We start from the raw sequence: 228,284 nt of genomic DNA on the forward strand, positions 1-228,284 counted from the left end.
CCAGAAGCATTTCCTGAAGATCAGCTTCAAGGGCTCGGCGATCGGCAGCGCGCTCGCAGCGCTGTTCTTTGCCGCCGCCGGCTTCCTGCAGAGCCATACCATTGCGACGCCGCAGACCGACCAGGCGACCGCGCTCTTCGGCACCTTCTCGGTCGGAGTATTGGGCTACTTCGGCATCTTCGCGACCATGGTAATTATCGCGCTGCTGACCACCGTGACCGCGCGCTTTACAGTCATGCGAACCATCTATGAGATAGACACGATAAGATCCGATCCAGGTAGGAGTGATAGTGTCGCGAATTGACCGAATCCTGCCATCAAACAGCCTGTTCCTTGCCTCAAACTACGATTATTGACGATTCGAGCATGGGCCTGATGACGACGCGCAAAACCTCACAGTGGGAGACCATAAGGGAGCGATTTCATCCCGACGGGTCTGTGCGTCGCAGTGTGCTGCGCCGTGTCCTGCGCTGGGGCGGTTTTTCACTGATCTTCATCCTGGCGGTGGTCTTTGGCGGTTTCCTGCACTTTGCCGATTCGATCACGACGCTGAAGCCCCCCATCGATCCCAAGGCGGATGCCATCGTGGTCCTCACTGGAGGCTACCAGCGCATCGACCAGGCAGTCGAGCTGTTGCGCACCGGTGCCGGCAACCGGTTGCTGATCTCGGGCGTTCACCCGACGACCACCCGAACGCAGATCAGAAAGATGACGCAGAGCCCCGCCAATCTGTTTTCCTGCTGCGTCGACATCGGCTACGACGCGGTCGACACGATCGGAAATGCCCGGGAGGCCGCCAGATGGATCCACTCCAAGGGCTATAAGAGCGTCCTGGTCGTCACCAACAATTATCATATGCCGCGCAGCATCGCGGAGCTGAAATATGTCGACCCCGATACGGATTTCATCCCCTACCCGGTCGTCAATTCCGATCTGAAGAGCACGAATTGGTTCACCGATCCGAATGCGCTCCGCACCATGCTTTTCGAATATGGCAAGGTGCTGCTTGCCGGCGCGCGCAACCTGACAGGCTTCGGACGCCCGGAAGGCCTCCGCTCCGAAGAATCGGAAGAAACGGTCAGCAAGGATGGCCTCGAGGCGCCCTCGAGAGCACATGTGCCGACTTTTTATTGACCGCGATTTCGTGTAGGCACTCGATGACGCGCCTCAAACATCCGGCGTCGGGGAAGCCTCTATGATTACCGTCCGCTCGATCCTGTTCAACGTCTGCTTTTACGCAAACCTGATCATCCGGATGATCGTGCTTTCGCCGATTTATTTCCTGATGCCGCGCAAGGCAGCCTATGCCATTCCGAAGAGCTGGGCGCGCTCCAGCGTCTGGCTGATGGAAAAGATCGTCGGCACCACCTTCGAGATCGAAGGTCTCGAGAATATCCCAAAAGGCGGCTACATCTTCGCGCCGAAGCATCAGTCCTTCTGGGATACCTTTGCGCTGCTCCCCTACCTCGACGACCCGGTCTACATCCTCAAGCGCGAACTGATGTGGATACCTCTGTTTGGCTGGTATGCCGGAAAACAACAGATGATCCCCGTCGATCGCGGCGCTCGTGGCAAGGTCATGATAGACGTCTTGAAGCGCACCCGCGAGGTGTTGGCAAAGGGCCGCCAGCTGATCGTCTATCCCGAGGGCACACGCCGTCCGCCCGGCGCAGAGCCGGTCTACAAATACGGCATCGCCCGGATGTATCGCGATCTCGACGTGCCCGTGGTGCCGGTCGCCATGCATCCAGGCCTGTTCTGGCCGCGGCGGACATTCTTGCGCTATCCCGGCCACTTCAAAGTTCGCGTGCTGCCACCGATCGAGCCTGGCATGGATGCGGATGCCTTCTTCGCCCGGCTGATCGAGGAAACTGAAAGGGCAAGCGACGAGCTCCTCGTCGAGACCATCGCACGCAACCCGAACCTTCCGATACCGCCAAGTGCGGCCCGAAGGCTGGCCGAGATCAACGGCGCAAAGATCGCTTCAGCGACCGCCTGAGCAGCTCAGGAGGCCTGCCGCATCCGCTCGATCTCGCCGGTCACATGCTCGAGCCATTGATCCCGGATGCCCATCTCTCTCAGATGCTCCAGAGTGTTGAAAACATAGGCGTCGTTCGGCCCCGACTGACCGCTTGCCGAATTGACGATCTGCGCCGCCGCAATAGTATCGAGCGAGCCTGCATATTGCCTGTGGTTCCGGTCGACAACATAGGCGACCGCGGTCACCCGCCGCCCGTCCGAAAGGCGGATGGGCAACAGCCGCTCCAGATAGACATTGGTCACCAGCTCGCGTTCGCGGAGATAGGCGAGCACATCGTCCCTCTCGCTCTCGCCGATGCGGAATGCCGTGCCGCGGCAGGCGCCACCGCGATCGAGACCGAGCACCAGGCCCGGACTTGCCTTCGTTCCCCTGTGAACCCAGGAAAGAACGCAAAGTGCCCGGCGATATCCGAAGATCAGCGCCTCGCTTTTTTCCTCATAGGCAAATCCCGGATTCCACATCAGCGATCCGTAGCCAAAGACCCAAAATTCGTCCATATCCAAAGCCAAATCAGTGTAAGCGTCGCGATCAACCATTGGAGATCATCATGGCAGCGTCAAGCCAAAGCGCCAGCTTCGGCACCGGCAAACGAATGTTGCTGGTCGGACTTGGGCTTGTCGTCGTCGTTGCTGCGCTTTACACCGGCGGCTGGTACTATGCAGCCTCGGCGCTAAAGACCAACGTGCTACGCGCGCTCGGCCAGCGAGATTCCGCCGGGATATCAGGCGAATGCACCGATATGGACTTCCGCGGCTTCCCATTCAGCATCGGAATGTTTTGCTCGAAGGTCATGGTCGACGACCACGTCAACGGCATTTCTGCCTCCTTCGACAATCTGACCTCCTCCGCCCAGATCTACCAGCCGGGCCATATCACCTGGCAGCTGAAATCTCCCGCCGAATTCCGTACCGCTCACGGCCTGGCAGTGTCTGCCGAATGGACGGATCTGCAGTCGAACCTCGTGACCAAGGGCAAGGGCATTCAGCAGGGCACGACGACGATCGAGGGCCTGAAGGCAGGCATCGTTTCCTCCTTCAACGGCCAGAACGTCAACGTCACGGCCGGCCATACCGAAATCCACGTCCGCCAGAACGGCGATGATCTCGAGGCCTCGATCGGCATCGAGAATTCCAACGCCGTCATCAAGGACTTTCCGCAGGCCCTGCCGACACTGACCACGAATGCCGACATAACGCTGACTGGCAAGGCGGGCTTGCTCGACGGCAGCGATCGGGGCACGCACGGGCTCTACGGCACCTCAGGCATCCTGCGCCGTGTCGTGGCGGATATTGGCGACGGGCGGGTCATGACGCTGACCGGCCCGTTCTCGTTCGACGACGAAGGCTACGTGTCGGGCCAGTTCAAGCTGGAGATTGACCAGCTTGGCCCTTGGCGAGATGGCCTGAAGGCGGCGATACCCGCCGCCAAGCATACGATCGACCTGGCCGGCAAGCTGCTGAAGGCGCTGGCAGTCGGCGGCGACAACGTTTCCGTCGACCTCACCGCAGACCACGGCAATATTACGCTGAGCGGCTTCATCCCTCTCGGCTCGATCCCGCCGATCTGAGCAAAAGAGAAATCAGTTCTTCTTGTCGAGCGCGTGGCGTCCGAAGTCGGGCGCGTCGACATCCTGTCCGGCCTGGATGATCGAACGACGGATGGCGCGGGTGCGGGTGAAAAGCTCGAATATCTTGTCGCCCTCTCCCCAGCGGATGGCACGCTGCAGCGAGGCCAGATCCTCGGAAAAACGCGCCAACATCTCGAGGATGGCATCCCTGTTGTGCAGGCAGACGTCGCGCCACATGGTCGGATCGGAAGCCGCAAGACGCGTGAAATCTCGAAAGCCGGAGGCGGAGTACTTGATGACTTCCGATTCCGTCACCGTCTCGAGATCATCCGCGGTCCCGACGATGTTGTACGCGATGATATGCGGAAGGTGCGACACGATCGCCAACACCTTGTCATGGTGTTCCGCGTCCATTTCATCGACGCGGGAACCCAGGGTTTCCCAGAAATGACGCAGCTTCTTCAGCGCCGTCTCATCAGTGCCCGGCAGCGGCGTGAAAATACACCAGCGGCCCTCGAAGAGCCCAGGAAAACCGGCGTCGGGACCGGATTTCTCCGTACCGGCCAAAGGATGACCGGGGATGAAATGCACGCCTGCGGGAATATGCGGCTGCATCTGCGCGATGACGGATGCCTTGGTCGAGCCGACGTCGGTCACGATGGCGCCCGGCTTCATGTGCGTCGAAATCTCTTCTGCAACACTGCCCGACGCCCCGACCGGAACGGAGACAATCACCAGATCGGCATCCTCGACGGCATCCGCCGCCGATATCGTATAGCGATCGCCGAGGCCAAGCTCTTCCGCCCGTTTCAGCGTTTCGGCCTTCCGCGTGCTGACGACGATCTCCTTGGCGAGACCGAGCCGCCTGATGTCGTAGGCGATCGAAGAGCCGATCAGCCCGATGCCGATCAACGCGATCCGGTCGAACTGGACGCTGCTCATGCCTTGCGCCCCATGAACTCGCCGAGCGTCTCGATGAAGCCGCGGTTGGCCTCCTCCGTGCCGACGCTCATGCGCAATGAATTGGGAAAGCCGTAGCCCCGCACCGCTCTGAGGATATAGCCCCGGCTGGTGAGGAAATCGTCGGCATCTGCCGCGCGCTTACCATCGATGTCAGGGAAATGAATGAGGACGAAATTGGCGACCGAAGGGGTAACCTTGAGGCCGATGGTTTCGAGAGCAGCCGTCAGCTTGTCGATCCACAAAAGGTTGTGTGCGACGGCGCTCTCGACGAAGGCCTGGTCGCGGACGGCGGCAGCGCCCGCAGCGATTGCCGGGGCATTCATGTTGAACGGCCCGCGCAGGCGATTGAGCGCATCGACGATCTCTGCCGGGCCGAACATCCATCCGACACGCAGTGCCGCAAGGCCGTAGACCTTCGAGAAGGTCCGCGTCATCACGACGTTCGAGTTGGACGAGACAAGCTCGATGCCGGCCTCGTAGTCGTTGCGCCGCACATATTCTGCATAGGCCGCGTCGAGCACGAGAATGACATGCTTCGGCAGCGCCGCCTGCAACCGGCGGATTTCGCTGACGGGGACGTAGGTGCCGGTCGGATTGCCCGGATTGGCGATGAAAACCATCTTCGTCCTGGTGGTGACGGCAGCAAGGATCGCGTCGACGTCGACCGTGCAATCACGCTCCTTGACCGTGACGGGTGCCGCACCCGCGCCCATGATCTGGATCTTGTAGACCAGGAAGCCGTGCTCGGTGATGATGGCCTCGTCGCCGGGCGCCAGGTAGACGTGGCAAAGCAGGCCGAGCAGTTCGTCCGAGCCGTTGCCGCAGAGGATATTGGCCGCATTCAGTCCGTAGACGCCGGCGATTGCTTGCCGCAGTTCCGTCGCCTGGCCATCTGGATAGCGCTCCAGGCTCTGCGCTGCCGCACGGAAAGCCTCGATTGCCTTGGGGCTCGCGCCAAGCGGCGTTTCGTTCGAGGACAGCTTGAACACGCGAGCCACCCCCGGCGCATGTTCCTTGCCCGGCACATAAGCGGCAATGTCGAGAATACCGGGACGCGGAACAGGCTTGCTCATTTCGATGCTCATGGGACTGACCTTGGAACGGGCCGGAAAATTCCGGCTTGAGACACCCCGTGGGATTAATGCGGAAAGACTGGTTTGTCGAGGGGAAGAGGCTGTTGAGATGCCTCAGCGCTCGACGCTTGTCTCCTTGCGCGCGGTCGGAACCCCGCGTGGCGCCAGAACGGGGACGAAAACGCGGCGTGATGCACGGACGGCGACAGGGAGCCCCTGGTAAAGCCGCTTCTGCGCCTCGACGATGATGACCCCGGAAAAGGCCGGCCACAGCATGCGGCCGATACGCTCGAAGGCGCGGCGAAGCTTGAGCACGGCACGCAGCTTCGACGGCGGAAAGAACAGCGCCTCCGCGCTCGCCCCGGGCGTGAAATTGGTCTCGCGCAGCAACGCCGTCAGCTGTCCGCGGGAATAGGGCCTGCCGGAGCCAAACGGCGTATGCTCCATCCGCGCCCAGACGCCACGACGGTTCGGGACGACGATCACCAGCCGCCCGCCCGGCGCCAGCACCCGCCAGAGTTCCTTCAGCGTCTCCCTCGGGCTTTCGGCGAACTCGAGCGAATGCACCATCAGCACGCGGTCTATCGAAGAGTCCGGCAGGGGCAGCTCCTCGTCGAAAATCAGCGCCGTCGAGGACGCTGACCCCATGGGCCAGTTCACCGCCCCCTGCCCGGCGGGCATGAAGGCAAAGGTGCGCTCGGTGTCGGCCCGAAAACGGTCGAGATAGGGAACGGAATAGCCGAGGCCGACCAGCCTCTCCTCGGGCAGCCGCGCCCACAGCGACGACAGCGCCATCGCGATGGACTGTTCCGCAAAGCGACCGAGCTCGGAATGATAGAACTGGCGGAGATCGACGATATCAGCGTGCATTGCGACAAATGTTATCAGGAGGCGGTTGGACTTCAAGGCCGGAGCCTCTACATTTGGACCTAACGACTAGGGATAGGGACATTTTCGATCATGAAGCCTTTGGAAATAGAAGTTTTTAGCTGCCGAACCGACAATTACGGCGTTCTGGTCCACGACCCCGAAACCGGACTGACCGCTTCGATCGATGCGCCGGAGGCAGCCCCGATCCTGGCGGCCGCCGCTCGTCGCGGCTGGCAGATCACTCACATCTTCACCACCCACCATCACACCGACCATGTCGAAGGCAATCTTGCGCTGAAGGAGCAGTTTGGCCTGGAAATTATCGGGCCGATCAACGAGGCCGTGGCAATTCCCGGCCTTGATCGCGCCGTTGGCGATGGCGACAGCTTCGAATTCGGCGGTCACACCGTCAACGTCATCGAGACGCCCGGCCACACCGCAGGCCACATTTGCTACCACTTCGAGGACGACAAGCTGCTGTTCTCGGCAGACACGCTGTTTGCGCTCGGTTGCGGCCGGCTGTTCGAACGCCCGGCGGCAGACATGTGGGCCTCCCTGCAGAAACTGGCGACGCTGCCAGACGAAACCGCGATCTACTTCGGCCATGAATACACGTTGTCGAACGCCCGTTTCGCTCTGACCATAGACCCTGACAATGAACGCCTGAAATCCCGCGCCGCCGACATCGAGACCATGCGGGCGGAAGGCAAGTTCACCATTCCGACCACGCTCGCACTGGAGAAAGAAACTAATCCCTTCCTGCGCGCCGCAGACCCTTCGATCCGTCGCAACCTTTTGATGGAAAGCCGCAGCAACGAGGAGGTGTTCACCGAAATCCGCAAGCGCAAGGACAACTTCTGATGCGGCCGGAGGACATCATTCGCGAGCTGGCAATGCGCCCGCATCCGGAAGGCGGCTGGTACGTCCAGACTTTTCGCGATAGTCCCGATGCCAGCCCGCGGCCATTCCACCGCAATCTACTATATGCTGCAGGCGGGCGAGCATTCGCACTGGCACCGCGTCCACGACGCGGCCGAGGTCTGGCATCACTACGTAGGCGCGCCGCTTGCGCTACACCGTTCCGAGGACGGGGTGAAAAGCGAAACGGTGATCCTCGGCACAGACCTCGCCAAGGGCGAACGTCCTCAGGCGATTGTGCCTGCCAACTGGTGGCAGGCGGCGGAAACGCTGGGCGATTTCACGCTGGTCGGCTGCACTGTCGCGCCGGGCTTCGAGTTCTCGAGCTTCGAGATGGCCCCGCCCGGCTGGAAGCCGCTGGCCGGATAATTTTCTTACTCGGCCCCGGCGATCTGCTGTTCGGACGAGCGCCGCAGGATCATCCTGTGAGCGGCAAGAACGGCGCCGCCGGTGACCAGAAGACAGGCCCCGGCAATCCCCCAGCTTGGCTCGGCAAAGCCGAACAGCGTCAGGATCAGCGTCGACAATAGCGGTGCGGCGTAACTGGCCGCGCCGAGGATCTGAATATCGCCGTTCTTGACGCCGTAGTCCCAGGCATAAAAAGCAGCGCCTACCGGGAACAGCCCGAGGCCCACAACTGCAATCCACTGGAAGATCGTCTCGGGCCAGATCGTGGCTTCGAGGCCCAGATGGCAGATCAGCGACAGCACCGATGTCGCGAGACAGAAGCCGGTGACGACGTCGGTCGAGACCGCGTCGAAGCGGCGGGTCAGCAGCGAATAGCCGGACCATGTGAAGGCGCAGAGGAATGCGGCGCCATAGCCGACTGCATAGGCGCCGTCAAAATGAAAGCCGTTGCGGCCGACGATCAGGACCGTGCCGGCGAGACCTGCGATGGCACCGGCCACGTGATACCAGCGCAGCCGCTCTCCCGGCAGAAGCGCCGACCCGACGACGATCAGCAAGGGCCAGAGATAGGCGATCAAGCCTGCCTCGACCGCCGGCGCGTTCCGAAGCGCCGTAAAATACAGGAAATGATAGCCGAACAATCCGGCGATGCCGACGATCCAGACCTTGGCGGGCTGGCGCAACAGCACCAGTCTCTCTGGCTTGAGGATGAGGACGACGATGCCGGGCACGCTGCCGATGGCAAAGCAGATGGCGGAAAGCTGAAATGGCGGAATCTTGCCGGATGCGGCAGTGAACAGCGCCAGAAACGACCACATCAGGATGGCGGTGAACCCCGTCAAAGTCGCCCGCAGCTTCACGCTATCCCCCTGCTTTCAAAGTAGATGCCGGGGTCGACCCGGTCAGCTGCCGTATTTCACCGCCGTTATCGTCACCGTCCCGTACTTGGTCGGGATGCGGACATAGACCGGAGCGTATACATTCATCGCCTCTGCCTTGGCAAACCAGATTTCCATGTCGTTGCTCTTGCTGAGGTAATCAAAATCCGTACGGCTCTTCTTGTAGCCGCCCTTGGCGGTGAAGTGGACACCGCAGACGGTGGTGATGCCGTGGAAACCATCTGTTGAAAACGGACGCGATCCTTTCGGGGAAAGCTTCAAGTCCATCCGCGTTTCGCCGTCGTATATTGGCAGCGTCTGGGCGCAGATATTGATATTGGCCGGAAAGATCAGGCCGGAGATCGGGTCCAGCACAGAGCGAAGATCGCCTTCGGCGACGGGGATCCAGTTATTCGGCCGCCGCGGTTCCGGCGTCGTCGTGCTCGAGGTGACGTTGCCGTCCTTGTAGACGACGTCGTAGATGTGGTGCTTGCGGCCGCTGGTATAATCCAGCGTGTAGCGATCCGTCTCGAAACGGTTTGTCCCTACGAGACCCGAAATGTTTGCATGTGCCTCGATGGTGGTTACAAGATCCGCAAGGCCGGAAGAATTGACCTCGCCCTTGATGGTGAAATGCTTGTCGACGACATCGGTACGGAAATCGGCACGGGCAATCGGAATGCCGGCAAGAGAAACGCGATAGGCCGTTTCATGTCGTAATTCCTCGGCATGCAAAAGGACGGGCGCAAAAGTCGCCAAAGCCATGATCAAAAGACATTTTCCAAAATGCGACATGAGTAGCCTTCATGAACGGTCAGGCAGCATATATAGGGGCTTTATGCCCTGCCTGCGACGGGCAGACAACACGAGCTTTTTGACCGAATTGCGGGAAAGCCCACGGTTTGGCCAAGGTTTGACTTGACGCGGCCGGTCTGCCTGACTATAGAACCGCAACTTTCCAATCATGGCCTGTTGGATCGCGAACCCGGTTTTGCCGGCAAGGCTTTCCAATGGCAGACAAAAATAAAATAGGTGTACCATGTCCCGCATGTGCGAATTGACCGGCAAGGCCGTCCTGACGGGTAACAATGTCAGCCACGCCAACAACAAGACCAAGCGCAAGTTCCTGCCGAACCTGTGCAACGTGACGCTGATTTCCGACGCTCTCGGCCAGCGCTATCGTCTGCGCGTTTCCGCTGCAGCCCTTCGTACGGTCGAACATCGCGGCGGTCTCGACGCTTTCCTCCTGAAGGCAACCGAAACCAATCTCAGCATGCGCGCCCGCCTGCTGCGCCGCCAGATCGTCAAGAAGACCGCAGAAACTGCAGCTGCATAAGCTTTTAGCGATCTGACGTCATACGAGCTTCGAAAGGCTTGCACGGATAATCTCCGGTCAAGCCTTTTCCTTTGCTCAGTTCCTTTAACTGGTGGCATCTCCCAGGATAAAAAAATGCTCAAGAACCGCTATTTCCCCATCTACGTTGCCCTGATGACGCTCGTCGTCGTGGCCTCCAATTTTCTCGTCCAGTTCCCGCTGAACGGCGAAATCGCCGGCATCCAGCTGGGCGACATCCTGACCTGGGGCGCATTCACCTATCCGGTCGCCTTCCTGATCACCGACCTGACCAATCGACAGTTCGGCCCCACGACAGCCCGCAAGGTCGTCTTTGCCGGCTTTGTCGTCGGCATCGCGCTATCGTTCTTCACCTCGGTCCCGCGCATCGCGATCGCTTCCGGATCCGCCTATCTCGCCGGCCAGCTGCTCGACATCGCGCTGTTCAACCGCTTGCGCCGCCAAGCCTGGTGGCGGGCGCCGCTCGTCGGATCCTTGGTCGGTTCGGCTCTGGACACGGTGATGTTCTTCTCGCTGTCCTTCGCGGCATTCTTCGTCTTCCTCGGCGCAAATACACCTTTCGCACTGGAGCAAGCCCCCATCCTCGGCATCTTCGCCACGGAAGCACCACGCTGGATTTCCTGGGCGATCGGCGACTTCTCCGTCAAGGTCCTCGTTGGCCTCGTCATGCTGCTGCCCTACGGCGCCCTGATGAACGTCCTGAAGCCAATGCAGCCGGTGCGGGCCGCCTGACGGATAGACTGACGCAGAGATTTGGAAGCCCGCGACCAACCTCGCGGGCTTTGCTATGCCGACAATGTTTCCTCAGTCTTTCAACCGGAATTCGAGCATCAGGCTGCGCTGCAGGATCGAGTGGTTATCGTCGGAAACCATGATGACGTGGATCGTGCCGTCTTCGGCGCGGAAGGCATCGATGCCCTCCATGTTGTCGATCTGATCATCGGCATTGGCCTCGAAGATGACCTTGCCGTCGACCAGGGCGCCGGGCTTGATGTCACCGCCTGCAATTCGGCGCAGCCGCATGCCGATGCCATGGGCCAGATCGAAACGCCGCTCCATCAGCAACAGATCGCCGTCGGGCAGGAAGACACCGTCGCTGACATCGAAGTCGTCATAGTGGCGAACGGTGAAACGCCCCTTCCGCGGACCGTCCAGCACAGCGGCAAGCATGTTTCCATCACGGTCGAGGCTACGCTCGGTGACGAGCACGGCCGCTCCTGCAAGCGGACTGCCCGCAGGAGCGATCATCAACGCTTCAAGGCTCTGATTGCCACGCAGCTCGCTCCGACGCATCAGGATGGGGATCGACCCTGTCGGCGACGCTGTCTCGAAACCCGGATCGGGATAGATATCGACGCGATGGTCCTGCTCGTAGCTGACAAGGACGCTGTCGCCACGAAGGGCCAGGCCTTCCGCGTCCATCGCGCCCTTGCCCTCATGCGTCATCCCGAAGCGGTCGATCATCGGCGTGATCGTCGCATCCGATATGCCCTTGAGCCTGCCATCATCGCCACGCTCGATCGCGCCGGTCCACCAATGCCCCGTATCGAGCACCGATACGAAATGCTGATGGTCCGGCCGAAAGCGGATCGCAGAGGCTGCGCCAAAGAGATCGTTGCCGGAGCTTAGCCGCAGACCGCCAAGGAATTCGAGATCGCCGAACTTCGTCTGGTCGGAGCCAAACCGGAAAGTGGAGATCTGCGTGGCCCGCATCGCAGCCGCACCCCCTGCAGTCGGCCCTCCGGCGGACACGCAGCCGGTAAGGAGCACGGCCAGCATGGATACGCGGCAAAGTCGCTTCATCAGGTCTCTCGGGATGAGACGCATCGACCGGATGGCCGACACGGAATAATCGTCAGCCGGCACGGCGTCGGCGGCCGCCCCGAGGCTGCTGCGACTGGTCCTCGAACAGCGATGCGAGCTGCTCGGTCATGGCGCCTGCCAGTTCATCGGCGTCGACAATGGTGACGGCGCGACGATAATAGCGGGTTACGTCATGGCCGATACCAATGGCCAGCAGCTCGACGGGAGACCGGGTCTCGATCTGTTCGATCACGGCACGCAGATGCCGCTCCAGATAGTTGCCCGGATTGACCGACAGCGTCGAATCGTCGACCGGCGCGCCGTCCGAGATCATCATCAGGATGCGCCGCTGTTCGCTGCGCGCAAGAAGCCTGTTATGTGCCCAGATCAGCGCCTCGCCATCGATGTTTTCCTTGAGCAGGCCCTCGCGCATCATCAGGCCGAGATTGCTTCGTGCCCTGCGCAGCGGTTCGTCGGCCGACTTATAGATGATGTGGCGAAGATCGTTGAGGCGGCCTGGCGTCTGCGGCTTGCCGCCGGCAAGCCACTTCTCGCGCGCCTGCCCGCCCTTCCAGGCCTTGGTGGTAAAGCCGAGAATCTCGACCTTGACGCCGCAACGCTCCAGCGTGCGCGCCAGGATGTCGGCGCAGGTGGCAGCGACCGTAATCGGCCGGCCGCGCATCGAGCCGGAATTGTCGATCAGCAGCGTCACGACGGTATCGCGGAACTGGGTGTCGCGCTCCATCTTGAAGGATAGCGGCTGCATCGGATCGATGATCATCCGTGTCAAGCGGGCACTGTCGAGATAGCCTTCCTCGAGATCGAAATCCCAGGACCGGTTCTGCTGCGCCATCAGGCGCCGCTGCATGCGGTTTGCGAGCCGTCCGACCGCGCCCTGGAGGTGGGCGAGCTGCTTGTCGAGAAAGGCGCGTAGCCGCTCCAGCTCGACGGTGTCGCAAAGCTCCTGGGCGGTGACGATCTCGTCGAATTCCTCGGTGAAGACCCGATAATCGACCTTCTCGTTGAAGTCGGCAAAGGGCGTGTTCGGACGGCGAGTCTCACCCGGCGTTTCCGAATCGTCCTCACCCTCGTCGGTCATGTCGTCGTCGGAAATCTCGGCGCCGTCCATCTCGCCGTCTTCCATCTGCTCTTCGGACGTCTCGCTGTCCTCGGCGGGCGCCGCATCGGAACCGGCGTCGTCCTCGACTTCGTCCTGGCTCTGGTCGTCGCTGTCGGGCTGTTCGTTTTCCTCGGAGTTCTCTTCGGAATCCGGCTCCATATCGTCGTCGCCGTATTCCTCGGCCATTTCCATAGCCGACAATACGTTGCGAATAGCCTTCGCAAAGGCCTGCTGGTCATGAATGGCGGACGGGAGAGCGTCGAGCGCGCCGGAGGTCTTGTCCTCGATGAAAGGACGCCAGAGGTCCAGCACCTTGCCTGCCGTTGCCGGGGGCTTCTGGCCGGTCAGCTTCTCGCGGATGATCATCGCCATCGCTTCGCCGATCGGCGCATCTTCCTGGCGCTCGATGCCGGAGAAATTCGCCTTCGCATATTTCTCGAGGTTCATCGAGTTGATGTTGGCAGCAACGCCGCTCATCCGGAGCGCGCCGATCGACTCGACACGCGCCTGCTCGACGGCATCGAAGATCGCGCGGGCATCGGCGCCCTGCGGTGACATTGTCGCGTGCAGGCGGGCATCGTGGCAGGCAAGGCGCAGCGCCATGGAATCGCCGAGACCGCGCGTCACCGCCAGTTCATGCGCCGTCGGACGCTTCGAAAGCTCGGGCAGGCGAATCCGCTCGCCGGTCATCCCGGGGCGTTCGCTGGCGAAAGCCACCTCGACCTCGCTGTCGCCGGCGATCGAGCGCACGCAGCCGCTGATCGCCCGACGCAACGGCTCCATGTCGATCGGAGCACCCGGCTTCGCTTTCAGATTGTCTCCACGACCCGTCATGACCGATCAGTCTTTCTCAGGCTTCCAGCACAATATTGGCGGCACTTTCCTTCAGCTCGACACCGAAGGCGCGCTGGTAATGCTCGGCGACCAGAGGCCGCTCCAGCTCGTCGCACTTGTTGAGGAAGGTGACGCGGAACGCAAAGGCGACATCGCCGAAAATCTCTGCATTTTCCGCCCAGGTGATGACAGTACGCGGGCTCATGACGGTCGACAGGTCGCCGTTCATGAAGGCGGCGCGCGTAAGGTCGGCAACACGCACCATCTTCGATACCGTCTCGCGGCCAGCCGTGGTGCGGAAGGACTTCACCTTCGCCAACACGATATTCACTTCGTTCTCATGTGGCAGATAGTTCAGCGTGGTAACGATAGACCAGCGGTCCATCTGTGCCTGGTTGATCTGCTGCGTGCCGTGATAAAGCCCGGTCGTATCGCCAAGCCCGATCGTGTTGGCGGTCGCAAACAGGCGGAAAGCCGGATGCGGACGAATGACCCGGCTCTGGTCGAGCAGCGTCAGGCGGCCGGAGGATTCCAGCACGCGCTGGATAACGAACATCACGTCAGGCCGGCCGGCGTCATACTCGTCGAACACCAGCGCGACATTGTGCTGATAGGCCCAGGGAAGAATGCCGTCCTTGAATTCGGTGATCTGCATTCCGTCCTTGACGACGATCGCATCCTTGCCGACGAGGTCGATACGGCTGACATGGCTGTCGAGGTTGATACGCACGCATGGCCAGTTCAGGCGGGCAGCGACCTGCTCGATATGCGATGATTTGCCGGTGCCGTGATAGCCGGAGATCATGACGCGGCGGTTGTGGGCAAAACCGGCGACGATCGCGAGCGTGGTATCACGGTCGAAAAGGTAATCCGAATCGAAATCCGGGACATAAGCGTCGCCCTTGCTGTAGGCAGGAACGCGAATGTCGGAATCGATGCCAAAAGCTTCCCGGACGGAAACGGTTGTGTCCGGCAATTCGGAATAATCAAGATCAATCTTACTCATCGTGTCTCCAAGGCGGGTGATCCTCACCCGACCGCATTGTCATGTCCATTTCGCGACCGTATCGCGACGGGAGGGCAACCACCCGTCCAGATACGTCAGGACGTCGGCGATTCTTCTCCGGGACTGAAGCAAAACCTCGATGCGACCGATGGTGCGCCTGCGAGCATTCTAGACAAAGTCCCGGACAAGAAACGTCGCGTCCGGAAGGTCGGCGCTGGATCCAAGAGACAAATGCGCAAGCTGACACCTTGGTCGCCCAGCAATCCCGGCCGATCCGGACCATACCTTATCCAAATCCGAACTCAAGGAGACCGACTAACAAAAACCGTTCTGCTTCAACAATTGATAGGCCTGCACCACCTCGCGAAACCGTTCCTCCGAACCGCGGTCGCCACCGTTTGCGTCGGGATGATGCTTCTTGACCAGCTCCTTGTAGCGGCTTTTTATCTCTTTTGGGGTCGCATTGGCAGCCAAGGACATGGTTCCGAAGGCTTTGGCCTCCAGTGATTTGAGTTTGGGAGCCTGCGTCTCGAAGCGCGGCCCTTTGCCGCGTCCCTCGGCAACGAACCCGAACGGATCGCGAAAACGAGAGCTGGCCCCGGAGCGAATATCGGAGTGCAGCGGGCTGTTCCGCGCCGCCTTGTTGACACCCACGGTCCATGTAGGACGATGGCCGGTGATCGCTTCCTTCTGATATCGCGCGATTTCGTTGTCGGAGAGGCCGGAGAAATAGTTGTAGCCCTTGTTGTATTCCTTGACGTGTTCGAAACAGAACAAGAAGAACTGACCTTCGGCATTGCGTCCGACCGGAGCACGATGCACGCCCTGCTTTTCGCAGCCGTCCCATTGGCAGGTCGGATCCGCAGGCTCGGGTTCCGGCGGCCGCCGGCGCCGGGTACGAATGCCATCGAAGAATTTTGAATCAAGTCCCATGCCGCTAATTATGGGGCTGGCGGACCCCGACAACAAGAATTGACAAACGAGAATGTTGCAGGCTTTGTGATCCGTTTCTCATCAACAAGACGTCGACGGGAACTGAAAATGTCGGTTCAATCAAGCATAGAAGAAAAACTGGTGCAGGCCTTCGCGCCGGAACGGCTCATGGTCATCAATGAGAGCCAGCAGCACGCCGGCCATCATCCCGACATTACCGGCGCCGGCGAAACCCATATGCGCGTCAGGATCGTCTCGGAAAAATTCGCGGGAATGCCTCGGCTTGCAAGACACCGCGCGATCACCGAACTGCTGAAGCCCGAACTGGATGCAGGCTTGCATGCGCTGGCCATCGAACCTGCAGCACCAGGGGAAGCTGTTCGCTGGTAGACCTTACTCCGGCTTGCTGTCTTCCGACTCCGCGGGGCGAATGCGCAATTTGGTGATACGGTTCTTCTCGCGCTTCAGGACGATGAAGCGCTTGCCGTAGAAAGTGAAGGCCTGCCGCTCTTCCGGGATCGTCATCGATTCGTGGATGACAAGCCCTGCGATCGTAGTTGCCTCCTCGTCCGGCAGGTCCCAGTCCAGTGCCCGGTTCAAGTCGCGAATGGGCACGACGCCGTCGACAACGATCGATCCGTCCGCTTCCTGGCGCACGCCCTGGATATCGAGATCGTGCTCGTCGGCGATGTCGCCGACGATCTCCTCCAGAATATCCTCCAGCGTCACGATGCCTTGCACCTCGCCATATTCGTCGACCACGACGGCGAAATGCTGCTTGCGCCGCAGGAAGGCATTGAGCTGGTCTTCGAGATTGGTGCTGTCAGGCACGAACCAGGGCTTTTGCGCGATCTTGACGATGTCCAGATTTTCCGGCTCCACGTTTGGCTCGGCAAGCGCCCTCAGCAGATCTTTCGCGTGGACGACGCCGATGATGTTATCGATCGTCCCACGCCAGAGCGGCATCCGGGTATAGGGGCTCTCCAACATATTGCGCACCACGACCTCTGGCTGGTCGTCTGCATTGATCGCCCGCATTGACGTTCGATGAACCATGATATCTGAAAGCTCGAGTTCGCCGAGATCGAGCACGCCGCCGAGGCGATCCCGATCAGCCTTGACGACGGAGCCTTCGCGATGGAGAAAATCGACCGCGCCACGCAGTTCGTCATGCGCCGATAGCATCGGCACTTCCTTCGAAAGATTAATGCCGAAAAGTCCGAGGATGCGGCGCACGATGGCGTTGACGAAGCTCGAAAGCGGACCGACGACAGCGACAAAAGCCCTAACCCACGGCGCGACATTGAGCGCGAAGCGGTCCGGCGCCGAAATGGCCCAGCTTTTCGGCAGCACTTCTGCGAAGATGACCAGGATGACTGTCATCGCCAGCGTCGCCAGCGCCACGCCAGAGCTGCCGAACAGGCCGAGGAACAGGCTGGTCGCGATCGACGATGACAGGATGTTGGCAAGATTGTTGCCGATCAGCAGCGCGCCGATCAGCCGGTCGCGACGCTCGATCAGGCCGCGTACAATACCGGCCCGCTCTTCACCATTGGCTTCGAGCGTGTGCATTCGGCTTCGCGAAGCTGCCGTGAGTGCGGTTTCCGAGCCCGAAAAAAAGGCCGAGAACAGGACCAGCGCCGCGATGGAAAGAATTTGCGGCCAGTATGCAACCAAGGTGGCGAGCGTGCCTTCAAACGTCATCGCGGATGCTTTTCCTTGAGGAAGCTCAGGACTTCGGAAGATGGGACATCATCTGCCACGAAGGATTGGGCGATGCCATGGGTGAGGATGAAGGTGAGCTTGCCGCCCTTGACCTTCTTGTCCTGGCCGATCGCGTCCATCAGCACTTCGGCAGGCGGCAGATCGCCCGGAATATCGTCCATTCGCGTCGGCAGGCCCACCGTCTTCAGATGCGCCTCCACCCGCTTCGCATCATCGGGGCTTGCAAGGTTGAGCCGAGCGGAAAATTCGTGTGCCAGCACCATGCCGATCGCAACACCTTCGCCATGAACCAGCCGGCGGCTGTCATAGGCCGTGGCCGCCTCGAGTGCGTGACCGAAGGTATGACCGAGATTGAGGAGTGCCCGTGGCCCGTTTTCGCGTTCGTCGGCAACGACGACATCCGATTTCGCCTGGCAACTGGTAGCGATCGCTTCGGCGCGTTCCACCCCACCTGCAAAGACCTGTCTCCAGTTGGCCTCGAGCCAGGCAAAGAAATCCGGCTTGTCAATCAATCCATATTTCGCCACCTCGGCATAGCCGGCGCGGAATTCCCGGTCGCTCAGCGTGTTGAGCACATCGGTATCCGCGAGAACCAGGTCGGGCTGATGAAACACGCCGACGAGGTTCTTGCCGTGCCGGGTATTGATCCCCGTCTTGCCGCCGACGGAGGAATCCACCTGGCTCAGCAGCGAGGTCGGCACCTGAACAAACCGCAGGCCGCGCCGCACGATCCCGGCCGCAAAGCCCGAGAGATCGCCGATGACGCCGCCGCCAAGGGCGATCACCGCATCATTTCGCTCAATCCTGGCTTCAAGCACCGCATCGCAGACCGTCATCAGATGTTCGAAGCTCTTTGTCTTCTCGCCAGCCGGCAGAACCAGGCTTGCGGACACGATGCCGGCTGCCTCAAGGCTGGCGACGAGCGCGTCCAGATAGAGCGGCGCAACATTCTCGTCGGTGACGATTGCGGCTTTCCGACCCTTCAGCCGCGCGGCGATCTCATGCCCTGCCCGTTCGATCAGGCCGGAGCCTATCAGGATATCGTAGGCCCGCTCGCCGAGGGGCACATGCACGAGGCGTGCGGCCGGAGCGGAAACGATCGCATTCATGGACCTTTACTCTCTTTCAATGCATCGATGACGGCGAGAAGGACTTCCTTCGCCATCGTCTCCTTGTTCACGTCGTGGGAGATCACGGTAAGATCGGCTTCGCCGTAGATCGGATAGCGGGCATTCATCAGGTTTTCGAGCGTCTGCTTCGGATTCTCCGTCTTGAGCAATGGGCGCGTATCGCGTTTGTTGACCCGCTCCCACAAGACGTCGAGGTCCGCCTTCAACCAGACGGAAAAACCGCCGCGCTTGATATGCCGACGCGTACGATCATTGACAAAGGCGCCACCGCCGGTAGATACCACGCGCGGCCCACCTTTGAGCAGACGCTTGATTACCCGGGCCTCCAGGGAACGGAACTCGTCCTCGCCATAGGCGGCGAACAGTTCCGCCACCGACATCCGCGATACCCGCTCGATTTCGGCATCCGTATCGACGAAAGGCACTCCGAGCTGCAAGGCAACCAGTCGGCCGATCGAGGACTTTCCGGCGCCCATGAGACCGACGAGAATGAGATTTCGCGACCCAAGCGCGGCACGCGCTCTGTCTCTGAGGCTCTCTCCAAGGGTCAGGACTGTTTCACTCATCGGTCCATTCACAGTTTGTTTGCAAACGGTATCGTCAAATGCACCGGGAGCGTCAAGTCGCCGCGGCGTAAACAGGACTGCAATATCCTTAGACTAAGGCTTGTTTCTACCGTTTAATGTAGCGTTGAACCTACTGATCCAACTCGAGGAGACCAATGAATGCCCACCCTGTTTCGTTTCCTTGTCGTCTGCGCGGTCATCGCCGGATCGATCTATGGGGCGATGTGGGCACTCGCGACCTTCGTCGAGCCCAAGCAGCGCGACGTGACGATCCGCCTTCCGTCCGAGCGGGTCAATCCGCAGCCGACCGGCACCGTTCAGAAGTGACGGGAACGGAATGATGAGAGATCTCGGCCGCGCCCACATGGAAGCCTTCCTCGAGATGATGAGCGCGGAACGTGGAGCCGCGGTCAACACGCTGCAATCCTACGAGCGCGATCTCGACGACCTGCACGGTTTCCTCAGCGAACGCAGCGTTCGCATGACCGAAGCGGTTTCGAGCGACCTCGGTGCCTATCTCTCCGGCCTCGCACGCCAGGGGTTCAAGGCATCCTCGCAGGCAAGGCGCCTTTCCGCCATGCGCCAGTTCTACAAGTTCCTCTACGCGGAAGGCCTGCGCACCGACGACCCGACCGGCATCCTCGACGCCCCGAAAAAGGGTCGCCCGCTCCCGAAAATCATGGCCGTCGACGAAGTGACGCGACTTCTGACCCAGGCCGAGCAGGAAGCAGCCCTCTCGGGCCCTAACCAGTTGCAACGCCTGCGGATGCTGGCGCTGCTGGAATTGCTTTATGCCACTGGCATGCGCGTCAGCGAGCTCGTCTCCCTGCCCGCCAAGGTACTGGATCAGGAGGGCCGCTTTCTGATGATCAAAGGCAAGGGCAACAAGGAGCGCCTCGTGCCTCTTTCGCATTCCGCGATTTCAGCCATCAAGGCCTATGGTCGGATGCAGGCAGCCCAACTCGCAGCCCTCAAGGAGGCGCCTCCGGAAAGCCCGTGGCTCTTCCCCTCGTCGTCGAAGGAAGGCTATCTCCCACGCCAGGTCTTCGCCCGCGATCTCAAGGATCTTGCGATCCGCGCCGGGCTGACGCCATCGCTGATATCGCCGCATGTCATGCGCCACGCCTTTGCCAGCCACCTGCTTCAAAACGGCGCCGATCTGCGCGTCGTGCAGGAACTGCTGGGCCATTCGGACATTTCAACAACACAAATCTACACGCATGTGTTGGAAGAACGCCTTCACCAGCTGGTGCAAACGCATCACCCCCTTGCCAAACAGGCCAAAAAACACGATTAGGACCGGCAACAAAGGCAGGAGCGCCAAAGCCTGCCCGCGCAAAAGGATCGGAAACGCACCTCATGCACAACTATCTCGATTTCGAAAAACCAATCTCGGATCTCGAGGGCAAGATTCACGAGTTGAAGAAGCTTGCGCTCGAAGACGAGAGCATCGACACGTCGGACGAAGTTGGCAGGCTGGAGGTTCGCGTTCGCGAGGCCATGCTCGATATCTATTCCAAGCTCAATGCCTGGCAGAAGACGCAGGTGGCGCGCCATCCGCAGCGCCCGCATTTCGTCGACTATTCCGCCGCCTTGTTCGAGGAATTCACGCCGCTCGCCGGCGATCGCAAATTCTCCGAGGACGCGGCAATCCAGGCGGGCCTCGCCCGTTTCCGCGGTCAGCCCGTCGCCGTCATCGGCCAGGAAAAAGGCAGCGATACCAAGACGCGGCTGAAGCACAATTTCGGCAGCGCCCGACCCGAAGGCTATCGCAAGGCCATCCGCGTGCTTGAAATGGCCGACCGCTTCGATCTCCCCGTCATCACGCTGATCGATACCGCAGGCGCCTATCCGGGCGTCGGCGCAGAAGAGCGTGGCCAGGCCGAGGCTATCGCCCGCTCCACCGAAATGTGCCTCAATCTGAGGGTGCCGATCATATCCGTCGTCGTCGGCGAAGGCGGATCAGGCGGCGCGATCGCGATCGCAACCGGCAATCGCGTCTATATGCTCGAGCATTCGATCTATAGCGTCATTTCTCCGGAAGGGGCTGCCTCCATTCTCTGGCGCGATCCCACCCGCGCCAAGGAAGCCGCGACCAACATGAAGATCACAGCAGAGGACCTGAAGTCTCTCGGCGTCATCGACGGCATTATTCCCGAACCATTGGGCGGCGCACATCGCGATCCCAGTAGCGTCATAGCCGCGACCGGCGACGTCATCGCCAATGCCTTAGGCGAGTTCTCCGGCCGCTCGCGCGACCAGATCCGCAGTGATCGCCGTCAGAAATACCTCGCCATTGGTCGCAATCTCTAGCTGATGGTTTAAGTTCGAAAAGAGCACTTTTTCACGATCCGAGGTCGAAGCAATCGACATTGAGGCCAAACCTTGGCCACAATGATGTTATCCAAGGGCTTTGTGACAAAGAAATGCTTGCGGCCTGGCCGCGAGCACGACATAGGCTGGTAAGGAATTATTCAGTATAATTCGCCTATGATTCTGCTTCGTTCGATCAGGTCACGATGAGGGTTTCGTGGCCACGTTTCTAGTCTGTGGGCCCAGTCGCAATGCGCTTCCGTCACCTTGCCTATGTAACGCTGATGGCGCTGGCCCTTGCCGGCTGCAATGACACGCTTGATTCAGCGACGTCTGTCGACCTGTCGTCGGTCAAGAACAAGGTGGAACAACCGCTTCCCGACCATATCCTGGCCGACATGTCCAAGAGGGGCATGGACCGCAATTCGCCGATCATGATCCGCATCCTCAAGGAAGAGGGCGTGATGGAGATCTGGAAGGCAAAGACCAACAATCGCTTCGACAAGATCGCTGAATACAAGATTTGCGCATGGTCGGGGCGTCTCGGCCCGAAGGTAAAAGAAGGTGACAGGCAGGCGCCGGAAGGTTTCTATAATCTCAGCCCCGCCAATCTCAACCCGAATTCCAAATACTATCTCGCTATCAACACCGGCTTCCCGAACCGCTACGACGCAGCAAATGGCCGCAGCGGTGCAAACCTCATGATCCATGGCGCCTGCTCGTCATCAGGCTGCTATTCGATGACCGACCAGCAGGTTCTCGAAATCTATGCCTTCGCCCGCGACGCCTTCAAGGGCGGCCAGAAGTCCATCGAGCTGGAAGCGTTCCCCTTTCGCATGACGGCGGAAAACATGGTCCGCCATCGTCTCAGCCCGAATTACGATTTCTGGAAGATGCTGAAGGTCGGCTACGACAATTTCGAAGTGACCAAGCGCCCGCCGGAAGTCGAGGTCTGCGAAAAGAAATACGTCTTCAACCAGCAGTCCGACGGACCGTTCAGCCCGGCCGGAAAATGCCCTGCCATGTCCACGCCGCCGGCCCTGACCGTGGCTCTGGCCGCCTACGACAAGGACTATCAGGCCGACTACGACAGGGCGATGAAGAAATACAGCGACGTCGCCTGGTACGATCCGACCGAGGCGGAACGCAAGGCCATCGTTGCAAAGCAACGCGCCGGCCACGATCTTGCCTATGCACCGACAGGCAGCGCCCTTGCCGCCGGCAAGATGATGAAGGTCACGGAACTCGAGACGCTGATGGCGCGGCAATCGAACCTGCCGACGACGTCGCCGACCGCGATGGCGGGCATGACCGGCAGCATCCGCACGACGACAGGCAACATCGGCGCGCAGACGGCAGGTCCTGCTGCGGGCGACGCGCCGACGCTGGCCGCGGCCGCAATCCCAGCAAACGTGCCCGTGCCGACGGAAAATCCGCTTGCCTACGCGCAGGCGCCTGTTGAAACCGCGCAGAACCTGCCCCCGAAGAAGCCGCCATTCTGGAAATTCTGGGCCAAGGAATAATGGCCCGGCTTGACGCTGAAGTCTTCGACTTGCGAGGACTGAAATGTCCCCTCCCCGTTCTCAAGACTAAAAAACGCCTCGCGTCGCTGCAGAAGGGCGAAACGCTGACTGTAGAGACCAGCGATCCGCTCGCGGTGATCGACATTCCGCATTTGTGTCGGGAAGACCAGCACGAATTGCTTGAGAGCGCGAAAACCGAAACCGGTCACCGCTTCATAATCCGCAAAGGCTGATCGCGGTCAGAGACGCATCCCGGGCTGCGTCAGAGACGCATGCCGGGAATGGCGAGCGGATTGTTTTCGAGCGCCGCCCTGTCGGGCGTATCGACCCGCGGCTTGCCGAGGAAGGCGTCGAACAGATCCTTCACGAAGCTTTCCTGCAGGTCCTTTGTGATGATGACCATTCGCGTTCGTCGATCGGAAGGGTCAGGCCAGGCCGGCAAGCGCACCGGCGCGTGGAAGATATTCTGCACACCATGCAGCACCACGGGCCGATCCGGCTTATCGGAGAGCGCGACGATCGCCTTCATGCGCAGCAGCTGCTCGCCATGTGCCGAGCGCAGCAGGTCGATGAACATTTCCAACGCCATCGGATCTATCGGCTGGCTCTCGACGATCGAGAACGAGCGAATGGACCCGTCATGCCGGTTGACGTCGTGTGCGTTCTGGTTGTGATGGTGGTCGTCATGTTCGTGGTCATGATGACCGTGGTGATGGCCGTGATCATGCGCATCGAGCGCCATCTCGTCGTGCAACCAGCGACCGACATCCGCGATTTTCGACGCCGGATCGTAAAGTCCGTTGACCAGGATCGACGCCCTTCCGGCCTCGGTTGCGCCGGCATCCAGTATGGGCGCACGCGGATTGAGCGATCTTAGCCGCGCCTCAAGCTCGGCGAGAGGCACGGCGCCATCCATTTCCGACTTCGAAACGATCAGCCGGTCGGCGACTGCCACCTGCTTGCGCGCTTCTTCGTGATTGTCGAGCGTCTGCAGTCCGTTGACCGCATCGACCACCGTCACCATGCCGTCGAGATCGAAGTTGGTGGCGATGATTGGGTTGCCCATGATCGCCTGCATGACCGGCGCCGGGTCTGCAAGTCCCGTCGTCTCGATGACAACGCGCTTCAATGGCCGGATACGGCCAGTCTGCATATTGTCCATCAGCATCGCCAGCGTATCGACCAGCTCGCCGCGCACCGTGCAGCAAAGGCATCCGTCCGAAAGTTCGATAATCGAATCGCCCGAGCTCTCCACCAGAAGATGATCGATGCCGACATCACCGAACTCGTTGATGATCACAGCCGCATCGCGCATGTCTGGATCCTTGAGAATCCGGTTCAAAAGCGTCGACTTGCCCGCTCCGAGGAAGCCGGTCAGGATCGTGACCGGAACCTTTTCCAGCATCTTGCTCATGGCTTTTGATCCGATCAATAGGTCGGGCGAGGGAGCGGGATCGGCACGTCGACGACGTCCCCCGATGCGGCAGGCGCGTTGCCAGCGGTGGCTGCAGTTGCGTTGCCGCCGGTGGCTGCCAGTTTGTCGCCGCCCGCAGGTGCCGCATTCTGGCCGCCGATCAGCGTGGCATAGACGAAATTCGGCGTATGCGTCATCTCGTGAATATAGGGGGACAGCACCTTCATTCGACCGGTTTCGTCGCGCGTTTCGCTGCGCGCATGCGCGCCCTTGGCGCTGCAAATGTCGGCGGTGATGTCCGCAACCTGATCCTGGCCGGGGCCGTAGGGTCTCAGGGTCTGCAAGGTGTCATTGCCGGGGAATTGCGATGTAAATCCCTTTTCCAGCAGGTTGGCGCTATCGTCTGCACGTGCCGCGAGACTGTCGGTGCCGAGGTAGACCGAAATCAGCGTCCGGCCGTTTCGGGTGGCGGATGCGATCTGGTTGAACCCGGAAGCACAGATGAAGCCGGTCTTCATGCCGTCGGCGCCGTCGAAGCGGCCGATCAGCAGATTGATGTTCGGGACTTCCTTGACGCCGTTGGTGAAGCCTTCCAGCGCAAAATAGCTGGCATATTGCGGAAACTCGCGGCGCAGCGCCACCGCGACGACGGCAAGATCATGCGCAGTCGTATACTGGCCCTTGCCGGGCAAACCATTGGGATTGATGAAATGCGACGACGTCATGCCGAGCCGGGCGGCTTCCGAATTCATCCGCGCCACGAAGCCCTGCTCCGAACCGCCGACCGTTTCGGCGATCGCCATGGCAAGATCGTTGGCGGATTTAACCAGCATCATCTTCAGAGCATTGTCGAGCGTCAATTTCTGTCCCGGCTTGAAGCCCATTTTTGCCGGCGGCTGCGCGGAGGAATGCTTGGTCATCACCACAGGCGTGTCGAGCGAAACCTGACCCGCCTGGATCGCTCGGAATGTCGTATAGACCGTCATCAGCTTGGTCAGCGACGCGGGGTACCACTTGCGGAATGCTTCCTCATGCTCAAGGACGCGCCCCGTACTGACATCGACCAGGATATGCGGATTGGCCATTGCCACCGGCGCCACCGACAGGAAAAGCGCGGATGCTACAGCGGCAAGAGGGATGAGCCGCAAGGCGACTAACATACGATTCTGCTTCGTTGGCACGGTCTGTCCTTCAATGTCCGGATTTTTCTCGAAAGCCGCACTTATTTAACCTATATGGCTATGAGATGGCAAAGGCGAACGGCCAGTTTATTTCAAAAGACATCACAGACTTGTGATGAGCGGTCGCCTGAGCCCAGACGAATATTGAGCAGCAGGAAAGTCCAGCATGCCTATTTTGAACAGAGCCGCGGAACTGCAGGATGAAGTGACCGAGTGGCGCCGCTTTATCCATGCGCGGCCGGAATTGATGTTTGCGGTGGAAAACACCGCCGCTTTCGTTGCGGCCAAGCTTCAGGAATTCGGCGTTGACGAGGTCGTGACAGGCATCGGCCGCACCGGCGTGGTCGGCCTGATCCGCGGCAAGGGCGACGGCCGCACCGTCGGCCTGCGCGCCGATATGGATGCGTTGCCGATGACCGAAATTTCCGGCAAGCCATGGGCTTCGACCACGCCGGGCAAGATGCACGCCTGCGGCCATGACGGGCATACGGCTATGCTGCTTGGGGCCGCGAAATACCTGGCGGAAACCCGCAATTTCAATGGAAATATCGCGGTGATCTTCCAGCCCGCCGAAGAGGGCGGCGGCGGCGGCAACGTCATGGTCAAGGATGGCATGATGGAACGTTTCGCCATCGAGGAGGTCTACGGCATGCACAATCTGCCGGGACTGCCGGTCGGCCATTTCGCCATCCGTAAGGGCGCCATCATGGCAGCGACCGACGAATTCAGCGTGACGATCAAGGGCAAGGGTGGCCACGCAGCGCAGCCGCACAAGACCATCGACCCGATCGCGATCGGCGCGCAGATAGTGTCCAATCTCCAGCTCATTGCCTCGCGAACCGTCGATCCACTGCGCTCAGTGGTCGTGTCGGTCACGAAGTTCAACGCTGGCTTCGCTCACAATGTCATCCCCGACGAGGCTGCTCTTGCCGGGACCGTGCGTACGCTGGACCCGGAAGTTCGCGATCTCGCCGAACAGCGCCTGCGTCAGATCGTCAACGGCATCGCGGCAACACACGGAGCGGAGGCCGATATCCACTACCACCGCAACTACCCCGTCACCTTCAATCACGCCACCGAGACCGACCACGCAGCCGCTGCCGCACGTGACATCGCCGGCGCGGCGAACGTCAACGCCGAAATCGACCCGATGATGGGCGGCGAAGACTTTTCCTACATGCTGAACGCCCGGCCAGGCGCCTTCATCTTCGTTGGCAACGGAGATACTGCGGGCCTTCACAACGCCGCCTACGACTTCAACGACGAGGTCATCGCCCACGGCATCTCCTATTGGGTCCGCCTCGCCGAACAACGCCTCGACGCCTGAACAAAAGACGCCCAAGCCTTCCCAAGCCTTATTGTCATCGCCACGCAAAAAGGCTTGGCTTCAAGGCCCTGCTTTTGTATGGATGCTGTCAAGTGGTCTCGTAGCTCAGCAGGATAGAGCACCAGATTCCTAATCTGGGGGTCACGCGTTCGAATCGCGTCGAGATCACCATCAACCACCCCAATAGAAACAATCGTTAGTCGATCGATCTGCTGCTGCACGATCCGATGGCGTTCCCATTCGTCTGTTCGTGTGCCGTATTCGGAGGGCGCCTTGAGAGACTGCGCTTCGTCACTGCCCACCGAAACCGTTGCCGAACGAAAGCATGGCGAGGAAGGTCAGGTCGCCACTGGAACAGATTCTGGCATAGAGGAGATCGAGCAGGGTCATGGAGACGCCGATGCCGGAGGCTGCAAGGACTCGGACCGAAAAGCGCCGCTTCAGGCTTGCGCCATCTCTTCGAGGCGATCGCGCATCTCCGGTGTACACAAGGTTCGGCAGAACGATCCATTCGCCGGCTTCAAGACACCCGACATCAAGACGCCCGTTGCCATCCCGACTGGCTAGACCGGCAAATCGATATCGATGACCAGCGGCATCGATTGCGACGTCGCGAATAGGTTGGCTGGCAAGATAGCCGATAACCGCGCCCTCATATCGAGGCCTGTCGAGTACAAAATATTCAAAGGGTAGATTTCGGCTCACCATGGGAGGCAAATTTCCGTCTGACGAGTTCACGCCCGCTACGAGCGAGCAAATACTGTTCTAGCTGGGGGAGTTCTTTGACGACGCGCCGACAGTCCGTCGATAGCGACATAGGGTCGTGTTCAATCGCGGGACGTGTGGACATCGATATTCATGCGCTCCAAGCTCTGTATCTCGTCAGCAGCCTCACCGATCTCCTGACGAAGATCATCGGAGGTGCAGTCGGAACGCTCTTCGGCTAGTTGGGCTGGAGCAACCTCAAGCCAATTTGGCTTTGCGCCAGACCTCTTGATCCGACGAGACAATTTGATTTCTACCAGGAATGGCTTCGTCTGGGGCTTCATGAAAATCCTCTCTCGCCACGTTCGCCTCACCTGCGTGAGCCTTGTGGCTCGCGTCGTTGGCATCAGCTGCGAACGTCAAGCCCGACCTGATTTATGCTTGAGCACGTAGGATTTCCATTGCGAGAACCTCGAGATTTCATAAGAATCTCATAAGCAAGAGAGGCTCTTGGCGTGAGGTGCCGCAACTTTATTAGTTCGTTCCCGAACCAAAACCTCAATTCCAGGAAGTGCCGGCCCCGTTGAAGTACAGATGACGCACCTCGATAGGATACGGACTGATGGCACGCGATGCCACTCAAAGCGATATGCCCGCGCCTGTGATTACAGGCGCGGGCATCTTCGATGCTTCAGCTCCAAGCGTGAAGCGGCGGTTTTTCGCCATTGAGAAAATACTTGCCGAGAATGGCATATTTCCACCGCACCGGATCGTGAAGCGTGTGGGTTCGCGCATTGCGCCAGTGGCGGTCGAGCCCGTGTTCGGCAAGGGTGGAACGTGTCCCCGCGAGCTCGAACAATTTGTTCGTCGCGGCGATGGCGATTTCCGTCGACAGGATTTTGGCTTCGGCGGTGACAATCTGCGCTTCGGCCACGGTCTCCGCCGTCGGGTCGATCACGGCCCGGTCGATGGCACGCCCCGCCTTTTCCAATAGCGCCTGCGCCGCGTGCAGACGGAGCGTCAGGTCGCCGATCGCCTGGATGGTATAGGGATCGTCCCATGCATTTTCGACTCCGCTATCGACCCAGGCGCGGCTCTTCGTGCGAACAAAATTCACCGTTTCGTCTATCGCCGCCTGAGCGATGCCGGTGTCGACCGCGACCTGGATGATCTGGAAAATCGCGCCGTCGGCAGTGGGCACCTCATAGCCTTTGTAGCCAGGCACCAGATGGCTCTTCGGAACTTTCACATTGTCGAGCAGCACCGTTCCGGACAAAGTCGTGCGCTGGCCGAAAGACGACCAGTCGTCGATGACAGTCAGGCCCGGCGCATCACGCTCGGCAATCGCATACCAGGCACGACCCTGGTCATCAAGCGCCACGATCGGCACCAGATGGGCGAGCAACGCGCCGGACGAATAGAATTTCTGCCCGCTGACGACGACGTGGTCGCCACCATCTGTAAACCGGGTTTCGAAGTCCACAGCGCGCTTCGATCCGAATTCCGAGAAGGCGTTGCCGAAACGCGTGCCCTTCAGCACCTCGCCAAACAGCAGTTTTTGCTGGTCTTCGTCCGAGACGGTGCGGATGGCCGCGACGACGCCGAGGTGGTTCTGCGCGATCTGCCCGATCGAAGAGTCGGCAGCCGAGATGATTTCGATCACCTTGGCAAGCGTCACATAGGAGAGATCAGGGCCACCAAACGCCTTGGGAACATTGATCGACCACAATCCGCTTTGGGAGAAGGCGTCCAGCTCGGCGACAGGCCAGATGCGCTCCCTGTCGCGCCGGGCAGAGTCCTTGACGAACTCGGCGGCCAGTGCCTTGGCAATTGTGATCGCCTCCGCGTCATCCTTGATGATGTGCGCAGCTACATTTGGCCGCGGAAATGCCGGCACCGCCTTCGCGGCATTGTCGGTGTTGACGGGCGATAGGGTCACTAGGCGTCTCCTTGTTGATGGCTGAGTTGATGGTTGGCCATGGGTATTCAAACAGCCGTTGCGGGTTGGGCTGGAACGCTGCGCGCACCAGGGATGGTCTTTTGTCCGAGATAGAAGGCTCTCACATCGTCCCGTTCACCGAGCTCAGCCGCCTGGCCGGAAAGAACCGTGATGCCGTTCTCCAGGATTGTTGCGCGATCGGCATATTTCAGGGCGATGGCGGCGTTCTGTTCGGCGACCAGGATCGACAAGCCCGTTTCCCGGTTCAGCCTGCGCAAAGTCTTGAAGATGTCTTGGACCACCAATGGCGCAAGCCCCATCGACGGCTCGTCGAGCACAAGCAGCCGTGGACGTGACATCAGCGCCCGGCCGATCGCCGTCATCTGCTGTTCACCGCCGGATGTCAGGCCCGAAAGCGCCCGCCGTTTTTCCCTGAGGTGCGGAAAATGCGCGTAGACCTTGTCCAGGTCCTCGGCAAGTTCCGCTCGGCTGCTGCCTCGGCCCAGCCCTCCGGAAATCAGGTTTTCCTCCACCGACAGGCTCGGGAAGCAATGCCTGCCTTCGAGCACCTGCACGAGCCCGGCGCGCACGAGGTCGGATGCCGCAGACTTTCTGACGTCGACGCCCTCGAAGAGGATGCTGCCAGCGGTGATCTGTCCCCGCTGGGCTGGCAGCAGGTTTGAAATCGCCTTCAATGTCGTCGATTTGCCGGCGCCATTTGCCCCGAGTAGCGCAACGATCTCGCCGCGCTTGAGCATCAGGTTGACGCCATGCAGCGCCGAAACCGCATGATTGTAGGTCGCCTTCAGATCAGTGACCGCGAGGATGACGTCATCGTTGCTCATGCTACTTCCCATCGGGTTCGAGGATTGCGGCTATCAAAAGAGCCGGACGGGAGGAGCCCGTCCGGCCTGAATGCAGGCCGCAGCGACTAGTTCGTCGCGTTCCGAGAATCCGCTGCCGTTCGCAAGGTGATCCCCTTTTCCTTGGCATAGGCTTCCGACGACTTCTCGATGATGGGCCGCAGCAAGGCCCAATCCGGCGCGATCCAGTCGGAGACCACGTTCCACTTCTTGCCGTCCCATTGCTGGAAGGTGACGTAGCCATTGCCCTCGTGATTGTCCCAGGTGACGTCGATCGAGTGGAACAGATCCTTGGCGCCCAGGGCCTCGACGCGGGCGGGGTCAAGCTGCAGATGCTCGAAGCCCCAGCGCACCTCGTCTCCGGTCAGCGTGCGGTTACCGAATTTCGCCTGGGCAATCCGGATGGCTTCGACATTGAGGATGCCGTTGACGATACCGAGGTTGTGATAGACGGAGCCGATGCGGCCCTTGTCCTGCAGGTTGCCCTTGCCGTTGTCGTAGAGGGTTTTGACGATCTCCTTGACGACAGGGTATTCGGCGCCCGATGCCTGCGTGGTGATCGCGGTGTAGCCCTTGGCGGCCTCACCGGCCGGGATGACGTCTTCTTCCGAGTTCGACCAGACGTTGCCGACGATGTGGTCAACCGGGAAGCCGACCTTTGCCGCTGTCTTGAGCGCGACGGGGTTCATCACACCCCAACCGCGGAGCACGACATAGTCCGGCTTTGCGCGGCGTATCGTCAGCCACTGCGACTGTTGCTCGTTGCCGGGATGAGGCACCTCGATCTGCTGCAGATCGAAGCCGTACTTCTTTGCAAGCAGCTCATAGATCGGGATGGTTTCCTTGCCATAGGGCGAGCCATGATAGAGCACGACGATCTTCTTGCCCTTGAGGTTCTCAGGTCCACCGAGCTTGGAGGCGATGTAGTTCACGATGCCCGAGCTCTCGCTGTACGGGTTGAGCAGCAACGGAAAGACATAGGGGAAAACGCGGCCGTCGGTGGAATCGGTGCGACCATGGTTGATGGTGATGAGCGGGACTTTGTCCTTCGTCACGCGGTCGATCATCGCATAGGCGATACCGACGGAAAGTGGATTCCAGGCCGCCGCGTTCGGGTGGCTTTTCTGGCGTTCATAGCATTCGACGCCGCGCTCCACCTCGTACTGCGTCTCGCACTCGTCCCACGTCAATTTGACGCCGTTCACGCCGCCGTCGCGCGTGTTGATGAGATTGAGATAATCGATGAAGCCTCCGAAAAATCCGGTTCCGCCGGCCGCGTACGGTCCAACCCGGTAGCTCTGCAGAGGAAAATACTGCTCGTCGGCATGGGCGGCCGGGAGCCCCATCGCCATTGCGATGCCTGTCGCCATCGCTGCCAGTTTGAGTTTGTTGAAGATCGTCATTTTGGACACACCTCTGGTATGGACCGGTGAGGCACCGGTCTTTGGTTGAGTTTGAAAGTTGAGTTCGTCTTGTGCGGATGCCGATAGAGCTGGCAGTCACAATCGCCTGAAAACTGCGCCGATACGCGCTCGGCTCCTGTCGCCTAGCGCCACCAGGCCATCCGGCTCGAGAATGAGGAACAGGATGATCAGGGCGCCGAGGATGACGCGCTGGCTCATGTCGAGCACACCTGAATCAAAGATATCGCCGAGCAGGAAGGATCCTATCCGCGACAGGATCAGCGGAAAGACCACGATCAATGCGGCTCCATAGAACGCGCCGCGGATCGAAGCCAAGCCTCCGATGATGATGATGAAGAGGATTTGAAACGAGCGGTCGAGATCGAAGCCGGCCGGTTCGACGGTTCTCAGATAGGTGAAGGCCCAGAGCACGCCGGCGATGCCGATGATGAACGACGAGATTGAAAAGGCGAGCAGCTTCGTCTTCAGGACCGGGACGCCGATGATCCTGGCGGCGGTCTCGTTATCGCGCACGGCAATGAAGTTTCGCCCGGTCTGCGATCCGACCAGCCGAAGTGTAAGAGAGGTCACGACAACGACGACTGTCAGAGCAAAGAGGTATCGACCGATGGGGCCGTTGAAAGAAACCCCGGCGATAGACAGAGCCGGTGCGTCGATAACACCGGAGGCGGAATCGTTCGAGAACCAGCTGAATTTCGTCAGGGCCCACTGCACGAAAAACTGCGCCGCAAGGGTCGATACGGCAAGATAGAAGCCTTTGAGACGGAGGCTCGGAAGGCCGAAGACGATACCGATGAGGGCGGCAGCCGAACCGGCAAGCAGGATCGTGACGATTAGCGGCAGGCCTGCAATCCGCAGGTTGAAATTATAGGCGGCGAAGGCGCCGACGGCCATGAATGCGGCACTTCCGAGCGACACCTGTCCGGCATATCCGGTCAGAATGTTCAGCCCCAGGGCGGCAAGGCTCAAGGCCAGGAACGGCAGGAGGATTGCCTCGAACAGATAGTTGGTTCCGATGAAAGGCACGCCCAGATAGGCGACGGCGAGCAGGATTGCCGGTGCGATCCAGGTCGGAAAGCGTTGAAGCGTCGGGAGATTGGCGGCAATGGCGGACATGGCTCAGACCCTCTCCACAAGCTTCTGGCCGAAGAGGCCCGAGGGGCGAATGAGGAGAAACGCCAGCGCAATGACATAGGCGAACCAGCTTTCGATGCCGCCGCCGAAGTATTCGCCCACATAAACCTCGGCAAGCTTCTCCGCGGCCCCGATCAGCAGGCCGCCAAGAATCGCGCCAGGGATCGAGTCGAAGCCACCGAGAACCAGTACGGGCAGGGCTTTGAGCACCACCAGCGATAATGAGAATTGCACGCCGAGCCGAGCGCCCCAGAGCAAACCGGCAACAAGCGCGATCAGACCGGCGGTAGCCCAGACCGTCGCCCAGATCCACGGCAACTTCAAGCCGACGGCCAAGGCTGCGAACTGATCGTCAGCAACCGCCCGGAACGCAAGACCGATCCGGGTGTAGCGGAAGAAGAGAGAAAGCGCGACGACCATGCCGGCAGCGACGACGGCTGCGAAGATATCGAACTGGCTGATCATGACGCCGCCCAGTTCGAATGGAACATCCTCGATGCCGAGGTCAAGACCATGGACCTGCGTGCCCCAGATCAGCTGTGCAGCGCCTTCAAGGATATAGGACAACCCAAGGGTCGCCATGAAGAGCGTGATCGGCGGCTTGTTCGTGAGCGGTCGCAGGACAACGCGTTCGATCGCTATCCCGATCAGCACCATGATCGCGAAGGTCACTGCGAAAGCCAGCCAAAAGGGAAGCCCGCGCTCGACCAGACTGACGAAGGTCAGCGCCGCAAACAGCAGCATCGCGCCCTGCGCGAAGTTCAAGACGCCCGATGTCTTGTAGATCAGCACGAAACCGATCGCGACGAGTGAATACATCACGCCCGACAGGAGGCCACCGATCAGGACCTCCAGAAAGAACTGCCAGTCGAAATCAGCCATCAGATCCCCTCCCCCTCTTCGTTTTCGGGGGCGATGCCGAGATAGGCATCGATGACGCGCTGGTTGGAGCGGACATCCCTAGGCGTCCCGTCGGCGATCTTGCGCCCATAGTCGAGGACAGCGATGCGATCGGACAGTTCCATGACGACGCCGATGTCATGCTCGATCAAAATGACGGTCGACCCGTATTCGTCGCGTGCGGCGCGAACGAAGCCCGACATCTCGCCCTTTTCCGTTGCCGTCATCCCGGCCATCGGCTCATCCAGAAGCAGGATGGCCGGCTCGGCAACCAGTGCCCGGGCAAGCTCGACGCGCTTCTGCAGCCCGTAGGGCAGGGTTGCGACCAAACGATCTCGCAGATCTGAGAGGTGGAGAAAATCGAGGGTCCGCATAGCCCTCTCCCTGCCGTCAGCTTCCTCGCGACGCGCGCGGCCAAGGCCGAGGATCTGCTCGACGAAGCCGGAGCGGGTGGCATGGGCTAGGCCGGACGTGACGTTGTCCAAAACGCTCAATCCCTTGAAGAGGGCAAGGTTCTGAAAGGTCCTGGCGACGCCGAGCTGCGCCAGTTTCTGGGTTGGAACCTGGCGATAGACCACCCCGCCAATATCGACATGGCCGCGATCGGCACGGTAGACACCGCTGATCACGTTGAGCAGCGAACTCTTGCCGGCTCCGTTCGGGCCGATGATGGCACGTATTTCTCCGGGCTGGACCGATAGATCGATCTCCGTCAGCGCCGTGACGCCTCCGAAAGAGAGGCTGATACCATGCAGCTCTAACCTTCCTCTCCCGTGCTCTCCGGCAACCGGACCAGCCGGCTGCGGAGCCGCCTCGATACTCCTGGCATGCTCGAAGCCGTCAGGCGGAAGCGAGGATGCTATGCGCTCGTCCAGTGCGTAAGTCGTTGCATGCATTTCGTGCTCTTCCGTTGATGTTCCAGGCCCGGTAGCAGGGCGCACAAAATCGTTCGCGGATCGCCTGTGATCCGCGTTCTCCCGGACCCACCAGCCGGCGAGCCCTTTGACATGCCAGCGTCGGCTATTCGGCGGCGATCGCCTGGGTGCTGGCCGCTTGCTCCAGCTCACGCACCAGCGGAATGACATGCTTGCCGAAATATTCGACTTCTTCCTGGAAATGGAGGAAGCCGAGAAGGATCAGGTCGGCGCCGGCGCGTTTCAGATCGACGATACGCTCGGCCACCTGCTGCGGCGTTCCGATCAGGTTGGAGCGGAACCCGTCATTATACTGGACAAGATCTTCGAACGACGATTTCGCCCAGTTGCCCTCACCTTCGGGAGAAGCCTTGCCGGCGTTCTTCACCTCATGACCGAATGCATTGACCGCATCCGGGTTTGCCTTTTCGATGATCTCGGCAAGAACGGCCTTGGCCTCTTCTTCCGTTTCTCGAACGATCGCGAATGCGTTCACGCCGACGCGCACCGAATGCCCGTTGGCCTCCGCTTTCCCCTGGATGTCGTTCACCTGCTTGCGGATTTCCTCCGGCGTGTTGCCGTTGGTGAAATACCAGTCCGACACCCGGGACGCCATATCGCGCGCCGCGCGCGATGAACCGCCCTGGAAGATCTCTGGCTGCGGATCGAGGGGCTTCGGCTTCAGCGAATAGTCACTGAAGCGATAGAAGTCGCCTCGGAAGGTGAAGCTGTCTTGGGTCCATATTCCACGAAGCGCCCGGATGAACTCCTCGGAACGACGGTAGCGCTCGTCATGATCGAGCCAATGCTCGCCGATCGCGTGGAATTCGCCGCGGAACCAGCCGCTGACCACGTTGACGGCGACGCGGCCGTTGGTCAGATGATTGATTGTCGCGATCTGCTTGGCAGCCAGCGCCGGGTTCCATGGGCCGGGCAGCAGTGCCGCGATGACCTTCAGCGTCGTCGTGGATTCAAGCAGCGCGTGGCTGAACGCAACCGACTCATGCTGGAATTCGGCCCCATACCCCGCCGTGAAACGGATCTGGCTCAACGCATATTCGAAGCCGCTTGCCTCGGCGATCTGGGCAAGTTTGCGGTTATATTCAATCGTCCAGCTTGTCCGCTGCTCGATATTCGAAATTACCAGACCGCCCGAAACATTGGGCACCCAGTAGGCAAATTTTACCGGATCTCTGTCGATATGCGACATTGTCGTCTCCCTCTTCAATATCTATGCGTGCTGCTTGAGGCGCGCCGGTTCCGTTGTAGCGACGATAGGCCTGAGCAACGGTGTTATGGATGCGAGTTCGAGGAGCGCCCGGTCTATCCGATTGGACACCACGTCGCTTGCCAGCTGGTAGCCGGTGAAATCGCTCTCGGTCGCGTAGATCGCAGTCGGAATTGTGATCGCGTTGAAGAAGCCGAAGAGCGGGCGGAATTGATGCTCCGTCATCAGGCCGTGCAGCGGCGTCCCGCCGGTCGCGACAAGGATGACACGCTTTCCGGCCAATGCCCGGTAGTCGACAAGGTCGAAGAGATGCTTCAAGGCGCCGGTATACGACGCCCGGTAGACCGGCGAGCCAACCACCAGGATATCGGCGGCCTCAACGGCGTCGACAATCGTCCGCCCGGCCCCGTCAAGCTGATCGGCACGCAATGCCTTGAACAGAACCGGAGCCGCATCGACCAGTTCGATGAAATCCGCCTCGACAGTAAAGCGCTCGCTAAGCCGCTCCACGAGCACCGATACCAGTGCTGCGGTTCGCGACGGGCGTTTGACATTGCCGGAGAGGGCAAGGACTTTCATGATAGGGCATATCCAATTTCATTTGTGACGATACCCTATAGATTTTATCAATTTCTAGAAACAAACCCATTCCAATATAGGGCCCGTCCGGAGTTTCCTGACCGGTGGTTTTGCGATTAATCTAGGAAAAATAATTCGCCGGCACGCGAAATCGTCAGTTGGGCAAATTCAGGGGCATGTCGATTTTCGCTGTGGCTTTGCCGCTTGATGATGACGATACCCTGTTGGGAAATGGCCGATCGCTATGTCGAAGCGGACCACAAACGATGTCCGGCCTCCTGCCCGATGCCACGCCTTAACGACGCCCGGTTAACTCGACGGGCGCTTTGCTCTCATCCAGACCCTGTTCAAAAAGGCCGATCTCACCGCGAGCCGTCATCGATCCGTAGTTCGCCACGATACTCGATGCCCGATTGCCGCCGACAACATAGTCCAACCGCTTCATCGGCATTCCGTAGAGTTCGGAGAGCCTCCCCTCGGTGCACATCTCTCCTACGGTCCCTTCCTCGCAACGTCCGGAACCGTGTAGAAGCACGGCGCGGTCGGCGATCTCCAGGGCGTGGGTCGGGTCATGGGTTGTCATGACGACCGTCAGGCCCCGTGAAGCCGATAGCTGGCGAAGCATCGCAAGCATGACGGCCTGGTTGCGAAAATCGAGCGCGGACGCGGGCTCATCGAGCAATAGCAGATCAGCTTCGGAGGCTAGCGCACGCGCAATCAGGACAAGCTGCCGTTCGCCGCCGGAGAGCGTGCTGATCGGCCGCTCCGCAAGAGCCGCCCCGCCAACCAGTTCGAGTGCCTCTGCGGCGCGGGCCCGATCCTCTTCTGTCGGGTTGGAGAAAAGCCCGACATGGCGCGCGCGTCCCATCAACACGACCTCATGGGCGGAATAACTGAAGGGCGTCACGAACTGCTGCGGGACATAACCAATTGCACCGGAATACCGGATCGTCCCCTGCGTCGGCGCGATGAGATTGGCCATGCATTTGAGCAGCGTCGTCTTGCCTCGTCCATTTTGGCCGAGCAGGACTACGATCTGACCTTTTGCTATCGAGAAGGACAGGTTCTCGAACAGCCATGCCCCCTTGGCGCTATGACGAAATCCAACCGACCTCGCCTCGATCATCATTGCCATCCCTCACTCAGAGTACGGCGCAGGATAACCATGAAGACCGGCGCACCCACGATCGCAGTCAGGACGCCGAGCGGGATTTCGGCGGCAATCAGCGAACGGGCCATGGTATCGACCAGGAGCATGAAGCTTGCCCCCAGCAGCGCCGCTGCCGGCAGCAGCCGCCGATGATCCGGGCCTACGAGGACACGGGCGAAATGCGGCACGACTAGCCCTACCCATCCGATGATCCCCGAATTGGCAACGCTGGCGGCTGTAATTCCAGTCACGCAGGCGAGCGCCAGCCATCGCGTCGGCTCGACTTTCAGGCCGAGCGCCTGCGCCTCTTCATCGCCAAGCGAGAGGATGTTGATGCGGAAACGCATGAGCAGAAGCGGAACGGCAAACAGCGATATGATCGGCAACATGTAGAACGCGCGCCCAGGCGTGGCGCTGGCAAAGGAACCCATCAGCCAGAAGACGATGGCGGGTAGAGTGTCGTTGGGATCGGCGAAATAGGTCGCGAGCGACACCAGCGCCGAAAAGAGCGCGGAGATCACCACGCCGGAAAGGACCAGCATAAGTATGGAGGAACGGCCCGCCCTCCTGCTCATGACGACCACCAGGAACAGCGCTGAGAGGCCGCAAGCAAAGGCCATCGACCATAGGGCCACGGCACCAAGGCCGAGCAGGATCGCCAGGACACCCCCAAAGGCAGCCCCGGAGGATACGCCGATGACATGAGGATCGACCAGGGGATTACGGAAGACGCCCTGCAATACCGCGCCCGACAGTGCCAATCCGGCGCCGACAAATCCACCAATCAGCATACGCGGGACGCGCACCAGCTCGACGACGCGCCACACGGGTTCCGCCACCGCCGCACGACCAGGCCCGACGCCAAACCAGCTCGCCACAAGCGTCATCAGGTCATTCAGTCCAACGGCGTACCGCCCGAGCGTCAGCGACGCGACGATCGCCACCAGCAGCAAGACGACCAGAGCCGCCATCGCAAGACCTTGCTTTCGCTGGAGCCGCTCTCGGGCGATGGGCAAGACAGCTTCGGCGTCTTCCGCTGACATCGATGACATCAGGATGCCCCGTCAAGGGCACCGGCCGCGTTGCCGGCGTCGCCCTCGGGTTCATGGGAGAAAACCAACGCATACAGAATGTCATGGAACAGGTTCGGCTGATGGCGAGGGTCCGAACAGAATTGCTCGATATGATCGCCATTGTGCACGAACACCTTGCCGCCGCCCGGCATGCGCCAGACCCAGTCCACCGGTCCTTCATCGATCGCGCCGTTCGGCGTCGATCCACCGATCAGACATAGTTTCTGCGCCCCTGCCGGCGCATCCGTGTAGCCGCGCGCGTACTGGCCGAGAATGCCTTCGTGTCGATGGAACGTCTCGAAATCCATGCGACCGAAATAGGCTCCCGGTTCGGCAGGCCGAACCATCCAGTTTGTGAAGGGTCGGGGGCTGACGGCTTTGAACGTCGACAGGCAAGGCAGCCAGGGTATGATGATATGGCCGTTGATCAGGAAATGCCCGCCGGCTGCAAGATAGTCGGTGAGCTTCCGCTCGATCGACTTCATGAAAATCTGATCGTGCATGCCCGACACGAAGAGCACATCGACATCTGAAAGGTCGGCCGTCTGCAGATCGTAAATGTCGTGGGCGCTGTATCGCCAGTCCTGCGGCACCAGACCACCCATCCGGTCGATATTGTAGCTCCGCGTGGAGCGAACATAGAGGAGATGTGGGCGATTTCCGCCCCGGAACCCAGCCTTGCCTTCAATCACGACCCTGCACCTCCGCCTTGAGCCACGGATAGAAGCCATTGAGAAAGCGCGTCGTTGCCGGCATGAAGCGGCGTCCATGATGCGTATGGGGATCGATCGTCGATGCGATCAGCCGGCCGCCGCCGGCAAGCGGCTGATCATACATGAGGCACCCTTCGTCGTTGTCGAGGTTCAGGATCGGCGTCGCCCCCTCGGCAAAGCGGAAGGCACCGAAGAAATGCCAGCACATATCGGCAAGCGGTATGGCCTTCGCCATCGAATGGCGCGGCTCGGGTTGATAGGCCTCCATGCGGCCGCTCGGCCGCATCCACCATTTCCAGTCTTCCGTCTCGCGCGAGAACCACTGGACCGAGACGACATCGAGCCATTCGTCCATCCGGTTCGGCTCGAAGACAATCAGAAACCCGCCCTGAGCAAGATAGTCGTTGAGCTGGCGTGCATGCCGTTGCAACAGCGCCTGATTGGAAAAGTCGGGGACAACGATCGCCTTGAAACCGGTCAAATCAACGTTTCCGAGCATAGGCAGGTATATCTCCTCGTCGAGATACGCCTTGAAGTCCTGGTAGCATTGCAAATGCGCGCCGTCGCTCGAGGTGACGAAACCGATATCCTTCACGTCGCTGCCCCCTTGGCCTGCTACTGGGTCACGCCGAAAGTCTTGGCATAGCCGGCACTTTGGCCGTTCCAGTCCATTTGCATAAGCCGGTCGATTTGCGTCGCGGTGAGGTCTTTGCCGTAAAGCCGCTTGAACCCATCCGATACCGTCGACCGCATGTCCGCGTGGAAAAGGTCGGGATAGCCGATTTCTGCAAACCAGAGATAGGCAAGCTCTCCGCCGGCTGCCGTCGCAGGGTCGATGGCTGGCGTCTTGTAGACACGGCCGTTCTTGACTGCGTCGAGCCCGGCGAGAACCGGATGCTTGAAGATGTCTGCCGGCTTGATCGTATCGTTGTAGTAATTGACGAAGACGATGTCGGGATTCCACTGCAGCAAGGATTCCGCACCAACCTTGACCGATCCCTCGGTAAAGCCAGCTTCCGTGGCGACATTCGATAGGCCGGACGTGGTAAAATAGGCCTCCTCGCGACCGAACACGACAAATTCATTGTCGTTCATGCTGTCGATGAACACGATGCGGGGCTTCGGTCGTCCTGCCTCCTTCAGTACTTTTGAGATATCGGCGACGGTTTTGTCGTCCCAATCCAGAAATGACTGCGCGCGATCTTCCTTGCCGAGTATCTGGCCGAGCATTGCGACGTAGCCCCGGCGCGTTTCCCGCGAATCCGTGCTGACCGTCGCCACCTTGATGCCGCTATTTTCCATTGGGGCAACGCGCTGGTCGCCCTTCGCCTGCCATTGCACGACGATATCGGGCGAGGCTTTCAGGATTTCCTCGACGTTGGGCACGAAGTTCGGCGCGACCAGGTCGGTTCGGATATTGGCAATTTCCGGAAAAAGCTGCCCAATCACGCCGTTCATGAGTGCTGCCTGCGCGCGCGGATTGATCGCGGCAAGCCGGCTGGTGCCGCCATCAATGGCAATCATCGCCTCCGGAATGGGCAGAGGAAAAATAGCAACCTTGTTGACCGGTCGCACGATCTGGATGTCCTTGCCGCGGGAATCCTTGACAGAAATCTCGTCGGCAGCAGCGATACCAATTGAAAATGCGGCAGCAAGGCCGACTGAAATCACAGAAATTAGAGAATATGAATATGGCAGTCTCGTCATGAGGTATCTCCGGACCCTAAGCGGTGGAGCTCCCTCATATAAATCATGACAGCAGCAGTCAAGTATTTAGGCCAGCGCCCATTGATAAGCGACCAACGCATGTGCCGTTCACATCGGTCGTTCTGCAATTTGATATAAACCCGTCGAAGCGGATACATGCATAGAGGGAGATTAAGTGGCCGTACGCTGCAGTTGCAAACGCGTGATGCGGTCGGGGGAACGGCCCGGTCTCTTCAGTGACCGGTCGGAGCATTTGCAATCAAAATGCGGACTGGCAAGCCAAATTGATCGTATGATACGGTAACCTACTTCATGGAAAGGGACTTTTCGGCAAGGGTGCGTTCTATGAAGCTGCGACTGACCACCACGACACGCCACCGGCAGGAAGGCGATACGGCATGCGAAAAATGCGGTCATCGACAACGGCGCTCCTCGCAGTTGCACTTGTTGCAGCATCCTGCGCCGGCCATCCGAAAGGCGTCCTCACTCCCATTGCCGCTTCCGCCCAATCGCCGACGGCATCCAAGGTCGACATGCTCGTCGCCACCAGTCGACTTCCATCCGACAATCCCGCCACGCTCTTTGGTGGCGAGCGCAGCCCCAAGCCCTCGTTGACCAATATCACGATCTCGATCCCTGCCGACTCCGCGCGCAAGGCAGGCGACGTCCAATGGCCCAGGCACCTGCCGCCCAATCCGAAGACCGATTTCGCCGTCACCTCCGTCAAGCCGATGACCACCGTCCAGCAGGGTTTCGCCTGGTTCAAGCAGCACGACAACGGCGGCCATGCGCTGGTCTTCGTGCATGGGTTCAACAACACCTATGAAGATGCAGTCTTCAGATATGCCCAGATCGTCCACGATTCCGGCGCGCAGGTAGCGCCGATCATGTTCACCTGGCCGTCGCGAGCAAGGCTTCGTGACTATGTGTATGACAAGGAGAGCACCAACTACTCCCGGACGGCTTTCGAAAACACGTTGCGCTACCTCTCCAAGGATCCCGACGTCAAGGATATCACCGTCCTCGCCCATTCCATGGGGACATGGCTGGCAATGGAATCGCTGCGGCAGATGGCGATCCGTGACGGCCGGGTTGACGCCAAGATCAACAACGTCATCCTCGCCTCACCCGATATCGACGTCGACGTCTTCGCTCGCCAGTTTACCGAGCTGGGCGACCACCGTCCGAAGTTCACGATCTTCGTCTCGCAGGACGACCGCGCGCTTGCCGCGTCCCGAATGATTTCCGGAGATGTCATGAGAGTGGGAGCGATCAACCCGGCAGCCGAGCCTTACAAGTCCAAATTGGAACGCGCGGGGATCACCGTGATCGACCTCACGAAGGTGAAGACCGACGACAGCATGCGCCACGGCAAGTTCGCCGAAAGCCCTGAGATCGTGCAACTGATCGGCCAACGCCTGGTAAAGGGCCAGACACTGACCGGAACCGAAGTCGGCGCGCTTCAGGGCGTGACCGCCGTCATTGCAGGAACGGCCAACTCGATCAACAATGCGGCAGCGAAAGTGATCACCGCTCCAGCCGATGCAATGGCCAAAGAACGGCATCCTCCGGAGGAGCAGAAGCTCGACGGCATCCTGAAGAGCGGCGCATCGCCTTCGCCCCTGACCAACTAATTCATGTCGGCCGAAACGGTGTAGCGCATCTCTGAGGAATAGGTGCTCTTAGTTGTCGAACGGGTAGATCTTCTTCCAGTCCGATTTCATGTCGACCACCAGCCAGTTTCTAAGCGCTGCCTCGTCGAGCGCCTTGTCGAGCTTTCCGAAGCTCGATTTACGATCATAGGCATATTCGCGGGCCGCGTCGGTATGGTGCACGATCATCGCGAAATGCGGGCTGTTGCCACCCATGACCCAGCGCAGCATCTCGTAGTCGCCATCGGAATTCCCCGCGACGAAAATCGGACGCCGACCGATGACCTGGTTGATGCCGACAGGCTTGCCCGGGCCGTCGTTGATGAAGTTGATTTTGCCTTGTCGCATCAGCACCGGCACATCACCCTGAAGGGCGTATTTGGTGACAGCGGTGCTGCCGATCACCTGCTCGGGCGGAATGCCGTACATCTTCTCGGTCATGGGCCGCATGAATTCGACGCCGCCGCCTGAGACGATATATGTCTTGAAGCCATTGGCACGCAGATAGTTGAGAAGCTCGACCATCGGCTGGAAAGTCATTTCATTGTAGGGCCGATGTGTCTTCGGGTGCTGCGCCGTCGCAAACCAATCGGTGACGATCTTCTCGAACTCGGCTGTCGTCATGCCGGAGTGGGTTGCCGCCACCATATCGACCAGGCCTTTTTCTCCCGACTTGGCAAGACCCGCCATATCGCCCTTGAGAACCGATTTGAATGGCTCCTGGCTCTTCCACTCCGGGTGGGCAGGAGCAAGCGTCTTTACGCGATCGAAGGTAAAGCCCAGCTGGAAATAGAACGGCTGCTCCGACCAGAGCGTGCCGTCATTGTCGAAAACGGCAACGCGGTCTTCGGGCGCGACATAGCCGTCTCCGCCATGCGTCGTGACCTTGTTGACGAAAGCCACGATGTCGGATTTGGCCTTCCCGTCGTTCCAGGATGGCAGGGCTTCCTGAGCGAATGTGGCGATCGGAGCAAGAAAAATTGCCAGTAAAACGGCAAGCGCCGCAACGACCGCGGTCAAATATCCCTGCCGTCGGACCTCGTGCATGGGCAAACGCGCTTTCATGATCGCACTCCTGATGCTCAGGTTGAGAGGAAGGTAAGGTTCGTCACACACGGCCGAAACGGGTGTAGAACCTCCAAATGACCCGCTACGCGCCGGAACACACCAATAGCGTACTTTTCCGGCATATGCTCGTAACATCTCGTATGCTCTGGTGGGTAACCCGGCTTGGCCGCGCCGCCAAGAGACGTCGCCAACCTTCTTCGGGTGACGTTATCTGGGGCTCGCCACGTCGGCCCGGGCTGAGAGACCGGCTGCCGCATCCGCCGGTATTCGCAGTCCTGCCTTGCGAAGGCCCTGGATCATGCGGATCCTGTCAGCGGGCTGGCTAAAGCGCTCTTGTATTTCGGCCACGGGATCGACGAGGAATTGCGAGCCCGTTTCGACGAATTTCGCACTCTCGCGAGCAGCGTCGTCCGACATCCCGCGTTCCGCATAGATGACTGCAGCCACGAGATGGAAAAGAGGAAACTTCTGTAGATCTGCCTGCCTGATCTCGATTGTCGCGACACCGTAGTCCTGCTGCATATAGGCGCTGAGCGCAAGAATCGCATGATAATAGCCGGCACCGCCAGGGTTGCCGGAAAGGGCGGCGCGCAAAATCGAGGCGCCGCGTTCCCACTGGCCGCTCATTGCCAGTCGTGTCCCGTATTCGCCCATTAGCTCCGTGTCGTTGGGATTGGTCGCCAGCGCCTGTTCGCCAACTTGCAACGACTCCGTCAGTTGCTGGTCGAAGAACAGCGCCGTCATCAGCGCCTGAAGACCGCGCGTGTTATCAGGGTCGAGCTGAACAGCGCGCCGCGCCGCTTGCAGCGACCGCTCGAGAGCCGGAGGGGACCTGGGTCGAGCGTTGAATTTGAACCGATGCTCGTCGAGATAGACCATGGAAAGCATCGCCCAGGCGGTCGCATAGGACGGATACCGGGCAACAGCGTTTTCAAGACAATCGCGAACCGGCGCGTGCCGCTCGGCGCTCAGCTCGGCGTGATAGGTGTAGAAGCGCAGCGTACAGCCGTAGGCATCGAGGTCGTTCGGCGGTGGATTTGCTGTATCGGCCTGGAAGATGATGCCGTAAGGCTGGGCGATGGCGGTTGCAACCTTGTCGGCGACATCGGACTGAATTGCGAACAACCCGCGCAGACGCAGGTCGTCGTCATAGGTTTGCGACCACAGGATCATCCCTCTGCCCGTGTCCAGAAGCCTCGCCGTGACCCGCACCTGAAAGCCGGAAACCCGAATGCCGCCTGTCAGCAGATACCGGGCACCGACATGTTGAGCATCGGCACTGGATGGCCGGGCCTCCGAGGTTTCGCGTCCGAATACCTTTATCTCCTTGAAGCGCGGAAGGACTGTGAGAAGCTCCTCGCTCAGTCCGAGCGCATAGAGTTTGGCGTCCGATCCCTCGCCCAGATCGGCAAACGGCGCGATCACCAGCGTCGGGCCCTCCGGGAGCGCGCTGCCAGCTGTTCGTTGAAATGTGGTGGAGGAAGTCCAGGAGACAGCCCCGTAGCTGAAGGCCGCAATGCCGAGGAGAATGGCCAGGGTCGACCGGACCGACCACCTTCCAAGCCACCGGGAATCTGTCGCATCGTCCGGAGCAGACAGTTGCAACTTCGGCTCCATGCCTGCGCGATGGTCCTCCAAGGGACGGTTCCACGCAAAGGTAGGTACATAGCAGCCCTTGGGGATGTCTATCCGGACGGGATCGTCCTGGCCTGCGACCAGATAGTAGCGTTCGAGCGATCGACGCAGCCGGCCAGCTTCGATGCGCACCACCGGGTCATCCTGGGTAAAACCTTCCTCCCGCTTGAAGACCTCGATTGCGATCGAATACCCTTTGATCCGCTGGGCGCGGCCCGCAAGCACTTCGTCGACCACATAGATCAGAAAGGCCGCACCCCTGCCGACGCCGGGAAACTCCGCGCTGGTTACAATGCGCTCGAGTTGGCTGCGTATGTCGTCAGGTCCGGGAGGCGGTCGCACACATTGAAGTGGCGCCTCATGCACCACCGGCAGCAAATCCCGCATTGGTTGTCCCCACTCCCCACGAGGTATCGACAAACAAGTCGTTTATTAGCTTTGTCTACTGTAACCTACCCTGCCAAGAGTGCTACGTCCATGATTATGTACTAATAATTGCATGATCGGGCAGCATGGCAGGTGCCATGGCCCGCCAACGGAGCAGCTGGCTCATAAACAAGCGGCAACGCGATCGACGCCCTCGCCTGCGCCGAAGCGAGCGCCTGCGGAAAATAAGGAAGACATTGCGCCAAGCTTCTTCCGCGTTTACTACTACCCTAGGTAAAGGTGGGGGAATTGATATGCCGACGATCGAGAGAGCCTGGCTGGTAACCGTTCGCCAAAAAGCGAGCCATGAACTGCGCGAGTTTCTTTTCCTCGCGCTCTATCTCTACGTCTGCTTCAGCGCCCTGGTGCTTTACAAGATGGCAATCCTCGACGCCCAGGGCATCAGCTTCTCGCCGTTCGGTCTGCCTATCGTCAAGGCGCTGCTTCTGGCAAAATTCATCATGCTCGGACATGCGGTAAGACTGGGCGACCGAGACGGAACACGCAGGGTCATCTACGTCATCGTCCATAAGGCGTTGCTCTACCTGGCTCTGCTGATCTTGCTTTCCCTGATCGAGGAGGCGGTGGTCGCGCTCATCCACGGGCAGACGATCGTGGCCGCGTTTACCGAGCTCTGGAGCGGCAAGCTGTGGCAAATATTGGCCAACAACGTCATCATGCTTTTGATCCTTGTCCCCTACCTCGCATCCAGGGAACTCAACGATGCAGTTGAGGGCAGGCTATGGGTGATATTGCTCGAACCCCGCATCAAGCCCTGAACCTGATGTACGTCGCCGAGACCGCGCGGTGGCTTTGGGATAGCGACCTTGATGAAACAGAGACTTAAGGCACGTCTGGACTGGCTGTCTGCAGTTTGGGCACCGCCCGAATTCCATTTTCGCGAAACGCAGCCTGCACCGCCTTCAGAGCCGCGCGCCGGATTCCAGACTGCCGCCCGGGCCTGGCCGTGAACTCGGCCTTGATGATCAACGTCCCGTCCTCGACCTCCGAGATGCCGGTACCCTTGAAGGGCTGCAGCAGATCCGCCGCAAGTTGAGGATCGCGCTTGAGGTCGTCCCCGATCTTGTTGAGAAGCTGCTGCACCAGCTCGACGTCCGTGTCGAACGCAACGCGAAAGACCAGCGTTTCCACAGCCCAATCACGGCTGAAATTCTCGATCGTGCCGATCTGGCCATAAGGAATAGTGACGATCGAGCCGTGAGAGCTGCGCAGCGATACCGACCGGACGGAAATCTTTTCAACCGTGCCCTTGGCCCCTGACGTCTCGATGTATTCGCCAAAGCGAAAGGAATCGTCGATCAGAAAGAATGGCCCCGAGACGATGTCCTTCACCAGCGCCTGGCAACCGAAGCCGACAGCGAGCCCGAAAACGCTGAGGCCGGTGATCAGCGGCCAGACGTTGAAGCCGAGCCACACCAGGATCGAGATGACCGCCAAGGCGACGATGCACGACTTCCCCGCACCGCCAAGCAGCGGAACGATCGTGCCAATCCTGGAGCGCGGTATTCCTTTGGCTGCCGGGCTGCGGCCAAGAACCTGATGCTCATGATAGATGGCCCGAGCAGTCAGCGTTCCCACCACATTCCAGAGAAAGGCCGCGATAAGCGCGACAACGACGATCCCGATCGCATCACGCGCGACGCTCTGCAATTCGAATCCCATTCCCAGAGCCAGGGGCGCCGCCCATATGATACCGAGCATCGAGACAGTGACGATCAGCAGGGTGAAACGGGCCGTCTGCCGCCCCGCTGTGTCAAGGATGGGAATGCGGGGGGATTCGAGACCGCGCTGTGCCCATGCCTCGATCATCGCATCCAGATGGGGCGCTGCAACTAAAACAAGAACGGTCAGGACGACCGCGGGCCCCGGCAGCGGCGCGGCCATCGTCAACGCTGCCTGGGTACTGAGAAAGGTTATTGCCAAGAGCGAGATGACGATCGCGGGCCAGGATCTCGCAAGGCTGCTTCGAGGACGACTTCGGGGGCGACGGCCGGCAACGACGCTGACCATCGTCCGCCTGTGCCGGAAGACCGCCGTCGAAAATAGAGCAAAGGCCGGCAGCCCCACCAGGACGGTGCGTGTTAGATCGTCGATGCCCTGGCCCACATCCCAAAGCTCGAGCGTTCCGACCAATGCCACTCCCATCATGACCCAGCCCACTCCGAACGACACATCTCGAGAGAACGCCGACAGCCGCCGGGAGCGGCGGTAGGGGTCCAGATGTCGGGGAGCGAGGAAGAATTTCACGAGAAACAGGACGATACCGCTCGCGACCGTCGCCGCCGCCCACAGCCGCAGGATCCGAAAGCTCAGACCGGACGAAATAAACCACGCGGCCGCGATGCCGATCGCCAGCGCCACCAATCCCGATATCACTGTCGAAACAAACGATCGCCAGGCGCTATCTGCGACGAAGCCCTTTTGAAGATACCGGTCCAGCAGAAAAAATACAGCGCACACCAACGCCACCGTCAGGACTATCTGGGTCGAAAGCAGCGAGGGCGAGACTGAAGCATCCGCAAACGCGCCTCGCAGGGTCGCAAGCTCGTTGGGTACATCGAGCAAATCGAGGAACCGGGCATGAACGCCAGCCGCAAAGCTGTCGCCCGCCCGTTCGATGCTCAACGCAACGGCACTAAATCCGGCATCGGTCGATGTCACATTGCTCACGTCGCATGCCCCACTTCTCCGTTTCCACCCGGCGCAGGCTGGCCCATCGTAGCTGGCGAGCGCCTAGGCATCCAGAGACAAGTCCCGCAGCCGCTTGACCAAGCGTGGGATTGTGAAAGGAACTTGATCGAGCGTTTGCCTCGCGATTTCCGGCACTAAACCCTCGACTGCCCTTCCCTTCCACTCTTCCCCGCATAGTTATGACACGTTAGCCGCAAGGCATTTCATACGGATAAGGAGTTGGGGACAATGGGTTCATCGGTTTTGATTGGCATTTTGATCACGTTTCTAGTGATCATCCTGGTGCTTTACCTCGTGCAGCGCCTACCGATAGAAGCCCGCATGAGGCAGATCGTACAGATCATCGTTATCATCATCGGTATCATCTCGTTGCTGAAGTATCTGGCCGTCTTCTGAGCAGATGCGTTCGGGTGGGCGTCGCGCATAAGGCGCCCACCACAACGGGACCTCAGCCCTTCCCGCGCTGGCCGAGCACGATGTGGTTTCTAACCGTCCCGACACCCTCGACAGACTGTGCGACCGTTGTGGCGCGCTCCAATTCTTCCGCCGTTCCCACCGAGCCGTCGAGAAGGATTTCTTCGCCTACGGACCTTACCTTGACATCCCAGGCGTCGACACCGCCTGAAGTGGCGAGCGCATTGGCAACCGCTGCCTCCAGCGATGCTCGGGTGGAATACTCGGTTTCGACTTCCGGCTCGTCGCCGTGAAATGTTGCAGTTTTCATGACCATCATTGCCTCCTCATATTGGTTTGCTGCGGGAAAAACGCCGGAGCCCGTGCGTTGGTTCAATGACAACCTGCTATTCGATAGCTCCCCCAGTTTCGCCGGCTTGACGGCGCGACAGCAAATCGCGAATGGACAAGCGGCCTGTGCGCTGTCGCCGGATCGAAGGAGATTTCTGCCGCGTTGCACACTTGCCGCCCCTCGCGATCCCCTGTAGAGCCGTGGAATACGTGGGAAAAATGCGGAATACCCCAATGACAACGGGCAATCAGGCGCCACGTCGGCTGACAATCCTCGGCTCGACAGGCTCCATCGGCCAGAATACGCTCGACGTGATCGGTCATCTCGGCGGGCGCGAGGCTTTTGAGGTCAAGGCATTGACGGGAAACGGCAATGTCGCGCTTCTGGCTGAACAGGCGAAGGCAGTCGGCGCCAAGTTGGCCGTGACGGCTAGCGACAAACACTACCAATCGCTGAAGGACGCGCTAGCGGGCTCGGGCATCGAGGCAGCATCCGGCCACTCGGGCCTCGCAGAGGCGGCTGACGTCGAGTCCGATTGGGTGATGGCCGCGATCGTCGGGACGGCGGGCCTTGCCCCGACGCTCGCTGCAGCGCGCCGCGGCGCTGATATCGCGCTCGCGAACAAGGAATGCCTGGTTTCCGCCGGCGATCTTTTCGTGAAGGCCGTAAGAGAAGGCGGCGGACGGCTGTTGCCGGTGGACAGCGAGCATAACGCCATCTTTCAAGTCCTGGAGGAAAACCAGCGCCACGCCGTCGAGCGCGTCATCCTGACTGCGTCAGGGGGACCGTTCCGGACATTTTCCCGAGAAGAGATGGCCGACGTCACGGCCGAGACCGCGCGCGCTCACCCGAACTGGTCGATGGGTTTGAAAATCTCGATCGACAGCGCCTCGATGTTCAACAAGGCGCTCGAGATGATCGAGGCGCGTCACCTGTTCGACCTCAAGCCCGAGCAGATCGAGGTCGTGGTCCATCCGCAGTCCGTTATCCATTCGATGGTGGGCTATAGCGACGGTTCAGTCCTGGCACAGCTCGGCGCACCCGATATGCGCACCGCTATCGGCTACGCGCTGACCTTTCCCCGCCGATCGCATCTGCCGGTCGAGCGTCTGGATTTCGCGAAACTGTCCCGGCTGGATTTCGAGGCTCCTGATGAAGAGCGCTTCCCGGCGCTACGGCTTGCCCGTATCGCCATGACCCGCGGCGGCGTGCAAGGCGCCGTTCTCAATGCCGCCAAGGAAGTAGCGCTCGAGGCCTTCATCGAGGGACGGTTGGGGTTCCTGACGATGGCGAAAGTCGCAGGCGAGATAATGGATCGCCTGGCGCATCTGCCGGCGGCGGGCAGCATGGACGATGTCTTCGCGGCAGACGAAGAAGCCCGGCGACTGGCGGCCGGACTGCTAAACTAATTCAAGGTAAGGCTCTTTTGCCTCAGGCAACTGCCCGAGCAAGCGCGCAGCGCGCCCAGAGCGAATGCACGGCTTCGACCAGATGCTCGATATCGGCATCGCTATGCAGCGGCGTCGGCGTGATCCTCAAACGCTCGGTCTTCTTCGGCACAGTCGGATAATTGATCGGCTGGACGTAGACACCGAAATTGTCGAGCAGGATATCCGAAATCCATTTGCACTTCGCCGCATCGCCAACCATCACGGGCACGATATGGCTAGGGTTCGGCATATGCGGAATACCGGCGGCATCGAGTAGCCCGCGCAGCTTGCGGACACGCTCCTGATGACGGGCCCGCTCGAAGCTGCTGAGCTTCAGATGCTGGATCGATGCGACCGCCCCGGCGGCGAGCGCCGGTGGCAGCGATGTGGTGAATATAAAGCCTGAAGCGAAGGAGCGAATGAAATCGCAAAGCGCTGTCGACGCGGCAATATAGCCACCCATGACACCGAACGCCTTGCCAAGCGTACCCTCGATGACGGTCAACCGGTCCATCAGTCCTTCGCGCTCGGCAATGCCGCCGCCGCGTGAACCGTACATGCCGACTGCATGGACTTCATCGAGATAGGTCATCGCGCCATACTTGTCGGCCAGGTCGCAGATTTCCTTGATCGGCGAGATATCACCATCCATCGAATAGACAGATTCAAAAGCGATCAGCTTCGGCGCCTTAGGGTCGGCAGCTGCAAGCTTGGCTTCGAGATCGTGCAGATCGTTATGGCGCCAGATGACCTTGTCGCACTTGGCGTAACGAATACCCTCGATCATCGAGGCATGGTTCAGCGCATCCGAAAAGATGATCAGGCCCGGAATTCTAGCGCCAAGCGTGCCGAGCGCTGCCCAGTTGGATACATAGCCGGATGTGAAGACCAACGCAGATTCCTTGCCGTGGAGGTCGGCAAGCTCTCGCTCGAGAAGAACATGATAGTGCGTCGTGCCTGAGATATTCCGGGTGCCTCCCGCACCCGCGCCACAGTGGTCGATCGCTTGCTTCATCGCCTCGATCACCTTTGGGTGCTGCCCCATTCCCAGGTAGTCGTTCGAACACCAGACGGTCACCTCCTTCGGGCCCTCCGGCGTGTGGCGCGTGGCGCGTGGAAAGTCGCCCCGGTGGCGCTCCAGGTCGGCAAACACGCGGTAGCGACCCTCCTGGTGCAGCCCGTCCAGCTCGCCCTTGAAAAAAGCCTCGAAGTCCATCTCATTCTCCAAACCGTGCGACCGTTCTTCATGAATGACGGACTGCACGTCAACCCCCTGCCGCCCCTCTGCGGCAAAAGGCCCTCCCTTTGAACAACTCTAAACAAAAAATAGCCGATCGAACAACATTTACAATCGATCTGCAGCAGAATGCCGAACACGATAGGACTATCGCCGGTTTGACCATGAATGCCTGCCCGGAGTTTTCGCAGGCGCTGATGCGTCCATGTGGGCGCCGAAGCACATTCGGGGAGCTGTTGGTCGGCCGGGCATCCATGCCAACGGAAAACTGCAAGCCGCCCGTAGACAATCGCATTTTGCACTATATTTTCGCATAGCAACAATCTGCAAAAACAGCCTGAACGGCGGAAACGAACGAAATTGGGGACGGCCCGCGCCGGTGCTACCGGCACGACTAACATTGGAGAGAATGAATGAAGAAGGCCTTCGTGTTTGCTTTGATCGGCTTATCGATAGCAAGCTGCACCCCCACTGAACAGGGCGCCGGCATCGGCGGCGCTTCCGGCGCACTGATCGGCGCCGCCGCCACGGGCAATGTCCGCGGCGCGGCTGTCGGCGGAGCGATCGGTGCCGTCACCGGCGCGCTCATCGGCAGTGTCGCCGAGCAGCCCGGCCAATGCTACTACCGCGACCGCTACGGACGACGTTACGTCGACGACTGCCCGCGCGGTGGCTATGTGCAGGGCGGCTATCAAGGTGGTTACCAGGGAGGTTACCAGGATGGCTACCGGCCTCGCTACTACGGAGGCTATCAGGGCGGCGGCTACTGATACGCGATAGAATATCGCTTGAAAGTCCCGGCTAATATCCGGGACTTTTTTGTTTCCAAAGGCCGCTTTTCCGTTTTTCAGTTTAAAATGGTACACTTGCGGGCCTTTTGCCGCTATGGTGGCCCCGCGTTAACTGTTGGGGACGCAAAGCTGACAAATGAAAATGTGACTTAAAGCGGCGTATGCACATCAGACGCACCGGCCCGGGGATTGGTATTGCGTATCGGCGAGCAGGCACCGTTGCCGCGGTCGCGGTATGCCTTGCGTTCGGCCCGGTTTTTGCCGGCAACGCCTTGGCATTCAAGCTTTTCGGCATCAATTTCTTCGGTAAGGACGAAACGACCGAGCAGGTTATCGATCCTGTCCGCTATACCGTCGACCTGAAGACGGGCAGCGCCGATAAGGATCTCAGGGATGCAATCACCCAGTCTTCAATGCTGGTCGCAGACAAGGACAAACCGGTCTCGGGCGATCTCGGCCTCGTCATCAAGGCCCGCGATGATCGCGATCGGTTGATCGCCGCTCTCTATGAAAAATCCCGCTATGGCGGCGTTGTTGCCGTCACGGTCAACGGTACCAATATCGACGAACTGCCGCCGAACCCGACCTTCAACCATGCCAAGCCTGTGCCTGTCGTCATATCGGTCGATCCTGGCCCCCTGTTCAAACTCGGCAAGATCCGCATGGAAGGCGACGCGGCCACACGCGATCCCGCCAATTATGGCCTTTCGCCCGGCGGAGATGCCGGTTCGCTGACGATCCTGAAGGCAGGCGACAAGATCGTCGCCGAACTCAAGAACGAGGGGCGCCCACTCGCAAGGATCGCCGCCCGCGATGTCGTCGCGGACCATGATACCAATACAGTCGACATAACGCTGAGGGTTGACGGAGGGCCTGTCGCACCCATCGGTATTGTCGGCGTCACCGGACAGAAGAGCATCGATCCAGACTTCATCCGGCGCTATTCCCGCATAAACGAAGGCAAGCCCTATTCTCCCGATGACTTGAAAAAGGCCTCCGATCGCTTGCGAAAGCTGGGCGTCTTCTCGAGTGTCACCATCCGTGAGGCAGACAAGCTTTCGGCGAACGGTTCCATCCCGATGACGATCGAAGTGTCGGAAGGCAAGCAGAAATATTTCGGCGTCGGCGCGCAATATTCGACCATCGATGGCTTCGGGCTCCAGGGCTACTGGGGCAACCGCAACCTCTTCGGCCAGGCGGAATCGCTTCGCATCGAAGGCGCTATCTCGCGACTTGGAGAAACGACGGACTACAAGGATCTCGATTACTCGGCCGGCATCCTTTATTCGAAGCCCGGTGCATTCTTTCCCGCCGCAACCTTCAACGCCAGCCTGAAGGCTAAGAGCGAGCATCCTGACAACTACGACGCAAATTCCATCACGGCAGACGCCGGCCTCTCCTATGAATTGACGGATTTCGATACGATCTCTGCAGGCGGACGGGTCAGCTATGAAGACAGTCACACCGACGCGTTTGGCGATCAGCAGTACCTTACATTCTCGATTCCGATCTCATATGTCCGCGATACCCGCGACAACAAGCTCGACCCAACGGAAGGCTACCGCGCGACGGCTGATGCCCAGCCAAGCTACGAGGCCCTCAGCGGCACGATCTTCACATCGCTAGAAGGCTCGATCTCGGGCTACAAGGGCATCGGCGCCAACGACAATATCGTTTTCGCCGGCAAGCTCGCCGCCGGCTCCTTGCTTGGCGCCGACAATATCGAGAACATTCCGACCACCCGGCGTTTCTTTGCCGGCGGCGGTGGCTCCGTGCGAGGCTACAGCTACCAGGAGATCACACCTTACAACGCATTGAACCAGGCACTCGGTGGTCGTTCCTATGCGACGGCATCCTTCGAAGCGCGGGTCAAGATCACCGAAGCCATAGGCCTCGTTCCCTTCATCGATGCCGGCAGCGTCACCGACAGCACCTTCCCGGATTTTTCCGACATTCGCGTCGGCGCAGGCATCGGCGTCCGCTACGCCACACCTTTTGGCCCCATAAGACTCGACTTTGCCGTTCCGTTGGACAAATACCAGAATGGGACGGACTATGGAATTTACGCAGGCATAGGCCAGTCCTTCTAACAAGACTACCGGGTCATGGACCACGGACGGTCGTGCAACGAGGATAAAATCGCTCTGATGAGCATATTGATCAAAGCTTTGAACGGATTGATGAAGCTGATCGCCATTCTGGTGTCGGCTGTGGTGGTGATTGCGGTCGCCGTCGTCCTGTTTGTCGGCTTTGCACCCGCCGTTACCGGTCTTGCCGTCGATGAAGTCGCCAAGCTGATCTCGACACCGGACCGCATGATCACCATCACCGAGCCATCCGGCCTGCTGACAGGGAAACTCCGGGCCGGCACGGTATCGCTGTCGGACACAAAAGGCGTCTTTGCACAAATTCATGGTCTTGCGGTCGACTGGTCTCCGACGGCATTGCTGACCGGCACATTCCATGCCGAGCGCATTGCGGCCGACAAGATCGATCTCGTTCGCACGCCGATCGTGACCGCAACGCCGGCTCCTCAGACGACGCCAGCCCCGTCGAGCGGATTGTCACTGCCGGTCAAGATCGACATTACCAAGTTGTCGCTGCCGGATATCCGGCTCGGGCGTGAAATCGCCGGCCAGGATTTCGCCCTTGCCGCCGGCGGCAGCGTCCGCGCCGACAATGATAGCGTCGACCTGATCGTCAACGCCAATCGTCAGGATGTTGCCGACGCCAGGCTTTCAGCCGATGTCGCCTTTGCCCCGGCGGAAAACCGCATCAACCTCAAGGCGCAGCTGGCCGAGCCAAAGGGTGGCATGCTTGCCGGCATGCTGCACCTTCCCGGCAGCCCGGCGCTGAATATCGACCTGAGCGGCCAAGGTCCGCTATCCGATTGGAGTGGAAAGCTGCAGGCGTCACTCGACGGCCAGCCGACTGCGACGATCGACGGCCACCATTCCCTTTCTGCCGACGGGCTGCACCATCTGCAGGTCAAGGGCGGCGGCAAAGTCGATTCGCTGCTGCCACCCAACTTCCGCCCACTGTTTTCCGGCCAGACGACGATCGATTTTGCGGCAACGTTCGACGGCAAGGGCAAGATCGACATCCAGACCGGCAATCTTGCTACCGGTAGCGTCGTGCTTGCAGCCTCCGGCACGCTCGATCCCGCTGGAAACAACAGCCTGAACGCCAACCTTCTTGGCACGTCAGGCCCTGTTGATTTCCGCTGGCCGCTGGAAAATGGCGAGGCGCGGGCTTTGATCACGCGCGTCGATCTGGCAATGACCGGCGCCGCCCAATCTGTGAAAATCAACGCGGCGGCACAAATCGAGACCGCCACCGTGCCGCAGGGCCGGTTCGACAAGATCAATCTCACGGCCAAAAGCGATGCCTTCAACCTCGCCGGCAATTCCGGACCCGTCCAGCTTCGACTGATCGTCGGCCAGACTTCGTTCGTTGACCCCGATATCGACCGCGTGGTCAAGGCGCCGATGACAATCGTCGTGCCTCTGCAGCTTTCACCCGGCAATATCGGTTTCAACGGCACCACCTTCGAAAGCGCCAGCATCGGCGGCACCGTCAACGGCCGATATACGCTGACGTCGAAGTCGCTGAACGGCAATTTCAAGGTTTTCGCACTTCCTTCCGTGCTACCAGACGCGATCGCGGCGAAATTTGATTCGACGATCTCCCTGGAAGGACAGGTTGCCGGCACCATTCCAACGAAGTTCAACGTCACCAATCTCAGCCTGAAATCCAGCATTGGTGACGTGAGCGGCAATGTCGCGCTCGAAGACCAGGCATTGACAGCCGACCTAACCGGGAAACTGCTCAATCTATCCAGGCTCGTTCCAAATGCCGACGGGCAGGCCGATTTCACCCTCAAGGCCAAAGGCCCGCTCTCGGCGCTCGGCGTAGACGCGACAGCGAAGGCTATCAACGTCAAGCTCGCCGGCCGCCTGCTGGATACCCTCGATATCGCCGTAACGGGAACAGCCGATCCGAAGGCCCCGCAAGCCAATATCAAGGCAACGGGCTCGATCGACGGCAAGCCGATCAGCATAAATGCCGATGCAATCTCCAGGGACGGCAAGACCAGCATTCCGGCATTGACAGCCACGGTCGGCGGCAACACGCTTCAGGGAAAGCTCGATTTTACGCCGAGTTTCGAGCCTGTCGGCGCTATCGCCTTTGACCTTCCCGATCTCCGCCTGCTTGCTGCACTTGCAGGCCAAAAGGCCGACGGCGATCTCAAGGGTTCGCTCGATATCAGCAATGCGAATGGCAAAATGGGATTTAAAGTCAATGCGACGGGCAGCGGTATCCGCCGCGACGACCTATCGGTGATCAAGCCCGAGATCGCCCTCACGATAGATGACCTGAAAGCGTTTTCCGCGAACGGCACCATTCGGGCCGGCGAGATTGCGTCGGGCACCAATCGAATGACCGGGCTCGGACTGACCTTTACCCAGCAAGGCAACCGCACCGACTTCGACCTCAAGGCCAGCTACGACAATAGCCCGGTGACGTCAGCCGGCAACGTCCAGACCGGCGACGGACAGACGATCATCAGCCTGGATCGCTTCGCGGCGACCCCCCGCACCATCCCGGTAAAACTGACCTCGCCTACCAAGATCACAATCAAGAACGGCGTCGCAACACTGAACGGCCTGACGATCCAAACCGGCAGCGGACAGGTCAGCGCCAGCGGCACCGCCGGTGATACGCTGAACATCCAGGCGAAGATCACGAGCCTGCCGGCGAGCCTTGCCAACATCTTTGCGCCCACACTCGCCGCTGAAGGTACGATCTCAGGCACGGTTACCGTCACCGGCAAGGCAGCAACGCCAATCGTCGGCTTTCAGGCAGATTGGACCAACGCCGCCACGAGCCAGACGAAATCGGCGGGCATTGGTTCGCTGGGGATCAAGACGAACGGGCAATTCGCCAACAACAAGGTAACGATCAACCTCAATATTAGTGGCCAGGGCGGCATGTCGCTGTCCGGCGGCGGCAGCGTCGACATTGCCGGCAGCCGCGCCCTCGCGATGAAGTTCGACGGCACGGTGCCATTCAGTGCCGTGTCGGGCCAAATGGCCGCCCAGGGCTTCGATATGACCGGTGCCGCAAAGATCGGCCTCCAGATCGGAGGCAGCACGGCGGCTCCAACGATCAACGGCACGATCAACATCGATGGCGCAAGGCTTGTCGACGTTCGCCGCAATCTCGCGCTGAACGCCCTCGCGGCGACGATCACTCTAGACGGCAAACAGGCAACGATTTCCCGCTTCAGCGGGACGCTCGCCAGCGGAGGTTCTATATCGGCCAGCGGCACCATCGGCATTGCATCCGACAGTGGCTTTCCTGCCGACATCACCGTCAAGCTGAACAACGCCACCTATGTCGACGGAACACTGGTGACCGCGACCGTTGACGGAACCCTTGGCATCAAGGGACCCATCGTTACGGCCCCGGTGCTTAGCGGCGACCTGAAGCTCGGCAAGGCCTCGATTACCGTGCCGGAAAAGCTGCCGGCCTCCCTCTCGGAGCTCAATATAAAACACAAGAATGCGTCCGCCGCAGTTCGCGCCCAGTTCAAGGACGAGAAGCCGCAGGGTCCAAGCGACAAGTCGACCAGCCTGGGTCTCGATCTCAAGCTCGACGCGCCGTCGCAGATTTTTGTGCGCGGCCGAGGCATCGATGCAGAACTTGGCGGAAGCATCGTCATCAAGGGAACTGCTTCGGCACCGATCGTTTCCGGCGGCTTCACCATGCGCCGCGGACGCCTGACCGTTCTCAGCCGTCGGCTGGATTTCACCAATACCAGCAGGATCAGTTTTGCCGGCGACCTGACGCCGACCCTCGACATGGCAGCGACTTCAGCGGCCGGCTCGACCACGGTCACAGTCAGCGTCAGCGGCGTCGCGACAGATCCTTCGATTACCTTCTCGTCGTCCCCGGCCCTGCCGCAGGATGAAGTTCTCGCGCAGCTGATCTTTGGTCAATCGATGTCGAAGCTCTCGGCACTGCAGATCGCCCAGCTCGCCGATGCTGCCAGTCAACTCGCCGGTGGCCGCTCGACTTCGCTGTTTGAGGGCTTGCGCAGCCATCTCGGCGTCGACGACCTCGATGTCACGACGGATGCGAAGGGCCAGGCGCAGGTCAGCGCCGGCAAATACCTGAACAAGCGGACCTATATCGAGCTTCAGCAGGGCGCCGCCAATTCCAGCAAGGCGATTATCAACCTCGACGTCGGCCGCGGCATCAAGTTGCGCGGTGCAGCAGGCTCGAACGGCGCAGGCGAAGCCGGGATCGTCTACGAACACGAATATTGATCAGAAGCCAGTCTTGCTGGTCTTCCCAGAAGCCAGCCCTTCTGGTCTTCTCAGAAGCCAGTCTTGCTGGTCTTCAATAGAATATTCGATTCCGTCGTATTGATTCCGTCGATCAGCCGAATGCGCCTGAGCGTCTCATCGAATGATGCAAGATCGCGATCTTCGAGTTCGGCGATGAAGTCCCATTTGCCGTTGGTACTATGAAGCGCCCTTACCTGCGGCAGGCCGCGCAATTGATCAGCGACCCGGTCCGCCAGCCTACCGAGAACTTCGATCATCACGATCGCCCGAACCCCGGCTGCCCGCGTCTCGTGGCCGGTGCGGATCGTGAAGGAGGTGATCGTGCCGGTTTCCACCAGACGCTCTATGCGCGCAGAGACCGTGGCGCGGGAAACCCCGGTCATCGCCGCAAGGGAGGAGACCGCGGTGCGCGCATTGTGTCGCAGCGCACTCAGCAGATCACGGTCGAGATCGTCCATAAGCCTTCTCACTTTGCGAAATGTGACATAGCAATTTGTTCAACTGTACTCGAATTTTGGCACTTTTCCATCTTTTTGCTGTCACCGAACTACGTGATAATGTGCGTCGTCAAACATGCACCGGAGCACCGCCGATGAACACGCAACCCACGTCAATCACGCTGATCGGCGTCCCGCTCGAAGAGGGTTCCGGCCGTCGCGGCGCCGCCATGGGGCCGACGGCATTGCGGATCGCCGGCGTCGAGACAACGCTGACGGAGCTTGGCCATCGCGTCACGGATAGTGGCGACCTCCACCCTGAGCCGGCTTCCGATCTGCCGGAGCATCCGAAGGCGCATCATCTCAAGATCGTCGGAGCATTCACCCGCGCACTCGAGGAACGCGTCCACGACGTCGCAATCAAGGGCGGCTTCCCGCTCATACTCGGCGGCGACCACAGCCTCTCAATGGGCAGCGTTTCCGGCATGGCGCGCTATGCGGCTGCGGTCGGGCGTCCGCTCTTCGTCCTTTGGCTGGACGCACATTCCGATTTCAATTCTCCGGCAACGTCGCCTTCCGGCAACATCCACGGCATGCCCGTCGCCTTCTTTTGCGGCCAGGCGGAAATTGCCGGCATCCTGCCCACGGATCGCCCTCTGGTCGATCCCCGACATGTCTATCAGGTCGGCATACGCTCGGTCGATCCGCATGAGCGCGTGGAGATCCACCAGCACGGCGTCAATGTCTTCGACATGCGCTCGATCGACGAACAGGGCGTGGCATCCATCATGCGCGATATCCTGACCACTGTGATCAACGCCAACGGACTGCTGCACGTCAGCTTCGACGTCGATTTCCTCGATCCCGATGTCGCGCCTGGCGTCGGGACCACGGTTCCGGGTGGAGCGACGTTCCGCGAGGCCCATCTGGTGATGGAGATGCTCTCGGACAGCGGCCTCGTCTCGTCGCTGGACCTGGTCGAACTCAACCCATTCCTCGACGATCGCGGCAAGAGCGCCCGCGTTCTGGTCGAGCTGACAGCAAGCCTGTTCGGTCGGCGCATCTTCGATCGCCCGACGCGCGCCGCCTGATTTTTCCGGAGAAGCCAGCATGACGACCTCAGCCGATCTCATTGCCACCGAACAGCGCCTCGGCGCCCACAACTACAAGCCGCTCGACGTCGTGCTCACGCGCGGCGAAGGCGTCTATGTCTGGGATACGGACGGCAACCGCTATCTCGACTGTCTCTCGGCCTATTCCGCGGTCAACCAGGGCCATTGCCATCCGAAAATCTTCGCGGCGATGATGGAACAGGCCGGCAAGTTGACGCTCACCTCCCGCGCCTTTCGCAACGACCAGTTGGCACATCTCTACGACGAGCTTGCGGCCCTCACCGGCTCGCACAAGATCCTGCCGATGAACTCCGGCGCCGAAGCCGTCGAGACGGCGATCAAGGCCGTGCGCAAGTGGGGCTATGAGGTCAAGGGCGTCCCGGAGAACATGGCGGAGATCATCGTCTGCTCAGACAATTTCCACGGCCGGACGCTAAGCATCATCAGTTTCTCGACCGATCCCGATGCCCGCACCGGTTTCGGGCCCTATACGCCGGGGTTCAGAACCGTGCCGTTCGGCGACGCTGACGCCTTTGCCGCGGCGATCAACGAGAACACCGTGGCTGCGCTGATCGAACCGATCCAGGGTGAGGCGGGCGTCATCATTCCGCCGGCCGGCTATTTCACCCGTGTCCGCGAACTCTGCACGACGCACAAGGTCACGCTCATCCTGGACGAGATCCAGACAGGCCTCGGCCGCACGGGCAAGCTCCTCGCCGAGGAACATGAAGGCATCGAAGCCGACGTGACTCTGATCGGCAAGGCACTCTCCGGCGGATTCTACCCCGTCTCGGCGGTGCTTTCGAATTCGGAAGTTCTTGGCGTATTGAAGCCTGGCCAGCATGGTTCCACCTTCGGTGGCAACCCGCTTGCATGCGCCGTCGCGCGCGCGGCGCTGAAGGCCTTGACCGAAGAAGGCATGATCGAAAACGCTGCCGAAATGGGCGCCTATTTTACCGACAGCCTGCGTTCGATCCGCTCGAACATCGTTCGGGAGGTTCGCGGTCGCGGTTTGATGATGGCCATCGAACTCGAGCCGGAAGCGGGCGGCGCACGGCGCTACTGCGACGCATTGAAGGACCGCGGCATCCTCGCCAAGGACACACATGGCCACACGATCAGGCTCGCGCCACCGCTGATCATCACCCGCGACCAGGTGGACTGGGCAGTCGAGAAGATCAGCGACGTTCTGGCCTAGAGCAATTCCAGGAAGCTGCAGAATCTGCCGTCAAGGTTTAGATTTGGGAAATACTCTTCCGCTACATTCCGGGGGAAGCGTCCCGATGCCCGTCTCGCGGCATCGCCGGCGCGCATTTCGGGGGCAAAGGTTGCTCGCGCCAATGGTGGCGTCGCCGTCTCTGCCCTGGCTCTGGATAGTTGGAAAGAATTCTAATGGCGACGATCAACTCCACCAGTTTCAGCGGCGACACACTCGAGATCATCGCCTTTCGTCTGCATGACCAGGAATTCTGCGTCAAGACGACAACCATCCGCGAGATCCGCGGCTGGGCGCCGTCGACCCCGATCCCGCACGCACCGGCCGACGTCATCGGCGTCATGAACCTGCGTGGCTCGGTGATCCCGATCATCGACCTCGCCTATAAGCTCGGCATGACGAGCACAGTTGCCAACGAACGCAGCGCGATCGTGGTGGCCGAGGTTCACAACATGGTCATCGGCATGCTGGTCGACCGCGTATCCGACATCCTGACCATCTCGTCGAGCCAGGTTCAGCCTGTACCCGAGGTCACGGCCTCGTTCGACCGCGCCTATTGCGAAGGTATCATCGCAACGGAAAACGGTATGATCTGCTTCCTGAACCTTGCCAAAATGTTCAAGGAAAACGAAGCCGAAGAACTGGCTGCGTAGCCGGATCTCGTCTGTCGCGCTACGTCGAATGAGCCCGGAAGACTACGGCTGGCTCGCGCCGGCCGGCTCCGGCCTTCTTATCAATGGCGCAGCGTCAAGGACGAGCGGGCTTAGACCAGGTTCGCCGCCGTCGATCAGTGCAAAAAGCTGGCGACGCATGCGCGGTTCCCAGAACTTGTTGATATGCATCGCCACGCCTGCGACAGCTTCGTCGGCAGGCTGGGTCTTGAAAAAGCCGGCGATCTGGTTGGCCATATAGATCAGCTTGGCCTCGATCTTGTCATGCGACATCGGCGACGGCTCCTGGAACGATACGGCCCGTATGGGTGAAAATCTCGAAATCGTCGCCCCGCACAAGGGCGATCAAAGTCATGCCGGCCTCGTCGGCCGTGCGAATGGCAAGCGCGGTCGGCGCGGAAATCGCGATCAGCACGGAGCTGCCGAGGATCGCCGCCTTCTGCACCATCTCGACGGATAGCCGGCTGGTGACGGCGACAGCACCGTCGCAGCCCTTATGTCCCGAGCGAACGACCGCACCGCAGAGCTTGTCCAGCGCATTGTGCCGCCCCACGTCCTCGCGCACCGCAAGCAACCCCTGTCCCGGCTGGTAGAAACCCGCTCCATGCACCGCCCGCGTCTCGCGATGCAGCGGCTGTGCGTCGTTCAGCAGCGCTATGGCGCGAACGATGTCCCCATGGGAAAGCTGAAGGGCAGTCATGGAAACATCGGGCACCTTGCGAACCGCCTGTTCGATCGATTCAATGCCGCAAAGTCCACAGCCGACCGGGCCGGCCATATGTCGCTTACGCGTCCGAAGCGCATCGGCAACCGCATCGACCAAGGTGATCTGCACGTCGATCCCCAGGTCGCCCTCGACCACTTCGATCGCGGCGATTTCGGCGATATTCGAAATGATACCCTCAGTGAGGCTGAATCCGACCGCGAAGTCCTGAAGATCTGCCGGCGTCGCCATCATCACGGCATGTGACGAGCCACCATAGGAAAAAGCAATCGGCACCTCTTCCGGCACGCTTCTGTCGCCCGGCACGATCAACCCGCCCTTGCGGGCAAGGCGCCTCACCGAAATCCGCGTCGAGCCAGCTGCCATTATTCCGCAGCCTCCAGTTTCCCGGCGATCCGACGGGATTGGCGAGCCTGCTCGTCATATTCCAATTGCCATTCCGACGGGCCGTTCGAAGGCGATATCTGCACCGCCGTCACCTTGTATTCCGGGCAGTTCGTCGCCCAGTCGGAGAAATCGGTGGTGATCACGTTCGCCTGCGTCGTCGGATGGTGGAACGTCGTGTAGACGACTCCAGGCGCAACACGGTCCGTGATCAGCGACCGAAGCGTGGTGTCGCCGGATCGGCTGGCAAGCCGCACCCAGTCGCCGTCGCGGATGCCCCGCTGTTCGGCATCGTGCGGATTGATCTCGAGCCTGTCCTCGGCATGCCAGACGACATTCTCGGTCCGTCGCGTCTGCGCTCCGACGTTGTATTGGCTGAGGATCCGGCCCGTGGTCAGCAGAAGCGGGAACCGGGGACCTGTCCGTTCGTCCGTGGCGACGTATTCGGTGCGAATGAACTTGCCCTTGCCGCGCACGAAGCCGTCGACATGCATGATCGGAGAACCGATAGGGTGTGCTTCGTTGCAGGGCCACTGCACCGAGCCCATCTTTTCGAGATAGTCATAAGATACCAAGGCAAAGCTCGGCGTCGTTGCGGCGATCTCGTCCATGATCTCGGATGGATGCTTGTAGTTCCAGTTCAGCCCCATCGCCCGCGCCATCTCCTGGGTGACTTCCCAGTCGGCATAGCCGTTGCGAGGCGTCATGACCTTGCGAACCCGGTTGATACGCCGTTCGGCATTGGTGAAGGTGCCGTCCTTTTCGAGGAAGGTCGAGCCGGGCAGAAAGACATGCGCGTAGTTGGCCGTCTCGTTGAGGAAAAGATCGTGGACGACGACGCATTCCATCGCCGCCAAGCCCGCTGCGACGTGCTTCGTGTCGGGGTCGGATTGCAGGATATCCTCGCCCTGGATGTAAAGCGCCTTGAAAGTGCCTTCGACGGCCGCGTCCAGCATGTTCGGGATGCGCAGGCCCGGCTCGTCGCTGATCTTGACGCCCCAGAGTTTCTCGAAAGTGTCGCGAGCCGCATCGTCGGAGACGTGGCGATAGCCCGGGAGTTCGTGCGGGAAGGAGCCCATGTCGCAGGAGCCCTGAACATTGTTCTGGCCGCGCAACGGGTTGACGCCGACGCCGGGGCGCCCGAGATTGCCAGTGGCCATGGCCAGGTTGGCGATCGCCATGACGGTCGTCGATCCCTGGCTATGCTCGGTAACGCCGAGCCCGTAGTAGATCGCGCCATTGCCGCCCGTGGCATAGAGACGGGCCGCGCCGCGAACGAGATCGGCCGGCACGCCGGTGTACTTTTCGGTCTCCTCCGGGCTGTGCGCCGGCTCGGCGACAAACGTGGCCCAGTCCTCGAATTCCGACCAGTCGCAACGCTCGCGGATGAATCGCTCGTCGACCAAGCCTTCGGTGACGATGACATGGGCCAGCGCCGTCAGTATGGCGACATTCGTGCCCGGCTTGAGGGGCAGGTGATAGGATGCCTCGACGTGTGGCATTCGCACGAGATCGATGCGGCGTGGATCGATGACGATCAGCTTCGCACCCTGGCGAAGGCGCTTTTTCAGCCGTGACCCAAATACCGGATGACCGTCGGTAGGATTGGCACCAATGACGACCACGACGTCGGATTGCTCGACGCTGTCGAAATTCTGCGTGCCTGCGGATGTACCGAATGCCTGGCCGAGGCCATAGCCGGTTGGAGAATGGCAGACACGAGCGCATGTATCGACATTGTTGTTGCCGAAACCTGCTCGCACCAGCTTTTGAACGAGGAAGGTCTCTTCGTTCGTGCAGCGCGACGAGGTGATACCGCCGACGGAATCACGACCGTACTGATACTGGATACGCCGGAATTCGTTCGCTATGTGCGCGTAGGCCTGCTCCCATGTGACTTCCTGCCACGGATCGGTGATCTTCTCGCGGATCATCGGATTGAGGATGCGGTCCTTGTGGGTCGAATATCCATAGGCGAAGCGGCCCTTGACGCAGGAATGGCCGCGGTTCGCCTGCCCGTCTTTCCACGGCACCATGCGGACCAGCTCCTCGCCGCGCATTTCCGCCTTGAACGAGCAACCGACGCCGCAATAGGCACAGGTGGTGACGACGGAATGTTCCGGTTGCCCGATTGCGATCACCGATTTTTCCGTCAGCGTTGCCGTCGGGCAGGCCTGCACACAGGCGCCGCAGGAAACGCATTCGGAATCGATGAAATGCTCGTGCATGCCCGGCGAAACGCGCGAGCCGAAACCGCGACCTTCGATCGTCAGGGCAAACGTGCCCTGCACTTCCTCGCAGGCCCGTACGCAGCGTGAGCAGACGATGCATTTCGAAGGATCATAGGTGAAATAAGGATTGGATTCATCCTTCGGCATCCACTTCAGATTGATGTCGCCGCTATTGCGGGTCTTGACGTGGTTGTCGCCCTCATATCCATAACGCACATCCCGTAGCCCGACCGCGCCCGCCATGTCCTGAAGCTCGCAGTCGCCATTCGCAGCGCAGGTCAGGCAGTCGAGCGGATGGTCGGAGATATAAAGCTCCATCACGCCGCGACGGATATCCTTGAGCCGTCCTGTCTGCGTGTGCACGACCATGCCAGGCGATACCGGCGTCGTGCATGATGCAGGCGTGCCGTTCCGCCCCTCGATCTCGACGAGACAGAGGCGGCAGGAGCCGAAAGCATCGACCATATCGGTGGCGCAAAGCTTCGGCACCTGAATGCCAGCCTCCATCGAGGCGCGCATGACCGACGTGCCTTCGGCCACAGTGATTTCGCGGCCGTCGATGGTCAGCGTCACCTGCTTTTCGGAGAGCGATGCGGGAGTGCCGTAGTCAATTTCTGGGACGAGAGACATAGTTTTACTCCGCCGCTTCAACGAGGGGTGCCGGAGAGAAGTCCTCCGGAAAATGGTTCATGGCACTCAGAACGGGATAGGGCGTGAAGCCGCCCAGTGCGCATAGCGAGCCGAATTTCATTGTGTTGCAGAGATCGGCGAGCAACACCTTGTTCTTCTCGGGTTCGATCCCCTGGGCAATCTTGTCGGCAGTCTCGACGCCGCGGGTCGAGCCGATCCGGCAGGGAGTGCATTTTCCGCAGCTTTCGACAGCGCAGAATTCCATGGCGAAGCGCGCCTGCTTCAGCATGTCGGCGCTATCGTCGAAAACCACGATGCCGGCATGGCCGATAAGGCCGTCCTTGGCAGCAAAGGCTTCATAGTCGAACGGCGTGTCAAACAGCGAGCGCGGGAAATAAGCGCCGAGCGGACCGCCGACCTGTACCGCCTTGACCGGGCGGCCACTGGCTGTTCCGCCGCCGATGACATCGACGATCTCGCCGAGCGACAGACCGAAGGCTGTCTCGAACAGGCCACCATACTTAACGTTGCCGGCAATCTGCAGCGGGATCGTACCGCGCGAGCGGCCCATTCCGAAATCGCGATAATAGGCGGCGCCCTTGTCCATGATGACGGGGACCGAGGCGAGCGAAATGACGTTGTTGATGACCGTCGGGGAATTGAACAGGCCCTTGTGGGCCGGCAGCGGCGGTTTGGCACGAACGACGCCACGCTTGCCTTCGAGGCTGTTGAGCAGCGCCGTTTCCTCGCCGCAGACATAAGCGCCGGCGCCGGTGCGCACCTCCATGTCGAAGGCTTTCCCGGACCCCAGAACTGATGTGCCGAGAATGCCGACATTGCGCGCGATCTGCACCGCCGCGGTCATCGCAGCGATGGCGTGCGGATATTCCGAACGCGTATAGACGAAGCCCTTCGTCGCGCCCGTGGCAAGCCCCGCGATTGCCATGCCCTCGATCAGCACGAAGGGATCGCCCTCCATGATCATCCGGTCGGCAAAGGTGCCGCTATCGCCCTCGTCGGCATTGCAGACGATATATTTGCGCTCACCCGGCGCATCCGCAACGGTCTTCCACTTGATGCCGGTTGGAAACCCCGCGCCGCCACGGCCGCGCAGACCGGAGTCGGTGACTTCCTTGATGACATCGACCGCGGACATCTCCACCGCCCGGCGCAAGCCGTTCAGCCCACCATGCGCCTCGTAATCTTCGAGGGAGAGCGGGTCCGTTACGCCGCAGCGGGCGAAGGTCAGGCGTGTCTGTTGTTTCAGGAACGGGAGGTTTTCGACCTCCCCAAGACAGAGCGGATGAGCGGCCCCATCCAGCAAACCCACCTCGAAAAGGCCGGCGACATCAGATGCCTTGACCGGCCCATAGCCGATGCGCACGCCATTGACCTCCACCTCGACCAGCGGCTCCAGCCAGACCATGCCGCGCGACCCGTTGCGAACGATCGTCGCATCAAGCCCGCGGGCGGAAATCTCGGCAGAAATCGCCGATGCTACCTTTTCGGCGCCAAGAGCAAGGGCGGCCGCATCGCGCGGAACGAATATTCTGACGGTCATCGGCGTGCCTCCGCAACGAGTTCGCTGATGCTCTCATTGGAAAGCCGACCATGAAGTTCACCGTCCAGCATCGCCGCCGGCGCGCAGGCGCAAAGGCCGAGGCAAAATACCGGCTCCAAAGTAACGCTGCCGTCGAGCGTTGTCTGATGAAAATCGATGCCAAGCAATTGCTTGACGCGATCGGCAAGCAGGTCGCCGCCCATCGACTGGCAGGCTTCGGCGCGACAGAGCTTGAGCACATGCCTGCCCGTCGGATGGTCGCGGTAATCATGATAGAAGGTCATCACGCCATGGACTTCGGCGCGCGAAAGATTGAGCGCCTCGGCAATCAGCGGCAGCGCATCCTGCGGTACATAGCCGAACTCCTCCTGGATCCCGTGCAGGATCGGCAGGAGCGGGCCTTCCATCGATTTCATGCTGTCGATGACGGCGCCGGCTCGTGCTGCGACGTCGCTCGCGGCAATATGCAAATTCATTCAGAGCAGCCCTCCCGTGGCAGCCTTTGGAAGGAGAGCGGGCCAGGAACGAGATCGCCTCCCGATCCAGCGGAGCCGTTCTCTCTCACTTACGCCGCTAAAGTCGCAGAAATTGCCGCCTCCATCAATAAGACATACCCGTCGATCGATAGAAATCTTCTATCGACTGGCTTCGTGAGCCGCGAGAATTCTGGCTTCGTGCAGCAATGCGGAGACAAGCGGCGTATATGGCTCACGATGCGTCGCTACCAGGCCGACAAGGTGATGCACCTCAGGCTCGACGATGGGTATCAGTTGGATATCCGCTGGAAAACCAAAGGATTCAGCGATGTTTTTCGGCATGATACTCGCCCATCTCCCCGTCAGCACGTGGGAAAACAAGAGAATCATCGAATTCGATTCGAGCGACGGCTTGGCGACGGCCCCGGCTTCGGCAAGGTGTCGGTTGATGATCCGTCGGTTTTGCATATCAGCGGTCAACAGGCAAAGCCGGAGATTGCCAACCTCTTTCCAGGTGACGCTGCGGCGCTCCGACATCGGACTGCCGGCGGCGGTCACCAGATGATAGCGCTCTTCGTAGAGCGGCACGCTCGTGACACGACCGAGCGGCTCGTTTTCGAGATAGGTGATGCCGGCGTCTATCTCGAGGTTCTCCAAGAGGCTCAACACCTGCAGCGAGTTCCGCGAGACCACCGAGAAGGTCACTTCAGGATGCCGCTCCTGAAACGGTCCGGTCAGCTTCGGGATCATCGCCAATGCCGTCGGAATGGCCGCGATCCGGATGTGCCCGGCGAGGCCCTTGCGCGCCGCCTTCATCTCCTCGCGCATGGTGCGGGCGTCGCCGACAATCCGCCGCGCCCATTCGAGCACACGCTGTCCCTCCGGAGTTAGCCCCTGGAAGCGCGATCCGCGAATGACCAGCATGACCCCGAGTTGCTCTTCCAACTGACGGATGGCCGCAGACAGCGTCGGCTGCGTGACGCCGCACTCTTCCGCCGCACGGCCGAAATGCTTTTCGTTTGCCAGCGCAATGAAGAATTCCAGCTTGTCGATCATTCGGCCCTCCTGATGAGGAGAGTTAAATGCTGCAGGGAATTAGCACAAGCAACCAAGGCATCTCGCAGGTGCCAACGCCTCAGTGACTTTCACCTGTCTGCAGACGGAACACATCATGCAGCGAGGCGATCACCGCGCGAATTTCGGGATAAACAAGCCTGTAGAAGACAAGACGTCCATCCCGACGGGTCTCGACAAGCCCCTCGGATCTTAACCTCGCAAGATGCTGGGATACGACGGCCTGCTGGATACCGACAATACCTTCGATTTCCCCGACAGTCTTTTCGCGGTCAGCTAGAATACACAGAATGAGAAGTCGCATCTCGTGCGACAATGCTTTCAACAACGTGCTCGCCCGATAAGCCTTGGCAGCAATATCGCCATAGTCTTCACGCTCCAGGCGGCGCGGCGGCGTCGACAACGACATCGGGTGGTCTCCGTCAATTCATATAGGGAGATGCCTATACTACGCCGCACACTGTCTCATTGGCCAAAAACTGGACAGTACCAAAAAAGGTCTGCTACGTCAGCATATAAGCTGACCGCCGTTGACTTCGATAACCTGGCCGGTGATGTAGCCGGACAGGTTATTGGCCGCGAGGAAGAGGTAAGTGGGCGCGCAATCCTCTGCCGTGCCGAGCCGCTGCAGCGGTATACTACGCCGCGTCGCCTCGAGCTTTTCCTTTGAAGAATAGCGCTCGTGGAAATCCGTGACGATCGTTCCTGGCGACACGCAATTGACACGGATGCCGTTCGGCGCCAGCTCTCGGGCCAACGCCTTGGAATAGGTGGCAACGAAAGCCTTCGATGCAGAGTAGATGGCAGAACCGGGACTGCCGCCGGTAAGCGCCGAAATAGACACCGTATTGATAATCGCTGCCTGACCCGAGGCTTTCAGCAAAGGCAGCAACGCGCGCGTTACCTCGACCACGGATGTCTGGTTGAGCTGAACCACGCTCCGATACTGTTCGTCGGTGAGCTCGCCCGCCGGAAAGCGCCCGAGCATGGTGCCCGCATTGTTGACCAGGACATCGACCCGGTCGAACATTTCCGACGCCGCGGCGACGAATTGCCTTGTACCATCTTCCCGCGCGAAATCACCGGCGATGAGGAAGGCGCGGCGCTCGCTTTCCGCCAAAAACAGGAAATCCGGAAAATCACGGTCCTTGCTGCGACCCGTATGCACTACGACACGCGCGCCACAATCCAGGAACTGCCGCGCCACTTCCAGCCCGATCCCCCGCCCCGCGCCGGTAACGATCACGTTGCGACCTTCAAACAGTTTCGGATGGAACAAGGCAACCTCCCCAGAGCGCCGCACGCCCGCTAGGAGGCGCCAAGATCACTCTATCAGTTTGAAATGTCGCATATCTTATCCTTAAATCGAATGGGATCTAAGGAATTATGCAATAGCCGCGCAATCGACCTCCCGCCAATTGCGCTATTTTCGCTTTATCATATAGTGAAGAAAAACGAAAGAAAGGGAAGTTGCCGCCATGTTTCTCTCAGGACGGCAGTCTGAGATTCTCGAGATTGCCAAGGCGGAAGGACGCGTGCTGGTCGAAGACTTGGCGCAGCGCTTCGCCGTTACCCCGCAAACCATTCGAAAAGACCTGAACGACCTTTGCGATAGCCGGGTGCTTTCACGCGTACATGGTGGAGCGATCTTCCCGGGTGGGACTGAAAACGTCAAATACGAGGCCCGCCGTTCGATCGCTGCGACGGAAAAGCAGGCTATCGGCCGCGAGGCGGCGGCTCTGATCCCGAACAACGCATCGCTATTCATCAACATCGGCACGACGACGGAGGCCGTCGGCGAAGCGCTCCGCGATCATCAAGAGTTGATGGTGATCACCAACAATATAAACGTGGCCAATAAGTTGCGTCTTTTCCCGTCAATCGAGGTGGTCATCGCCGGCGGCGTCGTCCGTGGCTCGGATGGCGGTATCGTCGGCGAAGCGGCGGTGGATTTCATCCGACAGTTCAAGGTCGACTACGCTGTTATCGGGGCGTCCGCCATCGACGCCGACGGTGCGCTGCTCGATTTCGATTTCCGCGAGGTGAAGGTCGCGCAAGCAATCATCGCCAATGCTCGCCACGTCATCCTGGTCGCTGACAGCACCAAGTTCGAACGCACGGCGCCGGTCCGCATCGGCCACCTGTCGCAGGTGCACACGTTCATAACGGATGAATGCCCCCTGGATTCGCTGCGCCGCATCGCGGCGGACAGCAATGTGCGCTTGATAGAGGTATCCCGCTCCGCCGATTCCGACCTGCGATGATTCCACAAACTCTAATCATTCGTTTGACATTCGTATTTCTTTCGTTTTAGGTAAAATTGCTTTCGAAAAACACCTTTCCCGTTTGCAGCCAAAATCCCGGAGAATGTGATGAGCGGGCCGGTCTACGACATTTTTGTCATCGGTGGCGGGATCAACGGCTGCGGGATCGCCCGCGACGCAGTCGGTCGCGGCTATTCCGTGGCGCTGGCCGAGATGAACGACTTTGCGTCGGGAACGTCGTCGGGGGCCACAAAGCTGATCCATGGCGGCCTGCGCTATCTCGAGCACTATGAGTTCCGGCTGGTGCGCGAATCCCTGATGGAGCGCGAAGTGCTCTGGGCAATGGCGCCACACATTATCTGGCCGATGCGCTTCGTGCTGCCCTATCAGAAAGGTGGCATCCGCCCGGCCTGGCTGATCCGGCTCGGCCTGTTTCTCTATGACCACCTGGGTGGGCGCAAACTGCTGCCGCCGACCGCGACGCTCGACATGCGCAGCGATCCGGCCGGAAAGCCGTTGAAATCGATATTCGCCAAGGCGTTCGAATATTCCGACGGCTGGGTCGACGATGCTCGTATGGTAGTGCTGAACGCGCGCGATGCCGCCGACCGCGGCGCCACGATCCTGTCGCGCACCAAGGTGACGTCCGCAAGGCGCGAGGGCACCGTCTGGTCGATCGAGACCGAGGATAAAATCACCGGCGAGAAGCGCGCGTTTCAGTCGCGCATGCTGATCAATGCCGCTGGCCCCTGGGTCGATCACGTGCTGTCGGGCGCAGTCGGCAAGAACGAGGCCCATAACGTCCGCCTCGTGCAAGGCAGCCATATCGTCGTCAAAAAGAAGTTCGACGACCCGCGCGCCTTCTTCTTTCAGAATCCGGATAATCGCATCATATTCGCGATCCCCTACGAACAGGATTTCACCCTTATAGGCACCACGGACCGCGATTACGCCGGCGATCCGAAAGACGTGAAGATTTCCGAGGAGGAGACCAACTATCTCTGCGGCGCGGCATCCGAATATTTCAAGGAGCCCGTCCGTCGCGAAGATATTGTCTGGACTTATTCCGCGGTCCGTCCGCTTTTCGACGACGGCGCCTCGAAGGCACAGGAAGCGACACGCGACTATGTGCTGAAGGTGGAAGGCGGCGGCGGCCAGGCGCCACTCCTCAACGTCTTTGGCGGCAAATTGACAACCTACCGCCGACTTGGCGAGCATGCCCTCGAAAAGATCGGCGAGGCCATCGGGGTCAAAGGCAAGCCATGGACTGCGAAGAGCTCGCTTCCCGGCGGAGATTTTCCGGCGGAGGGCTACGAGACCGAGGTTGGCAAGCTGCAGTCGCGCTATCCCTTCCTTGCTGTCCCACATGCCCGAAGACTTGTGCGCCGCTATGGCACCCGGGCCGCAAAGATACTTGGCGACAGCAGGTCGGTCGAGGATCTCGGTCGCAATTTCGGAAGCGATCTTTACGAAGCCGAAGTGCAATATCTCGTCGCCGAGGAATGGGCGCGAACTGCCGCCGACATTCTCTGGCGCCGCTCCAAGAAGGGGCTTTATCTCAGCAAGGACGAAGTCCTGGCGCTGGATGAGTATCTGGCCGGCGTGCACGCCTGACGGCAAAGCCGGCATCAGCGCCCTGGCAACTTTGCGTCCGGCCCTCCGCGAACTTCGCCGAAACGATGTCACCCGAAGGCTGATTTTTTCCCATTGCGCGGCGGCAAGGCCGGTGCTAGCTTCCGCGCAATTCACAGGGGAGCTCCGTAGTGCCGGGGCTGAGATGCGGGGCGACATGCCTCCGGACCCTTCAAAGCTGATCTGGGTAATGCCAGCGGAGCGAGGTAAAGAAGTGTTCTCGGGCGCACAAGTCTCCCTATATCCGATGTCCGGCAATTTTGCCGAAATCATCCTCAATGCCGTCAAGGGCCTCGACCCCTATCGCGATGTGCTGCGCATCGAGACGGACGATATCTCCACCCTGATGGTCGGACCGCCCGATGTGCTGTTTTCAGCGATGCGCGACCTGTTCGTCATCGCCGCGAAATCGGGCGAACACTGCGTTTTGTCGGCTGCCGTATCACGCGGCTGCCCCGGCGAGCCGGACGATCCGGCTTGCGGGGCCACCCTCAGAGAAGGCGACACGTCGCCGCTTGCAGAGCGCATCGGCGCTGCCCTCGCAACCGTGCTCGCTACGCCGACGAAGGATCAGGCTGTCGCTGCTCAATTTTCGCTTTATGTGATGGGCACCGACAGCCATATGGACGAAATCTATGGCTGCATAGACTTCCTGAAGCGCTCCGGCACCTTCGACCGCTCGAAGAATTTTTGCACCAGACTGCGCGGCGATGCCGGTACCGTCTTTGCGACGCTACAGGAAGCCTTCTGCCGCTTCGGTCCGCCCGAGGGCCATGTGACGTTGGATATCACCATTTCCGCGAACAGCCCGACCAAAGCCTGATTGGAATCCGGCTATGTCACAAAGCCCCGCACCCGCGCGCCCTGCGCTTCTGACCGCGATCGTCGGCGCCTTGCCGGCGATCACAGCTGCCGTTGCATGTCTGATAGTTTGGGAACTCTACGCCGACTTCTCGGGGATTCGGCCATCGACGCTACCCGCTCCCTCGCGAGTGCTGGTGCAGGCCTGGGTCAACCGCCAGGCACTGATCGACAACAGTTGGCCGACGATCTGGGCTACGCTTTCTGGTTTTACCTGCTCGCTGGCCGTCGCTTTCATCTTTTCCGTATTGATGGATTTTGCACGGCCGGTTCGGCGCGCGCTGTTTCCGCTTTTTGTCGTCAGCCAGACATTGCCGCTGGTGGCGATAGCCCCGCTGATTGTGCTCTGGTTCGGCTTTGGCCTGTTGCCAAAGATCCTGCTTGTCGCCCTGGTTACCTTTTTCCCGATGCTGGTGGCGTTGCTGCAGGGCTACGAGGCAACGGACAAGGACATCGCCGAGCTGCTCGTCTCGATGAAGGCGCCCCGTTGGCGCATCTTTCTGGTCGCTCGCCTGCCTTCCGCCCTGCCGTATTTCTTTGCCGGCTTCCGCATATCCATCACCTACGCGGTGGTCGGTGCAATCTTCGCCGAATATGCCGGCGCTGCCAAAGGCCTTGGCATCTTCATTCTCATCGCCAAGAACAATTTCCGGCCGGATCTCGTACTTGCCGCAGTCTTCCTCAGCGCTTGCCTGACGCTCGTCCTCTTTGCCGCCGCCGTGCTGATCGGTCATCTCGCCATGCCCTGGAACCGTACTGACGAGGAGGCGACACGATGAACGGGCATCGGCTGGAACTTCGCGACGTTTCGAAATCCTTCGGGGCCATGCCCGTCCTCGGAGACGTCTCGCTCACCGTCGGCGAGGGCGAATTTGTTTCCATCGTCGGCCCGTCCGGCGCGGGCAAATCGACGATCCTTCGGTTGCTGAGCGGCAGCGAACGTGCTGATGCCGGCGAGATCTTGTTCGACGGTCACGCGCTTGGCGTCAGCGGCGCATCCTTTGCCTTCATGCCACAGCGAGATGCGCTGATGCCGTGGCGGCGGATCATCGACAATACAACGCTCGGCCTCGAGGTGAAGGGCATGAGCCGCAAAGAAGCCCATGCACGGGTGGCGCCGTTGTTCGAACCGTTCGGACTTGCGGGCTTCGAACATCATTACCCGGCTCAACTTTCCGGTGGTATGCGCCAGCGTGCCGCGCTGTTGCGCACCGTCGTGCAGGAGCAGGACATGCTGCTGCTGGACGAGCCGTTCGGCGCGCTTGACGCCTTGACGCGTACCCAGCTGCAGGAATGGCTGCAGGAAATGTGGGCGGGCCACCGCTGGACAGCACTTCTCATCACCCATGACGTCCGAGAGGCGGTCTTCCTTTCCGATCGCATCTACGTTCTGTCGCCGCGCCCGGCGAGGGTCGTTGCCGAATTCCAGGTGCCGCTGTCGCGCCCACGAAGGCTCGCCGATCTCGGCTCCGCGGCTGCCCGTGCCATCGAAACCGACATTCTCGAGAGACTTCTTCATCATCAAGCCATCTGAAAGGAACCCAGGATGCCCAATTTGACGCGCCGCCAGGCACTAGCCCTGACACTCGCCACCGCTCTGCCTCTGTCCCGCACGACCCACGCCGCACAACTTGCAAAAGTCACCATGGCACTGGAATGGACGCCGAATACCGATCACATCGGTCTCTTCGTCGCACAGGCCAAGGGGTTCTACACCGATGCGGGTCTCGACGTGCAGATCCTGCCCTTCACCGACACGGATGTCGGCACGCTGATCGCCAACGGCATTGCCGATTTTGGCATTTCCAGTCCAATCGGCACCCTCACTCAGCGCGCTGCCGGTGCGGACATCAAGCAGGTCTACGCAATCGTCCAGACGGAACTCGGTCGCCTCATTTTCAATGACGACCGCAAGGATATCCAGCGTCCGAGGGATCTCGACGGAAAGACCTACGGCGGTTTCGGAAGCGCCTGGGAGACGGCGATGATTTCCACCATGATCCGCAACGACGGAGGAGAGGGCAAGATCAACACCGTCATGCTCGGTACTTCTGCCTATGAGGCGCTTGCCAACGGCTCGATCGACTTCACGCTTGAAATCTACACCTGGGAAGGCGTCCAGGCGAAGCTGGAGAACAGGGCTGTCCGACGCTTCCGCTATGCCGACTACGGTATCCCGGACCAACAGACGATGGCGATTGCCTCAAGCGATGCCTATCTCGCAAAGAACCCCGGCACCGCAAAGGCGTTTGTCCAGGCAACCAAACGCGGCTTCGACTATTCGGTCGATCACCCCGAAGAGGCCGCCGATCTGTTGATCGCGGGATCGGGTGGTGCCCTCACCAATACGGCCCTCGTCAAGGCGTCACTAAAGGAACTGATCGACGGATATTACCTTAGAACCGCCGACGGCAAGAGCGGCCTTACCGATCCGGCCAAGTGGCAGGCTGTCGGCGACTTCGCCTTCATCAACGGCATTCTTCTTGACGGTCAGGGCGTGCCACTCAAGGAAAAGCCCGATTTCGACGCGTACTATACCAACGCCCTCCTCGGCCAAATAGGGTAACGTCGCTTGCCGCCAGTACTTCAACACTCTAACCAAGGGTCTGAAGAATTAGTGGGAGTGTGTAAATGGATCGCACGGGACGAATGGCTGGCGTGGATTTCACCCGCGCGCTGGCGTGCCTGATGGTCCTCGTCCATCACCTGGTGCTTCGGCTCAACTTCGACAAACTGTCGCCGGAGCAACTCCCGGCGTTCGAGTTTTCGCGCTTCGGAAACTACGGCGTCTCGCTGTTCTTCGTTCTCAGCGGCTTCCTGCTGGCGCGACCGTTCTGGTCGGCGCTGGACAAGGGGGCGCCGCTGCCGTCCCTGAAAATATACGCGCTGCGCCGCGCCGCGCGTATCCTTCCGGGCTATTGGGTGGCCTTGACCGTCGGTTTCGTCCTGAGCTTCGCGCTCTACAAGTTTCCGCTGAACAGCGAATTGATTGGCCGCTATCTCGCCGGCTTTTTCCTGATGAGCCAATGGCATTGGCGAACCTTCTTCCCGGTCCAGAGCGACGGACCGCTCTGGTCGATCGGGTTCGAGGTTACATGCTACGTGCTCTTGCCGATTTGCTTTTTGATGCTGTTCACTCTGCGCGCCAGGATAAAATCTGCCCTCGCCATGCGGATTGCCTGGCTCGGCGTCATCGGCTTCACCGTTGTCGCCCACTGGCTTGTCGTGAAATGCTTTCCCCTCGATGATGCCGCCCGTGGCTGGGAATTCGGATTGCAGGGCGGCGCAAAGGCATGGATGCCACGTTACAATCCGATTGGATTCTTTGCGATCTTTGCCATCGGCACGCTTGCGGCAGGCGTGCGGACAATCCTTCCGACGCGCTCGTCTCTTCTCTATGATCTGGTCGCTTTGCTGGCGCTCGTTGCCGGCGCCGCGCAGCTCAGCCTGTCGATCGGCGGTTCGGGTGAAGGCTATGGCTGGCTCAGCATCCCCTACAGGTTCCCGTGGATGCCCCTATGCGTGGCAGTCGTACTCTGCGCCCTGCCAACCTCAGTTTTCCTGGGTAGGCTTCTCGACAACCCCGTCAGCCGCTTCATCGCAACGGTGTCCTTCGGTATGTACATCTGGCAGGACATCGTCATCTCGTTGATCGTACGAATCGACCCGACCGCCTTCGGCATCGGCTCTGATGATATGCTGACCGGCTGGCTGACCTGGAGCCCGATCGCAGTTGCAATCACAATCCTTGTTGGAACGTTGAGCTATTTCGTCATCGAGCGCCCGGTCATCCATTGGGCACGCAATCTCGAAGGCACGCCGCCGACCCGCTTCGAGGCAGTTCGCCAATCTTGACTTGCGAATAAAAAGGCCGCCCTGCGAAAACCGCAAGGCGGCGGAAACGATGCCTGAACAGGGAGCCAGGCATCGGCAAGACCAGAGTAACTAGACGCGCGTGGCCTTCAGCCGGTCCTCGTCGAGAACGACGCCGAGCCCGGGTGCTTCGCCAAGATCGAGCCAACCGCGGTTATGCTTCAGCGGCGCCGCCATCGGATAATCTCGGCGTGCCTCGCTCCATTCCGGATTGTCATAGGGATACTCAAGCCAGGGCGCGTCGCCGACGCCGGCGGTCAGGTGCGCATTTGCCAGCACCCCGATCCCGTTCGTCCACGAATGCGGCGTGAACATCACGCCGGCCTCCCGCGCTTGATAGGCGAGGCGCCGGCAACCGGTAATGCCGCCGACGAGGGCGACATCCGGCTGGATGACGTCAAAGGCGCGCTCTTCGATGATATCGCGGAACTCGTAGAGTTCGCGCGTCATCTCGCCGCCGGCGATCCTGAGGTCCGTTGCGTCGCTGAGCCGCTTCATACCCTTGCGATCCGAGCGGAACAGCGGCTCTTCCATCCAGTAGATGCCGAGCTTCTCCAGTTCTCGCGCTACCGCGAGCGCATCCTTGAAGGTCCAGGGCAGCGTCGTATCCCAGGGCATCCTCCAGCCCTGATTGCAGTCGACCATCAACTCGATGCGATCCCCGACCCTTGCCCGGATGGCCTCAAGCGCCTTGACGTCGTCGCGCCAGCTATTGCGGCCACCTGACGAAGACGAGAAGCGCACCTTCAGGGCCGGAAAGCCTTCGTCAATATAGCGCTCCGCCTGTTCCGCCATCGCGGATGGCTCGCGCAGCACGCCTGATGACGCATAGAGCCGGACGCGATCGGAGCGCCCACCAAGCATCCGCCAGACCGGCTCGCCGGTTATCTTGCCTGAGAGATCCCACAGAGCCAGATCCATCGGCCAGCAGCGGCCATAATGGAAGTTGATATGCGACAGCACCTCGTAGTGCCGCTCCAGATGCCGCGGATCCTGACCGATGAACAGGTCCTCATGACCCTCGAACCCCTTCATCAGATCGCCGGAGCCGATGCCTACACGTCCCTCGTCGTCGGTCACACGCACGATGGTCGCGTCGAAATGCCGGCGCGCGCGGCCGTCCCAGCTCGCCTTGAAGGGCGGGTCGAGCGGCAGCCGATGATGGGTGATCTCGATCGAGTCGATCTTGCTCATGGTGATGTCCTCCCTGCCGATCTCAACCGAACTGTTGCCAGATGGTCTTGTAGTCGCAATATTTGTCGATCGCATGCACCGAGCGGTCGCGGCCGAAGCCGGATTGCTTGAAGCCGCCAAACGGCGTTGCAAAGTTCGACATATCGTAGGTATTGATCCAGACCGTCCCGGCATGCAGCGCTTCGGAGAAGCGATGGGCGCGATCCATATCCTTGGTGAAGACAGCGCCGGCAAGACCGTAGATCGTGTCATTGGCGATGGTCAGCGCTTCCTCTTCCGTATCGAACGGAATTGCCGCCAGCACCGGGCCAAAGATTTCCTGCCGGGCAAGGCTCATGTCGTTGGTCATGTCGACGAAGACGCCGGGCGAGATGTAATAGCCGCCCGTCTCAGCCATCACCTGCTCCGCACCGAAGGCACGGCGCGCGCCTTCCTTCTCGCCGGCGGCGATCATATCAAGCACTTTCTTCATATGTGCTTCCTCGATCAGCGCCCCGATCTGCGCGGATGGATCGAGCGGATGCTTCAGCGAGATATCGCTCTTGGTGACTGCCTGGATCTTCTCGATCAGCTTGTCCTGCACCGACCTGTGCACGACAAGGCGCGTCGACGCATGGCACGTCTCGCCCGAATTGTAGAAGCAACCCCAGGCGACCGCGACAGCGGCGGCGTCCAGATCTGCATCCTCGAAAACGACGAGCGGCGACTTGCCGCCGAGCTCGAGGGCGACGCGCTTGACGTTGGACTGGGCCGCATAGCCCATGATCAACTTGCCGACTTCGGTCGATCCGGTAAACGCGATCATGTCGACGTCCATGTGCAAGGCCAGTGGCTTGCCCGTCTCTTCGCCATAGCCCGTCACGACATTGAACACGCCCGCGGGAAGGCCGGCCTCGAAAGCCAGTTCGGCAAGGCGGATGGCAGAAAGCGACGATTGCTCGGCGGGCTTCAGCACCACGGAATTGCCGGCGGCGATCGAAGGGCCAAGCTTCCAGGCATCGATGATCATCGGATAATTCCACGGCGTGATGCAGCCGACGACGCCGATCGGTACCTTGCGGACCAGCGCCCGCGCACTCGGCCCCGTCGGCGCAATCTCGTCATACATCTTGTCGATCATCTCGGCGTAGTACTGGATGCCATCGGCGCAGAGACGAACGTCGACATTCAGCGACGCCATGATCGGCTTGCCGACATCGATCGTTTCGAGCATCGCCAGCTCTTCCCCATTCACGCGGATCAGTTCCGCCCAGCGCAGCATGATCTTCTTCTTCTCGAGCGGATCCTTCCGGCGCCAGATGCCGCTTTCGAAGGCTGCACGGCCGGCCGCCACCGCAGCGTCGATATCCCCAGCATTGCCGCGCGCGAGTTCTGCGCCCGTCTTGCCATCCATCGGTCGGACGCGGGTGAACGTCTTGCCGGACGTCGAGGCACGATACTCGCCGTTGATGAAGTGGCGGCCCTCCGGCTTGAGCTTGGAAAGAATGTTTTCCCAGTAGTCGCGGGTGAATTCCTTGGTCATCTCAGTTTCCTTTCGCAAGCGCCATCACTGATGCGGCGAATTGATCGATGTCGGCGGCGGAGACATCACGAATGGTCGAGCGCCGCATTGGCTGGTTTTCCGTTGCGCGCATCTCGGCTGCCAGGTCAGCTGCACTGAAAGCCTCGAAGGCCCTGGGCAAAGCCCTGATAATGCCGCAGCGATCCATGAAATCCGAAACGAAGGCCGGCAGTGCGGAGGCATCGGAAAGACCGCAAGCCCTCGCCGCCGCATTGAGATCGGCGGTATTCGCCTCTACCAGCCAGGGAAGGGTCACCTCGAAGCCGAGCGCCGTCGCGAGGCCGTGATGCACAGGCCCGAGGCCGGCAAGTGCGTGGCTGACGTTGTGCGCAATCGCGGTGCCGCAATTGTCGATGGCGATGCCGGCAAAGCAGGAGCCAAGCAGCACATTGCCGCGCGCCTCGATATTCCGGGGCTCCTTGACCGCCGTTTCCAGTGAAGACGCTATCAAACGCAACGCCTCATGCGCGTAAAATTGCCCGCCCTTGTGGGTGTTGCGGTTCGTTGCCGCTTCGAAGGCGTGAATGAAGGCATCGAGCCCGCACCATGCAGTGAGGTTCGCCGGCAGCGTCGTCGTCAGCCCCGGATCGAGGATGACAATATCGGCCTTGGTCTCGGCGCCCCATATCCAGAGCTTCTTGCCCTCTGGCCCAGCGAAGATGTTGGTCGCGGACGTCTCCGAACCAGTGCCCGCCGTCGTCGGCACCATGATCTTCTTCAGGGGGTTCTTCGGAAGCGGATTGGCAGCTAGCGCGTAGTGCATCGGATCCTTGCCGGAGGCGGCTGCGCAGCCAACGATCTTGCCGATGTCGAGCGCCGAGCCGCCACCGATACCTATGACGAGGTCCGCACCCTTCGCCACTGTCAACGCCGCATTGAGATGCGCCAGTTTCGGCTCACCGGCGAAATCCGAGAACGCCCGGGTTTCAATTCCGACCCTTGCCAATTCTGCCTTCACCTTCTCGGCAAGCCCCGATTGCGCCAGGAACCCATCAATGATCAGCGCTGCAACCGAGACGCCGCCAAAGGATTCCGCCGCCGCTGCGAGGCCGGAGAAGCTGCCTTCGCCGAAACGGATGTCGGGAATGGAAGAGATGGAAAATTGCAAGGTGATCACCTGATTGCATGGGAACCGAACGAAGTCGGATATTCATGCATCACAATTTCAGATATTCAAATAAGCGGATTTATCGGGCATATTGATGATCTGAGATCATGGAGAGACGATGCTTGAGAAAATTCCACTGGAGGCCTTTCGCGTTTTCGATGCAGCCTGTCGGCAGATGAATTTTTCACGCGCCGGCCGGGAGCTGAACATTACCCAAGCTGCCGTCAGCCGTCGTATAAAGGGGCTGGAGGATCATCTCGGCGCACCCCTTTTCGCTCGCCGTGGTAGAAACCTGGCGTTGACGCCGGAAGGCGAACGGTTGTTCCAGCGCGTCCGGGCGACGCTCGAATATCTCGAGGAAAGCCTCGAACCTTTCCGAGGCGGAACGTCGCAACTGATCTCGATCGCCGCCAGCGGTTCGATCTCGCATCTTTGGCTTGGTCGGCGACTGAAGGACTTCGGCAAGGAGAGCCCGAACATCTCCGTTCGACTGCTGACGACGGACACGCCATCCGAGTTGGCCTCGGAAACCAACGATCTCGTCATCCTCTACTCGACCGGCGAACATCCGCGCTGGAACCTGACGCTGCTGATGAAGGAGGTCCTGGTCCCGATCGCCTCGCCGGACTATCTGGCTCAACGTGGCCTTACGGGAAACGCCCTTGGCACGGAGGCGATCGCAAGGTTAGACCTCATCGACTACGAGCGTTTCAACGCCCACTGGATATCATTCCGGCAGTGGTTCGGGCGAATCCCCACACCGCTGAAGGGCAACCTTCCCCGGCCGCGACTTTCCTTTTCGACCTACATCATGGCGGTGGAGGCCGCCCTTCGCGGCGAAGGCATCGCACTCGGTAGCCTGGGTCTAATCGAGGACCAGCTCCGCTCCGGCGCGCTGGTGACAGTCGGCAGCGACCGGGTCGAAACCGGCTTCGGTTATTATCTGGGAACGCCCCGCTTTCGCTCGCTGTCTCCGGAAGCAGCACAATTGCACCAGCACCTCCTGGCGAGCGATGAAGTCGAGGCCGGCATTCAATAAAAAAAGCGGCCCGAAAGCCGCCTTTTTCGATTCTCAGAATTTGCGTTTGAGGGCTCAGTCCTGAAGGACCGTTCCGCTCAGGTGCGAGAGCTCCATGATGAAGTGCTCAAGGCGGGATTTGTGCTCATGATGCAGTGCATCTTCGAGTTCCGCTTTCGCGGCATTGATCCTGCGTGTCAGTTCGTCGCGGCTGAGCTCTTCGACCGGAACAGCGGACTCTGCCAGAAGCGTGCAGCCGGTCGGCAGGATGTCGGCGAAGCCGGCGAAGACCACATAGTCCTTCTTTGCGCCGGACGCGGAGCGTACGCTGACCACACCGGGCTTGATCGTCGTCATGGTCGGAGCATGATTGGCCATCACGGTCATCTCGCCCTCGCTTGCCGGAATGACGACCTGCGTCACCATCTCGGACAGAAGCAGGCGCTCGGGAGACACCAGGTCGAATTTGAAATTGTCAGCCATGACCCGTCACTTTTCGATTGTCTTCAGTGAAAGCAACGGCGCGCGAGACGATGTCCCCGCGCCGCTGGATTGGCAGCATCAAACGGCAGCAGCCAGCTTCTTTGCCTTTTCGACCGCTTCTTCGATCGTGCCGACCATGTAGAAGGCGGCTTCCGGAAGATGGTCGTATTCGCCGTTCACGAGGCCCTTGAAGCCCTTGATCGTGTCTTCGAGCGCAACCAGCTTGCCCGGCGAGCCGGTGAACACTTCGGCGACGAAGAACGGCTGCGACAGGAAGCGCTCGATCTTGCGGGCGCGGGCGACCGAGATCTTGTCTTCTTCCGACAGTTCGTCCATCCCGAGGATGGCGATGATGTCCTGGAGCGCCTTGTAGCGCTGCAGCGTCGACTGGACCTTACGAGCAACTTCGTAGTGCTCTTCGCCGACGACCAGCGGGTCGAGCATGCGCGAGGTAGAGTCGAGCGGATCGACAGCCGGGTAGATGCCCTTTTCGGCGATCGAACGCGAAAGGTTCGTCGTCGCGTCAAGGTGGGCAAACGAGGTTGCCGGCGCCGGGTCGGTCAAGTCGTCGGCCGGAACGTAGATGGCCTGGACGGACGTGATCGAGCCCTTGGTCGTCGTGGTGATGCGTTCCTGCATCTGGCCCATGTCGGTCGCGAGCGTCGGCTGATAGCCCACGGCCGAAGGAATACGGCCGAGAAGCGCCGAAAGCTCGGAACCTGCCTGCGTGAAGCGGAAGATGTTGTCCACGAAGAACAGAACGTCCTGGCCTTCGTCGCGGAAGTTTTCAGCAACCGTCAGACCGGTCAGCGCGACGCGGGCACGGGCGCCCGGTGGCTCGTTCATCTGGCCATAGACGAGTGCTGCCTTCGAGCCTTCGCCGCCGCCATGCTTGTTCACGCCGGATTCGATCATTTCGTGGTAGAGGTCGTTGCCCTCGCGGGTACGTTCACCAACGCCTGCAAAGACGGAGTAACCACCGTGCGCCTTGGCGACGTTGTTGATCAATTCCATGATCAGAACTGTCTTGCCGACGCCGGCGCCGCCGAACAGGCCGATCTTGCCGCCCTTAGCGTAAGGCGCGAGCAGGTCGACGACCTTGATGCCGGTGACGAGAATCTGAGCTTCCGTCGACTGCTCGACATAAGAAGGCGCTTCCTGGTGGATCGAGCGACGGACCTTGGTGTTGAGCGGGCCTGCTTCGTCGACCGGCTCGCCGATGACGTTCATGATGCGGCCGAGCGTTTCCATGCCGACCGGAACCGTGATCGGTGAACCGGTGTCGGATACGGCCTGTCCGCGAACGAGACCTTCGGTGGAGTCCATGGCAATCGTACGGACTTCGTTTTCACCGAGGTGCTGTGCAACTTCCAGAACAAGGCGGTTGCCGTTGTTGATCGTTTCCAGCGCGTTCAGGATCTTCGGCAGTTCGCCATCGAAACGGACGTCCACGACTGGGCCGATGATCTGAGTTACCTTGCCGGCCGAGCCGATGACCGTCTTTGCTGCGGGGGTAGCTGCCTTAGCCATATTCTTACCCTCTTTCCCTTACCTCAGAGCGCTTCCGCGCCCGAAATGATTTCAATGAGTTCCTTGGTGATCTGAGCCTGACGCTGGCGGTTATAGCTGAGCGTCAGTTTGTTGATCATTTCACCAGCGTTGCGCGTTGCGTTGTCCATCGCGCTCATCTTTGCGCCCATCTCGCCGGCGACGTTCTCAAGGAGCGCACGGAAGATCTGGACTGACATATTGCGCGGAATCAGATCGGCGAGGATCGATGCCGCATCCGGTTCATATTCATAGACGGCATTCGCATGCTCGGCGTCGACGACAGGAGCAGTCGCGGCGGGCGATGCCGGGATCAGCTGCAAGGCGGTCGGAACCTGCGAGATGACGGATTTGAATTCGGAGTAAAATAGTGTGCAGACGTCGAACTCGCCGGCCTCGAACATCTCGATCAGACGCTTGCCGATCGAGTCGGCATTCTCGAAGCCGACCCGCTTGACGTCGCGCAATTCCTTGCGCTCGACGATCAGCGATGCGAATTCGCGGCGAAGGATATCGTAGCCCTTCTTGCCGACGGTGAAGATCTTCACCGTCTTGCCCTCGGCAAGCAGCCGGCGAGCGTGATCGCGTGCAAAACGGGCAATCTGCGAGTTGAAGCCGCCGCAAAGGCCGCGCTCGGCAGAGCAGACCACCAGAAGATGGACCTTGTCCTGGCCGGTACCGGTCATCAGCAAAGGCGCGTCGTCGGAATCGCTGATGGCGTGCACGATGTTGTCAAGCACCGCGCCCATGCGCTCCGAATAAGGCCGAGCTGCCTCGGCCGCCTCCTGCGCACGCCGAAGCTTCGCCGCTGCGACCATTTTCATCGCTTTGGTGATCTTCTGCGTCGCCTTGACGGAGGCGATCCGGTTTTTCAGATCCTTAAGTGAAGGCATCCGTTATCCGTCCTAAAAGTGAAGCCCTATCAGGCAAAAGACCCGATCACGCAAAAGACTTGGCGAAGCTATCGATGGCAGCCTGAAGCTTGCCCTTGATTTCGTCGCTGATTGCCTTTTGGTCACGGATCGCTTCGAGGATATCCTTGCCTTCCGAGCGGAGGTAGGAAAGCAGGCCCTGCTCGAACTTGCCGATCTGCGGAACTGCGACCTTGTCGAGATAGCCGTTGACGCCGGCAAAGATCACCGCAACCTGTTCTTCCGTCTTCAGCGGCGAGAACTGCGGCTGCTTCAGAAGTTCGGTCAGGCGCGCACCACGGTTCAGCAGGCGCTGCGTCGAGGCATCGAGGTCCGAACCGAACTGGGCAAACGCGGCCATCTCGCGATACTGGGCAAGTTCGCCCTTGATCGAGCCGGCAACCTGCTTCATCGCCTTGACCTGCGCTGCGGAACCAACGCGGGAAACCGATAGGCCGACGTTAACGGCCGGGCGGATACCCTGGTAGAAAAGGTCGGTTTCAAGGAAGATCTGGCCATCGGTGATCGAGATCACGTTGGTCGGAATGAACGCCGAAACGTCGTTGCCCTGTGTTTCGATAACAGGCAGAGCTGTCAGCGAACCGGCACCCTTTTCGTCGCTCATCTTTGCAGCGCGCTCGAGGAGACGCGAGTGAAGATAGAAAACGTCGCCCGGATAGGCTTCGCGGCCCGGCGGGCGGCGCAGCAGCAGGGACATCTGACGATAGGCAACGGCCTGCTTCGACAGGTCGTCATAGCCGATCAGCGCATGCATGCTGTTGTCGCGGAAATATTCGCCCATTGCGCAGCCGGCAAACGGTGCGAGGAACTGCATCGGCGCCGGATCGGAGGCCGTTGCAGCAACAATGATCGAGTACTTGAGCGCGCCGCGTTCTTCGAGAACCTTGACGAACTGGGCGACGGTCGAACGCTTCTGGCCGATAGCGACGTAGACGCAGTACAGCTTCTCGCTGTCCGGTCCGTTGTCGTGGATGGCCTTCTGGTTCAGGATCGTGTCGAGGATGATCGCGGTCTTGCCGGTCTGGCGGTCGCCGATGACAAGCTCGCGCTGGCCGCGGCCGACCGGGATCAGCGCATCGATGGCCTTGAGGCCGGTCGACATCGGCTCATGGACCGACTTGCGCGGGATGATGCCGGGAGCCTTGACGTCGACGCGCGAACGGCGGGTCGCGTTGATCGGGCCCTTGCCGTCGATCGGGTTGCCCAGCGCGTCGACGACGCGGCCGAGAAGCTCTGGACCAACAGGAACGTCAACGATGGCGCCGGTCCGCTTGACGGTGTCGCCTTCCTTGATGTCTCGGTCGGAGCCGAAGATGACCACGCCGACATTGTCGGATTCGAGGTTCAGCGCCATGCCGCGAATTCCGCCCGGGAATTCGACCATTTCGCCGGCCTGGACGTTGTCGAGGCCATAGACGCGGGCAATACCGTCACCGACGGAAAGAACCTGGCCGACTTCGGAGACCTGGGCCTCCTGGCCAAAGTTTTTAATCTGGTCTTTCAGAATTGCGGAAATTTCCGCGGCGCGGATATCCATCAGCCAACCTCTTTCAATGCAAGCTTAAGGGTGGAAAGTTTGGTGCGTAGCGACGTATCAATCTGTCGCGACCCCACTTTCACGATCAAACCACCAAGAATAGTCGGGTCCACCGTTACGGCGACCGTTACTTCTTTGCCAGTGACGCTCTTCAGCGCCACCTTCAATTCGTCTTCCTGCGCCTGCGTCAGCGCATGCGCCGAGGTAACCTCGGCAGTAACTTCGCCACGCTTCTCTGCAGCGATGATCCGGAACGCCCTGATCATGCCCGGCAGGGCGAACAGGCGGCGATGCTGCGCAACGACCTTGAGGAAGTTGCCGAAGAAGCCGCTGATTCCAGCCTTGGCGGAGAGCGCGATGATCGCCTTCAACTGATCTTCCGATGAGAAGACCGGGCTTGCGATGAAGCGCCGCAGATCCTCACTGTCGTCCAGCATGGCCTGGAAGCGGTCGAGATCGACAGTCACCTTGTCGACAGCACCCTCTTCGAGGGCAAGCTCGAACAACGACGATGCGTAGCGCTCTGCAACACCTGATACCGGATGGGATGTGTCTGCCACGGGCACAAATTTCCCTGATTTCATCCAAGAATTCGGCTTCCGGCGAGCGGATGCCCTATATTCTTGAATTCGTTTTGATTTCCCCCAGAAAGCAGCAGGAGCTACCTCCCGCTTCTTCCGAATTTCGGGGTCCGTCTAACATAGGATGTTGAGACTCGCAACACGCGTAACCACCGAATAAGCCTTTCCCATGAATTTCTGATGGCAAAAAGGCAAAAACCCATGTCGCAAGGCAGGTCTGCTAATATGCTCCGGGCACCCGAGATTCAGATGAAGCCGAAAACGTAGAGAAGCGGCAACGCCGCAAGGGCTGCCTGCACAACCAGAAGCATCAGATTGATAAGCACATTTCCCTTGTCCGACATCATCGACAGGATGCGGCCGAAGACAGCGAGCGCGAACGAGGCACCGAGTGCCAGATAGACCATCGGCTGTGCAAGCAGGATAGCCGACAGCCCCATGCCGAGATAGAAACCGCCCATCGTCGAGCGACCTTCCGCATAGGCGCCGGGACGCCCCTCCCGCGTCTGCAGGCCAAGGAGACGAAAGGTGTAACCCGGGGCAAACATCATGAAAAACCCGACAATCGCCGTGAAGACAGCAGCGCAATAAGCAAGCTGCTCACCGAGGTCTGCCGGAAAATAAAACGCCATAGATCGTCCCCAAATCAACCTTGTATTCAAATCGACTTATGGCATGAAGCCCGAATAGAGGAAACGTCGAAACCGGCGATGAATGCCATAAAGGGCGGGGATAAGCCTCTACAGGAAGCTCTGCGGATCGATATCGAGTTGGACATGGATAGAGCCGCGTTCCTTGGGTCCCTGCGCCAGCATCGCCCTCAGAAAACCCTGCATATCCGAGTTTCGGCGGCCGTGAACGAGCAGGCGGAAGCGATGCCTGCCGCGCACCAGCGCCAGCGGCGCCTCAGCCGGACCGAGAACCGCGATGCCCTGCACCTGGGGCGCCGCATTGCGGATACCACGCGCATGGGTCTCGGCATCGCCGCGCGTCTCCGCCGAGACGATGATCGAGGCCAGTCGGCCGAACGGCGGCAGGATCGCCCGCTCCCGCTCGGTGATTTCCCGGTCATAGAACGCGGCCGCATCGCCCGAGACGATCGCCTGCATGACGGGATGCTGCGGCTGGTAGGTCTGCAGTAGCCCGTGGCTCTTCAATCCGGTACGCCCGGCGCGACCGGTCACCTGCGATAGCAGCTGGAATGTTCGCTCTGCCGCCCGCGGATCGCCGTTGGCAAGACCGATGTCCGCGTCGACGATCCCGACCAATGTCATTAGCGGAAAATTATGTCCCTTCGCCACGAGCTGCGTGCCGATGACAATATCGGCCTCGCCCTTGGCAATTGCGTCGAGCTCCAGTCGAAGACGTTTCACGCCGCCTGTTATATCCGAGGAGAGCACGATCGTTCGAGCCTCCGGAAAATGGCGCTCCACCTCTTCGGCAATGCGCTCGACGCCCGGTCCGCAGGCAACAAGATGATCCAGCGTCCCGCACTCCGGGCAGGCCTCGGGGGTGCGTTCTGCATGTCCGCACTGGTGGCATTGCAGCTGCCCGCGAAACCGATGCTCGACGAGCCAGCTCGAACATTGCGGGCACTGGAAGCGATGGCCGCAGACACGGCACAACGTCAGCGGCGCATACCCTCGGCGATTGAGGAACAGCAGCGCCTGCTGGCCGCGCTCGACGGTCTTGCCGACGGCGCGAAGCAACACCGGCGACAGGAAGCCGCCACGTTCCGGCGCATGCCTGCGCATATCGACCAGATGCAGATCAGGCATCGCCGCGTCGCCGAAGCGCGTCGGCAGGTGGATGGTGCTGTAGCGACCGCTCTGGCCGTTGACCTGGCTTTCGACTGATGGCGTCGCAGAAACCAGCACGACGGGAAAATCGCCGATCCTCCCGCGCACGACAGCCATGTCGCGCGCATTGTAAAAGACGCGATCCTCTTGCTTGTAAGCCGGATCATGTTCTTCATCGACGATGATCAGGCCGAGGTCCTCGAATGGCAGAAACAAGGCCGAGCGCGCGCCGGCCACGACCCTGACGTCGCCAGTCACCGCCTGCCGCCAGACTCTTTCGCGTGTCCGCGGCGCAAGGTCGGAATGCCACTCCGCCGGCTTTGCGCCGAAGCGGTCCTGGAAACGCTCGAGGAAACTCGCCGTCAGCGCGATTTCGGGCAGCAGGATCAGCACCTGCCTGCCCTGCTTCAGTGTCTCGGCGATCGCTTCAAAGTAAACTTCGGTCTTGCCGGAGCCGGTAACGCCGTCGATGAGCGAAACGGAGAATTCCGCCTTCCTGATTTCGGCCACGAGGTCTTCCGCTGCCTGCCTCTGCGGACCCTCCAGCCGGGCCGCGGCGAAACCCGGATCGGGCTTGGCAACGATGGGCGGCGGAGCGAGGAAGATCGTCTCGAAAATCCCCTGGCCGATGAGCCCGTCGACGACGCTGGTCGAGACGCCGGCCGCATGGGCAAGCCCATTGCGGGTCCAGGATATCCCGTCCGAGGCAATTTCCAGCACTTTCGCGCGTGCTGGCGTCAGCCTTTCCGGCGAGCCACCGATAAACCGCAGGCCCTCGACCATCGGTTCCGGATCGAACGCCGCCGGCGCCCTCAGCGCCATCCGCGCCACATGCCCCGGCGGCGACAATGTGTAGGTCGAGACCCAGTCGATGAAATTGCGCATCTCTTTTGCAAGAGGCGGGCAATCGAAGACACGCGTTATCGGCCGCAGCTTTTTCGGATCGACCCCACCGTCTTCGTCGCCACCGTCCCAGACGACGCCGATGACCTGGCGTGGACCAAGCGGCACCTGGACCACCGAACCCGGCTCGACGGCCATTCCCTCCGGCACAGCATAGGAATAGGGCCGCGGCGCCGGCATCGGCACCAGAACCGGAACCGTGCGCGCCACCGCAGGCGCCGCAAAAAGCGCGCCAAACAGATCGGAAGAATCGTTGCTCATCGCGGCAGACCATGCCCGCAAAGCGGCAAGAATGAAACCGCAAAGCAAGCTCCGGAAATAGCGCTGTGGACGACCGTAAGCCGGCGATCGGAAGATTGACGCAATTCACCTAGCCCGATTGCGCAACGAGACTGCGTGTTTCGGTATCGGTGCCTGGCTGCTGGAGCGAAACGAACCGGGCGTCGGGATCCGACGCCATGTCATGTACGGTGAGCTTCTCCAGCACCTTGGTCACGTCGCTGAGGTCGCCATCCAGCTCTTCCGGCTGGATCATGTGGCCGATCTGGAACTCGAAACGATCGCCGCGCTTGTTCAAGAGCTCGTGGAAGATCGTCATGTCACGCAGTTCGGTCGACCACTTGGCAAGCCAATAGAACAGCCCCGAATTGCGCGCCGACATATGCACCGGCAGGATCGGCAGATTGTATTTGCGTGCAAGGCCGACGGCCGAGGTTTTCCAGGGACGCTCGTTGAGCTGGCCGTTTGCCCAATAGGCAATGCGGCCTGACGGAAAGAGCACTGTCGCCTTCCCGTCCTTGATCGCGCGGTTCGTCAGCTGGAGCGTCTCGCGGGTTTTCAGTTTGCTCTTGTGTTCCTCGCGCCACTCGACCGGGATGATCATCTCGGCAAAACGCGGGTTCACACGGATGGCGTCGCGATTGGCGAAGAACATCATGTCGGGACGACGCGACTTGAGGAGGTCGAAGACTGCGACGCCGTCTGCAATTCCGGTCGGATGATTGCTGACGAGGATAAAGCCACCGGATGCCGGGATGCGCTCCTCATTGGCAATCCGGATGTCGAGCTGCAGAACATTGCTGAGATATTCGAACGACTGGAAGCCAGGCATGCTGGCGACGTCGTCGGCAAATTCGATCGCCTTGTGATAACGCAGCACGATATGAAGGAACGGCCGCATCAGCGGCCAAAGCGGGTTCTTGACGATCTTCTGTCCGCGTTCGGCAATCAGCGTGTCCACTATATGGCCGGGTTGCCCCTGCGAAACTAGCGCAATGGCTCCTGCAAGCTGTCCGAGAGCTGTCGTGGGTTCGCGGCGCGCCATCAAAATCCTGCTTGGTTGGCTATATTCTATCGCAACGGAATATGATCGAAGCATGACACCGCTTCCGAAACGTTAGCGATTCCATAACCCTCCTTCCCCCAAAGTGGCAGACTGAATTTCAAATTCAAGGGGTTTGCAATGAACCAGCTTTTGATCATTGCCGATCCGGCCCTGATGGCGGAACGGCAGAGCTGGCTCGACGGTTTGGCCGAAGAACGGCGGTTGTCCAGACACACTCTCGACGCCTACGAACGCGATACGCGGCAGTTTTTTGCCTTTCTTACAGGCCATCTGGCCGGCCCGACAACGCTGAAGGACATCCAGGCATTGCGCCCTGCCGACTTCCGCGCCTTTCTCTCCGCCAGGCGCAGGGATGGCGCCGGCGCGCGTTCGCTCGGCCGTAATCTTGCCGGCCTTCGTTCACTTCTTCGCTACCTGGAAAAGAAAGGCCTGGTCAACGCCGCAGGCGCCTCAGCCGTGCGCTCCCCCAAACAGCCGAAATCCCTGCCGAAGCCTCTCTCCGACAGCCAGGCCATCAACGTCGTCAGCAATGAAGCCCAGCTTCACGACGAGCCCTGGATCGCCGCACGGGATGCTGCGGTACTGACCCTGCTCTACGGCTGCGGTCTGCGAATTTCCGAGGCGCTCGACCTCCTCCCCACCGACCTCAGGCCGGGAGCAACGTCCCTCCGCATCACCGGCAAAGGCGAGAAGACCCGCATCGTGCCCCTGCTCCCCATCGTCGTGGAGGCGATCGAGACCTATCGCAAACTCTGCCCTTATCACCTCGATCCGATCAGCCCGCTCTTTCGTGGCGCCCGCGGCGGCAAGCTGCAGGCCGGCATTATCCAGCGTGGAATGCAGAAGTTGCGCAGCGCCTTCAACCTGCCCGACACGGCCACACCGCACGCCCTGCGCCATTCCTTTGCGACGCATCTGCTGGCAGGCGGCGGCGACCTCAGGACGATCCAGGAACTGCTCGGCCACGCCAGCCTGTCGACAACCCAGGTCTATACCGGCGTCGATGCATCCCGGCTGCTAGAGGTATATGATCGGGCGCATCCCCGCGCGTAAGCTTCCGTTAACCCCGTGCGTTAAGGGAATATCCGCAACAGGCGCGTAGAGCATGGGCACTCCTGGCTTTGGAACCTCCACATGATGTCTGCTTTCAGCGAAAGAACTCCGCGCCCGACAATGCCGAAGGCAGGCAATATCCTGCTGTGGCTGGCCGCATCTCTTCCGTTGGCACTTTCCGCAGCTCTCATCGTTACCATCGCGTCGCTGACGCAAGCCCGTGCAGACGACGTAGCGAGTTGCACCGGCAAGAACTTGCTGACCGAGCTACAGCGGAGCGACCCGACCAAATACGCTGCGGTCGCGGCCGAGAGCGACAAGGTCGCGAACGGCAAGAGCATCTTCTGGAAGCTGGAAAAGCCTGGCGTCAAGACTTCCTGGCTGCTCGGCACAATGCACGTCACCGATCCCCGCGTCCTCACCATGCCGAAGGGCGCCCCGGAAGCCGATAAAGCCGCCGATACGATCATCGTCGAATCCGACGAGATTCTCGACGAGAAGAAGGCGGCGACGGCGTTGCTCGCAAAGCCGGAATTGATGATGTTCACCGACGGCTCGACGATCAGCAAATACCTGTCGCCGGAGAACAACGCCAAGCTCGAGGCAGGCCTGAAGGAGCGCGGCATTCCGCTTGCCGCCGTCTCGCGCATGCGCCCCTGGATGATCTCCAGCGTCGTTGCCTTGCCACCCTGCGAGATCGCCCGCAAGGCCAAGGGTGCCCAGTTTCTCGACCAGAGGATCGCCGTCGAGGCCGCAGCAGCAGGGAAGCAGGTGAAGGGTCTCGAAACCCTTGCCGATCAGCTGCAGGCGATGGCCGACCTGCCTGTCGAATTCCATCTGAAGTCATTGATCGAAACGTTGCAGCTCGGCGACAAGATGAGCGACGTCGTCGAGACCATGACCGATCTCTATCTCGCCGGCGATATCGGCGCCACGATGCCGATGCTGAAGATCGTCGCGCCTGATGGCGATGACGCCAACGGCGACTATGCTGCCTTCGAACAGCGCATCATTCTCGACCGCAACAAGGTGATGGCCGAGCATGCAGCCCCGATCCTTGCAAATGGCAACGTCTTCATGGCCGTCGGCGCATTGCACCTGACTGGTGATCAAGGGCTTGTCGAACTGTTCCGCAAGCAGGGCTTCACCGTAACGGCGGTCGACTGACGGCGGCCGAAGGCCGGTTTACGTTCGCGAGCAGGGTCGAGACGATCAGATTGTGAAACGGCGTGATCGCCGCCAGATAGAGCTTGCCGAACAGGATGTTGCGCTTCACGAGCGTCATCGCGCTGACAAGCCTTTGCCCACTATCATCGTGAATATCGATTACGGCCCGGAAATCGAGATGCCGATCGTCAAAGCCAAGCACCACCTGATGTGCGGACTGGCTGACAATGGGAAAAACACCGATCATTTCCATGTCGTCAGGGGAGTGGGAGGCTGAAGACTTGATGCCGAAAGGTGCAACGACCTTATTGCGGATCGTCATCGGCACCCGCACCCGCGGCGGAAAATGCCCAAGCATCAATCGAGCGGCATCTATTGCGGTCAGATCCGGGTCGTTGACGCGTAACTGATAGCAATCCGCCCAATCGGCCTCCGGCAGCGCCGGATGCGGCAAAATTGGGTGAACTTTAATCGGCTTCATAGAATGACGCTGCATGGCAGGACCGTTTCGCTGACTTCTCTGGCACACCCTATCACAAACGTCGGCCGCCCATTTCCGATATCGATGGCTGCGGCGATGTGCATCGGCCGCCGAAAAGCAAGAAGGCCGCACCTTACGGCACGGCCTTCGAACAATGCGATGCGGAGTTGCGATCCTACATATGGATCGGCTTGAAGAACGTAGCCAGTGCAGCTTCCTTGACCGCCTCCGACATTGTCGGGTGGGCGTGGCAGGTACGGCCGAGATCCTCCGACGAACCGCCGAATTCCATCAGCACCGCGATCTCGTGGATCATCTCGCCGGCACCGAAACCGACGATATGACCGCCAAGCACGCGGTCGGTTTCCTTGTCGGCGAGTATCTTCACGAAGCCCTCGGTCGCAAGCATCGCGCGTGCACGGCCATTGGCCATGAACGGGAACTTGCCGACCTTGTAGGCAATACCGGCAGCCTTGAGCTCTTCCTCTGTCTTGCCAACCGAGGCGACTTCGGGCTGCGTATAGACAACGCTTGGAATGACCTCATAGTTTACGTGGCCCGCCTGACCTGCCAGGATTTCGGCCAGTGCAACGCCCTCGTCTTCCGCCTTGTGCGCCAGCATCGGGCCCTTGACGACATCGCCGATCGCATAGATGCCGGCGACATTGGTCTTATAGTGTCCATTGATCTCGACGCGGCCGCGATTGTCGAGCGCGACGCCGGCTTCTTCAAGCCCGAGATTTGCCGTATAGGGCTTGCGTCCGGTAGCAATCAGCACGACGTCGGCGTCCAGAACGGTCTTGTCGCCGCCCTTTGCGGGCTCGAATGTTACCTTGGCGCCTGTGCGGGTCTTTTCGACGCCGGTGACCTTCGCCCCGAGATGAAAATCGACGCCCTGTTTGGCCAGCATGCGCTGGAACTGCTTGGAGACCTCGCCGTCCATGCCGCCGAGGATCGTGTCGAGATATTCGACAACGGTAACCTTGGCGCCGAGACGCGACCAGACGGAACCGAGCTCAAGCCCGATGACGCCGCCGCCGACCACGATCATATTGGCCGGAACCTTGTCGAGCGCGATACCGCCAGTCGACGAGATGATCACCTTTTCATCGATATCGACCGAGACGCCGGGAATGCCCGCAACGTCGGAGCCGGTGGCAATGACGATGTTCTTGGCTTCGATCTCCTGCGTCTCACCCTTGTCGTTGGTAACCGCAACTTTTCCAGCAGAAACGACCTTGCCCGTGCCGATGAAGCTGTCGATCTTGTTCTTCTTGAACAGGAAGGCGACGCCGTCGACGTTCGACTTAACCGTCGCGTCCTTGTGGGCCATCATCTTTGGAAGGTTGAGCTTCGCTTCGGTGACCTCGACGCCAAGCGCGTCCATGCCGTGGCCGGCTTGGTGGAACATTTCGGAGGCATGCAGCAGCGCCTTGGAAGGAATGCAGCCGATGTTCAGGCAGGTGCCGCCGAACGTCGCACGCTTTTCGACGACGGCAACCTTAAGGCCGAGCTGCGCTGCCTTGACGGCGCAAACATAGCCGCCGGGACCTGTTCCGATAATGATTACATCGTAGGACATCGATTAATTCCCTTTTTGAAGATTGTCCGGTTAGTCGGCGGCGCGCGCCAATGCAAGACGAAGGCCAAAGCCAACGAGTGCCGCCCCGGTAATGCGATTGAACCATTTGCCGCCGGCAATGAACCGATCTCGAACCGGCTTGACCGTGAAGAAGATCGAGACGCCGGCAAACCATGCAACAAGTGCGGTCGCCATGCCGATGCCATAGCTGAACTGGATCAGTGCCGGCGTGTCGTGATGGACGAGCGTTGAAAATAGCGACAGGAAGAACAGTACCGGCTTCGGGTTGAGCGCGTTGGTGATGAACCCGGTCGCCAGGCACCGCCAGATCGACACAGGCCGGCGATCATGGTCGCTCACCTCGATCTCGGCCACCTTGAAGCCCGGCTCGCGGAACGACTTGATGCCGAGATAGACGAGGTATGCGACACCTGCCCATTTGATGAGCCCGAAGAGAAGAAGCGACTTCGAGACGATGAGGCCGAGACCAAGGATCGTGTAGCTGATGTGGAACAGCAGCGAGAAGCCCATTCCCAGCCCGGTCATCATGGCGGCACGACGGCCATGCACGATGCTCTGGCGCAGGATGACGGCAAAATCCGCGCCCGGCGCAACGATGAAGATAGAGAATACGGCCATCAGGCCGAGGAATTCGAGAATATACTGCATGACCGCGTCCCTGGCTGGTTATCGCCCGCCGCTCACATTGAGGATTGCACCCGTTATATAGGAAGCCGACGGCGACAGCAGGTAGAGCACGGCTTCAGCTATTTCCTGCGCTGTTCCGGCCCGCTTCAGCGGAACAAGCGGACTCATATCCCGCACACGATCGGGAAGTCCGCCCGAGGCGTGTATCTCCGTATCGACGATCCCTGGACGAACCGCGTTGACGCGCACGTTTTCGGTCGCCACCTCTCGGGCAAGCCCTATCGTGAAACTGTCGATCGCGCCCTTGGATGCGGCGTAGTCGACATATTGCCCAGCCCCGCCGATGATAGCGGCCATCGACGAGATATTGACGATCGCCCCTCCCTTGCCGCCGTGAAGAGTGGACATCCGCCTTACGGCTTCTGCAGCGCAGAGTATGGAGCCGGTGACATTGATGCGGAACATCCGCTCCAGCCGCTCCGGCGACATCTCGTCGATCCGCTGTGGCATGTCGACGATGCCTGCATTGTTGACTAGCCCATCCAGCCGGCCGAATTGCTTGTCGACTGCGGAAAAGATCGATGCGATGCCATCGGTGGTTCCGACATCGCCCTCGGCGACGCAGGCCTCGCCTCCGGCGCCGACAATCGCGGCGACAACGGCGTCCGCCGCCGACCTGTTCGATGCATAGTTGACGACAACGGCCCAGCCCTGTCGCGCCGCGGAAAGGCACACGGCGGCGCCGATCCCACGGCTTCCGCCGGTTACCAGAAGGACGGGTGGCTTGTCGTTCATTTCAACCTCACCACAAAATGCCGATGAACATCAGCACGAGGCCGATGGCGGAGACCGACCATATCCATGACCGGTAGGGACTGAGACCGATCAGATAGGCGGGGAGATAGGCGACGCGCGCCCAGAACCAGAGAAGCCCACCCCAGTAGGTCAACGCATCTGCGCGGCCGGCCATGACGGCAACGACCGTGAGTGCGATAAAGACGGGATAGGTTTCCTGGAAATTGCGTAGCGCCCGCGTTGCCCGCCCCGTCATGAGGCTGGGCTCCGGCTCGCTATCCCTGGCGGAGTTTGCCGCCTGCAGGCCCGTCTGGAAACGAAACGCGGTCGCCTGCGCCATCATATAGACGAAAGCGAGCACAGCACTCCAGAGAAGGTAGGCCAGTTCCTGCGACATTGGGATGTTTCCTCGATGGGAGAAAGGGCCGCGGATCGCGACCCTGTCATACCCTTAGAGATCGAGAACCAGACGTTCCGGATCTTCGAGACTTTCCTTGACGCGGACGAGGAATGTCACTGCTTCCTTGCCGTCGACCATGCGGTGATCATAGGAAAGCGCCAGATACATCATCGGCCGGATGACGACCTGACCGCCGATGGCGACCGGACGCTCCTGGATCTTGTGCATGCCGAGAATGCCCGACTGCGGCGCATTGAGGATCGGCGAGGACATCAGCGAACCGTAGACACCGCCATTGGTGATCGTGAATGTGCCTCCCTGCATGTCTGCCATCGACAGCGTACCATCGCGCGCAGCCTTGGCGAGACGACCAAGATCCTTTTCGATCTCGGCAACCGTCATCTGGTCGGCGTCGCGGATGACTGGAACGACGAGGCCCTTGTCGGTGCCCACAGCCATGCCGACGTGACAATAGTTCTTGTAGATGATGTCGGTGCCGTCGATTTCAGCATTGACGGCCGGCAGTTCCTTCAAGGCATGGGTCACGGCCTTGGTGAAGAAGCCCATGAAGCCGAGCTTGACGCCGTGCTTCTTTTCAAAGATGTCCTTGTACTTCGTACGCAGTGCCATCACTGCCGTCATGTCCACCTCGTTATAGGTGGTGAGCATGGCGGCCGTGTTCTGCGCATCCTTCAGGCGGCGGGCGATCGTCTGGCGCAGACGCGTCATCTTCACCCGTTCTTCGCGCGGCGCATCTTCGATCGGGGTCGGTGCGCGGACAGCAACCTTCGCCGGCTCGGATGCTGCAGGCGCCGAAAGGCCCTTGGCAACGGCGGCAATCACGTCGCCCTTAAGTACCTGGCCGCGCTTGCCGCTACCGTCAACCAGGTCGGCGGAGATATTGTTTTCAGCAAGCATTTTCGAAGCAGCCGGAGCCGGAGGCATCGAGGTAGCCGGGGCAGGCGCCGACACGGCAGGCGCAGCAACGGCAGCGGCGGCAACTGGCGCCGGCGCAGCAGCGGCCACGGGCTCGGCAGCCTTGGCAGGGGCGGCAGCGCCGGTGCCGGCACCGATCTGGCCAAGAAGTGCACCGAGGCCGACGGTCTCGCCGGCCTGGACGACGATCTCTGACAAGACACCCGAGGCAGGCGCCGGAACTTCGATCGTCACCTTGTCGGTCTCGAGCTCCAGCATCGGCTCATCGGCTTTGACGGCGTCGCCGACCTTCTTGAACCAGGTACCAACGGTCGCTTCGCTGACGGACTCGCCGAGGGTTGGAACGCGGATTTCTGTGGCCATTGTTCAAATCCTGAATGTTTTTGATCGTTATGAGTTGGACGGCGCTCCGGCGATGAGCCGGAGTGATCGAAGGCATAGGCGAGACGTCGAAGCGGCATCCAAAGCAGTTGGGTGCAGGTGCGGCGGAACGGCTCTCGGAGAAGAGATATCGATCCGCCACTCCAGATTAGCCGCCAAGCGCATCCTCGAGGAATGCAGCAAGCTGCGCGAGATGCTTGGACATCAGGCCCGTCGCCGGAGAGGCGGCCGCCGGACGACCGGTGTACCGAACGCGCTGGTACTTCGCATCGATATGGGCAAGCACCCACTCCAGGTACGGATCGATGAAGGACCATGCGCCCATGTTCTTGGGCTCTTCCTGGCACCAGACCATCTCTGCATTGCGGAAGCGTGACAGCTCGTTGATCAGGGCCTTGGCCGGGAATGGATAGAGCTGTTCGATGCGCAGCAGGTAGACATCGTCTACCCCTCGCTTCTCGCGCTCCTCCAGCAGATCGTAGTAGACCTTGCCGGCGCAGATGACGACGCGACGGATCTTGGCGTCCTTCTGCAGCTTGATCGGCCCATCCTTGATCACTTCGGCGTCGTCCCAAAGCAGACGATGGAACGAGGATTCCCCGGCCATTTCAGCAAGGCTCGATACCGCACGCTTGTGGCGCAGCAGCGATTTCGGCGTCATCAGCATCAGCGGCTTGCGGAAGTCGCGCTTCAGCTGGCGGCGCAGGATGTGGAAATAGTTCGCCGGCGTCGTAACGTTGGCGACCTGCATGTTGTCTTCGGCGCAAAGCTGCAGCCAGCGTTCGAGGCGGGCGGAGGAGTGCTCGGGACCCTGGCCCTCATAACCGTGCGGCAATAGGCAGACGAGGCCCGACATACGCAGCCACTTGCGCTCGCCCGATGAAATGAACTGGTCGAAAACGACCTGCGCCCCGTTGGCGAAATCGCCGAACTGCGCTTCCCAAAGCGTCAGCGCGTTCGGACGGGCAAGCGAGTAGCCGTATTCGAAACCCAGCACGGCTTCTTCGGAGAGCATCGAGTTGATAACTTCGAATCGACCCTGCGTCGACGACATGTTGGCAAGCGGAATATAGCGCTCTTCTGTTTCCTGGTCGTAAAGTACCGAATGACGCTGCGAGAAAGTGCCGCGTTCGCAATCCTGACCGGACAGACGGATCTTGTGGCCTTCGACACAGAGCGCGCCGAAAGCAAGCGCTTCCGCCATTGCCCAATCGATGCCTTCGCCCGACTGGATCATGTTGGCCCGGTTTTCCATGAAGCGCTGGATGGTCCGGTGCGCATTGAAGCCAGCCGGAACTTCCGAGAGCTTGCGGCCGATATCCTTCAGCGTCTTCATCGGCACGGCGGTCTTGCCGCGCCGCTGCTCGTCGGCATTGTCGGCAGCCCGAAGACCCGACCACTCGCCGTCCAGCCAATCCGCCTTGTTGGGCTTGTAGTGCTGGCCGGCCTCGAATTCCTGCTCGAGATGAGCACGCCAGTCGGCCTTCATCTTTTCGACTTCGCCTTCGGTCAGAACGCCCTCGGCGATCAGGCGGGCAGAATAGAGCTGCAGCACCGTCTTGTGGCTGCGGATGACCTTGTACATCTTCGGCTGTGTGAAGGACGGCTCGTCGCCTTCGTTGTGGCCGTAGCGGCGGTAGCAGAACATGTCCAGCACGACCGGCTTGTGGAACTTCATGCGGAATTCGGTCGCAACCTTGGCCGCATAGACCACGGCCTCCGGATCGTCGCCGTTGACGTGGAAGATCGGTGCCTCGATCATCTTTGCGACGTCGGAGGGATAGGGCGACGAACGTGAGAAGGCCGGATTGGTGGTGAAGCCGATCTGGTTGTTGATGATGACGTGCATCGTGCCGGCAACGCGGTGGCCGCGCAGCCCGGAAAGGCCAAGGATTTCCGCGATGACGCCCTGCCCCGCGAAAGCAGCATCGCCGTGGATCAGCAAAGGCACGATCTTGGAACGCTCGGAAAGCGGGATCGTGTCGCCGTCCCAGACGGTGGCGCTCATGTCCTGCTTGGCGCGGACCTTGCCCATGACGACGGGATCGACGATCTCGAGGTGCGAAGGGTTTGCCGTCAACGACACGTGAATCTTCTGCCCGTCGAACTCGCGGTCGGAGGAGGCACCCAGGTGATACTTGACGTCGCCAGAACCTTCGACCTCGTCAGGTGCATAGGAGCCACCCTTGAATTCGTGGAAGATCGCCCGGTGCGGTTTGCCCATCACCTGCGAAAGGACGTTCAGGCGGCCGCGATGGGCCATGCCGAACACCGCTTCCTTGAGGCCCAGCTGACCGCCACGCTTCAGAATCTGCTCCAGCGCCGGGATCAGCGATTCGCCGCCATCGAGGCCGAAGCGCTTGGTGCCCTTGAACTTGACGTCGAGGAACTGCTCGTAGCCTTCGGCTTCGATCACCTTCTGCAGGATTGCCTTCTTACCTTCGGGGCTGAACGCGACGCCCTTGTCAGGCCCTTCGATGCGTTCCTGGACCCAGCCCTTTTCTTCAGGATTGGACATGTGCATGAATTCGACGCCGAGGGTCGAACAATAGGTCCGCTCGAGGATCTCGATCATCTCGCGCACTGAGGCATATTCAAGCCCCAGCACGTTGTCGATGAAGATCTTGCGATCATAGTCGGCTTCGGTAAAGCCATAGGCTTCCGGCGACAATTCCTTGTAATCCTCGACAGCCGCGGCGATACCGAGCGGATCGAGCTTGGCGTGCAGATGGCCGCGCATGCGATAGGCCCGGATCATCATGATGGCGCGCACCGAATCGCGGGTCGCCTGGATGATGTCGGCGCCTTCGGTCGGCTTGCCCTGAGCTTCAGCCTTCGCCTTTACCTTCGTCTCGATTACTTTCTCGACGATGCCCCAGTTGCCGTCGAGCGCGGATACCAGCTCGCCGTTGGCCGCGATCGGCCAATTCTTCCGCTGCCAGGAGGCACCCTTCGCCGCCCGCTTGACGTCGGCCGGACTGTCCTCGAGCGCCTTGAAGAAAGACCGCCACTCGGCGGAAACCGTGTCCGGGTCGTCCTCGTAGCGCGCGTAGAGCTGCTCGATATAGGCGGCGTTCGCGCCGTCAAGGAACGAGGTGATCTGAAACTGCTCGTTGGCTTCTTGCCTTGCCATGGTGATATGCGAACGCTTCCGTCCGCCTCCCGACTTGTTTTGGTTTGCCGGCGCTTGGTGTCCGGCGGCCGCATTTCATTGCCGCTTTTCCTGCGGCTCGTCTTTCCGGGGCATACCCCGTCTTCCAAGGACAGGGGCGACAAATGCCGTCCCCTGCCCAATCCCTGTATGTCGTTCAGCCCTTCAGGACTTCAACCAGCGTCTTGCCGAGGCGCGCTGGAGACGGCGACACGCGAATGCCGGCCTCTTCCATCGCTGCGATCTTGTCTTCCGCGCCGCCCTTGCCGCCCGAAATCACGGCGCCCGCGTGGCCCATGGTGCGGCCGGGAGGTGCCGTGCGGCCGGCGATGAAGCCGACCATCGGCTTTTTGCGGCCCTTCTTGGCTTCGTCTTTCAGGAACTGTGCCGCTTCTTCTTCAGCGGAACCGCCGATTTCGCCGATCATGATGATCGACTTCGTTTCGTCGTCAGCAAGGAACATCTCGAGGATGTCGATGAATTCGGTGCCCTTGACCGGATCGCCGCCGATGCCAACGGCCGTCGTCTGGCCAAGGCCTTCATTGGTCGTCTGGAACACCGCCTCATAGGTCAGCGTGCCGGAGCGCGACAGGACGCCGACGGAGCCCTTCTTGAAGATCGAACCAGGCATGATGCCGATCTTGCATTCGTTCGGGGTCATGACGCCAGGGCAGTTCGGCCCGATGAGGCGCGACTTCGACTTCTGCAGCCGAGCCTTGACCTTGACCATGTCAGCGACCGGAATTCCCTCGGTAATGCAGACGATCAGCGGTATTTCAGCGTCGATCGCTTCGAGGATCGCAGCAGCGGCGCCGGCTGGCGGAACGTAAATGACCGACGCGTTTGCTCCGGTCGATTCCTTGCCTTCGGCAACCGACTTGAAGATCGGCAGCTTTTCGCCTTCCTTGCCCGTCCAGGTTTCTCCGCCCTTGGTGGGGTGGATGCCGCCGACCATCTTCGTGCCGTGGTAGGCGAGCGCCTGTTCGGTATGGAATGTGCCGGTCTTGCCTGTCAGGCCCTGAACCAGGATCTTGGTGTCTTTGTTGATGAGAATAGACATTGGTCTCAGGCTCCCTTTACCGCCGAAACGATCTTCTGGGCGGCGTCGTCCAGGTCGTCAGCCGAGATGACGTTGAGACCGGATTCATTGATGATCTTCTTGCCGAGTTCGACGTTCGTGCCTTCGAGGCGAACGACGAGCGGCACTTGCAGACCGACTTCCTTGACGGCCGCGATCACGCCTTCGGCAATGACATCGCACTTCATGATGCCGCCGAAGATGTTGACGAGAATGCCTTTCACGGCCGGATCGGCGGTGATGATCTTGAAGGCGGCAGTGACCTTTTCCTTGGTGGCGCCACCGCCGACATCGAGGAAGTTCGCCGGCTCAGCGCCGTAGAGCTTGATGATGTCCATCGTCGCCATGGCAAGGCCGGCGCCGTTGACCATGCAGCCGATGTTGCCGTCGAGGGCGACATAGGCGAGGTCGTACTTCGAAGCGGCGATTTCCTTCTCGTCTTCTTCGCTGGTGTCGCGAAGTGCGACGACGTCTTCATGGCGGAAGAGCGCGTTGCCGTCGAACGACATCTTAGCGTCGAGGACGCGCAGGCGGCCGTTGGTCATGACAATCAGCGGATTGACCTCGAGCAGGCTCATGTCCTTCTCGACGAACGCCTTGTAGAGGATCGGGAAAAGCGAAGCACCGTCGGTGCGGGCAGCGCCTTCAAGCTTCAGCGCGTCCGAAATCTTCGCTATATCGGCAGCAGTGACGCCGGCCGTCGGATCGATGGCGACGCTGATGATCTTTTCAGGCGTGTCGTGGGCGACGGTTTCGATATCCATGCCGCCCTCAGTCGAGACGACGAAGGAAACCTGGCCCACTGCACGATCGACGAGGATCGAAAGATAGAGCTCGCGGTCGATATCAGCGCCGTCTTCGATATAGAGGCGATTGACCTGCTTGCCGGCAGGACCGGTCTGCTTCGTGACCAGCGTGTTGCCGAGCATTTCCTTGACGTTGAACACAACGTCGTCGATCGACTTGGCAAGGCGAACCCCGCCCTTGGCGTCGGGACCAAGTTCCTTGAACTTGCCCTTTCCGCGGCCGCCGGCATGGATCTGGCTCTTGACGACGTAAAGCGGGCCGGGCAGCTGCTTGGCAGCCGCTGCTGCTTCGTCGGCGGTGAAGATGGCAACGCCGTCCGCGACGGGTGCGCCAAAGCTCTTCAGGAGAGCCTTGGCCTGGTATTCATGAATATTCATGGAATTATCCCTGTTGGAACGCGACGATTACTTCAGCGCCGGCGCAATGGTGATGCATGCCTCGCAAAGACCGGCGACGGCAGCGACCGACTTGTCGAACGCTTCCTTCTCCGTCTTGTTCATGTCGATTTCGATGATGCGTTCGATGCCGCCGGCACCGATGACCGTCGGCACGCCGACATACATGTCCTTCACGCCGTACTGGCCGGAAAGGTAGGCAGCGCAGGGCAGAACACGCTTCTTGTCCTTGAGGTAGGATTCGGCCATCTCGATCGCGGAGGCTGCAGGCGCATAGTAGGCAGAGCCGGTCTTCAGGAGGCCGACGATTTCCGCGCCGCCGTCACGGGTGCGCTGGATGATTTCTTCAAGGCGTTCCTTGGTGACCCAACCCATCGTTACGAGGTCGGTCAGCGGAATGCCGCCAACAGTCGAGTAGCGCGCAAGCGGCACCATCGTGTCGCCATGGCCGCCGAGAACGAATGCCGTCACATCCTGAACCGAGACGTTGAATTCCTTGGCGAGGAACAGGCGGAAGCGCGAGCTGTCGAGAACGCCGGCCATGCCGACAACCTTGTTCGTCGGCAGGCCCGAAAATTTCTGCAGAGCCCAGACCATGGCGTCGAGCGGATTGGTGATGCAGATCACGAAAGCGTTGGGAGCATACTTCTTGATGCCCGCGCCGACCTGTTCCATGACCTTGAGGTTGATGCCGAGAAGATCGTCGCGGCTCATGCCCGGCTTGCGGGCGACGCCTGCCGTGACGATGCACACGTCAGCGCCTTCGATCGCAGAATAGTCGCTGGCACCAGTAAGATTGACGTCGAAGCCTTCGACAGGAGAAGACTGGGAAATGTCGAGGCCCTTGCCCTGGGGAATGCCGTCCGCAATGTCGAACAGGACGATGTCGCCGAGTTCCTTCAAGCCGGCGAGATGCGCCAGCGTGCCACCAATCATGCCAGAACCAATGAGTGCGATCTTGTTGCGCGCCATTTCGGTGTTATCCTTTGCGATCAAAATGTCGATCAAATACCGGTTGATACTTTTGAGGGGTCAACCATTGCCGCCAATCGCATAGACTGAAAGCCAAAATTTGGCAATTGATTATTTTTGGACAAGGAATTTCAATCGGTTAGATCGAAAAATTCTTACGTAAACGTAAGATATTCTGTCACTAAATTGTTACTCGGCGGCACGTTTCGCATGAGTCTGAGCAAGGTATTCGGCGCTTCTCATCTCGAACAGGCGCGAGGTCGTGCGGTCGAACTCGAAGCCTTCCGTTCCCCGTCTTTCGACCAGGAGATCCTCCGGCATGGCTGCCGCAGACACGAAAAGCCGGACTGCGTGGTCGTAGAACGTGTCTATCAGAATGATGAACCGCTTGGTTTGGTTCCGCTTGTCAGGACCCATTTGCGGAATATGGTCGATAAAGATCGTATCGAAGCGATCCGCGATCGCCAGGAAGTCCGCGGCGCCAAGCGGAGCCTCGCATAGATCGGCAAAGGAAAACCGTGCCGTACGATCGACCGCCCGCGGTACGTGGATCGAGCGTCCCTTCCGCGGAATTTCCATCGATTGCGCTTTGCGCCCTTGCAGCACCTGCGCCCAGGACGCATCCATCGCCATATCCGTCCGCTCGTTGATCGGCGTCAGATAGACCGGCTGGCTGTTTAGCTTCTCCATCCTGTAGTCGGTGGGCGAGTCCAGCGTCACGACGTCGACGTAGGTCTTCAGCAAATCGACAAAGGGAAGGAAGAGGCCGCGGTTGAGACCGTCCCTGTAAAGATTATCCGGCTCAACGTTGGAGGTCGCGACCAGCACGCAGCCCAGTACGAACAATTGCGAGAACAGCCGCGACAGGATCATGGCGTCGGCGATATCGGTGACCGAGAATTCGTCGAAGCAGAGCAGCTCCGCCTGCTCGTAGAGATCGGCGGCAACCGGCGGGATTGGGTCTGCCTCCTTGGTCTCTCCGTTCTTGAAGCTCAGCCGGTGCGCGGCGATGCGATTGTGCACATCCGCCATGAACTCGTGGAAATGCGCCCGACGCTTGCGCTTGCAGGGAGCCATGTAAAAGAACATGTCCATGAGCATCGTCTTCCCACGCCCGACACTGCCGTGGATGTATAGTCCCTTGGAAACTTCGGAGGGTTTCGCGCGCGCCGCAAACAACCAGCCGAGAGCGCTCGATTTCGTAGCCGGCCGCCGGCGCTTGAGAGCTGCAAGCACGCGGTCGAGGCATTTCGCCACGTCCATCTGCGCCGAATCGATTTGAAGCGAACCGGCCGCTGTCAGCGTCTTCAACTGTTCGCTGACGCTGATGGGGTAGTCAGGCATGGGCTGCATGAGGAGACGTCCGCCTGTGCATCGTGAAACGGCCCGCCGACTGCGCAGCTTTATCGGCTGAGGCTGATCGGCTGACCTGAGGTCGTCGTGCCGGTAAAGCGCGAGTCCGCCGTCTTATAGACCGAGCCGACCTGAGCGCCACTGCGATCCTTGAGCAGAACCTGCTTGCCCGACACTTCCCACGAACCCATTGTCGTCAGCTCGCCGGTGCAGCCTCGAGTGCCGCCACGCGATCCGCTGCCGAGATTGGTAAGGGTTAGGAACATGTCGCAAGTGGCGCCGCCGTTTCCGACCTTCCAGCTGCCGACCATGGACTCCTTGGTAACATCCATGGCGGACGCCGCCATCGCGGTATTCTGCTGCGCGGCCGCTGGGTTCGGCGTGTTCGACGGAGCAGCCGGAAACTGCGAACCGCTGGCAGTCGGATCCGCAAGCTGGCCGGACTGGACGGGTGAAACGGGTGCTGCCTGAAGCGGGGGAGCAGAATAGCCAGAATTCACGTCATTGTATGCCGTGCGCTGGCAGCCGGCAAGCAACAGAACAACGGTCACAGCCGTCGCCGCATATTTCAACCGCATTATTATACTCCTGAAATTTCCAAGCCTGCCCCGAAGTTGGCCCGCAATGACGGCGGAATTATCGTGAAAGCCCTAATTGAATCAAGCGGCAGAGAGGAAGAAATTGTCCCAGACCAGAGCCTTCCAAGCCATCTGGGACAAATTTGGCGCATTTTTGCACAATTCAAGGTGCAGCTGTGAGTTTATGCTGTTGCAAATCGTTCAAGCGAAGTATCGCCGCCCGGCATTCCGACGATGTCAGACCCGCCGCTCCACCATCATCTTCTTGATTTCGGCGATGGCTTTGGCCGGGTTGAGGCCCTTCGGGCAGGTCTGCGCGCAGTTCATGATCGTGTGGCAGCGATAAAGACGGAACGGATCCTCAAGATTGTCGAGCCGCTCGCCCGTCGCCTCATCCCTCGAATCGATCAGCCAGCGATAGGCCTGCAGCAGAACGGCGGGACCGAGATAGCGGTCGCCGTTCCACCAGTAGCTGGGACAGGAGGTCGAGCAGCAGGCGCAGAGAATGCATTCGTAGAGACCGTCGAGCTTCTGACGGTCGTCGTGACTCTGCTTCCATTCCTTGGCGGGCGGTGGCGAAACCGTCTTCAGCCACGGCTCGATCGAGCGATGCTGCGCATAGAAATTGGTCAGATCAGGAACAAGGTCCTTGACGACTGGCAAATGCGGCAACGGATAGATCTTCACCGTCCCCTTGATCTCTTCCAGCCCCTTGGTGCAGGCAAGCGTGTTCGTGCCGTCGATGTTCATGGCGCAGGAACCGCAAATGCCCTCGCGACAGGAACGGCGCAACGTCAGCGTCGGGTCGATCTTGTTCTTGATGTAGAGCAGGCCGTCGAGCACCATCGGCCCGCAATCATCGACATCGATATAGAACGTGTCGATGCTCGGATTCTGGCCGTCGTCCGGGCTCCAGCGATAGACGCGAAATTCGCGGGTGTTCGTAGCACCTTGCGGCTTCGGCCAAACCTTGCCTTCGCGCATCTGAGAGTTCTTGGGGAGAGCGAGTTCAACCATAGTTAGCTGTCACCTTGCTGATGTCTAGAATTGTTTGAATGTCCTTAGATTCTTCCGATAGATCGAAAATCTGCCTGATCATTGAAACTGGGACAAAATCTACAGCTTTTGTAAGCGCCTCTTGAAGCGCAGCATTGCCAAGCAATTCAGTGTACAGGCCCAGCAAATACCTGAAAACCTCGAAGACTAAGGACGCCAAGGCTATTAACATTGCGTACGCGATTGCTTTAAACTGCGACGTGGCGGACCAAGCTCCCGTGAACTCTCCGTTTTTGGTTATTACCTTGATATGCGCCTCGTAGTCCCAATGAACGTGGTCACTCATCCAACCGTAAAGTCTTCCAAAACTGCTAAACTTTGAAGTTGTCGGACCAATGCATTTTGTGGTCGGAGTTCTTTTAATTTTTTCTACGTCATCGAACGAGCGAATTACGCAAATCCACGCTATCTGCTCCAATATCATCCTTGCAATCGCCACGCACTCAAACAGCGCCCCTTTATCCGCTTCAGCAAAAGCTCGATCGAAGCTGTAGGATATACGGACAAGCGTCAGATCGCCTATCCATTCTCCAACGGTCGGAGTCCTTCCCAACAATGGCGGATACATCCTTACCGCGTCCCCAATTTGTTCAATTTGACGAAGGCACACTCTTTTAAACGATCGATCTAGTCGGACATTTCCGCCAGGGTCTTCCTCGTATTTCATGTCTTTAAGATATGTGCGCAAAACATGGTCGATGGACTTGTTTTGTAAATAATACGTGACAGTTGCGGCGCTTATCATTTCCCGCAAACCCGCAGGATAATCGTTGTCAACGCCAACTTCGTATGGAACATTATTTACTGGTGTTTCAAAATCCTTTTGCATGAACAACGGAAACGCAGCCTGTAGTCGCGATAACTTTGGTGTGTCATCTACGGGGCTCGTTGGATTCTCGCTCATTAATAAACGCGTGCCTTCGGCTCGATCTTGTGCGGATCGATGCCTTCGGCGATCAGTTCGGTATGGACGGGACGATAGTCTAGTTTCACCTCACCGGCGTCGTTGACCCAGGAAAGTGTGTGCTTGCGCCAGTTGACGTCGTCACGGCCGCCGAATGGGCCGCCGGTGAAGTCTTCGCGCGCATGCGAGCCGCGGCTCTCCTTGCGCGCCTCGGCGCCGTAGATCGTCGTGATGGCATTGGCCATCAGGTTGTGCAACTCAAGCGTTTCGACGAGGTCTGAGTTCCAGACCATCGAACGGTCTGTGACCTTGACATCGGACAGCTCATGCCAGATGGCCGAGATGCGCTTGCAGCCGGACTCTAGCGATTCCTGCGTACGGAACACAGCCGCGTCGTCCTGCATGGCGTGCTGCATCTTTTCGCGCAAAACGGCGGTCGGCGTCGTGCCGCTCGCGTGGCGCAGGCCATCGAAACGATCCATGATCTTGTCGCAGGCAGCTATGTTCAACGCCGGGATTGCCGACGCCCGGTCGATCACTTCCCCGGCACGGATGGCAGCGGCGCGCCCGAAGACGACAAGGTCGATCAGCGAATTCGAACCTAGACGATTGGCGCCGTGCACGGATGCGCACCCGGCTTCGCCGACGGCCATCAGTCCCGGCAGGATGCGTTCAGGGTTGCTGCTGTCGGCGTTCAGAACCTCGCCCCAGTAGTTCGTCGGAATACCACCCATGTTATAGTGAACGGTTGGCAGCACCGGGATCGGCTCGCGGGTAACGTCCACACCGGCGAAAATCTTGGCGCTCTCGGAAATCCCCGGCAGGCGCTCGTGCAGCACGGCCGGATCGAGGTGGTCGAGATGCAGGAAGATGTGGTCCTTGTTTTTGCCGACGCCGCGCCCCTCGCGAATCTCAAGCGTCATGCAACGTGAAACCACGTCGCGCGAGGCGAGATCCTTGGCCGATGGCGCATAGCGCTCCATGAAACGTTCGCCCTCGGAATTGACGAGATAGCCGCCTTCGCCGCGCGCCCCTTCCGTGATCAGACAGCCGGCGCCATAGATGCCGGTCGGATGGAACTGGACGAACTCCATATCCTGGAGCGGCATGCCGGCGCGAGCGACCATGCCGCCGCCGTCGCCGGTGCAGGTGTGCGCCGATGTCGCCGAGAAATAGGCGCGACCATAGCCGCCGGTCGCAAGCACCACCATCTTCGCCGAGAAGCGATGTATCGTGCCGTCGTCCAGGCACCAGGCAACGACGCCGGTGCACCGACCGTCTTCCGACATGATCAGGTCGAGCGCGAAATATTCAACGAAGAACTCGGCGTTGTGGCGCAGCGCCTGGCCGTAGAGCGTGTGGAGAATGGCATGCCCGGTACGGTCGGCGGCAGCACAGGTCCGCTGTACAGGAGGCCCCTCTCCGTAGTTCTGCATGTGCCCGCCGAACGGCCGCTGGTAGATCTTGCCCTCTTCGTTGCGGGAGAAGGGCACGCCGTAGTGCTCGAGCTCGTAGACGGCTTTCGGCGCTTCCATGGTCAGATACTGCATCGCGTCGACGTCGCCGAGCCAGTCGGAGCCCTTGACGGTATCGTATAGATGCCACTGCCAGCTATCCGGCGTCATGTTTCGCAGCGATGCGGCAATGCCGCCCTGTGCCGCGACGGTGTGGGACCGGGTCGGGAATACCTTGGTGATGCAGGCGGTACGGAAACCCTGCTCCGCCATCCCGAGCGTGGCGCGCAGGCCGGCGCCGCCGGCACCGACGACGATCACGTCATAGGAGTGGTCGACATACTTGTAGGCCTTGCCATTCTGAGCGGGGCCATTCTGAGCGGCTGAGTTCGATGCCATGATGCAATTATCCTACGAACGCGATTTTCAGAATGGCGAAAAGACAGAGCCCAGCCACAATGATCGCGAAGAACGTGTTGAGCATCAGCAAAGCGATCTTGGCCGCTTCGCCGTGGACGTAATCCTCGATGATGACCTGCATGCCGAGCTTCATGTGGATGACGCCGGAAATGACCATCAGGCCGAAGATCACGGCAATGAAGGGGTTCGCCAATGCGTGGACAACCGCCGCGTAGGGTGCGCCGGCATAGATCATCAGGAAAATGACGAAGAATAGGAAGAGCGGCACGTTGGCAACGGCCGTCACGCGCTGGCGCCAGAAATGCTCGGTGCCTTCCTTGGCCGAACCGAGGCCGCGGACACGCCCTAGAGGGGTACGCATATCCATGAGAATTACCCTTCAGAAACGGATGGCAAGGCCGATGGCCCAGACGATGACGGTCAGAACGAGCGAGCCGGCCAGTGTCGCCTTGGCCAGTTTCGTGGAAAAGGATTTTTCGAACCCGTAGCCGAGGTCCCACATGAAGTGGCGAAAACCGCCGAGCATGTGGTGGAGCAGGGCCCAGGTGTAACCCAGCAGGATCAGCCTGCCGATGATGGTACCCATGAACCAGCTGACCCAATCAAAATATGCTTGGCCGGAGGCAGCGGCGATCAGCCACCAGACAACCAGCAAAGTGCCGAAATAGAGTGCGCCGCCGGTGATCCGGTGGACGATCGACATAACCATGGTCGGAATGAGTTTGTAGATTTGCAAATGCGGCGACAAAGGCCGATTTTGTGTGACGTTCGCCATCAGAACCTCGCGGCGTTACGATGCTCTTTGATCTCGGGCACCACCGGGGCAACGCACGGATGCCGAAATCCTGTGTGCGTTGCATCAACGCGACGTTTAATGACGGAAGCGCCCGTCGACAAGCACTATTGCTAACCGCCTTGAATTTAATCGATTCGGGTCGCCCGCCTCGGCCGAAACATCGTCCTGCGTTAACTATTCGATCCGTTTTTCACGGCATCTCGTGGACTTGGGCTTCCCTTTGCGGCAAGCTGCCTTAACCTTTTGTTAACGATTGGCGAGGTCGGAGATATGATGACGCGTCTTCTGAAAAGCAGCTCGGTTTTCTTGGCCGTGGCTCTCGCCGCAAGCATGGCTCTTCCCGCGCTCGGCGGGGACTTTGGCGTCGGTGGCCGCGGGTTCCCGCGCCCCGGCATTCACGGAACCCATTTCGGCAATGGCGGCTTCGGTTTCCAGCGCAATTTCCACGCTCGCGGGCGCAATCAGTTTGCATCGGGCGACCGCTTTCCGTTCCAGGGCCGCGACTTCAGGCATCATAACGGTGATCGCATGTTCGGCGGGCGAAACAACTTCGCCCGAAACGGAAATGGTGGCTTTGGCGGTGGCAACTACTTTCGCTCCAACCGGCCCCAACGTCTCTACACGCTAGGTGGCTACGGCGCGAATGGAGGCAGCAGCGTCAGGGTTATCCTTCGGGACCAGCCTGACTATGGCTTCATCAGCAACTATGCCGGTGCAACAGACGTCTACCGCGCCGACGGCGGAACTTATGCCACCGGCTACAGCTATTCGTCAGGCGGGCAACAGCAGGGATCGATTGCAAGACCACGCGCAAAGATCATCGACGTGGCACGGATGCCCGATGTCTGCTCGAACGAGAACGGCGTCTGCGTCATTCGCCCCTGAGCAGGTACATCAGCCGGCTGCGAATTTCCAAACCGTGGTCTTCTTGACCTCGCTGTCTTCGAGCGCCCGCGTCACGGCAACCTCGTAGGCGGCGCAGGAGACCAGATTTTGCTTGGGCAAATAGGCGCGTCCGGGGTCGCCGACAAGGACCTCGATACCTTGAGCAGCCAGTGCCTTGAACCAGGGGACAAGGCGATCGGCGAAATCGCGATCGTAGAAGACGTCACCGGCAAGAACGATGTCGGCATCGACCGGACGTCCAATGAGATCGTCTCCCGCAAAGGCGACCTGCACCCCGTTTTTGAGCGCATTCAATCGAACAGCAGCCATCGCCCAGGGGTCGATATCTGCCGCCGTCACCTCGGCGGCGCCGGCGAACCTCGCGGCAATCGCAACGATCCCCGAGCCGCTGGCAAAATCCAACACTCTTTTGCCCGAGACCGTCTCCGGATTATCGAGGATATAGCGGGCGAGCCCCTGCCCCCCGGCCCAGGCAAAGGCCCAGAAAGGCGGGGGCAGTCCGATCTCCTGAAGCTCATCCTCCGTCTTCAGCCAGAGATCATGGGCCTCCGTTGCCAGATGCAGACGGATCTCCGGCACATGCGGCGGCGTCATGATCTCGGTATTGGCGCGGATGAAGGTCTCGGGATCGGTCTTCAAGTCATTCTGGAGGGTTGTCGAGCCCGCCCATGCGGCAGACTTCGAGATACTCGTCCTCGGTAACCGGCTGCACCGAGAGCCGCATCGAGGTCACCAGCGCCATCTTCGCGAGCTTCTCGTTCGCCTTGACATCCTTGAGGGTCACCGGTTGTGGCATATCGCGAACGGCGCGAATGTCGACGCAATCCCACTTGGGATCGCCTTTGGCGCTCGAGTCCGGATGTGACAACGCGCAGACCTCGACAATCCCGACGATCTCGAGGCCATCATTCGAATGATAGAAGAACCCCTTGTCCCCGATCTTCATCGCCCGCATATTGTTGCGCGCAAGATAATTGCGCACGCCGGTCCATTCGGTTCCCTTCTCGCCAGCATCCTTCTGCGCCTGCCAGGACCAGGAAGAGGGCTCGGACTTATAGAGCCAATGAGCCATCGATCAGGCCTCCGGATTGTTGAATGCCCAGTTGAAAGCCTTGATCTCGACGCTCTCGAACAGGCCCGCCTTCGCATAGGGATCGCTGTCCGCAAGGGCCTTGGCAGCGTCGATATCGGCGGCATTGATGACAATGAGGCTGCCGCAAGGTTTGCCGTCCGCATCGAGAAAAGGCCCGGCCATTTTCAAAGTTCCCTCGGAATTGAGCTTGTTCAAGTGCTCGATGTGCTCAGGGCGGGTTTCCATGCGGACGTTCAGATGGCCGGGCTTATCCTTGCAAACGAAAGCGAAAAGCATTGTTCAATCTCCTGTTCAAATCGGTAAATGACTTTATTCCGTGGTGATCGGCCGTGTCATCAATTGCTCGATCGCGTCCGGAATATCGAGGGTTCCCCCGATGATCGCGGTGACCGCGTCGGTGATCGGCATGCTGATGCCGAGCCCTTCCGCCAACCGCGATGCCACTGATGCCGCAAGAGCGCCTTCGACCAGCGTCCCATGCAGCGAATCGACGGCCTCGCCGCGACCAAGCGCAATCCCGAAGCGCAGGTTGCGCGACTGATGGCTGGTGGCGGTCAGCACGAGATCTCCGAGACCGGATAGTCCGCGCACCGTCTCAGCCTGCCCACCCTTGGCGCAGACGAACCGGGACATCTCTGCCAGACCGCGGCTAATCAATGCTGCGCGGGCCGAATCACCGATACCGCGACCCTCGACGATACCGCAGGCGATCGCCAGGACGTTCTTAAGTGCGCCGCCGAGCTGCACGCCGATGCGGTCCGAGGACGCATAGAGCCGAAACGTCCGGCCGGAAATCGCCTGCGCCAGCCTTTCGGCGACTGCTATATCGGCCGCTGCAATCGCCATTGCCGTGGGCAGGCCCTTGGCGATATCGGTAGCGAAACCCGGTCCCGACAGGACGGCGATTGCATGGTCCGGCAGCTCCTGCTCGAGCAAATCCGTCAGCAGGCTTCCCGACACGCGATCTATGCCCTTGGCGCAGGTGACGACGATCGCGCCCTCGGCAAGGTAGGGACCGTAATGCCGCGCGGCGTCCGCCTGCGCCTGCGAGGGCATTGCAAAAAGCACGATCTCGGCATTGCGGATTGCCTCCGGCTCGGCGGAAAATACAAGGGCATCCGGCAATGCAATGCCCGGAAGCGCCGCATCGTGAACGCGATCGGCCTTGAGATCGGAGATCAGCGCCGGGTCGCGCCCGACAAGCGTCACGTCGCTCTTTCCGGCCAGCGTGATCACGGCAGCCAGTGCAGTCCCGAAAGCGCCGGCGCCGACGACGGCGATGCGTTCTCTCGTCGCGCTCATGCCTTCGCTCCCCGTCTACCATGACCGATGAGTGCCGTCGCATTTGCATCCAGCGGCCAGCGCGACCTCGGCTGTACATCAAGTTCGTCGGGTTCGACGCCCGTCGCCATGCGCTCCAACCCGGCCCAGGCAATCATCACGGCATTGTCGGTGCACAGGTGGAGTGGCGGCGCAATAAAGCGGAAGCCATTGCTATCGCAGAGCGCCTGCAGCGTGGTGCGCAGTTCGAGATTGGCCGCAACGCCACCGGCAACGACCAGTGCCGGCATCTCGCCGACCTCAGGGAATTCCAGTTTGAAGCGCTGCAGGCCGCGGCCGATCCGATCCTTCAGCGTCCGTGAAATTGCGTGCTGAAAGGAGGCGCAGATGTCTGCGACGTCCTGCTGCGTCAAAGGGGCGATCGCCATCGCCGCCTGCCGCACAGCGGTCTTCAGGCCCGAGAAGGAGAAATCCAGCCGAGCTTCACCAACGAGCGGCCGCGGAAAGGAGAAGCGCTCCGGGTTGCCGTTTTTAGCAGCCCCCTCGACCGCCGGACCGCCGGGATAGGGCAGACCCAAAAGCTTCGCAGTCTTGTCGAAGGCCTCGCCCAGCGCGTCGTCGATGGTCGTGCCCCAGCGCTCATATTCGCCGACGCCACGAACCAGGATGAGCTGGGTGTGCCCCCCGGAGACGAGCAGCATCAGGTAGGGAAACGCCAGCCCGTCCGTCAACCGCGCCGTCAATGCGTGACCTTCGAGATGGTTGATAGCATATAGCGGCTTGCCGGAAGCCCGCGCGATAGCCTTGCCCGTCATCAACCCGACAAGCAGCCCGCCGATGAGACCCGGGCCTGACGTGGCGGCGATGGCATCTACCTCGGCGAGCGACACATTGGCACGTTTCAGCGCCTCCTCGATCAGCGTATCAAGCGCCTCGACATGAGCTCGCGCAGCAATTTCCGGCACGACGCCGCCATAGACGCTATGCTCGTCGAGCTGGCTCAGGACGACGTCGGAGAGTACCGTGGACCGGCCGTCCGCATCGCGCTCGACAACGGCAGCCGCGGTTTCGTCGCAGCTTGTTTCGATGCCGAGAATGCGGAGAAAGGGCGCCATGGAACCTGTACGTCGGATTGCGATGATGTGGAAACCTGTTTACGAGAACTGTCGGTAACAACGGATCAAAGCGGATGCAAACAAAACCTTTCCGGATCGGCACGCGCGGCAGCCCGCTGGCGCTGGCCCAGGCCCACGAGGCTCGTGATCGCCTGATGGCGGCTCATGGCCTGCCGACGGAAATGTTCGAGATTTCCGTCCTCACGACACGCGGCGACCGCATTACCGACCGCTCGCTGGCCGAAATCGGCGGCAAGGGCCTGTTCACAGAGGAGCTGGAGCTGAAATTGCTCGCCGGCGACCTCGATTTCGCCGTCCATTCGGCGAAGGATGTGGCGACTACCCTTCCGGAAGGGCTATGGCTCTCGGCCTATCTCCCGCGCGAGGACATTCGCGATGCTGTTATCGGCCGCACGGCGCCCAAGCTGATCGAGCTGCCGCTTGGCGCGACGGTCGGCTCCTCCTCGCTCCGGCGCCAGGCGCTCATCCGCCGGCTCCGGCCCGACATCAATGTTGTCACGTTCCGCGGGCTCGTTGAAACGCGGCTCCGTAAGTTGAATGAAGGCCAGGTCGATGCGACGCTGTTGGCACTCGCCGGCTTGAAGCGCCTCGGCAAGGTCGAGGTATTGACCGATATCCTTGACCCCGACGAATTTCCGCCCGCACCGGCACAGGGTGCCATCTGCATCGAAAGCCGGATCGGCGATGAGCGCATCACCGAGCTGCTCTCTGCGGTCAACGACAGTCCGACGTTCGACACCGTCTCCTGTGAGCGTGGCTTTCTCGCAGCCCTCGACGGTTCTTGCCGCACACCCATAGCTGGCTATGCGGTTTGCGAGGGCGACCACATCCGCCTTTTCGGCATGATAATAACGCCGGATGGCCAAACCCAGCACACCATCACCATCGAAGGGAACCGGCGCGACGCCGAAGCGCTTGGCACCAACGCCGGCCAGACGATCCGCGAGAGAGCCGGAAGCACATTCTTCGACGACTGGAGATGAGGCCGCGATGCGCGTGATCGTCACCCGCCCGAGACGCCAGGGCGAACGCACCGCAATCAGGTTGGCCGAGCTTGGACACGAAGCGCTGTTGCTGCCGCTGACCTGCCCGGTTCATGATCCGAAAGCAGCGCGCCATGCCCTCGCCCGTTCCGCAGGTGCCATCGCCGCGACCAGTGCCGAGGCGATCCACACGCTCCGGGATATTGGTCCTTTGGACGCCGCCGACCAGCAGCGCCCCTTTTTCGCCGTCGGAAAGGCCACCGCAGCAGAAGCCTCGGAAACAGGTTTCGAGTCGATACATCATGCCGACGGAAGCGGGATGCAACTCGCCGACCTGATATCGGACCATCGAGCCCTGCTTGGCGGCAAACCATTGATTTATCTGGCTGGCTCGCCGCGGACAGAAGGTTTCGAGACACGGCTCGGAGAGCTCGGAATTCCGTTCGAGACCATTGAATGCTATCGAATGCGGAATATTGAGCCCGAAGAAGCGGAACTCCGAGGCCTCCTCATTGATAAGCCTGCCGACGCCGTTCTCCTTTACTCCCGGCATACGGCCGAGCGGTTTTTCAGCCTTCCCCTTATAAAGAGGCACCTCAACATATTGGAAAATACGCGCCTTTTTTGCCTCAGCGAGGCGATCGCGACCGTAGTTCCCGATTTTCTGCGCTCGAACGTCGAAATACCAGGGATGTCGGATGAAGAAAGTCTTCTGACGCTCCTCGCCGCCGCCTAAAGGCCCTATTTTGAACTAGGGTCTTTCCATATTCGGCTTCACTCTCTACCTTCACCGCAGTGCATGAAACGAGGAATGCCATGGTATCGGGAAACCCGCCAAACCATTCGAAGACCACCGAGGAGCCGGTCACGATTGATCTGGAGGCAGACAGAACCGCGCATGCGGCCGAGACCGAGGCGGAGCTAAGCCATCGCGACGGCGAAATCGGATCGTCATCCGCCGATGAAGTGGAAATGCCGTTCGATGCGGAAAACGAGCCCCCGACCGCACATGAAGACACCCACGGCGCCAGTGTTGGCACCGAACCCTCAACGCCCGCAACCGACGAAGAGCCGCGCACCGCCTATACCCACACCGAACCGGCATCGGTGTCGCAAGACCGCCACGGAGCAACATCAGGACTTATCGCCGCCGGCATCTTCGGCGGTCTGATTGCGCTCGTTGGCGCGGGCGCCATCCAATATGCGGGCTTGCTGCCCGGCGGATCGTCTTCGAAAAGCAACTCCGCAGACATTTCTGCGTTGAGCGCCGAAATCGATGGGCTGAAACAGACGGTCGCCAACCTCGCGGCGGCACCACCGCCGGCAAAGCCGGATAGCGCGTTAGAGGCCAGGCTCGCGGCACTGGAAACCGCCGCCAAGAACGGCCCGTCGACAGAGCCCGTGGCCGCTACCAGCTCCGTTGCAAGCGATGCCGCTGCCGACCAGAAGATCGCCGATCTCACAAACGAACTCGCACAGCTGAAAACAGCGATCGCCCAGGCGACACAGGCCCAGGCCTCCACTGGCGCCGACATGAGCAAGAGGTTGGACGACGCCGAGAAGAAGCTCAGCGAGCCTGGCAAGGACACCGCGGTCGCGCGCGCCATAGCGGCGGCCGCGCTCAAGGCCGCCATCGATCGCGGCGGGCCGTTTCGTCCCGAGCTCGACACCTTCGCCGGGGTCTCTCCGGATGATCCCGCCGTGGCAGACCTGCGCAATTTCGCCGATACCGGCGTGCCGTCCCGCGCCGACCTGATCCGGCAGGTGCCGGACGTGGCAACCGCGATCGTTGGCGTCACCCAGCAGCCGGACGAGAACCAGAGCTGGAGCGACCGGCTGATGGCCAGCGCCAAGTCGCTGGTCAAGGTCCGTCCGGTCGGCAACATCGAAGGTGACAGCGTCGACGCCGTTGCGGCCCGCTTCGAGGATAAAGTCAAGAACGGCGATCTTCCCGGCGCAGTGACGGAATGGAACTCGCTGCCGCCAGCTGGAAAGGCTGCGTCGGCGGCGTTCAAACAATCGGTCGAGGCCCGCATCCGGGTCGAGGATCTGGTCGGCGAAGCGCTGTCGAAAGCGATCGCCGGCGCCGGCAAGCAGAGCTGAGGGCGGGTTTAATGGTAGTCAGACTGCTTGTTTTCGTCATTGTCGTTCTGGCACTCGGCTATGGCTTCTCCTGGCTTGCAGACCGGCCGGGCGATATATCCCTGATGTGGGAAGGTGAACTCTACCAGACCAAGCTGATCGTCGCGGCAAGCCTGCTGATCGCGATCGTTGCGATTGTCATGATCTTCTGGTGGTTCGTCCGCCTGATCTGGACCTCGCCCTATTCGGTCACCCGCTATTTCCGCGCCCGCAAGCGAGATCGCGGCTATCAGGCTCTCTCGACCGGTCTCATCGCCGCCGGTGCCGGCAACGCCCTTCTCGCCCGCAAGATGGCGGCGCGCTCGCGCGGCCTGATCCGCGCCGACCAAGAGCCGCTGATCAATCTTCTGGAGGCCCAGGCGGCGCTCATCGAGGGCAAGCATGATGAGGCGCGCACCAAATTCGAGCTGATGGCCAACGACCCTGAGACGCGCGAGCTCGGGCTGCGCGGTCTCTACCTTGAAGCCAAGCGGCTCGGCGCCAACGAGGCGGCTCAGCAATATGCGGAGACGGCAGCCGACAAGGCACCCTATCTGCCCTGGGCGGCGCAGGCGACGCTCGAATATCGTAGCCGAGCCGGCCGCTGGGACGATGCCATCCGGCTACTGGATGAGCAGAAGGCCGCCCGTATCATCGACAAGGACGAAGCCAACCGGCTGCGGGCAGTATTGTTGACCGCGCGGGCCAGTGACAAGCTGGAAGGCGACCCGGCAGGCGCCCGCGACGACGCGCTGAGCGCTCTCAAACTATCCGACGATTTTGTCCCAGCAGCACTGATCGCCGCCAAGGCTCTTTTCCGCGAGGACAAGGGCCGCAAGGCGGCATCCATGCTGGAGCAGGTCTGGAAGACATCGCCTCATCCTGAAATCGGACGGGCCTATGTCCGCGCGCGCAGCGGCGATACCGTCATCGACCGGTTGAAGCGAGCCGAAAGACTGGAGGCGCTTCGCCCGAACAATGTCGAATCGCTGCTGATCGCCGCACAGGCATCTCTCGACGCAGGCGATTTTGCCAAGGCGCGCAGCAAGGCGGAAGCCGCCGCCCGGATGGAGCCCCGAGAAGGCGCCTTCATGCTGCTTGCCGATATCGAGGAAGCCGAAACCGGGGACCAGGGCCGGATGCGCCACTGGATGGCACAGGCGCTGCGGGCTCCCCGCGACCCGGCCTGGATGGCCGATGGTTTCGTTTCCGACAAGTGGCTGCCGGTTTCGCCGATCACCGGCAAGCTTGATGCCTTTGAGTGGAGAACGCCCTTCGGCCAGCTCGAAGGACCGGTCGAGGAAGGGGCTGTCGCGTCCGTCGATGCCGCGCTCCGCACGCTGCCGCCGCTCGCCGACATGCGACCGGCACAGGCTTCCCCGCCTCCCGCGGCTGCACCGCCTCCAGCGAAAATATCAGTCCCGGACGCGGTGCTCGCCGCGCAGAAGCCACTGCGACCTGTTGTCGAGACCCTTGTTACCAAGTCCGAGACCCCGAAGAAGCCGGAGGCCGCCAAACAGCCGGACCCGCACCCCTTCTTCGGCGGCTTGCCGGACGACCCAGGCGTAAGAAATGCCAAGCACGAACCGGAACCCAAGACCCGGCTTCGACTATTCTGAGAACGGTACCGAATGTTTGAACGCTTCCAGGAATTCTTTCAAAATCTGACCACCGACCACCCGAAATCGGGCATTACCCCAGGCGATCCGCGCATTGCGGTCGCGGCCCTCTGCATCCAGGTCATGGAAGCCGACGGCAAGGTGGAAAACAGCGAGAAGAAGAAGCTCCGCAAGCTTCTGAAGGAGAAATACGGACTGGATGGCCGGCAGCTCGACGCGCTGATCGCCGCCGGACAGGAGGCGGAGAGCGAAGCGGTCGACTATTTCCGCTTCACCTCGGATCTGAAGCGCCACCTCGACAACGACCAGCGCCTCGAGCTGATCGGGGTCCTCTGGGACATCGTCTACGCCGACGGCGAGCGCAGCGAGATGGAAGATCACGCGATATGGCGGATCGCCGATCTCCTCGGCGTTTCGGGTCGGGAGCGGATCATGAAGCGACAGGAGGCGGCGGCACGCGCGCCCGGAAAGGTCGTGGAGATAGACGATGCTGATTGAGAGCGAGCATCGCACCACGCGGCGTCCCATCCTGATCGTCCTCCACCAGGAGCGCTCCAGTCCGGGACGTGTCGGCCAGATGCTGCTTGAGAAAGGCTATGATCTCGATATCCGCCGCCCGGTGCTGGGAGATGCGCTGCCATCGACGCTCGCCGATCACGGCGGCGCGGTCATCTTCGGTGGACCGATGAGCGCCAACGATTCAGAACCCTATGTGAAGTCGGAAATCGGCTGGCTGGACGTCCCGTTGAAAGAAGGCCGTCCGTTCCTGGGTATCTGTCTCGGCGCCCAGATGCTGGTACGGCATCTTGGTGGCAAGGTGCAGGCCCGCGAAGACGGACAGGCAGAAATCGGCTGGTATCCCCTGCATCCGACCGAAAAGGGCCGGCTGCTGATGCGCTGGCCGCAGATGGTCTACCATTTCCACCGCGAGGGCTTCGAGCTGCCTCGCGGCGCCGATCTTCTGGCCAGGGGTGACGCCTATCCGAACCAGGCATTTCGCTACGGCTCCAACGCCTGGGGCCTGCAGTTCCACGCCGAGCTTACCCGCGCCATGATGCATCGCTGGGTCGTCCACGGCGCCCACCGCTTCGTCCTTCCGAACGCCCAGCAAGGCCGTGAACATCTCGAAGGCCGAATGATCTTCGACGGCGCACTCAAGACATGGCTCTCGGAATTCCTCGACATCGTCTTCGAGGAACAGAACGCAGTTGCAGCCTGAGCCCTCGAATGTCGCCTAGGCCGGTTGCCGCTCGCCCCCGCGAATGGGCGCATCGAGTGTATCGATCCTGCGGAGCTGCGGAAAGCTTGCTGCCCAGATGATGGCGACGGCAAGCGTCCCGATCCCGCCGATGACGACCGCCGGCACAGCCCCGAAAAGATGCGCCATAGTCCCGGCGCGAAACTCCCCAAGCTCGTTCGACGCGCCGACGAAGACCATATTGACGGCATTGACCCGTCCACGGACGTGATCCGGCGTCCAGAGCGTGATCAGCGTCTCGCGCACGTAGACCGAGATCATGTCCGAAGCGCCCATCAGCGCGAGCGCCAGGACCGATAGCCAAGGCGTCTGCGACAGGCCGAAGATCAATGTACCCACCCCGAAAAGCGCTACGCCGATGAACATGTAGACGCCGGCCTTCTTCCGCAGCGGATATGTCGCCAGAAACAACGCCATCGCGATCGCTCCAAAGCCCGGGGCTGCCCGCAGCAGACCGAGACCCCACGGGCCGAGCGTCAGGATATCGCGCGCAAAGATCGGCATCAGCGCCACCGCGCCGCCGAGCAGGACCGCGAAGAGATCGAGCGAGACCGCGCCAAGCACCACCTTTTCGGACCAGATGAACCTGAAGCCGGCAAGAATCTCGTCCCAGTTCTTTGATTGCGCCGACGTTCGTTGCGGCGGCTTCGGGATGAGGTAGACAAGCACGGTACCGATCGCGAACAGGCCGACGGCGATCAAGTAGGCGACGCTTGGATTGAGGCCGTAAAGAAGGCCGCCCGCCACGGGACCGAGAATAGCTGCCGCATCCCACGTCAGCGAGTTCCAGGCAACCGCGTTCGACAGATCTTCCGGCGGGATGAGATTAGGCGCCAGAGACTGCATCGCCGGCGTCATAAAGGCACGTTCGATGCCGAAGACAGCCAGAATGACAAAGACTGGCAACGGTGAGAAGGTCCCCGTGACCGTGAGCAGCAGAAGCAATATCGAGCAGACCGTGCCGACGAGAATGCAGATGGCAGAAATGACCCGCCTGTTATAGCGGTCGGCAACTGAGCCCGTCAGCAAGATGAGGAGCAGCGACGGCAGAAACTGGACCAGACCAATCAGGCCGAGATAGATGGCGCTGCCGGTGCGATCATACATCTGCCAGCCGACACAGACGCTGATGATCTGGGTTGCGAAGGCCACGAAAAAGCGAGCGAAGAAGAACCTGACGTAGCCGACATGCCGAAACGCGGCAAAGCGGTCTCCTCTGGCTTTCAAGGACATTGGAAGACTTTCCGGTCAAAACGGGCTCTATGCATGGCCCGGATGCCCATTAAACATGAATCAGCGTTACATCAGGCATGGCACTTGCCCGTTAGTTCGCCAATGTCTACATGTCTGTCAATCGCGAAATGGAGACGAACATGCTTGCCGTATTTCAAACCATTGATCTGGCTTTGAATCTTTACACATGGGTGCTGATCGGCAGCGCCATTTTTTCATGGCTCTATGCTTTCAACGTCATCAATTCCAGCAATCAGTTCGTCAATTCGGTAGGCCGCTTCCTGTATAACGTCACCGAACCTGTGCTGAGGCCCATCAGGCGCTTCCTGCCCGATCTCGGCGGTATCGACATCTCGCCGATCGTGCTGCTGTTGATCATCTTCTTCCTGCGCTCGCTGATGTGGAACACGCTCTACCCCCTGGTCGCGTAAACAACCGCTGGTCGCGTGACCGCAGCCTGGCAGGTCTTTGCGGACCACGTGAACCTTTCCGTTCGGCTGACGCCGAATGGCGGACGTGACGCGATAGACGGGTTGGAGACCGGCGCAGACGGTGCTGCGTATCTCAAGGTCCGGGTCAGCGCTGTTCCGGAAAAGGGCAAGGCTAACAAGGCGCTCGTCGCCCTCGTCGCAAAAAGCCTCGGCATCTCCAAATCCTCGGTCAGTCTTTTGGCGGGCGATACGGCTCGTAAAAAAATCCTCCGGATCGATGGCGACCCGGAGGATTTGTGGAAAGCACTCGATGCTATTCTGAAGACCTGATCAGGCCTTTGCGGCCTTTTCAGCCTTGGCACGCTCGATTGCCTCGAGGATGAGCTCACCGGCTTCCTTGGCACCCTTCCAGCCATAGATCTTCACCCATTTGCCGGGCTCGAGATCCTTGTAGTGCTCGAAGAAGTGCTGGATCTGCTTGATGGTGATCTCCGGCAGGTCGGTATATTCCTTGACCTTCTCGTAGCGCAGCGTCAGCTTTGTCGACGGCACCGCGATGATCTTCTCGTCCTTGCCGGAATTGTCTTCCATCATCAAGACGCCGATCGGGCGAACACTGATGACGCAGCCCGGGACCAGCGGACGGGTGCTGGCGATCAGCACGTCGATCGGATCGCCGTCCTCGGAAAGCGTATGCGGCACGAAGCCGTAATTCCCGGGATAGGTCATCGGCGTGTAGAGGAAACGGTCAACGACGAGCGTGCCCGCCTCCTTGTCCATCTCATACTTGATCGGATCGCCGCCAACCGGCACTTCGACGATAACGTTGATGTCTTCCGGCGGATTCTTGCCGATGGAAATTGCGTCGATGCGCATGAGGGTCCCCCAAAAAAGATGAATTCCGGCAGCCAGATAATCGTAATCGTTCGGCAACGCAACAAAGCTTTGGAACGACGTAGGATATTAACCGGCAGCCCCGCGAATTGCCGCACGTAATGATAAGTTAAAGGCAAAATTTGGGTTCCGACGAGTCGTTCCACAAGCTGGAACAAAGAAACATGGAACTGTGTTAATCGCTGCCTAACAGGCCGCACCCTACGCCCAGACGAAGCCAATCTTCTTGATCTGCTTCTGGTCGAAGATTTCGACGCCCTCGCAGAAATCCTGGCCGCCATGGCTGCGGTAGAAGCGGTCGGCATTTTCGTTTTCTTCGAGGCACCACACCACCATGCCCTTGCAGCCGAGCGACTTCAGCAACCGCCGTGCTTCGCCGAAGAGCATCCGGCCAAGGCCGATACCTTGATACTCGGGCCGGAGATAAAGCTCGTAAATCTCGCCTTCCTGAGGCAGGGCGCGCGCCCGATTGAGCCCAAGTGTCGCATAGCCGGCAACAACGCCTGCCACATCAAGCACCAGCAGCGTCGCCGGCCCACTTGTCGCCCGGCGCCACCAGGTTTCGCCGCGCCGCTCGATCATCCTTGCGAGCGCCCGATGCGGAATGATGCCCGTATAAGTGTACTGCCACGAGAGGCGATGCGCCTCCGAGATGGCTGCGGCATCCTGCGGTTCGGCCCGCCTGACATCGATGGATAACGTTTTCATAACGCTTACTCTGGTCCCGCAAGGGCAAATTAACCATCCGCAAAACTAACGGTCAGGAACTTGCCCACAGACTTAACATGTGGACGACAACTGAAAGTTAACGCTTTTTTAACGATTGCCACAAGACCGAAAAATCGAACGCACAAAATAAAAACCCCGGCGCAAGCACCGGGGTTTGATCTCTTGAATGTGGCGGCTTTTTAGGCCGAACGCTTGCCGAAACGCTTGCGATCGTTCGGATCGAGATACGTCTTGCGCAGGCGGATCGACTTCGGCGTCACTTCCATCAACTCGTCGTCCTGGATCCAGGACAGAGCGCGATCGAGCGTCATGCGGATCGGTGGGGTCAGCCTGACGGCTTCGTCCTTGCCCGCAGAACGGATGTTGGTCAGCTGCTTGCCCTTGAGCACATTGACTTCGAGGTCGTTGTCACGGGTATGGATACCAATGATCATGCCCGCGTAGACCTTTTCACCCGGCTCGATGATCATCGGGCCGCGATCTTCCAGGTTGAACATCGCATAAGCGACAGCTTCACCGGACTGGTTGGACAGAAGCACGCCATTGCTGCGGCCGCCGATATCACCACGGTAGGCCTGGTAGCTGTGGAACAGACGGTTCATGACCGCGGTGCCGCGCGTATCCGTCAAAAGTTCCGACTGATAGCCGATCAGGCCGCGTGTCGGCGCATAGAACACCAGGCGAAGACGATTGCCGCCGGATGGGCGAAGCTCGATCATCTCGGCCTTGCGCTCGGACATCTTCTGCACGACGATGCCGGAATGCTCTTCATCGACGTCGATGACGACTTCCTCGATCGGCTCCATGAGCTGACCGTTTTCATCATTGTGCATGACGACGCGCGGACGCGACACGGCAAGCTCGAAGCCTTCGCGACGCATGGTCTCGATCAGGACGGCCAACTGCAATTCGCCGCGGCCGGAAACGTAGAAGCTGTCCTTGCCTTCGGATTCTTCGACCTTCAGCGCCACATTGCCTTCGGCTTCCTTCATCAGGCGGTCGCGAATGACGCGCGACGTGACCTTGTCGCCTTCGGTGCCGGCGAGCGGGCTGTCGTTGACGATGAAGGACATGGTAACCGTCGGAGGGTCGATCGGCTGCGCGTGCAGCGGCTCGGTGACCGAGGTATCGCAGAACGTGTCGGCAACGGTGCCCTTGGACAGACCGGCGATGGCGATGATGTCGCCTGCGAAGGCTTCGTCGATCGGCTGACGCTCGATGCCGCGGAACGCGAGAATCTTCGAGATACGGCCGGTTTCGATCGTCTTGCCGTCCACGCCCATGACCTTGATAGGCTGGTTCGACTTGATCGAGCCGGAGTGGATTCGGCCGGTGATGATACGGCCGAGGAACGGATTGGCTTCGAGAAGCGTACCGATCATGCGGAACGGGCCTTCGCCGACGGTCGGCTCTGGAACATGCTGCAGCACCAGGTCGAGAAGCGGGCCAAGGCCCTGGTCCATCGGGCCTTCAGGCGCGGTGTTCATCCAGCCGGCGCGGCCGGAACCGTAAAGGATCGGGAAATCGAGCTGTTCGTCGGTGGCATCGAGAGCTGCGAAGAGATCGAATACTTCGTTGACGACTTCTTCGTGGCGTGCGTCCGGACGGTCGATCTTGTTGATCGCAACGATCGGGCGGAGGCCGACCTTCAGCGCCTTGCCGACGACGAACTTCGTCTGTGGCATCGGGCCTTCAGCTGCGTCGACGAGAACGATTGCGCCGTCAACCATCGAAAGGATACGCTCGACTTCGCCGCCGAAGTCGGCGTGGCCGGGGGTGTCGACGATGTTGATGCGGACGCCCTTCCAGACGACGGAGGTCGCCTTGGCAAGAATGGTGATGCCGCGTTCTTTTTCGAGCTCGTTGGAATCCATCATGCGCTCGACAGTGCGCTGATTGTCGCGGAAGGAGCCGGACTGCTTCAGAAGCTCGTCGACAAGGGTCGTCTTGCCGTGGTCAACGTGCGCGATGATCGCGATATTTCGCATAGACATATGGGCTACTCGGAGGGTTTTCGGGCAGCTGGTATCGCGGCCCTCATCTTCAGTTGAGGCGCTCTTACCCTGTTTTTCGCATTTGCGAAAGGGGGGATGCGCGAAACCGATCGCATCCTCGCCCTTCCAGATTGACAATGCTTGAATCTACGAGGCTTTACTTAAGCGTCTGCGCCGGACAATTCCTCGAATGTCGAAAGACCCTTCTTCCTCAGCATCGCGTCAGGGCTCGGCAGCTTTCCGCGGAAGGCTTTATAGGCATCCTCCGGATCGATCGAGCCGCCGACGGAATAGATATTGGTCTTCAGCCTGTCAGCCATGTCGGAATTGAACGCGTCGCCCGTCTCCTCGAATGCCGCAAAGGCGTCCGCATCGAGCACCTCCGACCACATGTAGGAATAGTAGCCCGCGGAATAGCCGTCGCCGGCGAAGATGTGCTGGAAATGCGGGGTTGCGTGACGCATGACGATCGCTTTGGGCATGCCGATCTCGGAAAGCACTTCGGCCTGGACTGCCATCGGGTCCTCGACCGCCCCGCGCGTGTGAAACGCCATGTCGACCAAGGCAGACGAGGTAAACTCGACGGTATTGAAACCGGAATTGAAGCTTCTGGCGGAGAGCACCTTGTCGAGCAGCGCCTGCGGCATCGGTTCGCCTGTCTGGTAGTGGACTGCATATTGCTTGAGGATCGCCGGGACCGTCAGCCAGTGCTCGTAGAGCTGCGACGGTAATTCGACGAAATCGCGTGAAACGCCCGTGCCTGCGACGGAGGGATAGGTGACGTTCGACAGCATGCCGTGTAGGGCATGACCGAACTCGTGGAACAGGGTGCGCGCGTCGTCGAGCGACAGCAAGGCCGGCTTGCCCTCCGCCGGCTTTGCGAAATTGCACACATTATAGATGATCGGCAGTTCGCCGACGGTGCCGTTCTTCAGCGTCAGCTTGTGCTGCGACTGGAAGGAACTCATCCATGCACCCGAACGCTTCGAACTGCGGGCAAAATAATCGCCGAGGAAGAGCGCAACGAGCCTGTCGGCGCGGTCGCGGATCTCGAACGTCCGGACATCGGGATGATAGGCCGGTGCGTCCTTGATTTCGACGGCATGGACGCCGAACAGCCGCCCGGCGACGTCGAAACAGGCGGCGATGATCTTTTCGAGCTGCAGATAGGGTTTCAGCTCGGCCTCGGAGAAGTCGAATTTTCGGGTGCGGATCTTCTCCGAGTAATGACGCCAGTCCCAGGGCATGACCTCATGATTACGACCTTCCTCGGCGATCAGCTGCGCAATGTCGGCCTCTTCCTCGCCTGCACGAACGACCGCCTTCGCCCACACCGTTTTCAGCAGATTGTTCACGGCATCGGGGGTCTTGGCCATCGTGTTGTCGAGCTTTAATTCGGCATAGTTGCCGTAGCCGAGCAACTTGGCCTTCTCTAATCGAAGCGCCAGTGTTTCACGGATGGTATCGCGATTGTCGGTCTCGCCGCCATTCTCGCCACGCGCCACCCACGCCTTGAACGCCTGCTCGCGTAAATCCCGGCGCTCGGAGAACGTCAGGAAGGGTTCGATGATCGAGCGCGACAGTGTAACTGCGTACTTGCCTTCCTCACCCAGCTCCCGGGCCGCGGCCGCCATCGCCTCGGTCAGAAACCCGGGAAGCCCGGCAAGATCGTTTGGGTCGGAAAGGACAAGCGCCCAGCCCTTCTCGTCGGCAAGGACGTTCTGCCCGAAGCGAGCGCCGAGGCTGGCGAGGGTCTCGTTGATCTTCGCGAGCCGCTCCTGCTCCGGCTTTTGCAGCTTCGCACCTGATTTGACGAAGCCCTTCCAATGCCGTTCGAGAACGCGCGTCTCTTCGACCGTCAAGCCGAGGCTCTCCCGTTTTTGCCAAAGCGCGTCGATGCGGCCGAACAATGCCGCGTTCATGCCTATCTTCGAATAGTGCCGCGACATCTTCGGAGCAATCTCGCGTTCCAACGCCTGGATCACGTCATTGGTATGCGCGCCGGCCCGGTTCCAGAACAGCGACGAGACGCGTGATAGCTCGTCCCCGATGATCTCCAGCGCGACTATGGTGTTTGCAAACGTCGGCGCATCTGGATTGTCGGCGATAGTATCGATTTCAGCCTCATGAGAGGCCAGGGCGGCCTCGAAGGCCGGCGCGAAATCGGCATCGCTCACCTGATCGAAGCGCGGCAGGCCCTGGTGTCCCGTCCATTCGACAAGCGCTGGATTATAGGAAGAACGTTCAGACATGAAATATCCTCTCGGCAACAGACCAACTAAAGAAGCCGCATATAGGTCCTCGCCAACACGATTGGTATGGCCGTCGCTAATGCGTGAAGAGAAACTGCTGGCTGCCCGGCGACAGTCAAGCCTTGCGCCATCCGAGCAGGCCGGGAGCCGAATGCCATAGGGCCTGGCCGGCAAACCCAAGGAACAGGACGCCTGAACAGCGGACGATCATCCGCTCATGAGACCGATAGAAACGCCGGACCGCACTGGCGCCTATGATGCCGACGAGGATCAGATACGCCGTCAGGAAGCCGATAAAGGATACGCCGAGCAGAAGAGGCAATGCGCTGAACTGAAGGGCACCGGCCGACCCTGCAACCAGCGCCGTGAAAGTCGCGAGTGCGACTGGGTATCCCTTGGGATTGGTCGCACCGAAGATCAGGCCGCGGCGAAACGGACGCTCGACGGTGACCAAGCTCTTGCCGTCCGCCTTCGGCTTTGCGGTAACGGCGCTCCAGCCGATCCAGGCGAGATACAAGCCGCAGAAGAGACCGAGCAGGTCGAAAACATACGTTCCGATCGTTCGTGCGCCAATGATCGCAACCAATGCCAGGCCAGACCAGATGAGATCACCAAATAGATGGCCACCCATGAAAAACGCCCCGGCGCGACGTCCCTGCCCGGCACCGATGCCGAGAAGCGCAAGGAAGGCAGGTCCGGGGATCAAGACGTAAAACAGCGCTGCCAAGAAGGCGCCGCCGAGAAGGGAATATGTCATGCGGGCGTGTCCTGATGGCGATAATGTCAGATTATCCACACATCTGGTTCAGTCAAGGTTGCGTTCGTACAGGAACTTGGTGTTTTAAATGTCTTGGGGAAAACGACTTAGTGGGTGAAAATGACCTGGGGTCTCGAGCGCGGGTGGGGAAATGCCTTTAAACAGTAAGATAGATATGGATTCGCTTGCGTTCCTCGTCACCGATTGCGCCCGCCTGATGCGGGCTGCCTTCGAGCGACGTATCCTGACCGCGGGTCTCGAGCTGACTGCGGGCGAAGCGCGTACGTTGATCCAGGTTGCCGCGATGAATGGCAGCAGACAGCTCGATATCGCCAGCCGTATGGGCCTGGAGCCGATGACGGTCAGCGCGTTTCTCGACAAGTTGCAAGCACGGGGCCTGATCGAACGCCAGCCGGACCCCTGCGATCGCCGCGCCAAGCGTATCATGCTCTCGGATGCGGCCGAGGACATGATCAAGGCCATCAGCATCGAGATCGGCGCCGTTCAGCGCGAGGCAACACAGGGGCTGGATCACGGGGCGCAGGACAACGTCCGCCATGCCTTGAAATGTTTTCGCCAGAACCTGCAGAAATGCGACACGGTGGCCGTCGAACCTGAGATTGGGACGGTCGCCGAGCGCAAGGAGTGCGGGGCCGAGTAGCCCGATCTTCATATTATGGCATTGAAAAGCCCGCCGCCGGTAATCGGCAGCGGGCCTGAAAACTATCAAATGGACTTGGCCTACTTTGTCAGGTTGCGCTTTCCGAGTGTGCGAAGGCGCAGTGCATTCAGCTTGATGAAGCCTGCGGCATCCTTCTGGTCGTAAGCGCCCTGATCGTCCTCGAAGGTAACGAGCGTGTCGGAGTAGAGCGACTTCGGGCTTTCGCGACCGATCACCATGACATTGCCCTTGTAGAGCTTCAGCGTCACTTCGCCTTCGACATGTTCCTGGCTCCTGTCGATCGCCGCCTGCAGCATCTCGCGCTCCGGCGAGAACCAGAAGCCGAAATATATGAGCTCCGCATAGCGGGGCATCAGTTCGTCCTTCAGGTGGGCGGCACCGCGGTCGAGCGTAATCGATTCGATCGTGCGATGCGCCGTCAGGAGGATCGTACCGCCTGGTGTTTCGTAGACGCCACGCGACTTCATTCCGACGAAGCGGTTCTCGACCAGGTCGAGGCGACCGATACCGTTGTCGCGACCGTAGTCGTTGAGTGTCGCCAGCAGCGTCGCCGGGCTCATGCGAACGCCGTTGACGGAGACAGCGTCGCCTCGCTCGAAACCGACCTTGATAATGGTCGCTTTATCGGGGGCCGATTCCGGAGAAATGGTGCGCATGTGCACATATTCCGGGGCCTCCTGCGAGGGATCTTCCAGAACCTTGCCCTCGGAGGAGGAATGAAGAAGATTGGCGTCGACGGAGAAAGGCGCTTCGCCCTTCTTGTCCTTGGCGACGGGGATCTGGTGCTTCTCGGCAAATTCGAGAAGATCGGTCCGCGACTTGAAACTCCAGTCGCGCCATGGCGCGATGATCTTTATATCGGGGTTCAGGGCATAGGCCGAAAGCTCGAAGCGAACCTGGTCGTTGCCCTTGCCGGTTGCACCATGGGCGATCGCATCGGCGCCTGTCTTTTTCGCGATGTCGATCAGGTGCTTGGAAATCAACGGGCGAGCAATCGACGTCCCGAGAAGGTAGACGCCCTCATAAACAGCATTGGCGCGGAACATCGGGAAGACGAAATCACGAACGAATTCCTCGCGCACGTCCTCGATGTAGATCTCCTTGATCCCCATCATCTCGGCCTTCTTGCGGGCCGGCTCGAGCTCTTCGCCCTGTCCGAGGTCCGCGGTGAAGGTGACGACTTCGGCACCGAGCTCCGTCTGCAGCCACTTGAGAATGATCGAGGTGTCGAGGCCGCCGGAATAGGCGAGAACGACTTTCTTCACGTCTTTGTACAATGCCATGATGATGAGGTCCGTTTGAATGCAAGCGGCCACATCAGCCGCAAACCCAGTGTCGCGGCACTTTTAGCGAGATTATCGGAAGGCGCAAGAAAAACTGCAACCGAGGCAAATCTCCGGACCAAACCGGGCCTGACGTACTAAAGCGAGTGTCTGCGATAGTGGTCCTTCAGGAATTCATCGAAATTGAAGGGCTGCGGTTTCACCGATCCCTCACCACCGGCCAGAGCTCCATGGTCCTCGATCTGGTGCCGCAAAAGTCGAAGAGCCGCGTCGATGGCCTCGACGGGCGATCGGAATTTGCCATGGCTGACCTGTTCGTCGATGAATTTGTCCATCTGCTCGTCGATTGTCACAGATATGACCTTTGCCATTGCAGCCTCCCGCCGTTTGACTTGGTTTCATAAACTACCATATCTGGCTGCGTCCGAACATTGTTTGAATGAGGGAGCAGGGGCATGACGAACGTTCAATCGGTATTCGCGAAATCCAATGTCGCAGTGGTGACCGGCGGCGCCTCCGGCATAGGTCTCGCTGCGGCAAAACACTTTGCGCGCCTCGGCATGAGCGTGGTTCTTGCGGACCTCGGCGGCGACAGGCTGGCCATCGCACGCGACCAGGTTATCGAGCTTGCAGGTGGCGCCGACGAGCATGTGATGGCCATCGAAACTGACGTGAGTGACCGAGAATCTCTCGAGGCTCTGGAACGTGCTGTCCTCCAGCGTTTCGGCCGCGTTCACGTGCTGATGAACAATGCTGGCATTGGCCCTGAGACGTCGATCTTTAGCCCCCAGGCAAATTGGGACAACATCCTCGGCGTCAACCTGATGGGCGTAATCAACGGCACGCGCGCATTCGGCCCGAATATGCTGAGCCACGGCGAACCCGGTGTGATCATCAACACCGGCTCAAAGCAAGGCATCACCACGCCGCCGGGCAACCCTGCCTACAATGTTTCCAAGGCCGGCGTGAAAGTATTCACCGAGGCGCTCCAGCATGAACTGCGCAACACCGAGGGCTCGAGGATCACGGCACACCTGCTGATCCCGGGCTTCGTCTTCACGGGCCTGACCAAAGGCGACCGTGCGGAAAAGCCAGCAGCCGCATGGACGTCCGAACAGACTGTCGACTTCATGATGGAAAGCCTCGCCCGTGGCAATTTCTATATTCTCTGCCCCGACAACGACGTTGCCCGGTCGGTGGACGAGCGCCGAATTCTCTGGGCCGCAGGCGACATCGTCGAGAATCGCCCGCCGCTGTCACGTTGGCACGGCGGCTATACAGAAGAGTTCAAGGCTTTTCTCGCAGCAAAGGACTGATTGGCAACGCGGTCAAAGCCGGATAAGAGAGGTTTTCTGCGGTTTTCAGAGTGCGCCATGGATTTCGTTCCCAGCCTGCCGACGCTTCTCGCTTTCAGTGCAGCCAGCCTCTTGCTTGCATTGACGCCCGGGCCGGACATGACCCTGTCGATCAGCCGGGCGCTGGCGCAGGGCAAGCGCGCGGCTCTGTTCGTTGTCGCGGGAACAAGTCTCGGCATCGTGGTTCACACAATGCTCGTCGCCTTCGGCATCTCGGCGCTGATCACCGCCTCGCCAACCGCCTTCCTGATCCTTAAAACAGGTGGCGCTGCCTATCTACTGTGGCTGGCAGTGAAAGCCGTCCGTTTTGGATCGAGCCTGTCGGTCAAGGAAGCTGACGTAGTCAAGGGAACGCCACTCAGCAATATGTCGACCGGGTTCTGGGTCAACCTGCTCAACCCGAAGGTCATCATTTTCTTCATGACCTTCCTGCCGCAGTTCATCACATCAGGCGATCCCGCAGTGACGCAGAAGCTGCTGTTTCTGGGATTCTTCTTCATCCTCATCGGCATGCCAGTCAACATGCTCGTGGTGCTGACGGCCGATTGGCTGGCGAGTTGGCTGCAGAAGAACAAGGGCGTTTTGCGCGGGTTGGACTATAGTTTTGCCGGCGTCTTCTCGATCTTTGCTGCGAAAATCCTGCTCACGCAGGCTCGGTGAGGACTGAGGCGCGGATCAGTCGTCCGCGCCGTGATTGGCGATCATCATTGCCTCGAAAGCCAGTCGGTCCGTCTTGCGCATGCGCTCGGAATCCGACTTGAGCTGCCCGCAGGCGGCCAGGATGTCACGGCCGCGCGGGGTGCGGATCGGCGAGGCATAGCCGGCAGCATTGATGAAGTCGGCGAATTTCTCGATCTGCTCCCAGTCCGAACACTGGTAGTTCGTGCCCGGCCAGGGATTGAACGGGATAAGGTTGATCTTCGCCGGAACGCCTTTCAGAAGCTGGATCAGCCCCTTGGCATCCTCGAGGCTGTCATTGACGTCCTTGAGCATCACATATTCGAACGTGATACGCCGGGCGTTCGAAAGCCCCGGATAGTTCCGGCAGGCGTCGATCAGTTCCTTCAGCGGATACTTCTTGTTGATCGGCACGAGGATGTCGCGAAGATCGTCGCGCACGGCATGCAGCGAGATTGCCAGCATCACGCCGATCTCGTCGCCGGTGCGGAAAATCTCAGGCACGACGCCCGAGGTCGATAGCGTGATCCGGCGGCGGGACAACGACAGCCCGTCGCCATCGGATGCGATCAGCAGCGCCGTCTTGACGCTTTCGAAATTATAAAGCGGCTCGCCCATGCCCATCATCACGACATTGCTGACCTTGCGGCCTTCGGCCGGCATCATGGTAGCCTCGGGCGATAGCCGGTCCGGAAAATCGCCGAGCCGATCGCGTGCCAACAGCAACTGGGAGAGTATCTCCTCAGCCGTCAGATTGCGCACGAGCCGCTGGGTGCCGGTATGACAGAAGGAACAGGTGAGCGTGCAGCCCACCTGGCTGGAAATGCAAAGCGTGCCGCGTCCCTCTTCCGGAATATAGACCGTCTCGATTTCAACGGGCCTCCCGGCGCCGCGCGCCGGAAAACGGAGCAGCCATTTGCGCGTTCCGTCATTGGAGACCTGTTCCTCGACGATTTCTGGCCGGGCGATGGTGAAATGCTGCTTCAGCATCTCGCGCATATCCTTTGCGACATTGGCCATGGCGTCGAAGTCGGAGACACCGCGAACGTAGAGCCAGTTCCACAACTGGCTGACGCGCATCTTGATCTGCTTTTCCGGAACGCCCTTTTCCCGGAGCGCCTGGCCCATTTCCTCGCGTTTCAATCCGATCAGCGATGGCTTTGGCAAGCTCTCGCCGCCACGGGGAGACAGCGGCATCGCAGGCTTTGCAATTGTCATGGCATCTGTGAAGGACATAGGGTCATCCAAATGGTTCATACGGCCGTGCTTCACGGAAAAGCCGCAGGCTCGATAGAGGCACTGAAGAAGAGAATTCGCATGCGGAGAGGGCGACCGTGTCGCAGGCTCATTCGCAGTTTGCGCGGCCTTTAGCATCAATTTCGCCGCGCGTCATCCCTCTTCGAAAACTCAAAGAGGCCGGCCATCCGGCCAGCCCCTTCGTTTTCAGTCTTTCGCTCGCCTGCAGGGCGGGCGCAATTGCTGTTATTTGCAGTTTTCGATCTGTTTCAAAGAAGCGGATATGCCAGCCAGCGAATAGCTGTAGGAGGTGCCGGTGCCCTTCTTCGACGTTGCCGCGACCGTCAGCGAATGGCCGGTCTTCATCGCGGCGACCAGAGCTGGCTCCTGTGCGGCGTTTTCGACCCAGGCGGCCTTGTCCTTGGTGAACATCACAAACGTCTTGTTGTCGATCGTGACGTTGACCTTGGAGTTTTCCTTCAGCGTGTAGCCCATCATGACCTGCGGCTCGTAGGAAATGTTCTGCCCTGGACGCTGGGTAACGATAAAGAAGTTGTCGCCGTGATCTACACCAGTCGTCGGCAGCTTCGTCGTCGGAACCGAGAGGACGTAGCAGACCTTACCGTTTCCGGACTGGTAGGAATATGCTCCCCAGGCATCGAACTGCTTGATGCGCGTCGGAGACGGCGTAGCCGTCTGAGCTGCAGGCGCCGCGGCAGGAGCCTTCGGCTTGGTCTTCGATTGAGCGGATGCGAACCCGGCGCCGGCCAGTACGATTGTAAGAGCGATTGCGAGACGTTTTACGAACATGATTTCCTGCCGGTTTCTTGCGATCCAGAGCCCGATGCGATTTGGTCTCGGACGATGCTTGTTCACGAGCTGCTTTATTTTGACTTAATTCAGGTTACCAAACCGTCAACAGGACGGTTATCGCGGGACGAACTGTTTCATTTCCGACCAATTGCCAATCATTTGGTCTGCTGAAGGCCGAATAGAAAAAATCGGGCGATTCGGATGACGGAGCGCCACCCTGTGGAAACAATTTAAGACATAAAGATTCAGGCAAGAGTTTGACCTTTCAGAAATCGGATGTACCTCATAAAGCTGATGAACCGCGACGGGCACGGCGATGACGGGAGGCTTTTGACTGGCAAATGGATGCTGAGGAAAGACAGCGCTTCGCTGCCCTCGCCAAAGCCGTCGCAGACCGTCGCGACCAGCGGGCTTTTTCCGAGCTGTTTGACTATTTCGCGCCACGGCTGAAATCCTGGCTTCTACGTCAGCGGATGCCTGCTGGCGAGGCAGAGGAGCTGGTGCAGGAAGTGATGGTCGTCCTTTGGCACAAGGCGTCTCTTTATGACCCATCGCGCTCCTCCCTTTCGACATGGATTTTCCGCATCGCACGGAACCGGCGCATCGATGCGCAGCGACGTTTGAGGACACGTGTGCTTGACGACACCGACCCGGCCCTCCAGCCGACCGCCGAGATTGCCGCGGACGCGGTGATGGAAAACGAAGGCAGGGATATCAAGGTCCGCGCGGCCCTGGCCGAACTACCGCAGGAACAGCAGGCACTCCTGCGCGCCGCCTTCTTCCTCGGCCAGTCGCATTCCGAGATCGCGGCGGCGACCGGCCTGCCGCTCGGTACTGTAAAGTCGCGTATTCGGCTGGCCTTTGGAAAGCTTCGAAAATCGTTGCAGTCCGAAAATGAGTGATCACCGCTTACATGTCTGCAGCGATGGGCTCGTCCGCAAGCGCCCTGTCGGCGGCTTCATAGTGCTGCGGTCGAATGTTGCCACTGACCATAGCGAAGGCTGCAGCAAGGACCGCGACGTCGTCGGTGTAGCCGATGACGGCAAAAAAATCGGGAATCATGTCAAACGGCATGATGAAATAGGCGAGCGCCGCCAGCAGAATGCCGCGAACGCGCAATGGCGTCTGCGGATCGAGCGCGCAATAGAAGGCGGCGACCAGATCGCGCGCAAACGGAATGTGCCGGACGGCTTTCCGAAAAGCCGGCCAGAACTTCTTCCGAACCGTCTTCTCCCGGCTGCCCTGCGTGTCGTCGTCGCCCGGCAGCAGGATCTCGCCAAACTTGATGTCATTCATTCCGGTCGTTCCCGTTAAGTCTGGCCCGCGATGCCTGCCTGCGAAAACAGCCATGCCGAACATCTGGAAATATGGAGATTGGCGGCGCCCATTCAACTGGCGCGTCGTGTCGCAGCCTTGTCCATCGCCTTGGCAAGGCGAAAATCCTGTTCGGTCAATCCGCCTGCATCGTGAGTGGAGAGCGTCACGTCAACGCGGGAATAAACGTTGAACCATTCGGGATGATGATCGAATTTCTCCGCCGCCAACGCAGCTTCGGTCATGAAGCTGAACGCCTCGACGAAATTACGGAATTTGAAACTTTTCGATATCGAAATCCCATCCGCACCGAGCTTCCATTCGCTCATGGCCGCGAGGTTTTGGTCGACGACCGCTCTTTCCAATCTTTCGTATTTCATGCGATGGTTCCTTCACTTAAATGACCGAAAGTTGTCATGGACCGCTTCCAGATCCTGTTTGTCTGCGCCGGCAATATCTGCCGCTCGCCTCTGGCTGAAGGCATATTCAGACATATGGTAATAAACGCGGGACGAGCCGCAGAGTTCAACATCGGTTCAGCAGGCACCGGCAGTTGGCATGAGGGTGACGCACCGGACCCGCGTTCCATCTCGATCGCTACCGGCCACGGCATCGACATTTCGAGGCAGCGCGCACGACGCGTGACAACCGAAGACTTCGATCGCTTCGACCTGATCCTCGCAATGGATCATGACAATTTGAGGAACCTGCAGAAAGTTGCGCCTGGCGAAGCGATTGGAAAAATCCACCTCTTCAACAGCTACGCGATGGGAACCGACGAAGACATTCCCGACCCCTACTACGGTGATCGGGAAGACTTCGAGACGGTCTACACCATGCTCTTGACCGGCTGCAGTTCGTTGCTGGCAGCGGCGGGGAAAGTACGGGCCTCGTGAAGAGGGAATATCTCTTCGGTGAGATAAGGCCCGCCGCCAACCGATTCACGCGACGACAGAAGCACGAAGCGTGACGCCGTGAACAGCGACGTCTGGAAGTTACCGCGACCGGAAAGATAATGAACAACATCATCGAGCCGCGATGATTTGAGGCGTGCAAGCGTCACGTGCGGCGTGAACTTGCGAGGATCGGAAGGGAGGCCGATACGCTGGCAGATGCGCTCGATCTCGCCCTGAAGCGCGAACATATCCGGCGTCGGCGTCACCCCTGCCCACACCGAATGCGGTTTCTTCGACCCGAAGGAACCGATCCCGTCCAGCCTTATCTGGAACTCCGGCCGGTCGATGCGATCCAGTCGCTCGACAAGCTCGTCAGCGGTGCGTCCGTCGACGTCACCGATAAAGCGCAGGGTGATGTGGTAATTCTCTACGTCGATCCACCGGGCTCCGGGAAGACCACCGCGCAACAAAGAAAGGCTCATCGCCGCGTTGCGAGGAATTTCGAGGGCGGTAAATAGTCTCGGCATGGCGAGATCCCCGAATCTTTTGCAGATAACCACAGCGAATCATGCAATCAAGTCAGGCGCAAGCCCCTATTTAAGCTTTGCCCCGATCGTTCCGATGAAACTTTCGACCACCGGTTGGAGCCGCTGCACCATCACGTCTACTCCTTGCGGATTAGGGTGCATGCCGTCGTCGAGTTGCAGCTTGGCCTGAGTAGCGACCCCGTCTAGGAAGAAGGGGTAGAGGGTCAGATGGTATTTATCGGCAAGGCGCTTGTAGATCGGATTGAATCTGGCGGCATAGTCGCCACCCATATTCGGTGGCGCCAACATCCCTGCAAGCAAAACCGGAATGTTCCGCGCCTGCAGGCGACCGATGATTGCATCGAGATTCCTCTCGCTGTCCTCGGGTGGAATTCCGCGCAAAGCGTCATTGGCACCGAGCTCGAGGATGACCCCGTCAGTCCCGTCGGGCACCGACCAGTCGACGCGGGAAAGGCCGCCCGAGGTCGTATCGCCGGAGACGCCCGCATCCGCAATGACGACATCGAGGCCGTTGGCCTTCAGCGCGGCTTCCAGCTTTGCTGGAAATCCATCGCCCGGCGGCAGCTGGTATCCGGCCATCAGGCTATCGCCGAGGCCGACGATCTGGATCGTTCTGGCGCTGACGCTTTCGGCCGTGCCGCCGAAGAACAGGCCGGCGATGACGGCTATTTGAAAGGCGACAACTTTAAAACTCATGATCCATTCCCTAGATTGCTCGAAAGGTCGCGTCGCGCCCCGCATTTTCTCAACGATATATAGGGCGGTTTCCATTGGCAAAAACCATCATCGAGCTGAAGAACGCCGATTTGACGCTCGGCAATGCCGCAGCTTCCGTGCATGTCCTGAAGGGCATGAACCTGACGATCCTGGAAGGCGAAGCCGTCGGCATCGTCGGCCCGTCCGGTTCCGGCAAATCGACCCTGCTGATGGTCCTGGCCGGCCTCGAAAAGCTCGACAGCGGCGAGATTATTATCCGCGATACGCCGCTTCATAAGCTTAGCGAAGACAAGGTTGCCGATTTCCGCGGCCGCAACATCGGCATAGTCTTCCAATCCTTCCACCTGATCGCCAACATGACGGCGCTCGAAAACGTCGCCGTCCCGCTCGAGCTGGCGAATGTCAAGGATGCTTTCGACATCGCCCGTCGCGAACTGCAATCCGTCGGCCTCGGAGAAAGACTGAGCCATTATCCCGGCCAGCTTTCCGGCGGTGAACAGCAACGCGTGGCGATCGCCCGGGCGTTGGCACCTTCGCCCACGCTGCTGATTGCCGACGAACCCACCGGCAATCTCGACACCGATACCGGCCGGCAGATTGCCGACCTGCTGTTTGCCAAGCAGGCCGAGCGCGGCACGACGCTGCTTCTCGTCACCCACGATGCCTCGCTCGCATCTCGATGCTCCCGCCAGATTCACGTGCGCTCGGGTGAGATCGAAGCCGACAACGCCGGAATCCGGACCAACAAGGCGGCAATCGCATGACGCTTGGCAGCGCCCGCCTGTCGCTTGCATTCCGTCTCGCCCTTCGCGAACTACGCGGCGGCCTGAAGGGTTTCTATATATTTCTCGCCTGCATCGCCCTTGGCACCGGCGCAATCGCATCAGTGAATTCGGTTTCGCATTCCATCACCGATGCGATCTCGACGCAGGGGCAAACGCTTCTTGCCGGAGACGTCCGCTTCGAGATCAACAATCGCGAGGCGACGTCGGATGAGCTTTCCTATCTGAGGGGTCTTGGTGCCGTCTCCACCTCCACCGGCTTGCGCTCGATGGCTCGCCTGCCCGATGGTTCGGACCAGGCGCTGGTCGAGGTGAAGGCCGTCGATCACGCCTATCCGCTCTACGGAACCTTCGAAGCCGAACCGAACGAGCCGCTTGGCAATCTGCTGGCTGCACGAGACGGAAGCTACGGCGCGGTGGTAGCGCCATTGCTGCTCGAGCGCATGAAGCTTGCGATCGGGAGCCAGCTTCTCCTCGGCAACGTCAAGCTTCGGATTACCGGGACGATCAAGAACGAACCGGATGCGATTTCCGAAGGTTTCGGCTTCGCACCCCGCCTCCTGACCAGCAACGAAGCGCTCGCCGCATCCGGGCTGATCCAGACGGGGAGCCTGGTCGAACACGTCTACAAGATCCGGATGGATGATCCCTCATCTGGCATCAAGGACATCGCCGACCGTTCCAACAAGGCCTTTCCTTCCGCAGGCTGGTCGATCCGCACCAGCGACAAGGCCGCGCCCTCGTTGGCGGACAACATCACCCGCTTCTCGCAATTCCTGACCCTCGTCGGCCTGACGGCGCTGATCGTCGGTGGCGTTGGCGTCGCAAACGCCGTGCGCGCCTTCCTGGATTCCAAACGGACGACGATCGCCACCTTCAAATGCCTTGGCGCTCCGGCTTTCGTCGTCGTGATGATCTACCTGATCCAGATCGCCCTGATCGCGCTGGCGGGCATCGTCGCAGGTCTGGTCCTCGGTGCCATTGCGCCGATCTTCGCGGCGCAATTCATGGCGAGGTTCCTGCCGGTTTCAACCGATCCGACGATCTATCCGGGTGCCCTCTCGCTTGCCGCGCTCTTCGGCCTGCTGACCACGTTCGCCTTCGCAATTCTGCCACTGGGCCACGCCCGCGAGGTGCCTGCGACCGCCCTCTTCCGCGAACAGGGTTTCGAAACCCGGAAGCTGCCGTCCTGGCCCTATATCGTAGCCGCCGGGTTGTTGATGTCAGCACTTGCCGGCCTGGCGATCGCCACCGCCTATGACCGCTTCATCGCCATCGTCTTCGTCGCAGCCATCGCGATTGCCTTCGTCGTATTGCGCGGTGTCGCCGCGCTCGTCTCCTGGCTTGCCAAACGCAGTCCGCGCGTTCGTTCGCCGGCGCTGCGGCTGGCGATCGGCAACATTCACCGTCCGGGATCGCTCACCGCCTCCGTCGTCCTGTCGCTCGGCCTCGGCCTTGCCCTCTTGGTGACGCTGACGCTCATCGACGGCAACATGCGGCGCGAATTGACCGGACACATGGCCGAGCAGGCGCCAAATTTCTTCTTCGTCGATATCCAGGGGTCCGAACTCGACGGGTTCCGCACTGTCGTCAGGCAGCAGGTGCCGGACGGCAAGCTCGTCGAGGTTCCGATGCTGCGCGGCCGGATTGTCGCCTTCAACGGCGAGGATGTGACCAAGCGCAAGGTGCCGCCGGCGGGCCAATGGGTTCTCCGCGGCGACCGCGGCATCACCTATGCCGAGACGCCGCCGGAGAACGCGGCGATCACCGAGGGCAAGTGGTGGGACAAGGAATATATCGGCGAGCCTTTGGTTTCCTTTTCCGACGAGGAGGGCAAGGCGCTGGGCCTGAAGCTCGGGGATAGCGTCACGGTCAACGTGCTTGGCCGCAACATTACCGCCAGGATTGCCAATTTCCGCAAGATCGAATGGCAGTCCCTGTCGATCAACTTCGTGATGATCTTCACCCCGAACACCTTCAAGGGCGCTCCCCACGCCTGGCTCGCGACGCTGACCGACCCGGCGGCAACCTCGCAGCAGGAAGCGTCGATCTTGCGAAGCGTCACCAACGCATACCCGACGATCACCAGCGTCCGCGTCAAGGACGCATTGGATATGCTCAATACTCTGGTGGGCCAACTTGCGACGGCGATCCGGGCGGCAGCCTCGATTGCGCTGATTGCCTCGGTGCTGGTTCTGGCAGGGGCGCTTGCCGCTGGAAACAGGGCGCGCACGCATGATGCCGTGGTGCTGAAGACGCTGGGGGCGACGAGAGCAATGCTGATCCGTGCCTTCAGCTATGAATATCTGATCCTCGGCGTGGCGACGGCCATTTTCGCGCTTCTCGCGGGGTCGGTTGCCGCCTGGTACGTTGTCAGCCGCATCATGCATCTGCCCTCCGCGTTCCTGCCTGACGTCGCGATTTCGACCATCCTTATCGCCCTCGTACTGACGGTCGGCATCGGTTTGATGGGCACATGGCGGATCCTCGGGCAGAAAGCTGCACCGGTATTGCGCGAGCTTTGAGCAACCTGGGATCGTTAACCCAAGCGGGAAATTGGTCTATGTTACACCGATTTAACCCGTTTCAGGATCGCTAGGCACTTGTACGCGACACGCGAAAGCCTCATATTCTTGTCAGGCATGCTGGAGCTTCGCAGCGGCGCCCGGGACGACAAGCGCCCGACACCGTCATAACATCGGAGCTTAAAAGAGGAAAACATGGCTGACTTTCGTAATTTCCCCAATCGGGCAGCGGGCGCACAGTCCGGTGCGATGATAGATGAAGGCCTTCGCGCTTACATGCTGAAGGTCTACAACCTGATGGCGCTGGGTCTGGCGATCACGGGTGTTGCCGCCTATCTCGCTTTCACATTCGCAGTATCCAATGGACAGCTGACCGCATTCGGCCAGGCGATCTACACGAGCCCCCTCCGCTGGGTCGTTATCTTCGCTCCGGTGGCGCTGGTATTCTTCCTGAGCTTCCGCATCAACACCATGAGCGTGTCGGCCGCACAGGCAACGTTCTGGGCCTACGCGGCGCTGGTCGGGCTATCCTTGTCGTCGATCTTCCTGATCTATACCGGGCAGAGCGTCGTTCAGACCTTCTTCGTGACGGCTGCTGCCTTCGGTGGTCTTTCGCTTTACGGCTACACCACCAAGCGTAGCCTGTCGGCGATGGGCTCATTCCTGATCATGGGCGTGTTCGGCATCATCATCGCGTCGATCGTCAACATCTTCCTGCAGTCATCTGCGCTTCAGTTCGCGATCTCGGTAATCGGCGTACTGGCCTTCGCAGGCCTCACCGCCTACGACACGCAGCGCATCAAGGAAATGTACTTCGAAGCCGACGACGTGGCTGTTGCTGGTCGCAAGGCGATCATGGGCGCTTTGACCCTCTACCTCGACTTCATCAACCTGTTCATGTTCCTGTTGCAGCTCATGGGCAGCCGCCAGCGCTAAGCGCTGTGGAATGAGTATCGAAAAGGCGGCTTCGGCCGCCTTTTTTGTTGCCATGAAATCGAATCCGGTGATTGTCTGGAGCCTGTCCCGAGATCACACGAGATGGCTCCCTTTCCATGAATTTTCGCCTTCGCGACGCCACCGTTGCAGACCTGCCCGCTATCACCGCCATATATCGCGAACAGGTTCTGAACGGCACGGCGAGCTATGAAATAGTTCCTCCGACCGAAAGCGAAATGGCCGAGCGGCTGGCCTCCGTCCTTCAGAAGGGCTATCCCTATCTCGCGGTAAGCGAGGAAGGCGGCAAACTCCTGGGCTATGCCTATGCATCTGCCTTTCGCACCCGGCCCGCCTATCGCTGGATGGTCGAGGATTCAATCTACCTGGCACAGGAAGCGCGGGGCCAGGGCATCGGAAAACTGCTTCTCGCCGAGCTTGTCGAACGCTGCACCAGCCCCGGTTTCCGCCAGATGATTGCGGTGATTGGCGGAGCGCAGCCGGCTTCGATCTCGCTGCACAAGCGGGCGGGCTTTTCTGAAACCGGGTTGCTGATCGGGGCGGGCTACAAACACGGCCGCTGGCTTGACACCATGCTGATGCAGAGGGCACTTGGCGACGGCAACCAAAGCCAACCCGACATTTCGAGCTACCCGGGAACGCTGTTCAGCGAATAGATCAGCTTGCTATTTCTCGACAAGCTTCAGGCTCTTGTCGAATATCTTCAGCACCTGCCGCAGGTCATGTCCGCGCTTGAGGATGGTGCCGTGGGTATTGATTACCGAATAGGCGCCCTGTTTGGCGGCGAGCTTCGGGTTCTTCTCGATGCGAAACAGCGGCATTTCGCCGGATCGCTTGAAGACGGAAAACACTGCTTTTTCAATCATATGGTCGATAGCGTAGTCGCGCCATTCGTTCTCGCCGACCATTCGGCCATAAATCCAGAGGATGGCATCGAGCTCGCGGCGATGGAACGTCACCGGAAGCGGATCCTTGCTCTGCTTGTATTCCCTGAGATCGACAACAACGGAGGAATCGCTATCGACATTACGGCTTTCGCCATGTCGCAAATCCGGTTGATCAGTCATCTAGCTCCCAAGGCTCCGCTCGTGACAGGAGAATGACAGTTTGCCTCAGCCGCATCAAATTGCAAGGCCGCCATGCCCGCGAGCGCATTCGCCGCAGAGATATTGACGAGGCAAGGTTTCTTGCCCACGCCCCATTTCAGTCAAAACAGCGCCTCATTTTAGGAAGAATTAATATACACCCTTTGGCGCCAGCGCGCCAAAATGGCCCGGCGTGGCGCATCGGCCTAACCCCAGCCCCGAATGTGTCTTTGCCGGGCCGCCTTCTCAAAAGACATCGATCTACTCGAAATTCTGTTGCGAAAGCGTCGGGATATTCAATTTCCGCTACCGATCGTCAGTACGGCAGCGCCGACGATCGCGGCCGGATCACCAGCCGGCGAAGACGTCTGCAACAGGACGGCCAGTCCCTGCCGATCGGCTTTTTCCATGACATTTGCCGGCAGCACCAGGCTCATTGGCTTGCCATCCCACATGCCGACCGTCTCGACATCGGAAACGCTGTGCATATAGGCGATCTGGCGGCCGGTATTCTCACCCTTCTTGACGGTAACCATCTGCTCGCGGTCGAAATAGGCGATGACAACATTGGCCTTTCCGTCACCGGCGCCGATCTTGATCTCCAGCTCGTCGCCTTTCATTGCCGCGTGTACGGGAACGCTCAGACCTTTGCCTTGGTGATCGAACTGGTCGACTTTGAGGTTGATGGCAGTTAGGTCCGCGCCGTTGAGATGATCGCGGCCGTTGATGATTGCCTGTGGTGTGTAGACATTGCTGCGACCGAACGTCCGGGCGTAGGCATATTGCCGCGCCGTATTGTCCTTGGAACTCATTGTGTCGTCCCAGCCCATGTAGTTCCAATAGTCCACATGATAGGCGAGCGCGACGACGTCGCCCTGGCTGATGAGCTTCGCGAGCGCCGCATCGGCGGGCGGACAGGAAGCACAGCCCTGCGAGGTGAAAAGCTCCACGACGCCCTTCAACTTGGCAAGCTCCTGCGCTTGCACCGAGCCGGCCAAGGCAACGCCAGCCAGAAGGGAAATCAGGAACCGCAAGGACATGCTGTAAAACCTCTGTTCAGACCGTGATAGCCGTGGTCTCCGCCAGACATCAAGCCTGAGAAATCTGAAACAAGAGATAATGGTTCGCAGCCTCGACGCAAAGTCACGAAGGGGTGAGACACAGCGGGAAGCGCCCGGCGCAGTACACATCACCGTGAAATAGAAGACGCCGCCGGGAAGCTTTCCCGGCGGCGTCCGCAATAATGCCGATGTAGATCAGGCGGCGAGGTCGCGCAGAACTGTCTGCAGGATGCCGCCATTGTTGAGATAGATCACCTCATCCAGCGTATCGACCCGGCAGACGAGCGGAACTTCCTTCACCGTACCGTCGCCATAGACGATCTTGGCGATTTTCTTTTCGCGTGGCTTGATATGCGCGAGACCCTCGATCGAAACCGTCTCGTCGCCCTTCAGGCCGAGGCTTGCCCAGGTCGTGCCGTCTTCGAAGACGAAGGGGATGACGCCCATGCCGACCAGGTTCGAACGGTGGATGCGCTCGAAGGATTGGGCGATGACGGCCTTTACGCCGAGCAGGTTCGTGCCCTTTGCAGCCCAGTCGCGCGACGAGCCGTTGCCGTATTCGACGCCGGCGAAGATGACGAGCGGAACGCCCTCGGCCTTGTACTGCATGGCCGCGTCGTAGATCGATTCCTCTTCCTTGGTCGGATAGTGGATCGTGTAGCCACCTTCCTTGCCGTTCGGACCGAGCATGTGGTTGCGAATGCGGATGTTGGCAAAGGTGCCACGCATCATCACTTCGTGATTGCCACGGCGCGTACCGTACTGGTTGAAGTCCGCGACACTGACATGGTGGTCGAGGAGGTATGCGCCGGCTGGCGACGCCGCCTTGATCGAACCGGCCGGAGAGATGTGGTCGGTGGTGATCTTGTCGCCGAAGAGACCGAGGACGCGGGCGCCCTTGATATCGGAAATCCCGGAGCCGCTCTTGCCCATGCCGACGAAGTAGGGTGGGTTCTGCACATAGGTGCTGTCGTCATCCCAGGCATAGGTCTGGCCCGGAGGCACCTGCACTGCCTGCCAGTTCTCGTCGCCCTTGAAGACGTCGGCATACTTCGTCTCGTAGAGCTCGCGCGTCACGTATTTCAGGATGAACGCCTGAATCTCATGCGAGGTCGGCCAGATGTCCTTGAGGAACACCGGGTTGCCGTTCTGATCTTCGCCAAGCGGTTCTGTGGTCAGATCGATCTGCACGGAGCCGGCCAGCGCGTAGGCGACCACCAGTGGCGGCGATGCGAGATAGTTGGCCTGAACATCGGGAGACACGCGCCCTTCGAAATTTCGGTTGCCCGAAAGCACGCCGGCGGCAATCAGACCCTTGTCGTTGATGGTCTTTGAGATCGGCGCCGGCAGCGGACCCGAATTGCCGATGCAGGTGGTGCAGCCGAAACCGACCAGGTTGAATCCGAGGATGTCGAGGTCGGTCTGCAGACCGGACTTCGACAGATACTCGGCTACCACCTGGGACCCCGGTGCCAGCGACGTCTTGACCCAAGGCTTCGACTTCAGGCCCTTGGCGACGGCATTGCGGGCCAATAGGCCGGCAGCGATCAGCACGGAAGGGTTGGAAGTGTTGGTGCAGGAGGTGATCGCCGCAATCGCCACGTCGCCGTGGCCGAGGTCGTAGTCCGTGCCTTCGACTGCGTAGCGGTTCGACAACTGGCCAGGCTTCTTGTAGTCGGCTTCGAGCGCTGCTGCGAAACCGGCAGCAATGCTTTCCAGCGCGACACGGCCTTCCGGACGCTTCGGGCCGGCCATCGACGGCACGACATCGCCGAGATCGAGCTCGAGCGTGTCGGTGAACACCAGATCGGAACCATCGCCTTCGCGCCACATCCCCTGAGCCTTGCAATAGGCTTCGACCAGCGCGATGCGGTCGGTGGTGCGGCCCGACATCGTCAGATAGTTGATGGTTTCGCCATCGACCGGGAAGAAGCCGCAGGTCGCGCCATATTCCGGACCCATGTTGCCGATCGTCGCGCGGTCGGCGAGCGACATGTTGTCGAGGCCGACGCCGAAGAATTCGACGAACTTCGACACGACGCCCTTCTTGCGCAGCATCTGCACGACCATCAGCACCAGATCGGTCGCGGTGACACCTTCGCGGAGCTTGCCGGTCAGCTTGAATCCGACCACTTCCGGCAGAAGCATCGAGACCGGCTGGCCGAGCATGGCCGCTTCCGCTTCGATACCGCCTACGCCCCAACCGAGAACGCCAAGGCCGTTGATCATCGTCGTATGGCTATCCGTGCCGACGCAGGTGTCGGGATAGGCAATCGTGTCGCCATCCTCTTCCTTGGTCCAGACGGTCTGGCCGAGATATTCGAGGTTGACCTGGTGACAGATGCCGGTGCCGGGAGGAACGACGCGGAAATTCTTGAACGCCTGCTGGCCCCACTTCAGGAAGCGGTAGCGCTCGCCGTTGCGCTCATATTCGAGCTCGACATTGCGAGCAAGCGCCGTCGGCGTACCGAATTCGTCGACGATGACGGAGTGGTCGATGACAAGATCAACCGGTACCAGCGGATTGATCTTTTCCGGATCGCCGCCGAGCGACACCATCGCGTCGCGCATGGCCGCAAGATCGACCACGGCCGGAACGCCTGTGAAATCCTGCATCAGCACGCGCGCCGGGCGATAGGCGATTTCGTTTTCAGCCGTGCCCTTGTCGACAAGCCATGCAGCGACGTTCTCGATATCCTTCTTCGTCACCGAGCGACCGTCTTCGTTGCGCAGCAGGTTTTCCAGAACCACCTTCATCGAATAGGGAAGCTTGGATACGCCGGAAAGCCCGTTTGCTTCAGCCGTTGGCAGGCTGTAGTAGACATAGTCCTTCCCGTTCACGCTGAGCGTGGAACGACATTTGAAACTGTCAAGAGATTTAGCCACGAGGGACCCCGTTTCTGATAGCCAACACAGTCGTGCGGACGCCTATGCACTTCATGCACATCAGGATGCGGGTACGGCCATTTCCGCTGTCCGCACGTGGAGTTGAGTGAAACCAACTCCTTGTTCGGCGCAAGGATGAAATTCACGCCGACCGCTGGCGTGGTTGCAGGTCTTATAGATAATTTCGTAGAGACTTGCCATAGCAGGCAAGGCCGAAATCGGACAATTTTTTGTGGCCGGGAACGCAAAACAGGGGAAGCCGCCATCCATGCATCTGAGTGCCGAAAACCTGGCCGCAAGGCGTGGCGAAGATTTGATTTTCGTTAACATTTCCTTTCACTTGACTACCGGAGACGCGCTGGTGCTGACCGGGCGCAACGGCTCGGGGAAATCGACCCTTTTGCGCGTCGTGGCCGGTCTTCTGGCCGCTGAAAAGGGAGACGTCAAATTTGTCGACAATAGCGGCCGATCGGACCGTCGCCCGGGCGAGGCAAGCCACTACCTCGGCCATCGCAATGCGATGAAGAGCGAACTCACGGTTGCAGAGAACCTTGCCTTCTGGAAGGAATTCCTTGGCGACAGTGAAGGCGGCTTGGGGCTCTCAGTCGAGGAGGCGGCTGACGCAGTCGGGCTTGCCGGCATCACCCATCTCCCGTTCGGCTATCTCTCTGCAGGGCAGCAGCGCCGAATAGCTTTCGCCAAACTGCTCGTCGCCTATCGCCCGATCTGGATCCTCGACGAGCCGACCGCTGCGCTGGACGCAGCAGCGGATCGGTTGCTTGCGGAACTGATCTCCGGGCACCAGAAAGATGGCGGCATAGTTCTCGCGGCAACGCACCAGCCGCTTGGGCTTGAGAATGCGACTGAATTGAAGATGACGGGATTTGCAGGGGTTGGGGAAGGCATATGGGGATGACTAGTGTGCCGCAGCCAACCCCCCTCTGTCACTGCGTGACATCTCCCCCACAAGGGGGGAGATCGTTCATTTCCCACGCAAACGACCCAGCATACCGAGAGCTACATATCGAATTTGTAAGTCGCCGCGAGCTCCCGATCTCCCCCCTTGTGGGGGAGATGTCGGCAAAGCCGACAGAGGGGGGTCGTCTCCGCAGGCGCAAAGGCCAGCCGACATGATCGCCCTCTACCTCCGCGATCTCAAACTCTCGGTACGCGCCGGTGGCGGAGCGCTGATCGGCGTCCTGTTCTTCCTGACGGTCGTCGCCGTCATTCCCTTCGGAGTCGGGCCTGACCTGAAACTCCTTGCACGCATCGGCCCCGCGATCGTCTGGATCGGCGCACTGCTGTCGGCACTGCTCGGCCTCGACCGGCTGTTCCAGGCCGAGCGTGACGACGGTTCGCTCGATCTTCTCGTGATGCAGGAAACGCCGCTGGTCCTGACGATCCTGGTCAAATGTGCCGCACACTGGACCGCGACCGGCCTGCCGCTGGTCATCGCCTCGCCCTTGCTTGGCCTCTTCATGAACATGAACGAGACGGCAATCGGGGCAACCATGCTGACCCTCCTCGTCGGCTCGCCCGCGATAACCTTGATCGGGGCGGTCGGCGCCGCTGCGGCCGTGGCCCTGCCCCGCGGCGGATTGCTGGTCTCGATCCTCATATTGCCGCTGACAATCCCGGTCCTGATCTTCGGCGTCAGCGCCACCTATGCCGCTGTCGATGGGCCGCAGCCTTTCATGCCGCCGTTCCTCATCCTGATCGCCATCACTCTGTTCTTTACCGTGCTTGGCCCGGCGGCGGCGGCTCTGGCGCTCCGCAACACAACGGATTGATCGAAGACCAAGGCCCATCAATTGCGACGATCCCGATATCACGCTAAAGAGAGAAAATGAGCGATTTCAGCCCTGCGATCAGCCGATTCTCCGACCTCGCCAACCCCACGCGGTTCCTGGCGCTGGCGTCCCGTATCATTCCCTGGCTCGCAGCAGTTACGGCCCTCCTCTTCGCCATCGGGCTCTACCTCTGTTTTTCCACCGAGAGCGATTACCAGCAGGGCGACACCGTCCGCATCATGTACATCCACGTTCCCTCAGCCTGGCTGTCGATGATGTGCTACACCGTCATGAGCATCTCGGCGATCGGCACGCTGGTCTGGCGCCACCCTCTGGCCGATGTCGCAGCAAAGGCGGCCGCACCTCTGGGCGCCGCTTTCACCCTCGTGGCACTCGTCACCGGCTCGCTCTGGGGCAAGCCGATGTGGGGCACTTACTGGGTCTGGGACGCCCGGCTCACCTCCGTCTTCATCCTCTTCCTGATGTATCTCGGCCTGATCGCGCTCAACCGCGCTATCGAGGATCCCTCCAAGGGCGCCCGGGTAACGGCCGTGCTCATCCTCGTCGGCTTCGTCAACATCCCGATCATCAAGTTCTCGGTCGACTGGTGGAACACGCTGCATCAATCCGAGAGCATCATTCGCCTGGACGGCCCGACAGTTGACCCGGAGTTTCTCTGGCCGCTTTTCACCATGGCGCTTGCCTTCACCCTCCTGTTCTTCACGCTTCACATCATGGCGATCCGCAACGAGATCTGGCGTCGGCGCATTGCTGCCCAGCGCCGGCTCGCCGCCCGAATGGCCAGCCGCGAGGAACCGGCCTGATGTCGCACGCCTTCTACATTTATGCGTCCTACGGCTTTACCGGCGGCATGGTGGCCACGGTCATCGCCTGGACCTGGCTCGACGGCCACTTTCGTCGCAGGGAACTTGCGTCGCTCGAAGCAATCGGCATCCGCCGTCGTTCCGAACGCAAGGCGGAAGGTGACAGCCGATGACCGCTGATACTGACGATAGCCAGACGCCGAAACCGCGCCGTCTCGGACGCTACGCGATGGCGCTGCTGCCCTTGCTGGTCTTCGGCGGCATCGCCGGAACAGCGGCGAAGATGCTCTACGAGCAGGATTTTCACGGAAAGGACGTCGCCGCGATCCCGTCTGCATTGATTGGCACCAAGGCGCCGTCATTGGCATTGCCACCGCTCGAGGGCTCGAAACTGCCGGCGCTGACGGACGCGGCCATCAAGGGCAAGCTCACCCTCGTCAACGTCTTTGCCTCCTGGTGCATCCCCTGTCGCGACGAGCATCCAGTGCTGCGCGAACTCGCCAAGGACGGGCGCCTCAATATCGTCGCCATAAATTACAAGGATCAGCCGGAAAATGCGCTACGCTTCCTCGGCGAGCTCGGCAACCCCTTCCAGGCGATCGGCATCGACCCTAAGGGTGCTGCCGCGATCGACTGGGGCGTCTATGGCATTCCTGAATCCTACCTCGTCGGGCCTGACGGCACGATCCTCTACAAGCGCGTCGGACCGTTCGATGACATCAGCCTGAAGGAAGGGCTCTATCCCGCCATGCAAAAAGCACTGGCAGGAGGATCATCCTCCTAAAGCGCTCTGCCAGGTCTTGACCGCCTCCACCGGCCACACAAGCATCAGCACGTTCAGCGTCAGATTATCACGGATCATCCAGCCGGTGAAAATCTCGAAGAAGATGGCGATGACGACGGTCACGAGAACCGGCGCCCGCGAGGCGAACAGGAAGCCGACGACCATGAAAACCGCGTCCATCGCGGAGTTGAGAATGCTGTCGCCATAATAATCGAGCGAAATCGTCGTCGCCCGATAGCGGTTGATGATGATAGGCGAGTTCTCGAGGATCTCCCAACCGGACTCGATCAGCATTGCCAAAAACAGACGCATCGACAGCGGCTTGCCGCGCATGATCAGGTGCGTCAGCCCGAAGAACAGGAAACCGTGGATGATGTGCGACGGCGTATACCAGTCGGCGATATGCTGGGAGTTGCCGCTCGAATTGACCGCGCCCTCCCACAGCTTGACATAGCCACAGGTGCAGATCGGCGTCCGGCCCATCAGATATTCGGTGATGATCTGGGCAATGAGAACGGCAAGGCATGCGACAAGCCAGAAACTGACGTGACGTTGCCGGCTTTCAGTCTCCTGAAGCGCCGTCACTTCTCGGCTTCCACGGCTGGCGCAACGGTGTGTTTCATGATCAGCGGCATCTGCGACAGCGTGAACAGGATGGTGATCGGCATGGTCCCCCAGACCTTGAAGGCAACCCAGAAATCATCGGAAAAATTCCGCCAGATGACTTCGTTGAGGACGGCCAGGAACAGGAAGAAGATGCCCCAGCGGATCGTCAGCTTGCGCCAGCCCTCTTCGTCCAGCTGGAACGCCGCGTTGAAAACATAGCCGAGCAGAGATTTGCCGAACATCAGCCCGCCGAGCAACGCGACGCCGAACAGCGTGTTGATGATCGTCGGCTTCATCTTGATGAAGGTCTCGTCCTGCAGATAGATCGACAGCGAACCGAACACCAATACGACCAAGCCCGAGATGAACGGCATGATCGGCAGGTGGCCAAGCACGAATTTCGACACGACCAGCGATATGATGGTCGCCGCCATGAACAATGCCGTCGCCACGAACAGCGGACCGCCAAGGCTGGCGAGCACGGGAAATTCCTGCACCAGCCACGGGCCACGCAGGTTGCCGAAGAAGAACACCATCAGCGGCCCGATTTCCAGCGCCAGCTTAAGCATCGGGTGCTGCCGGTCTGCAGCGCTTGGGGTGACATCGCTTTCGCTGGTCATCGTTGTTGGTCCAAACCTTCGATTTCTCTGAATTTCATTCCGCCATTGCTAGGCTTAGGTGGCATATCTATGGCGTATCGGTCGTTTCGTCACCAGCCCGATTTCCCGTCTCATTGGCCGAGACCGGCAATCGCATGGGCAAAATCCTCGGCCTCGAACGGCTCGAGGTCATCGACGCCTTCGCCAACGCCGATGAAGTAGACCGGCAGCTTGTGCTTGGCCGAGATGGCGACGAGGATGCCGCCACGCGCCGTGCCGTCGAGCTTGGTCATGATCAGCCCGTTGACCCCCGCTATGTTGCGGAAAATTTCGACCTGGTTGAGCGCGTTCTGACCGGTCGTTGCATCGAGCGTCTGCAACACGGTGTGCGGCGCCTCTGGATCGAGCTTGCCAAGCACGCGGACGATCTTTTCGAGCTCGGCCATCAATTCCGTCTTGTTCTGCAGCCGGCCGGCCGTGTCGATGATCAGAACATCGCTCTTCGACGCCTTCGCCTGCTGGAAAGCGTCGAATGCAAGACCTGCGGCATCGGCGCCGATCTTCGTGCCGACGAATTCGGATTTCGTCCGGTCCGCCCAGATCTTCAACTGCTCGATGGCCGCCGCGCGAAAAGTGTCGCCGGCCGCGATCGTCACCTTCAATCCCGCGCCCGAGAGCTTGGAAGCCAGCTTGCCGATCGTCGTCGTCTTGCCGGTGCCGTTAACGCCGACGACGAGGATCACATGCGGCTTGTGCGAAAGGTCGAGCTGCAGCGGCTTGGCGACCGGCTTCAGCACCTTGGTGATCTCAGCCGCCATGATCCGGCTGACATCTTCGCCGGTGACGTCCTTGCCGTAGCGCTCGGACGCGAGCGTATCCGTGATCCGCATCGCCGTCTCGACACCGAGGTCGGCCTGGATCAGCAAATCCTCCAGGTCCTGCAGCGTCTGGTCGTCGAGCTTGCGCTTGGTGAACAGCGCCGCGATCTGACCGGTGAGCTGCGAGGACGTGCGCGCCAGTCCGGCGCGAAGTCGCTGGAACCAGTTGAGCTTCAGTTGCGGGACTATCGGCCCGGGCTCCGTCACGGCCGGACCGGTCGCGAAGCCTTTTGGGAGGATGGGCGATGCAGCCGGCTCGGGCGCAAGATCGCCCCCCTCTGTCGGCCGGGCCGACATCTCCCCCACGGGTGGGGAGATCAAATCCGGGGTAGCTTCTGGAGCCAAAGACGCGTCATCCTCCGGGGCGAAGCCTTTGGGGAGGATAGGCGTTGCAGCCGGTTCGGGCGCAAGATCGCCCCCCTCTGTCGGCCGGGCCGACAGCTCCCCCACGGGTGGGGAGATCAAATCCGGGGTAGCTTCTGGAGCCAAGACCGCGTCATCCTCGGACCAATCTCCCCCCTTGTGGGGGAGATGTCCCGAAGGGACAGAGGGGGGTGAGGCGTCATCCTCCGTCTTATCTGCCAAAGCCTCCGCCTCGAGCAGCGACAACGGGATCAGGCCAAGCTCGGTCATCTCGCCGACATCGGGAAGGATCGGCGGCGTCTCATCTTCCTCGCCGTCCGCAACCTGCCCTCCTGCCGTATCCATCTCCTCAGGCAGAACCGGATCGCTAGTTGCGACCGGCAAATGCTCCTCGCGCGAATGCGGCTCGAGTTCGGATTGGACGGCCGCCGGCGTGGGCGCCTCCGGAACCGGCGTCACGACTTCAGGAGCCTGATCGAACCCCGGCTGGTCGTGGCGGAAGGTGAAGACTTTCTTGATGAAACCAAGCGCCATGAAAATTCCGTCAGTCAGGCCGCGTTGGCGGCAATAAGTTGCATGTCGAGATGCTTGCCATTGTGGCTGGTGATGGTCACCGGCACAAGGTCGCGCGGGGCCAAGCCGGGCGCCGCGACAAGCGTGAAGTTTTCCGTATGCGCCAAGCCGTTATTTTCGACAAGCAGCCATTGCGTCGTGCCGACCATGCCGTCGAGATGGGCCTGGTGCAGCCGTTGTCCAGTGGACCTCAGCCTTGCCGCCCGCTCTTTCACCAGCGTCCGGTCCAGCTGAGGCATCCGTGCCGCCGGCGTCCCGGGCCTCGGGCTGTACGGGAACACATGCAGATGCGCGATCCCACACTCCTCGGCCATGCTCACCGCATTCGCAAACATCTCTTCAGTCTCGGTCGGAAAGCCGGCGATCATATCGGCGCCAAGGCTGATTTCCGGCCGCAACCGCCTGATATCCTCGCAAAACCGCAGGGCGTCGCCGCGCGAATGCCGCCGCTTCATCCGCTTCAATATCATGTCATCACCGTGTTGCAGCGACAGATGCAGATGCGGCATGAAGCGCGGCTCGTCGGCAATCAGGTCGAGCAGGTGCCGATCCGCCTCGATGCTGTCGATCGAGGACAGGCGCAGCCGGCTGATATCGGGGATTTGTTTCAGCAGCGTCTTCGCCAACAGCCCGAGCGTAGGCTCGCCCGGCAGATCGGCGCCATAGCTCGTGGCATCGACGCCAGTCAGCACGATCTCCACATAGCCGCCGGCGACCAGCTTGCGCGCCTGCTCGACCACCGCACCCATCGGCACCGAGCGCGAATTGCCCCGGCCGTAGGGGATAATGCAGAAGGTGCAGCGATGGTCGCAGCCGTTCTGGACCTGAATGAAGGCCCGCACGTGCCCGTCGATATGCTTGACCATCTGCGGTGCGGTATGACGGACGCTCATGATGTCGTTGACGCGCAGCTTCTCCTCGGCCGAAACGCCAAAATCCGGAAGCGCGCGATAGGATGCGGCGCGGAGCTTCTCCTCGTTGCCAAGGACCATATCAACCTCGGCCATGTCAGCGAATGTCTGCTTCTCCGTCTGCGCGGCGCAGCCGGTGACGATGATGCGGGCATGCGGGTTTTCCCGGCGCGCGCGACGGATCGCCTGACGCGCCTGCCGAACAGCTTCGCCGGTAACGGCGCAGGTATTGACGAGGATGGCATTGTTGAGCCCGGCCTTTTCCGCCTCGGCTCTCATGACTTCGGATTCGTAGGTGTTTAGCCGGCAGCCGAAGGTAATGACCTCGACGCCGCTCACCGCGCCTGAGCCTCCGGCTCAGCATCGCGCGAAAACGCCCCCGTGGCCGGGTCGACGGTGCCGGACCATTCCCATTCGGCAGGTCCGGTCATGACGACATGGTCGTCGCGTTCGCGCCATTCGACCTGCAGCTTGCCCGGCGGCTTGGCAGTCGCGACCTCGATGGTAACGTCGCGGCCGGTCCGTCCTGTTCGCGCCGCGCTGACGGCAGCGGCGCAAGATGCCGACCCGCAGGCAAGCGTCAGCCCTGCTCCCCGTTCCCAGGTGCGAATACGCAACGAAGAAGGCGAAACCACCTGCACGAGCGAAATATTGGCGCGCTCCGGAAACATCGGATGGTTCTCAAGCAGCGGGCCGAAGCGACCGAGGTCATAGGACATGACGTCCTTGTCGACCCAGAACACCGCATGCGGATTACCCATCGAGACGACGGCTGGCGAATGCAGGATCGGATCGTCGATCGGGCCGATCTGCAGCTCGATACGGCTGGTATCGTGGAATTCTTCGGCAAGCGGGATCTTGTCCCAATCGAACACCGGCTTGCCCATGTCGACCGAAATCGTTCCATCCTCGTGTTCGACGGCATTGAGGATGCCCGCGACGGTCTGGAATGTGAAAACCTTGCGCCCGCTCTCGGCAGCAAGAGCCTGGACGACGCAGCGCGTACCGTTGCCGCAGGCTTGCGCCTTGGAACCGTCGGAGTTCAGGATATCGATAAAGGCATCGGTGCCTTCGACCTTCGGATCGTGGATTGCCATGATCTGGTCGAACTGCGTTGCCGGATCGGCATTGAGCGCAATCGCCGCATCAGGCGTCACCCTGTCCTTGCGGCCGCGCATGTCTATGACCAGGATCTTGTTGCCAAGCCCGTTCATCCGCGCAAATTCGACCGTGTTGCTCATCACCGTATTCCGTTGTTCAAAGGCGTATATGGCGGAAAAGTGCCGGAATTACCAGTGGGCGCGTCGAGCGACGAATATGCGCGCGTGGCCTTTCGAAAGAAGACGGATTCCGGCTCCTGAATTAAAAGAGCATTTTTTGGAGAGCCCACGCAAATGCGGAACCTCTGGAGTAAAATAATATATGGCACCGCATTTGCGTGGCCTTCGGCGTTCTCAGGGGCTTCCGGCCCTTCGAGATATCTGCCTCGTCTCGCTGCACCGAACGATGAAGTTCGGCTTGCATGGTTGACCCAAACCGGGCTTGGAACCCGGGGAAGACTTGATAGATGTCGTCCCCTTCGGAACGCCACCATGGCGAATACCTCCCTGCCGTCCGCCGCACGTTACGGTTTTCGACAGGGCGCCGGCCCCCGCCTGCCCACGAACGTCTCGCGAAACACTCCGGCGACGGAAGCAACACTATTATGGAGGACGATTTCCAGACGGGGAAAATGCGAGCGAGTTTTTTTATTCGCGGGGTGCCGTTTCCCCTTCTCCCCTCGGGGAGAAGGTGCCCAAAGGGCGGATGAGGGGCTTCCGTCCGCCGGACGCCCTACAAATCCACAAACGCGGAATCCACCGCGTCTCCCCGCCGTGCCGCCCCCTCATCGCCTCGCTTTGCTCGGCACTTCTCCCCGAGGGGAGAAGAGGGAGACTGCGGCACGGACAGCGCTGGCCCTCAGCGTAACGACCCTCGAAGGACGAGGGCGGATGTGGGGTCTCGACATGCATTCACCCCCAAATTCCTTCCTTTAGTTCCGCAAAGCCGCCTTCCGCTCAGCGCTCAATCCGCAGGCACATCAAACACTTCGCCCGCCCGCAACGGCCGAAACCGCTCGGGCGCGATCCCATGCTCCCTCAGCGCTTCCGTCAGCTGGCGAAGCGGATCGTCGATCGCTTCGTCCGTCAGCTGAAACGTCCCGAAATGATGGCCGACCACATGGGCAGCCTTGCATAGCTGCATGCCCTTTACCGCTTCATCAGGATTCTGGTGCTGCCCCTTCATGAACCATCGGGGCTCGTAAGCGCCGAAGGGCAGGATTGCCAGGCGGAAGTCGCCGTGCTTGTGGCGCGCCGACCGATAATTGATGCCGTCGTGAAAGCCGGTATCGCCGACATGGTAGATCTTCCCCGCCGGCGTAGAAATCACGAAAGCGGCCCACAGCGCCATCCGCCGGTCGCCCATGCCGCGAGCCGACCAATGGTGGCAGGGTTCGGCGTCGATGGTGACATCCTCGTTGATCACGATGCGGTCGCCCCAGTCCATGGCCACGACATCCGCATCCGGCACGGCGCGGCGAATGATCTTGTCGTTGCCGAGTGGCGTCATGAAGCGCGGGCGATGGGCCTGCTGCAGCCGTTTCAGCGTCGCGACGTCGAGATGATCGTAGTGATTATGGGTCACGAGCACGAGGTCGATCGGCGGCAGGTCTTCGAACACGATACCCGGCGCGACGACGCGTTTCGGCCCGATGAAGGTGAAGGGACTGACGCGCTCGGACCAGACCGGGTCCGTCAATATATTCAGCCCCGCCACCTGGATCAGCATGGACGCATGACCCACCATGGTAACGCGCAGGCCCTCGCCATCAACGCGAACCTCGGGCTTTGCCGGCGGAAAGGGGCTGGCAACAGCCTTTGGCCACTTCGCCCGATCGCTGGCGAATTGCCATTTCAAAAGCGCACGCAACCCGCCCGGCTCTACGCCATCGGGATTGAAGAAATATGAGCCATCGAAATGATCGGAGACCGGGCCTTGATAGTAGGGGTTGCGTTTCCGTGCGGGCGCGGGAGCATCTGCCATGTTGCCTCGTTGGTATTGTTCCGGGAACATGTGGCGCAGCGCCTTCTATTTTTAAAGCGTCAAGCGGGCTGTTTCTCCATTTTGGCCCCCTCGCCTTGACTTTCGAAGCTCTTTCCTGTTAATCGCGCCTCATCTGCGACGAGCTCAAGCCTCCTAGCCACCGACCGGGACCCTGAAAAGGTATAAAACGATCCCGGAGGTCCACACCCGACAGCGCGCTGCGCCCTCGGGTGCTTTTTGGCTTTGCGTCTTGTTTTCGTCAAGGAAAAGACCAACGTTTCGAGCTATCGCAAGACGCGCCCAGAAACGACGAAGGAAGAGCTGATGTTTGAAAACCTCCAGGACCGTCTGAGTTCCATTCTCAATGGACTGACCGGCCGTGGCGCCTTGTCGGAGGCCGATGTGTCCGCAGCGCTGCGCGAGGTTCGCCGCGCGCTGCTCGAAGCCGACGTCGCCCTGGATGTCGTGCGCTCGTTTACGGACCGCGTCCGCGCGAAGGCCGTCGGCGCCGAAGTCCTGAAGTCGATCAAGCCCGGCCAGATGGTCGTCAAGATCGTCCATGACGAGCTGATCGAGATGCTCGGCTCGGAAAGCGTCGGCGTCGACCTGCATGCGGTTGCACCAGTCGTCATCATGATGGTCGGCCTGCAGGGGTCCGGCAAGACCACCACTTCCGCCAAGATTGCCCATCGCCTGACGACTCGCGACCGCAAGAAGGTCCTGATGGCCTCGCTCGACACGCGCCGCCCGGCAGCGCAGGAGCAGCTGAGACAACTCGGTGTACAGGCGAATATCGACGTCCTGCCTGTGATCGCCGGCCAGTCTCCGACCGATATCGCCTCGCGCGCCGTGCAGGCAGCCAAGCTCGGCGGCCACGACGTCGTCATCCTCGACACCGCCGGCCGTACGCATATCGACGAGCCGCTGATGGTCGAGATGGCGGAGATCAAGAAGAAATCCAACCCGCATGAAATTCTGCTGGTTGCCGACAGCCTGACCGGCCAGGACGCCGTCAATCTCGCCCGCAGCTTCGACGAGCGCGTCGGCATCACCGGCCTCGTTTTGACCCGCATGGACGGCGATGGCCGCGGTGGTGCCGCCCTTTCGATGCGCGCCGTCACCGGCAAGCCGATCAAGCTCATCGGCGTCGGCGAAAAGATGGGCGAGCTCGAGGAGTTCCACCCGCGCCGCATCGCCGACCGTATCCTCGGCATGGGCGACATCATTTCGCTGGTCGAGCGCGCTGCGGAAAACATCGACGCCGAAAAGGCGGCCGCCATGGCCGCCAAGATGGCCAAGGGCAAGTTCGACCTGAACGATCTCGCCGACCAGCTGCGCCAGATGCAGAGCATGGGCGGCATGGGCGGCATCATGGGGATGATGCCTGGAATGGGCGGCATGAAGGACAAGATGGCCGCCGCCGGCCTCGACGACAAGCTGTTCGGCCGGCAGATCGCCATCATCCAGTCGATGACCAAGGCCGAGCGTGCCAACCCCGATATGCTGAAGCACTCCCGCAAGAAGCGCATTGCCGCCGGTTCCGGCACCGATGCCGCCGCCATCAACAAGCTTTTGAAGATGCACCGCCAGATGGCGGACATGATGAAGGCGATGGGCGGCAAGGGCAAAGGCGGCATGATGAAGCAGATGATGGGCGGCCTTGCCGGCAAGATGGGTCTCGGCGGCATGGGCGGAATGGGCGGCGGAATGGGCGGCATGCCTGACCTTTCGAGCCTGGATCCTCGCCAGTTGGAAGCCCTGCAGAAGCAGGCAGAGGCTGCCGGTCTCGGCAAACCCGGCAGCATGCCGAACCTTGGTGGCGGCCTGCACGGCCTTGGCAACGTCAAGCTTCCAGGTCTCGGCGGCGGGTTCCCGGGGCTTCCGGGATTGCCGAAGAAGAAGTGAAGAGGATCGCCTGACCCATGATTGATCCAGACGTGAAGACCCAGCTCGCAGGCTACCGCCAGTCGATCGACAACATCGATGCTGCCCTCGTGCACATGCTCGCCGAACGCTTTCGCTGTACGAAAGAGGTCGGCGTGCTGAAAGCCAAATACGACCTGCCGCCGGCCGACCCGGCGCGCGAAGAATACCAGATCGAACGCCTGCGCCATCTGGCAAAGGAAGCCAATCTGGATCCGGATTTCGCCGAGAAGTTCCTGAACTTCGTCATCAAGGAAGTCATCCGCCACCACGAACAGATCGCAGCCGATTTCAAGGCTTGATCCGAAACTGATAACGCCGCTCAGAGAGAGCGGTCCAACGAAAAGTCTGAAGGAGTACAGAAAATGCCATTGAAAATTCGTCTCGCCCGCGGTGGTTCCAAGAAGCGCCCTTACTACCACGTCGTCGTTGCCGACGCCCGCTCGCCCCGCGACGGCCGCTTCCTCGAGAAGCTCGGCTCGTGGAACCCGATGCTGGCCAAGGAAGACGCAAAGCGCGTCGAGCTGAACGCCGAGCGCATCAAGCATTGGATGGACCACGGCGCACAGCCGACCGACCGCGTTCTCCGCTTCCTCGCCGAAGCCGGCGTTGCAACACGCGAAGTCCGCTCCAATCCTGAAAAGGCAAAGCCAGGCAAGAAGGCCCAGGAACGCATCGCCGAGCGCGCCCAGAAGGTTGAAGACGCCGCTGCCGCAGCTGCAAAGGCTGCCGAACCGGCATCCGCAGAATAATCCTGGCCGCTTTGGCCCACAGAACGACAAAGCGGGTGGCATGGCGACATGCCGCCCGCCTTTTTGTTTGCCATAAACTGATGTTCCTCTATGAGAGGGATAATCTCGATCCTCAACCAAAGCAGTGGCTAGGCCATGACAAAGCTTGAAAACCCGGTATTGATGGCAACGATCGGCGGAGCTCAAGGGCTGCGCGGCGAAGTGCGCGCCCGCGCCTACACCTCCGATCCCAGCGCCCTTGGCGACTACGGCAACCTCCAGACCCTCGACGGCCGCACCTTCGAAGTGCTTGAAATCCGCCAGACGAAGAACGTCGTCATCGTCCGCTTTCGTGGCATCAATGACCGCGAGGCGGCGGAAGCGTTGAACGGCCTCGAGCTCTATATCGATCGCGACAACCTCTCCGACGACGAGCTGGATGAAGACGAATTCTTCTATGCGGACCTCGAAGGCCTCGAAGCCGTCGATGATAAAGGGACGGGCTACGGCATCGTCAGCGGCGTCTACGATTTCGGCGCCGGCGATCTGCTGGAGCTGAAAGGCCCCGGAAAACGCCCCGTGCTCATTCCCTTCTCCGAAGCCGCCGTCCTCGAAATCGATCTCGAGAACGGCAGGATCCTGATCGATCCCCGCGCTGCCGGCCTGATCGACGATCCGAAGGACCAGATCGGCAGGCCGCCGAAATCTCCGGGCAAGTCCCCGGGCAAGCCAAAAGATTGATCCGGCCATGAGCTTCCGGGCAACGGTTCTGACGCTTTATCCCGAAATGTTTCCGGGCCACCTCGGAGCATCTCTCGCGGGCAAGGCGATGGAACGCGGACAATGGTCGCTCGACACACTGCAAATCCGCGATTTCGCCACTGATCGGCATCGCACGGTCGACGACACCCCGGCCGGCGGCGGCGCCGGAATGGTGCTGAAGCCTGACGTATTGGCCCGCGCCATCGACCATGCCTGCGAAAACGACCGCCGTCCCCGGCTACTGATGAGCCCGCGCGGTCGGCCATTGACGCAGGCACGCGTTCGCGAACTGGCGACAGGCGAAGGCGTCGTCATCGTCTGCGGTCGCTTTGAAGGCGTCGACCAGCGCGTCATCGATGGCCGCAATCTCGAGGAAGTCTCGATCGGAGACTATATTCTATCAGGCGGAGAACCGGCGGCGCTGACGCTGCTCGACGCGATCGTCCGGATCCTGCCAGGCGTGATGGGCAACGATCTCTCGGGGCTGCACGAGAGCTTCGAAAACGGTCTGCTCGAACATCCGCACTACACCCGTCCGCAGGAATGGGAAGGAAGCGAGATTCCGTCGGTCCTGACCTCCGGCAATCACGGCGCCATTGCCAAGTGGCAAAAACAGGAAGCGCTACGGCTGACCAAAGAGAGGCGTCCGGACCTTTTGGAACAGCTTGAGAAGGAAAAAATGTCCACCAAGGGATGACAAACCCCTGCGTTTGGTGTAACTGCCCACGCGGACATGGGTTATACCCGTCGACCAGCAAACAAAGAATGGCGAATTCGCTCCCGTCCGGAAGGACAAAATCCCGAGGCATTGTCCAAAGGATCATTGGCTGAGCGCTCTGGCTGTTACAGAAAAACTAGAGGTTTAGACCAATGAACATCATCCAGCAGCTTGAGGCCGAACAGGCCGCCAAGATCGAAGCCCAGCGCAAGCTTCCTGAATTCTCCCCGGGCGACACGCTTCGTGTCAACGTGAAGGTCACGGAAGGCACGCGTACCCGCGTACAGGCCTACGAAGGCGTCTGCATCGCCCGCTCCGGCGGCGGCATCCATGAGAACTTCACGGTTCGCAAGATTTCCTACGGTGAAGGCGTCGAGCGCGTATTCCCGATCTATTCGCCGATGATCGAAAGCGTCGACGTCGTTCGCCGCGGTAAGGTCCGTCGCGCCAAGCTCTATTACCTGCGCGACCGTCGCGGCAAGTCTGCTCGTATCGTTGAAGACACGGGCACCCGCGCTCGCAAGCTCAATGACGCCGAGCGCCAGGCATTTGCCGAGGAAAAGGCACGCCTCGAAGCCGAGAAGGTTGCAGCAGCACAGGCACTGGCAGCCGAAAAGGCAGCAGCAGAAGCCGCTGAAGCAGCAGCTGCCAAGGAAGCAGCCGCAGCCAAGGCCGCTGAAGAAGCAGCCGCCGCAGCCGCAGAGCCTGCAGCAGAATAATCTTTCGCTAATCGAATTTCGAAAAGGCGGCCCCCGGGTCGCCTTTTTTATTGTCGGGATTTCTGGGAAAGGCATTCCCGATCTCGCACAAGCTTTGGATTGCCGTTCCTCAATTTATGCACGACGCGATGTCAACCGGCTTGTCATCCCCTTGGCAACTATGACAGTTTCCTCACGCGCTAATATGGGGAGATTTTCATGTCGCTACGTCGTTCGTTCCTTCTGGGCCTGACCGCCCTTGCCCTGATGCCCTTTGCAAGCTTCGCAGCCGGCCTGCCTGATCTGGCGGGTAAGAAGGTCGTGGTCGTCACCGAGAATGCCTATCCGCCGCTGCAGTTCGTCGATCCGAAAACGGGCAAGGCGATCGGCTGGGAATATGACGCGATGAACGAGATCGCCAAGCGGCTGAATTTCAAGGTCGAGTACCAGAACACCAGCTGGGATGCGATGATCCAGGCGGTATCAGATGGGCAATACAACATCGGCATGACCGGCATCACCATCAAGGAAGATCGCAAGCAGAAGGTCGATTTCTCCGACCCCTACATGCGCTCGCAACAGTTCATGCTGGTCCGCGGCGACGAGAAGCGCTTCACGGATGCGAAAACCTTCGGCGCCTTCAAGGATGGACTGGTCGGGGCGCAGGCAGGCACCACGCCGTTCTACACCGCCGTCTACGAAGTGCTCGACGGCAACGAGCAGAACCCGCGCATAAAGCTGTTCGAGACATTCGGCGCGACGGTCCAGGCGCTAAAGACCGGCGACGTCGACACGGTGCTGACCGACGGCACCGCCGGCAAGGGCTATGTCGACGCATCGGGCGGCGCCTTGAAGCTCATCGGCGGCCCGCTCGGCGTCGAGGACTTCGGCTTCATCTTCACCAAGGGCTCGGATCTCGTCGCCCCCGTCAATGCGGCAATCGCGGCGCTGAAGGCCGACGGCACGCTCGACGCACTCAACAAGAAGTGGTTCGTAGACTACAAGATGGGCCAATGAGTTCGCGCCGAGTGCAGATCCGAAGCTTCGCCTGATGGACCCGCAGCCCCCTCCGGCCGGAAACGTCGAGGGCGACTATCCCTGGTGGCTGGTCGCTCTCGCTATCCTGGCGATCGGCATCGCCGCCGTCATCGTCACCAACGACCTTTACGCCCAGGTCTTCCAGACCGTAGCAAACGGCGCCGCGATCACCATATTCGTCACGCTCGTGGCCTTCGTGCTCGCCACCCTGTTCGGCCTCGGCATCGCGCTGCTCGGTCTCTCGGACAGCATCGTGCTGCGCCAGATCTCGCGCTTCTATATCGAGGTGATCCGAGGCATTCCGATCCTCGTTCTCTTGTTCTACGTCGCCTTCGTCGGAGCACCCGCAGTCGTCACGGCATATAATTTCATCACCGCTCCGCTTGTCGCCGCCGGCTGGACAGAACCGCTGATGGTACGCGAAGTCTCTCTCATGTGGCGCGCCATCATCGCTTTGACCATCGGCTACGCTTCCTTCATCGCCGAGATCTTCCGCGCCGGCATTCAGGCCGTCGATCACGGCCAGATCGAAGCCGCAAAGGCGCTCGGCCTCTCGCGCTATCAGCGCTTTCGCCTCGTCGTCTTCCCGCAGGCGATCCGCGTCATCTTCCCGCCGCTCTCCAACGATTTCGTCTCGATGGTCAAGGATTCGTCGCTGGTCTCGGTACTAGGCGTCGCCGATATCACGCAGATGGGAAAGGTCTACGCATCAGGCTCGTTCCGCTTCTTTGAAACCTACTCCATCGTCACCTATATCTACCTGATCCTGACGATCGGTCTGTCGCTTGTGCTGCGGCAGGTGGAAAAGCGGATGCGCAGAACGCCCGGACGGTAGATCTCCGGCGTCTGCGGCTGAATGTCGTCATTGCCGACGGCGTGAAAAATTGATAAGAGCGTCGCTTATGACAAGGATCATGGGGAAAAGCGGACATTACGTCCCGGTTTTCGTGCTGCAGGACCATAAGCGCCTGCCGGCCCGTTTCTTTGCGATGATTTCGGGCGCGCTAAACAGCCGACTTAGCTGACCTCGCCTAGGCGGCGGACCGCTTCCGCCAATTCCTTTTCCATGACACCAATACGGATTTGTAGCCATGAGCGCACCCCGCACCCTTTACGATAAAATCTGGGATGACCACGTCGTCAACACGCAGGACGATGGTACCTGTCTTCTCTACATCGACCGCCACCTCGTTCACGAAGTGACGTCGCCGCAGGCATTCGAAGGCCTGCGCATGACCGGTCGTCATGTTCGCGCGCCGCAGAAGACGCTGGCCGTCGTCGACCACAATGTGCCGACCTCGCCTGATCGTCATCTCGGCATCAAGAACGAGGAAAGCCGCATCCAGGTCGAAGCATTGGCAACCAATGCCGCCGAATTCGGCGTCGAATATTATTCGGCCAGCGACAAGCGCCAGGGCATCGTCCATATCGTCGGCCCCGAGCAGGGCTTCACGCTGCCCGGCATGACCATCGTCTGCGGCGATAGCCACACATCGACCCACGGCGCCTTCGGGGCGCTCGCCCACGGCATCGGCACGTCGGAGGTCGAGCACGTTCTCGCCACCCAGACGCTGATCCAGCAAAAGGCAAAGAACATGCTGGTCCGCGTCGACGGCCAGCTGCCGCCTCACGTGACCGCCAAGGACATCATCCTTGCCATCATCGGCGAGATCGGCACAGCCGGCGGCACCGGCCACGTCATCGAATTTGCCGGCGAGGCAATCCGCGCGCTGTCGATGGAAGGCCGCATGACCATCTGCAACATGACGATCGAGGGCGGCGCCCGCGCCGGCCTGATCGCGCCGGATGAGAAGACCTTCGAATATATCAAGGGCAAGCCTCGCGCGCCGAAGGGCGAGCAGCTGGCGCAGGCGATCGAATACTGGAAGACGCTGCAGACCGACGAAGGCGCCCATTATGACCGCGTCGTCGTCCTCGATGCCGCCGCCTTGCCGCCCATCGTCTCCTGGGGCTCCTCGCCGGAAGACGTGATCTCCGTGCAGGGTATCGTTCCGAACCCGGACGAGATCCAGGACGAGAACAAGCGGACATCGAAGTGGCGTGCGCTAGACTACATGGGCCTGAAGCCGGGCACCAAGATGACCGACATCACGCTCGACCGCGTCTTCATCGGCTCATGCACCAACGGCCGCATCGAGGACCTGCGCGAAGTCGCCAAGGTCGTCGAAGGCAAGACCGTCGCCTCCACGGTCGATGCGATGATCGTACCCGGCTCCGGCCTCGTCAAGGAGCAGGCGGAAGCCGAAGGCCTCGACAAGATCTTCAAGGCTGCGGGTTTTGACTGGCGCGAGCCCGGCTGTTCCATGTGCCTTGCCATGAACGACGACCGCCTGAAGCCCTACGAACGCTGCGCCTCGACCTCGAACCGCAACTTCGAGGGCCGCCAGGGCCATAAGGGCCGCACGCATCTGGTATCGCCCGCCATGGCAGCCGCCGCCGCAATCGCCGGCCACTTCGTGGACATCCGCGACTGGAAGTGATGCAGCGTCCCTGCACCGGCTCGACAAGGCCCACTCGCTACTCGACGTCATCCTCGGCCTTGTGCCGAGGATCTGCCCAGCTCAATGAGATCGCAGATGCTCGGGACAGGCCCGAGCATGACGAGAGAAGCGGGGGCTTTGTCAGCATTTTCAAGGCACGCTCGTCGGGGCGTCATCAAAGCATCTGCCGGAGCTCGCCGAACCAGTGGCCGACAAAATCGCCGAAGAAATAGGGGCCTAGTCCCCAGACGCCAACCCACAAGGCGGCGCCGACCATGTTGGCGATCACGAAGCGAAGCCACGGCATGTCCATCGAGCCGGCGACCAGGCCGTTCAACTGCCGCAGGATGACGAAGAAGCGGGCGGTGACGACGATAATGGCGCCCTTCGCGCGAAAAACCTCCTCCAGCTTGTGCAAACGGTCGGGCGTCAGCTTCACCAGCCAACCATACCGCTCGAGGATCGGACGACCGCCGAAGCGACCGATCAGGTAGCCGGTGAAGTCGCCGAGGACCGCAGCCACCCACACGGCAAGGCAGACGTCGACAATGGCGAGATCCTGCCGCGATGCGAGCAGCGACGCGCTGACCAGGGCGCTTTCGCCCGGCAGTGGCACACCGAGCGATTCGAAATAGATGATGATGAAGAGGGTCAGCAATCCGTATTGATGGAGGTAGGTGCCGATGGCCGACCAGGCGTCATGCAGGAAACTCAAGTGATGGCTTTCATGATTGAGCTGAAGGATCTGGGATGCCGATACCCCACTCTCCGCCCGCATGCCAGCAGAGAGTGGATCGGGCGCTTCCTTAGAACGCCGCCGTCATCGGATCGGGACCGATCCGGCCCTTCGGTGTATCGAGCCTGTCTATTTGGGCCAGGTCGTCGGCATCCAGTTTGAAGTCGAACACCTTGAAGTTCTCCTCGATCCGGCTTGGCGTCACCTACTTCGGAATGACGATCAGGCCGTTGTCGATGTGCCAGCGAATGACGACCTGCGCCGGCGTGCGACCGTGTTTTGCCGCGACCGATCCGATGACGGGGTTGGTCAGAAGCTGACCCTGTCCGAGCGGGCTCCACGATTCGGTCTTGATCCCGAGCTCCTCGTGAACCTCCCGCAAGGCGCGCTGCTGGAAATCAGGATGCAGTTCGACCTGGTTGAGCACAGGCGTAACACCGGTTTCGCCGACAATGCGCCTCAGCTGCTCGGGCCCGAAATTGGAAACGCCGATCGATTTCGCCTTGCCCTCTTCCTTCAGCCGCACGAAAGCCTTCCAGCTGTCGAGATAGCGGTCGCGCTTCGGCGCCGGCCAGTGGATGAGGTAAAGATCGACGTAGTCTGTGCCAAGCCGCTTGAGGCTGGCATCTATCGCTCTCAGCGTCGTGTCGAAGCCCTGCGCATCGTTCCAGAGCTTGGTCGTCAGGAAAATCTCGCTTCGTGTAACGCCGGAGCTGCGAATGCCCTCGCCGACACCGTCCTCGTTGCTGTAGATCGCTGCTGTATCGACATGGCGATAGCCTGCGGCAATTGCCGCACGCACGGTGGGAGCCGCGATATTCTCCGGCGTCCGCCAGACGCCGAGGCCCACCTGCTGGATGGAATTTCCGTCGTTGAAGGTAATTGAAAGTTGATCGGTCACAATATCTCTCCGAATGACTGACGCATCCTTGATCAGGGAAATCGCAAACGGCGCGAATGGCCGAGCAATTCTATATAGGTCCCGGGCGCTGTTATATAAGTGCGAGCGATGCAGCAGGGCCGTCGCTACAGCACCCGGACGGTCATTCCCTTGCGCATGTGCCGAACCAGACGCCGCATATCGGCCAGACTGACGGCGATGCATCCGGCTGTCGGCTCATAGCCGGGCTTGATCAGGTGAAAGAAGATCGCCGATCCACGATTGCGGCGTCGCGACGTGACGTTCCAGTCGAGCACGAGACACACGTCGTAGAGCCCGTCGCCACGCATCATCTCTTCGTGGCTCGGCTTGAACGGCGCTTTCACCAGCCTGTTGTAGTTGGGATTTTCAGGCTGGTCGCACCACAGCATGTCCTTCCGTATCCGCCGCATGGAAAGCGGCGTCGCAAGGGACCGAACATGATCGCCGCGCGTGAACCCGTAAAGCAGCTTCATCGCGGCGATCGGCGTGGCGCCGTCCCCTTCTAGCTTAAGGGCGCGCCGCCCCGATCGACCAATTGCCGCCGGCACCGTCAGCCCGCCAAACTGCACCAGCGCACGGCTGCTTCGTCCCGGAGCCGGCCGTACGACGATCGTCGATGACGTTGGACGACGACCGTGCCTTGCTTTTTCCATCTTTCTCACATGTTTTTGCTTTGCGCGTGATTTCATTTGAAATCATAGCAGTTTCAAGGGGACGACCAAGCCGTCGCCGTCGTCTCGCTTGCCAAAAACGCAATTTGGCGTAGGACTTTACTAGATCGAACCATGAGGACGAGATCCGTATGACCGCACGCACCATTCTATTGGTGGACGATGACAACGACCTCCGCGAGATGCTGGTCGAGCAATTGTCGCTTTATGAAGAGTTCTCGGTCTTGCAGGAAGCCAACGCCGCCAAGGGCGTGGCGGCAGCGCGCGCAACTCCCGTCGACCTGCTGATCATGGATGTCGGGCTGCCCGACATGGATGGACGCGAGGCCGTGAAGCTGCTGCGCAAGGGTGGCTTCAAATCGCCGATTATCATGCTGACCGGTCATGACACCGATTCCGATACCATCCTTGGGCTGGAAGCCGGCGCCAACGACTACGTCACCAAGCCGTTCCGCTTTGCCGTGCTTCTCGCCCGTATCCGCGCGCAGCTGCGCCAGCACGAGCAGAGCGAGGACGCCACCTTCACCGTCGGCCCCTATCTCTTCAAGCCGAGCCAGAAGCTGCTGACGACGGACGACGGCCAGAAGATCCGCCTGACCGAGAAGGAAGCGGCGATCATTCGCTATCTCTACCGCGCCGACCAGAAGGTCGTCACGCGCGACATCCTGCTGGAAGAGGTCTGGGGCTATAATTCCGGCGTCACCACCCACACCCTCGAAACGCATGTTTACCGCCTGCGCCAGAAGATCGAGCGCGATCCGTCGAATGCCGAGATCCTGGTGACGGAAAACGGCGGCTACAAGATCATACCGTAAGGCAGGGACGTCACCATGGCGCTGACCGATGACATCCGCCTGCTCTCGCACCTGCCCCTGTTTCAGGGCATGGGAGACGAGCAGCTGCGCCTGATCGCGTTCGGCGCCGACCGGCGCCACATCGCCGCCGGCCAGACGCTCTTCCGCGAAAAATCACCTGCCGAATGCGCCTATGTCGTCACCGGCGGGAGTTTCGAGCTGACCACGCTCGACCAGAAGGGAAGCTCGCGCGTCGAGGCGGTCGTCCAGCCCGGGACCCTGCTCTCCGAGCTCGCACTCGTGACGCTGGTGGAGCGGAAGTATACGGCGGTGGCGCTCGAGGATTCCGACGTCATCCGCATCACCCGCTCGCTGTTCCACAGGTTGATCGAGGAATATCCCGAGGCTGCGCGGCTGATCGAAAGCCGGGTGCGCGACAATTTCAATACCATGGCAAAGCAGGCCGCAGCCATGCTTTACCGGTTTTCCTGACGATCTTCAGAGATTGAAATGCGCCGTCACCGGCACGTGGTCCGACGGACGCTCCCAGCCGCGCGCCGCCTTGGTAATCTCGATGCGCTGAAGCAGCGGGCCGAGGTCGGATGACGACCAGATGTGATCGAGGCGACGGCCACGATCGGCCGCTTCCCAGTCCTTGGCGCGGTAGCTCCACCAGGTATAGAGCTTTTCGCTGGCAGGCACGTGCTGGCGCATCAGATCGAGCCAGGCGCCCCGCTTCATGACCTCTGTCAGCCCGTCGGTTTCGACGGGCGTATGGCTGACGATCTTCAGAAGCTGCTTGTGCGACCAGACGTCATGCTCGAGCGGCGCGATATTGAGGTCGCCGACAAGGATGGCCGAGGTGTTGGGCTCGCCATTGGCATGCAACCGCTTCATCTCCTCGATGAAATCGAGCTTGTGACCGAATTTCGGATTGATCGCCCGATCAGGCTCGTCGCCGCCGGCCGGAACATAGAAATTATGCAATCGAATGCGCCGGCCGCCGCGTTCGAAGATTGCCGAGATATGACGCGCGTCACCCACGCCGCAGTAGTCCTGGCGATGATCCTCGACGAGCGGGATGCGCGAGGCGATTGCAACGCCGTGATAGCCCTTCTGCCCGTGGATGATGACGTGGTCGTAGCCCATCGCTCGAAGCGGCGACAGCGGGAAGAGGTCGTTGCGAACCTTGGTTTCCTGCAGGCAGATGATGTCAGGCCGATGCTGCATCACGAACTGTTCGATGATCGGCATGCGCAACCGCACCGAATTGATATTCCAGGTCGTGATCGAAAATCCCATGCGGCGCCCCTTCAGCCAGTGTCGGCCATGGATTTAGACCGATGGGATGCGAAAGGGAACCAGCGCGATGCGAAAAATGAAGAGGCGGCATCGTGTCGCCACGATACCGCCTGCAGGCAAATCAGATCACCATTGAAATCAACGCTTGCGGGCGTTGAGGTCGCCGTAGGGGATGCGGAAGACGCTCTCGTCGAAGCTGGTGTTGGACTTCACGTTGTTGATGATGACGGACGTGTCCTTGCCCTGGTTGTCTGTCACGGTCCACTGCCTGAGATCGTAGGTCTTGGTATCGAACATCATCGTGATGGTCGAATCGCCGAAGATGGTGCGGCTGCCGAGCACGATCGTCGTAAGATCAGGTTCGGTCTTGACGCTCCGAACCATGTCTGCGGACAGATCGATCTTGCTGGCGAGCAACAGCGTCAAAGGCGTCTTCGACAGCGGGTAGATGTCCCAGGTCTTCAGCTGCACGTTTCCGACAACGACGTTGTTGCCGTCGGCGATAACCCGCATCGGCGATGGGTCGTCATAGTTGAAGCGCAGCTTGCCGGGACGCTCGATGAAGAACCTGCCGCTGGTCTGGTCGCCGCGCGGCCCGAACTGCACGAATTCGCCCTGCATCGTCTTCGTTGCCGAGAAATGGTCGGCGATCTGCTGCGCCAGGCCCGAAGTATTGGCCGAGGCCTGCGCGAAGGCTTCGAACGGCAACGCGGTCGCGGCGGCTCCGATCGCGCAAACGCCGAGGAAATCGCGCCGCGTCATCGTCCAGCGGCTCGAGAGTTGTGCGGCGGGGCGGACGTCAGTCTTTTTCATTCAATTCTCCTTTGTCCGATCTTCATGGCGCTGAAAACCGGCGTCTTCATGGCGTGTCGTCACGAGGATATATAGGGCGCGCCTCGGCATTGCCGAGGGGCTGTCCGGCAGGCAACGCCGGATTAAGACTGCTACCGGTCGAGAATATCCGATTCCGTCGGCACGAGGATCTCACGCTTGCCGGCGTGGTTTGCCGGGCCGATGATGCCCTCCTGCTCCATGCGCTCGATCAGCGATGCCGCCCTGTTGTAGCCGATGCCGAGCCGCCGCTGGACATAGGAGGTCGACGCCTTGCCGTCACGCAGCACGATCGCCACCGCCTGATCGTAGGGATCATCGGATTCGGAGAGATTGGACGTGCCCGCAGGCCCGCCACCGTCTTCATCGTCATCGTCGTCGGCAGCGGTGATCGCATCGAGATATTGCGGCGAACCCTGGGTCTTCAGATAGGCGACGACGTCCTCCACCTCGCCATCGGACACGAAGGGCCCGTGGACGCGCTGGATGCGCCCGCCGCCGGCCATATAGAGCATGTCGCCCATGCCGAGCAGCTGTTCTCCGCCCTGCTCGCCGAGGATGGTGCGGCTGTCGATCTTCGACGTCACCTGGAAGGAGATGCGGGTCGGGAAGTTGGCCTTGATCGTGCCGGTGATGACGTCGACCGACGGGCGCTGCGTCGCCATGATGACATGGATGCCGGCCGCACGCGCCATCTGCGCCAGGCGCTGCACCGCGCCCTCGATATCCTTGCCGGCGACCATCATCAGGTCGGCCATTTCGTCGATGATGACGACGATATACGGCATCGGCTTCAGGTCGAATTCCTCGGTCTCGTACATCGCCTCGCCGGTCGCGCGGTCGAAGCCGGTCTGGACGGTGCGCGAGATCGCCTCGCCCTTGACGGCTGCCTGCTCGACGCGGGTATTGAAGCCGTCGATATTGCGCACGCCGATCTTCGACATTTTCTTGTAGCGCTCTTCCATCTCCCGGACGGTCCACTTCAGCGCCACAACGGCCTTCTTCGGATCGGTGACAACGGGCGACAGCAGGTGCGGAATACCGTCATAGACGGACAGTTCGAGCATCTTCGGGTCAATCATGATCAGGCGGCACTGCTCGGGTGTCAGCCGGTAGAGCAGCGACAGGATCATGGTGTTGATGGCAACCGACTTACCGGAACCGGTCGTCCCGGCCACCAGCAGATGCGGCATCTTCGCGAGATCGGCGATGACGGGTTCGCCGCCGATCGTCTTGCCGAGCGCCATCGCGAGCTTTGCCTTGGAGCCCTCGAAGTCGCGGCTGGCCACCAGCTCGCGCAGATATACCGTTTCACGAATATTGTTCGGCAGTTCGATACCGATGGCGTTGCGGCCCGGTACCACCGCGACGCGGGCGGCAATCGCGCTCATCGAGCGAGCGATATCATCGGCAAGCCCGATGACCCGCGACGACTTGATACCAGGCGCAGGCTCGAGTTCGTAGAGCGTCACCACGGGACCCGGGCGGACGTGGATGATCTCGCCCTTGACGCCGAAGTCCTCCAGCACGCCTTCAAGCATGCGGGCGTTCTGTTCCAGCGCATCAGCGGAAAGCGTCGAATCGCGAACGATCGCGCGTGGCTCTGCAAGGAGATGCACCGCTGGAAGCTGGAAGCCTTGCGGGCGGATGAAGGATGTCTGCGCCTCGCGTTCGGCGCGAATACCTGGTTTCGGCCGCGCTGCAGGAGGAATGACCCGATGCCCGGCATGTGCACCGGAAGGCTTGGCCGAGGCGGGGCTGATGGCCCAGTCGTCCTCATCCGGCAGGATATCCCTGGGGCGCCTCATTCCCATATCGAAGGGCAGATCGTTGTCGTCCTCATCCTCATCGTCATTGCCGACGCTGATGGGAGGCGCCGAAACGATACGGCGTGAAGCAGGCCCCTCCAGCGACGGTTCCAGCCGCTCGCCGCGCGTGACGGGTGTCTTGGCGCGAACGGGCTCGTTGAGCGTGCCGAACTCGTCGTCGTTGAAATCGTAAGGGGCATCGAAGGCATGATCGCGCCGTTTGCGCGGGCCCATGCCGAACAGGCGGCGCATGCGGGCCTGCGCATTATACCAGACGTGGATGATCGCTCCGAAGGCAAGGAAGCCACCGTCGCCGTCATCCTCGTCGTCGCTGTCGCCGACAGTGCGGGCGCGGCTCGGAGCATCGTCGAAGACGTCCTCATCTTCGTCGAGGATGGTGCGGCCGATAATGCCGGACGCAAACAGCATGAGCCACGCGGTCGGGACAGCGAAGATGCAGCCGAGCACGATCGCGAAAAGACCGCTTGGATAGGCTCCAACGAACAGAGCCGGAAAGCGCAGGATCATATCGCCGATCACGCCGCCGATGCCGTTCGGGATCGGCCAGGTCAGCGGCGCCGGAAAGCAGCCGACGACTGCGGCAGCCGCGATCGCGCCTGCCACCCATGCACCGAGACGGGCGGGAAGACGATCAATTCTACGGCCGGAGACAAGCGCAAGGCCCCATGCGACAACCGGAAGCATGGCGAGCACGCTGGAAAGGCCGAGCGCCTGCATGACGATGTCGGCAAAGGCGGCACCGGTATAGCCGAGGATATTTGTCGGCGAGTTGCCGGTTGCGTAGGAATAGCTCGGGTCCAGCACGTTCCACGTCGCCAGCGCTGCGACTGCCAGCGCCAGTACGAGGAACAAGGCAAATCCGGCAAGACCGGTGATCTGCCTCAATACGAATGTCGAGAGCGTAAAGCGGACGGGACGACCGTCCAGTGCCGCCGAATTGCTTCTGCCCATAGTGCCCAGCCCGTCAGTTGGCAAATACCGGGACGAATCGACCACATGCCGCCCGCCCGATGAATCCGCTCCACCTAATCAGACCAGGGTTAATGCCCTATTAACCATCAGGCCGGGACGGCACCTTCTATTGGTTTATGTTGAGCGCAAGAACTAGGCCGGCAACAAAAAAAGCCCGAACCAGAGGTTCGGGCCAAAAGCGGCTTATATTTCGATAGGCCGCGACGGGACGTTTAGCGGTGGCGAAGACATTGCTCCGCCACCGCAAGCTCTTGAAATCAAGACGCGTGGTAGGCTGCTTCGCCGTGAGAAGCGAGGTCGAGACCTTCGCGTTCGGCTTCGACGGTGACGCGCAGGCCGACGACGACGTCGACGACCTTGTAGAGGATGAGCGAGCCGACGCCGCACCATACGATGGTGGTGACGACAGCCGTCAGCTGAACCATGAACTGGCTGCTCATGGTAACGCCCTCTGCATAGCCGACGCCGCCGAGCGATGCGCTGGCGAAGATGCCGGTTGCAAGCGCACCGAAGATCCCGCCGACGCAGTGAACGCCGAAGACGTCAGCCGTGTCGTCATAGCCGAACTTGTTCTTTACGACCGACACGAAGAAGTAGCAAAGCGGCGAGACGATGAGGCCCATGGCGATTGCGCCCATAGGACCGGCGATACCGGCGGCAGGCGTGATGGCAACGAGGCCGGCAACCATGCCGGAAGCGCCGCCGAGCATGGAGGCCTTGCCGCGGGTGAAGGTTTCAACAACCGACCAGGAGACGATGGCGGCTGCCGTCGCGATGAAGGTGTTGACGGTGGCAAGCATCGCGCCGCCCGAAGCTTCGAGGTTCGAGCCGGCGTTGAAGCCGAACCAGCCGACCCAGAGCATGGAGGCGCCGACCATGGTTAGCGTCATGGAATGCGGAGCCATCATGTCCTTGCCGTAGCCGGTGCGCTTGCCGATCAGGAGAGCGCCGCAGATACCGGCGATGCCAGCATTGATGTGAACGACGGTGCCGCCTGCGAAATCGAGGGCGCCCATTTTGAAGAGGAAGCCGTTCGAATCCCAGACCATGTGGGCGATCGGGAAGTAGACGAAGGTTGCCCACAATGCGCAGAAGAGTACCGATGCGGAGAACTTGATGCGCTCGGCATAGGCGCCGATGATCAGTGCCGGCGTGATGGCGGCGAAGGTCATCTGGAAGAGCATGAAGATGAACTCAGGAATGACGACGCCCTTGGAGAAGGTCGCAGCCGTGGTCGTCGTGTTGACCCCCATCAGGAACATCTTGGCAGTGCCGCCCCAATATGGGCTGGTGCCGCCGCCGAAGGCAAACGAATAGCCGTAGATCACCCAGATCAGCATGACGACCGCACCGATCATCGTGCACTGCATGAGAACGGAAAGCATGTTCTTCGCGCGAACCAGGCCGCCGTAGAACAGGGCGAGGCCTGGAACCAGCATGAACAGCACGAGGATCGTCGAGATGAACATGAAGGCGGTATCGCCCTTGTCGACGACAGGAGCAGCAGCGGCAGCGGCGTCAGTAGCAGCCGGCGCAGCCGTCTGCGCAAATGCGATTGCCGGGGCTAGCAGGGCTGCGGATGCAGCGCCCACCCTGGCAAGCGTGGAAGAAAACTTAGGAAACGACATTGCAAAAAACTCCCTGATCGGCCGTGACTTACAGCGCTTCTGAATCGGTTTCGCCAGTGCGGATGCGCACGGCATGGTCAATCGAATAGACGAAGATCTTGCCGTCGCCGATCTGGCCGGTCTTGGCGGCAGCGGCAATGGCTTCGACTGCCTTGTCGACGATTTCGGTTGCTACTGCGACTTCGATCTTCAGCTTTGGAAGAAAGCTCACCGCGTATTCAGTACCGCGGTAAATTTCGGTATGTCCCTTCTGGCGACCGTAACCCTTCACTTCTGTCACGGTCAGGCCCTGAATGCCGACCGCCGTGAGGGCCTCGCGGACCTCATCGAGCTTGAACGGCTTGATTATGGCCATCACAATTTTCATCTGGTTCCCATCCTTTGTTTACCCTCGGCACGGAGCCGACTCTCCTTGCCCGCTGACATCAAATCAAGCAGCGACCGGACATACACATTCAAAGGGCGTGCCAGATTCGAACTGGTTGATAAGTTATTGAAAAGTAAAGATTATAATTGTCGGTCCTAATAAAGATGCAAATGGCAGGCGAGTAATCGCATAAACAATAGGCAAATTAAAAAAAATGCACACTAGTTAATCATTTGCCTTTTTCCGAATCAGCCCTTCCTGGGCGACGGACGCAATCAGGACACCGGATCGCGTAAAAAGGCTACCGCGGGCTATGCCGCGGGCTCCAAAAGCACTCGGACTATCCTGCGCATAGAGAAGCCAGTCGTCGAGCTTGCAGGGTCGATGAAACCACATCGCGTGGTCGAGGCTGGCGATCTGGAGGCTTTGATCGAACACCGATGTCCCGTGCGCATAGAGGGCTGCATCGAGAAGCGTCATGTCGGAAAGATAGGCGAGTACCGCCGCCTGACAGACGCGATCGTCCGGCACCGGTCCGTTGGCTCGCACCCAGACATTCTGGCGCGGGTCGAGCTTCGTATTCGAGAAATAATGCGTCAGCGAAACCGGCCTGATCTCTATCGCCCGTTCCCGCTCCCAATATTTGCGGATCGGCTCCGGCGCATGCACAAGATATTTCTCCTTGATTTCCTTTTCGCCGAGCAGCGCCTCGGGCACCGGCACATTGGGCATCCCGATCTGATGATCAAAGCCGGGTTCGTCGATCTGGAAAGAGGCCGACATCGCGAAGATCCCCTGGCCATGCTGGATTGCGAGAACCCGCCGCGTGTTGAAGCTCGAGCCATCGCGCAGGCGTTCCACCTGATAGACGATCGGCACGGAGGGATCGCCGGGACGCATGAAATAGGCATGCAGAGAATGCACGAAGCGGTCGCTTTCAACGGTTCGCTGCGCCGCCATCAAGGCCTGGCCGATGACCTGGCCGCCAAACACCCGCTGCCAGCCGGCCTCGGGACTATTGCCGCGAAAGAGATTGACCTCGAGCTGCTCGAGATCGAGCGTCGCGATCAGTTGCTCCATGGCGGTCGGCTTGTCTGTCTCGCGCGTCATTTGGCATACTCCAACGGTAGGAACGGATCGCTTCCTGTTCTATATAGATCAGGAATGGATGACGAGGAACGGGAGCGCGCGATGTTGGACATGCTGGTGGTGGGTGGCGGCTACGTGGGTCTGGCAGCAGCGGTTGCCGTCAAGCAGGCAGCGCCCCATCTCGATGTCATGGTCGTCGAGGCCGCGCCCGAAAACGTCTGGAAGAACGATACCCGCGCTTCCGCCATCATCGCCGCTGCTTCGAAGATGCTGTCTGTTTTCGGCGTCTGGGACGAGATCCTGCCGGAAGCCGAGCCGATCACCCGCATGATCGTGACCGATAGCCGCACGTCCGATCCGGTTCGCCCCGTATTCCTGACCTTCGATGGCGAGGTCGCCGAAGGCCAGCCCTTCGCCCATATGGTGCCGAATGTGACGATGGTCGCGGCTCTGCGCGGCGCCTGCGAACGTCTGGGTATTGAAATTCGCCACGGCCTTTCTGCCGCCGATTTCACCACCGGCGACGCCAGTGTCACCCTTTCGCTTTCGGACGGATCGACGCTGGAAGCGAAATTGCTGGTCGCCTGCGATGGCGTCCGCTCCACGCTCCGCGACATGGCCGGCATCAAGACCGTCAATTGGGAATACGGACAGTCAGGTATCGTTGCCACCGTCGAGCACGAGCGCCCGCACAATGGCTGCGCCGAGGAGCACTTCCTGCCCTCGGGCCCGTTCGCGATCCTGCCGCTGAAGAACAATCGCTCCTCGCTCGTCTGGACGGAACGCACCGCCGATGCGGATCGGCTCGTCGCCTCCGACGATCTGATTTTCGAGGAGGAACTGGAGCGCCGCTTCGGTCACAAGCTTGGGGGCCTGAAGGTCATCGGCGGCAAGCGCGCGTTCCCGCTCAGCCTCACCCTTGCCCGTGCCTTTGTCGCACCGCGGTTCGCGCTTGCCGGCGACGCCGCCCACGGCATCCACCCGATTTCCGGCCAGGGGCTCAATCTCGGCTTCAAGGATGTGGCAGCACTTGCTGAGACGGTCGTGGAAGCCGATCGCCTCGGCCTCGATATCGGCTCCATCCACACACTGGAGCGCTATCAGACCTGGCGTCGTTTCGACACGTTCCGCATGGGCGTCACGACAGACGTGCTCAACCGGCTGTTTTCCAACGATCTCGCGCCGATCAGGATAGCCCGGGATTTTGGTCTCGGCCTCGTCGAGCGAATGCCCAAGCTCAAATCCTACTTCATCGGCCAGGCCGCGGGCACGACGACATCAAGCAATCCGCGGCTCCTCGCCGGCGAAACGATCTAGGGCATTTTCCGGGAAAATGGATGCCGGTTTTGCGATCAAGAGCGGAAAGCACTCAATCCTCGATCCGGCGGGCCTCTGACATCAGCATGATCGGGATGCCGTCTCGGATCGGGTAGGCAAGACGCGCCTTTTCGGAGATGAGCTCGTTCTTCTCGCGATCATAGCTAAGTCGGCCCTTGGTGAGCGGGCAGACCAAAAGGTCCAGAAGCTTTGTGTCCACTTTGCTGACGGTTTCGTCCATGGAGATCCGCCTACTGAAGGACCGAATCGGAATCGCCGAAGCTGCGGGCGAGGACGATCTCGGTAATGGCAATGAACGTTTCCGCTCGGGTCTTCAAATCGGGGGCCTCGAGCAGCGCCTGCTTTTCGGCCGGCTCGAAAGGCGCCATCATTGATAGCGAATTGACCAGAGTCATGTTGCTCGCCCGCTCCACGCTCTCCCAGTCGGCCTCCAGCTTGTTGGCTTCGAGATAGGCCTTGAAGGCGGCAAGCAATGAGGCGCGATCGACGGCGTCCTCTTCGTCGCGTGATTTCAGATCAGCGATGAAGGGCGCGATACGGAAGCTGCGGTAGGGATGATGGCCCCCCACCTCATCGAGCAGACGGAAGCGGCAGATACCCGTGAGCGAAACGATATAACGGCCGTCGCCGGTCTCTGCGAACGACGTGATCCGGCCGAGGCATCCCACCTGCGCCAGATGTGTCGTATCGGACTGTTCGCCTAAGGCAGGCTGCACCATCCCGATCAGCCGGTTGCTCGATATGGCGGCATCGAACATCGCGAGGTACCGCGGCTCGAAGATATTCAGCGGCAATTGACCAGCCGGCAGCAGGAGGGCGCCCGAAAGCGGAAAGACGGCGACGGAATCCGGCAGATCGTTCGGCTTCAGATATCTCGCATTCCCGACTTGCATGAACGCAGTTCCCGCCTTTGTCGCATTGGCTGCGACAACTCTGTCATATTCATCGTCCCTGACGAAAATGTGGTGCCCACTGCCTAAAACGCAAGGTAGCGCGCAAAACTTTACGAGAACAGGATCGAGGACAATTTACGCCGAGCCGTCACCGTGGCCGGATCCTTGAAGCCCCACACATCGAAGAACTGCAGAAGCTGCCGGCGCGCGCCATCGTCGTCGAATGTGCGGTCCCGACGCATGACAGTCAAAAGATGCTCGGCAGCGTCGTCGCGCTTGCCCTGGACATTGAGAATCTTGGCAAGGCTGATGCGGGCTTCGTGATCGTCAGGGTTGATCGCCAGCGCACGCTCCAGCGCTGCCGGATCGCCCAGCTTGCGCGCTTCATCGATCTGGTCAAGCTTTTTCACTACGGCAAGTATGCCGGCATCCTGGGCAAGCGTATCCGGCAGGTCGGCCAGCGCTTCGCGGGCTCGATCGGTCTGCCCGGCGGCGATCATGCATTCGGCCATGCCGGCCAGCGCCTTGGCATTCTCCGGATCGGCCTGCAGCACCGCGCCGAATAGCTCGGCCGCACCATTGATATCGTCGCTCGCAAGTAGCGCGGCCGCCTCTTCGAGGATCGACGCGATCTGCGCCGCGTCGTCGTCCTCGCCGCGGGCGGGACCTGCAAGGCGATCAATGAATTCACGGACCTGGCTTTCGGGAACCGCACCCATGAACCCGTCAGCTGGGCGGCCGTTGACGAAAGCGATAACCGCCGGGATCGACTGGATCCCAAGCTGCCCGGCGATGGAAGGATGGTCGTCGATGTTCATCTTGACCAGCTTGACCCTGCCGCCACCCTCGTTGACGACCTTCTCCAGTACGGGCGTCAGCTGCTTGCACGGACCGCACCACGGCGCCCAGAAATCGACGAGCACCGGCTGATGGCGGGATTCCTCGATAACGTCTCGCGGAAAGGTCGCAGTACTGGTGTCCTTGATGTAGGACGCGCTCTGAGGCGCCGCGCCGAGATTGACCGAGGCCGACATCTGGCCGCCTAGGGAGGCGTTGTATGGATTGTCTGAGCCGCTCATGAATGTCTCCCGCCTGCCCGGCGTTCCGGGCCATTATTGTAGCGTTAAATCGTATCTCAGGCCGTCACTTTCAAGATAAGCGGCGCATGGCCCGTGGCCTCCATGAACCGGACGAGATCGCGGCTGCCGATGGATGTCGTCGCGTCGTTCGACAACGGATGGCAATTGATGACGTCGTGCGCCATCAGATCGGCATCCAGCACGAAGGTCACGTTCTTCTCCGTATCGTTGATGGCGCCGAATGCTGTCACCGAACCGGGGACCACCCCAAGATACTCCATCAGCTTTTCCGGTTTTCCGAACGAGACCTTGCTCGCTGCAGAGATAACAGTGTGAACCGTCTTCAAGTCGACGGCCGCATTCTCCTCGACCGTCAGCAGGAAGAAATTGTCCTTCTTGTCCTTCACGAACAGGTTCTTGGTGTGCCCTCCCGGGATTTCGTCGCGCAGGGATACCGATTCGGCGACCGTGAACACCGGCGCATGGTCCTTGGTATTATGCTTGATCCCGAGTTCGTCGAGGAAACGAAGAAGGTCGTCGCGGGTCTTGGGAGACAGTTCGGTCATTGCATACTCGTGATAGCAGATGGGATAGAACGCTTCGATGACAGCGCCTCTGATACGTCCGGGCCTGGGATTTGGCAATCTTCGAGCGCCAGGACAGCCGGCATTTCAGGACTTTCTTTCGAAAATCCAAGCCGCTCGGAATTTTTTCTTGGGCGCCCTGTTATTTTCCCTGTTGCATTTGAAAAACAGTTAGGCCATATAGCGCCCGTCGCCGCAAGGTGGCCTCCACGGTCCAACAGACTACCCCCGGACCAATGTGGAATGAGCGGGTGTAGCTCAGGGGTAGAGCACAACCTTGCCAAGGTTGGGGTCGAGCGTTCGAATCGCTTCACCCGCTCCAATTTTTCTCAAGACTAGTCGTGAAGACACAGTCGCGACCGTTCAGGCGGGTCAATATCGGCGGATTTCTCGGCCGCAAAGCCTTGGAAATGGCGACTTTGCCCCCGGATTCGGCACACGCCGCTTTATTAAGCAATCATCCATAATCGCGTGTCACCATCAATCATGTTTGATTTGCTGTTGCGGCTTTCGCATGCTGAAGCAAAAATGGGGGCGGTAAATGGATGGATTTGCAATGCTTCAACGCAACAACGACACGGAAACCGATGATGCGCTGGTCGACAGGCTGCAGCGCTCCGCGTTTGACTATTTCCTGCGCTACACCAATCCGGAAAATGGCCTGGTTGCCGACACCTCCATCAAGACGAGCCATTGCAGCATAGCGGCCGTCGGCTTTGCGCTTTCCAGCTACCCGGTCGGCGTCGAGCGCGGCTGGATCGAGCGGGCCGCCGCCGCCGAGATCGTGCTGACCACGCTTAATTTCTTCGCCGAGAGCCGCCAGGGCCAGGAGCGCCACGCTACCGGCCATCGCGGCTTCTACTATCATTTCATCGACATGAAGCGCGGCCATCGCGCCTGGAACAGCGAACTCTCGCTGATCGACAGCGCCCTTCTCATCCTCGGCGTGCTGACGGCAGCGGCATATTTCACTGGCGAGGACGAAACAGAAACAAGCATCCGCGAACTCGCGACGATGCTTTACGAGCGCATGGACTGGCGCTGGGCACTGAACAGAGGGCAGACGCTGACGATGGGCTGGAAACCCGGTGGTGGCTTCCTGCGCTGGCGCTGGCAGGGCTACGACGAGGCGATCCTGCTTTATACGCTGGCTCTGGGATCGCCTACTCATCCGATCCCGGCGTCGAGCTACGACGCATTTGCCTCGACCTACACCTGGATGATGGTCAAGGAAAAGCCCTTCCTCTACGCCGGACCGCTGTTCATCCATCTGTTTTCTCACGCATGGATCGATTTCCGCGGAATTCGCGATCGCTTCATGGCCGAGAAGGAATCGGACTACTTCACCAACACACAAATCGCCATCGGGGTGCAGCGGGACTACACCGAGCGCAACCCCGGCCACTTTGTCGGCTATAACCGCAATATATGGGGTTTGACGGCCTGCGACGGGCCCAACCCTTCCGGCGGCCGGCACAGCCGCAACACTCGTCCCAAGGTTCTGGGCTACGCCGCCCGCGGCGCTCCGTTCGGGCCGGATGACGGCACGATCGCACCCTGGGCGCCGCTGGCCTGCCTGCCATTCGACCGTGAGGCGGCGCTTGAGGGCACAAAGGCCCTTCTCTCCACTTATCCGAACTTGCTGCTCGATGAGCGCTTCCCCGGCGGATTCAATCCGACAGTTGAAGGCAGGGGACCGGAAGGCTGGATCGACGACCGCTCGGTCGGCATCGACCAGGGCATCCTAGTCATGATGATCGAAAACGATCGCACGGGGCTGATATGGAACCTGATGCGGCAGTCACAGATTCTTCGCAAGGGCCTTGAGCGCGCCGGCTTCACCGGCGGCTGGCTTGGAGGAACTGCGTCGGACGCAATCGCATGATCGGGTAGCAGCACCCTCTATAGGGGTGGAACAGTTTTGGCGCCGCGAAGCTATGGCAGCGAACCCCGGCAAAAGATCAAAGGAGCGAGGACCGTGTTAGGCCGCCGCTCCTTTTGCTTTAAACCCGCAAGTCATTCGACGTCGAATTTGACGCCCTGTGCCAGCGGCAGTGTCTTGCCGTAGTTGATGGTATTGGTCGAGCGGCGCATATAGGCCTTCCAGGCGTCCGAGCCCGATTCGCGGCCGCCGCCCGTTTCCTTCTCGCCACCGAAGGCCCCGCCGATTTCCGCACCCGACGGGCCGATATTGATATTCGCGATGCCGCAATCCGAACCGCGGGCCGAAACGAAAGTCTCCGCCTCGCGGATGTCATTGGTGAAGATCGACGACGACAGGCCCTGCGGCACGGCATTGTGCAGCGCCAGCACCACGTCGAAATCGCTGTATTTGATGACGTAAAGGATAGGAGCAAAGGTTTCCTCGACGACGGGCCCGGTCTGCGACGGCATTTCGACCAGCGCCGGACGGACGTAGTAGGCGTCTGCGGAGCCGTCGGTTTCGACGCGATCGCCGCCGGTGACCTTCCCGCCTTCGGCCCTTGCCGCGGAAAGCGCGCTCTGCATCTTGTCAAAGGCCGGCTTGTCGATCAGCGGGCCGACGAGCGTGCCGGCCTCCAGCGGATTGCCGATCATCACCGAGCCGTAGGCCTTCTGAAGGCGCGGCACGAGCTGGTCGTAGACGCTGTCATGCACGAAGAGACGGCGGAGCGACGTGCAGCGCTGGCCGGCCGTACCCATTGCCGAAAACGCCACGCCGCGCAGCGTCAGGTCGAGATCGGCCGAGGGGCAGACGATCGCCGCATTGTTGCCGCCGAGTTCGAGGACGGCACGGGCAAATCGATTGGCCAGCCGCGGGCCGACGGCGCGCCCCATGGCCGTGGAGCCAGTCGCCGAGACCAGCGGAATCTTTGGATGGTCGACAAGCACCTCGCCGACATCGCGGCCGCCGATGAGCAGCGTCGACAGATTGGCAGGCGCCGTGCCACCCTCGGCGATGTAGCGCTTCAGCGCCTTCTCGAACAGCGCCTGGACGGCGAGCGCCGTCAGCGGCGTCTTCTCCGATGGCTTCCACACCGTCGAATTGCCGCAGACCATGGCAAGCGCCGCATTCCACGACCAGACCGCAACAGGGAAATTGAAGGCCGAGATAATGCCGATTGCGCCGAGCGGATGCCAGCTCTCCATCATTCGATGCTCGGAACGCTCTGTCGCAATCGTCAGCCCATAGAGCTGACGCGACAGGCCGACCGCGAAATCGCAGATGTCGATCATTTCCTGGACTTCGCCGAGACCCTCCGATGTGATCTTGCCGACTTCGATCGAGACCAGCCGGCCGAGCGCCGCCTTGCCCGCACGCAGTTCCTCGCCGAGAAGACGGATCAATTCGCCGCGCTTCGGCGCCGGCACGGCTCGCCACTCGAGAAACGCTTCATGCGCACGATCTATCGCCGCCTTGGCCTCAGCGGCCGAATGCTCCTTGAGGCGGCCGATCTCTGCCCCGGTCACCGGCGAGGTGACTGACAACGTGCCACCCTGATAGCGCTCGGCGGCAACGCCGAGTTCCGTCAGGACTTTGCTGGTTTCTTGAGCAAGATCGAAGGTCATGTCGGCTATCCAATATCTGTTGTTCTGGTCGATGAAAACGTCCGCCTCAGAAGCGGGCATCAGTGAAATGGGCGAGCTGGGCGCCGGCTTCGTACCACATTTCCTTGACGGCACGAAAGCTGGCGTCGCGCGGGTCGGTCAGCGGCAACGGCAAATCCTCCTCGGCGACCCGCCCGAGGATGTGTGCGGCCAGTGCCTTTCCGAATACGGTACCGGGTGCAATGCCGCGTCCGTTATAGCCTGAAAATCCGACGACATTCTGCGCAAACCGGTGAAAGCGCGGCAACGCATTGTCGGTCATGCCGATCTGGCCGTACCATTCGCATTCGAACTCGACATCGCCTATCTGCGGGAACAGCCTGCTCAGCGAACGCTTGGCCCAGCCTTTGTGAACGGCACCCCCGGTGTTGCGCAAGGCGCCGACACTGCCGAAGACGAGGCGGCCGGCCCGGTCCATGCGGAAGGACGACAGGATCTCCTTGGTATCCCACACGCCCTCACGACCGGGCAGGATCGAACGACAAAGATTGTCTCCGAGCGGCACGGTCGCAAGATTGAAATAGGGGAGATGCACCTGCTCGCGACGAACCTGCTCCCAGGGACCGGTGCTGTAGGCATCCGTCGAGACGATGATCCAGTCTGCCGAAACGCTGCCCGTAACGGTTTTGACCACCCATCGGCCGCCGTCCCGTTCGGTCGACGTTACCCGGCTACCGGTAAAGAGACTTGCGCCCGCTTTGATCGCGGCCTCGGCCAAGCCGCGTGCATAGGCAAGCGGCTGCAAGGTGCCGGCGCGCATGTCGAGCAGCGATCCCGCATAGGCCGCGCTGCCGACGCGACGTGCGGTCTCGGCTGCGTCCAATACCGCCACGGGAGCACCTCGGCTGCCCCACTGCCGGGCCCGCTCCTCGATTTCCTTCAATCCTTCGGAACCGACGGCGCAATGCAACGTCCCGTTCCTCTCCAGCTCGCAGCCAATGTCATGCTTTTCGATCAGCGCCATGACCAGTTGCGGCGCATTGCCAAGCATATCGAGCAGGCGCTCTCCGTAGACAGGCCCGAGCACGCCAGGCACGTCATCGGGCATCACCCACATACCGGCATTGATCAACCCGACATTCCGCCCCGCCCCGCCAAAACCGATCTCGTTGGCTTCGAGCAGGACGACCCTCGCTCCCTCTTCGGCCAGATGAAGCGCCGAGGAAAGGCCGGTATACCCACCGCCGACCACGACCACATCAGCGGCCAGATCGCCACTCATCGGCATCGTCTTTGGTGGTTGCGGAGCAGTTTTTTCCCATAGTCCATGGGAGCGCGGATTGTTGAGCATCGTTTCTGCTGCCTTGCTCCACAAGGAGCAACAATGAGATCGAGACCGATCGCGCGATTGCGAAGGGGTCATTCCAGGAATGCACAGGATAATAGCTTTACAGCCGCCCTGACAGCCGAAATAACAATATAAACTCACAAGCTCATTCTGATAGGGAATGACCATGCTGCCCGCACGCCGCTTCCTGCCATCGATTTCGTTGCTCGCCGCCTTCGAGGCGACGGCGCGCACAGGCAGCGTTACGGTGGCGGCCAGGGAACTGCATCTGACACAGAGCGCCGTCAGTCGCCAGGTCCGCGCGCTGGAAGAGCAACTCGGCGTCGATCTCTTCATTCGCGAGCGTCAGACCATGCGCCTGACGCTTGCGGGAGACAGCTATGCCCGCGAAATCCGCGAAGCGCTCCGGCGCATCTCCAGCGCATCGCTGAACCTGCGTGCCAACCCGCATGGCGGCACGCTCAATCTCGCCATCCTGCCGACCTTCGGCGCCCGCTGGCTGGTACCGCGACTACCGAAGTTTCTGAGCGACAATCAGGGCGTCACCATCAACCTGGTGACGCGGCTCTCGCCCTTCGATTTCCGGCTCGATTCCATCGACGCGGCAATCCACTTCGGCGCTCCGCATTGGCCGGGCGCAGAGCTGACCTCACTGATGGCAGAACGCACGCTGCCCGCCTGCAGCGCTGCCTTCCGAAATAGCCACCAGCTTGAAGACGCCGCCGATCTTCTCGATGTGCCCCTGCTGCACATCACCACCCGCCCGGATGCCTGGGAAGCCTGGTTCACGGCCAATGGCGTTCCATTTCAGAGCGTCCACGGCATGCTCTTCGACCAGTTCGCGACCGCCGCGCAGGCAGCGATTGCGGGGCTGGGGGTTGCGCTGTTGCCGACCTTCGTCATCCAGGACGAGCTTTCACGCGGTGATCTTGTTGCGGCCGTCGAGCACGAAATCGAGAGTGCCGAGCACTACTATCTCGCCTGCCCGATCGAGCGTGCAGACTATCCGCCGCTGGTCGCATTTCGAAGCTGGATTGTGGAGGAGGCAGCAAGCCAGGTCTGATCATTGCTGACGAATGACTTGCATGAGCGACCGGCTTTCGACCATTATGATAGAAACGGCCGCCTGAAGAGATGGCCGAGCCATTGCCATTCCAGGATAATCCCATGCATCCCATTTTCGTTCAGCTCCAGTGCGCGCCCGGCAAGACCTACGAGGTCGCCGACGCCGTCTACCAGACGGAGCTGGTATCGGAGCTTTATTCCACCAGCGGCGAATACGACCTGATGCTGAAGGTCTACATCCAGGAAGGCCAGGATATCGGCAAGTTCATAAACGACAATATTGCCAACATACCGGGTATCGTCCGCTCCCTGACGACGCTGACTTTCAAGGCCTTCTGAACCCGTTGTTCCACTTGCCGGCACGCGTGATTGGCTTGCCGAGCGGACATCGGCGTTAACCGTGCTGCCCGAAGCCGGACGCCTTGGCGCGCGAAACTAAGGATTTCTTAACCACCTCAGTGATCTCCTGATCCCGATGCAGGCCCGGCCGTACCAGAGCGAGGTCCGGCGCCGCATCGAGACGTGGCTGGCGGCATGAAGGTGGACCGATGAGATTGGCAGAAGCGCCGATATCCGAGACATTCGAGCGAAACGAAACGCGGCCGCTGATCGTCCACGTTGTCCGGCAATTTCTTCCGAACAAAGGCGGCCTCGAAGACGTGGTCGCCAATCTCTGCCATCAGTTGCTAGCGCGCGGCTACCGCATTCGCGTCGTCACCTGCGACAGTCTGTTCTCCGACCCGGAGCGCAAGCTCCCACCGCATGAGATCATCGACGGGCTAGAAATCGTCCGCATCCCCTGGTCCGGCAGCAGCCGCTACCCTCTTGCACCGCAGGTCTTCCAACATCTGGCCGATGCCGATCTCGTCCACGTGCATGCTGTCGATTTCTTCTTCGACGCGCTGGCCTGGGGCAAGTTCCTCCACCACAAGCCGATGGTCGCGACGACCCATGGCGGTTTCTTCCACACGCCGAAATATGCCGTAGTTAAGAAAGTCTGGTTCAACCTGCTGACACGTCTGTCCGCACACGCCTACCGGCAGATCGTTTGCTGCAGTCAATCGGACAGAAGGCTATTTTCGCGGATTGCACGCAAGCGTGCCGTCTTGATCGAGAATGGCGCCGACATTGCCAAGTTCGCCAATTGTGCAGCACTCGAAGCCCGTCGCCGCATCGTTACCATCGGCAGGTTCTCGATCAACAAGCGGCTCGATCGCCTGCTCGACGTCATGCAGGTCCTGGCGGCACGCCACCCAGATTGGCACCTCGACATCATCGGCACTGTGTCGGATCTCGACCAGTCGTCCCTTGAGCGCGAGATTTCGGCAAGGGGTCTTTCACGTCATGTCGCGCTGCATGTCTCGATCGACAATTCTGCCATCCGCAACATCATCGCCCGCGCGTCGCTTTTCGCATCCGCCTCGGAATATGAAGGCTTCGGCCTAGTTGCGATCGAGGCCATGAGCGCCGGCCTGCTGCCGATCCTCAACACGAATGAGGCTTACAAAGCGCTTGCTGAAACGCACCCAACTCTGATGCTCGCCGATTTCTCCGATCCGGAAGCGACCGCACTCGAACTTGCCTCCGCGTTTGCCAGGCTTGAGGCGAGTGGCCCCGACATCCGGGAAGGGATGATCGGCGACGCCGCGGGCTATTCCTGGGACAAGGTTGCCGAGCGCTATGTCGATCTCTACGCCGAAGCCACTACGCCGAAAACGTCGCAACGTCAGCCTTTGCGCCAGCGCGGCCACGTCGCATAGCCTTCCAGGATGCCGGTGAGCCAGGCGCGCTTGTATTGCACGGCCGCCTTGTCGCGACGCGCGGCGGCGACCAGCCAGCTGGCAAGGGGTCTCGCCAGGCGGTAGGCGACGTAAAACGCCGGAAAGCGCTGCTTGCGCATCAGCGCGCCGAAACCGCGGCCGTATTTGCGAGCTCTGTCGATCTGCCGCGGGCCGTATTCACTGGTCACCTGGTCGTGGTGAACGGTGAGCTCCGGAAAATAGCGGAGCGTCATTCCGCCCGCGATCGCCCTCAGTAGGAAATCAGCCTCCTCGCCGCTCTGAAACGGCGAGTCCGAGCCGACGCCCAGATCCTCGTCGAATCCGCCGATTTCGTGCAGCGCCGAGCGGCGCACGAAGATGCTGTTGGAATTGCCGCAGGCGAGGTAGTTCCATCGCGTGATTGTCAGTGGCTCGTCACCAGTCGGGCTGACTGAAGGCTCGCCAGCGGCATCGAGCGTACGGCCAGTGACGATGGCCAGATTCGGATGGGCCGAGAATAGCCTCTCTGTCACTTCGAGCGTGTTCGGCTCATACCAGCAGTCGTCGTCGGGAAAGCAGACATAGGCGCCGGTCGCAACTGCTATGCCATTGTTGCGCGCGCGCGAAATGCCCTTCGCAGAGCGGATATGCCGAATGATGAAAAACGACGAAAAGGCGGTGATCATCCCGACCAGCCGATCATCGGGATTTTGGTCGACGAGAATGACCTCGAAAGTATTGAGGCTTTGCCTCTTCAGCGATGTGAACAGCCGCTCAAGTTGATCGAAGCGATCGATCGTGCAGACGATCAGGCTGAACAATGGCTCGGCTCCAGCGAGGCGAATGCGGCTGCATGCATTGGGTGAGATGCCTTGGAAGCAGGTAAAAACGACAATTCTCTAAAGAGTAGACGGCAAACATTAAGGTATCTGAAATAGAGCGGCGGTATCCACTAGGAAGCGCTGATGCATTGGTCGAGCGCGTCAGGGAAACGATAGTCTTCATGACGAAGAGCATTATGGCGAATTCCGCGTTGAACGCTGCGGCAGGATTGACCCTGCTTGCCGTCGGCTTCGCCTGCTCCATCATTGCCGCCCGTCTACTTGGTCCCCAGGCTAACGGCATTATTGCATTTTCCCTCTGGCTCGTGACCACCGGCGCGCTGGTGGCCGAGCTTGGCACAGGCATAACGCTGCTGCGCCTCCTGCCGCAACTCAAGGTCCAGGGTTATTCGGCCGATGAACGGCGCGGCTTCGCGGCCTATCTCATGCAGCCAACGATCATCTCGACGCTCATTATCCTCGTCGGCTACGTCGCCTACTACTGGCAAGCGGAACGGCTGCATTGGGCGTCCCCCAACGCCCAGGCCATCATCTGGATTACAGCTGGCCTTTTCGTAACGCAGTCGATCGGCGCCTATACCAAGAACTACCTGATCGGCGAACAACAGCTCGCGCCGTTTTTCAGGCTGACGATTGCAAGTGCCGTTCTGCAGCTCGCGACGGTACTTCTTGGTGCGCTGTTCTTTGGCGTGAGCGGCGCGCTCGCCGGCTATGCCTTCGGCGGTCTGCCGATGTTCTTCTATTCTCTTCGGGTCGCCGTCGCGTCGAAAAATTCCTGCGGCGTCAGCTTGAACTACCTCGTTCGTTCGTCGCTGGTCCTGTCGGTCGAGTTCATCAACAGCTCGATTTTTCTCAATCGTATCGAACTTGTCTTTCTGCAAAGATATTGGGGTATCCAGGAGGTCGGCTTTTATGCCGTCGGCTTGTCCATCGCCAATCTCGCCTTGCAGCTTCCGGTACAATTGAGCGGCAGCCTGTTACCCTATTATTCCGAAAAAATGCATCTGCACGCGACCGGCAAGTTGCCGGTCAGCGTCTTCGAGGGCGTCGTTCGCAGCATTTCCTACATCACGCTGCCGATGAGCTTTGGGCTGGCGGCGATCGCGCCGGAACTGGTTGTCACCATCTTCGGTACAGCTTTTGCGCCAAGCGGCGGCATGGTTGCATTTTTGGCGTTGACGGCGGCACCCTATGTGTTCATGCAGATTGCGACGCAATACATGTATTCCATGGATCGCATGAGAGAACGTACCCTGATTGGCATCGTAGCCAGCGCGACCATGCTGGTCGGCTGCTTTGCCGTGGTGCCCTGGTATGGCGGCGAAGGTGCCGCGATCGTGCGCCTGCTGGCCTTCACGATCATGTGCGTGCTGATCGTCCGTCGCATGGAATTCGACGGTTCGATGCGCGGCATGTTCACGGCCCTCCTGAAGGTCGGCGCGGCATCGGTGATGTGCGCAGCGGCGGCCTATGGCTTCGTACAGTTGCTGCCGGGACTTCTTGGCCTGGCAAGCGCTGTCATAGCAGGCGTGCTCGTCTATGTGCTGGCATTGCGGCTCTTCAATGCAGTGCCCGGGGATGACATCGCGGTGATGCAGCAGATCGCCTCGCGCCTGCCGAGAAGGGCTCACCCGATTGCAATTCAAGCGTTGGCGCTGCTTGCGCCTCGCCGCGCCTGAGGAGCGGCTGCAATGGCCTCGCACAATAGCCTGACCGTGCAGACCGCTAGCGGCGAGACGATCGCAGCAGCTATCCCCGTGACATTCGCCGGAACCGTTGGCCTCTTCACCCCGGCCAGGGCACCAAGCGGCCAGGCCGCCGTACTCTTCCTCAGCCCGTGGGGCTTTGAGGAAATGTGCACGCGGAAATTCTGGCGCATACTGGCGGAAGACCTCGCCGACACGGGCATTGCCAGCCTCCGTTTCGACTATGCAGGCACGGGCGACGCACTGGATGTGACGGACACAAGCCGCGGCCTTGCCATTTGGGAGCAGACTGCCATTGCCGCAGCCGCCGAGCTGAAATTGCTTTCCGGATGCGAGCGGCTGATCCTTGTCAGCCAGGGGCTCGGCAGCGCGATTGCCGTCAACGTTGCCGAAAGACTTTCAACCGTCGACGGCATCGGATTTCTGGCCCCTACCCTTTCCGGCCGGCTCTATCTTCGCGAACTGACTGTCTGGTCGAAGATGATCGACGAGGGCATGGGGCTCCCCGATCATCAACGCGAAACTGACGGCGTGTCGATCGGGGGCTTGAGGATGCCGGAGGCGATCGCTGCCGATGTCCGCAAGCTGAACCTGATGGCTGCAACGGCCTCGCCCGCGCCGAATTGCCTCGTGCTGGCGCGACCGGGTCGCCCGGGCGATCTGGAGTTCGCCACGCACCTGAAGACCCTCGGTGCCCGCGTCGAGGAGGTTGCCTACAACGGATACGACGAACTGGTTGCCAATCCGACCATCGCCACCATGCCGATTGCCGATGGCAGGCAGGTTGTGCGCTGGGTCCGGTCGCTCGCCGGCGAAAGGTCCGCAAGTCCCGGGAAGGCGACGCCGGTCGGCCGCAGCGCCGAACCGCTTGTCGGCGACGGTTTCCGTGAAACGCCGCTACGCCTCGGTGAAGGCGACCGGATGTTCGGCATCCTCTGCGAGCCTGTCGGCTTGCGAACCGGAGCAACTGCTATCCTTCTGACGACGGCCTATGACCGGAGCGCCGGCTGGGCGCGAACGTCGGTTGCGATGGCAAGGAGCCTCGCGCGCAATGGCGTACCGTCGCTACGCTTCGATACGGCAAACGTCGCCGACAGCCCGCCCCGCCCCGGCGAGCCGGATCAGGTACTCTATTCGGAGAACCAGCCGGACGACGTCGTCGAGGCCCTCGACCTCGTTGAATCCCGCAAATTGCTGCCGGCCTTTGTCGTCGGTCGCTGCAGTGGCGGATATCTTGCCTTCCAGGGGGCACTTCGCGATGTCCGTTGCGGCGGCGTTATCGCCGTCAATCCCTACGTCTTCCATTGGGATCAAAGCCAATCAATCGACGGTGCTCTGCGCGTCATCCCTCGGTCACTCGAGACCTACGGCCAGAAGCTCCTGCGGCTGCAGACGCTGAGACGGCTCTATGAGGGCAATATCGACGTGAAGAATGCCGCGCGCAACGTCTTGACGTCATTGCTGTGGCGCGCATCCCGCCTCGGCCAACCGCTCCTCGATATCTTCCCGTTTCTCTCCAGGAGACACGCCGCCGTTATCGGTGGATTTCAGGCGCTGGTGAGACGCAAGGTCATCCTGTCGCTGATCTACAGCGCCCATGACATCGGTCTTGAACACTTCTGGCAGCATTTCGGCAAGAACGGCGGCGGACTGAGGAGCCTCCCAGATGTCCGCCTGACAATTATCCCGGACTCCAACCATAATCTGACGACGGCCCAAGCCCGCGAAATCTACCTGAACTCGATCGAAGAGATGGCGCTGCGCATTGGTTCCCCTGGCGACGCCGCGACCCGCAAAGAGACGACCGGCACCGTCAAATCTCAAAAATACGCCGACTACCCAGCGCCTTGATCTGCCCTGAAGGAACGACATCGCTGGTCACTCCATCCCGTGAAAACAGCCTCAATCGACGCGTCGAGCCAGGCGCGAGGTGGAACCAGTCGTCCTCGGCTCGGTAAGCGTCGAATTCGAGGTGAACGGACTGGGCCAGCCGATCGCTCGCTATCTCCACGAACCAATCTCCGTCCTGCTGCGTCAACGACGCCTGCAGGTCCGCCGCATGAAATGCCTTCGCTCGGCCAAGCGGAAAATGGAACGCCTCGGCAATCAGCGCTCCTGTGGCACGCGAATGCAGACGCGCGACCGTCACGTCATGCGACGGTGGGCCGAAGCGGAAGGCGTAAGTGGTGTCGAAGAACGCCCCGAAAAGATCGGTGCAGGCAATCCGTTGTTTTCCCCGCGCTGCAATCGAGAGCTCCCTGCGGCCGCTGACCACAGCCTGCTGGCCATCGCGCAGACAAACGACATCCAGGTCAAGGTCGAGCGGTATGCCCAGCTCATTGATGACATGCACATCAAGGCCGTTCGTCCCCTCGTCCAGCAACAGCACCTGAACCGGACGAAATGCGCGGCGCATCGCGTACCAGGCAGGCTTCGGCTCGCACGTCGAGTCGATCACGCCCCAGCCGGCGCCCGGCATGAGATCCTGCAATGTCCAGACGAGTGCGCCGTTGCAGCCGGATCCCTTGCGGCGCCATTCGGCATATGTCGCTTCGACGACTTCGCCGGTCACGGCGCGCGAAAGATCGAGATAGAACTCCGGATCTTCCCGACGCAGCCGATCCGGCGCGAAGCCATAGAGTTCATTCAGATAGTGATCCCGCACATCCTCGAAATCCCAGGACGCAGCGCGATCCCGCGGCACGCGTGCCTTCCATAGCGGGCTATGGACAGCCGGGACCGCCAGATGCCGCGCCAAGGTTCGGTCCTGCGGAACGTGTGCGAAGGCGAGGCTTTCGGCAGCGAAACGAACTTCCGCGCGACGCGCATCGTCCAGCGGCCGCATGTAGGCGCCGACACCGTAATAATGGGTCACGCCTGCATTCGGCGCAAACGGCATGGCCCCTCCCGAGGGCGAATTGACGACATAGGGGACATCGACGCGAAACTGACTGGCAATGCCTGGAATGATGTCCTCGGTGATCAGACTTGTCCAATAGCGCTCCGGCAGCCCGAACATCGCGGCCTGCTGATACATTTCGCTGCCCCCGCAAACCACTGCAAGAGATGGCGACAGGCGTGTTTCGCCGAGAAATTGCCTGACCTCGGTTTCGACATGCGCCTGGAAGGCCTTGTCAGTTTTCGGGTAGTCGAAGTTGGCAAGCATGAAGTCCTGCCAGACGAGAATTCCCAGTTCGTCGCAAAGGGCAAAGAAGTCGGCCGTCTCGTAAGCCATGGTGCCGCCGATGCGCACCATGTTCATGCCCGCCTCTGCCGCGAGCGCCAGCCACGGCTGGTAGCGTTCGCGCTCGCCGGAAAGCCGAACAATGTCAGCAGTGGTCCAGACCGCCCCACGGCAGAAGATCCGCTCGCCGTTGACGACGAGGGCGAAGTCCTCGCCATCCTCGCCGCGATCGATCGAAATGCTGCGGAAGCCGGTTCGACCGAGGTCGTGAGCTACACCATCGATGACCACCGACACGTCGTACAGGAAGGGGGTCCCATGCGTATGCGGCCACCACGGCTGCACATCGGAAATCTTGAGGACAGCCACGTACTGGCCACCGCCGTTCTTGGCAAATACCTGCTCGAAGGCCCCGCAGCGCAGGACGGCCTCGTTGATTTCGCTCTCCACGAAGAACGAGGCATATAGCCGCCCCTCTCCGGTATCGGCCAGTTCAGGTCGGAGCGTCAGATCGCGAACGACCACCGTTCCCTGGCGCACCAACGAAATCGGTCGCCATGGGCCAACCGCATGGATTTCCGGGCACCAGCCCGGCATGTAGCCAAGCAGCGTCGTGCGGATCATGCGCAATCCCTGCGGCGTGATCATCTGCGGCCGCCAGCGGGCGCGAGGCCCGGGCTCGGCCAGCCTCGGTTCCAGCGCGCGGAAACAAAGCGCCAGTTCGTCGCCGCCGAGGAGCGTCACCTCGATATCGTGGCTCTCGAACATGCTTTCGCTGGACAGGATTTTCTGGCCGTTCAGAAAGACCTCGCAAAGGGTCGCCAGGCCCTTCAGCCGTAGCACCGCGTCGCCTGCCTCCGCATCGAAAAGCCGGCAAAGATACCAGGCGTCGCGAGCGTTCAGCGCATATGGGTTGTCGCGATCGAACAGGCCGGCGTTTTCCAGTGCCTGCGCAACCGTGCCTGGAACAGTCGCTGGAATGAACTGCGTAGCAAAAGGAACATCCGCCGGCAGCGCGCAGGAGCCTGCGTCGGTCAGCACCAAGTTCCATCCTTCGCTGAGCAGGGTCTCCTCAGCGCCGATACTTGCCAAACGTCCCTGCATCGAGATTCCCCGGCTAAGGCATGACCCAGAATGCCGCGATGCGACTTCGGACAGGGTCAGGCCAAATCAAAAACTAGATGCGCTTCTCCAGCAGACCCATCATCGCATCCCATGCATCCGCCGCCGGATCAAGCGCAGTCTGCAGGGCCTCGAATTTCTTCCGCGTCACCGCGCGTGCCAGCTGAAATTGCACCGACTTGGCCGCTTCCGAAATCAGGCGGGCCTTGGCGCTAGCCTCTGCGAATTCGGCAGACAGCCAATCGAGGTGACTTGCCGACAGTTCGAAATTGGCACCGAGCTGCCGAAGCGTATTGAAGGCATACTTATGGAAAAAACCGAACGGCCGCTCCGCAACCGCTTCGACCTGAGACGGAAAGACTGCCGAAAAGGCACGGATCGGATTGGTCTTCGGGCGACGGCCGAAATGATAGTTCAGAAGCCGTCGCGACGTCTGGCGGATGGAGTCCTTGTCGGGCGGGCTATCCGGAAATTTCGCGAACTCCGTATAGGGAAGGAACGGGATATCGTCTTCACGGAGGTGAAGCTGGAAGATCCCGTCGAAATCCTCTCCGCCGAGCTGGAAGAAACCGCCATTGTGGAAGTAGTCGAGTTCACGCTTTTCCACATCGATGCGGTTGATCGCGACGGTCGTCTTGCCGTGTTCGCGCCGATAGGCCACGCCCTGCGTGTCCGGCATGAAATACGAATCCATCTCGACGAGGCAAAGCCTCCCGCGGCTGATCTGCTCGGCGACGTGACGCTCGATCCGGTCGTAGATCGCAAGCTCGGTGCAGCGGATATCGTACAGCGCTTCCAGGTCCTCGAGCGGCGCCTTGAAGAAGGTGAACTGGTCGCCTTCGAAATCCTGGGTCACGGTAAAGCCGAGCATCGCCTCCGGCGGCAGCCGCAGCGTGTTCAGCACCTCGATCCAGAGGTCGACGTAGCAATTTGTTTCAGGCCACATCCGCTCGCTGTCATGCAGCGGGTGTGGCGAATAAGCCGCGGGATCGAGCCCCTTGAACACCGATGGCATTGAGACGATCAGCCCCAAAGCGCCTTGCGCACCTTGGCCGGCCATTCCGCAACGTCGAGACCGTGGTGATGGAACAGCGCCAGAGCGATGCGCTCCAGTCCAAAGCCGACGCAGGCCGTATGTGCGACACTGCCGTCCTCGAGATTGAGGCCCCATTTGATCCCGAAAGAATCCTGGTGGTAGTTGAAGCTCATGCAGGCGGTCGGGTTGGCAGACGAGGTAATCGGGATCAGCAGCTCGAATTTGAGGTTCTGGTCGCGCTGGTTGTTGACCAGCATCTTGCCGGCACGGCCGAAAAAAGGATCGTTAGCAACGTCGATCGTAACGTCGAGGCCTACGGCTTCCATCATCTTGACACCCCGATCCATCCAGCTCTGGCGGAAATCGGTGACGTGCTGCTCGGTACCCATGCAGACATATTCGCGCATGCGGAAGAGCTGCTGGCGCGCCGGATCCTTCGAAGGCTCATGGCGGAAGCAATAGGACTGCAAGTCGAAAAGACCGCCCTTGGCCGGCAGGCGGCCACGCTTGGCAATCGTCGGATAGAGTGGGTAGCAGGCGGCGGGCGTCAGCACGATGTCGGTCGGCTCCTGCCCCTTGGTCCAATCGTCGCCGACTTCCATGCATTGGAGCAGGCTCATGTGGTCGAGTTCGCTGCCGCAGAAGCTGTGCACCGTGCCGGCGAGCTGCGGGAAGCTCTTCATATAGCCGCTCTTTTCGAAGATGGCGCGGTTCATGCCGGGCGGGAAGCGCATTGCCTCCGCGCCATCGCCGCCGCCGAACGCATCGATCAGCCGCTCGAAAGCGGCGATCACGTCTTCAAACTGGCCGCTACGGCCGTAGAGGCCGTCGACACCGGTATCGATCAGAAGGCCGGATTCGAAAAGGCGATCGAGAAACGAGGTCTGCATATCCATGGCGATTACCCCAGTAGACTTGTGTCTTGTTTGTGGACGAGCAGCATGGTCGACGTATTGCCGAGGATGCGGTCGTTCGAGATCATCAATTGGGCGGAATGCGCGTCGCGCAGGTGGCGTCCAAGGCTATAGGGCGTGCCGTTCTTGTAGCCCATGATGCCGCAGATCAGCATGGCGTGGTTGATGATCGGCAAGATCATCTCCGACGACGCGATCTTGACGTTGTTCATTGCGACTGCAAAAGCCATCGACGAGAGCCGGTCGGCATCTGCCTTGGCTTCTTCATAGACCTTCAATCCGGCAACGACATTCGATTTGACCATCTGCAGCAGGCTCGACACTTCCGCCAGCCGCAGCGCGCCTGGCGGCGGCGAGCCCGGCGACTTACGCGCAGCCGCGCGAACGAAGGCTTGCGCCCTTGCGACGGCATCGGTGGCAATCCCGTACCAGACGCCGCTCCAGAGAAGATGCGAGATGGCGAGCATCGATTGCGCCGCGATCTCGGCAAACGGCTTCGGCAGTATCTGGCCAGCAGGCGCCTCGCCCTTGAACAGAAACCCATCCGAGCAGGTGCCGCGCATCCCGAGCGTATTCCACTCGATCGTGCGCTCGAGCGTGTATTGACCCTTGATGAAAACGGTCAGAACCTGATCTGAAGACGCCGCGTCGGCATGGCTGCGCGAGGTAATCAGGATTGCGTCGGCATGCGCGCCATAAGAAATGACCGTCGCATCCTTTTCAAGAAAGCAGCGGTCGCCCTCGATCCGGATGGCGCAGATGCTGTTTCTCATGTTTCCGCCGATGCCGCCTTCGGTCGTAGCCGAGGCTAGCAGCAGTTGGTCCCGGGCGATGCGCCGCATGAAATCGCAGTGCCATTCGCTGCCGTTGCCATGCTCGACCAGGCTCGACAGCTTGATCTGGTGCATGGCGAAGACCATCGCACTGGCAGCACAGGCCTGGCCGAGGATCGAGCAAAGCTCGGCAATCTCGGTGATCGACGCACCCTCGCCGCCCAGCGCTATGGGGATCTGAACCGAAAGAAGCTTTTCCGCGCGTAGAGCATCGACTGCTTCACGAGGGAAACGCGCTTCCGCGTCGACGGCGTCCGCATGCTCGGCCGCAATCGCTGCAACGCGGTTGGCACGGGCCGCAAGGCTGTCCTGCGCTATTGCGACCGCGACGTTCATCAGGCGACCTTCCTGCTATGAAGGATCATATCGAGCGTCTTCTCGATGGCCGCGATGCTGGCAAAGGATTTGCGGTTCAGCAGATTGTCGGGAAATTCGATATCGAAGGCATCCTCGATGCCGAGCATGAGCTGGACCGATGCAAAAGACGAAAGACCGGCCGCATAGAGATCGGCCTCATCGGCGATCTGGTCCACTGCGACAGGAAGGCCCCCGAATTTTCCAAGCAATCCGCGAATAGTCTCGTTCATATCATCACCTCTAGAGCCACCGGCCGGCCGCTTGCACAGCCTTATCCCGAGGTGTGTTTTAGTAGAAAAATCGGAACATTCCGCTAATCGTCTTAGTTAAGGATCGCTAAGCATTTTCTGTCGAAAACTATCATTCTGCGACAGCCGTTACTCGGACGGCGGATATCTGTGTACGCCGCCCTGATAGTCGGAAACCGAATAGCATCCTTCGCCCGCCGCCTGGATGGCGCTTTCGCCGATGACCGCCTTGCCATGACCACCTGGTATGTCGAGGATGTAAGTCGGTTGGCACAACCCTGAGATCCGACCGCGCAATCCGGCAACGATCGCCTGGCCTTCCGATATCGTCAGACGAAAATGGCTGGTGCCGGGCGCCAGGTCTGGATGGTGCAGATAATAGGGCTTGATACGCGTCTCGACGAACCCGCGCATCAATTCAGCCAAAACATCCGGATCGTCGTTCACGCCCTTCAAAAGAACCGATTGGCTGACCATGACAATACCCGCGTCAACAAGCCGCCCGCAGGCGCTCCGCGCCTCCGGCGTCAGCTCGCGCGGGTGGTTGGCATGCAGGGCGACATAAGTCGTCTTGCCACTGGCCTTCAACGCTGCGATCAGCGCCTCATCGATCTTTTGCGGCTCGACAACCGGCACCCGGGTGTGAAACCGCACGATCTTGACATGTTCGATGCCAGCCAGCTCCTCCAGGATTTCCTGCAGCCGCCGCGGCGAAAGCACCAGCGGATCACCGCCGGTGAGTATCACCTCCCAGATCTCGCTGTGGCTCCTGATATAGTCGAATGCGGCCTCGAGCGCATCGGCGTCCAGCGTACCCAGACCTTGCGGCCCAACCATCTCGCGCCGAAAGCAGAAGCGGCAATAGACCGGGCAGATGTGCACCGCCTTCAGCAGCACCCGGTCGGGATAGCGATGCACAATGCCCTCGACCGGACTGTGCGCCTGATCGCCGATCGGATCGGCGCGCTCTTCCGGTGTTGCGACGAGCTCGGCAATGTCGGGGATGAATTGCCGCGCGATTGGATCAAGCGGGTCCGCACGATTGATCAGGCCAGCCATCGCCGGTGTCACCGCGATCGCATAGCGGGCCGCCACCGCTTCGAGAGCCGCCTTGCCGCCGCCGTCCACCAGCCGGGCTTTTTCCAGATCATCGACAGTTCTGATCGTGCGTACGATGTTCATATGCCGAACTCCGCCACCGGTGCCCACAATACCTGCTCGATCCGCGCGGCACCCGTGGCCAGCATTGCCAATCGGTCGAAACCAAGGGCGATGCCGCTTGCTTCGGGCATCACCGAAAGCGCGTCCAGGAAATCCTCGTCGAGCGGGTAGGTCTCGCCATAAATGCGAGCTTTCTCAGCCATCTCGATCTCGAAACGACGACGTTGCTCGTCGGCATTCGTAAGCTCGCCGAAGGCATTCGCGAGTTCGACGCCACAGGCGTAGAGCTCAAAACGCTCGGCAACGCGCGGGTCGCGCGCCGAAGGCCGGGCAAGGGCAGCCTCGGATACGGGATATTCGTCGAGTATGGTCGCGCGTCCGAGGCCCAGATGTGGCTCGACCTTCTCGACAAGAACGCGGCTGAAGAGATCCGCCCAATGATCATCTTCGGCAACGCGCATCCCGACCCGCCGGAGTTCCGACGCCAGATGGTCCCGATCGGTCGCACCATCTGCGCCGAGAGAGGCGAGCAGATCGATCCCGGCATGGCGATCGAACGCCTCGGCGACGCTGATGCGCTCCGGATCCGCAAACGGGTCCATATCGCGACCGCGATACGAGAACATCTTCGTGCCCATCGTCCTTGCAGACAGAGCCAGAATATGGGCGCTGTCGGTCATCAGGCTCTCGTAGCTCTCGCCGGCGCGATACCACTCCAGCATCGTGAATTCCGGATGGTGCAGCGGCCCGCGCTCGCGGTTGCGATAGACATGCGCGAAGCAGGCAATGCGCATCTCGCCGGCCGCCAGCAGCTTCTTGCAGGCAAATTCCGGCGAGGTGTGAAGATAGAACGGATGTACCTGTCCGTCCGTGGTCACCGCCTCGGTGCGAAAGCCATGCAGATGCGCCTCATTGCCCGGCGAAACCTGCAATGTCGCGGTGTCGACCTCGATGAAATCCTCGCGTGCGAAGAAGCCGCGCAACGCCGCCTGGATGGCATTGCGCCCGAGGAGAAACGGCCGTCGGTCCGCATGAACGCTCGGGCTCCACCAGGGAGACACTTTGCTGCTTGCAGGCTTCATTCCAAGCTTTCTTCATCGCCTCAGCCAACACAGGCTGGCTATTTCCACGATTTTAGGTTAGTTGCGCCCCGAAGAAAAACATTGCGTGCGTCTTGCAGGACATATCGGAAGTCCTCTACGCCGCACAAAGCCGCGTTACAAGGAAGTCTTATGGTCAAGGTCATCGCCTCTTCGATCCGCAAGGGCAATGTCATCGATAGCGATGGCAAGCTATACGTCGTTCTCACTGCTGAAAACTTCCATCCGGGCAAGGGTACGCCAGTCACCCAGGTCAACATGCGCCGCATTTCCGATGGTGTTAAGGTTTCGGAGCGCTGGCGCACCACTGAGCAGGTCGAGCGCGCTTACGTCGAGGATACCCCGCACCAGTTTCTCTACGAAGACGGCGAAGGCTTCCATTTCATGAATCCGGCAAACTACGACCAGGTTGCCGTCGATGCCGAAACCATGGGCGACCAGAAGGCCTACCTTCAGGAAGCCATGACCGTGACGCTATCGATGCATGAAGGCATTGCGCTTGCTGTCGAGCTGCCGCGCCACGTGACGCTTGAGATCATGGAGACCGAGCCTGTCGTCAAGGGCCAGACGGCTTCATCGTCCTACAAGCCCGCAATGCTGTCGAACGGCGTTCGCACCATGGTACCGCCGCACGTCAATGCCGGCACGCGCGTCGTCATCATGACCGAAGATAATTCCTACGTCGAACGCGCCAAGGACTGATACCTCGGGCCTCGTGCTTGTTTTGAGCCAAGAAAAACGCCCCGGTGCTTCACAGCCCGGGGCGTTTCCTTTTCCGGCGGAGCCGGATTGGTTTCTGCGACCGACTATCTCCTCCGGGAACGCTCCACGCTGCTGGGAAACGCTACGGAAAAAGCCTTTGGTTTTGACGCTCCTCCGGTAGCCGCAGGCGTCGTTGCCACGGTAGGCGCGGCTGCCGGGCTCACTGCTCCGGCGGGCGTCGTCAGTGCCTGCAGGTGGATAACCCGCGGCGACAGTGCCTGCAGATATGCCTCGGAACGGCCGATATAGATCGTCGTCGTATCCTTGAGCTCGGTCAGAAGACCTGCGAAACGCTCCTGGATATCAGGCTCTAGACCTTCCAGCGTTTCATCCATTATCAGCCAGCGCGGCTTGGCAAGCAGGGCATGCGCAAAGGCGACGGCTTTCTGTTCGTCCGTATCGAGCATGCGATCCCAGCGTGCCCTTGTATCCAGCTTGCCCTTCAGCCGATCGAGGCCAGCCTTTTCGATGGCGGTCTCGACATCGGCATCGGCGTATACATCCTTTTCCTCGGGGAACGTGACCGCTTCGCGCAACGTACCGCCCGGGACATAGGCGGTGTGCGGCATGAACAATATCTGCTCCATCGGCGGCAGGTCGATCTCGCCGAGGCCGCAGCGCCACTGGCCCGCGAGCGCCTGGAACAGCAGCTTGCGATTTACCCCATGATCGCCATTGACCATGATATGTTCACCGGCATTGACGGTAACGGTGCCCTCGCGGATTCGGAAACCGTTTTCGACGATATCGTCTGTCGTCTTAGTCGAGATTTCCAGATCCTTCAGCACCAGCGAGTCCGCTGAGGACGGTTCCATTGCGATGGTGTTAGGCAGGTCGCGGCTGATATCCATGTCCACCAGAGCCTGGCGGAAATCGGTGACACGCATCAGCGTTGCCCGCCACTCGGCGATGGGGCCGAAATTTGCGACGTACCAGCGCAATGCCGTATTCACCTGATTGAAAGCGCCCACCGCCATCATCAGCTGACCGAGGCTGAGACCTCCGGCAAAATAAGCGGGCGCTGCTACGAGGATTGGGATGACCAGCACCATCCAGCCATAGCTGGCAGATACCCAGGTGAGGTTGGTATTGGCGATCGCCAGCTGGCGAATGACGCCGAGAACCGAAGAGATGTCGCCGTTGATGCGCCGGCGCTCGTTTTCCTGGCCGCTGGCAACCGTGATCGCCGGCATATACTCGTTGGCATGCATAAGTGCGAAGCGCAGCTCTGCTTCCTTGGAATAACGATCGGCATTCAGCCGCACCAGCCTTCGCCCGACAAGCTGGCTGAGGATCGATGCCGATGCCGCGTAGATGATTGCTGCCCAGACCATATAGCCGGGGATCGAGAAGCTCGAACCGCGGAAGTGGAAGATGAAACCGCTCGACAATTCCCAGAGAACGCCGATGAAGCTGATGAGCAGGATCGTCGACTGAACCAGTCCGATCGCCAGGCCCGTCGTGCTTTCGGCAAGATTGCGGGCGTCCTCATGCAGCCGCTGATCCGGATTGACGCCGATCAGGCCCGAAGAGCCCAGCTTCAGCGCGCGCTTGCCCTTCAGCCATTGATCCACCAGATCACGGGCAAGGCCTTCGCGCATGTAAAGCGCGGCCATCTGGTTGAACCAGGCCTGGATCACGTTGAGAATCAACAACGTGCCGGCAATGATGCCAAATACGCCGAGCTGATGGAAAAATTCGCCCACGTCGCGACGCGCCAACGAATCGTAGAATGGTGCATTCCACTCGTTGAGCATCACCTGGACATAGGCGGTGATGAATATGATCGCGAAAAGCGCGACGGTCAAAGATATGATCTTGTAGCGAACGGCCGAATTCCAGAAAGCGGAAAGCATCACCCCGAGCCTGCTTAACACGCTCAGTTCATAACCTACACGATCATCCCCCTGTATGCTTGGCTTGCTTTGGCTATCGACGGCCATCAATGCTTCCCTGCAACGTCTTCCCCCAGATAATCATGGCCGACACGCATGTCCACCCATGCGATGGATCTACGCGATCACGTTAAGTTCCCTCCGGTATCGCGCCTTGAACCTGATGCAGCCGCCCAATAGTTTGCACTTCAAACCTTTATGAAGCCTTCCACGTCGTTTCGCGGCTTGCCTCGTCATGCCGACGTCTGGAGCCGCCCGGCCCGGCAAAGCGGGTTCCGTCGATTCGCGGACTGGAAATACCACCATTATATCCGAAAAGAGCGCTTGTGGCACACCCATGGCAGGCCATTGCCGTTCCACAAATGTGCGTAGTTCCGATCGACTTGGTCGTAACCCGCCGCCTAGCTTGCCGGGTAGAGTGATTCGCCGGTTGATTCGTGAGCTGTCCAGCGCTATTTAGGCAATTCGTGGTGATTTGGCCGGCCGGCTTGCAGCCACGTTAAATAAGTCGCTAAAAAGGGCCGCATGCGGACCGGTAGCGATTCTTTTTCGCCGCCGGTTTTTTGTTTTGATTCGAGTGACACCAATGCCCATCAGGATACCCGATACGCTCCCCGCCTTTGAAGCCCTCGTCAACGAGGGCGTTCGGGTGATGACCGAAACGGTGGCCGTCCGCCAGGATATCCGCCCGTTGCAGATCGGCCTCCTCAACCTCATGCCGAACAAGATCAAGACCGAAGTGCAGATGGCGCGCTTGGTTGGCGCATCGCCGCTGCAGGTCGATCTCTCGCTGATCCGCATCGGCGGCCACAAGGCGAAGAATACCTCCGAAGAACATCTGCTGTCCTTCTACCAGACATGGGAGGAGATGAAGCACCGCAAGTTCGACGGCTTTATCATCACCGGCGCCCCGATCGAACTGCTCGAGTACGAGGACGTGACCTACTGGGACGAGATGCAGCAGATCTTCGACTGGACGACGACGAATGTCCACTCGACGCTGAACGTCTGTTGGGGCGCAATGGCCGCGGTGTATCATTTCCATGGCGTGCCGAAGCATACCCTGAAAGAGAAGGCGTTCGGCGTATACCGGCACCAGAATCTCGCACCGTCTTCGGTCTACCTCAACGGCTTTTCCGACGATTTCGCCGTGCCGGTATCGCGCTGGACAGAGGTGCGCCGCCGAGACATCGAAGCGGTGCCAGGGCTCGAGATCCTGATGGAATCGCCCGAGATGGGCATCTGCCTCGTGCACGAAAAAGCGGGCAAGCGGCTCTATATGTTCAATCATGTCGAATATGATTCGACGTCATTGGCGGACGAATATTTTCGCGACGTGAACGCCGGCGTGCCCATCAAGATGCCGCACGACTACTTCCCGCACAATGATACTGCCCTGACGCCGCAGAACCGCTGGCGCAGCCATGCCCATCTATTCTTTGGCAACTGGATCAACGAGATCTACCAGACAACGCCCTACGATCTTGAAAGAATCGGCACGCATAGCCGATAAACTTTACCTTCCCCGGGGCGCTTGAGGAACAATGCGAACCCCTCTGCCGCCGCAAGGGACCGATGTACCAGTTCCAATTTTTGGGGCGGGGCCGTTGCGGATCAGGGCAAATGCGGGCAGGGTCGGGCCACGAATTTCAGCCATGGATGGATGATCGACAATGACGGAAAGTGCTTTGGAACGGGAAGTCTTCGGCAAGACGGCGGCTGGCGAGACCGTTTATCGCGTAAAAATTAGCGGCGGCGGCCTGACGGCTCACATCATAAGTTGGGGAGCGGTCATCCAGGATCTGCGCCTTGAAGGTCATGCGCCGTCGCTTCTGCTTGGCTTTGACGATTTCGATAGCTACCCCAGCCATTCGTCCTATTTCGGCGCCACGCCGGGCCGCTGCGCCAACCGGATCGGCGCCGGCAAATTCACGCTCGACGGCAAGAACTACCAGCTCGAGCTCAATGAAAAGGGCGTGACCCACCTCCACGGCGGCAAGGACAATACCGCGAAACGCAACTGGACGATCGTCGAGCATGCCCCCGATCGTGTCGTGCTGAAGATCGTCGACCCCGACGGCCGCGCTGGCTATCCCGGCAACTGCACCATCCAGGCCACCTACTGGGTCCACGGGAACGGCGAATTTTCGATCACCTACGAGTCCACGACGGATCAGCCGACCCTCGCCAACGTCTGCCAGCACGCCTACTTCAATCTCGACGGTCACGACGATGCGCTCGGCCACGACATCATGATTGCCGCCGACGGCTATCTGCCGACGGATGAGAAACAGGTCCCGACCGGCGAAGTGCGCCCGGTCGATGGCACGCCCTTCGATTTCCGCGAAATGTCGCCGATGAAGCGCATGGATGGCAGCGAGCAGGTCCTCTACGACCACAATTTCTGCCTGTCGCCCGAGCGCACCGCAAAGCGTTCCGCGGTGCTCGCGCGCAGCAACAACTCGGGTGTTTCGCTGGAGGTTCGCACGACGGAGCCGGGCGTCCAGTTTTACACCGGCTTCAAGCTCAACGTCCCTGTCCCCGGCCATGATGGTCAGAAGATCGGACCTTTCGCCGGGTTCTGCCTGGAAACACAAATCTGGCCCGACGCCATCAATCACGAGGGCTTTCCTGATGCCGTCCTCCGCCCCGGCGAAGTCCTTCGGCAGGAAACGGACTACATCTTCACCAAGAACTGAGTTCAGCGATATTTTCGAGGCTGCCGGCCGGATGCTGCAAAGCGTCCGGCCGCTTTCGTTAAAACCATAGTCGCCAATTTGATGTTGCAAATTGGTTCTATATAGGTTCTATTGTGGAGCCATGGATAGAACCATTTTGATCACTGAGCTGAACAGCCGGGGTTTGCGCGACGCAGCCCTGAGCGGACCGTTGTACAAGCGGCTGGCGCAGGCATTGACGGGGTTGATCCAGGAAGGCCTGCTGAAGCCAGGCGCCGCGTTGCCCGCCGAGCGCGACCTTGCCGAAGCCTTGCAGCTTGGCCGCGTCACCGTCCGCACCGCGTATCGCGACCTGATGTCTGCAGGCACGCTCGAGTCTCGCCACGGCAGCGGGACGTTCGTATCGCAGAAGGTCGAGCGTATGGAGCAGTCGTTGTGGCGGCTTTCGTCCTTCTCGGCAGACATGCGCTCGCGCGGCCGATCCCCCGCAGCGCGCATTCTCTCGCGCACGGTCGGCAGACCCGCGCCGGAAGAAACCTTTCTGCTCGGTCTCGGCCTGGACGAGCCCGTATTGCGGCTCGATCGCCTTCGTCTGGCGGATGGACTGCCACTGGCGATCGAGCGCGCCGTCATTCCGATAAAGTTTCTTGGACAAGATGCGGCCGGTGAAGGTTCGCTCTATGATGCGCTGACCGAAAACGGCTTCCGGCCGGTCCACGCCCTGCAGCGCTTGACGGCCGTCACACTGGATCCGTCATCGGCGGCGATCCTTGAAGTGCAGCCCGGAGCGCCGGCGCTGCTGATCGAACGCGTTTCACGCCTGGAAGACCAGCGCGTCGTTGAATACACCCGATCGCATTATCGCGGCGACGCCTATGATTTCGTTGCCGAACTAAAAATTGGAGATGACCTATGAGCGATACCCAATCCCTGATGCTGACGGAAGCCGGCGAAGCGCCGCAGGTTGTCGCGACGCTGCTTGAGAAGGAAAAGCCTGTCTTTGCCGAAATCGCGCGGCTGTTCTCCACAGCCAAGCCATCGGTTATTACGACGGCGGCGCGTGGCTCGTCCGACCATGCGGCAACCTTTTTCAAATATCTTTTCGAAATTTCCTGCGGCATCCCGGTTGCCTCCATCGGCCCTTCGATCGCCTCCGTCTACGATACTCCGTTGCATCTGAAAGGCGGCATCCACTTCACCGTCTCCCAATCTGGTGGCAGCCCTGACATTATCGCGCTGCAGGCGGCGGCCAAGCTCGGCGGCGCGACCACGATCGCTGTCGTCAACGTCACCGATAGCCCGCTCGCCAAGCAGGCCGACATCGTCCTCGACCTCAATGCCGGAGCTGAGAAAAGCGTCGCGGCAACGAAATCCTTCATAGCGGCAGTTGCAGCGCTTTCCGGTGTCACGGCAGCTATTTCAGGCAGCAGCGAACTGAACGCCGGTCTGGCAAGACTGCCGGAAGCACTAGCCGCCACATCAGGCATCGATGCCTCGGCCGCTGAAGACGTCCTCTTCAACGCTACGTCGCTTTACACCGGTGGCCGTGGCCCGGCCTTTGCCATTGCGCTCGAGGCAGCACTCAAGGCCAAGGAAACCGCAGGTCTGCATGCGGAAGCCTTTTCTCTTGCCGAACTGATGCACGGCCCGATGCGGCTGGTCCAGCCGGGATTTCCCATCGTCGCATTTGCGCCTGACGACGCAGCCTTCGCCAACAACGCCCAGGCCCTGGAGCGGCTACAGAAGCTCGGCGCCACTGCCGTTTCCTTCTCGACGACTGCGCTTCCAGGCGTCAACCTGCGCACGCCCTCGACCGGCAACGGCCTGCTCGATCCGCTGGTGTCATCGCTCTGCTACTACAGGCTGATCGAATCCGTAACGCGTCGCAAGGGCTTCGACCCTGATAAGCCGGCTAATCTCCTCAAGGTCACGGAGACGATGTAATGGACTACAAGGTCTTTATCGGCGCCAGGATTTTCGATGGCGACCGCTTCCATGAGGATAACGCGCTGATTATCGGCAATGGTCGGGTTCAGGCGATCACATCCACGAGCAGCTTGCCCGAGGGTGCTGAGATCGTCAGCCTTGCCGGCGGCGTTCTGTCGCCCGGCTTCATCGATGCGCAGGTCAACGGCGGCGGCGGCAGAATGCTCAACGACGACCCCTCGCCAGCCTCAATGTACATCATCGCCGAGGGGCATCGAACCTATGGCACGACCGCGATGCTGCCGACGCTGATTACCGACGTCGGCGCCGCATCGACCGCAGCAATCGAGGCGGCAATCGAGGCAGTCAAGACAAACCGCGGCGTCGTTGGCCTGCATCTGGAGGGACCGCATCTGTCGCCCGCCCGGAAAGGCGCGCATCTACCCGAACTCATGCGGCCGGTCGAGGACAGCGATGTCAAGACATTCATCCGTGCTCGCGAGGCGATCGGCACTTTGCTGGTGACCATGGCTGCCGAACAGGTGACTGATCGCCAGGTTCAGGCTCTCAACGAAGCGGGCGTCATCGTCAGCCTCGGTCACTCCGATTGCACCGCCGATGTCGCCGACATGCGGTTCGACGCCGGCGCCCGCGGCGTCACCCATCTCTTCAACGCCATGAGCCAGCTCGGCCACCGCACGCCTGGCCTCGTCGGCGCCGCGATCGACCACCCCTCCGCCTGGTGCGGCATCATTGCCGACGGCCACCATGTCGACCCGCGAGCACTGCGCGTGGCGCTGCGTGCCAAGCGCGGCGAAGGCAAGTTGTTCTTCGTCACCGACGCCATGTCTCTCGTCGGCTCCGACAAGCAGAGTTTCACGCTGAACGGCCGCACCGTCTATCGCAAGGAAGGCGGCTTTTGCTCCCGGGTCGTGCTTGCAGACGGTACGCTGGCTGGCTCCGACGTCGACATGGCCTCCACCATTCGCTACGGCGTCGGCATGCTCGAACTGTCGCTGGCCGAAGCGCTGCGCATGGCAACTTCTTATCCGGCTCGCTTCCTGCGGCTTGCAGATCGAGGTCACCTGTCGCCTGGCGCCCGCGCCGATCTCGTTCACATCAACGATGCGATCGAGGTAACCGCAACCTGGATGGCCGGCCAGCCTTCCGCCTGAACGACAGAGAAAGAAAGAGGCCGGAATGACCGCGATCACCGACGCTTATTTCGCCAACCTTATCCATCGGCTTGGAGAACTGCGCGAAACCCTCGCCGAACCCATGGCGAAGGCGGCGGCGGTCATCTGCGAGGCCGCGCGCAATGATCACCGCGTCTATATCTTCGGAACGGGCCATTCGCACATGCTGGCCGAAGAGGTGCACTACCGCGCCGGCGGGCTGGCGCTCACCGTTCCCATACTGGTGGGTTCGGCGATGCTGCACGAGGGCGCCGTCATCAGCTCGGTCTACGAGAGGACCGAAGGTCTCGTGCGCCCGGTCCTGGAGCGCTATCGCATGCAGCAGGGCGATGTGCTGATCATCGCCTCCAATTCCGGCGTCAATGCCGCACCGACGGAGGCTGCCGACTACGGTCGGGAGATCGGCGCGACGGTCATCGCCATTACATCCCTTGCCTATTCGACGGCAATCGCCAACGGCCGCCGGAGACTGGCGGATCTCGCGGACATCGTCTTCGACAACGGGCTCCCGCCGGGCGACGCTGTCATTGACCTGCCCGGAAGCGGACTGAAAGTCGGCCCCGTCTCGACCGCCATCGGCGTGACCGTGCTCAACGCAGTTTTTGCCGAAGTTGCGGCAGAACTATCGAAATCCGGCCAAGCCCCGATCTACCTCAGCGCCAATATGCCCGGCGCCAAGGAAATCAACCAGAAACTGGTAACCAAGTACCGGCCACGCAATCCCCATCTGTGATGCGTATTCGAGCGGCCGGGCCTATCGCACCCATCAGCTAGCGGCTTCCTCGGCGACCACGGCTTCCTTCGTGACAGCCGTGACCTTGTGGCGCGAGCGAAGGACCACATAGAACACCGGCGTCAGGAACAGGCCGAATATCGTCACGCCGAGCATACCGGAGAAGACCGCGGTTCCCAGCGATTGACGCAGTTCCGCGCCGGGTCCGGTTGCGATCATCAACGGCACGACGCCGAGGATGAAGGCAAAGGCCGTCATCAGGATCGGACGCAGGCGCAGATGGCTCGCCTCGATCGCCGCCTCGACAGCATTCTTCCCTTCCAGTTGCGCTTGCCGCGCAAACTCGACGATGAGGATCGCGTTCTTCGCCGCAAGGCCGATCAGCACGATCAGGCCGATCTGCGTCAGGATATTGTTGTCCTGCCCTCGTAGATGGACGCCGATGAGAGCTGCAAGCACGGCGAGCGGCACGATCAGGATGATCGCAAGCGGCAGTACCCAGCTTTCATATTGAGCCGCCAGCGCCAGGAAAACAAAGATCACCGACAGCGCGAAGATATAGACCGCCGTGTTGCCTGTGTTCTTTTCCTGATAGGCGAGCTCGGTCCATTCGAACGTCGTACCCGCCGGAAGCAGGTTCTTTGCCAGGCCCTCCATCGTGTCGAGCGCGGTACCGGTCGAGATGCCGGGGCCAGGATTGCCCTGCAGCGGCACTGAGACATACATGTTGTAGCGCTGGACTAGCGTCGGACCGGTCGTATCCCTGATATCGACCAGCGTTCCGAGTGGCACCAGCGCGCCTGTGGCGGAGCGAACCTTCAGCGCGAGAATGTCATCCCGGTCCATTCGATATTGCTGGTCCGCCTGGGCACGCACCTGGTAGACGCGACCGAAAGCGTTGAAGTCGTTGACATAGGATGTGCCGAGATTGATCGACAGCGTCTCGAAGATATTCGGGATCGGCACATTCAGGGCTCGCGCCTTGTCGCGATCGACGGCGAGGAAGAATTGCGGGCTATTGGCCGAGAAGGTGGTGAAGACGCCCGAGAGACCCTTGTTCTGCCCCGCGGCACCCATCATCTGATAGGCAAGCGGCAGGATACGGCGCATATCCGGGTTCTCGCGGTCCATGATCTGCATCTTGAAGCCGCCGGAATTGCCGACGCCGCGGATCGACGGCGGCGGCACGGCGATGATGAAGGCTTCCTGGATGCTCTGCAGGTTGCCATAGAGCTGCCCGATGATCTTGGCCGCCGTTTCCCCGCTCTTCAATCTGTCTTCGAACGAGTCGAAGGGCGTAAAGATAACCCCTGAGTTCGACGCATTGGTGAAGGTCGCGCCGTTGAAGCCGGCAAATGCCACCGCATTCTTGATGCCCGGCGTCTTGCGGATGATTTCTGAGGCGCGCTGGATGACCGCATCGGTACGCGCAAGCGACGCTCCATCAGGCAATTGCACGACGACGATCGCATAGCCCTGGTCCACGGTGGGGATGAAGCCTTGCGGCACGATCTTGCCCATGTACCAGGTGGCCGCAAGCAGGCCGACGAAGACGACGAGCGCGCAACCGAGCGCGAACCACGTGGCGACGACATGCCGGACAATCCACGAATAGCCGCTGCTCATTCGGTCGAAGCCGCGATTGAAGCCGTTGCCGAGGCCACGGCCGAAGCGCGCGAATATGTTGTTGGATATTTTGTGATCATGCGGGCGCAGCACGATGGCCGCAAGCGCCGGCGACAGGGTCAGAGAATTGAGGCACGAGATTGCGGTTGCCACGGAGATCGTTACGGCGAACTGTCGATAGAACTGACCGGAGATACCGGGAATGAAGGCCGTCGGCAGAAACACCGCGATTAGCACAAGCGAGATCGCAAGGACTGCGGTCCCGACTTCGTTCATGGTCGTGTGCGATGCCTCTCTCGGGGTCATGCCCAAAGAGAGATTTCGCTCGACGTTTTCGACGACCACGATCGCGTCGTCGACGACGATACCGATGGCAAGCACCAGTCCGAACAGCGTCAACAGGTTCAGCGAGAAACCGAAGGCGAGCAGAAAGGCGAAGGTGCCGATCAGCGAAACCGGAATGGCGACGATCGGGATGATCGCCGTTCGCCAGGATTGGAGGAAGACCAGGACGACGATGGCGACAAGGATCGCCGCCTCGAAGATCGTCTTGTACACTTCCGTTATCGACTCGGAGATGAACTCCGTCGGATTATAGACGATGCGATATTCGAGCCCCTGCGGGAAATCCTGCGAAAGCGACGTCATCGTCTTCTGGATATCCGCTGCCGCCTGCAGGGCGTTGGTTCCGGGGCGTGAGAAAATGCCGAGCGCGACGGCCGGGCTGCCGTTCAGATAGCTGTTGGTGACATAGTCCTGGGCACCGAGTTCGACGCGAGCCACATCCTGCAACTGCACGAGACGGCCTGTGCTAGTCGCCTTGACGATGACATAGCGAAATTGCCGTGCGTCAGAGAAGCGCCCCTGCGTCGTTACCGTATATTGAAAGGCGTTGGTCCCGGCAGCCGGCGGGCCGCCGATCGAGCCGCCTGACACCTGGACGTTCTGGTCCCGGAGCGACTGCACGATGTCGCCGGCCGTCATGCCATAGGCTGAAAGTTTCTCCGGATCGAGCCAGATGCGCAGCGAATATTGACGTTCGCCGAAGAGCTGCACATCGCCGACCCCATCGAGGCGCACGAGCAGATCTCGAATGCGCGAACGGGCGTAGTTTGAGATGTATAGCTGGTCATAGCGATTGCTTGGCGACAGCAGATGAATGACCATCATCAGGTCGGGCGAGCTCTTGACCGTGGTGATGCCGATGCGTCGAACGTCATCAGGCAGACGGGGCTCGGCAATGGCGACGCGGTTCTGCACCAGCACCTGCGCCTTGTCTAGGTCGGTACCAAGCTTGAAGGTGATGGTGAGCGCCATCGAGCCGTCGGCGCTGGAATAGGAAGACATGTAAAGCATGTCCTCGACGCCGTTGACTTCCTGTTCGATGGGGGTCGCCACGGTATCGGCGATCGTCTGCGAATCCGCACCGGGATAGGACGTGCGCACCACGATCGTCGGAGGCGCAATCTCGGGATATTGCGCCACCGGAAGCTGGAAATAGGCAATGCTGCCGACGATCAACAGCACGATGGAAAGAACCGACGCAAAAATCGGTCGGTCGACGAAGAAATGGGAAAATCTCATTGGCCGGACCCCGCATTCGGGGCTTCGGGCGGCAACGTGCTCATCTGCGGCGCAACCTTGACGCCGGGCCGGATTCGCATCAGGCCGTTGACGACAATGGTCTCGTCACCAGTCATGCCGCCGCGGATGACGCGGTAGCCGTAGAGTTTAGGCCCGAGGCGAACGGGCTTGCCGGTAACGCTGCCATCGCTGGCGACGACATAGACGACGCGCTGGTCCTGGTCGGCAGCGATCGCCTCATCCGGAACGAGGATCGCCTTGTAGCTGTTGGAACCGGCAACTTCGACCCGCCCGAAAAGACCGGGCTGCAGGACGAAATTGGGATTTGGAAAGCGCGCCCGGACCCGCAACGTGCCGGTCTCGTTATCGACGCGGTTTTCGGCAAAATCGAGCTTTCCCTTGAACGACTGCTGCGTTTGATCAGCGATCTTCACTGTCACATCAAGCGCGCCGCCACCCTCCTGCAGGTTGCTTCCACGCTGGCGAGCCTGATCTGCATAGGACAGCAGCCGGCGCTCATCGACGTCGAAATAGAAGTCGATCGGGTCGAGCGAGACGATCGTGGTCAACACCGTCTGGTCCGCCTGGACGAGATTGCCGACCGAGATCAGCCGGCGATCGAGACGACCGCTGAGCGGCGCGGTGATCTTGGTATATTCCATGTCGAGGGTCGCGCGATCGACCGCTGCCTGCGAGCCACGCACATTGGCCTGCGCCGAGATCAGGTCACGGCGGCGGTCGTCGAGGTTGGATGCAGACAAGCTGCCGGTGCTGGCGAGGGCCTGCGTTCGGGCAAATTGCGCGTCGGCATTGGTCAGCGTCGATTTTGCCACTTCCAGAGACGCCGTGGCCTCGTTGAGAGCGTTGATGTAGGGCCGCTGGTCGATGACGAACAGAAGATCGCCCTGCTTGACCATCGCGCCATCCTGGAAATGGACTTCCTGCAGATAGCCACCGATCCGCGAACGCACCGAGACTTCATCCACCGCCTGGAAACGACCAATGAATTCGTCGCTGTCGATCACGTCGCGAACGACCGGTTTCGCGACCGTCACAGGTGCCGGCGGCGGTGCCGTTTGCGCTGATACAGGCGAGCAAAAGAGAAGCGCAACCGAACAGCCGAGAACTGCGGAGCGAAAAAAATCGCGTTTCATGGAAGTCCCCTCAACGAATAGCCTGCCTGGTCCCCAGAGGAGCCAGCGGCATAACAGACGACATGCAGTCCGTATTCGATCCGAGGTACGAAACATATATTGGCAAAAGTCGTGCGGTCCAGCAAAATGACCGCTCGCGGAGGCATTTAAAGTCTTGAATTCTGTCGGCTACTCGTGACCTCGCGAGCAGATACCTCGGTCTTGGCCACGATCATGCCCATTCTGTTAGCGATGTAAATAGGCTTCCCTAATCAATCAATTATCAATGCAATCAACGCTTGCCGAAGGCAGGATCTTCCGCCGGCAACCCGATTGCCGATAGATAACTCTAGGCGGCAAAAACCTGCATGTCCGATGGGACCGCCGCAAGTTGGCCGGTACGCCGGCCAACCGCATATTTAAGCGACTGTTCGACCACTCGGGGCGCTACAGGCTTTCTGACCACGCCGAGTGTCCCGGCGACGCCCTCTGCCACCATTTCCGGATTGGCAGTCATGAAGATTACTGCAATACCGAATTTCTCTGCGAGCATGCGTCCTATCTCCGGGCCTGTCGCCCCATCCGACAGGTTGACGTCTACGAGTGCGATGTCTGCGAACGGGGCGGCGGCCATGGCATGCACCATGTCATTTGCTATGCCGGCAACACTCATCCCGTTACTCTCGACCATGTCTTCGAGGTCGAGCGCAATCAACATTTCATCTTCTACGATCAGCACTTTCTGGTCCATAACATCATTCCTTCAGCCAACGACGCGTTACATTTTGCCGGCGTGACACAATTTCTGTCTTGGTCTTAGATCTGCTATCGGATGTTTTGGTTTCAAACCAATTTGCCCGAATTGCCACACAGCCAGATAATGGCGCGCGGACAGGAATGTTCCGCACCGATACAAATAATTTTTTACTAACTATTTGTTAACTATAGAATTTTTGAAATGGGCAGGAAATTCATCCCTCGAGATTTTCGCGCAGCGTCTCAAGCTCCAACCATTCCTCTTCCATCTTCGCAATGCTCGACCGCAGCTTTTCCATCTCGCCGGCAAGCCTGTTGAATGTTGCCGGGTCCTTGGCGAAGAGATTGGGATCGGCCATCTTCTTTTCGTGCAGCGCAATCTCGGCCTCCGCCTCGGCCATTTCCTTCGGCAGGTTTTCAAGCGCGAATTTCTGCTTGAACGACAGCTTTCCCTTGCTCTTCGGAAGATCGTTGGAGGCAGATGCGGCTGTCTCCGGCGACTTCGCCTTGTCTGCCTTCTCAGCCCGCTTGCGTTCGTCGATTGCGCCCTTGCGCTGCACGAGCATGTCGGAATAGCCGCCGGCATATTCGATCCATCGCCCATCCGGATCGTCCGAATTGGCCGGCGCGATCGTCGACGTCACGGTGCGATCGAGAAAATCGCGATCATGGCTGACAAGGATGACAGTACCGGCGAACCCGGCCACGATTTCCTGGAGCAAATCCAGCGTTTCGATGTCGAGATCATTGGTCGGCTCGTCGAGGATGAGGAGATTGGTCGGTCGCGACAGGATGCGCGCCAGCATCAGACGGGCGCGTTCGCCGCCGGAGAGCTTGCGGATCGGAGTGCGGGCCTGTTCCGGCTGGAAAAGGAAGTCCTTCATATAGCCCGTCACATGCCGCTGCTCTCCATTGACGATCAGGCTCTCGCCGCGACCGTCCGTCAGGTAGTGCGCAAGTGTCTCTTCCGGGTTGAGATCCTCGCGCTTCTGGTCGAGCGTGGCGATCTCCAGATTGGTTCCGAGCTTGACGGTGCCGTCATCCGGCGCGAGTTGACCGGTCAGCATCTTCAGAAGCGTCGTCTTGCCGGCGCCGTTCGGCCCGACCAGGCCGATGCAGTCGCCACGATGAACACGGATCGAGAACGGCGCCACGATCGTCCGGTCGCCATACGCCTTGGTGATCTTTTCCGCCTCGATCACCAGCTTGCCGGATTCCTGGACGTCGGAGATATTCGCCTGCACCGAGCCCTGCGGTCCCTTGTGCCCGCGATAGTCGGCGCGCATGCCCTGCAATTCACCGAGCCGGCGCATATTGCGCTTGCGCCTGGCGGTGACGCCATAACGCAACCAATGCTCCTCGCGTTCGATCGCCTTGCCAAGCTTGTGCTGTTCCAGTTCCTCCGCTTCCAGCACCTGGTCGCGCCATGCCTCGAACGAACCGAATCCCCGGTCGAGGCGGCGCGAGGTACCGCGGTCGAGCCAGACCGTGGCGGTGGAGACTTTTTCAAGAAAGCGACGGTCATGCGAAATGACCACGAGGGCGCTCCGGGTCTTACGCAGCTCGCCTTCCAGCCATTCGATCGTCGGCAGGTCCAGATGGTTGGTCGGCTCGTCGAGCAGAAGGATATCGGGCTCCGGCGCCAGCACGCGGGCAAGTGCGGCACGGCGGGACTCGCCGCCCGACAGCATATTCGGGTCTTCCTCGCCCGTGAGGCCAAGATGTGACAACAGATAGGTGACGCGGTAGTGATCGTCGCCCGGCCCGAGCCCTGCCTCGGCATAGGCCGCGACCGTCTTGTAGTCGCCGAAATCCGGGGCCTGCTCGAGGTACCTGATTGTTGACGAGGGATGACGGAACATCTCGCCCGACTGCGCTTCGACCAGCCCGGCAGCAATCTTCAATAATGTCGACTTGCCAGAGCCGTTGCGGCCGACCAGGCAGATTTTGTCGCCCGGATCGATCTGCAGCGAAGCCCCGGCCAACAGAGGCGCTCCACCGAAGCTTAGAAAAATATCATCGAGTTTAAGAATAGGAGGCGCCAAGGATCAGACTCCGGAAAGGTCATAGGGGCGGGCGAGAATGATCGCCCTGCCGCTTGCAAGCGAAAAGCGCACAGGGCCTTCCGCGACATTGGAAATGGTGCGCGACGAGCCGAACGGCAAATGGAAATCGGCAAGCGGATAGCGCGCATCGTGAATGAACAGGCCCTTGAGCTCGCTGAAACCGGGCACCGAGAACAGGCTTCCCTTGGGCAAATCCAGCTCGATCGCCCCGGGGAGAAGCGGCACGCCCTCCTCGTAACCGGAGGTCAGCAGAACATCGAAGCCTTGTTCGGCGAGGCTCACCCCGTACAGCAACAGCGCCAACGCATGATCGGAACGCTCGCCACCGAGCGCGCCGGCAAGAATAAGCCTCTTGGCACCACGACGTATCGCTTCAAGCACCGCGATTTCGCCGTCGGTTGCCGCCTTGGCAGCCGGATAAGGCTGCTTCGGCACATCAGGAAACGCATCGCGCAGATCCGGCGGCGTCGAATCGAAATCGCCTACCCACAACTCCGGAATAATGCCAAGCGCCGCTGCGTGCCGCATGCCACCATCCGCAGCAATGAAACGGCTGTCCTTGACAGACGCCTTTAGGCGTTCCGTGAGGTGGAGCTCGCCGCCGAGCAGGATGGTGAAGGTGGACTGGTTCATGCGCCAAGCCCATAGCGCAAACACGGGCCTATAGGGAAGGGCGGCACTCCGCCGAAATAGCAAAGGCTGGGCTTAAGCGTCCGTTTCCTTGTAACGAGCCTGAAAAGCCTGCTCGAAACCGCCGACGAACTGATCGAACAACCGCGAGAATGCAGCGATATCCTCAGCCGGCCAATCTGCGACGATGCCCTCGATCACCGACAGCTTCTGAGCCTGGATCTCCGAGACCAGCCTTTGCCCGAGCGCGGTCAGAACGACGACGATGCGCCTGGCATCGGCCTGGGAGGCCTTGCGACGCAATACCCCGCGACTGACCATTTCCGCGACGATCCGGCTCGCCCTGGATGGATCGATCCGCATGATATCGGCGATGGCGCCCACCGTGACTTCGCCCGTAACCTCTGCCCGCCTGACGGCATCGAGTACGTCGAGATGCGACAACTCGAGCCCCGGAGCAACGTTCTGAATTGCCAGCCGCCCGATCATGCGGCGTCCGGTCATCAATCGCATGCGTGTCATGACCCGGCCGATCAGGAGGATGTTCTCCATTTCGTCGGTCGTTGCATCTTCAATTTCGCGTGTGATCGAGGCTGATGTCATCATTCCAACATATCAGAAAAATCCGCGTTTTAAAATATGCGGCGATCATTCACGTGTCATTGACATTTATATGCCAATAGCACATATACTATGCGGTTCCAGATAGGTCTCCTTCTCCATGGACATGCAAACTGCGCCTGTGCCGCTCGTCACGGATCCTCGTCGGCGGCTTATTCTATTTCTTTTCCTGCTGACCGCGATGTTCATGGCGACGCTCGACAACCAGATCGTGTCGACGGCGCTGCCGACGATCGTCGGCGAATTCGGGCATCTCGAGCGTTTCGGCTGGATCGGCTCGGCCTATCTGCTGTCCTTGAGTGCGGTGATGCCGGTTTATGGCAAGCTTGGCGACCTCTTCGGGCGCAAATATGTGATGATCACGGCGATCACGATCTTTACCGTCGGTTCGGCAGTCTGCGGGCTCTCGGTATCCATGAACACGCTGATCGCCTCCCGCGTCCTTCAAGGCTTTGGCGGCGGCGGCATCCTGGTTTCGATCTTTTCCATCAATGCCGATCTGTTCGAACCCCGCGAGCGCGCACGCTACCAGAGCTATTCCAGTCTGGTGCTGATGGCGTCGGGCGCTATCGGCCCGGTTCTGGGCGGCACGATGAGCGACCTGTTCGGCTGGCGCTCGATCTTCCTCGTCAACGTGCCGATCGGCTTCATCGTCCTTGCCGGATTGATCACCATGCTGCCCTACCGCAAGCCGGCGCGTAAGCCAAAGATCGACTACGCGGGCGCCATTCTGCTTGCCTTGACGACGACAAGCATCGTTCTGGCTGCGGACGGCACCGAACTTTTCGGATCGCTGCTGTCTCCTGCAAGCCTCGGCATTATTGCGTTCGGCGTTGTCTGCGCTGTCTCCTGGGTCTTCGTCGAGCGCCGCGCGCCGGAACCGATCGTGCCCATGACCTTGTTCCGCAATCCGACCTTCGGCCTCCTGCTGATCTGCTCGGTAACGAGCGGGGCCATCGCAATCGGCATGGTCAACTATTTTGCCCTGTTCCTTCAAACGACGACCGGCCTTTCGCCATCCATGGCCGGACTGCTCTTCATTCTCCTGACCGGCGGCATCGTCTGCGGCTCGCTGTCTGCCGGGCGGCTGATCTCGGCAACGGGACGCTACAAGCCTTTCGCAGTCGGCAGCGCCGCCTGCAGTCTGATCGCCTTTGCCACGCTGTCACAGGTCCATGCGGGCACGCCGGTTGCCTTTATTGGCTGTCTTATGCTGCTCCACGGTATCGGTATCGGCCTCGCGCAGCAGGTGCCGATCATCGGCGTACAGAACGCGGCGGCAAGCCGTGACGTCGGCGCTGCAACCGGTGCCGTGACCTTGTCGCGAATGGGCGGCGCGTCGATTGCCATCTCCATCTATGGAGCCATCGTCGCCGCCAAGCTGTCGCATGTCGGCCTCTCCATTCCCGGCGTCAGCAACATCGAGCAACTGACGCCGAAGATGATGGCCTCGCTGCCGGAGGTGACGCGCGAAGCGGTTGCCAACGCCTATGCCGGCGCCTTCAGCCCATTGTTCATGACCGCCGCCGCCACCTGCCTTATCGGCTTGACGACCGCAGCCATGCTGAAGAACGTGCAGCTGCCCGGAACTGCCAAGAAGTTGGACCCGACGACAGCAGCTCACGCCGCAGAATAACGTGCCGATCATGCGACCGGCGGCTGCATCGCGGCCTCTTGCCACCGGCCTGCCACCACGCTAAATCTTCAAACGCTCTAACGGGGTGCCTTGGGTCAGATGACGCAAGGCTGAGAGGCTTTCGACGGCCAACCCGCGGAACCTGATCCGGCTAACACCGGCGGAGGGATTAGACGCGTGACATGTCAAAGCGCCCTTTTCCCATTCAACACGAACCATGGAGGAGAGGCGACATGCCCACCCGATCGCTGACGACATTGATGGCAGGCCTGGCGCTCGCCGCAGTCGCTGCATTCTCGAGCCCCGGCCAGGCCGAGGCAGCCGACAAGACACTGACGATCTATACCTATGAAAGCTTCACGGCAGACTGGGGTCCAGGCGCCAAGGTGAAGGCTGCCTTCGAAAAGACCTGCGGCTGCACCGTCAACTACGTCAGCGTCACCGACGGCGTCGCGCTGCTCTCGCGGCTCAAACTGGAGGGCGCCACCACCAAGGCCGACCTCGTTCTCGGCCTCGACACCAATCTCGTCGACGAGGCAAAGGACACCGGCCTGTTCGACACCCACGGCATCGACACCAGCGGCCTTAAGGTGCCTGGCGAATTCAAGGACGACGTCTTCGTCCCCTATGACTATGGCCATTTCGCAGTGGTTTACGACACGCAGGCAATCAAGAACCCGCCGACGAGCATGCTTGAACTGGTCGAAGGCGATCCATCGCAGAAGATCGTCATTGAGGACCCCCGCACCTCGACCCCCGGTCTCGGCCTGCTGCTCTGGGTGAAATCGGTTTACGGCGACAAGGCCGGCGATGCCTGGACCAAACTCAAGGGCCGTATCCTGACGGTGACCCCCGGCTGGTCGGAAGCCTACGATCTTTTCACCAAGGGCGAGGCGCCGATGGTGCTCTCCTATACCACCTCTCCCGCCTATCACATGATCGAGGACAAGACCGAGCGCTACCAGGCAGCGGCCTTTTCCGAAGGACACTACATCCAGATCGAGGTTGCCGGCCTGATCAAAGCCTCCCCGAACAAGGATTTGGCACGCCAGTTCCTCAAGTTCATGATCTCCCCCGCTTTCCAGGACACCATTCCGACCAACAACTGGATGATGCCGGTCTCCGCGACCTCGCAGCCCCTGCCGGATGCCTTCGGCAAGCTGGTCGTGCCGTCGAAGACCTTCCTGATGAGCCCTTCCGTCGTCGCAAAGAACCGCAAGGCCTGGATCGACGAATGGTTGAAGGCCACCGGCACGAACTGACGTGCCGGCGATGCTGACCGTGCCAGAGCGAAGAAGCGCATTGGCCGGCGGGGCAATGAGCCTTGCCGGCATGGCGCTTTTCATCGGCCTGCCGGTCGTAGCGCTGCTCGCAGCCGGGATAGAAGCACCGGACAGCCCTTCGTTGCTCGACCCCTATATCCTTCGCGTCCTGCGTTTCACTTTGCTGCAGGCCATTCTTTCAACCGTTCTATCCGTGCTTCTCGCCATACCGATCGCTCGGGCGCTTGCTCGCCAGCGGCATTTCTTCGGCCGTATCTGGATCATCCGGCTGATGGCGGTCCCCATGGGCCTGCCGGTGCTGATAGGGGCAATCGGCCTGCTCGGCATATGGGGCCGGCACGGCGTCCTGAACCAGGCGCTGGTCGCAATCGGCCTTTCTCAGCCCATAAGCATCTATGGTCTGGCAGGTATCCTCATCGCCCACGTGTTCTTCAACCTGCCGCTCGCCTGCCGACTGATGCTGGCGGGACTGGAACGCGTGCCGGCAGAATATTGGCTGGTGGCGACAGGGCTCGGCATGCGGCCCGCTTCGGTCTTCCGCTTTATCGAGTGGCCGGTGCTGCGTGCGATCATCCCCGGCATTGCCGGATTGATCTTCATGCTCTGCGCCACAAGTTTTACGCTTGTTCTCACGCTTGGAGGTGGCCCGGCGGCGACGACGCTCGAAGTGGCGATTTACCAGGCCCTGCGCTTCGACTTCGATCCCGGCCGCGCCGTTGCGCTGTCGCTGATGCAGATCGCGGTTACAGCGATCGTTCTTGCCGCGATGTCTTTGTTTCCGGCTCCCCGAGATCATGGAGTAACGGCCGGCAGGCCCATACGGCGCACCGACGGAGAGCAGTGGGCTGCACGTTTGACCGATGCCGCATTGCTGTTTGCTGTGGCACTATTCGTCGGACTGCCGCTTGCCTCCATCGTCGTGGCCGGACTGAAAGCCGATATCGCCAAGCTCATCGGCCAACCTGTTTTCGTCCAGGCAGCGCTCACCAGCCTTGCTATCGCGCTCGCAGCCGGAGCGCTATCCGTGCTTGCATCGCTGGCGATCATCCGGGCGCGATATGCCGTAGCAGCAGAGCGCCGACGTGCAATGGCGCTTTCGATCCTCGCCGCTACGCTTGGGGCTTCCTCCTCGCTTGTCCTGCTGGTTCCGCCCATCGTTCTCGCCACCGGCTGGTTCCTTGCACTCCGCACATTCACCGATCCGACACGTTTCGCCGCATTGCTGGTCGTTCTGATCAACGCGCTCATGGCGCTGCCCTTCGTCATCCGTGTCGTCGACCCCGCATACGCTATTCATCGCCAGCGCACTGCGCGCCTGGCGTCGAGCCTCGGGCTTGGAGGACTTGCGCGCTTGCGCCTGGTGGACTGGCCCGGTCTGCGCAGGCCGCTGCTGATGGCGATGTCCTTCGCCATGGCGCTGTCGCTCGGCGATCTCGGGGCCGTCGCACTTTTCGGATCCGACAGCTTGGTGACCCTGCCCTGGCTGCTCTATAGCCGCCTCGGAAGCTATCGGACCAATGACGCCGACGGTCTCGCCTTGATCCTTGGCGCTCTTTGCCTTCTGTTGACGATTGGCGGGACGTTAGGTCAGGGAAATAGCCGGAGAGAAGGCGAATTGCATGGCTGACGCACGGGGGATTGTGATGGCCGACGTGCGGCTAACGCTTGGAACGCATGATTTCCGCTTCGACTGCGATCTCCCGGCAGGCCGGATCATCGCGATAACCGGCCCATCCGGAGCGGGAAAATCCACGTTCCTGAACCTGGTAGCGGGTTTCGACGCCCCGGACAGCGGCACGATTTCGATCGACGGTCACGATGTGACTGCGCTTCATCCGGCTGTGCGCCCAGTTTCTCTTGTCTTCCAGGACAACAACCTCTTTGCGCATCTTGACCTTTTCACCAATGTCGGGCTGGGCATCAGTCCCTCGCTCAAGCTCGCGGCAGACGACCGCCAGCGGATATCCGAGGCCCTGGCGAATGTCGGGCTTGCCGGCTTCGAAAGGCGCCTGCCGGGGACACTCTCCGGCGGCGAGCGTCAGCGTGCAGCCTTCGCGCGTGCACTAGTACGCGATCGGCCGTTGCTTTTGCTCGACGAGCCCTTCGCGGCTCTGGACCCGAGCCTGCGCGCCGGGATGTCCGACCTCCTGAAGCTGCTTCATCTAAAGACCGGGAACACCGTTCTCATCGTGTCGCATGATCCAAAGGAGGTGAGGCGATTGGCCGACTACGCAGTTTTCCTTGAGGCCGGTGAGGTGAGGCTGGCAGCACCTATCGAAGCCTATCTGGAGCATCGGGGCATCCCCGCTTTGCAGGTGTTTTTGCAACATTGAATTTGCCGCACCGACAAAACACAACTTTCGCCATAATTTCATTGTTGCGAGGACATGAGAATGTCTGACGTCATGCTTGCTAAAATACAACGCCGCCACAATTAAGCAGAGTCTCGCTATGCAACCAATGCCGAAATCAGCTAGAGCAAAAGGCCTATACCATCCGGATCAGCGGCGCGGCGACCGGAATGGACCTAACCTTCGACAAGATGCGATGATGATCGGCTCCAACCGGCGTCTCGCCGACATGTATACGAGATGAGTGGAACACAGGCTCTGACGCAGACGAAACGCAAGCGACGCGAAGCAACAGGCTCCGGCTGGGCGTGGAAACACGGCGTCACTGCCCATATGCGGCGTTGCGCGCTCGTTTTCCTGGCGGCGGCAGCGTTGAACGGCTGTCAGTCGCTCGTGGACCAGTCGTACCAGCCGAACGTTTCGCCTTCCGCCAACCCGCAGATCGTCTCCGAGGTCCAGAAGAACGATCCACGCGCGCAGATGGGCGCCCGCGAACACCCACGCATCGTCGCAAGCTATGGCGGCGAATATAAGGACGCCAAGACCGAGCGCCTGGTAGCGCGCATTGCGGGTGCGCTGACGAGCGTCTCCGAGAACCCCCAACAATCCTATCGCATCACCATATTGAACTCGCCGGCAATCAACGCCTTTGCCCTGCCCGGTGGCTATCTCTACGTCACCCGCGGCCTTTTGGCGCTGGCCGACGACGCGTCGGAAGTCGCAGCCGTGCTGTCGCACGAGATGGCGCACGTCACCGCCAATCATGGTGTCGAGCGCCAGAAACGCGAAGAGGCCGAGGTCATCGCCAGCCGCGTCGTCGCCGAAGTCCTGTCCAGCGATATCGCCGGCAAGCAGGCCTTGGCACGCGGCAAGCTGCGCCTGGCTGCCTTCTCCCGCCAGCAGGAATTGCAAGCGGACGAGATCGGCATTCGAACTCTCGGCCAGGCAGGATACGACCCATATGCGGCCGCTCGCTTCCTGGACTCGATGGAAGCCT

General features: G+C 60.4%; 214 protein-coding genes, 2 tRNA genes, 3 pseudogenes and 3 riboswitches (2 of these 222 running past the window's edge). Of the genes and pseudogenes, 90 read left to right on the plus strand and 129 right to left on the minus strand.

Annotation, left to right across the window (positions count from 1 at the left end; translation table 11 throughout):
- The 3 genes from CPY51_RS24720 to CPY51_RS24730 all read left to right on the plus strand — a co-directional run.
- Window positions 1-304 carry the 3' portion of a cell division protein FtsX gene (locus CPY51_RS24720; protein ID WP_111162869.1) on the plus strand. Its footprint begins 716 nt before the window's first position, so 304 of the gene's 1,020 nt are visible here — the last part of the coding sequence; the start codon falls outside the window, past its left edge; the stop codon is at window positions 302-304.
- A gap of 71 nt (window positions 305-375) precedes the next feature.
- Window positions 376-1,134, plus strand: coding sequence for a YdcF family protein (locus CPY51_RS24725; protein WP_111163217.1), 759 nt, complete (start codon window positions 376-378; stop codon window positions 1,132-1,134).
- Window positions 1,135-1,195: 61 nt separating this feature from the next.
- Window positions 1,196-1,999 carry a lysophospholipid acyltransferase family protein gene (locus tag CPY51_RS24730; RefSeq protein ID WP_111162870.1) on the plus strand — a complete coding sequence of 268 codons (804 nt, stop codon included), beginning with the start codon at window positions 1,196-1,198 and terminating at the stop codon, window positions 1,997-1,999.
- A gap of 5 nt (window positions 2,000-2,004) precedes the next feature.
- On the opposite strand, the gene CPY51_RS24735 is transcribed toward CPY51_RS24730, so the two are convergent.
- Window positions 2,005-2,538: a gamma-glutamylcyclotransferase gene (locus CPY51_RS24735; RefSeq protein ID WP_244598780.1), complete on the minus strand. Its 534-nt coding sequence runs from the start codon at window positions 2,536-2,538 to the stop codon at window positions 2,005-2,007.
- Window positions 2,539-2,588: 50 nt separating this feature from the next.
- Here CPY51_RS24735 and CPY51_RS24740 point away from each other — a divergent pair, with 50 nt between their 5' ends.
- On the plus strand, window positions 2,589-3,608 hold the full coding sequence (locus tag CPY51_RS24740; RefSeq protein WP_111162872.1) for a DUF2125 domain-containing protein: 1,020 nt from the start codon (window positions 2,589-2,591) through the stop codon (window positions 3,606-3,608).
- A 12-nt stretch (window positions 3,609-3,620) separates the two neighbouring features.
- On the opposite strand, the gene CPY51_RS24745 is transcribed toward CPY51_RS24740, so the two are convergent.
- From CPY51_RS24745 to CPY51_RS24755, 3 genes are all read right to left on the minus strand, one after another.
- Window positions 3,621-4,550, minus strand: a complete 930-nt coding sequence (locus CPY51_RS24745; RefSeq protein WP_111162873.1) for a prephenate/arogenate dehydrogenase family protein — start codon at window positions 4,548-4,550, stop codon at window positions 3,621-3,623.
- A complete protein-coding gene (gene hisC / locus CPY51_RS24750; protein WP_111162874.1) occupies window positions 4,547-5,656 on the minus strand; it encodes a histidinol-phosphate transaminase in 1,110 nt (369 codons plus the stop codon). The genes CPY51_RS24745 and hisC overlap by 4 nt, the downstream gene beginning before the upstream one ends.
- 102 nt (window positions 5,657-5,758) lie before the next feature.
- Complete coding sequence (locus CPY51_RS24755) at window positions 5,759-6,550, minus strand: class I SAM-dependent methyltransferase (protein WP_111162875.1); 792 nt, start codon at window positions 6,548-6,550, stop codon at window positions 5,759-5,761.
- A 54-nt stretch (window positions 6,551-6,604) separates the two neighbouring features.
- Between CPY51_RS24755 and gloB the strand changes: the two genes are divergently transcribed.
- The gene (gene gloB, locus CPY51_RS24760) at window positions 6,605-7,375 is read left to right on the plus strand and encodes a hydroxyacylglutathione hydrolase (RefSeq protein WP_111162876.1); all 771 of its coding nucleotides are present in this window, start codon (window positions 6,605-6,607) and stop codon (window positions 7,373-7,375) included.
- Window positions 7,375-7,801, plus strand: a pseudogene (locus tag CPY51_RS24765) (cupin domain-containing protein). The gene gloB and the pseudogene CPY51_RS24765 overlap by 1 nt, the downstream one beginning before the upstream one ends.
- A gap of 5 nt (window positions 7,802-7,806) precedes the next feature.
- On the opposite strand, the gene yddG reads toward CPY51_RS24765, so the two are convergent.
- Together yddG and CPY51_RS24775 are read right to left on the minus strand one after the other, a co-directional pair.
- Complete coding sequence (gene yddG, locus CPY51_RS24770) at window positions 7,807-8,700, minus strand: aromatic amino acid exporter YddG (RefSeq protein WP_111162877.1); 894 nt, start codon at window positions 8,698-8,700, stop codon at window positions 7,807-7,809.
- A 42-nt stretch (window positions 8,701-8,742) separates the two neighbouring features.
- Window positions 8,743-9,513 carry a DUF3108 domain-containing protein gene (locus CPY51_RS24775; RefSeq protein ID WP_111162878.1) on the minus strand — a complete coding sequence of 257 codons (771 nt, stop codon included), beginning with the start codon at window positions 9,511-9,513 and terminating at the stop codon, window positions 8,743-8,745.
- A gap of 244 nt (window positions 9,514-9,757) precedes the next feature.
- Here CPY51_RS24775 and rpmB point away from each other — a divergent pair, with 244 nt between their 5' ends.
- Window positions 9,758-10,054 carry a 50S ribosomal protein L28 gene (gene rpmB / locus CPY51_RS24780; protein ID WP_111162879.1) on the plus strand — a complete coding sequence of 99 codons (297 nt, stop codon included), beginning with the start codon at window positions 9,758-9,760 and terminating at the stop codon, window positions 10,052-10,054.
- Between the two features lie 114 nt (window positions 10,055-10,168).
- Window positions 10,169-10,804 (plus strand): queuosine precursor transporter, encoded by a 636-nt coding sequence (locus CPY51_RS24785; RefSeq protein ID WP_111162880.1) that lies wholly within the window; start codon window positions 10,169-10,171, stop codon window positions 10,802-10,804.
- A gap of 72 nt (window positions 10,805-10,876) precedes the next feature.
- Here CPY51_RS24785 and CPY51_RS24790 read toward each other — a convergent pair whose 3' ends face one another.
- From CPY51_RS24790 to CPY51_RS24805, 4 genes are all read right to left on the minus strand, one after another.
- A complete protein-coding gene (locus tag CPY51_RS24790; RefSeq protein WP_111163218.1) occupies window positions 10,877-11,875 on the minus strand; it encodes an esterase-like activity of phytase family protein in 999 nt (332 codons plus the stop codon).
- Window positions 11,876-11,927: 52 nt separating this feature from the next.
- Window positions 11,928-13,829 (minus strand): cobaltochelatase subunit CobT, encoded by a 1,902-nt coding sequence (cobT, locus tag CPY51_RS24795; protein ID WP_111162881.1) that lies wholly within the window; start codon window positions 13,827-13,829, stop codon window positions 11,928-11,930.
- A 16-nt stretch (window positions 13,830-13,845) separates the two neighbouring features.
- The gene (gene cobS, locus CPY51_RS24800; protein WP_111162882.1) at window positions 13,846-14,835 is read right to left on the minus strand and encodes a cobaltochelatase subunit CobS; all 990 of its coding nucleotides are present in this window, start codon (window positions 14,833-14,835) and stop codon (window positions 13,846-13,848) included.
- A gap of 315 nt (window positions 14,836-15,150) precedes the next feature.
- Window positions 15,151-15,768: a J domain-containing protein gene (locus tag CPY51_RS24805; RefSeq protein ID WP_111162883.1), complete on the minus strand. Its 618-nt coding sequence runs from the start codon at window positions 15,766-15,768 to the stop codon at window positions 15,151-15,153.
- A 108-nt stretch (window positions 15,769-15,876) separates the two neighbouring features.
- On the opposite strand from CPY51_RS24805, the gene CPY51_RS24810 reads away from it, so the two are divergent.
- A complete protein-coding gene (locus CPY51_RS24810) occupies window positions 15,877-16,158 on the plus strand; it encodes a BolA family protein (protein ID WP_111162884.1) in 282 nt (93 codons plus the stop codon).
- 3 nt (window positions 16,159-16,161) lie between these two features.
- On the opposite strand, the gene CPY51_RS24815 is transcribed toward CPY51_RS24810, so the two are convergent.
- Genes CPY51_RS24815 through CPY51_RS24825 form a run of 3 tightly spaced genes read right to left on the minus strand, consistent with a single transcriptional unit; the run spans window position 16,162 to window position 19,189 of the window.
- On the minus strand, window positions 16,162-17,472 hold the full coding sequence (locus tag CPY51_RS24815; protein WP_111162885.1) for an HlyC/CorC family transporter: 1,311 nt from the start codon (window positions 17,470-17,472) through the stop codon (window positions 16,162-16,164).
- Entirely contained in the window at window positions 17,469-18,602 is a 1,134-nt protein-coding gene (gene aroB, locus CPY51_RS24820; RefSeq protein WP_111162886.1) for a 3-dehydroquinate synthase, read from the minus strand. The genes CPY51_RS24815 and aroB overlap by 4 nt, the downstream gene beginning before the upstream one ends.
- A complete protein-coding gene (locus tag CPY51_RS24825; RefSeq protein ID WP_111162887.1) occupies window positions 18,599-19,189 on the minus strand; it encodes a shikimate kinase in 591 nt (196 codons plus the stop codon). The genes aroB and CPY51_RS24825 overlap by 4 nt, the downstream gene beginning before the upstream one ends.
- Before the next feature lie 159 nt (window positions 19,190-19,348).
- On the opposite strand from CPY51_RS24825, the gene CPY51_RS32900 reads away from it, so the two are divergent.
- The 5 genes from CPY51_RS32900 (at window position 19,349) to CPY51_RS24845 (ending at window position 23,258) form a co-directional block, all read left to right on the plus strand.
- Complete coding sequence (locus CPY51_RS32900) at window positions 19,349-19,516, plus strand: hypothetical protein (protein WP_195909617.1); 168 nt, start codon at window positions 19,349-19,351, stop codon at window positions 19,514-19,516.
- 13 nt (window positions 19,517-19,529) lie between these two features.
- Window positions 19,530-20,486 (plus strand): site-specific tyrosine recombinase XerD, encoded by a 957-nt coding sequence (gene xerD, locus CPY51_RS24830; RefSeq protein ID WP_111162888.1) that lies wholly within the window; start codon window positions 19,530-19,532, stop codon window positions 20,484-20,486.
- 62 nt (window positions 20,487-20,548) lie between these two features.
- Window positions 20,549-21,502, plus strand: coding sequence for an acetyl-CoA carboxylase carboxyltransferase subunit alpha (locus tag CPY51_RS24835; protein WP_111162889.1), 954 nt, complete (start codon window positions 20,549-20,551; stop codon window positions 21,500-21,502).
- Between the two features lie 251 nt (window positions 21,503-21,753).
- Complete coding sequence (locus tag CPY51_RS24840) at window positions 21,754-23,025, plus strand: L,D-transpeptidase family protein (RefSeq protein ID WP_111162890.1); 1,272 nt, start codon at window positions 21,754-21,756, stop codon at window positions 23,023-23,025.
- Window positions 23,025-23,258 (plus strand): sulfurtransferase TusA family protein, encoded by a 234-nt coding sequence (locus CPY51_RS24845; protein WP_111162891.1) that lies wholly within the window; start codon window positions 23,025-23,027, stop codon window positions 23,256-23,258. The genes CPY51_RS24840 and CPY51_RS24845 overlap by 1 nt, the downstream gene beginning before the upstream one ends.
- Before the next feature lie 29 nt (window positions 23,259-23,287).
- Here the strand turns inward: CPY51_RS24845 and CPY51_RS24850 are convergent, their stop codons facing one another.
- Both CPY51_RS24850 and CPY51_RS24855 read right to left on the minus strand, forming a co-directional pair.
- Window positions 23,288-24,439 (minus strand): CobW family GTP-binding protein, encoded by a 1,152-nt coding sequence (locus CPY51_RS24850; protein WP_111162892.1) that lies wholly within the window; start codon window positions 24,437-24,439, stop codon window positions 23,288-23,290.
- Window positions 24,440-24,453: 14 nt separating this feature from the next.
- Window positions 24,454-25,620, minus strand: coding sequence for a D-alanyl-D-alanine carboxypeptidase family protein (locus CPY51_RS24855; RefSeq protein WP_111162893.1), 1,167 nt, complete (start codon window positions 25,618-25,620; stop codon window positions 24,454-24,456).
- Window positions 25,621-25,786: 166 nt separating this feature from the next.
- On the opposite strand from CPY51_RS24855, the gene CPY51_RS24860 reads away from it, so the two are divergent.
- Window positions 25,787-26,947: a M20 aminoacylase family protein gene (locus CPY51_RS24860; RefSeq protein WP_111162894.1), complete on the plus strand. Its 1,161-nt coding sequence runs from the start codon at window positions 25,787-25,789 to the stop codon at window positions 26,945-26,947.
- A gap of 94 nt (window positions 26,948-27,041) precedes the next feature.
- Window positions 27,042-27,118: transfer RNA gene (locus tag CPY51_RS24865), tRNA-Arg, on the plus strand.
- Between the two features lie 120 nt (window positions 27,119-27,238).
- Here CPY51_RS24865 and CPY51_RS32905 read toward each other — a convergent pair.
- The 14 genes from CPY51_RS32905 to CPY51_RS24940 form a co-directional block, all read right to left on the minus strand.
- Window positions 27,239-27,655, minus strand: a complete 417-nt coding sequence (locus CPY51_RS32905; protein ID WP_195909619.1) for a hypothetical protein — start codon at window positions 27,653-27,655, stop codon at window positions 27,239-27,241.
- A gap of 688 nt (window positions 27,656-28,343) precedes the next feature.
- Window positions 28,344-29,591 carry an SfnB family sulfur acquisition oxidoreductase gene (locus tag CPY51_RS24880; protein ID WP_111162896.1) on the minus strand — a complete coding sequence of 416 codons (1,248 nt, stop codon included), beginning with the start codon at window positions 29,589-29,591 and terminating at the stop codon, window positions 28,344-28,346.
- Between the two features lie 47 nt (window positions 29,592-29,638).
- Window positions 29,639-30,436 carry an ABC transporter ATP-binding protein gene (locus CPY51_RS24885; RefSeq protein ID WP_111162897.1) on the minus strand — a complete coding sequence of 266 codons (798 nt, stop codon included), beginning with the start codon at window positions 30,434-30,436 and terminating at the stop codon, window positions 29,639-29,641.
- Between the two features lie 86 nt (window positions 30,437-30,522).
- Window positions 30,523-31,857 carry an ABC transporter substrate-binding protein gene (locus CPY51_RS24890; RefSeq protein WP_111162898.1) on the minus strand — a complete coding sequence of 445 codons (1,335 nt, stop codon included), beginning with the start codon at window positions 31,855-31,857 and terminating at the stop codon, window positions 30,523-30,525.
- Window positions 31,858-31,953: 96 nt separating this feature from the next.
- On the minus strand, window positions 31,954-32,994 hold the full coding sequence (locus tag CPY51_RS24895; RefSeq protein WP_111162899.1) for a branched-chain amino acid ABC transporter permease: 1,041 nt from the start codon (window positions 32,992-32,994) through the stop codon (window positions 31,954-31,956).
- Between the two features lie 3 nt (window positions 32,995-32,997).
- Window positions 32,998-33,894: a branched-chain amino acid ABC transporter permease gene (locus CPY51_RS24900; protein WP_111162900.1), complete on the minus strand. Its 897-nt coding sequence runs from the start codon at window positions 33,892-33,894 to the stop codon at window positions 32,998-33,000.
- A complete protein-coding gene (locus tag CPY51_RS24905) occupies window positions 33,894-34,808 on the minus strand; it encodes an ABC transporter ATP-binding protein (protein WP_111162901.1) in 915 nt (304 codons plus the stop codon). Before CPY51_RS24905 ends, CPY51_RS24900 begins: the two co-directional genes overlap by 1 nt.
- Before the next feature lie 124 nt (window positions 34,809-34,932).
- Complete coding sequence (gene sfnG / locus CPY51_RS24910) at window positions 34,933-36,036, minus strand: dimethylsulfone monooxygenase SfnG (RefSeq protein ID WP_111162902.1); 1,104 nt, start codon at window positions 36,034-36,036, stop codon at window positions 34,933-34,935.
- Between the two features lie 21 nt (window positions 36,037-36,057).
- The gene (gene msuE, locus CPY51_RS24915) at window positions 36,058-36,633 is read right to left on the minus strand and encodes an FMN reductase (protein ID WP_111162903.1); all 576 of its coding nucleotides are present in this window, start codon (window positions 36,631-36,633) and stop codon (window positions 36,058-36,060) included.
- Window positions 36,634-36,928: 295 nt separating this feature from the next.
- Window positions 36,929-37,768, minus strand: a complete 840-nt coding sequence (locus CPY51_RS24920) for an ABC transporter ATP-binding protein (RefSeq protein ID WP_111162904.1) — start codon at window positions 37,766-37,768, stop codon at window positions 36,929-36,931.
- On the minus strand, window positions 37,759-38,835 hold the full coding sequence (locus CPY51_RS24925) for a FecCD family ABC transporter permease (protein ID WP_420820735.1): 1,077 nt from the start codon (window positions 38,833-38,835) through the stop codon (window positions 37,759-37,761). Before CPY51_RS24925 ends, CPY51_RS24920 begins: the two co-directional genes overlap by 10 nt.
- Window positions 38,835-39,548 (minus strand): hypothetical protein, encoded by a 714-nt coding sequence (locus CPY51_RS24930; RefSeq protein ID WP_111162905.1) that lies wholly within the window; start codon window positions 39,546-39,548, stop codon window positions 38,835-38,837. Before CPY51_RS24930 ends, CPY51_RS24925 begins: the two co-directional genes overlap by 1 nt.
- The gene (locus CPY51_RS24935) at window positions 39,541-40,164 is read right to left on the minus strand and encodes a hypothetical protein (protein WP_111162906.1); all 624 of its coding nucleotides are present in this window, start codon (window positions 40,162-40,164) and stop codon (window positions 39,541-39,543) included. The genes CPY51_RS24930 and CPY51_RS24935 overlap by 8 nt, the downstream gene beginning before the upstream one ends.
- Before the next feature lie 20 nt (window positions 40,165-40,184).
- Entirely contained in the window at window positions 40,185-41,276 is a 1,092-nt protein-coding gene (locus CPY51_RS24940; protein WP_111162907.1) for an ABC transporter substrate-binding protein, read from the minus strand.
- 398 nt (window positions 41,277-41,674) lie between these two features.
- On the opposite strand from CPY51_RS24940, the gene CPY51_RS24945 reads away from it, so the two are divergent.
- A complete protein-coding gene (locus tag CPY51_RS24945; RefSeq protein WP_111162908.1) occupies window positions 41,675-42,910 on the plus strand; it encodes an alpha/beta hydrolase in 1,236 nt (411 codons plus the stop codon).
- A gap of 48 nt (window positions 42,911-42,958) precedes the next feature.
- Here CPY51_RS24945 and CPY51_RS24950 read toward each other — a convergent pair whose 3' ends face one another.
- Together CPY51_RS24950 and CPY51_RS24955 are read right to left on the minus strand one after the other, a co-directional pair.
- Window positions 42,959-43,993 (minus strand): HAD family hydrolase, encoded by a 1,035-nt coding sequence (locus CPY51_RS24950; RefSeq protein ID WP_244598781.1) that lies wholly within the window; start codon window positions 43,991-43,993, stop codon window positions 42,959-42,961.
- A 210-nt stretch (window positions 43,994-44,203) separates the two neighbouring features.
- Window positions 44,204-46,018: an adenylate cyclase gene (locus tag CPY51_RS24955; RefSeq protein ID WP_111162909.1), complete on the minus strand. Its 1,815-nt coding sequence runs from the start codon at window positions 46,016-46,018 to the stop codon at window positions 44,204-44,206.
- Window positions 46,019-46,311: 293 nt separating this feature from the next.
- Here CPY51_RS24955 and CPY51_RS24960 point away from each other — a divergent pair, with 293 nt between their 5' ends.
- Complete coding sequence (locus CPY51_RS24960) at window positions 46,312-46,836, plus strand: hypothetical protein (protein WP_111162910.1); 525 nt, start codon at window positions 46,312-46,314, stop codon at window positions 46,834-46,836.
- Between the two features lie 64 nt (window positions 46,837-46,900).
- Here the strand turns inward: CPY51_RS24960 and CPY51_RS24965 are convergent, their stop codons facing one another.
- Window positions 46,901-48,748, minus strand: coding sequence for a mechanosensitive ion channel family protein (locus CPY51_RS24965; RefSeq protein ID WP_111162911.1), 1,848 nt, complete (start codon window positions 48,746-48,748; stop codon window positions 46,901-46,903).
- A 249-nt stretch (window positions 48,749-48,997) separates the two neighbouring features.
- Between CPY51_RS24965 and CPY51_RS24970 the strand changes: the two genes are divergently transcribed.
- Window positions 48,998-49,165, plus strand: coding sequence for a Thivi_2564 family membrane protein (locus CPY51_RS24970; protein WP_111162912.1), 168 nt, complete (start codon window positions 48,998-49,000; stop codon window positions 49,163-49,165).
- A gap of 52 nt (window positions 49,166-49,217) precedes the next feature.
- Here CPY51_RS24970 and CPY51_RS24975 read toward each other — a convergent pair whose 3' ends face one another.
- Entirely contained in the window at window positions 49,218-49,499 is a 282-nt protein-coding gene (locus tag CPY51_RS24975; RefSeq protein ID WP_111163221.1) for a BON domain-containing protein, read from the minus strand.
- 248 nt (window positions 49,500-49,747) lie between these two features.
- On the opposite strand from CPY51_RS24975, the gene dxr reads away from it, so the two are divergent.
- The gene (gene dxr / locus CPY51_RS24980) at window positions 49,748-50,923 is read left to right on the plus strand and encodes a 1-deoxy-D-xylulose-5-phosphate reductoisomerase (protein ID WP_111162913.1); all 1,176 of its coding nucleotides are present in this window, start codon (window positions 49,748-49,750) and stop codon (window positions 50,921-50,923) included.
- A 22-nt stretch (window positions 50,924-50,945) separates the two neighbouring features.
- Here dxr and hemA read toward each other — a convergent pair whose 3' ends face one another.
- Window positions 50,946-52,160, minus strand: a complete 1,215-nt coding sequence (gene hemA / locus CPY51_RS24985; protein WP_111162914.1) for a 5-aminolevulinate synthase — start codon at window positions 52,158-52,160, stop codon at window positions 50,946-50,948.
- A 434-nt stretch (window positions 52,161-52,594) separates the two neighbouring features.
- On the opposite strand from hemA, the pseudogene CPY51_RS24990 reads away from it, so the two are divergent.
- The 3 genes and pseudogenes from CPY51_RS24990 to CPY51_RS25000 all read left to right on the plus strand — a co-directional run.
- A pseudogene (locus CPY51_RS24990) lies at window positions 52,595-52,849 on the plus strand (YMGG-like glycine zipper-containing protein); the annotation flags it as partial.
- Between the two features lie 284 nt (window positions 52,850-53,133).
- Window positions 53,134-55,062: an autotransporter assembly complex protein TamA gene (locus CPY51_RS24995; protein ID WP_111162916.1), complete on the plus strand. Its 1,929-nt coding sequence runs from the start codon at window positions 53,134-53,136 to the stop codon at window positions 55,060-55,062.
- Between the two features lie 57 nt (window positions 55,063-55,119).
- On the plus strand, window positions 55,120-59,304 hold the full coding sequence (locus tag CPY51_RS25000; RefSeq protein WP_111162917.1) for a translocation/assembly module TamB domain-containing protein: 4,185 nt from the start codon (window positions 55,120-55,122) through the stop codon (window positions 59,302-59,304).
- A 50-nt stretch (window positions 59,305-59,354) separates the two neighbouring features.
- Here the strand turns inward: CPY51_RS25000 and CPY51_RS25005 are convergent, their stop codons facing one another.
- Complete coding sequence (locus CPY51_RS25005) at window positions 59,355-59,783, minus strand: Lrp/AsnC family transcriptional regulator (protein ID WP_111162918.1); 429 nt, start codon at window positions 59,781-59,783, stop codon at window positions 59,355-59,357.
- A gap of 134 nt (window positions 59,784-59,917) precedes the next feature.
- On the opposite strand from CPY51_RS25005, the gene rocF reads away from it, so the two are divergent.
- The 3 genes from rocF to CPY51_RS25020 all read left to right on the plus strand — a co-directional run bounded on the left by rocF (window position 59,918) and on the right by CPY51_RS25020 (window position 62,743).
- Window positions 59,918-60,853, plus strand: a complete 936-nt coding sequence (gene rocF, locus CPY51_RS25010; protein ID WP_111162919.1) for an arginase — start codon at window positions 59,918-59,920, stop codon at window positions 60,851-60,853.
- A 19-nt stretch (window positions 60,854-60,872) separates the two neighbouring features.
- Window positions 60,873-62,072, plus strand: a complete 1,200-nt coding sequence (rocD, locus tag CPY51_RS25015) for an ornithine--oxo-acid transaminase (protein WP_111162920.1) — start codon at window positions 60,873-60,875, stop codon at window positions 62,070-62,072.
- Window positions 62,073-62,266: 194 nt separating this feature from the next.
- Window positions 62,267-62,743, plus strand: a complete 477-nt coding sequence (locus tag CPY51_RS25020) for a chemotaxis protein CheW (protein ID WP_111162921.1) — start codon at window positions 62,267-62,269, stop codon at window positions 62,741-62,743.
- A gap of 42 nt (window positions 62,744-62,785) precedes the next feature.
- On the opposite strand, the gene CPY51_RS25025 is transcribed toward CPY51_RS25020, so the two are convergent.
- The 8 genes from CPY51_RS25025 to CPY51_RS25060 form a co-directional block, all read right to left on the minus strand.
- Window positions 62,786-63,034 carry a formate dehydrogenase subunit delta gene (locus tag CPY51_RS25025; RefSeq protein WP_111162922.1) on the minus strand — a complete coding sequence of 83 codons (249 nt, stop codon included), beginning with the start codon at window positions 63,032-63,034 and terminating at the stop codon, window positions 62,786-62,788.
- Window positions 63,024-63,851 (minus strand): formate dehydrogenase accessory sulfurtransferase FdhD, encoded by an 828-nt coding sequence (gene fdhD / locus CPY51_RS25030; RefSeq protein WP_111162923.1) that lies wholly within the window; start codon window positions 63,849-63,851, stop codon window positions 63,024-63,026. Before fdhD ends, CPY51_RS25025 begins: the two co-directional genes overlap by 11 nt.
- Window positions 63,851-66,730, minus strand: a complete 2,880-nt coding sequence (gene fdhF, locus CPY51_RS25035) for a formate dehydrogenase subunit alpha (RefSeq protein ID WP_111162924.1) — start codon at window positions 66,728-66,730, stop codon at window positions 63,851-63,853. The genes fdhD and fdhF overlap by 1 nt, the downstream gene beginning before the upstream one ends.
- Before the next feature lie 4 nt (window positions 66,731-66,734).
- Window positions 66,735-68,291, minus strand: coding sequence for a formate dehydrogenase beta subunit (locus CPY51_RS25040; RefSeq protein WP_111162925.1), 1,557 nt, complete (start codon window positions 68,289-68,291; stop codon window positions 66,735-66,737).
- Entirely contained in the window at window positions 68,288-68,767 is a 480-nt protein-coding gene (locus tag CPY51_RS25045; protein WP_111162926.1) for a formate dehydrogenase subunit gamma, read from the minus strand. Before CPY51_RS25045 ends, CPY51_RS25040 begins: the two co-directional genes overlap by 4 nt.
- A gap of 159 nt (window positions 68,768-68,926) precedes the next feature.
- Entirely contained in the window at window positions 68,927-69,823 is an 897-nt protein-coding gene (locus tag CPY51_RS25050) for a LysR family transcriptional regulator (RefSeq protein ID WP_111162927.1), read from the minus strand.
- A 79-nt stretch (window positions 69,824-69,902) separates the two neighbouring features.
- Window positions 69,903-70,250, minus strand: coding sequence for an ArsR/SmtB family transcription factor (locus CPY51_RS25055; RefSeq protein ID WP_111162928.1), 348 nt, complete (start codon window positions 70,248-70,250; stop codon window positions 69,903-69,905).
- 99 nt (window positions 70,251-70,349) lie between these two features.
- A complete protein-coding gene (locus tag CPY51_RS25060; RefSeq protein WP_111162929.1) occupies window positions 70,350-71,120 on the minus strand; it encodes an SDR family NAD(P)-dependent oxidoreductase in 771 nt (256 codons plus the stop codon).
- A 199-nt stretch (window positions 71,121-71,319) separates the two neighbouring features.
- Here CPY51_RS25060 and CPY51_RS25065 point away from each other — a divergent pair, with 199 nt between their 5' ends.
- The 7 genes from CPY51_RS25065 to CPY51_RS25095 all read left to right on the plus strand — a co-directional run bounded on the left by CPY51_RS25065 (window position 71,320) and on the right by CPY51_RS25095 (window position 78,453).
- Entirely contained in the window at window positions 71,320-72,105 is a 786-nt protein-coding gene (locus CPY51_RS25065) for a DeoR/GlpR family DNA-binding transcription regulator (protein ID WP_111162930.1), read from the plus strand.
- Window positions 72,106-72,213: 108 nt separating this feature from the next.
- Window positions 72,214-73,719, plus strand: a complete 1,506-nt coding sequence (gene glpD, locus CPY51_RS25070) for a glycerol-3-phosphate dehydrogenase (protein WP_111162931.1) — start codon at window positions 72,214-72,216, stop codon at window positions 73,717-73,719.
- 125 nt (window positions 73,720-73,844) lie between these two features.
- A riboswitch (TPP riboswitch) is annotated at window positions 73,845-73,960 on the plus strand.
- Window positions 73,952-74,560, plus strand: coding sequence for a YkoF family thiamine/hydroxymethylpyrimidine-binding protein (locus CPY51_RS25075; protein ID WP_111163222.1), 609 nt, complete (start codon window positions 73,952-73,954; stop codon window positions 74,558-74,560). (Overlaps the previous riboswitch by 9 nt.)
- 13 nt (window positions 74,561-74,573) lie before the next feature.
- Entirely contained in the window at window positions 74,574-75,377 is an 804-nt protein-coding gene (locus CPY51_RS25080) for an ABC transporter permease (RefSeq protein ID WP_111162932.1), read from the plus strand.
- Complete coding sequence (locus CPY51_RS25085) at window positions 75,374-76,132, plus strand: ABC transporter ATP-binding protein (RefSeq protein WP_111162933.1); 759 nt, start codon at window positions 75,374-75,376, stop codon at window positions 76,130-76,132. The genes CPY51_RS25080 and CPY51_RS25085 overlap by 4 nt, the downstream gene beginning before the upstream one ends.
- A gap of 12 nt (window positions 76,133-76,144) precedes the next feature.
- Window positions 76,145-77,164, plus strand: a complete 1,020-nt coding sequence (locus tag CPY51_RS25090; protein WP_111162934.1) for an ABC transporter substrate-binding protein — start codon at window positions 76,145-76,147, stop codon at window positions 77,162-77,164.
- A gap of 65 nt (window positions 77,165-77,229) precedes the next feature.
- On the plus strand, window positions 77,230-78,453 hold the full coding sequence (locus CPY51_RS25095) for an acyltransferase family protein (protein WP_111162935.1): 1,224 nt from the start codon (window positions 77,230-77,232) through the stop codon (window positions 78,451-78,453).
- A 90-nt stretch (window positions 78,454-78,543) separates the two neighbouring features.
- Here the strand turns inward: CPY51_RS25095 and CPY51_RS25100 are convergent, their stop codons facing one another.
- Genes CPY51_RS25100 through CPY51_RS25110 form a run of 3 tightly spaced genes read right to left on the minus strand, consistent with a single transcriptional unit; the run spans window position 78,544 to window position 82,343 of the window.
- Window positions 78,544-79,665, minus strand: a complete 1,122-nt coding sequence (locus tag CPY51_RS25100) for a mandelate racemase/muconate lactonizing enzyme family protein (RefSeq protein WP_111162936.1) — start codon at window positions 79,663-79,665, stop codon at window positions 78,544-78,546.
- 22 nt (window positions 79,666-79,687) lie between these two features.
- Window positions 79,688-81,187 carry an aldehyde dehydrogenase gene (locus tag CPY51_RS25105; protein ID WP_111162937.1) on the minus strand — a complete coding sequence of 500 codons (1,500 nt, stop codon included), beginning with the start codon at window positions 81,185-81,187 and terminating at the stop codon, window positions 79,688-79,690.
- Between the two features lies 1 nt (window position 81,188).
- Complete coding sequence (locus CPY51_RS25110) at window positions 81,189-82,343, minus strand: iron-containing alcohol dehydrogenase (RefSeq protein ID WP_244598782.1); 1,155 nt, start codon at window positions 82,341-82,343, stop codon at window positions 81,189-81,191.
- Between the two features lie 109 nt (window positions 82,344-82,452).
- Between CPY51_RS25110 and CPY51_RS25115 the strand changes: the two genes are divergently transcribed.
- A complete protein-coding gene (locus CPY51_RS25115; RefSeq protein WP_111162938.1) occupies window positions 82,453-83,373 on the plus strand; it encodes a LysR substrate-binding domain-containing protein in 921 nt (306 codons plus the stop codon).
- A gap of 54 nt (window positions 83,374-83,427) precedes the next feature.
- Here CPY51_RS25115 and CPY51_RS25120 read toward each other — a convergent pair whose 3' ends face one another.
- The 8 genes from CPY51_RS25120 to CPY51_RS25155 form a co-directional block, all read right to left on the minus strand.
- Window positions 83,428-83,835: a F0F1 ATP synthase subunit epsilon gene (locus tag CPY51_RS25120; RefSeq protein ID WP_111162939.1), complete on the minus strand. Its 408-nt coding sequence runs from the start codon at window positions 83,833-83,835 to the stop codon at window positions 83,428-83,430.
- A gap of 78 nt (window positions 83,836-83,913) precedes the next feature.
- The gene (atpD, locus tag CPY51_RS25125) at window positions 83,914-85,365 is read right to left on the minus strand and encodes a F0F1 ATP synthase subunit beta (protein ID WP_111162940.1); all 1,452 of its coding nucleotides are present in this window, start codon (window positions 85,363-85,365) and stop codon (window positions 83,914-83,916) included.
- A 23-nt stretch (window positions 85,366-85,388) separates the two neighbouring features.
- On the minus strand, window positions 85,389-86,276 hold the full coding sequence (locus CPY51_RS25130) for a F0F1 ATP synthase subunit gamma (RefSeq protein WP_111162941.1): 888 nt from the start codon (window positions 86,274-86,276) through the stop codon (window positions 85,389-85,391).
- Window positions 86,277-86,322: 46 nt separating this feature from the next.
- Window positions 86,323-87,852, minus strand: coding sequence for a F0F1 ATP synthase subunit alpha (gene atpA, locus CPY51_RS25135; RefSeq protein WP_111162942.1), 1,530 nt, complete (start codon window positions 87,850-87,852; stop codon window positions 86,323-86,325).
- Window positions 87,852-88,418: a F0F1 ATP synthase subunit delta gene (locus CPY51_RS25140; protein WP_195909620.1), complete on the minus strand. Its 567-nt coding sequence runs from the start codon at window positions 88,416-88,418 to the stop codon at window positions 87,852-87,854. The genes atpA and CPY51_RS25140 overlap by 1 nt, the downstream gene beginning before the upstream one ends.
- 260 nt (window positions 88,419-88,678) lie before the next feature.
- Window positions 88,679-89,065: an AGROH133_08824 family phage infection protein gene (locus CPY51_RS25145; RefSeq protein WP_111162944.1), complete on the minus strand. Its 387-nt coding sequence runs from the start codon at window positions 89,063-89,065 to the stop codon at window positions 88,679-88,681.
- Between the two features lie 108 nt (window positions 89,066-89,173).
- The gene (locus CPY51_RS25150; protein ID WP_111162945.1) at window positions 89,174-91,396 is read right to left on the minus strand and encodes a primosomal protein N'; all 2,223 of its coding nucleotides are present in this window, start codon (window positions 91,394-91,396) and stop codon (window positions 89,174-89,176) included.
- 109 nt (window positions 91,397-91,505) lie between these two features.
- A complete protein-coding gene (locus CPY51_RS25155) occupies window positions 91,506-92,459 on the minus strand; it encodes a GNAT family N-acetyltransferase (RefSeq protein ID WP_111163224.1) in 954 nt (317 codons plus the stop codon).
- A 138-nt stretch (window positions 92,460-92,597) separates the two neighbouring features.
- Here CPY51_RS25155 and CPY51_RS25160 point away from each other — a divergent pair, with 138 nt between their 5' ends.
- Together CPY51_RS25160 and CPY51_RS25165 are read left to right on the plus strand one after the other, a co-directional pair.
- Entirely contained in the window at window positions 92,598-93,533 is a 936-nt protein-coding gene (locus CPY51_RS25160; protein ID WP_111162946.1) for a tyrosine recombinase XerC, read from the plus strand.
- 81 nt (window positions 93,534-93,614) lie between these two features.
- Window positions 93,615-94,700: a TraB/GumN family protein gene (locus tag CPY51_RS25165; protein ID WP_420820736.1), complete on the plus strand. Its 1,086-nt coding sequence runs from the start codon at window positions 93,615-93,617 to the stop codon at window positions 94,698-94,700.
- Here CPY51_RS25165 and CPY51_RS25170 read toward each other — a convergent pair.
- The 17 genes from CPY51_RS25170 to sdhC all read right to left on the minus strand — a co-directional run bounded on the left by CPY51_RS25170 (window position 94,678) and on the right by sdhC (window position 112,866).
- A complete protein-coding gene (locus CPY51_RS25170) occupies window positions 94,678-95,181 on the minus strand; it encodes a DUF2867 domain-containing protein (protein ID WP_111162947.1) in 504 nt (167 codons plus the stop codon). The genes CPY51_RS25165 and CPY51_RS25170 overlap by 23 nt on opposite strands.
- A 175-nt stretch (window positions 95,182-95,356) precedes the next feature.
- Window positions 95,357-96,763 carry a dihydrolipoyl dehydrogenase gene (gene lpdA, locus CPY51_RS25175; RefSeq protein ID WP_111162948.1) on the minus strand — a complete coding sequence of 469 codons (1,407 nt, stop codon included), beginning with the start codon at window positions 96,761-96,763 and terminating at the stop codon, window positions 95,357-95,359.
- A 30-nt stretch (window positions 96,764-96,793) separates the two neighbouring features.
- Window positions 96,794-97,432 carry a LysE family translocator gene (locus CPY51_RS25180; protein WP_111162949.1) on the minus strand — a complete coding sequence of 213 codons (639 nt, stop codon included), beginning with the start codon at window positions 97,430-97,432 and terminating at the stop codon, window positions 96,794-96,796.
- A gap of 18 nt (window positions 97,433-97,450) precedes the next feature.
- Window positions 97,451-98,206, minus strand: a complete 756-nt coding sequence (locus CPY51_RS25185; protein WP_111162950.1) for an SDR family oxidoreductase — start codon at window positions 98,204-98,206, stop codon at window positions 97,451-97,453.
- 7 nt (window positions 98,207-98,213) lie between these two features.
- Window positions 98,214-98,603 carry an MAPEG family protein gene (locus CPY51_RS25190; RefSeq protein ID WP_111162951.1) on the minus strand — a complete coding sequence of 130 codons (390 nt, stop codon included), beginning with the start codon at window positions 98,601-98,603 and terminating at the stop codon, window positions 98,214-98,216.
- A gap of 54 nt (window positions 98,604-98,657) precedes the next feature.
- On the minus strand, window positions 98,658-99,905 hold the full coding sequence (odhB, locus tag CPY51_RS25195) for a 2-oxoglutarate dehydrogenase complex dihydrolipoyllysine-residue succinyltransferase (protein ID WP_111162952.1): 1,248 nt from the start codon (window positions 99,903-99,905) through the stop codon (window positions 98,658-98,660).
- A gap of 166 nt (window positions 99,906-100,071) precedes the next feature.
- On the minus strand, window positions 100,072-103,056 hold the full coding sequence (locus CPY51_RS25200; protein ID WP_111162953.1) for a 2-oxoglutarate dehydrogenase E1 component: 2,985 nt from the start codon (window positions 103,054-103,056) through the stop codon (window positions 100,072-100,074).
- 175 nt (window positions 103,057-103,231) lie between these two features.
- Window positions 103,232-104,134: a succinate--CoA ligase subunit alpha gene (gene sucD / locus CPY51_RS25205; protein WP_111162954.1), complete on the minus strand. Its 903-nt coding sequence runs from the start codon at window positions 104,132-104,134 to the stop codon at window positions 103,232-103,234.
- Between the two features lie 5 nt (window positions 104,135-104,139).
- On the minus strand, window positions 104,140-105,336 hold the full coding sequence (gene sucC / locus CPY51_RS25210; protein ID WP_111162955.1) for an ADP-forming succinate--CoA ligase subunit beta: 1,197 nt from the start codon (window positions 105,334-105,336) through the stop codon (window positions 104,140-104,142).
- Between the two features lie 27 nt (window positions 105,337-105,363).
- Window positions 105,364-106,326, minus strand: coding sequence for a malate dehydrogenase (mdh, locus tag CPY51_RS25215; protein WP_111163226.1), 963 nt, complete (start codon window positions 106,324-106,326; stop codon window positions 105,364-105,366).
- A 189-nt stretch (window positions 106,327-106,515) separates the two neighbouring features.
- A complete protein-coding gene (gene zapE, locus CPY51_RS25220) occupies window positions 106,516-107,679 on the minus strand; it encodes a cell division protein ZapE (protein ID WP_111162956.1) in 1,164 nt (387 codons plus the stop codon).
- 50 nt (window positions 107,680-107,729) lie between these two features.
- Window positions 107,730-108,257, minus strand: coding sequence for a protease inhibitor Inh/omp19 family protein (locus tag CPY51_RS25225; protein WP_111162957.1), 528 nt, complete (start codon window positions 108,255-108,257; stop codon window positions 107,730-107,732).
- Window positions 108,258-108,494: 237 nt separating this feature from the next.
- The gene (locus CPY51_RS25230; RefSeq protein ID WP_111162958.1) at window positions 108,495-109,274 is read right to left on the minus strand and encodes a succinate dehydrogenase iron-sulfur subunit; all 780 of its coding nucleotides are present in this window, start codon (window positions 109,272-109,274) and stop codon (window positions 108,495-108,497) included.
- Window positions 109,267-110,217, minus strand: a complete 951-nt coding sequence (locus tag CPY51_RS25235; protein WP_111162959.1) for a hypothetical protein — start codon at window positions 110,215-110,217, stop codon at window positions 109,267-109,269. The genes CPY51_RS25230 and CPY51_RS25235 overlap by 8 nt, the downstream gene beginning before the upstream one ends.
- Window positions 110,217-112,070: a succinate dehydrogenase flavoprotein subunit gene (gene sdhA / locus CPY51_RS25240; RefSeq protein WP_111162960.1), complete on the minus strand. Its 1,854-nt coding sequence runs from the start codon at window positions 112,068-112,070 to the stop codon at window positions 110,217-110,219. The genes CPY51_RS25235 and sdhA overlap by 1 nt, the downstream gene beginning before the upstream one ends.
- 7 nt (window positions 112,071-112,077) lie before the next feature.
- Window positions 112,078-112,458: a succinate dehydrogenase, hydrophobic membrane anchor protein gene (gene sdhD / locus CPY51_RS25245; RefSeq protein WP_111162961.1), complete on the minus strand. Its 381-nt coding sequence runs from the start codon at window positions 112,456-112,458 to the stop codon at window positions 112,078-112,080.
- Between the two features lie 12 nt (window positions 112,459-112,470).
- Complete coding sequence (sdhC, locus tag CPY51_RS25250; RefSeq protein ID WP_111162962.1) at window positions 112,471-112,866, minus strand: succinate dehydrogenase, cytochrome b556 subunit; 396 nt, start codon at window positions 112,864-112,866, stop codon at window positions 112,471-112,473.
- 294 nt (window positions 112,867-113,160) lie between these two features.
- On the opposite strand from sdhC, the gene CPY51_RS25255 reads away from it, so the two are divergent.
- Window positions 113,161-113,772: a hypothetical protein gene (locus tag CPY51_RS25255; protein WP_146260174.1), complete on the plus strand. Its 612-nt coding sequence runs from the start codon at window positions 113,161-113,163 to the stop codon at window positions 113,770-113,772.
- A gap of 9 nt (window positions 113,773-113,781) precedes the next feature.
- On the opposite strand, the gene CPY51_RS25260 is transcribed toward CPY51_RS25255, so the two are convergent.
- From CPY51_RS25260 to tsaD, 5 genes are read right to left on the minus strand one after another with little or no spacing between them, the layout of a single operon-like run.
- Window positions 113,782-114,432 carry a class I SAM-dependent methyltransferase gene (locus CPY51_RS25260; protein WP_111162964.1) on the minus strand — a complete coding sequence of 217 codons (651 nt, stop codon included), beginning with the start codon at window positions 114,430-114,432 and terminating at the stop codon, window positions 113,782-113,784.
- 1 nt (window position 114,433) lies between these two features.
- Window positions 114,434-114,865 (minus strand): EVE domain-containing protein, encoded by a 432-nt coding sequence (locus CPY51_RS25265; protein WP_111162965.1) that lies wholly within the window; start codon window positions 114,863-114,865, stop codon window positions 114,434-114,436.
- 3 nt (window positions 114,866-114,868) lie between these two features.
- A complete protein-coding gene (locus CPY51_RS25270; RefSeq protein WP_111162966.1) occupies window positions 114,869-115,162 on the minus strand; it encodes a YciI-like protein in 294 nt (97 codons plus the stop codon).
- 33 nt (window positions 115,163-115,195) lie between these two features.
- Complete coding sequence (locus CPY51_RS25275; protein WP_111162967.1) at window positions 115,196-116,188, minus strand: NAD(P)H-dependent glycerol-3-phosphate dehydrogenase; 993 nt, start codon at window positions 116,186-116,188, stop codon at window positions 115,196-115,198.
- Window positions 116,185-117,282: a tRNA (adenosine(37)-N6)-threonylcarbamoyltransferase complex transferase subunit TsaD gene (tsaD, locus tag CPY51_RS25280; protein ID WP_111162968.1), complete on the minus strand. Its 1,098-nt coding sequence runs from the start codon at window positions 117,280-117,282 to the stop codon at window positions 116,185-116,187. Before tsaD ends, CPY51_RS25275 begins: the two co-directional genes overlap by 4 nt.
- A 74-nt stretch (window positions 117,283-117,356) precedes the next feature.
- Here tsaD and hemC point away from each other — a divergent pair, with 74 nt between their 5' ends.
- From hemC to CPY51_RS25310, 6 genes are all read left to right on the plus strand, one after another.
- Window positions 117,357-118,286 carry a hydroxymethylbilane synthase gene (hemC, locus tag CPY51_RS25285; protein ID WP_111162969.1) on the plus strand — a complete coding sequence of 310 codons (930 nt, stop codon included), beginning with the start codon at window positions 117,357-117,359 and terminating at the stop codon, window positions 118,284-118,286.
- Window positions 118,287-118,293: 7 nt separating this feature from the next.
- The gene (locus tag CPY51_RS25290; RefSeq protein ID WP_111162970.1) at window positions 118,294-119,022 is read left to right on the plus strand and encodes a uroporphyrinogen-III synthase; all 729 of its coding nucleotides are present in this window, start codon (window positions 118,294-118,296) and stop codon (window positions 119,020-119,022) included.
- An 80-nt stretch (window positions 119,023-119,102) separates the two neighbouring features.
- Window positions 119,103-120,389 carry a COG4223 family protein gene (locus CPY51_RS25295; RefSeq protein WP_111162971.1) on the plus strand — a complete coding sequence of 429 codons (1,287 nt, stop codon included), beginning with the start codon at window positions 119,103-119,105 and terminating at the stop codon, window positions 120,387-120,389.
- Window positions 120,390-120,400: 11 nt separating this feature from the next.
- Window positions 120,401-122,026, plus strand: coding sequence for a heme biosynthesis protein HemY (locus tag CPY51_RS25300; protein ID WP_111162972.1), 1,626 nt, complete (start codon window positions 120,401-120,403; stop codon window positions 122,024-122,026).
- Window positions 122,027-122,038: 12 nt separating this feature from the next.
- On the plus strand, window positions 122,039-122,524 hold the full coding sequence (locus tag CPY51_RS25305) for a tellurite resistance TerB family protein (protein WP_111163227.1): 486 nt from the start codon (window positions 122,039-122,041) through the stop codon (window positions 122,522-122,524).
- Window positions 122,514-123,245: a glutamine amidotransferase gene (locus CPY51_RS25310; protein WP_111162973.1), complete on the plus strand. Its 732-nt coding sequence runs from the start codon at window positions 122,514-122,516 to the stop codon at window positions 123,243-123,245. The genes CPY51_RS25305 and CPY51_RS25310 overlap by 11 nt, the downstream gene beginning before the upstream one ends.
- 15 nt (window positions 123,246-123,260) lie before the next feature.
- On the opposite strand, the gene CPY51_RS25315 is transcribed toward CPY51_RS25310, so the two are convergent.
- Window positions 123,261-124,517, minus strand: coding sequence for an MFS transporter (locus CPY51_RS25315; protein WP_111162974.1), 1,257 nt, complete (start codon window positions 124,515-124,517; stop codon window positions 123,261-123,263).
- A gap of 140 nt (window positions 124,518-124,657) precedes the next feature.
- Between CPY51_RS25315 and CPY51_RS25320 the strand changes: the two genes are divergently transcribed.
- Both CPY51_RS25320 and CPY51_RS25325 read left to right on the plus strand, forming a co-directional pair.
- Window positions 124,658-124,948 carry a YggT family protein gene (locus tag CPY51_RS25320; protein ID WP_111163228.1) on the plus strand — a complete coding sequence of 97 codons (291 nt, stop codon included), beginning with the start codon at window positions 124,658-124,660 and terminating at the stop codon, window positions 124,946-124,948.
- Between the two features lie 15 nt (window positions 124,949-124,963).
- The gene (locus tag CPY51_RS25325; protein ID WP_111162975.1) at window positions 124,964-125,278 is read left to right on the plus strand and encodes a DUF167 domain-containing protein; all 315 of its coding nucleotides are present in this window, start codon (window positions 124,964-124,966) and stop codon (window positions 125,276-125,278) included.
- Here CPY51_RS25325 and ppa read toward each other — a convergent pair whose 3' ends face one another.
- From ppa to CPY51_RS25350, 5 genes are all read right to left on the minus strand, one after another.
- On the minus strand, window positions 125,279-125,824 hold the full coding sequence (gene ppa, locus CPY51_RS25330; RefSeq protein WP_111162976.1) for an inorganic diphosphatase: 546 nt from the start codon (window positions 125,822-125,824) through the stop codon (window positions 125,279-125,281).
- 219 nt (window positions 125,825-126,043) lie between these two features.
- Window positions 126,044-126,550 (minus strand): GNAT family N-acetyltransferase, encoded by a 507-nt coding sequence (locus CPY51_RS25335; RefSeq protein ID WP_111162977.1) that lies wholly within the window; start codon window positions 126,548-126,550, stop codon window positions 126,044-126,046.
- Window positions 126,551-126,750: 200 nt separating this feature from the next.
- The gene (typA, locus tag CPY51_RS25340) at window positions 126,751-128,565 is read right to left on the minus strand and encodes a translational GTPase TypA (protein ID WP_111162978.1); all 1,815 of its coding nucleotides are present in this window, start codon (window positions 128,563-128,565) and stop codon (window positions 126,751-126,753) included.
- Window positions 128,566-128,726: 161 nt separating this feature from the next.
- Window positions 128,727-130,817: a M3 family metallopeptidase gene (locus CPY51_RS25345; protein WP_111162979.1), complete on the minus strand. Its 2,091-nt coding sequence runs from the start codon at window positions 130,815-130,817 to the stop codon at window positions 128,727-128,729.
- Window positions 130,818-130,932: 115 nt separating this feature from the next.
- On the minus strand, window positions 130,933-131,574 hold the full coding sequence (locus CPY51_RS25350; protein ID WP_111162980.1) for a LysE family translocator: 642 nt from the start codon (window positions 131,572-131,574) through the stop codon (window positions 130,933-130,935).
- Window positions 131,575-131,749: 175 nt separating this feature from the next.
- On the opposite strand from CPY51_RS25350, the gene CPY51_RS25355 reads away from it, so the two are divergent.
- A complete protein-coding gene (locus CPY51_RS25355; RefSeq protein WP_111162981.1) occupies window positions 131,750-132,235 on the plus strand; it encodes a MarR family winged helix-turn-helix transcriptional regulator in 486 nt (161 codons plus the stop codon).
- Window positions 132,236-132,315: 80 nt separating this feature from the next.
- Here CPY51_RS25355 and CPY51_RS25360 read toward each other — a convergent pair whose 3' ends face one another.
- Window positions 132,316-133,539, minus strand: a complete 1,224-nt coding sequence (locus CPY51_RS25360) for an argininosuccinate synthase (protein ID WP_111163229.1) — start codon at window positions 133,537-133,539, stop codon at window positions 132,316-132,318.
- Window positions 133,540-133,676: 137 nt separating this feature from the next.
- A complete protein-coding gene (locus CPY51_RS25365; protein WP_111162982.1) occupies window positions 133,677-133,910 on the minus strand; it encodes a type II toxin-antitoxin system ParD family antitoxin in 234 nt (77 codons plus the stop codon).
- Between the two features lie 84 nt (window positions 133,911-133,994).
- Between CPY51_RS25365 and CPY51_RS25370 the strand changes: the two genes are divergently transcribed.
- Complete coding sequence (locus CPY51_RS25370; protein ID WP_111162983.1) at window positions 133,995-134,855, plus strand: SDR family NAD(P)-dependent oxidoreductase; 861 nt, start codon at window positions 133,995-133,997, stop codon at window positions 134,853-134,855.
- A 57-nt stretch (window positions 134,856-134,912) separates the two neighbouring features.
- On the plus strand, window positions 134,913-135,554 hold the full coding sequence (locus CPY51_RS25375) for a LysE family translocator (RefSeq protein WP_111162984.1): 642 nt from the start codon (window positions 134,913-134,915) through the stop codon (window positions 135,552-135,554).
- A gap of 15 nt (window positions 135,555-135,569) precedes the next feature.
- On the opposite strand, the gene rlmN is transcribed toward CPY51_RS25375, so the two are convergent.
- Window positions 135,570-136,808, minus strand: a complete 1,239-nt coding sequence (gene rlmN / locus CPY51_RS25380; RefSeq protein ID WP_111162985.1) for a dual-specificity RNA methyltransferase RlmN — start codon at window positions 136,806-136,808, stop codon at window positions 135,570-135,572.
- A gap of 246 nt (window positions 136,809-137,054) precedes the next feature.
- On the minus strand, window positions 137,055-137,618 hold the full coding sequence (locus tag CPY51_RS25385; RefSeq protein WP_111162986.1) for an invasion associated locus B family protein: 564 nt from the start codon (window positions 137,616-137,618) through the stop codon (window positions 137,055-137,057).
- Window positions 137,619-137,962: 344 nt separating this feature from the next.
- Here CPY51_RS25385 and CPY51_RS25390 point away from each other — a divergent pair, with 344 nt between their 5' ends.
- Complete coding sequence (locus tag CPY51_RS25390; RefSeq protein WP_111162987.1) at window positions 137,963-138,523, plus strand: sigma-70 family RNA polymerase sigma factor; 561 nt, start codon at window positions 137,963-137,965, stop codon at window positions 138,521-138,523.
- Window positions 138,524-138,530: 7 nt separating this feature from the next.
- Here the strand turns inward: CPY51_RS25390 and CPY51_RS25395 are convergent, their stop codons facing one another.
- Both CPY51_RS25395 and CPY51_RS25400 read right to left on the minus strand, forming a co-directional pair.
- Window positions 138,531-138,917, minus strand: a complete 387-nt coding sequence (locus tag CPY51_RS25395) for a YkvA family protein (RefSeq protein WP_111162988.1) — start codon at window positions 138,915-138,917, stop codon at window positions 138,531-138,533.
- Window positions 138,918-139,009: 92 nt separating this feature from the next.
- Window positions 139,010-139,315 (minus strand): 4a-hydroxytetrahydrobiopterin dehydratase, encoded by a 306-nt coding sequence (locus CPY51_RS25400; protein WP_111162989.1) that lies wholly within the window; start codon window positions 139,313-139,315, stop codon window positions 139,010-139,012.
- A 36-nt stretch (window positions 139,316-139,351) separates the two neighbouring features.
- Here CPY51_RS25400 and CPY51_RS25405 point away from each other — a divergent pair, with 36 nt between their 5' ends.
- Window positions 139,352-139,831, plus strand: coding sequence for a low molecular weight protein-tyrosine-phosphatase (locus CPY51_RS25405; protein ID WP_111162990.1), 480 nt, complete (start codon window positions 139,352-139,354; stop codon window positions 139,829-139,831).
- Here the strand turns inward: CPY51_RS25405 and thpR are convergent.
- Window positions 139,765-140,358 (minus strand): RNA 2',3'-cyclic phosphodiesterase, encoded by a 594-nt coding sequence (gene thpR / locus CPY51_RS25410; protein ID WP_111162991.1) that lies wholly within the window; start codon window positions 140,356-140,358, stop codon window positions 139,765-139,767. The two genes, CPY51_RS25405 and thpR, sit on opposite strands and share 67 nt — an antisense overlap.
- 66 nt (window positions 140,359-140,424) lie before the next feature.
- The gene (locus tag CPY51_RS25415) at window positions 140,425-141,075 is read right to left on the minus strand and encodes an arylesterase (RefSeq protein ID WP_111162992.1); all 651 of its coding nucleotides are present in this window, start codon (window positions 141,073-141,075) and stop codon (window positions 140,425-140,427) included.
- A 74-nt stretch (window positions 141,076-141,149) separates the two neighbouring features.
- Here CPY51_RS25415 and CPY51_RS25420 point away from each other — a divergent pair, with 74 nt between their 5' ends.
- The 4 genes from CPY51_RS25420 to CPY51_RS25435 all read left to right on the plus strand — a co-directional run bounded on the left by CPY51_RS25420 (window position 141,150) and on the right by CPY51_RS25435 (window position 146,013).
- Window positions 141,150-141,860 (plus strand): ABC transporter ATP-binding protein, encoded by a 711-nt coding sequence (locus tag CPY51_RS25420; RefSeq protein WP_111162993.1) that lies wholly within the window; start codon window positions 141,150-141,152, stop codon window positions 141,858-141,860.
- Window positions 141,857-144,403: an ABC transporter permease gene (locus CPY51_RS25425; RefSeq protein WP_111162994.1), complete on the plus strand. Its 2,547-nt coding sequence runs from the start codon at window positions 141,857-141,859 to the stop codon at window positions 144,401-144,403. The genes CPY51_RS25420 and CPY51_RS25425 overlap by 4 nt, the downstream gene beginning before the upstream one ends.
- 195 nt (window positions 144,404-144,598) lie before the next feature.
- Window positions 144,599-145,339, plus strand: a complete 741-nt coding sequence (locus CPY51_RS25430) for a Bax inhibitor-1/YccA family protein (protein ID WP_111162995.1) — start codon at window positions 144,599-144,601, stop codon at window positions 145,337-145,339.
- Window positions 145,340-145,455: 116 nt separating this feature from the next.
- Window positions 145,456-146,013: a GNAT family N-acetyltransferase gene (locus CPY51_RS25435; protein WP_111162996.1), complete on the plus strand. Its 558-nt coding sequence runs from the start codon at window positions 145,456-145,458 to the stop codon at window positions 146,011-146,013.
- 9 nt (window positions 146,014-146,022) lie between these two features.
- Here the strand turns inward: CPY51_RS25435 and CPY51_RS25440 are convergent, their stop codons facing one another.
- From CPY51_RS25440 to acnA, 3 genes are all read right to left on the minus strand, one after another.
- The gene (locus CPY51_RS25440) at window positions 146,023-146,424 is read right to left on the minus strand and encodes a DUF2794 domain-containing protein (protein WP_111162997.1); all 402 of its coding nucleotides are present in this window, start codon (window positions 146,422-146,424) and stop codon (window positions 146,023-146,025) included.
- Window positions 146,425-146,738: 314 nt separating this feature from the next.
- Window positions 146,739-147,482 (minus strand): DUF1223 domain-containing protein, encoded by a 744-nt coding sequence (locus CPY51_RS25445; protein ID WP_111162998.1) that lies wholly within the window; start codon window positions 147,480-147,482, stop codon window positions 146,739-146,741.
- A gap of 216 nt (window positions 147,483-147,698) precedes the next feature.
- Window positions 147,699-150,389: an aconitate hydratase AcnA gene (gene acnA, locus CPY51_RS25450; protein ID WP_111162999.1), complete on the minus strand. Its 2,691-nt coding sequence runs from the start codon at window positions 150,387-150,389 to the stop codon at window positions 147,699-147,701.
- Window positions 150,390-150,657: 268 nt separating this feature from the next.
- On the opposite strand from acnA, the gene ccmA reads away from it, so the two are divergent.
- From ccmA to CPY51_RS25475, 5 genes are all read left to right on the plus strand, one after another.
- Window positions 150,658-151,305 (plus strand): heme ABC exporter ATP-binding protein CcmA, encoded by a 648-nt coding sequence (ccmA, locus tag CPY51_RS25455; RefSeq protein ID WP_111163000.1) that lies wholly within the window; start codon window positions 150,658-150,660, stop codon window positions 151,303-151,305.
- Between the two features lie 214 nt (window positions 151,306-151,519).
- Window positions 151,520-152,179, plus strand: a complete 660-nt coding sequence (gene ccmB, locus CPY51_RS25460; protein ID WP_111163001.1) for a heme exporter protein CcmB — start codon at window positions 151,520-151,522, stop codon at window positions 152,177-152,179.
- A gap of 56 nt (window positions 152,180-152,235) precedes the next feature.
- The gene (locus CPY51_RS25465; protein ID WP_111163002.1) at window positions 152,236-153,003 is read left to right on the plus strand and encodes a heme ABC transporter permease; all 768 of its coding nucleotides are present in this window, start codon (window positions 152,236-152,238) and stop codon (window positions 153,001-153,003) included.
- Complete coding sequence (gene ccmD / locus CPY51_RS25470) at window positions 153,003-153,176, plus strand: heme exporter protein CcmD (RefSeq protein WP_111163003.1); 174 nt, start codon at window positions 153,003-153,005, stop codon at window positions 153,174-153,176. The genes CPY51_RS25465 and ccmD overlap by 1 nt, the downstream gene beginning before the upstream one ends.
- Window positions 153,173-153,787 carry a DsbE family thiol:disulfide interchange protein gene (locus CPY51_RS25475; protein ID WP_111163004.1) on the plus strand — a complete coding sequence of 205 codons (615 nt, stop codon included), beginning with the start codon at window positions 153,173-153,175 and terminating at the stop codon, window positions 153,785-153,787. The genes ccmD and CPY51_RS25475 overlap by 4 nt, the downstream gene beginning before the upstream one ends.
- On the opposite strand, the gene CPY51_RS25480 is transcribed toward CPY51_RS25475, so the two are convergent.
- The 6 genes from CPY51_RS25480 to CPY51_RS25505 all read right to left on the minus strand — a co-directional run bounded on the left by CPY51_RS25480 (window position 153,776) and on the right by CPY51_RS25505 (window position 160,801).
- Window positions 153,776-154,372, minus strand: coding sequence for a DUF2585 domain-containing protein (locus CPY51_RS25480; RefSeq protein WP_111163005.1), 597 nt, complete (start codon window positions 154,370-154,372; stop codon window positions 153,776-153,778). The two genes, CPY51_RS25475 and CPY51_RS25480, sit on opposite strands and share 12 nt — an antisense overlap.
- The gene (locus tag CPY51_RS25485; RefSeq protein WP_111163006.1) at window positions 154,369-155,013 is read right to left on the minus strand and encodes a septation protein A; all 645 of its coding nucleotides are present in this window, start codon (window positions 155,011-155,013) and stop codon (window positions 154,369-154,371) included. The genes CPY51_RS25480 and CPY51_RS25485 overlap by 4 nt, the downstream gene beginning before the upstream one ends.
- A gap of 110 nt (window positions 155,014-155,123) precedes the next feature.
- Window positions 155,124-156,767, minus strand: coding sequence for a signal recognition particle-docking protein FtsY (gene ftsY / locus CPY51_RS25490; RefSeq protein WP_111163007.1), 1,644 nt, complete (start codon window positions 156,765-156,767; stop codon window positions 155,124-155,126).
- Between the two features lie 14 nt (window positions 156,768-156,781).
- Window positions 156,782-158,056 (minus strand): tRNA (N(6)-L-threonylcarbamoyladenosine(37)-C(2))-methylthiotransferase MtaB, encoded by a 1,275-nt coding sequence (gene mtaB / locus CPY51_RS25495; RefSeq protein WP_111163008.1) that lies wholly within the window; start codon window positions 158,054-158,056, stop codon window positions 156,782-156,784.
- Window positions 158,053-158,958, minus strand: a complete 906-nt coding sequence (dapF, locus tag CPY51_RS25500; RefSeq protein WP_111163009.1) for a diaminopimelate epimerase — start codon at window positions 158,956-158,958, stop codon at window positions 158,053-158,055. Before dapF ends, mtaB begins: the two co-directional genes overlap by 4 nt.
- An 823-nt stretch (window positions 158,959-159,781) precedes the next feature.
- A complete protein-coding gene (locus CPY51_RS25505) occupies window positions 159,782-160,801 on the minus strand; it encodes an MBL fold metallo-hydrolase (RefSeq protein ID WP_111163010.1) in 1,020 nt (339 codons plus the stop codon).
- 324 nt (window positions 160,802-161,125) lie between these two features.
- Between CPY51_RS25505 and ffh the strand changes: the two genes are divergently transcribed.
- From ffh to leuC, 9 genes are all read left to right on the plus strand, one after another.
- Window positions 161,126-162,706, plus strand: coding sequence for a signal recognition particle protein (gene ffh, locus CPY51_RS25510; RefSeq protein WP_111163230.1), 1,581 nt, complete (start codon window positions 161,126-161,128; stop codon window positions 162,704-162,706).
- A gap of 17 nt (window positions 162,707-162,723) precedes the next feature.
- Window positions 162,724-163,026, plus strand: a complete 303-nt coding sequence (locus CPY51_RS25515) for a chorismate mutase (protein WP_111163011.1) — start codon at window positions 162,724-162,726, stop codon at window positions 163,024-163,026.
- A 63-nt stretch (window positions 163,027-163,089) separates the two neighbouring features.
- Window positions 163,090-163,476, plus strand: coding sequence for a 30S ribosomal protein S16 (gene rpsP / locus CPY51_RS25520; RefSeq protein WP_111163012.1), 387 nt, complete (start codon window positions 163,090-163,092; stop codon window positions 163,474-163,476).
- Window positions 163,477-163,611: 135 nt separating this feature from the next.
- Entirely contained in the window at window positions 163,612-164,196 is a 585-nt protein-coding gene (gene rimM, locus CPY51_RS25525; protein ID WP_111163013.1) for a ribosome maturation factor RimM, read from the plus strand.
- 7 nt (window positions 164,197-164,203) lie between these two features.
- Window positions 164,204-164,914, plus strand: a complete 711-nt coding sequence (trmD, locus tag CPY51_RS25530; RefSeq protein ID WP_111163014.1) for a tRNA (guanosine(37)-N1)-methyltransferase TrmD — start codon at window positions 164,204-164,206, stop codon at window positions 164,912-164,914.
- 173 nt (window positions 164,915-165,087) lie between these two features.
- Complete coding sequence (gene rplS, locus CPY51_RS25535) at window positions 165,088-165,654, plus strand: 50S ribosomal protein L19 (protein WP_111163015.1); 567 nt, start codon at window positions 165,088-165,090, stop codon at window positions 165,652-165,654.
- 198 nt (window positions 165,655-165,852) lie between these two features.
- Complete coding sequence (locus CPY51_RS25540) at window positions 165,853-166,650, plus strand: transporter substrate-binding domain-containing protein (RefSeq protein WP_111163016.1); 798 nt, start codon at window positions 165,853-165,855, stop codon at window positions 166,648-166,650.
- 34 nt (window positions 166,651-166,684) lie between these two features.
- Complete coding sequence (locus CPY51_RS25545; protein WP_111163017.1) at window positions 166,685-167,506, plus strand: amino acid ABC transporter permease; 822 nt, start codon at window positions 166,685-166,687, stop codon at window positions 167,504-167,506.
- 256 nt (window positions 167,507-167,762) lie between these two features.
- Window positions 167,763-169,172 (plus strand): 3-isopropylmalate dehydratase large subunit, encoded by a 1,410-nt coding sequence (gene leuC, locus CPY51_RS25550; protein WP_111163018.1) that lies wholly within the window; start codon window positions 167,763-167,765, stop codon window positions 169,170-169,172.
- 175 nt (window positions 169,173-169,347) lie between these two features.
- Here leuC and CPY51_RS25560 read toward each other — a convergent pair whose 3' ends face one another.
- The 3 genes and pseudogenes from CPY51_RS25560 to CPY51_RS25570 form a co-directional block, all read right to left on the minus strand.
- On the minus strand, window positions 169,348-169,887 hold the full coding sequence (locus CPY51_RS25560; RefSeq protein ID WP_420820737.1) for a DedA family protein: 540 nt from the start codon (window positions 169,885-169,887) through the stop codon (window positions 169,348-169,350).
- Window positions 169,888-169,978: 91 nt separating this feature from the next.
- Window positions 169,979-170,809, minus strand: a pseudogene (locus CPY51_RS25565) (aldo/keto reductase).
- A gap of 125 nt (window positions 170,810-170,934) precedes the next feature.
- Window positions 170,935-171,483, minus strand: a complete 549-nt coding sequence (locus CPY51_RS25570; protein ID WP_111163021.1) for a L,D-transpeptidase family protein — start codon at window positions 171,481-171,483, stop codon at window positions 170,935-170,937.
- Between the two features lie 149 nt (window positions 171,484-171,632).
- On the opposite strand from CPY51_RS25570, the gene CPY51_RS25575 reads away from it, so the two are divergent.
- Window positions 171,633-172,316: a response regulator transcription factor gene (locus tag CPY51_RS25575; protein ID WP_111163022.1), complete on the plus strand. Its 684-nt coding sequence runs from the start codon at window positions 171,633-171,635 to the stop codon at window positions 172,314-172,316.
- Window positions 172,317-172,331: 15 nt separating this feature from the next.
- A complete protein-coding gene (locus CPY51_RS25580) occupies window positions 172,332-172,787 on the plus strand; it encodes a cyclic nucleotide-binding domain-containing protein (protein ID WP_111163023.1) in 456 nt (151 codons plus the stop codon).
- A 6-nt stretch (window positions 172,788-172,793) separates the two neighbouring features.
- On the opposite strand, the gene CPY51_RS25585 is transcribed toward CPY51_RS25580, so the two are convergent.
- The 6 genes from CPY51_RS25585 to tesB form a co-directional block, all read right to left on the minus strand.
- On the minus strand, window positions 172,794-173,597 hold the full coding sequence (locus tag CPY51_RS25585; protein WP_111163024.1) for an exodeoxyribonuclease III: 804 nt from the start codon (window positions 173,595-173,597) through the stop codon (window positions 172,794-172,796).
- A gap of 138 nt (window positions 173,598-173,735) precedes the next feature.
- The gene (locus CPY51_RS25590) at window positions 173,736-174,410 is read right to left on the minus strand and encodes an outer-membrane lipoprotein carrier protein LolA (RefSeq protein ID WP_111163025.1); all 675 of its coding nucleotides are present in this window, start codon (window positions 174,408-174,410) and stop codon (window positions 173,736-173,738) included.
- A gap of 131 nt (window positions 174,411-174,541) precedes the next feature.
- The gene (locus CPY51_RS25595) at window positions 174,542-177,208 is read right to left on the minus strand and encodes an FtsK/SpoIIIE family DNA translocase (protein ID WP_111163026.1); all 2,667 of its coding nucleotides are present in this window, start codon (window positions 177,206-177,208) and stop codon (window positions 174,542-174,544) included.
- Window positions 177,209-177,486: 278 nt separating this feature from the next.
- Window positions 177,487-178,857, minus strand: coding sequence for an ammonium transporter (locus CPY51_RS25600; RefSeq protein WP_111163027.1), 1,371 nt, complete (start codon window positions 178,855-178,857; stop codon window positions 177,487-177,489).
- A gap of 28 nt (window positions 178,858-178,885) precedes the next feature.
- Window positions 178,886-179,224, minus strand: a complete 339-nt coding sequence (locus CPY51_RS25605) for a P-II family nitrogen regulator (protein ID WP_111163028.1) — start codon at window positions 179,222-179,224, stop codon at window positions 178,886-178,888.
- Window positions 179,225-179,449: 225 nt separating this feature from the next.
- Window positions 179,450-180,334, minus strand: coding sequence for an acyl-CoA thioesterase II (tesB, locus tag CPY51_RS25610; RefSeq protein WP_111163029.1), 885 nt, complete (start codon window positions 180,332-180,334; stop codon window positions 179,450-179,452).
- Window positions 180,335-180,415: 81 nt separating this feature from the next.
- Here tesB and CPY51_RS25615 point away from each other — a divergent pair, with 81 nt between their 5' ends.
- Window positions 180,416-181,630: a ubiquinone biosynthesis hydroxylase gene (locus tag CPY51_RS25615; RefSeq protein WP_244598783.1), complete on the plus strand. Its 1,215-nt coding sequence runs from the start codon at window positions 180,416-180,418 to the stop codon at window positions 181,628-181,630.
- Between the two features lie 52 nt (window positions 181,631-181,682).
- On the opposite strand, the gene CPY51_RS25620 is transcribed toward CPY51_RS25615, so the two are convergent.
- From CPY51_RS25620 to CPY51_RS25635, 4 genes are all read right to left on the minus strand, one after another.
- A complete protein-coding gene (locus CPY51_RS25620; RefSeq protein WP_111163031.1) occupies window positions 181,683-181,871 on the minus strand; it encodes a Trm112 family protein in 189 nt (62 codons plus the stop codon).
- A gap of 10 nt (window positions 181,872-181,881) precedes the next feature.
- Entirely contained in the window at window positions 181,882-182,544 is a 663-nt protein-coding gene (locus CPY51_RS25625) for an LON peptidase substrate-binding domain-containing protein (protein ID WP_111163032.1), read from the minus strand.
- 110 nt (window positions 182,545-182,654) lie between these two features.
- Window positions 182,655-183,623, minus strand: a complete 969-nt coding sequence (gene trxA, locus CPY51_RS25630; protein ID WP_111163033.1) for a thioredoxin — start codon at window positions 183,621-183,623, stop codon at window positions 182,655-182,657.
- Window positions 183,624-183,679: 56 nt separating this feature from the next.
- Window positions 183,680-184,189 (minus strand): prolyl-tRNA synthetase associated domain-containing protein, encoded by a 510-nt coding sequence (locus CPY51_RS25635; protein WP_111163034.1) that lies wholly within the window; start codon window positions 184,187-184,189, stop codon window positions 183,680-183,682.
- A 265-nt stretch (window positions 184,190-184,454) separates the two neighbouring features.
- Here CPY51_RS25635 and CPY51_RS25640 point away from each other — a divergent pair.
- Both CPY51_RS25640 and CPY51_RS25645 read left to right on the plus strand, forming a co-directional pair.
- Window positions 184,455-184,529 (plus strand) — tRNA-Gly (locus CPY51_RS25640).
- Between the two features lie 234 nt (window positions 184,530-184,763).
- A complete protein-coding gene (locus CPY51_RS25645) occupies window positions 184,764-186,092 on the plus strand; it encodes a glucoamylase family protein (protein ID WP_111163231.1) in 1,329 nt (442 codons plus the stop codon).
- Between the two features lie 131 nt (window positions 186,093-186,223).
- Here CPY51_RS25645 and amaB read toward each other — a convergent pair whose 3' ends face one another.
- Together amaB and CPY51_RS25655 are read right to left on the minus strand one after the other, a co-directional pair.
- On the minus strand, window positions 186,224-187,756 hold the full coding sequence (gene amaB / locus CPY51_RS25650; RefSeq protein WP_111163232.1) for an L-piperidine-6-carboxylate dehydrogenase: 1,533 nt from the start codon (window positions 187,754-187,756) through the stop codon (window positions 186,224-186,226).
- Between the two features lie 46 nt (window positions 187,757-187,802).
- Window positions 187,803-189,086 (minus strand): NAD(P)/FAD-dependent oxidoreductase, encoded by a 1,284-nt coding sequence (locus CPY51_RS25655; RefSeq protein ID WP_111163035.1) that lies wholly within the window; start codon window positions 189,084-189,086, stop codon window positions 187,803-187,805.
- 157 nt (window positions 189,087-189,243) lie between these two features.
- Here CPY51_RS25655 and CPY51_RS25660 point away from each other — a divergent pair, with 157 nt between their 5' ends.
- The 3 genes from CPY51_RS25660 to CPY51_RS25670 all read left to right on the plus strand — a co-directional run bounded on the left by CPY51_RS25660 (window position 189,244) and on the right by CPY51_RS25670 (window position 191,908).
- Window positions 189,244-190,146 carry a LysR family transcriptional regulator gene (locus CPY51_RS25660; protein ID WP_195909621.1) on the plus strand — a complete coding sequence of 301 codons (903 nt, stop codon included), beginning with the start codon at window positions 189,244-189,246 and terminating at the stop codon, window positions 190,144-190,146.
- Between the two features lie 104 nt (window positions 190,147-190,250).
- Window positions 190,251-190,487, plus strand: coding sequence for an Lrp/AsnC ligand binding domain-containing protein (locus tag CPY51_RS25665; RefSeq protein ID WP_111163036.1), 237 nt, complete (start codon window positions 190,251-190,253; stop codon window positions 190,485-190,487).
- Between the two features lie 209 nt (window positions 190,488-190,696).
- Window positions 190,697-191,908: a glycosyltransferase family 4 protein gene (locus CPY51_RS25670; protein ID WP_111163037.1), complete on the plus strand. Its 1,212-nt coding sequence runs from the start codon at window positions 190,697-190,699 to the stop codon at window positions 191,906-191,908.
- Here CPY51_RS25670 and CPY51_RS25675 read toward each other — a convergent pair.
- A complete protein-coding gene (locus CPY51_RS25675; RefSeq protein ID WP_111163038.1) occupies window positions 191,875-192,729 on the minus strand; it encodes a glycosyltransferase family 2 protein in 855 nt (284 codons plus the stop codon). The genes CPY51_RS25670 and CPY51_RS25675 overlap by 34 nt on opposite strands.
- A 182-nt stretch (window positions 192,730-192,911) precedes the next feature.
- Between CPY51_RS25675 and CPY51_RS25680 the strand changes: the two genes are divergently transcribed.
- Window positions 192,912-194,429, plus strand: coding sequence for a lipopolysaccharide biosynthesis protein (locus CPY51_RS25680; protein WP_111163234.1), 1,518 nt, complete (start codon window positions 192,912-192,914; stop codon window positions 194,427-194,429).
- Window positions 194,430-194,441: 12 nt separating this feature from the next.
- Window positions 194,442-196,307, plus strand: coding sequence for an alpha/beta hydrolase (locus tag CPY51_RS25685; RefSeq protein WP_195909622.1), 1,866 nt, complete (start codon window positions 194,442-194,444; stop codon window positions 196,305-196,307).
- Here CPY51_RS25685 and CPY51_RS25690 read toward each other — a convergent pair.
- From CPY51_RS25690 to epmA, 7 genes are all read right to left on the minus strand, one after another.
- Window positions 196,270-198,744, minus strand: coding sequence for a glycoside hydrolase family 2 protein (locus CPY51_RS25690; RefSeq protein ID WP_111163039.1), 2,475 nt, complete (start codon window positions 198,742-198,744; stop codon window positions 196,270-196,272). The two genes, CPY51_RS25685 and CPY51_RS25690, sit on opposite strands and share 38 nt — an antisense overlap.
- Before the next feature lie 73 nt (window positions 198,745-198,817).
- Entirely contained in the window at window positions 198,818-199,777 is a 960-nt protein-coding gene (locus CPY51_RS25695) for a DUF1839 family protein (RefSeq protein WP_195909628.1), read from the minus strand.
- A gap of 8 nt (window positions 199,778-199,785) precedes the next feature.
- The gene (locus CPY51_RS25700) at window positions 199,786-200,694 is read right to left on the minus strand and encodes an amino acid--[acyl-carrier-protein] ligase (protein WP_111163040.1); all 909 of its coding nucleotides are present in this window, start codon (window positions 200,692-200,694) and stop codon (window positions 199,786-199,788) included.
- A gap of 5 nt (window positions 200,695-200,699) precedes the next feature.
- Entirely contained in the window at window positions 200,700-201,881 is a 1,182-nt protein-coding gene (locus CPY51_RS25705) for an acyl-CoA dehydrogenase family protein (protein WP_111163041.1), read from the minus strand.
- The gene (locus CPY51_RS25710) at window positions 201,881-202,132 is read right to left on the minus strand and encodes an acyl carrier protein (protein ID WP_111163042.1); all 252 of its coding nucleotides are present in this window, start codon (window positions 202,130-202,132) and stop codon (window positions 201,881-201,883) included. Before CPY51_RS25710 ends, CPY51_RS25705 begins: the two co-directional genes overlap by 1 nt.
- 147 nt (window positions 202,133-202,279) lie before the next feature.
- Window positions 202,280-203,332 carry a lysine-2,3-aminomutase-like protein gene (locus CPY51_RS25715; protein ID WP_111163043.1) on the minus strand — a complete coding sequence of 351 codons (1,053 nt, stop codon included), beginning with the start codon at window positions 203,330-203,332 and terminating at the stop codon, window positions 202,280-202,282.
- Window positions 203,329-204,393 (minus strand): EF-P lysine aminoacylase EpmA, encoded by a 1,065-nt coding sequence (epmA, locus tag CPY51_RS25720; RefSeq protein WP_111163044.1) that lies wholly within the window; start codon window positions 204,391-204,393, stop codon window positions 203,329-203,331. The genes CPY51_RS25715 and epmA overlap by 4 nt, the downstream gene beginning before the upstream one ends.
- A gap of 150 nt (window positions 204,394-204,543) precedes the next feature.
- On the opposite strand from epmA, the gene efp reads away from it, so the two are divergent.
- Window positions 204,544-205,113 (plus strand): elongation factor P, encoded by a 570-nt coding sequence (gene efp / locus CPY51_RS25725; RefSeq protein WP_111163045.1) that lies wholly within the window; start codon window positions 204,544-204,546, stop codon window positions 205,111-205,113.
- Between the two features lie 104 nt (window positions 205,114-205,217).
- Here the strand turns inward: efp and CPY51_RS25730 are convergent, their stop codons facing one another.
- Window positions 205,218-207,116 (minus strand): ABC transporter ATP-binding protein/permease, encoded by a 1,899-nt coding sequence (locus tag CPY51_RS25730; protein ID WP_111163046.1) that lies wholly within the window; start codon window positions 207,114-207,116, stop codon window positions 205,218-205,220.
- A gap of 409 nt (window positions 207,117-207,525) precedes the next feature.
- Window positions 207,526-207,604, plus strand: a riboswitch (SAM riboswitch).
- Window positions 207,605-207,654: 50 nt separating this feature from the next.
- Here CPY51_RS25730 and metA point away from each other — a divergent pair.
- The 6 genes from metA (at window position 207,655) to CPY51_RS25760 (ending at window position 213,601) form a co-directional block, all read left to right on the plus strand.
- Window positions 207,655-208,581, plus strand: a complete 927-nt coding sequence (metA, locus tag CPY51_RS25735) for a homoserine O-acetyltransferase MetA (protein WP_111163047.1) — start codon at window positions 207,655-207,657, stop codon at window positions 208,579-208,581.
- A 160-nt stretch (window positions 208,582-208,741) separates the two neighbouring features.
- Window positions 208,742-209,767: an aldose epimerase family protein gene (locus CPY51_RS25740; RefSeq protein ID WP_111163048.1), complete on the plus strand. Its 1,026-nt coding sequence runs from the start codon at window positions 208,742-208,744 to the stop codon at window positions 209,765-209,767.
- A 121-nt stretch (window positions 209,768-209,888) separates the two neighbouring features.
- A complete protein-coding gene (locus tag CPY51_RS25745; protein ID WP_111163049.1) occupies window positions 209,889-210,662 on the plus strand; it encodes a GntR family transcriptional regulator in 774 nt (257 codons plus the stop codon).
- Entirely contained in the window at window positions 210,659-211,690 is a 1,032-nt protein-coding gene (locus tag CPY51_RS25750) for an SIS domain-containing protein (protein ID WP_111163050.1), read from the plus strand. Before CPY51_RS25745 ends, CPY51_RS25750 begins: the two co-directional genes overlap by 4 nt.
- The gene (gene nagA, locus CPY51_RS25755) at window positions 211,690-212,847 is read left to right on the plus strand and encodes an N-acetylglucosamine-6-phosphate deacetylase (protein WP_111163051.1); all 1,158 of its coding nucleotides are present in this window, start codon (window positions 211,690-211,692) and stop codon (window positions 212,845-212,847) included. Before CPY51_RS25750 ends, nagA begins: the two co-directional genes overlap by 1 nt.
- 25 nt (window positions 212,848-212,872) lie before the next feature.
- Window positions 212,873-213,601, plus strand: a complete 729-nt coding sequence (locus CPY51_RS25760) for an SIS domain-containing protein (protein WP_111163052.1) — start codon at window positions 212,873-212,875, stop codon at window positions 213,599-213,601.
- Window positions 213,602-213,634: 33 nt separating this feature from the next.
- Here the strand turns inward: CPY51_RS25760 and CPY51_RS25765 are convergent, their stop codons facing one another.
- The 6 genes from CPY51_RS25765 to CPY51_RS25790 form a co-directional block, all read right to left on the minus strand.
- On the minus strand, window positions 213,635-216,811 hold the full coding sequence (locus CPY51_RS25765) for an efflux RND transporter permease subunit (RefSeq protein WP_111163053.1): 3,177 nt from the start codon (window positions 216,809-216,811) through the stop codon (window positions 213,635-213,637).
- Window positions 216,808-217,965, minus strand: a complete 1,158-nt coding sequence (locus tag CPY51_RS25770; protein ID WP_111163054.1) for an efflux RND transporter periplasmic adaptor subunit — start codon at window positions 217,963-217,965, stop codon at window positions 216,808-216,810. Before CPY51_RS25770 ends, CPY51_RS25765 begins: the two co-directional genes overlap by 4 nt.
- A gap of 328 nt (window positions 217,966-218,293) precedes the next feature.
- Complete coding sequence (locus CPY51_RS25775) at window positions 218,294-218,695, minus strand: response regulator (protein WP_111163055.1); 402 nt, start codon at window positions 218,693-218,695, stop codon at window positions 218,294-218,296.
- Window positions 218,696-218,915: 220 nt separating this feature from the next.
- Window positions 218,916-220,745, minus strand: coding sequence for an ABC-F family ATP-binding cassette domain-containing protein (locus tag CPY51_RS25780; RefSeq protein WP_111163056.1), 1,830 nt, complete (start codon window positions 220,743-220,745; stop codon window positions 218,916-218,918).
- A 3-nt stretch (window positions 220,746-220,748) separates the two neighbouring features.
- Window positions 220,749-221,399 carry a thiamine diphosphokinase gene (locus tag CPY51_RS25785; RefSeq protein ID WP_111163057.1) on the minus strand — a complete coding sequence of 217 codons (651 nt, stop codon included), beginning with the start codon at window positions 221,397-221,399 and terminating at the stop codon, window positions 220,749-220,751.
- Between the two features lie 72 nt (window positions 221,400-221,471).
- Window positions 221,472-221,999 (minus strand): MarR family winged helix-turn-helix transcriptional regulator, encoded by a 528-nt coding sequence (locus tag CPY51_RS25790; RefSeq protein WP_111163236.1) that lies wholly within the window; start codon window positions 221,997-221,999, stop codon window positions 221,472-221,474.
- A 118-nt stretch (window positions 222,000-222,117) separates the two neighbouring features.
- On the opposite strand from CPY51_RS25790, the gene CPY51_RS25795 reads away from it, so the two are divergent.
- From CPY51_RS25795 to CPY51_RS25815, 5 genes are all read left to right on the plus strand, one after another.
- Window positions 222,118-223,653, plus strand: coding sequence for an MDR family MFS transporter (locus CPY51_RS25795; RefSeq protein WP_111163058.1), 1,536 nt, complete (start codon window positions 222,118-222,120; stop codon window positions 223,651-223,653).
- A gap of 71 nt (window positions 223,654-223,724) precedes the next feature.
- A riboswitch (TPP riboswitch) is annotated at window positions 223,725-223,839 on the plus strand.
- 74 nt (window positions 223,840-223,913) lie between these two features.
- On the plus strand, window positions 223,914-224,915 hold the full coding sequence (gene thiB, locus CPY51_RS25800) for a thiamine ABC transporter substrate binding subunit (RefSeq protein ID WP_244598789.1): 1,002 nt from the start codon (window positions 223,914-223,916) through the stop codon (window positions 224,913-224,915).
- A 10-nt stretch (window positions 224,916-224,925) separates the two neighbouring features.
- Window positions 224,926-226,563: a thiamine/thiamine pyrophosphate ABC transporter permease ThiP gene (gene thiP, locus CPY51_RS25805; RefSeq protein ID WP_111163237.1), complete on the plus strand. Its 1,638-nt coding sequence runs from the start codon at window positions 224,926-224,928 to the stop codon at window positions 226,561-226,563.
- A complete protein-coding gene (locus CPY51_RS25810; RefSeq protein WP_111163060.1) occupies window positions 226,556-227,269 on the plus strand; it encodes a thiamine ABC transporter ATP-binding protein in 714 nt (237 codons plus the stop codon). Before thiP ends, CPY51_RS25810 begins: the two co-directional genes overlap by 8 nt.
- 351 nt (window positions 227,270-227,620) lie before the next feature.
- Window positions 227,621-228,284 carry the 5' portion of a M48 family metalloprotease gene (locus tag CPY51_RS25815; protein WP_111163061.1) on the plus strand. Its footprint extends 794 nt past the window's final position, so only the first 664 of its 1,458 coding nucleotides appear in the window; its start codon is at window positions 227,621-227,623; the stop codon falls past the right edge of the window.

Origin of the sequence: Arminella tubonensis (assembly GCF_003240585.1) — a bacterium.
Lineage (GTDB): Bacteria > Pseudomonadota > Alphaproteobacteria > Rhizobiales > Rhizobiaceae > Rhizobium > Rhizobium tubonense.

Bases quoted from the DNA above. Each gene is read 5' to 3' on its own strand.
- CPY51_RS24725 (WP_111163217.1), top strand. From the start codon at position 376: ATGACGACGCGCAAAACCTCACAGTGGGAGACCATAAGGGAGCGATTT.
- CPY51_RS24730 (WP_111162870.1), top strand. From the start codon at position 1,196: ATGATTACCGTCCGCTCGATCCTGTTCAACGTCTGCTTTTACGCAAAC.
- CPY51_RS24735 (WP_244598780.1), bottom strand. From the start codon at position 2,538: ATGGACGAATTTTGGGTCTTTGGCTACGGATCGCTGATGTGGAATCCG.
- CPY51_RS24740 (WP_111162872.1), top strand. From the start codon at position 2,589: ATGGCAGCGTCAAGCCAAAGCGCCAGCTTCGGCACCGGCAAACGAATG.
- CPY51_RS24745 (WP_111162873.1), bottom strand. From the start codon at position 4,550: ATGAGCAGCGTCCAGTTCGACCGGATCGCGTTGATCGGCATCGGGCTG.
- hisC (WP_111162874.1), bottom strand. From the start codon at position 5,656: ATGAGCATCGAAATGAGCAAGCCTGTTCCGCGTCCCGGTATTCTCGAC.
- gloB (WP_111162876.1), top strand. From the start codon at position 6,605: ATGAAGCCTTTGGAAATAGAAGTTTTTAGCTGCCGAACCGACAATTAC.
- CPY51_RS24775 (WP_111162878.1), bottom strand. From the start codon at position 9,513: ATGTCGCATTTTGGAAAATGTCTTTTGATCATGGCTTTGGCGACTTTT.
- rpmB (WP_111162879.1), top strand. From the start codon at position 9,758: ATGTCCCGCATGTGCGAATTGACCGGCAAGGCCGTCCTGACGGGTAAC.
- CPY51_RS24785 (WP_111162880.1), top strand. From the start codon at position 10,169: ATGCTCAAGAACCGCTATTTCCCCATCTACGTTGCCCTGATGACGCTC.
- CPY51_RS24790 (WP_111163218.1), bottom strand. From the start codon at position 11,875: ATGAAGCGACTTTGCCGCGTATCCATGCTGGCCGTGCTCCTTACCGGC.
- cobT (WP_111162881.1), bottom strand. From the start codon at position 13,829: ATGACGGGTCGTGGAGACAATCTGAAAGCGAAGCCGGGTGCTCCGATC.
- cobS (WP_111162882.1), bottom strand. From the start codon at position 14,835: ATGAGTAAGATTGATCTTGATTATTCCGAATTGCCGGACACAACCGTT.
- CPY51_RS24805 (WP_111162883.1), bottom strand. From the start codon at position 15,768: ATGGGACTTGATTCAAAATTCTTCGATGGCATTCGTACCCGGCGCCGG.
- CPY51_RS24810 (WP_111162884.1), top strand. From the start codon at position 15,877: ATGTCGGTTCAATCAAGCATAGAAGAAAAACTGGTGCAGGCCTTCGCG.
- CPY51_RS24815 (WP_111162885.1), bottom strand. From the start codon at position 17,472: ATGACGTTTGAAGGCACGCTCGCCACCTTGGTTGCATACTGGCCGCAA.
- aroB (WP_111162886.1), bottom strand. From the start codon at position 18,602: ATGAATGCGATCGTTTCCGCTCCGGCCGCACGCCTCGTGCATGTGCCC.
- CPY51_RS24825 (WP_111162887.1), bottom strand. From the start codon at position 19,189: ATGAGTGAAACAGTCCTGACCCTTGGAGAGAGCCTCAGAGACAGAGCG.
- CPY51_RS32900 (WP_195909617.1), top strand. From the start codon at position 19,349: ATGCCCACCCTGTTTCGTTTCCTTGTCGTCTGCGCGGTCATCGCCGGA.
- xerD (WP_111162888.1), top strand. From the start codon at position 19,530: ATGAGAGATCTCGGCCGCGCCCACATGGAAGCCTTCCTCGAGATGATG.
- CPY51_RS24835 (WP_111162889.1), top strand. From the start codon at position 20,549: ATGCACAACTATCTCGATTTCGAAAAACCAATCTCGGATCTCGAGGGC.
- CPY51_RS24840 (WP_111162890.1), top strand. From the start codon at position 21,754: ATGCGCTTCCGTCACCTTGCCTATGTAACGCTGATGGCGCTGGCCCTT.
- CPY51_RS24845 (WP_111162891.1), top strand. From the start codon at position 23,025: ATGGCCCGGCTTGACGCTGAAGTCTTCGACTTGCGAGGACTGAAATGT.
- CPY51_RS24850 (WP_111162892.1), bottom strand. From the start codon at position 24,439: ATGAGCAAGATGCTGGAAAAGGTTCCGGTCACGATCCTGACCGGCTTC.
- CPY51_RS24860 (WP_111162894.1), top strand. From the start codon at position 25,787: ATGCCTATTTTGAACAGAGCCGCGGAACTGCAGGATGAAGTGACCGAG.
- CPY51_RS32905 (WP_195909619.1), bottom strand. From the start codon at position 27,655: ATGGTGAGCCGAAATCTACCCTTTGAATATTTTGTACTCGACAGGCCT.
- CPY51_RS24885 (WP_111162897.1), bottom strand. From the start codon at position 30,436: ATGAGCAACGATGACGTCATCCTCGCGGTCACTGATCTGAAGGCGACC.
- CPY51_RS24890 (WP_111162898.1), bottom strand. From the start codon at position 31,857: ATGACGATCTTCAACAAACTCAAACTGGCAGCGATGGCGACAGGCATC.
- CPY51_RS24895 (WP_111162899.1), bottom strand. From the start codon at position 32,994: ATGTCCGCCATTGCCGCCAATCTCCCGACGCTTCAACGCTTTCCGACC.
- CPY51_RS24900 (WP_111162900.1), bottom strand. From the start codon at position 33,894: ATGGCTGATTTCGACTGGCAGTTCTTTCTGGAGGTCCTGATCGGTGGC.
- CPY51_RS24905 (WP_111162901.1), bottom strand. From the start codon at position 34,808: ATGCATGCAACGACTTACGCACTGGACGAGCGCATAGCATCCTCGCTT.
- sfnG (WP_111162902.1), bottom strand. From the start codon at position 36,036: ATGTCGCATATCGACAGAGATCCGGTAAAATTTGCCTACTGGGTGCCC.
- msuE (WP_111162903.1), bottom strand. From the start codon at position 36,633: ATGAAAGTCCTTGCCCTCTCCGGCAATGTCAAACGCCCGTCGCGAACC.
- CPY51_RS24920 (WP_111162904.1), bottom strand. From the start codon at position 37,768: ATGGCAATGATGATCGAGGCGAGGTCGGTTGGATTTCGTCATAGCGCC.
- CPY51_RS24925 (WP_420820735.1), bottom strand. From the start codon at position 38,835: ATGTCATCGATGTCAGCGGAAGACGCCGAAGCTGTCTTGCCCATCGCC.
- CPY51_RS24940 (WP_111162907.1), bottom strand. From the start codon at position 41,276: ATGACGAGACTGCCATATTCATATTCTCTAATTTCTGTGATTTCAGTC.
- CPY51_RS24945 (WP_111162908.1), top strand. From the start codon at position 41,675: ATGCGAAAAATGCGGTCATCGACAACGGCGCTCCTCGCAGTTGCACTT.
- CPY51_RS24950 (WP_244598781.1), bottom strand. From the start codon at position 43,993: ATGAAAGCGCGTTTGCCCATGCACGAGGTCCGACGGCAGGGATATTTG.
- CPY51_RS24955 (WP_111162909.1), bottom strand. From the start codon at position 46,018: ATGCGGGATTTGCTGCCGGTGGTGCATGAGGCGCCACTTCAATGTGTG.
- CPY51_RS24960 (WP_111162910.1), top strand. From the start codon at position 46,312: ATGCCGACGATCGAGAGAGCCTGGCTGGTAACCGTTCGCCAAAAAGCG.
- CPY51_RS24970 (WP_111162912.1), top strand. From the start codon at position 48,998: ATGGGTTCATCGGTTTTGATTGGCATTTTGATCACGTTTCTAGTGATC.
- CPY51_RS24975 (WP_111163221.1), bottom strand. From the start codon at position 49,499: ATGGTCATGAAAACTGCAACATTTCACGGCGACGAGCCGGAAGTCGAA.
- dxr (WP_111162913.1), top strand. From the start codon at position 49,748: ATGACAACGGGCAATCAGGCGCCACGTCGGCTGACAATCCTCGGCTCG.
- hemA (WP_111162914.1), bottom strand. From the start codon at position 52,160: ATGGACTTCGAGGCTTTTTTCAAGGGCGAGCTGGACGGGCTGCACCAG.
- CPY51_RS24995 (WP_111162916.1), top strand. From the start codon at position 53,134: ATGCACATCAGACGCACCGGCCCGGGGATTGGTATTGCGTATCGGCGA.
- CPY51_RS25000 (WP_111162917.1), top strand. From the start codon at position 55,120: ATGAGCATATTGATCAAAGCTTTGAACGGATTGATGAAGCTGATCGCC.
- CPY51_RS25005 (WP_111162918.1), bottom strand. From the start codon at position 59,783: ATGGACGATCTCGACCGTGATCTGCTGAGTGCGCTGCGACACAATGCG.
- rocF (WP_111162919.1), top strand. From the start codon at position 59,918: ATGAACACGCAACCCACGTCAATCACGCTGATCGGCGTCCCGCTCGAA.
- rocD (WP_111162920.1), top strand. From the start codon at position 60,873: ATGACGACCTCAGCCGATCTCATTGCCACCGAACAGCGCCTCGGCGCC.
- CPY51_RS25020 (WP_111162921.1), top strand. From the start codon at position 62,267: ATGGCGACGATCAACTCCACCAGTTTCAGCGGCGACACACTCGAGATC.
- CPY51_RS25025 (WP_111162922.1), bottom strand. From the start codon at position 63,034: ATGTCGCATGACAAGATCGAGGCCAAGCTGATCTATATGGCCAACCAG.
- fdhD (WP_111162923.1), bottom strand. From the start codon at position 63,851: ATGGCAGCTGGCTCGACGCGGATTTCGGTGAGGCGCCTTGCCCGCAAG.
- fdhF (WP_111162924.1), bottom strand. From the start codon at position 66,730: ATGTCTCTCGTCCCAGAAATTGACTACGGCACTCCCGCATCGCTCTCC.
- CPY51_RS25040 (WP_111162925.1), bottom strand. From the start codon at position 68,291: ATGACCGTCAGAATATTCGTTCCGCGCGATGCGGCCGCCCTTGCTCTT.
- CPY51_RS25045 (WP_111162926.1), bottom strand. From the start codon at position 68,767: ATGAATTTGCATATTGCCGCGAGCGACGTCGCAGCACGAGCCGGCGCC.
- CPY51_RS25050 (WP_111162927.1), bottom strand. From the start codon at position 69,823: ATGATCGACAAGCTGGAATTCTTCATTGCGCTGGCAAACGAAAAGCAT.
- CPY51_RS25055 (WP_111162928.1), bottom strand. From the start codon at position 70,250: ATGTCGTTGTCGACGCCGCCGCGCCGCCTGGAGCGTGAAGACTATGGC.
- CPY51_RS25065 (WP_111162930.1), top strand. From the start codon at position 71,320: ATGTTTCTCTCAGGACGGCAGTCTGAGATTCTCGAGATTGCCAAGGCG.
- glpD (WP_111162931.1), top strand. From the start codon at position 72,214: ATGAGCGGGCCGGTCTACGACATTTTTGTCATCGGTGGCGGGATCAAC.
- CPY51_RS25080 (WP_111162932.1), top strand. From the start codon at position 74,574: ATGTCACAAAGCCCCGCACCCGCGCGCCCTGCGCTTCTGACCGCGATC.
- CPY51_RS25085 (WP_111162933.1), top strand. From the start codon at position 75,374: ATGAACGGGCATCGGCTGGAACTTCGCGACGTTTCGAAATCCTTCGGG.
- CPY51_RS25090 (WP_111162934.1), top strand. From the start codon at position 76,145: ATGCCCAATTTGACGCGCCGCCAGGCACTAGCCCTGACACTCGCCACC.
- CPY51_RS25095 (WP_111162935.1), top strand. From the start codon at position 77,230: ATGGATCGCACGGGACGAATGGCTGGCGTGGATTTCACCCGCGCGCTG.
- CPY51_RS25100 (WP_111162936.1), bottom strand. From the start codon at position 79,665: ATGAGCAAGATCGACTCGATCGAGATCACCCATCATCGGCTGCCGCTC.
- CPY51_RS25105 (WP_111162937.1), bottom strand. From the start codon at position 81,187: ATGACCAAGGAATTCACCCGCGACTACTGGGAAAACATTCTTTCCAAG.
- CPY51_RS25115 (WP_111162938.1), top strand. From the start codon at position 82,453: ATGCTTGAGAAAATTCCACTGGAGGCCTTTCGCGTTTTCGATGCAGCC.
- CPY51_RS25120 (WP_111162939.1), bottom strand. From the start codon at position 83,835: ATGGCTGACAATTTCAAATTCGACCTGGTGTCTCCCGAGCGCCTGCTT.
- atpD (WP_111162940.1), bottom strand. From the start codon at position 85,365: ATGGCTAAGGCAGCTACCCCCGCAGCAAAGACGGTCATCGGCTCGGCC.
- CPY51_RS25130 (WP_111162941.1), bottom strand. From the start codon at position 86,276: ATGCCTTCACTTAAGGATCTGAAAAACCGGATCGCCTCCGTCAAGGCG.
- atpA (WP_111162942.1), bottom strand. From the start codon at position 87,852: ATGGATATCCGCGCCGCGGAAATTTCCGCAATTCTGAAAGACCAGATT.
- CPY51_RS25145 (WP_111162944.1), bottom strand. From the start codon at position 89,065: ATGGCGTTTTATTTTCCGGCAGACCTCGGTGAGCAGCTTGCTTATTGC.
- CPY51_RS25150 (WP_111162945.1), bottom strand. From the start codon at position 91,396: ATGAGCAACGATTCTTCCGATCTGTTTGGCGCGCTTTTTGCGGCGCCT.
- CPY51_RS25155 (WP_111163224.1), bottom strand. From the start codon at position 92,459: ATGGCGCGCCGCGAACCCACGACAGCTCTCGGACAGCTTGCAGGAGCC.
- CPY51_RS25160 (WP_111162946.1), top strand. From the start codon at position 92,598: ATGAACCAGCTTTTGATCATTGCCGATCCGGCCCTGATGGCGGAACGG.
- CPY51_RS25165 (WP_420820736.1), top strand. From the start codon at position 93,615: ATGATGTCTGCTTTCAGCGAAAGAACTCCGCGCCCGACAATGCCGAAG.
- CPY51_RS25170 (WP_111162947.1), bottom strand. From the start codon at position 95,181: ATGAAGCCGATTAAAGTTCACCCAATTTTGCCGCATCCGGCGCTGCCG.
- lpdA (WP_111162948.1), bottom strand. From the start codon at position 96,763: ATGTCCTACGATGTAATCATTATCGGAACAGGTCCCGGCGGCTATGTT.
- CPY51_RS25180 (WP_111162949.1), bottom strand. From the start codon at position 97,432: ATGCAGTATATTCTCGAATTCCTCGGCCTGATGGCCGTATTCTCTATC.
- CPY51_RS25185 (WP_111162950.1), bottom strand. From the start codon at position 98,206: ATGAACGACAAGCCACCCGTCCTTCTGGTAACCGGCGGAAGCCGTGGG.
- CPY51_RS25190 (WP_111162951.1), bottom strand. From the start codon at position 98,603: ATGTCGCAGGAACTGGCCTACCTTCTCTGGAGTGCTGTGCTCGCTTTC.
- odhB (WP_111162952.1), bottom strand. From the start codon at position 99,905: ATGGCCACAGAAATCCGCGTTCCAACCCTCGGCGAGTCCGTCAGCGAA.
- CPY51_RS25200 (WP_111162953.1), bottom strand. From the start codon at position 103,056: ATGGCAAGGCAAGAAGCCAACGAGCAGTTTCAGATCACCTCGTTCCTT.
- sucD (WP_111162954.1), bottom strand. From the start codon at position 104,134: ATGTCTATTCTCATCAACAAAGACACCAAGATCCTGGTTCAGGGCCTG.
- sucC (WP_111162955.1), bottom strand. From the start codon at position 105,336: ATGAATATTCATGAATACCAGGCCAAGGCTCTCCTGAAGAGCTTTGGC.
- mdh (WP_111163226.1), bottom strand. From the start codon at position 106,326: ATGGCGCGCAACAAGATCGCACTCATTGGTTCTGGCATGATTGGTGGC.
- zapE (WP_111162956.1), bottom strand. From the start codon at position 107,679: ATGCAGCCCATGCCTGACTACCCCATCAGCGTCAGCGAACAGTTGAAG.
- CPY51_RS25225 (WP_111162957.1), bottom strand. From the start codon at position 108,257: ATGCGGTTGAAATATGCGGCGACGGCTGTGACCGTTGTTCTGTTGCTT.
- CPY51_RS25230 (WP_111162958.1), bottom strand. From the start codon at position 109,274: ATGGTTGAACTCGCTCTCCCCAAGAACTCTCAGATGCGCGAAGGCAAG.
- CPY51_RS25235 (WP_111162959.1), bottom strand. From the start codon at position 110,217: ATGAGCGAGAATCCAACGAGCCCCGTAGATGACACACCAAAGTTATCG.
- sdhA (WP_111162960.1), bottom strand. From the start codon at position 112,070: ATGGCATCGAACTCAGCCGCTCAGAATGGCCCCGCTCAGAATGGCAAG.
- sdhD (WP_111162961.1), bottom strand. From the start codon at position 112,458: ATGGATATGCGTACCCCTCTAGGGCGTGTCCGCGGCCTCGGTTCGGCC.
- sdhC (WP_111162962.1), bottom strand. From the start codon at position 112,866: ATGGCGAACGTCACACAAAATCGGCCTTTGTCGCCGCATTTGCAAATC.
- CPY51_RS25255 (WP_146260174.1), top strand. From the start codon at position 113,161: ATGACGCGTCTTCTGAAAAGCAGCTCGGTTTTCTTGGCCGTGGCTCTC.
- CPY51_RS25265 (WP_111162965.1), bottom strand. From the start codon at position 114,865: ATGGCTCATTGGCTCTATAAGTCCGAGCCCTCTTCCTGGTCCTGGCAG.
- CPY51_RS25270 (WP_111162966.1), bottom strand. From the start codon at position 115,162: ATGCTTTTCGCTTTCGTTTGCAAGGATAAGCCCGGCCATCTGAACGTC.
- CPY51_RS25275 (WP_111162967.1), bottom strand. From the start codon at position 116,188: ATGAGCGCGACGAGAGAACGCATCGCCGTCGTCGGCGCCGGCGCTTTC.
- tsaD (WP_111162968.1), bottom strand. From the start codon at position 117,282: ATGGCGCCCTTTCTCCGCATTCTCGGCATCGAAACAAGCTGCGACGAA.
- hemC (WP_111162969.1), top strand. From the start codon at position 117,357: ATGCAAACAAAACCTTTCCGGATCGGCACGCGCGGCAGCCCGCTGGCG.
- CPY51_RS25290 (WP_111162970.1), top strand. From the start codon at position 118,294: ATGCGCGTGATCGTCACCCGCCCGAGACGCCAGGGCGAACGCACCGCA.
- CPY51_RS25295 (WP_111162971.1), top strand. From the start codon at position 119,103: ATGGTATCGGGAAACCCGCCAAACCATTCGAAGACCACCGAGGAGCCG.
- CPY51_RS25300 (WP_111162972.1), top strand. From the start codon at position 120,401: ATGGTAGTCAGACTGCTTGTTTTCGTCATTGTCGTTCTGGCACTCGGC.
- CPY51_RS25305 (WP_111163227.1), top strand. From the start codon at position 122,039: ATGTTTGAACGCTTCCAGGAATTCTTTCAAAATCTGACCACCGACCAC.
- CPY51_RS25310 (WP_111162973.1), top strand. From the start codon at position 122,514: ATGCTGATTGAGAGCGAGCATCGCACCACGCGGCGTCCCATCCTGATC.
- CPY51_RS25315 (WP_111162974.1), bottom strand. From the start codon at position 124,517: ATGTCCTTGAAAGCCAGAGGAGACCGCTTTGCCGCGTTTCGGCATGTC.
- CPY51_RS25320 (WP_111163228.1), top strand. From the start codon at position 124,658: ATGCTTGCCGTATTTCAAACCATTGATCTGGCTTTGAATCTTTACACA.
- ppa (WP_111162976.1), bottom strand. From the start codon at position 125,824: ATGCGCATCGACGCAATTTCCATCGGCAAGAATCCGCCGGAAGACATC.
- CPY51_RS25335 (WP_111162977.1), bottom strand. From the start codon at position 126,550: ATGAAAACGTTATCCATCGATGTCAGGCGGGCCGAACCGCAGGATGCC.
- typA (WP_111162978.1), bottom strand. From the start codon at position 128,565: ATGTCTATGCGAAATATCGCGATCATCGCGCACGTTGACCACGGCAAG.
- CPY51_RS25345 (WP_111162979.1), bottom strand. From the start codon at position 130,817: ATGTCTGAACGTTCTTCCTATAATCCAGCGCTTGTCGAATGGACGGGA.
- CPY51_RS25350 (WP_111162980.1), bottom strand. From the start codon at position 131,574: ATGACATATTCCCTTCTCGGCGGCGCCTTCTTGGCAGCGCTGTTTTAC.
- CPY51_RS25355 (WP_111162981.1), top strand. From the start codon at position 131,750: ATGGATTCGCTTGCGTTCCTCGTCACCGATTGCGCCCGCCTGATGCGG.
- CPY51_RS25360 (WP_111163229.1), bottom strand. From the start codon at position 133,539: ATGGCATTGTACAAAGACGTGAAGAAAGTCGTTCTCGCCTATTCCGGC.
- CPY51_RS25365 (WP_111162982.1), bottom strand. From the start codon at position 133,910: ATGGCAAAGGTCATATCTGTGACAATCGACGAGCAGATGGACAAATTC.
- CPY51_RS25370 (WP_111162983.1), top strand. From the start codon at position 133,995: ATGACGAACGTTCAATCGGTATTCGCGAAATCCAATGTCGCAGTGGTG.
- CPY51_RS25375 (WP_111162984.1), top strand. From the start codon at position 134,913: ATGGATTTCGTTCCCAGCCTGCCGACGCTTCTCGCTTTCAGTGCAGCC.
- rlmN (WP_111162985.1), bottom strand. From the start codon at position 136,808: ATGTCCTTCACAGATGCCATGACAATTGCAAAGCCTGCGATGCCGCTG.
- CPY51_RS25385 (WP_111162986.1), bottom strand. From the start codon at position 137,618: ATGTTCGTAAAACGTCTCGCAATCGCTCTTACAATCGTACTGGCCGGC.
- CPY51_RS25390 (WP_111162987.1), top strand. From the start codon at position 137,963: ATGGATGCTGAGGAAAGACAGCGCTTCGCTGCCCTCGCCAAAGCCGTC.
- CPY51_RS25395 (WP_111162988.1), bottom strand. From the start codon at position 138,917: ATGAATGACATCAAGTTTGGCGAGATCCTGCTGCCGGGCGACGACGAC.
- CPY51_RS25400 (WP_111162989.1), bottom strand. From the start codon at position 139,315: ATGAAATACGAAAGATTGGAAAGAGCGGTCGTCGACCAAAACCTCGCG.
- CPY51_RS25405 (WP_111162990.1), top strand. From the start codon at position 139,352: ATGGACCGCTTCCAGATCCTGTTTGTCTGCGCCGGCAATATCTGCCGC.
- thpR (WP_111162991.1), bottom strand. From the start codon at position 140,358: ATGCCGAGACTATTTACCGCCCTCGAAATTCCTCGCAACGCGGCGATG.
- CPY51_RS25415 (WP_111162992.1), bottom strand. From the start codon at position 141,075: ATGAGTTTTAAAGTTGTCGCCTTTCAAATAGCCGTCATCGCCGGCCTG.
- CPY51_RS25425 (WP_111162994.1), top strand. From the start codon at position 141,857: ATGACGCTTGGCAGCGCCCGCCTGTCGCTTGCATTCCGTCTCGCCCTT.
- CPY51_RS25430 (WP_111162995.1), top strand. From the start codon at position 144,599: ATGGCTGACTTTCGTAATTTCCCCAATCGGGCAGCGGGCGCACAGTCC.
- CPY51_RS25435 (WP_111162996.1), top strand. From the start codon at position 145,456: ATGAATTTTCGCCTTCGCGACGCCACCGTTGCAGACCTGCCCGCTATC.
- CPY51_RS25440 (WP_111162997.1), bottom strand. From the start codon at position 146,424: ATGACTGATCAACCGGATTTGCGACATGGCGAAAGCCGTAATGTCGAT.
- CPY51_RS25445 (WP_111162998.1), bottom strand. From the start codon at position 147,482: ATGTCCTTGCGGTTCCTGATTTCCCTTCTGGCTGGCGTTGCCTTGGCC.
- ccmA (WP_111163000.1), top strand. From the start codon at position 150,658: ATGCATCTGAGTGCCGAAAACCTGGCCGCAAGGCGTGGCGAAGATTTG.
- ccmB (WP_111163001.1), top strand. From the start codon at position 151,520: ATGATCGCCCTCTACCTCCGCGATCTCAAACTCTCGGTACGCGCCGGT.
- CPY51_RS25465 (WP_111163002.1), top strand. From the start codon at position 152,236: ATGAGCGATTTCAGCCCTGCGATCAGCCGATTCTCCGACCTCGCCAAC.
- ccmD (WP_111163003.1), top strand. From the start codon at position 153,003: ATGTCGCACGCCTTCTACATTTATGCGTCCTACGGCTTTACCGGCGGC.
- CPY51_RS25475 (WP_111163004.1), top strand. From the start codon at position 153,173: ATGACCGCTGATACTGACGATAGCCAGACGCCGAAACCGCGCCGTCTC.
- CPY51_RS25485 (WP_111163006.1), bottom strand. From the start codon at position 155,013: ATGACCAGCGAAAGCGATGTCACCCCAAGCGCTGCAGACCGGCAGCAC.
- ftsY (WP_111163007.1), bottom strand. From the start codon at position 156,767: ATGGCGCTTGGTTTCATCAAGAAAGTCTTCACCTTCCGCCACGACCAG.
- dapF (WP_111163009.1), bottom strand. From the start codon at position 158,958: ATGAGCAACACGGTCGAATTTGCGCGGATGAACGGGCTTGGCAACAAG.
- CPY51_RS25505 (WP_111163010.1), bottom strand. From the start codon at position 160,801: ATGGCAGATGCTCCCGCGCCCGCACGGAAACGCAACCCCTACTATCAA.
- ffh (WP_111163230.1), top strand. From the start codon at position 161,126: ATGTTTGAAAACCTCCAGGACCGTCTGAGTTCCATTCTCAATGGACTG.
- CPY51_RS25515 (WP_111163011.1), top strand. From the start codon at position 162,724: ATGATTGATCCAGACGTGAAGACCCAGCTCGCAGGCTACCGCCAGTCG.
- rpsP (WP_111163012.1), top strand. From the start codon at position 163,090: ATGCCATTGAAAATTCGTCTCGCCCGCGGTGGTTCCAAGAAGCGCCCT.
- rimM (WP_111163013.1), top strand. From the start codon at position 163,612: ATGACAAAGCTTGAAAACCCGGTATTGATGGCAACGATCGGCGGAGCT.
- trmD (WP_111163014.1), top strand. From the start codon at position 164,204: ATGAGCTTCCGGGCAACGGTTCTGACGCTTTATCCCGAAATGTTTCCG.
- rplS (WP_111163015.1), top strand. From the start codon at position 165,088: ATGAACATCATCCAGCAGCTTGAGGCCGAACAGGCCGCCAAGATCGAA.
- CPY51_RS25540 (WP_111163016.1), top strand. From the start codon at position 165,853: ATGTCGCTACGTCGTTCGTTCCTTCTGGGCCTGACCGCCCTTGCCCTG.
- CPY51_RS25545 (WP_111163017.1), top strand. From the start codon at position 166,685: ATGGACCCGCAGCCCCCTCCGGCCGGAAACGTCGAGGGCGACTATCCC.
- leuC (WP_111163018.1), top strand. From the start codon at position 167,763: ATGAGCGCACCCCGCACCCTTTACGATAAAATCTGGGATGACCACGTC.
- CPY51_RS25570 (WP_111163021.1), bottom strand. From the start codon at position 171,483: ATGGAAAAAGCAAGGCACGGTCGTCGTCCAACGTCATCGACGATCGTC.
- CPY51_RS25575 (WP_111163022.1), top strand. From the start codon at position 171,633: ATGACCGCACGCACCATTCTATTGGTGGACGATGACAACGACCTCCGC.
- CPY51_RS25580 (WP_111163023.1), top strand. From the start codon at position 172,332: ATGGCGCTGACCGATGACATCCGCCTGCTCTCGCACCTGCCCCTGTTT.
- CPY51_RS25585 (WP_111163024.1), bottom strand. From the start codon at position 173,597: ATGGGATTTTCGATCACGACCTGGAATATCAATTCGGTGCGGTTGCGC.
- CPY51_RS25590 (WP_111163025.1), bottom strand. From the start codon at position 174,410: ATGAAAAAGACTGACGTCCGCCCCGCCGCACAACTCTCGAGCCGCTGG.
- CPY51_RS25595 (WP_111163026.1), bottom strand. From the start codon at position 177,208: ATGGGCAGAAGCAATTCGGCGGCACTGGACGGTCGTCCCGTCCGCTTT.
- CPY51_RS25600 (WP_111163027.1), bottom strand. From the start codon at position 178,857: ATGTCGTTTCCTAAGTTTTCTTCCACGCTTGCCAGGGTGGGCGCTGCA.
- CPY51_RS25605 (WP_111163028.1), bottom strand. From the start codon at position 179,224: ATGAAAATTGTGATGGCCATAATCAAGCCGTTCAAGCTCGATGAGGTC.
- tesB (WP_111163029.1), bottom strand. From the start codon at position 180,334: ATGACGCGCGAGACAGACAAGCCGACCGCCATGGAGCAACTGATCGCG.
- CPY51_RS25615 (WP_244598783.1), top strand. From the start codon at position 180,416: ATGTTGGACATGCTGGTGGTGGGTGGCGGCTACGTGGGTCTGGCAGCA.
- CPY51_RS25620 (WP_111163031.1), bottom strand. From the start codon at position 181,871: ATGGACGAAACCGTCAGCAAAGTGGACACAAAGCTTCTGGACCTTTTG.
- CPY51_RS25625 (WP_111163032.1), bottom strand. From the start codon at position 182,544: ATGCAAGTCGGGAATGCGAGATATCTGAAGCCGAACGATCTGCCGGAT.
- trxA (WP_111163033.1), bottom strand. From the start codon at position 183,623: ATGAGCGGCTCAGACAATCCATACAACGCCTCCCTAGGCGGCCAGATG.
- CPY51_RS25635 (WP_111163034.1), bottom strand. From the start codon at position 184,189: ATGACCGAACTGTCTCCCAAGACCCGCGACGACCTTCTTCGTTTCCTC.
- CPY51_RS25645 (WP_111163231.1), top strand. From the start codon at position 184,764: ATGCTTCAACGCAACAACGACACGGAAACCGATGATGCGCTGGTCGAC.
- amaB (WP_111163232.1), bottom strand. From the start codon at position 187,756: ATGACCTTCGATCTTGCTCAAGAAACCAGCAAAGTCCTGACGGAACTC.
- CPY51_RS25655 (WP_111163035.1), bottom strand. From the start codon at position 189,086: ATGCTCAACAATCCGCGCTCCCATGGACTATGGGAAAAAACTGCTCCG.
- CPY51_RS25660 (WP_195909621.1), top strand. From the start codon at position 189,244: ATGACCATGCTGCCCGCACGCCGCTTCCTGCCATCGATTTCGTTGCTC.
- CPY51_RS25665 (WP_111163036.1), top strand. From the start codon at position 190,251: ATGCATCCCATTTTCGTTCAGCTCCAGTGCGCGCCCGGCAAGACCTAC.
- CPY51_RS25670 (WP_111163037.1), top strand. From the start codon at position 190,697: ATGAGATTGGCAGAAGCGCCGATATCCGAGACATTCGAGCGAAACGAA.
- CPY51_RS25680 (WP_111163234.1), top strand. From the start codon at position 192,912: ATGACGAAGAGCATTATGGCGAATTCCGCGTTGAACGCTGCGGCAGGA.
- CPY51_RS25685 (WP_195909622.1), top strand. From the start codon at position 194,442: ATGGCCTCGCACAATAGCCTGACCGTGCAGACCGCTAGCGGCGAGACG.
- CPY51_RS25690 (WP_111163039.1), bottom strand. From the start codon at position 198,744: ATGCAGGGACGTTTGGCAAGTATCGGCGCTGAGGAGACCCTGCTCAGC.
- CPY51_RS25695 (WP_195909628.1), bottom strand. From the start codon at position 199,777: ATGCCATCGGTGTTCAAGGGGCTCGATCCCGCGGCTTATTCGCCACAC.
- CPY51_RS25700 (WP_111163040.1), bottom strand. From the start codon at position 200,694: ATGGATATGCAGACCTCGTTTCTCGATCGCCTTTTCGAATCCGGCCTT.
- CPY51_RS25705 (WP_111163041.1), bottom strand. From the start codon at position 201,881: ATGAACGTCGCGGTCGCAATAGCGCAGGACAGCCTTGCGGCCCGTGCC.
- CPY51_RS25710 (WP_111163042.1), bottom strand. From the start codon at position 202,132: ATGAACGAGACTATTCGCGGATTGCTTGGAAAATTCGGGGGCCTTCCT.
- CPY51_RS25715 (WP_111163043.1), bottom strand. From the start codon at position 203,332: ATGAACATCGTACGCACGATCAGAACTGTCGATGATCTGGAAAAAGCC.
- epmA (WP_111163044.1), bottom strand. From the start codon at position 204,393: ATGAAGCCTGCAAGCAGCAAAGTGTCTCCCTGGTGGAGCCCGAGCGTT.
- efp (WP_111163045.1), top strand. From the start codon at position 204,544: ATGGTCAAGGTCATCGCCTCTTCGATCCGCAAGGGCAATGTCATCGAT.
- CPY51_RS25730 (WP_111163046.1), bottom strand. From the start codon at position 207,116: ATGGCCGTCGATAGCCAAAGCAAGCCAAGCATACAGGGGGATGATCGT.
- metA (WP_111163047.1), top strand. From the start codon at position 207,655: ATGCCCATCAGGATACCCGATACGCTCCCCGCCTTTGAAGCCCTCGTC.
- CPY51_RS25740 (WP_111163048.1), top strand. From the start codon at position 208,742: ATGACGGAAAGTGCTTTGGAACGGGAAGTCTTCGGCAAGACGGCGGCT.
- CPY51_RS25745 (WP_111163049.1), top strand. From the start codon at position 209,889: ATGGATAGAACCATTTTGATCACTGAGCTGAACAGCCGGGGTTTGCGC.
- CPY51_RS25750 (WP_111163050.1), top strand. From the start codon at position 210,659: ATGAGCGATACCCAATCCCTGATGCTGACGGAAGCCGGCGAAGCGCCG.
- nagA (WP_111163051.1), top strand. From the start codon at position 211,690: ATGGACTACAAGGTCTTTATCGGCGCCAGGATTTTCGATGGCGACCGC.
- CPY51_RS25760 (WP_111163052.1), top strand. From the start codon at position 212,873: ATGACCGCGATCACCGACGCTTATTTCGCCAACCTTATCCATCGGCTT.
- CPY51_RS25765 (WP_111163053.1), bottom strand. From the start codon at position 216,811: ATGAGATTTTCCCATTTCTTCGTCGACCGACCGATTTTTGCGTCGGTT.
- CPY51_RS25770 (WP_111163054.1), bottom strand. From the start codon at position 217,965: ATGAAACGCGATTTTTTTCGCTCCGCAGTTCTCGGCTGTTCGGTTGCG.
- CPY51_RS25775 (WP_111163055.1), bottom strand. From the start codon at position 218,695: ATGGACCAGAAAGTGCTGATCGTAGAAGATGAAATGTTGATTGCGCTC.
- CPY51_RS25785 (WP_111163057.1), bottom strand. From the start codon at position 221,399: ATGAACCAGTCCACCTTCACCATCCTGCTCGGCGGCGAGCTCCACCTC.
- CPY51_RS25790 (WP_111163236.1), bottom strand. From the start codon at position 221,999: ATGACATCAGCCTCGATCACACGCGAAATTGAAGATGCAACGACCGAC.
- CPY51_RS25795 (WP_111163058.1), top strand. From the start codon at position 222,118: ATGGACATGCAAACTGCGCCTGTGCCGCTCGTCACGGATCCTCGTCGG.
- thiB (WP_244598789.1), top strand. From the start codon at position 223,914: ATGGCAGGCCTGGCGCTCGCCGCAGTCGCTGCATTCTCGAGCCCCGGC.
- thiP (WP_111163237.1), top strand. From the start codon at position 224,926: ATGCTGACCGTGCCAGAGCGAAGAAGCGCATTGGCCGGCGGGGCAATG.
- CPY51_RS25810 (WP_111163060.1), top strand. From the start codon at position 226,556: ATGGCTGACGCACGGGGGATTGTGATGGCCGACGTGCGGCTAACGCTT.